Below are 228005 nucleotides of genomic sequence, written 5' to 3'. Positions count from 1 at the left end.
GTCCTGCTGCTCGGACTGTTCGGTGTGCTGGTCCCGGGGGTGCCGGGGCCGCCGATCGTATGGGCGGGCGTGCTGTGGTGGGCGATGACCGAACAGACCACCCCGGCCTGGTACGTCCTGATCGGCGCGAGCGCCGTCCTGCTGCTCAACCAGGCCCTCGGCTGGCTGCTCCCGCCCCGTGACCCGCGGGCCGCCGGCACCCCGTACCAGACGCTGTACCTGAGCGGCGTCGCGGGCATCGTCGGCTTCTTCGTCGTCCCCGTGGCGGGGGCCGTGCTGTGCTCGGTCGGCGCGCTCTATCTGATGGAACGGGCACGCCTGGGCAGTCACGGCGACGCGTGGGCCGCCACCCGCACCGCCATGCGGGCCGTCGGGCTCACCGTGCTGGCCGAACTGTTCGCCTGCCTGCTGGCGGTCGGGGCCTGGGCCGGCACGGTCATCGCGAGCTGATCCTCCCGGGTGGCGCCCGCGGCCTGCCAGAGGTGGTGCAGGGCGTACGAGCGCCAGGGCCGCCAGGCGTCCGGCGACGCCACGCCCTCCACCGGCCCCACGTCCGGGTCGCCCAGCGCCCGCATCCTGATGTACGCGGCTGCCGCCGGGCCCACCCCGGGCAGGGCGCGCAATGCCCGTTCGGCGGCGTCCCGGTCCGCGCCCGCGTCCAGCCCGACAGTGCCGTCGGCGAGCGCCTCGCACAGTGCGCGCACCGGGCCCGGCACCTCGGCGCCGGTCAGCGCTGCGGGCTCGGGGAAGAGGTGGGTGAGCGTGCCGTCCGCCGCGTCCAGCGGCTTCCCGTGCGCCCGCACCAGCTCGGCGGCGCGCTCCGGCGGCCCGCCGAGGACGGTCCGTACGGCCAGTTCCTCCGGATCGGCGGCGCCCGGCGACCGCAGCCCGGGGCGGGCCGCGACCAGCGGGGCGAGCAGCGGGTCCGTGCCCAGGCGCTCGGCGACGGCGAACGGGTCGGCGTCCAGGTCGAACAGGCGGCGCATCCGCTGTACGGCGGTGGACAGGTCCCGCAGGTCGGTCAGGTGCAGCCGGCACTCCAGCCAGCCGCCGTCCGCGCCCCGGGCGGCCGGGCAGACCAGTCCGGCGCGCGGCCGGCGCGGCTGCCTGGAGCCGGTGTGCTCGTCGACCTCGGCGATGCCGCTGCCGTGGGCCAGCCGCAGCGTACGGCGGTACGTACGGGCGCCCCGGCCGCCGCGGACCTCCTCCACGCCGGGCACCGCGCGCTCCTGGAAGAAGTCGAAGATCTCGGCGGCGGCGTACGGGCCCCGATAGGCGAGCCGCAGCGGTACACCGGCGGGCGCACCGTGCCGTGCGCCGCCGGACGGGCCCGTGCCCTTGCGGGTGCCCGCCGCCGCGCGCAGCTCGCTCGGCGTACTGGCGTAGATCTCCCGCATCGTGTCGTTGAACTGCCGGATGCTGGCGAAACCGGCGGCGAAGGCCAGGTCGGTGACCGGCAGGCCGGTGGTCTGGAGGAGCAGCCGCGCGGTGTGCGCGCGCCGGGCCCGCGCCAGGGCCACGGGCCCGGCGCCCAGCTCGGCGGTGAGCTGCCGCTGCACCTGCCGCGCGCTGTATCCCAGCCGCCGCGCGAGGCCGCCGACGCCCTCCCGGTCGACCACACCGTCGTCGATGAAGCGCATGGCGCGGCCGACCAGGTCCGCCCGGACGTTCCACTCCGCCGAGCCGGGCACCGCGTCCGGGCGGCACCGGCGGCAGGCCCGGAACCCGGCTCCCTGCGCGGCTGCGGCGGACGCGTAGAACCGCACGTTCGCGCGCTTGGGGGTGACCGCCGGGCAGCTCGGACGACAGTAGATTCCGGTCGTCACGACGGCGAAGAAGAACTCACCGTCGAACCGCGCGTCCCGGCTGGACACCGCCTCGTACCTGGTCTCGTCGTCCATCACACGATCCAGTGTGCGCGACGGCCGGGAGGTTTCCTGGCGGAAATCGGACATCGCGCTGGTGCGGGCGGCAGGCCACGCCCGCACCGGCTACGCGGGGCGGGGCCGGCGCCTGGGGAGCGTTGCCCCGCCCCTCACCCCCGGGCGCCCCGCTTCCGCTCCATCATGTGCCGTCCCAGGGCCTGCTTCTGCTTCCAGTCCCTGCGGAGCTCCGCCCGCAGCCGGGCGTCCGTCTTGGCCACGATGCGTTCGTTCTCACGCAGCAGCTTGCGGTAGCTCTCCAGCCGCCGCTGCGGCAGCACGCCGCTCTCGATGGCCGACAGCACCGCGCACCCCGGCTCCGTCCGGTGCGCGCAGTCGTGGAAACGGCACCGCTCGGCCAGCTCCTCGACGTCCGAGAAGGTCCGCGCCAGTCCGGCGTCGGCGTCCCACATGCCGACGCCGCGCAGCCCGGGGGTGTCGATGAGCACCCCGCCGCCGGGCAGCACCAGCAGGTCCCGGGTGGTCGTGGTGTGACGGCCCTTGCCGTCCCGGTCGCGGGCGGCCCGTACGTCCTGTACGTCCTCGCCCAGCAGCGCGTTGGCGAGCGTCGACTTGCCCGCGCCGGACTGTCCGAGCAGCACGGACGTGCCGCCGGCCAGCACCGCGGCGAGTACGTCCAGCCCGTCACCGGCGGCCGAACTGACCGCCAGCACCTGCACCCCGGGCGCGGCGGTCGCCGCGTCCGCGGCCAGGTGCGCCACCCCGTCCGGGTCGCCGACCAGGTCGGCCTTGGTCAGCACGAGCAGCGGCTGCGCCCCGCTCTCCCAGGCCAGGGAGACGAAGCGCTCGATGCGCCCGAGGTCCAGCTCCACGGCGAGCGAGACCGCGACCACCGCGTGGTCCACGTTCGCCGCCAGCACCTGCCCCTCGGAGCGCTTGGAAGAGGTCGAGCGCACCAGCGCGGTACGCCGCGGCAGCAGCGCCCGGACCGCGGCGTCCCGGCCCGCACCGACCTCACCGAGGTCGAGCACGGCCCAGTCGCCGGTGCACGGCACCCGCATCGGATCACCGGTGGCCACCAGCGCGGTGTCCGCCAGCACGGTCCGGACCCCGTCCCCGTCGGACACCACGGCGTCCACACGCCCGCGGTCCACGCGGACGACACGGCCGGGCACGGACCCCTGCCCGGCGTAGGGGGCGAAACTTTCCGCGAAGCCGTCGTCCCAGCCGTAGGAGGTCAGCGGGCGCGGCGAAGCGGAGGAGGAAGACGATTGCAAGGGAAACCCTTCACAAGGGTGGCCCCGGCCCCACGCGCCCTGCGCGTGGTGGAAAGTGAGAGAGAGTCAGTCGGAGACCACGGAAGCGGAACTGATGGTCTTCTGCATGCGGGCGGCGCCCAGCGCAACGACAGCCATCGGGTCACACCTCCGGGTTCTTCCACGGCCGGACGCGGCGGCCGTCGGCCACCGCGTGGAACCCGCTCACCTTAGCCCGGCCGCGGAACCCGGTGCCAACGTGTTTCCGTCCGCGGGTCCCGGCACCGGCTCGCGCGCCGCGCAGCCGACCTCCCGGCGTCTCGTGACCGTCGTACGGCCGCCCCCCGGGCAGCCTCGACAGGCTCAAAGGGCCGTGGACAGACCCGTTTGGCTCCTGACACGATGGGGGCATGTCCCTACAGACAGACCGGTCTTCCCAGGCCGGTCCGGATGCCCTGGGGGTCCGCACCCGGCTGTTCGGTTCCTCGGCCGTTCTGACCGTGCGGGGCGAGATCGATTACGGCACCGTACCGGTTCTGGACGAGGCCGTCGCGGCGTTACCGCCCGGCCTCCGGAGCGTGGTGCTCGAAATGACCGGGGTCACCTTCATGGACGCGGCCGGGCTGCACTTCCTGCGGCGGCTGGACGCCTACGGTCAGCGGCGGCGGATTCCGGTCCGGGCCCTCAACCTGCGCCGTCAGCCGCGCCGGGTGCTGGAGTTGGCCCGCACGTGGCCCGGTACGCCGCGTACGGAGAAGTTCTTCGGCCGTGCCGCGCCGGCCGGTGTGCAGGTGGCCCCGGAGCCGCAGTGGGACGGCACTTCCTGACGGCCCTGCGGGGCTCACCGGGCGGTCGCTGAGGCGTCGTCAGCCCGGGCCGCCCCGCCGTACATCCCGCCTGTCACTCCGTCAGCTGCGGCAGCACCTTGGTGCGGTAGAAGTCGAAGAAGCCCCGCTGTTCCGGGCCGATCTGGCCGACGTAGACGGTGTCGAAGCCCGCGTCCGCGAAGGCGCGCAGTGCGGACACGTGCGTGTCGACGTCGTCGCCGCAGGGGAAGCCCTCCGCCACGTGTTCCGGCGTGACCAGCTGGGCCGCCTGCTCGAAGTGGCGCGGGGTGGGGAGGATCTGCGCCAGCTCGCCGGGGAGCTGTTCGCTGGGCCACAGGCGGTGCGCGGTGCGTACGCACTCGTCCCGGTCGGGGCCCCAGCAGACCTTCAGGCCGCCCTGGACGGGCTTGTTGCCGCCGCCGCCCCGGCGGAAGCGTTCGACGGCGTCCGCGTCGGGTGCCATGGTCACGAAGCCGTCGCCGACGCGGGCGGCGAGTTCGGTGGCGTTGGGGCCGAACGCGGAGACGTCGATGGGTACGGGTTCCGCGGGGACGGTGTAGAGGCGGGCGTTCTCCACGGTGTAGTGCTTGCCGTGGTGGCTGACCTCGCCACCCTCGAAGAGCTGGCGCATCACCTGGACGGCTTCCTCCAGCATCTCCAGGCGTACCGACGCCTGGGGCCAGTGGTCCCCGAGGATGTGCTCGTTCAGCGCTTCGCCGCTGCCCACACCGAGCCGGAAGCGGCCGTCGAGGAGTACCGCGCTGGTGGCCGCCGCCTGCGCGGTGATCACCGGGTGCAGCCGCATGACGGGGCAGGTCACCGCGGTCTCCACCGGCAGCGAGGTGACCTGGGACAGTGCGCCGATCACCGACCACACGAAGGGGCTCTGGCCCTGCGCGTCGTTCCACGGGTGGAAGTGGTCGGAGATCCACAGCCGGGTGAAGCCGGCCTGCTCCGCCATCCGGGCCTGTTCGACCAGGTCCTGGGGGGAGTGCTCCTCACAGGCGAGGAAGTATCCGTACTCGGTCATCGGGGCTCCGTGCGCTCTCGACGGCCCGCGCGGGGCCGGGTGGACAGGTGTGTGGATCGCCCCCTTGGGTGATGCGCCGGGTAACCGTTTTCCCGGCCCGGAAAACCCGCTCCGGGCGCGGCGGAACCCGTGCCGCCGCCGTACGGAGACGATTCGGTCCGGGCGCTGCGGGTACTGGAGCTGCCACGGCAGAGAACACCGCTTTAGACTCAAAAGCGGCTTTTGGGCCACCGACGGTCGGTGCTCCTCGACCGGGACGTCCGGTGGGCCGGCCGCCAGGACAAGGAGATCCGCCATGCGAGCCACCGTCTGGCACGGCAAGCGGGACGTCCGCGTGGAGCAGGTCCCCGATCCGCGGATCGAGCAGCCGACCGACGCGGTCATCAAGGTCACGTCGAGCGGTCTGTGCGGCTCCGATCTGCACCTGTACGAGGTCCTGACCCCGTTCATGACGCCCGGCGACATCCTGGGGCACGAGCCGATGGGCATCGTCGAGGAGACCGGCCCGGAGGTACCGGATCTCAGCCCCGGCGACCGGGTGGTGGTCCCGTTCCAGATCGCCTGCGGCAGCTGCCGGATGTGCGGTGCCGGTCTCCAGACCCAGTGCGAGACCACGCAGGTCCGCGAGCACGGCTCCGGCGCCGCGCTGTTCGGGTACACCAAGCTGTACGGCTCGGTGCCCGGCGCGCAGGCCGAGTACCTGCGCGTACCGCAGGCGCAGTACGGCCCGATCAAGGTGCCGCACGGGCCCGCCGACGACCGTTTCGTCTATCTGTCGGACGTGCTGCCGACCGCCTGGCAGGCCGTGCGGTACGCCGACGTGACCAAGGGCAGCAGCGTCGCCGTCCTGGGCCTCGGGCCGATCGGCGCGATGTCCTGCCGGGTCGCCCGGCACCTGGGCGCCGAGCAGGTGATCGGCATCGATCACGTCCCCGAGCGGCTGGCGCGGGCCCGCCGGGACGGGGCGACCGTCTTCGACCTGGACGCCTTCGACGACGAGGACGGGCTGCTCGACGCCGTCAGGGACGTGACCGACGGCCGCGGCCCGGACGCCGTCATCGACGCGGTGGGCACCGAGGCACACGGCAGCCCCGCCGGGCGCCTGGCCCAGCAGGCCGCCGGGCTGATGCCGTCGCGCTGGGCCGAGAAGCTGATGAGCAAGGCGGGCGTGGACCGGCTGAGCGCCCTCCACCTGGCCATCTCCCTGGCGCGCCGCGGCGGCACGATCTCCATCAGCGGGGTGTACGGCGGGATGACGGACCCGATGCCGATGCTGGTGATGTTCGACAAGCAGCTCACGTTCCGGATGGGCCAGGCCAACGTACGGCGCTGGGCGGACGACATCATCCCGCTGCTGACCGACGACGACCCGCTGGGCGTGGACGACTTCGCCACGCACCGGCTGCCGCTGGACAAGGCGCCCGAGGCGTACGAGATGTTCCAGAAGAAGGCCGACGGCGCGATCAAGGTGCTGTTCACGCCGTGACGGGGCGGCGCGGCGCACACCGCAGGACATTCAGGCCGAGGTGAAGGGACCGGGCATGCCGCATTTCGCTTCCGCACCGCCGATCGCGGGGCTGTCGGCCCTGGTGACGGGCGGGTCGCGCGGACTGGGCCTGTTGCTGGCCCGTCAACTGGTGGCGCGCGGCTGCCGCGTGACCATCCTCGCCCGTGACGAAGCGGAGCTGGCCGAGGCCGCCCGGTCGCTGCGCCGCCCCGGCGGCCCGCCGGTCACCACGGCGGTGTGCGACGTACGCGACCGCGCGGCGGTCGAGCGCGCCGTCGAGGAGGTGGCGGCGCGCGAGGGCGGGCTGGACATCGTCATCGGCAACGCCGGGGTCATCCAGGTGGGGCCGTCCGCCTCGCTGGGGCACCAGGCGTACCGCGACGCCATGGCGTCGATCTTCGACGGCGCGCTCCACACGTCCCTGGCGGCCCTCCCCCACCTGCGGCGCAGTCCGGCCGGCGGGCGGCTGGCGCTGATCGGGTCGGTCGGCGGCCTGCTGGCCGTGCCGCACCTGCTGCCGTACTCCTGCGCCAAGTTCGCCGTCGCCGCGCTGGCCGAGGGGCTGCACGCGGAGGAGAGCGGCTACGGGGTGTCGGTGACGGCGGTGCATCCGGGGCTGATGCGGACGGGCTCCCACCTGCACGCGCAGTTCGGCGGGGACGCCGCGCGGGAGTTCGCCTGGTTCTCGGCGCTGGCGGGCACGCCCGTCCTGTCGATGAGCGCGGAACGCGCCGCCGAACGCATCGTCTCCGGGGTGCAGCGCCGGCGCCCCCGCGTCGTGCTGACCCCGGCCGCCCGGCTGGCCGCCAAGGCGCACGGCCTGGCCCCGGTGACCACCACCCGCCTGTCGTCGGCCCTGGCGCGGGTGCTGCCGCAGGACGCCGTCGGCGAGCCGGGCGTCACCGAGGGCGCCGCGGTGCAGAGCGGCGGCCGGACACCGCCGGCCGCGCGGCTGCGCAAGGTGCTCGGCGCCCTCAACGACCGGGCCGCCGGGCGCTTCAACCAGTACGGCCGGCCCGGCGACACGGCCGGCCCTCGCGGAAGGAAACACGGGTGAGCCCACGCGGAGCGGCACTCTTCGACGTCGACGGAACCCTGGTCGACAGCACCTATCTGCACGCCGTGACCTGGTGGGAGGCGTTCCGCCAGGCCGGTCACCGGGTGCCGATGGCGGAGATCCACCGGGCCATCGGCATGGGGTCCGACCAGCTGCTGGACCATCTGCTCAGCGGGGACCGGGACCGCGACGAGGACGAGTCGATCCGGACGGCGCACGGCACGCTCTTCGCCCAGTACTGGGAGCGGCTGGCCCCGCTCGACGGCGCGGCCGAGCTGCTGCGGGAGTGCGCGAAGCGCGGCTGGACGGTGGTGCTGGCGAGCTCGGCGCACGGCCCCGAGCTGGAGGCGATGCGCCGCGCGCTGGACGCGGAGGACGCGATCACCGCGGTCACCGGCTCCGACGACGTGTCGGCGAGCAAGCCCGCGCCGGATCTCGTGCAGAGCGCGCTGGAGCACGGCGGCGTCGGCGCCGACTCGGCCGTCTTCATCGGCGACACGGTCTGGGACGTGCGGGCCAGTCACCGGGCGGGGGTGCCGTGTCTGGCGGTGCTCAGCGGCGGCTACCCGGAGCACGACCTGCGGGAGGCGGGCGCGTACGAGGTGTACGGCGGCCCGGCCGACCTGGCCGAGCGCCTGGACAGCAGCCTCCTCGCGGCACCCGGCGAGCGGTGACCGCCGGTAACCGGATTTTCGGGAGAACCGTCCGGACGGCCGTGCATTCGTCCCGGCCGGGACGGGCACACGGAAGGCCGGGCCGGCACCCGCCGTCGCGATTGTGAGAGGAAAGAACCGCATGTCCACCAAAGTCTCCGACCACATCCTCCAGCGCCTGCGCGAATGGGACGTCGACCACGTCTTCTCGTACGCGGGGGACGGCATCAACGGCCTGCTGGCCGCCTGGGGACGGGCCGGCAACCGGCCGAAGTTCGTCCAGGCCCGGCACGAGGAGATGGCCGCGTTCGAGGCCGTCGGGTACGCCAAGTTCTCCGGCAAGGTGGGCGTGTGCGCGGCGACCTCCGGGCCGGGCGCCATCCACCTGCTGAACGGGCTCTACGACGCGAAGCTGGATCATGTACCGGTGGTGGCCATCGTGGGGCAGACCGCGCGCAGCGCCATGGGCGGCTCCTACCAGCAGGAAGTCGACCTGATGAGCCTGTACAAGGACGTCGCCGCGGAGTTCTGCGAGATGGTGACGGTCCCGGAGCAGCTGCCGAACGTCCTCGACCGCGCGATCCGCACCGCCTACGCCAAGCGCACCGTCACGGCCGTCATCGTCCCCGGTGACGTACAGGAGCTGGAGTACAGCGCGCCCACCCACGAGTTCAAGATGGTGCCGTCCAGCCTGGGCGTGTCGCGGTACGCGCCGGTACCGGCCGACGAGGACCTGCGGCGCGCCGCCGAGGTGCTGAACGCGGGCGAGAAGGTGGCCATCCTGGTGGGCCAGGGCGCCCGCGGGGCCCGTGAGCGGGTCGAGGAGGCCGCCGAACTGCTCGGCGCCGGGGTGGCCAAGGCGCTGCTCGGCAAGGACGTGCTCTCCGACGAGCTGCCGTACGTGACCGGCGCGACCGGTCTGCTGGGCACCCGGCCCAGTTACGAGCTGATGCAGGAGTGCGACACGCTGCTGGTGATCGGTTCCAGCTTCCCGTACTCGCAGTTCCTGCCCGAGTACGGGCAGGCCCGTGCCGTGCAGATCGACATCGATCCGTTCATGGTCGGGCTGCGTTACCCCTTCGAGGTCAACCTCGTCGGTGACGCGTCCAAGACGCTGGAGCGGCTGCTGCCGCTGCTCCAGCACAAGAAGGCGCGCAAGTGGCGGGAGCAGATCGAGTCGAACGTCAAGCGCTGGTGGCAGGTCATGGAGCGGCGCGCCGCCGTCGAGGCCGACCCGATCAACCCGGAGTACGTGGTGCACGCGCTGGACGCGCACCTGCCCGACAACGTGATCCTGGCCGCGGACTCCGGCTCGGCGGCCAACTGGTACGCGCGCCACCTGCGGATGCGCGGCGGGATGCGCGGGTCGCTGTCCGGGACGCTGGCCACCATGGGACCGGGCGTGCCGTACGTGATCGGCGCGAAGTTCGCGCACCCGGAGCGGCCGGCGCTGGCCATCGTCGGTGACGGGGCCATGCAGATGAACGGCATGGCCGAGCTGGTCACCGCGGCCAAGTACTGGCGGGAGTGGAGCGACCCGCGGATGATCGTCGGGGTGCTGAACAACGAGGACCTCAACCAGGTCACCTGGGAGATGCGGGCCATGTCGGGGGCGCCGCAGTTCGAGGAGTCGCAGCGCATCCCGGACGTGCCGTACGCCGACTTCGCGCGCTCCATCGGGCTCGGCGGGGTCCGGGTCGAGCGGCCCGAGGAGGTGGAGAGCGCGTGGCGGCAGGCGCTCGCCGCGGACCGGCCGTTCGTCATCGACTTCCGTACCGACCCCAACGTGCCGCCCATCCCGCCGCACGCCACGCTGGACCAGATCGAGGCGGCGGCGACGGCGATCCTCAAGGGCGACCCGGAGACGGCCGGGGTGCTCAAGCAGGGGGTCAAGGCGAAGCTCCAGGAGTTCCTGCCGGGCGGCAAGGGCCGCGGGGAGAGCCAGGACTGAACCGGCGGGGCCGGGCCCGGTGGCGGACGCCGGGATCCGGCCCATGGCCGACACCGACCGACCGATTTCCAGGAGGACCCCGTGGCGAGGTTGACGGCACTGAAGGACTGGCGGCACTGGCGGCGGGGGCGGGCGCTGCGGCCCGCCCCCGGCGCGGACGACGTGGAGAACGCGGCGCAGCGCGTCCTGTTGTACGGCGTCCTGCCCATGTGGTTCGTACCGGCCGTCGCCGACTGGGTGATGCACCGGCGTACGGACATCGAGAAGACCACCGGCGTGAAGGAGTCCGCGATCCACGCGGTGATGATGGCGGAGGCCGGGGTGCCGGTGCTGGCCGGCCTGGTCGCGCGGATCAACCCGCTGGTGCTGTCGCTGATGGGCGGGGCCGCCGCCGCGCACAGCGCCACCGCGATCTGGGACGTGTCGGTGGCCACCGAGGACCGCGAGGTGCGCCCGGTGGAACAGCACATCCACAGCTTCCTGGAGGTGCTGCCGCTGGCGGCCGTCGCCTTCACCGCCTGCCTGCACTGGGAGTCCGTACGGGATCTCGCGCGCGGCGGCCGGCGGCCGGACGCCTGGAAGCTGCTGCCGAAGGAGCGTCCGCTGCCCGGGAAATACCTGGCCGGTATCGCGGCCGGGGTGGGCGCGTGCGTCGCCCTGCCGTACGGGGAGGAATTCATCCGGTGCCTGCGCGCCCGGAAGACCGGCGCGTGAGGAACGGGGCGGTCCGGCGCCGCGCGTTCGGCCGTCGGGGCGCTCGCGGAGGCCGATCGTTATGAGCCGGAATTCACGGGTAACCGTAGTCCGAGAAACGGTACACGGCAGGTCCGGGACAGGTACGCCGGTACGTGTCCGGGGCGTGTGCGAGACAGAGGAGAAACACCATGCCCGCAGGATCGAACGCCAAGCGTGAGCGCCAGTACGAGCACATCAAGGAAGGCGCCGAGAAGCGCGGTACGTCCAAGGGCCGGGCGAAGGAGATCGCGGCCCGTACCGTGAACAAGGAGCGCGCCCGCTCCGGCGAGTCGAAGACGGCCAGCAAATCGTCGACCCAGGACCGCAAGTCGGCGCCCGAGCGCGGCGGTCAGCGCTCCGGCAACCGCACCGGCTCCAAGGGCCCCACGCGCGACCAGCTGTACAACGAGGCCAAGAAGCGCGGCGTGGAAGGCCGGTCGAACATGAACAAGGACCAGCTGGCCAAGGCGCTCGGCCGCTGACCCCGGCGGACCGGGATGAGCAAGGAGCCGCTGCGGACCTATCTGTCGAAACGGCATTTCGACCGGACGTCGGAGCCGCGGGGCGGTGACTCCCCCGACTCCTCCGGAAAGCCGCGGTTCGTGGTGCAGATCCACGACGCGAGCCGTATGCATTTCGATTTCCGGCTGGAGGTCGACGGGGTGCTCAAATCGTGGTCCGTACCGAAGGGCCCGTCCACGGACCCGAAGGACAAACGGCTGGCGATGCCGACCGAGGACCACCCGCTGGACTACCGGGATTTCGAAGGTGTCATTCCGGCGGGTGAGTACGGGGGCGGCACGGTGATCGTATGGGACCAGGGCCATTACCGGCCGACCGCGCACGACCGGAAAGGCCGACCGGTACCGTTCGCCGAAGCGCTGGAAAAGGGCCATGTGACGTTCTGGATGGAGGGCAGGAAACTGCACGGCGGTTATGCCCTCACCCGGTTCCGCGGCGGCCCGGACAGCGACGAGCGGGAATCGTGGCTGCTGGTGAAGACCGACGACGCGCACGCGGATGGCCAGGGCACGCCCGACCCGCGGCGGGCGCGCTCGGTGCTGAGCGGGCACACGCTCAAGCAGGTGGCCGAGGACGTGGCGGCGGAGACCGGCGCGGAAGACCGGCCGGAAAACCAGGAAAAGCAGGAAAAGCAGACGCGAAAGAGCGCGAAGAAGAGCACGGGCGAGCGGGGCGGGAGCAGGGGCCGGGGACGCGGGTGAGTTCGCCGCCCGACGGGCTGCCGGCCGATGCGGCTGACACCGCACCGCATCCAGGGCGGAGCACCGCAACCAGGGCGGACGGGAAGAACTCGACCAGGCATGCGCCCGCGGCTGGGAGGGCCTGATCGCCAAGCGGGCCGGCTGGGTTACGCGGGCAAGGCCGGCCCGGGCTGGTGGCGCAGACCGGTTTCACGAGTGGCCCGGGACGGCAGACTGCGCCGTCCGCGGTTCCTGGGGCCGCGCGACGACAAGAACGCGACAACAAGAAGCCGCCGGACGTGGTGCGGGAACGTCCTGGCGGCGGGCAGCGGCCGGGGCAGGCGCCCCGGCCGCCGTCGGTTCGGCCGCCCTGCCCGGCGGCCGGTGTCCCCGGCGGGTCAGGGGCCGGTCAGGACGTCCCCATCGCCTTCCGTACGGCGTCCCGGGTGCGGTCGATCACCGCGGCCACCGGTCCGGCCGCGAGGTTCTTGGCGGCGGTGTCCGTGCCGGGGTGCGGCCGGGTGGGCGCCAGGGCCTCGGCGGCCTTGACGGCGCGGGCCAGCGTTTCCAGGCCGCGCTGGTCCGCGGTGTCCCGCAGCCGCGCGAACTCCAGCCGTTCCTCGGCGTCCGCGTGGGCGAGCACGTCGTGCCGCAGCGCGCCGAACCGGTCGTGGAACTCCGGAGCTTCGGGATCCAGGGACTCCAGTTCGCTCAGCACCCGCTTGGCGTGCTCCTCCTCGTCGATCCGCGCCCCGACCACCTCGTCACCGCCGTCGATGTGCCGGCGGGCGTACGGGTGGACGACCTCCTCCTCGGCCGTCTCGTGGACGGCGAGCAGGCGGACCAGGCGGTGGAAGGCGTCCGCCCGGTCCGCGCCCTTGGAGTCGTCCACTTCGGCGAGGAGTTCGCGGATCTGCCGGTGCTGCTGTTTGAGCAGTTCGACGACGTCCGGCTGTTCACTCATGTCCGTGTACCTCCGTCACGGCGGTGGTGCCGACTGTGTTCCGGAGCCGCGGCGGGTACCCGTCGCCACGCGGCCGAACCGGGCGTACGGCAGTCCCGTGTAGTTCTCGGCCAGTTCGGCCGCCGCATGCCGGGAGGCCGCGATGCGGTCCAGCTGCGCGATCTGCAGCCGGGTGTCGAAGGCGCTCTGGCCGGGTTCGGTGTGCAGCGCCGTCGTCATGAAGTACGAGAACTGCTCGGCGCGCCAGACGCGGCGCAGACAGGCGTCGGACCAGCCGTCCAGCAGCTCCGTGGAGCCGGTGGCCTTCAGGTGGGCGAAGGCGTGCGCCAGCCGGGTGACGTCGGAAGCGGCGAGGTTGAGTCCCTTGGCGCCGGTCGGCGGGACGATGTGCGCCGCGTCCCCGGCGAGCAGCACCCGCCCGTACCGCATCGGTTCGGTGACCACGCTGCGCATCGGCAGGACCGATGTGGCGGTGATCGGGCCGCGGGCGAGCTTCCACGGCTCGTCGGTGGCCGAGCGGGCATCGAGTTCGTCCCAGATCCGCCCGGCCGGCCAGTCGGCGGGGTCGGTGCCGTTGGGGACCTGGAGGTAGAGCCGGCTGACGGTGGGCGAGCGCATGCTGAACAGGGCGAAGCCGCGCTCCGAGTGGGCGTAGACCAGCTCGTCGCAGGACGGCGGGACGTCGGCGAGGACGCCGAGCCAGGAGTACGGGTAGCCGCGCTCGTACGTGCGGCGGGCGCCGGACGGCACCGCGTCCCGGACGATGCCGTGGAAGCCGTCGCAGCCGACGACGTAGTCGCAGGTGAGGGTGTGTTCCCTGCCCTGGTGGGCGTAGCGGATGACGGGCCGATCGGTGTCCGCGCCCTCGACCGCGCGGGCCCGCGCCCCGAACACCAGCGGCGGGCCGTCCGCGAGCTGGAGGGCGATGAGGTCCTTGACCACCTCGGTCTGCGCGTAGACCAGCACGCTGCGGCCGCCGGTCAGGGACGGGAAGTCGACGCGGTGCGAGCGCCGGTCGAAGCGCAGCCGGATGCCGTGGTGGACGATGCCTTCCCGGTCCAGGCGCTCCCCCGCGCCGCAGGCGCGCAGCGTGTCGGCGGTGCCCTGTTCCAGGATGCCGGCGCGCTGGCGCTGTTCGACGTAGGCGCGGTCGCGGCTCTCCAGGACGACGCTGTCGATGCCGGAGCGGTGCAGCAGCCGGGCCAGCAGCAGCCCGGCCGGGCCGCCGCCGACGATGCCGACCGTGGTGGTGGCGGGGGCCGGGGACGCGGCGGAAGTGGGGCGCATCGGGGTCACTTCCCTTCCCGGTGGTCGGCGATTACGCGGTCGGCCAGCGCGAACGCGGAGTTCGCGGCCGGTACGCCGCAGTAGACGGCCGACTGGAGCAGGACTTCCTGGATGTCCTCGGCGGTCAGCCCGTTGCGCAGGGCGGCGCGCAGGTGCAGCTCCAGTTCCTCGTGGTGTCCGCGCGCCACCAGGGCGGTGATCGTGATGCAGCTGCGGGTGTGCCGGGACAGTCCGGGGCGGGTCCAGATCTCGCCCCAGGCGTAGCGGGTGAGGAAGTCCTGGAAGACGGCGGTGAAGGCGGTGGTGCGGGCGGCCGAGCGGTCGACGTGGCCGTCGCCGAGCACGGCGCGGCGGACGGCGGTGCCGGCGGCGTGGCGGGTGCGGTCGTCGGTGGCGGTATCGGTGCCCGCGCGGCTGCCGGGGCCGGGAGCCGCGCGGCTGCCGGAATCCAGGCCCGTAAGGCTCCCGGCGTCCGGTACGTCGTCCGGGGCCGCCCGGCCGCCGTCCGCCGGATGTGCCGCGAGGTGGCCGAGGAGCGCGGCGAGCACCTGCGCGGGCCGTTCGGCGGTGGCCAGGTGGGCGGCCCCGGCCAGTTCGGTGAGGCTCGCGGCCGGGATGCCGTCGGCGAGTTCGCGGGCGTGCGCGGGCGGTGTCGCGGGGTCGTCGCGGCCCGCGATCACGAGGGTGGGCGCACCGATCCGGCCCAGTTCACCGCGCAGGTCGTACGTGGCGAGCGCGTCGCAGCAGGCCGCGTACCCCTCCGGCGCCACGGTCCGCAGCCCGGCCAGGAGGTCGCGTGCCACCGGTGTGCCGGCGAACGCCGGGGTGAACCAGCGGCCGGGCGTGGTGCCGGCGACCGCCGCGATGCCCTGTTCCCGTACGCGCGCGGCGCGTTCGTGCCACCCTTCCGGCTCGCCGAAGCGGGCCGAGGAGCAGACCAGCGCGAGGGACACGATCCGCTCGGGGTGGTGGACCGCGAGCCAGGTGCCGACCGCGCCGCCCAGGGAGATGCCCGCGTACGCGAACCGGTCGATGCCGAGGGAGTCGGCGAGGGCGAGGACGAGTCCGGCGAGGTCCGCGACCGTGCGGGCGGCCCCCTCCGCACGGCTCGCGAGGACGTCGTACGGAGTACCGCCGTGCCCGGGCAGGTCCCAGCGCACGACGCGGAACCGCCGTGCCAGCACCGCCATCTGCGGCTCCCACACCGCGAGCGAGGTGCCCAGGGACGGGCCCAGGATGAGCGGGGGCGCGTCGGCGGGCCCGTCCTCGCGGTGATGCGGGAGCGGGTGGGCGACGGAGCTGGTCATGCGTTCTCCTGCGGGGTCGGTGCGGCGCGGTGCGCGGCGGGGCGGCGCAGGGCGCGGTCCACGAGCGCCCCGGCCGAGCCGGTGTACGCGGCCGGGGCGGTCAGCTCCCGCAGCCGCGCGGCGGGGAAGGCCGCGGCGGTGGCGGGGTGGTGCGCGCGCAGGGTCCGGCCCAGCGCCTCGGCCAGTGCCGTGCCGTCCTCCGCGGCACGGCGCGCCACGTCGGTGAGCAGCCGTTCGGCCGTGTCCCGCCCGAGGTGGGCGCCTAGCACGGCCGCCAGGCGCTCGGCGACGACCAGTCCGCCGGTCGCGGCGAGGTTGGCGCGCATCCGCTCCGGGCGCACCCGCAGCCCCGCGGTCAGTTCGGCGGCGTCCCGGGCCGCGCCGCCCACCAGCCGCAGGGCGTCGCGCAGCGGCTGCCACTCCGCGTGCCAGGCGCCGGCCGGCCGTTCGTCCTCGGCGGCCAGGGACCCGTACAGCACTCCGGCCAGCGCCGGGACCTGCCGGGCCGCGGCGGCGATCAGCGTGGCCCGTACGGGGTTGGACTTGTGCGGCATGGCGGAGGAGCCGCCGCCGCGGCCTTCGGCCAGTTCGCCGGTCTCGGTACGGGACAGGGCCAGCACATCGGCGGCGGCCTTGCCGAGGGCGCCGGCGGTGTGGGCCAGCGCGCCCGCGAGGTCGGCGACGGGGGTGCGCAGCGTGTGCCAGGGCAGTACGGGCTCGGCGAGGCCGGTCTCGGCCGCGTACGCGGCGAGCAGCCGCAGCCCGAGGTCGTCCCCGCCGGGCCCGGGGCACGCTGCCCCGGCGGAACCGTCGGCCGTCCCCTGCTCCGCGTCGGCCTCCGCGAACGCGTGGAACGCGGCGAGGGTGCCCGCCGCGCCGCCCAACTGCGCGGGCAGCGCGTCCCGTACGGCGGCGAGCCGGTCCCGGGCGTCCAGCACCAGCCCGCGCCACCCCGCGGCCTTGAGCCCGAAGGTGACCGGCACCGCGTGCTGGGTGAGCGTGCGGCCCGCCATCGGTGTGCCGCGGTGCCCGGCCGCCAGGCGGGCCAGGGTCGCGGCGGTGGCGTCCAGGTCGGCGAGGACGGCTGCCAGGGCGCGCGAACAGACCAGCATGGTGGCCGTGTCGAGGATGTCCTGGCTGGTGGCGCCGCGGTGGACGTACGCGGCGGCCCCGGCGTCCTGCCCGGCCACGGCGGACGTGAGGGCGGTGACGAGGGGGATGACCGGGTTGCCGCCGGCGCGGGCCCGTACCGCGAGGTCGCGGGCGTCGTACCGGCCGGTGTCGCGCGCCGCCGCGGTGACGGCCTCGGCCGCCGCGGCCGGCGCCAGCCCGACGGCCGCCTGAGCCCGCGTCAGGGCGGCCTCCGCGTCCAGCAGGGCGCGTACGTACGCGGTGTCTCCGGTGGCGGCCTCGACGGCGGAGTCCGCCCGGCCCGGCGCCAGCAGGCCGTGGTCAGCGGAACTCAAGGAAGACCGTCTCCTCGCCCGTCCCGTCGCCCGCCACAGCGCCCTCGCCCTCGGCGGCGGCCTGGAGACGGATGTCGAAGCGGTACCGCCGCTCGCCGTCGGCCCGCGCGACCAGGGTGCGCGCCCGGTGCGCGGGGAGCCGGGACAGCAGCGGGTCGGCCGCGTGGGCCGCCGCGTCCCCGGGGAAGTAGACCCGGGTGAACAGGTGGTGCAGCAGGCCGCGGGCGAAGACGCACACCGCGATGTACGGTGCCGCGTCCGGCCGGCCCGCCGGTGCGGTGGGGGGCAGCGTGCGCAGGACGTAGCGGCCGTCGGCGCCGGTGGGGACCCGGCCGAAACCGGTGAAGTCCACGCCGTCGCGGCCGACGACCGCGCCGGTGGCCGCGTCGCGGCGCAGTGAGCCGGGCGCGCCGCGCAGGCCGCCGTCCGGCCCGGCCTGCCAGAACTCCAGCAGCGCGTCCGGCACCGGCTCCCCCGCGCCGTCCAGGACGCGGCCGTACAGGGTGATGGTGTCCGGGTGCCCGGTGGGCGCCATCTCGCCACCGCCGGGGAACGGCAGCGCGTGGCCGAAGAACGGGCCGATGGTCTGGGACGGGGTCGGGGGCAGCGTCCCGGGCGTCTCCGGGCCGGCGTCCGGCTGCTGCGGTACGCCTTCACGGCGCGGCGCGGTCTCGTGCGGGGTGGCGGACATGTCGTGCGGGGCGGGTGACATCTCAGCGGCCCTCCTCGGTCCAGGTGGCGGACGGTCCGTCCAGCACGATGTCCCACCGGTAGCCGAGGCACCACTCCGCGCGGGCGATCTCCGGGTCGTAGGCGCACACCAGCCGGGCGCGGGCCCGCGGGTCGGTGCAGGAGGCCAGGATCGGGTCGTACGGGAACAGCGGGTCGCCCGGGAAGTACATCTGGGTGACCAGCCGCTGGGTGAAGGCGGTGCCGAAGAGCGAGAAGTGGATGTGCGCCGGGCGCCAGGCGTTGTGGTGGTTGCGCCACGGATAGGCGCCGGGCCGGACGGTGGTGAACGCGTACCGGCCCTCGTCGTCCGTCAGACAGCGGCCGGCGCCGGTGAAGTTGGGGTCGAGCGGCGCCGGGTGCCGATCGCGCCGGTGGGCGTACCGGCCGGCGGCGTTGGCCTGCCAGATCTCGACGAGCTGGCCGCGTACCGGGCGGCCGGCGCGGTCCCGTACCCGGCCGGTGACGGTGATCCGCTCGCCGAGCGGCTCGCCGGTGTGCTGCCGGGTGAGATCGGCGTCCAGGGCGGTGACGTCGGTGTCGCCGAAGGCGGGCCCGGACAGTTCGGCGGTCTCCGGGTCCCGCAGCACGTCGAGCACGGCCGGTGGCTGTCTCGGGTGGCGCAGCCGGGTGCTGCGGTACGGGGCGAAGTCGCGACCGGGGTGCGCCGGTACGGGGCCGCCCGCCGTGCGGGCGTCGGCGGCTGCGGTGTGCAGCGCGGCGATCTCGCGGTCGATGACGTACTGCGGTTCGGTGCCCGGGGGCAGCGGTGCCGCGGCCTCCGCCGGTGCGGCGGCGGCCGGGGATCCCGGGGCGGCGGATGCGCTCGGTGGAGTCATCGGGGCTTCTCCAGACGTAGGGCCTGTGGGGTCGCGCGGCCGGTTCCGGGCGGGGCGGGGGCCGCCTTGAGCGCGCGCAGGGCGGCCAGTTCGGCGTCGGTGGGCGCCTCGGTGGTCGTCAGGTGCGGTGCCGTACGCAGGTCCCAGCCGGTCGCCGCCCGCGCCTGCTCCACGGTGGCGCCGGGGTGCAGGGCGGTCAGCACCAGTTCGGCGGTGTCCGGGTCCGGGCGCAGCACGCCGAGGTCGGTGATGACGGTGGTGGGCCCGGCGCCGCGCAGGCCGAGGGCGGCGCGGTCGCCCGGGCCCGTACCGTGGCCGAGGGTGGTGACGAAGTCGAGCGCGGGCACGAGGTTGCGGCGGGTGTGCCGCAGCACGACGAACACCTCGCCGCAGTTGGCGGCGATCTCGGGGGCGCCGCCGGCGCCGGGCAGCCTGCCCTCGGGCCGGTCCGGGCCGCGGTCCACGACGGTGGTGTTGATGTTGGCGAACCGGTCGAGCTGGGCGGCCCCGAGGAAGCCCACGTCGATCCGGCCGCCCTGCAGCCAGTAGTTGAACATCTCCGGCACGGACACCACCGCGTCGGCGGTGTCGGCCAGTTCGCCGTCGCCGATGGACAGCGGCAGCCGGGTCGGCCGGGAGCCGATGGTGCCGGACTCGTACACCAGGACCAGGTCCGGATTGACGGTACGGCGGGCCAGGTTGGCGGCCGTGCTGGGCAGCCCGATCCCGACGAAGCAGGTCTTCGCGCCGCCCAGCGCGCGGGCCGCGTTGACCTCCATCAGTTCGTCGCGTCCGCAGCGCGCGCCGTCGTCCGCAGCACTCATCGGGTCCCTTTCCGTACGTTCTCGTCGAGCCACCGCACGAAGGCGGCCCGGTCGCGGGAGACGGCGTCCCACTCCTGGTAGAAGTCGTTGTCGCGGACCGAGTACCCGGCGGCGTAGGAAGGGTGGGCGCCGCCGGGCACCGGCACGACGGCGTCGATCACCCAGCCGGGCAGCACCACCGAGCCGGGCCTCGGCTCCAGCGCCCCTTCGACGATCTCCTCGACGGTGACCAGCACCCGCCCGGCGGCCAGCACCGCTTCCTTCTGCACCCCGGTCAGGCCCCACAGCTGCACGTTGCCGTTCCGGTCGGCCTGCTGGGCGTGGATGACCGTGACGTCCGGGTTGAGGGCGGCCACGGCGGCCAGTTCCTCGCCGGTGAAGGGGCAGGTGACGGTGGCGACGGTGTCCGTACGGCCGGGGATGCCGCTGCCGCGGTAGCCGCGCAGCACCGCGAACGGCAGCTTCGAGGCGCCGGCGACATAGCGGTTGGCCATGCCCGCGTGGCTGTGCTCGTCCAGCTCCAGCGGGTGCGGCCAGCCGTTCTCGACCGCGTCGCGGAAGCGGTGCAGCGAGCCGACGCCGGGGTTGCCGCCCCAGGAGAAGACCAGTTTGCGGGCCGCGCCCGCGCCGATCAGCTGGTCGTAGACCACGTCCGGCGTCATACGGGCCAGCGTCAGGCCGGTGATGCCCTGCCGGATGATCTCGTGCGCCGCGGCGAACGGGATCAGGTGGGTGAAGCCCTCCAGCGCGACGGTGTCCCCGTCGTGGATCAGGTCCCCGACGGCGTCGTGCAGGGAACGGATGTCGGCCATGTCCTCGCCCTCGCGTCGTTCCGCGATGCCGGGTGCCCGGGACCGTACGGCCCGCGGCACCCCGCCTTGTTCGCCTGGTGAACTTCTGTTCATAATCGGCGTGCCCTGAGTCTGAAGCCCTCTCCCGGCCCTGTCAACGGTCCGGCAGGTACGGTTCCGAGGAGATTTCCGCACCCTGGAGAGCCCATGCCCCGCCCCGCCACCGACGCACCGCCGCCGCCCCCGGAGGCGGTGGGACCGCTGCTGCGCGGCCTGACCGTGCTGCGCGAACTGACCGCCGGCGGCGGGCGGCGGGCCGTCGGCGACCTGGTGCGGGCGACCGGACTCGCGCGCTCCACGGTCGACCGCGTCCTGAGCACCCTCGCCCGCCTCGGCCACGTACGCGTCGAAGGCCGGGACGCGGTGCTCGCGCCCGGCCTGCTGGAACTCGGCAACGCCTACCTGGCCGCCTCCGAACTGCCCGGCCGGCTCGGTCCGGCCGCCGAACGGCTGGCCGACGCGCTCGACGAATCGGTCTCGCTCGCCGTGCCGGACGGCGACGGCGTGCGCTTCGTCCACCAGGCGACGCGGCGCCGCGCGATGTCACTGGCGTTCCGGATCGGCGACCTGCTGCCCGCCGAACGGGGCGCCCCCGGAGCGCTGTTCGCCGCCGACTGGGACGGGGGCGCCTGGCGGCGCTGGGAGCGGCGGCGCGCGGCGGACCCCGCGGACGCGGGCTTCCCGGCCGTGCCGCCGCGCCGGTACGAGGACGGCGGTACGGAACCGGGGGCTGCCGACGCGGACTTCACCACCCGGGTCGAGGCGGCCCGTACCGCCGGCTGGTCCCTGGACGACCAGCTGATCGAACCGGGCCTGGTCGCCGTCGCGGTGCCGGTACGCGACCCGCGGGGCCGCCCGGTGTGCGCGGTCAGCGTCGTCAGCCACACCAGCCGGCTGGACGCCGCCGACCTCCCTGCCGCCGTACTCCCCCGACTCCGCGACACCGTCGCCGAAATGCAACGGCTCCTGGCCGCTCCCGCTCCCCCCGCCTCCTCGCCCTCCGGCCCCTCGTCCGCCCGGCACGCCTCCTGGATGCGTGCCTCCAAGCAGGAACTGGGCCCGGAGTTCGTCGAGTCACTGGCCCGCGGCCTGCTCACGCTCACCGCGTTCGGCACCGGCCGGGCGGCGCTGCCCCTGACCGCCGTCGCGGAGGCCACCGGCCTGGCCCGCGCCACCGCGCGCCGCGCCCTGATCACCCTGGAACACCTCGGCTACGTCGCCTCGGACGGCCGCCTCTTCCGCCCCACGCCGAAGGTGCTGGACCTGGGCTTCGCCCCGCTGTCGGGCCTGACCCTGCCGGAGATCGCCCAGCCGCACCTGGCCGCGCTGGTGGAGCGGGTGCACGACTCCGCGTCGATGGCGGTGCTGTCCGGTACGGACATCCAGTACGTGGCCCGGGTCCCCACCGTACGGATCATGAGCGTCAACATCACCGTGGGCACCCGCTTCCCGGCGTACCCCACCTCCATGGGCCGCGTCCTCCTCGCCGGCCTCCCACCGGCGGAACGCGACGCCCACCTCGCCCGCACCACCCTCGCCCCCCTCACCCGGCACACCGTCACCTCCCCCGAACGCCTGACGGCCCTGCTGGCGCGGACCGCCGAGGACGGCTACGCCCTGGTGGACGAGGAGTTGGAGGAGGGCCTGCGCTCCCTCGCCGTCCCCGTCCGCGACCGCGACTCCCGCGTCGTCGCCGCGGTCAACATCTCCACCCACGCGGGCCGCCGCTCCCCCACCGAGGACCGCGACACCTTCCTGCCGCACCTGCGGACGGCCGCGGCGCGCATCGAGGCGGACCTGCACACGGCGGGGCGGTACCTGCGGATTCCGGTCGCTTAGGGGTGGTCCGGCGGGGAGGGGCGGGGCAACTGCCCGGAACCTCGCGGCCGCCTGGGACGGCCGCGTTTCGGATGACGACTCGCGCGCCGGCTCCCCGGCGGTTCACGCCCAGGGCGCCGCCCCGCCCCCGTTCGCCCAGGTGACCAGCTGCTCTCCGTCGAAGCAGCGGATGCCGCAGGTGGCGGCGTAGTCGGTGGCGGGTTCGGTGAAGGTGCTCGTGGTGACGACGGCGGCGATCTCGGCCTCGTGCACCGTGAAGCAGGTGCCGCCGAAGCGCTGCACGTCCTGGGAGCCGACCTTGTGGGACTCCCCGTACCGCTTGCACTGGATGATGATCCGGCGGCCGCCGGACGCGCTGGCCAGGACGTCCGCGCCCAGGTCCCCCGCGCCGCCGACCACCTGTACGTCCCGGCAGCCGTCGCGTTCGCAGAGGGCGGCTATCGCCTGCTCGAAGCCGTCCGCGTCCATGGCGAGGAAGTCCTGGAGGCGCCAGGGCCCGGCGCCGGGCGCCGCCTCCGGCGGGGCCTCCGCCATCGCCGCCACCTCCGCCTCGGCCTCGGCCTTCCCCGCCCGCGCCGCCCGCCGCAGCTCGCGCAGCCGCGGCATGGCGCGGACCGCCACCACGGCCAGGGCCAGGAGGGGCGGGAGGACGGCACAGCCCGCGACGAGGGCCGGGCCCGGGTGCTCGGCCGCCCACCGCACCACTTCGCGGACGGCGAGGTACCCGCCGCAGAGGAGGACACCGAGCACGGCGAGGACGAACAGCGTCCGCCACATCGGGTACGTACGGGAACGGGCAGCGGAACCGGTTGATGCGCCGTCAGCTCTCGCGGGTGCGGTCACAGGCGGGGCTCCTTCCCTTGCGCCGAACGGATACGGCTGCGCTGTCCACCTCCTGCCCCGCGAAGCCCGGAACATGATCATCGCTGGGTGGCGGCCGGTGCGACGGGAGACGGTTCACCGCCCCGCCGCCCGCCGACGGCGGTTCCGCCGGTCCCGGCCCACGGCGGCGGCCACCGCCCCCACGATGAGCAGCACCGATCCCAGCGCGGCCACCGGAATCAGCGACCCGCCCCCGGTGGCGGGCAGGGCCGGGCGCGCGCCGGGCGACGCGGCGGGGGCGCGCTCCGGTCCGGCGCCGGGCCCCGGCGCGACCGTCACCACCGCCGGAAGGCAGTCACCGGGGGTGGAGCACCGTACGGGCCCGCCGTACGGCAGCACGGGATCGACGGTCGGCACGGGCGCACCCACCGCGACCGGCGTCCGGCCGTCGGACGCTACGGCGGCGTACGCGCTTCCCGGCGAACCGCCCGCGAGAACCAGGAGCACGGCGAGCGGCATCGCGCAGAACCCGCCGTAACACGCGCGGCGCGGCCCGCGAAGGGAAAAGGGGTGCACGGCTCTCCCGGAAAAGGTGGCGCGGATTCACATCCCGAAAACACACCATGCAGCACGCCCCCGCTCCACGACGCCGCTCGCCGGTCCGCACGCTCGTCGGTCACCCGAATTCAGCACGCCGCCCGCCTGCGGCGCTCTCGGGCCGGAGACCGCAGGTGCCGGGGGGCCGCGGTTACGGGAGACCGTGGACGGCGAGGGCCACCGGTACGGGTGAAACAGCTCATCACACAGCGTTAGAATTCCGCCCGAATTGTTTTCTTCCCAAGGGGGACGTGTGTCCGGCGAACCGCAGACCGGAACGCAGATCGAGCTCTTCTACCGGGCGACGGTCGAGGATTTCCGGCAGGGACTCCAGGCGCGCGCACGGACCACGCCCGCCGGACGGCGCTTCAGATGGGTGTTGTGCGCGGCCGCCGTACTGCTGTACGTCGCCGCAGCACTGCTCTGGATGGACGGCGGAAGCGTGGACATGCGCCTGCTGGTGGCGCCGACGCTGATCCTGCTGGTGCTGCTGGGCATGCCCTGGTTGCAGGCCCGTCAGTTCCGCCGGTACGCCGAGACGATCGGCGAGTGCCGGACGGTCGTGGACGAGAACGGCATCACGGTCACCACCCGTCAGCAGACCAGCGCTCTCACCTGGCAGGCCGTGCCCCGCTACACCGAGAGCCCGCACGTGTTCGTCCTCTTCAGCGGCGACAAGGACGCCACGAGCCTGACGATCGTGCCCAAGCGCGGTGCGAGCAGCCCAGCCGACGTGGACCGGCTGCGGGCCGTGTTCGACCGGCATCTGACCCGCCTCTGAGCGGCCGGAGCGGTGCCCGGCCCGCCGCCCCGTCCCCGGCCCCGGGCCTCAGCCGTCGGCCCCGGCTTTCCGCCGGTCAGTGACGCCAACGTCCCTTGGCCCGTGCGTGCAGGCGGCCCCGTACGTCGTGTGGGGGCAGGAAGCGGGACCAGCGTTCGGGGTACTCGGACGGGGTGGGGGTGTCGTCGTCCTCGGTGTCGTCGTCCTCGTCCTCGTCGTCGTCCGGCTGCGGGGCTTCGGCCGGGCCGGGGTCCTCGGAGGCGGCGTCGTCCAGGCCGACGGCGGCGAGGGCGGAGCGCCGGGCCTCGGCGACCTCACGGGCGCGGCGTTCCTTCTCGGCGCGGCCCGCGGCGGTGGCGACCGAGGGCCACACCCGGTCGAAGGCGGCGTTCATCGCCGCGCCCACCAGGACCGCGAAGGCGGAGACGCCGATCCACAGGAGGACGGCGACCGGTGCGGCCAGCGAGCCGTAGATGGTGGGGCCCTCGACGGTCTGGGTCAGGTAGACACGCAGCAGCAGGCTGCCCAGTACCCACATGGCGAGGGCGACGACCGCGCCGGGGATGTCCTCGCGCCAGGGTGAGCGTACGGGGACGGACACGTGGTAGAGGGTGGTGAGGAAGGCGACGGAGAGGATGAGGACGACGGGCCAGTACAGGATGCGGATGGCGGTCCCGCTCGCCGGCAGCCAGCCGACGACGGTGTCCGGGCCGATCACCATCAGCGGCAGCGCCACGGCGCCGACCACCAGCGCGGCCAGGTAGAGCACGAAGGCCAGCAGCCGGGTCCGTACGATGCCGCGCCGCCCGTCCAGCCCGTACATGATCGTGATGGTGTCGACGAAGACGTTCAGCGCGCGGGAGCCGGACCACAGGGCGATGGCGAAGCCGAGGGAGACGACGTCCGGGCGGCGGCCGGTGAAGATGTCGTCGAGCAGCGGCCGGGCGATCTCGTTGACGCCCTTGCTGGACAGCAGCGTGTCGGACGCGTCGAGGATGTTCTCGCGGATGTGGTCGATGGTCTCCTGGCCGATCCAGGGCTCCAGATAGCCGAGCAGGCCGATGAATCCGAGGAGCAGCGGCGGCAGCGACAGCAGGCAGAAGAACGCCGCTTCGGCGGCGAGCCCGGTGACGCGGTACTCCATGCAGGAGTTGACGGTGTCCTTCAGCAGCAGCCAGGCGAGGCGGCGTTTGGAGACGTTGCGGTACAGGACCCGGGCCCTGTGCAGCCGGCCGGACGGCCGCTGCGCTGCTTCTTTCACTGGCTGCACCTCCTTACCGTATCTGCCATGGCAGCCACCACTCACACGGTCACGAACCAGCCTCCGCCCCTGGTCGGGTACGACGTCTTCGCCGCGGACGCGGCGCTCACCGAGGCCGTCGAGCGGCATGTGCCGCCGGACCTCCTGGACGAGGTGCGCGGCGAACTGGGCGAGCTGGGCCGCGCGGCGGGCTCCGCGCACGCGCAGCGCTGGGGCGCGCTGGCCGACGGCAACCCGCCCGTTTTGCGTACCCACGACCGGTACGGCCACCGGGTGGACGAGGTGGACTTCCACCCGGCGTGGCACCGCCTGCTGGGGCACGCCGTGTCGGCCGGGCTCACCGACGCCTGGTCGCGGCCGGCCGGGCACGTCCGGCGCGCCGCCGGGTTCCTGGTGTGGACGCAGGCCGAGGCGGGCCACGGCTGTCCGCTGTCGATGACGCACGCGGCGGTGCCGGCGCTGCGGGCCGAGCCCGCGCTGGCCGCGGAGTGGGAGCCGCTGCTGACGTCGCGGGTGTACGAGCCGGGGCTGCGGCCGGTGGCGGAGAAGCCGGGCGCGCTGGCCGGGATGGCGATGACGGAGAAGCAGGGCGGCAGTGATGTGCGGGCGACCACGACGGTCGCCGAGCCCCTGCCCGCCGACGGGGAGTACGTGCTGACCGGGCACAAGTGGTTCTGTTCGGCGCCGATGTCGGACGCGTTCCTGGTGCTGGCGCGGACGGCCGGGGACGCGGCGCGGCAGGCGGACGGGGGCGCGGCCCGGCACACGGACGGGGACGGGCTCACCTGTTTTCTGCTGCCGCGGGTGCTGCCGGACGGCAGCCGCAACTCCTTCCGCATCCAGCGGCTGAAGGACAAGCTGGGCAACCGCTCGAACGCGTCGGCCGAGGTCGAGTTCGACGGCGCGACCTGGGCGCGGCGGGTCGGCGAGGAGGGGCGCGGGGTGGCGACGATCATCGAGATGGTCGCGGCGACCCGGCTGGACTGTGTGACGGGGTCGGCGGCGGTGATGCGGCAGGCGGTGGCGCAGGCGCTGCACCACACCGCGTACCGGCAGGCGTTCGGCAGGCCGCTCGCCGGACAGCCGCTGATGCGCAACGTCCTGGCGGACCTGGCGCTGGAGTCGGAGGCGGCGACGGCGCTGGCGCTGCGGCTGGCGGCGGCGTACGACGCGGACACCGAGCAGGAGCGCGCCTTCCTGCGGCTGGCCGTCCCGGCGGCCAAGTACTGGGTGACCAAGCGCTGTACCCCGGTGGCCGCCGAAGCGCTGGAGTGCCTGGGCGGCAACGGCTACGTGGAGGAGTCCGGCATGCCGCGGCTGCTGCGCGAGTCGCCGCTGAACTCCGTCTGGGAGGGATCGGGCAACCTCCAGGCGCTGGACGTGCTGCGGGCGCTGCGCCGCGAACCGGCGGCGCTGCACGCGTTCCTGACGGAGATCGGTACGGCCCGGGGCGCCGACCACCGTCTGGACGCCGCGATCAAGGACCTGCTCACCGAACTGGCCGATCTGGAGGGCATCGAGGCCCGCGCCCGGCGCCTGGCGGAGCGGATGGCACTGGTGCTCCAGGGCGCACTGCTCGCCCGGTACGCGCCGCCGGAGGTCGCCGACGCGTTCTGCGCCTCGCGCCTGGGCACCGATCACGGCGCCTCGTTCGGCACCCTGCCGCCCACCCTCGGCCTCCGCGCGATCGTGGAGCGGGCGCGGCCGGTGATGGAGGACGGGGCGGACGGCTGACGGGCTGGACGGCTGAGGGGGCGAGCGGCTGAGGTCACGGGCGGCTCACCGGCGCGAGGACTTCGGTGGCGGCCGGGGCCAGGGCCGGTGGCGGCCCGGACGGAAGTGCGGTGACGGGCCCCGTTCCCTGAAGAGGGGGGTGGGGCCCGGGGCCCGCCACCGCGTGTGCGGGGAGCGGTGCCGCGCCGACCCGGCACCGCTCCCCGGTCTCGGACCGGCTCTCGGAGCCGGCCCTCAGGGCTTGTGTCCGCCTCCGCGGGCGGTCGCCGGGCCGAGCGGGCGGACGACGAGGTCCACCGGAGCGGGCAGCCGGCGCCGGACCGGGACGGCGGCGGAGCGGTGCGGGACGCCGTAGGGGCGCGCGAGGTGCGCGGCGAGCCCCGTACGGACGTGGTCCGCCGCACCGGCCACGACGGCGCGAGGAGTGACGTTCATCCTGTCGTTGCCTCCTCTCCGTGCTGCCGGTCACCTTCCTCGCCCCCGTCATACGCCACAACAGTTGCAGCCCGTTGCAACCAATTGGCGCAATCCCCCGTTCGGACGGGCCCGGTGACGGCACCATGGGCGGCAACGGCGGACAGTGCACAACGGAGAGATACAGCGTGAGCGACAGACCGATCGACATGGGTATCTGGTCGGCCCAGGAGATACGCGCGACGACGCGCCGCCTCGCCTCGGTCCGTGAGGCCGCGCTCTGCGGTGACCGGCCGGCCGCCGCGCCCCGTACGGTGATCCGCGAGTCCTGGCGCCGGGTGCTGGGCTCCGGCGTCGACCCGGACCGGGACCGCCGGGAGCGCCCGCTGACCGTGGAGGAGCTGGAGCACCGGCGGCACGGTTCCCAGCTGGCGTCCCTGCTGCCGCTGTTCAACAGCGGCCTGCTGCCGGCCGTCGACGCCGCCCAGCAGATCATGGTCGTCACGGACGCCGAGGGCCGGGTGCTGTGGCGGGAGGGCTGTGCGTCGGTCCGCCGGATGGCCGACCGGCACGGCTTCGAGAAGGGCGCGGACTGGACCGAGGAGGTCGTCGGCACCAACGCCATCGGGACCGCGCTGGTGGCCCGCCGCCCCGTCCTGGTGCACACCACCGAGCACTTCGTGCGCACCCACCACCAGTGGACGTGCGCCGCGGCGCCGTTGCACGACCCGCGCGACGGGCGGCTGCTGGGCACCGTGGACGTGAGCGGCCCGGCGCACAGCTTCCACCCCACGACCCTGTCGCTGGTCTCCGCGGTGGCCCGGCTCGCGGAGGGCGAGCTGCGCGACCGGCACCACGGCGCGCTGGACCGGCTGCGGGCGAGCGCCGCCCCCGTACTGGCCCGGCTCGGCGGCCGGGCGCTGGCCGTGGACAAGGACGGCTGGACGGCGGCGGTCGTCGGGCTGGCCCCGCCGGACCGGGTCGCGCTCCCCAAGTCCCCCGAGGCCGGGCCGCTGTGGCTGCCGCGGTACGGCATGTGCACGCTGGAACCGCTGCCCGGCGGCTGGCTGATCCGCGTCGGCGCGCCGCAGGGCGACGAACCCGGGTCCAGCCGGGTGCTGCTGGACCTCAGCGCCCGCGCGCGACCGGCGGTCACGGTCAGCGGGCCGGCGGGCAGCTGGTCGCACGAGCTGAGCCCGCGCCACGCCGAGGTGCTGTTCGTGCTGGCGCACCGGCCGCAGGGGCGCAGCGCCGCCGATCTGGCGCAGGACCTGTTCGGGGACCGCGGCCGTACGGTGACGGTACGGGCCGAACTGTCGCGGCTGCGCCGTCACCTGGCGAGCGTGCTGGCGCACCGCCCGTACCGCTTCGCCGACGGGGTGGACGTGGAACTGCGTCTGCCGCCGCGCCCGGTGGACCTGCTGCCGCACTCGACGGCGCCGGCGGTGGTGGCGGCGCGGCACGCGTGACCGCGGGCACGGGGCCGCGGCGCGGCGGAGGAGCACCCGGGCGACACGGCATCCCGCGATCGCTCCTGCCCTCCTGGAGGACCTGTCATGTCCATCAGCCTCGGCCCGCCCATCGGCGACCCCGCTTCTCTGCTCACCTGGGCCCGGCGCGCCGACGCCGCCCCGTTCCGCAGCATCGCGCTGCTCGACCGGCTGGTGTACGGCACCCCGGAACCTCTGATCACCCTGGCCGACGCCACCTCCCGCGTCCGGTTGCAGACCGAGGCGCTGCTCGCGCCGCTGCACCGCACCGCGCTGCTGACCAAACAGACCGCCACCCTCGGCCCTGCGGCGAGCGCGGGAAGATCATGGAGCCGGGCCTGTTCGACGGCGACGATCCGCTGATGACGGTGTTGTCGGACTCCTCAGCGATCTATGAGGACATGGGGAACGACGGCAAGCGGATGGTCATGGTCTGCTCGGCCGAGTGCTGCGACAAGATCCATGAGCACCCCGCGCTCCGGTGGTGTGATCGGCGATCACTGCCAGACCGGCAACAACGTGGGCCTCGACCCCGGCATCGCGTTCGGCCTCCGCTGCCGGACCGCCAGCGGCGTCACTCTCACCGTCCGCGCCGTCCCCGCCGACAGCCCCAGCACAGCCCCCACCGCTCATGCTCATGTCCGGCGTGCCTCCACGCGACGAACGTGGCGTCTCTCCGAGTGGTTAGTCGCAGCACGCGTACGGTGTCTCGGTTCGGAGGCAGATGCGGGCTCCCCGGGAGTGCGTTCTGCTGCGATGAGAGGGACCGAACCCTGCCGTTTCGTCTGCCGTTGGTGTTGAGACCGGTTATTCGGCTGCGGTGCTGTGGGGAAGGCTCGTGATGTCGTCTCCTTGTCCCAGGGTGCGCCACAGCTCTCTGGTTGTGTCGAGGAAGGCGGACAGGGCCTCAGCTGCATCGGTGCTCTTGAGTTCACCTTCGAGGTGAGGCGCCGTCTGGTTCCATGGCGTGACACAGACCTCCTTCACCGCGCTCCGCGCAAAACGCAGTTCCACCATTCTTCGGGCTTCGAAAATCCGGTCAACCAGAAAATTGACAACCCGGATGTGTTTTTCCAGCCCGCCCTTCAGCTCCTTCAGCTTATCCTCCAGCGCCCGCCTCGTGGTCTTTACCGCTCCGGCTTGGATGTCGAGGGTTTCGGGGTCGGGTGTCGGGGAGGGATCGGTGATGGCCTGCTGCATGTCGACGATGGCACTGTCGAGGATCTGTTCGAGCCGGTGGGTTCCGGGGATCGGGCTCTGTTTGAGGACGCTTTTGACCTTCAACGTGGCGGTGGTGGTGCTGCTGGCGACGCGTGCGGTGATGGTTCCCGGCTTGGCCGGCTTTTTGTTCTGCTCTTCCTTCGAGTCAGAGTGCTTTTCTTCCTGGTGGGTGGTGACCTGCAGGCCCATTTCGATTTCGGCCTGGTCGATCCCGAGCGTGGGCAGGTTGACCATGCTCAGCAGCGGGACGCTCACCCGTACGTTGCGCTCGGCCAGGGAGAGGTTCTCGTCCAGTTCCTGACGGCGGACGTCGAACTGCATCGTGCGGGCCAGGAAGTGATTGCCGTGCTGGTGGAAGCCGACCTCGGTGAAGACCTCGATGGTCTTGCGTGTGGCCAGTGCCTGGGCTTCGATGACCGACTGGTAGGCGCCGCCGAGCAGCTGCGCGATCTGCAGCGGGGTCAGCGTCGCCTCGGACACGGCCTCGGTGTCGGGGCGCGGTGCGGGCGGCTGCGTCACTGGGTTCCCTCTCGGGCGGCGGGTACCAGTTGGGGGCGCCCGTCGATTTCGACCTGCTCGACGCGCGCCGTGCGGACGTGGAAGCTCAAGGTGCTGCGCGCCTGTTCGGGGGCGGCATGGACGATGTCGGAGTCGACCGCCACCTTCAGCTGCGGCAGGCCGGCCGCCGTGGTATCCGCGTTGTACTGGGCCGCCGCATGCTGCCACTGTGCGGCCTCCGCCATCAGGGCCTCCAGCGCCGCGACCGCCTTGGGCGGGGCTCCCTGGACGAGGTCCTGGCGGGCCTGCTCCGGCAGCCGGGGGGCTTCAGGCAACCGTACGGGCCCGTGCCCGGCGTGGTCCCGGGCTGCGGCGCGGGCCTGGTCGACCCAGTCGCGCAAGCGGTCCAGCGCCGCGGCACTGGCGCCGGACGCGTCGGCGGTGAGGGCGGTGACCTGCCTTGCGGTGAGTGTGGACGGCGCTACGTGCGCCAGTTCCGGTGCCGGTGCCGGACTGCTGTCCACGGGGACGTAGGTGATCTGGAAGTGCACGTCCTCAAGGCTCATCGCAGGGTGGAGGCCCGGTTCTTGCGCCAGAGCCCGCTGCGCTTCGATCAGGTGCCGGTCGGCTTGGGCCACCGACAGGGCCATGCTGGCGATCAACTGTGGAAGAGTGAACTCGCTCATGCTCTTTCATCGGTGTCGGGAACGGGCGACGCCCCGGTGGCACCGCTCGGTTGCGGCAGGCACCGTGCCGCGATTCAGCTCAGGGCTACTTCTTGGTGTCGGTGACGGCTGTTTCCAGAATGCTCAGGATCCGGGCCAGCCCGGCGGGCATCTCGGCCTGCTCCGCCTCCACGTGGACGCCCAGCGTCGCGGACCGGTTGGTGGTGTCCTCCCGGGCGCTCTTGGACTCGTAACTGGCCTTGAAGGACGCCGTGCAGCCCCAGAAACTCGCGCCGGCGGAGGCTTCCACGCCGAACTTCTTGTCTTCTTTGACGACCGTCACCGACTGGATCTTCGTTTCGAAATCCAGCTTGACGGTTTTCAGCCGCAGGTGAGGAATGGGCAGCAGCGTCAGCAGGGGCGCGTTGACGGTGACGGTTTCTTCTTCGACGCTATTGGTGTCTTCGTTCTTCTTCTTGCGCTTCAGGTCGAAGGTGACCATCTGCGCCACCAGGTCGTTGTTCACCTTCTTCATGCCGACGCCGGTGACGAAGTCAGCGGTGGTCTGCGAGGCGAGCGCGGCAGCCTTGATGATGCTCTGCAGCGGCCCACCAATGATCTGCTCATACGGCAGAGCCAGCTCACGGCCGAGGTCCACCGAAGCCGGACTCTTGGGTGCGTCTGCCGGGGCAGTTTCGGTTCTGCGACTGCGCGTAGCCACACTGCACCTCCTTCGCTACGGAACGTAGCGCCATCACAGCACCTTCTCCAGGGACCGGCACGCTGAAAGCCGCATCGCCGTACTCCGTACAGCGCAAGAGGAGCAGCCGCGTGAGAGCCGGGAACTCCGTGGCTACTCGGTCCGGCACGGCGCGCACTGGCGCTCTCCTGAGGATCGGCCGGAGAGCTGGGATCATCGCGGACAGCGGGCCTTCCCTCGGATCGCCCAGGCGCGGTTGCGGGCGCGGGGCTGGAGCCTCGTGTCCCGGCCTCGCTTGCGGATCTGGCCGTACCTGTCGAGCAGCTTGCCCAGCCAGCAGACACCGCAGTTGCAGTGCGGCCTGTAGCGCCAGGGCCATGTCGACCAGGTCGTACAGCCGCGCGTCGGTGATCCATCCCGGGGTGCGGCTCCTTGATCCGGGCCGGGCTATTGCTCGAACGGGCAACGCCAGGAGGACCCGAGGGGGTGTGCCATGTGTTCCTGGTTGAGAGGTCTACCCGTTCCGAACCAGAGGAGCGTCATGTCCGATTGAAAGCAGGGGCCCGGGAACCCCATGAATGAGGCGATCGACGCACTCAAGAACCGGTCCGGGGCCTGTACGGCGACCGGACCCTCAAGAGGGAACAGAACATCGTGGAGGCCCGGCAAGAACGGTGGGACGCTTTTCACCGGGCTGCGGTGGGCCTCTGGATGCCTCCGCTTCCACTCCTCTCCCGCCCGGTCAAGAGACAAGGGCCCCGGTCCGGGTCCAGTGAGGACGGGCCCTGTGATGTGCTGGCCCCATGACCGTCACCGTGACCACCTGGCACCTCGAACAGACCGCGCCCGACGACCTCGTCCCGGCCGCTGCTCCCCCGGAGGAGCAGCGGGTCCGGATCGCCCGGGCGGAGGTGGTCTCGCCGGAGTTCAGCCGGTTCCTGTACACGTCCGTCGGTGGGGACATCACCTGGACGGACCGGCTGGGGTGGACGTACGGGCAGTGGGAGGAGTTCCTCGGGCGGCCCGGCGTGGAGACGTGGGTGGCGTACGAGCGGGACACCCCCGCCGGGTTCGTGGAACTGGACGCGCAGGCCGAAGGGGTCGTCGAGATCAGCTACTTCGGCCTGCTGCCGGTGTTCCGCGGGCGCCGGATAGGCGGGCACCTGCTCTCCTACGGGACGGCACGGGCCTGGGACCTGGCCGAGCGGTGGCCGGGGCGGGCGAAGACCCGGCGGGTGTGGGTGCACACGTGCAGCAAGGACGGGCCGTACGCGCTGGACAACTACCGGCGGCGCGGCTTCCGGGTGTGCGCGACCGAGGTGGGCGAGGAACCGGAGGTCTCCACTCCGGGGCCGTGGCCGGGGGCCTGACCTGGGCGGCGGATTCTTCCGGCATGCCGGAAACGCGGGCGGGCGGGTGCCGGGGAACCCGCCCGCCCGCGGCGTGAGCGGCACCACATCGTCCCGGCATACGGGACACACTTGTCCACATTCCGGAAGGCGGTGGACTGGCTCAAGAGCGCCGTGACACGCTTCCGTCATGTCTACAGCTGGAATTGCCTTGGTGAGTCGGCGGCACGTCGACCTCGGCCGCATGTCCAGCGCCATCTGTCCGGCGGGCTGACAGTCTCAGCAACGTCATCCCTTTTCGCCGTCCCCACCGTCGCGGACGCGCGGGCACCCTGCTCCGACCAGCCCCGGTCCCCTTCGCACCACCACCTCGCGCCGTTCCGCGGTGAGGTGCGTCCGCGCAGGTCACAGCGGGGTCGCCGATGCCCGCCCCGCCCTCACCGAGCCGCCCAGAAGGACGTACCGCCATGGCCGCCACCTCCGATCGACCCAGCACCGCCACGACCCGCCGCAAGGCCGGACGCCACCGCGGGGAGGGCCAGTGGGCCGTAGGGCACTTCACGCCGCTGAACGGGAACGAGCAGTTCAAGAAGGACGACGACGGTCTCAATGTGCGGACACGCATTGAGACGATCTACGCCAAGGCCGGCTTCGACTCCATCGACCCCAACGACCTGCGCGGCCGGATGCGCTGGTGGGGCCTGTACACCCAGCGCAAGCCCGGGATCGACGGCGGCAAGACCGCGGTCCTGGAGCCCGAGGAGCTGGACGACGAGCACTTCATGCTGCGGGTGCGCATCGACGGCGGACGGTTGAGCGTCGCGCAGCTGCGGGCCATCGGCGAGGTCTCCCAGGAGTACGCGCGCGGCACCGCGGACATCACCGACCGGCAGAACATCCAGCTGCACTGGGTCCGCATCGAGGACGTCCCGGCGATCTGGCGGAAGCTGGAGTCGGTGGGCCTGTCGACGACCGAGGCCTGCGGCGACTGCCCCCGCGTCATCATCGGCTCGCCGGTCGCCGGTATCGCGGCGGACGAGATCATCGACGGCTCGCCCGCGATCGAGGAGATCGAGCGGCGCTTCATCGGCAGCAGGGAATTCTCCAACCTGCCGCGCAAGTTCAAGTCGGCGATCTCCGGCTCGCCGGTGCAGGACGTGGTCCACGAGATCAACGACATCGCCTTCGTGGGGGTCGAGCACCCCGAGCACGGGCCGGGCTTCGACCTGTGGGTGGGCGGCGGCCTGTCCACCAATCCGCGCCTGGGCGAACGGCTCGGCGCCTGGGTGCCGCTGTCGGACGTGGCGGACGTCTGGGCCGGCGTCGTGGGAATCTTCCGGGACTACGGCTACCGGCGGCTGCGCAACCGCGCCCGGCTGAAGTTCCTGATGGCCGACTGGGGCCCGGAGAAGTTCCGGCAGGTGCTGGAGGACGAGTACCTCAAGCGGAAGCTGATCGACGGCCCGCCGCCCGCCGAGCCCAGCAGCCGCTGGCGGGATCACATCGGCGTGCACCGCCAGAAGGACGGCCGGTTCTACGTGGGCTTCGCCCCGCGCGTCGGCCGGGTGGACGGCGCCACCCTCGTCAAGATCGCCGAACTGGCCGCGGCGCACGGCTCGGACCGGCTGAACACCACCGTCGAGCAGAAGATGATCATCCTCGACGTGGCCGAGGAGCAGGTCGAGCCGCTGGTCGCGGAGTTGGAGGCACTGGACTTCCAGGTCCGGCCGTCGCCCTTCCGGCGCGGCACGATGGCCTGCACCGGCATCGAGTTCTGCAAGCTGGCCATCGTCGAGACCAAGGCGCGCGGCGCCGCGCTCATCGACGAACTGGAGCGCCGGATGCCGGACTTCGAGGAGCCGGTCACCATCAACCTCAACGGCTGCCCGAACGCCTGCGCCCGCATCCAGACCGCGGACATCGGCCTCAAGGGCCAGCTGGTGCTGGACGCCGACGGCAACCAGGTCGAGGGCTTCCAGGTGCACCTGGGCGGCGCGCTCGGCCTCCAGGCGGGCTTCGGCCGCAAGGTCCGCGGCCTGAAGGTGACCGCGGCGGAGCTGCCCGACTACGTGGAGCGGGTGCTGACCAACTTCCAGGAGCAGCGCGAGGAGGGCGAGCGGTTCGCCGCCTGGGCCGCCCGCGCGGACGAGGGAGCGCTGAAGTGAGCGAGCGGGCCGCGCCGTTCTTCTGCCCGTACTGCGGGGACGAGGACCTGCGCCCTTCCGAGGCGGGGACCGCCGCGGAGCAGAGGGGCGCGTGGGAATGCGGGGCGTGCAACCGCGCGTTCCGGCTCTCGTTCCTCGGGCTGCTGGCCAAGGGCGTCGCCGCCACGGCCCGGCAGCACGACAAACGCCAAGGGGGCAGCAGCATATGACGACGACTCAGGACCGTACGGAGGACGAACTGGCCGCGCTCGCCGAGCGGGCTGGGCGCGACCTGGAGGACGCCTCCCCGCTGGAGATCCTCACCTGGGCCGCCGAGACCTTCGGCAAGCGCTTCTGCGTCACCTCCTCCATGGAGGACGCGGTCGTCGCGCACCTGGCCTCGCGCGCCTTCCCCGGCGTCGATGTCGTCTTCCTCGACACCGGCTACCACTTCCCCGAGACCATCGGCACCCGGGACGCGGTGGACGCGGTGATGGACGTCAACGTCATCACCCTCACCCCGCGGCAGACGGTGGCCGAGCAGGACGCCGAGTACGGGCCGAAGCTGCACGACCGCGACCCGGACCTGTGCTGCGCGCTGCGCAAGGTCGCGCCGCTCGAAGCGGGGCTGGCCGGCTACGACGCCTGGGCGACCGGGCTGCGCCGCGACGAGTCGCCGACCCGCGCGAACACGCCCGTGGTGGGCTGGGACGCGCGGCGCCGCAAGGTGAAGGTCGCGCCGATCGCCCGCTGGACGCAGGACGACGTGGACGCGTACGTGGCCGAGCACGGTGTGCTGACCAACCCGCTGCTGACCGACGGTTACGCCTCGGTCGGCTGCGCGCCCTGCACCCGCCGGGTGCTGGCGGGCGAGGACGCACGGGCGGGCCGCTGGGCCGGCCGCGACAAGACCGAATGCGGGCTGCACGGATGAGCGGCCCCGGGAGGTCCGGCCACCGGGCGCCGGACCACGAGGACATACAGGACCTTCGGGAGCGAGAGATGACGGGCGCCACGGTGTGGCTGACCGGACTGCCCAGCGCCGGCAAGACCACGATCGCGTACGCGCTGGCGGAGCGGCTGCGGGGCGAGGGCCACCGCGTCGAGGTGCTGGACGGCGACGAGATCCGCGAGTTCCTCTCGGCGGGACTGGGCTTCAGCCGGGAGGACCGGCACACCAACGTCCAGCGCATCGGCTTCGTCGCCGAACTGCTGGCGAGCAACGGCGTCATGGCGCTGGTGCCGGTGATCGCGCCGTACGCGGACTCGCGGGAGGCGGTGCGCAAGCGCCACCAGCGCGAGGGCACGGCGTACCTGGAGGTGCACGTCGCCACGCCCGTCGAGGTGTGCTCCGAGCGGGATGTGAAGGGCCTGTACGCGAAGCAGGCGGCCGGTGAGATCTCCGGGCTGACCGGCGTGGACGACCCGTACGAGGCGCCCGAGTCGCCCGACCTGCGCATCGCGTCGCACACCCAGACCGTGCAGGAGTCCGCGGCGGCGCTGTACGCGCTGCTCACCGAGAGGGGACTGGCATGACGACCGCCACCGCCGTGAGCACGGCCGCCGGGAACACCGGCGACGCCGGCAACCCGTACGCGCTCAGCCACCTGGACGCGCTGGAGTCCGAGGCGGTGCACATCTTCCGCGAGGTGGCGGGCGAGTTCGAGCGGCCGGTGATCCTGTTCTCCGGCGGCAAGGACTCGATCGTCATGCTGCACCTGGCGCTGAAGGCGTTCGCGCCCGCACCGGTGCCGTTCGCGCTGCTGCACGTGGACACCGGCCACAACTTCCCGGAGGTGCTGGACTACCGCGACCGTACGGTGGCCCGGCACGGGCTGCGGCTGCACGTCGCCTCCGTACAGGACTTCATCGACCGCGGCGAGCTGCGCGAGCGGCCGGACGGCACCCGCAACCCCCTCCAGACCGTGCCGCTGCTGCACGCCATCGAGTCGAACCGCTTCGACGCGGTGTTCGGCGGCGGACGCCGGGACGAGGAGAAGGCGCGGGCCAAGGAGCGGGTGTTCTCGCTGCGCGACGAGTTCGGCGGCTGGGACCCGCGCCGCCAGCGCCCCGAGCTGTGGCAGCTCTACAACGGCCGGCACTCCCCCGGCGAGCACGTGCGGGTCTTCCCGCTGTCGAACTGGACCGAGCTGGACGTGTGGCAGTACATCGCCCGCGAGAAGATCGACCTGCCCGCCATCTACTACGCCCACGAGCGCGAGGTCTTCGCCCGTAACGGCATGTGGCTGGCGCCCGGTGAGTGGGGCGGTCCCAAGGACGGCGAGAGGGTCGAGACGCGCCTGGTGCGCTACCGCACCGTCGGTGACATGTCCTGCACCGGCGCCGTCGACTCCGACGCGGCCACCATCGAGGCCGTCATCGCGGAGATCGCCGCCTCCCGGCTCACCGAGCGGGGCGCCACCCGGGCCGACGACAAGCTGTCCGAGGCCGCCATGGAAGACCGTAAGCGCGAGGGGTACTTCTAACCATGAGCACGATCGTCGATCCGGTCGACGTGGCCGCGACGGCCACCTCGCTGCTGCGCTTCGCCACCGCGGGCTCGGTGGACGACGGCAAGTCCACCCTGGTGGGGCGGCTGCTGCACGACTCCAAGTCGGTGCTGGCCGACCAGCTCGAAGCGGTCGAGCGGGCCTCCCTGGGCCGCGGGCAGGAGGCCCCGGACCTGGCCCTGCTGACCGACGGGCTGCGGGCCGAGCGGGAGCAGGGCATCACCATCGATGTCGCCTACCGCTACTTCGCCACGCCCCGGCGGCGGTTCATCCTCGCCGACACCCCCGGCCATGTGCAGTACACCCGCAACATGGTCACCGGCGCCTCCACCGCCGAGCTGGCCGTGGTGCTGGTCGACGCCCGCAACGGGGTGGTCGAGCAGACCCGCCGGCACGCCGCCGTCGCCGCGCTGCTGCGCGTGCCGCACGTCGTGCTGGCCGTCAACAAGATGGACCTGGTGGACTACGCCGAGCCGGTCTTCGCGGCGATCGCCGAGGAGTTCACCGCCTACGCCGCCTCGCTGGGCGTACCGGAGATCACCGCGATCCCGATCTCCGCGCTGGCGGGCGACAACGTGGTGACGCCCTCGACCAACATGGACTGGTACGGCGGCCCGACCGTGCTGGAGCACCTGGAGACCGTCCCGGTGGTGGCCGACCCGTCCGAGGACCCGGTCCGCTTCCCGGTGCAGTACGTCATCCGCCCGCAGACCCCCGAACTGCCCGACTACCGCGGCTACGCGGGCCAGATCGCCTCCGGCGTGCTGCGCGTCGGCGACGCGGTGACCGTGCTGCCGTCCGGCCGCAGCAGCACCGTCGAGGCGCTGGACCTGCTGGGCGAAGCGGTGGACGTGGCCTGGGCGCCGCAGTCGGTGACCGTACGGCTCGCCGACGACCTGGACATCTCGCGCGGCGACCTGATCGCCCCGGCCACGGCCGCGCCCGCCACCACCCAGGACGTCGAGGCGACCGTCTGCCACGTCGCCGACCGGCCGCTGCGGACCGGGCAGCGGGTGCTGCTCAAGCACACCACCCGCACCGTCAAGGCGATCGTCAAGGACATCCCGTCCCGGCTGACGCTGGACGACCTCTCCCAGCACCCGGCGCCCGGCGAGCTGGCCGCCAACGACATCGGCCGCATCGTGCTGCGCACGGCCGAGCCGCTGGCCCTAGACCCGTACGCCGACTCCCGGCGCACCGGATCGTTCCTGCTCATCGACCCGGCGGACGGCACCACGCTGACCGCGGGGATGGCCGGGTCCGCGTTCGCCGAGGCGGCCGAGGCCGCGGTGGCGGCTGCGGACGACGACGCGGAATGGGACTTCTGACATGAGCGATCCCCTGGCCCTGGACGCCTTCTCGACCTTCGCGAAGGAGGGCGGCCGGATCGGCAGCGGCGCCCTGGGCAGCGGCCAGGGCGGCGTCGGGCGATGTGCGGGCCGATGACGTACCGCCGCATGCCCCTTTTCCGCTGCTCCGCCGCTCTGCCGGGCCCGCCGTAGGCGCTCGCCGCCCGGCCCTCCGAGAGGATCACCTCCCGTGCCTGCCGTACGACGCCTCCGCCTCCTCGCGGCCGCCGCCACCGTCCCCCTCCTGCTGGGCGTGCTCGGCGCCTGCGGCTACGGGTCCCGCGCCAAGCAGGACGGCCAGGGGGCGGTCGCGGCCGAGGGCCCGAAGATCGACGGGCTCGACCGGGTCAAGGTCGGCTACTTCGCCAACACCACGCACGCCACCGCGCTGGTCGGCGACCAGAAGGGGTTCTTCCAGAAGGAGCTGGGCGGTACGAAGTTCGCGCCGTCGGTGTTCAACGCGGGCCCGGCGGAGATCGAGGCGCTGAACTCCGGCGCCATCGACATCGGCTGGATCGGCCCGTCCCCCGCGATCAACGGCTGGACCACGTCGCAGGGCAAGAGCCTGAAGATCATCTCCGGGTCGGCGTCCGGCGGTGTCTCGCTGGTCGTGAACCCGGAGAAGATCAAGAGCCTGGACGACCTCAAGGGGAAGACCGTCGCCACGCCGCAGCTGGGCAACACCCAGGACGTGGCGCTGCTGAACTACCTGGCGGAGAAGGGCTACCGGGTCGACGCCACCACCGGCAAGGGCGATGTGACCGTCCAGCGCACCGAGAACAAGGTCATGCCGGTCGCCTTCCGGCAGGGCGGTATCGACGCCGCGTGGGTGCCCGAGCCGACCGCGTCCAAGCTGGTCGCCGAGGGCGGAAAGGTGCTGCTGGACGAGAAGAAGCTGTGGAAGGACGGCAAGTTCGTCATCACGAACGTGATCGTCTCGCAGAAGTTCCTCAAGGAGCATCCGAAGGCCGTCGAGGCGGTGCTGCGCGGTTCGGTCCGGACCAACACCTACATCCGGACCCATCCGGCCGAGGCCAAGCGGGCGCTCAACGACAAGCTGGCCGCGACGGCCGGCAAGCCGCTGCCGCCCGCCGTGCTCGACCCGGCGTTCCGCAACACCGACGTCACCGACGACCCGCTGGCCGCCACCCTCCAGCTGGAGGCGGACCACGCGGTACGGGCCGGCCTGCTGAAGAAGCCCGCCCTCAAGGGCATCTACGACCTCACGCTGCTCAACAAGGTGCTCAAGGCCGAGGGCAGACCGGCCGTCGACGACGCCGGTCTCGGCAGCGCATAGTCCCGCCGCACCGCACCCCAGGAGGTGACACCGATGACGACCACCACGCTCCCCCAGCCCGGCACCCGGCCGTCCGCCCCGGCAGACGCGGGCGGCGCGGCCGCTTCCTACGCCGCTCGCATCGACCATGTCTCGAAGTCGTTCGGCCGTCCCGGCGCGCAGCAGCATGTCCTGGACGACATCAGCATCGATGTCGCACCGGGCGAGTTCGTCTGTCTGCTGGGGGCGTCGGGCTGCGGCAAGTCGACGCTGCTCAACCTCGTCGCCGGGCTCGACGGGCCCTCCGCCGGCCGCATCGAGACGCCCGGCGGCCGGCCCGCCCTGATGTTCCAGGAACACGCGCTGTTCCCGTGGCTGACCGCGGGGCGCAACGTCGAACTGGCGCTGCGGCTGCGCGGGGTGCCGCGCGCTGAGCGGCGCGGACAGGCGGAGCGGCTGCTGGAACTCGTACGGCTCAAGGGCGCGTACGGCAAGCGCGTGCACGAGCTGTCCGGCGGCATGCGGCAGCGGGTCGCGATGGCCCGCGCGCTGGCCCAGGACAGCCGGCTGCTCTTGATGGACGAGCCGTTCGCGGCGCTCGACGCGATCACCCGCGACGTGCTGCACGACGAGCTGACCCGCATCTGGCGGGACGCCAACGACGGCGCCGCCGGCAGCGGCGGCCTGTCCGTCCTGTTCGTCACCCACAACGTCCGGGAGGCGGTGCGGCTCGCCGAGCGGGTGGTGCTGCTGTCCTCCCGGCCCGGCCGGATCGCCCGCGAGTGGACCGTGGACATCCCGCATCCGCGGCGCATCGAGGACGCGGCGGTCGCCGACCTTTCCGTAGAGATCACCGAACAGCTCCGTGGGGAGATCCGCCGCCATGGCCAGCACTGAGACCGGGACGGCCGCCGAGGCCGCCGGAGCCGCCGACGGGCCCGAGGCGGGCGCGGCACCGGCCCACGCCGCGAAAGCCGCGCCGACCGCCGCGCCGACCGCCGCGAAGCCGGACGGCGCGGCCGACCTGGCCGGGCTGGAAGCCGGTCTGGACGCCCTCGACACCACCGTCACCGACCGCCGGCCCTGGTCGCGCGCGGTGGCCGCCAAGGCCGTACCGCCGGTCGTCGCCATCGCGCTCGTCCTCGGCCTGTGGCAGCTCGCCTACCACTTCGAGCTCAAGGACCACTATCTGCTGCCCAGCCCGGTCGAGGTGGCCCGGTCGCTCCAGGACAAGTGGCTCGAAGGAACCCTGCTCGACTACGTGTGGACGAGCGTGTCGCGCGGCGCGCTCGGCTTCCTGGCCTCGGTGGCGATCGGTACGCCGCTGGGCCTGCTCGTCGCCCGGGTCAAGCCGGTACGGGCCGCGATCGGACCCATCCTCAGCGGCCTCCAGTCGCTGCCCTCGGTGGCCTGGGTGCCCGCCGCCATCATCTGGTTCGGCCTGAGCGACGCCACGATCTACGCGGTGGTGCTGCTCGGCGCGGTCCCCTCGATCGCCAACGGCCTGGTCGCCGGCGTCGACCAGATCTCGCCGCTCTACCTGCGCGCCGGCCGCACGATCGGCGCTCGCGGACTGACCGGCGTACGGCACGTCCTGCTGCCCGCCGCGCTGCCCGGCTACCTCGCCGGCCTCAAGCAGGGCTGGGCGTTCTCCTGGCGCTCCCTGATGGCCGCCGAACTCATCGTCAACGCCGCCGACCTGGGCACCGGCCTCGGCCAGCTCCTCGAACAGGGCCGTGAACTCCAGGACATGTCCTGGGTGCTGTCCGCGATCCTGCTCATCCTCATCGTCGGCATCGGCATCGAGCTGCTGATCTTCGCCCCGATCGAGCGGCGGGTGCTGCGCAGCCGCGGACTCCTGGTGAAGAGCTGACCCATGGACGGACGACCGGCCCTCCTCGTCATCGCGCACGGCAGCCGCGACCCGCGGCACGCGGCGGCCGTCACCGCGCTGCGCGCGCGGGCGCGGGCACTGCGGCCCGGCCTGCGCGTCGAGGTCGCCTTCCTGGACTTCAACGCGCCGGACGTGCCCCGGGCGCTGCAGCGGCTGGCCGCGGACGGCGTACGCGAGGTGGTGGCCATGCCGCTGCTGCTCACCCGCGCCTTCCACGCCAAGACGGACATCCCCGCCGTGCTGCGGGAGGCCGGTGCACGGCTGCCCGGGCTCACCGTCCACCAGGCCGGCGTCCTGGGGCCCTCGCCGCTGCTGACGGCCGCCCTGGAACGGCGGCTGTACGAGGCCGGGCTGCGGCCCGGCGACCGGCGCTCGACCGGGGTCGTGCTGGCCTCGGCGGGCTCCTCCGACCCGGAGGCGATCGCAGTGATCGCAGAAATCGCGCGGGAGTGGCGGCGCACCACCGGTTGGTGCGCCGTGCGGCCTGCGTTCGCCTCCGCCCGCCTGCCCCGTACGGCGGACGCCGTACGGGCGCTGCGGGCCGACGGCGCCGAGCGGGTGGCCGTGGCCCCGTACGTCATCGCCCCCGGCTTCCTCCCGGACCGCATCGCACGCGGTGCCGAGGAGGCCGGGGCCGATGTCCTCGCCGCCGTCCTGGGGCCGGCGCCGGAGGTGGCACGGCTGCTGGTGCAGCGGTACGAGGAGGTCCGCGCCCGGGAGGTTCCGGCGCTGGTCGCCTGACCGGCAGGCCGTCAGCCGCGCGGCGGCAGCCGGTGCAGTTCCACGTCCGTGAGCCGTCCCTCCCCCACCCGCGCCGTCATGTACGTGCAATACGGCTGCCGTCTGCGGTCGGTCGGGGAGCCGGGGTTGAGCAGGCGCAGCCGGCCGTCGTCGGTGGTGGTGTCCCACGGGATGTGGCTGTGGCCGAAGACCAGGACGTCCAGGTCCGGGTACCGCTCGGCGCACCGGCGTTCCCGGCCCTGTTTCTGGCCGGTCTCGTGGACCACACCCCAGCGCAGGCCGCCGAGTTCGGCGCGGGCCACTTCCGGGAGGCGGGCGCGCAGTTCCGGGCCGTCGTTGTTGCCGTACACGCCGATGAGCCGGCGGGAGCGGTCCTCCAGGAGGTCCAGGGTGGCGGTGTCCACCCAGTCCCCGGCGTGTACGACCACGTCGGCGCGCGCCACCTCGTCCAGCAGCTCCGGCGGCAGGGCCTTGGCGCGTTTGGGCAGGTGGGTGTCGGACATCAGGAGCAGGCGCACGGGCCGGCCGTACCTCTCTCCCGGGCGGCCCCGGCTCCCGGGCGGTCGCTTCTCGGACGGTCGTCTCTCACAGGCAGTCGCTTCTCACAGGCAGTCGCGCGGCAGCGTCTCGTTCCATGTGCGGGAGAAGACGCGGCGGTCGTTCTCGTAACCGTCCAGGGTGGCGTCCACGATGAACTCCTTCTCGCTGCACCGCAGTTTCTGGTGGGTGACCACCCGTACGTCCCAGTCGCCGCGCCGGAAGCGCATGGTCCACAGGGTCTCGCCGGCGGCGGAGGTGAAGTCGTCGGCGACGGTCGTGTACCGCTCGTAGGCGCGCCGGCCGACCTCCATGCCGGTGGCGTCCAGGCGGGTCAGCCCGCGGTCCTTGACGATCTCCAGTTCCGAGTTGTAGCCGACCAGGTCGCGCTTGACCTCCCAGCGCTCCTCCGGCGCGGTCAGCTGGGTGGTGGACAGCGGCCTGGTGCCCTCCGGTTCGCCGAACGGGCGCGGCGGCAGCCGGTCCGGTTCGGTGGTGGGCCGGACCGGCAGCGTCAGGGCGCTGGTCCCCTCGTGCACGCTGAGCGTGGCGGGCCGGGGCGGCGGCCAGGCCAGCGGCCAGTACGAGGTGGACAGCGACAGCCGGATGCGGTGGCCGGGCGGGAACGCCTGGGCGACGCCGTTGAGCTGGATGGTGGCCCGGTAGCGCCGGCCGGGCTCCAGCGGCTCCGGTTCGCCGATCGTCTCGTGGTGGGCGAGGTTGAGCACGCCGTAGGTGACGCGGGTGGCCCGGCCGTCGGGGGCCACGTCGGAGAGCCGGGCGGCGACCATGGCGACCGGTTCGCTGACCGACAGGTCCAGTTCGACGGTGGGCGAGCCGAGGATCTCCACCCGCTGGCCGAGCCGGTCGCTGTCGAAGACGAGCGATCCGCCGTCCTCCTCGCGCTGGTCGTACGGCAGGTCCGGCGGCGCGTTGTAGGACGCCCACTTGCCGGCGAACTGGCCCACGGACAGCGGTGACTGCACCGTCAGCACCCCGCAGTCCCGGTCGCCGCACTCCTCGCCGTCGGCGCCGATGCGGTGCCGGAACAGCGGGCGCGCGACGGTACGGATGTGCGGCGAGGGCCAGTCCGGTTCGCCGACCCAGCGGCCGGGCCGGGTCTCGTACGAGGTGGACGGCGGCATGCTGTCCTGCATCCAGGCGCTGAGCATCGGCCCGTCCATGACGTTGTTGTCGATGCCCTTGAGCCAGTGGTCGAACCAGCGCACCACTTCCTGGAGGTAGCCGATCGCGGGCCCCGGTTCGCCCAGATGGGGGAACTTGTGGGACCACGGGCCGATCAGCCCCTTGCGCGGTACGTCGAGGCCGCCCAGCAGCCGGGTGACGGCGTTCGAGTAGCCGTCGGCCCAGCCGCTGGAGGCGAGCACCGGGCAGCGTACGGAGCTGTAGTCCTCGCACACCGAGGCGTGCCGCCAGTAGTCGTCGCGGCGCTGGTGGCGCAGCCATTCCAGGACCCACGGCCGGGTGTTCTCCAGCCGCTCGTGCCACATCCGGCGCCAGCGTCCGCCCACCACGGCCGGGTCGGGCGGGCAGGTGCCGTAGGCGAACATGGTGCCCGCCTCGGCCAGATTGTCGGAGAGCAGCTGGCCGCCCATGTAGTGCATGTCGTCGGCGTACCGGTCGTCGGTGAAGGACGCGATGACGATGGCGCGCAGACTGGCGGGCTGCCGGGCGGCGACCTGGAGGGCGGCGAAGGCGCCCCAGGACAGGCCCATCATGCCGGTGGTGCCGTCGCACCAGGGCTGTTCGGCCAGCCAGGCGAGCACGTCCTCGGCGTCGGCCTGCTCCTGTTCCAGGTACTCGTCCCGCAGCACGCCCTCCGACTCGCCGGCGCCGCGCAGGTCGACGCGGACGCAGGCGTAGCCGTGGCCGGCGATGTACGGGTGGTGGATGGAGTCGCGTACGGCGGTCAGGTCCCCCTTGCGGTACGGGATGTACTCCAGCACCGCAGGCACCGGTTCCTCGTCGGAGGCGGTGGGGCGCCAGATGCGTGCCGACAGACGGGTGCCGTCGGAGACGGGGATGGAGACGTGGTCCTCCTCCGTCGTGGCGCAGGGCAGATTGCTCACGAAACGCATGCGGCGACCTTCTCCTTACTGTCGTGCGCACCGGCGCCGCCACGCGGGCCGGCCGCCCGGTTCAGCCGTCCCGGCTGCCGGGCCGGGTCCGCTCGCAGGCCAGGTCCAGGGCCGCCACGCAGTGGTCGTACTTCTCGCGCAGCTCCTCTTCACTGTCGCCCCCGGTGAAGACATGGGCCAGTTCGAAGCTGTAGCTGTCCTGCTGTTCCATGTCCGACAGGTGCTGGCCCGGACGGGGGATGACATGGATTCGCGTGCCCGGGATCCGGCTCTCGATGCGTGCGATCTCCTCGGGGGAGGGCACCTTGCAGGCGACGCCGTCGGCGAACCACCGGTAGTACCACTTGGCGGCCGTCCGGTAGCGGCCCGCGCGGTGCGGCATGGCCGGGTCCTCGCCGAGGGCGAGGCGCAGCATGGCGTGGTGGTTGGGCGCGCCGTCGACGTACTGGAACAGTTCGGCGTGCGACTGGGAGTGCCGGGGGTTGACCTCCAGCACGTTGATCGCGTCGGTGTGCGGATCGTAGAAGTACTCGATGCTGAACGTCGCCTCCTGCATGCCGATCTGCCGCATGACGCGGGCGGAGATGTCGCGCAGCCGGTGCAGGACGGGCTCGGGGAGCGTCGAGGGGTACTGGTGGCGCAGGAAGGACGAGCTGCCGGGGTAGTCGATGGAGTCCAGGACGCCGTAGACGGTGACCTCGCCGTCGTGGACGTAACCCTCGACCGCGACCTGGATGCCGGACAGCGCCTCCTCCGCGAGGCAGACCCGGCCGCCGACGCCGGCCATCTCGGGCGGGAGGTCGAGGCGGCGGAGGATGTCCTCGAAGGGGCGGCCGACGCGGCCGATGCCCTCGCGGATCTTGGCGACCGCCGCGCGGAACTCCGCCTGGTCGTGCACGCCGAAGGCCAGCTCCGAGGAGTACGCAAGAGCGGGCTTGAGCCACATGGGGAAGCGGACGCCCTCGGGCGGCCCCGGGTCCGGCGCGTGGAGGTCGACCCGGCCGAAGCGCGGGTGGGTGTCGACGGCCTTCTCCTGCTCCAGGCGGCTCCAGTACTTGTGCTCGCACTTGACGACCGACTCCAGGCCGGTGCTGCGGGTGCCGTAGCGCTCGCTCAGGATCGGTACGAGGGTGCTCACGGGGAAGTCCCAGTAGCCGACGATCGCGTCGATGCTGCCCTCGAAGGAGTCCAGGACGCGCTGGGCCTTCTCCAGGAGGCGGGGTACGGACACCTCGCCGACCTGGAGTTCACCGATGGTGAGCAGGGGGTGGAAGCGGTACCTCCCCGCGTCGGGCACATCGTGCAGGGCGGGCAGGTTCGCCTCCTCCAGGCCGAGTACGAAGATGTTCTTCCCGCTCACCGGGTCCTCCTAGGGCTCTTGCGCTGCGGGAGGACGCGGGTACCCCTGCGGTTGCCGGCCATTCGCGGCGCGGGCCCGGAGGCCGGGGTCGAGGCCACCGGACCAGGGCGGAATCACTGTCCGATTAATCCCATATTGGCCGGGTACTGGAGGGGCGGCCGCCCGGCAGACCGCCGGACGGCACCCCACCCCGGTACTTCGGAGGACTTCATGAGCGACACCAACCCCATCGAGCTGCAGAAGGCGCTCAAGGGCGCGCACTACCCGGCGAGCAAGGACGACCTGGTCTCCTGCGCCGAGGGCAACCACGCGGACGGCAGGATGCGGGACAAGATCTCCAGCATTCCCAGCAAGAGCTACGAGAACCCGGCCGAGGTGGAGAAGGCCGTGTTCAAGAACCGGTAGCGGCGCCTCGCGCAGCCGGGGCCGGCGGGACGGGCGTCCCTCCGGCCCCGTCCGGGCGTCAGGCCACGGACCGGTACTCCGCCGCCACGACGGGGGCGGGCGCCGGGGCGGGCGCGAGCCAGGCGATCCGCTCACGGGAGCGCAGCAGGGCGCCCGCGCCGATCGCCACCGCGATGATCAGGCCGCCGGCCACCAGGGCGCCCCGGGCGCCGGCCACCTCCATCAGGAGGCCCAGCAGCGGCGGGGCCACCAGGCCCCACACCGTGCTCGCGCTGCGCCACACGCCCAGCACCCGGCCCCGCATGTTCGCCGGCGGGTCGGTCTGGAGCACCGTCGTACCGGCGGTGTCGGAGACCGACTCCACCACCGACATCGGCAGCACCAGCACGAGCAGGACGATCAGCGACGGGGACAGCCCGGCGAAGACCTGGAGCAGCGCGCCGGCCGCGGCCAGCGCGCCGACCAGCCTGACCGAGGGGTTGCGCAGCCGGGCCGCGAGGATCGCGCCGACGATGCCGCCCGCGGCCAGCACGGAGGAGACGGTGCCGAACGCGCCGGCGCCGGCCGCCAGCGGACCGGTGACCAGGACGGCCAGGGTCAGCTGGTAGTTCCGGCCGAAGATCGCGCTGAGCCCGGTGATGGCGGCCAGCGCGACCAGCCGCGGCCGGCGCATGAAGAAGGCCACGCCGTCCCGGGCCCGGTCGCCGACTTCCGGTTCCGCCGCCCCCACGGACGCGACGGCCTCCTCCGTACCCCCCGGGGTCTTCGCGGGCGCCCGCAGCGCCTCGCCCACCGGTTTCAGGAAGGGGATGACGGCGGCGACGAACAGGAAGGACAGGCCGTTGGCCGCGTAGGCGGCGCCGGTCCCCAGGAAGCCGACGGCGACACCGGCCATCGCGGTACCGCCGAGCCGTCCCACGCTGTGCACCAGCGAGCCGACGGCGATCGCGGAGGGGACGTCCTCCCGGCGCACCAGGTCGTTGCCCAGCAGGGCGGTGGCGGGGCCGTCCACCGTGGCGACCAGGCCGGTGACGGCGGCCAGCGCCATCAGCAGCCCGTAGTTCAGCTGCCCGGTGGCGACCAGGACCGCGGTCGTGAAGGCGACCAGACCCAGTACGGCCTGGCTCAGCCCGGCGGTGAGCTTGCGCGGCCAGCGGTCGACGGCGGCACCGCCGAACAGTCCCATGATCAGGCCGGGACCGGCCTGCACGGACAGCGACAGACCGGTGGCCGCGGCGGAGCCGGTGAGTTGCAGCACCAGCAGGTTCTGCACGGTCAGCTGCATCCAGGTGCCGGCGTTGGACACCAGGTTGGCCACCGACCACCAGCGCATGCTGCGGTAGCGCAGCGACCGCCATGGCGCGTGGTCGGCGCCGGCGCCGGCGCCGACCGGCTTGCGGCCCAGCAGGTACCGGAAGCCGCCGAGACGTCGGCGCACATTTTTTTCGGTTTCGACCGTTTCGGGGGTTTCCGGTGCGGGAATCGTTTCGTGGGAGTCCGGACGGGAGTCCGACTGCGCCGGGACACGGGCAGCGGAACGGACGGAGAAAGACACAGCGGCGAAGACTTCGTGAAGAGCCCAGCAGGCTCGGAGAGCGGCTCGGCGGGCACGGGGCACGACAGCGTGCACGCCGTGGGCGCCGATTCGGTCGGGATGCCGGCCTCACTCCGGTCCGCGGCGGCGGACCCTTCCAGGCACAGCAATCCCACATGTTCACAGACGGCTCCCGGGCGGGGGAAGACCCGCTCGGGAGCGGAGCGCGCCGCAGACCCGTGCGAACCCTCTGGAGCCCTTGTGCCGCAAGGGTTCCAGGAGGTTCGTGGGGTTGCTCACAGGGGCCCGGACCGGGGCGGAGAGCGCCGCTCCTGCGGTCAGGGCGTGAGATCGAGGACGCGGACCGGCCGGCCTTCCCACCGCTGGGGCAGGGTCGTGGCGATGACTGCCCCGCCGGGGCGGTCGGGGGTGGGCTGCGCGGCGTGCTCGGCGTGCGCCGCCGCCCACGTTTCGCCTTGCGCCACCGCCAGGGCGGCCGGAAGGTCCAGGTCGAGGACGGTGATGCCGGGCAGGGCGGCGAGGTGCTCGGCCGTCCCGGGGCGGGCCCGGTCGGCTTCCACCAGCGCGCACGCCGGGGCGTAGAGGAACCAGCCCGCCTCGGCGTGGGCCCGGTGGATCAGCCGCGAGACGAGGACGTTGCCCCGCCCGGCCGCGGCCATCGCCGTGTCGTCGAGGACGACGTGCACCGGTTCGCTCACCGGCCGACCGCCCGGGCCAGGCGCCGGTCCAGTTCCTCGTCCAGGTCCTGTTGTTCGGCCGGGCCCGGGGCGTACCCCGTCCACCGGTGCAGCGCCGCACGGGCCTGTTCGGCCTGCTCGGCCCGCTCCTGCGGCGTCAGCAGGGTGTCGGCGAGACGGGCCAGATAGGCCCGCAGCGACAAGCCCTCACCGGCAGCTATCGCGGCCAGTCGCTCCTTGGCTTCTTCCGGAATCCGGACGTTGGCATCAGACATCGCCATACTCCTCTCCATCACTCAAGGGTACGGGTACGTACCCGTACCCCGAAGGCCTTCCGACGGCGCACGAGTACGTGAAAGCCCCGGCGGGCACTCGTAACCGGCGAGCCCCCCGCCGGGCCCCATGCGGTCGCGGGGTGCCGGTGGTGACCGCACATTGGTGACAGCGGTCCGCGCCCGTGCGAGGCCGGGCCCGCGCAGCCCCGTACCGCCCCCCGCCGACACCCCCAGGGCTCCGGCGGAATGCCAAGGAGGCACTCGTATGACCTCGGCCCGCCCGCGTCCGCTCGCCCGCGCCGACCGGCCGCGCATCCTCGTCCTCCGGGCGCTCGGCCTGGGGGATCTGCTGACGGCGGTGCCCGCACTGCGGGCGCTGCGTACCGCCCATCCGGAGCACGAGCTGGTGCTGGCCGCGCCGGCCCGGCTGGCCGAGGCCGCCGCGGCGACGGGCGTGGTCGACCGGCTGCTGCCCGCCTCCGCGCCCGGCCGCGCGGTGCCGCGGACGATCGACTGGACCGGCCCGCCGCCGGCCGTCGCCGTGGACCTGCACGGCAACGGGCCCGCCAGTCACCTGCCGTTGCAGGCGCTGCGCCCGGTCCGGCTGTTCGCGTACGCGCACCCCGCCATGCCCCGGATCGCGGGCCCGGTCTGGCGGGAGGACGAGCACGAGCGCAGCCGCTGGTGCCGGCTGCTGACCTGGTACGGCGTTCCGGCGGACCCGGACGACCTGCGGATCGGCACGCCGTCGGCGCCTTCCCCGGCGCCGGGCGCGGTGGTGGTGCACCCGGGCGCGGACGCCGCGGCGCGCCGCTGGCCGCCGGAACGGTTCGCCGCGGTGGCGCACGCCCTGCACCGCGCGGGGCACCGGGTCGTCGTCACCGCGGGGGCCGGCGAGGGGCCACTGGCCCGGCAGGTCGCCGTCCAGGCCGGGCTGCCTCCGTCGGCGGTCCTGGGCGGCTCGTCGGACGTGCCGTTCGGGGAGCTGGCGGCGCTGGTCGCGCAGGCGCGCGCGGTGATCGTGGGCGACACCGGGCTGGCGCACCTCGCCAGCGCGCTCGGCACGCCGTCCGTGGTGCTCTTCGGGCCGGTCGCACCCCGCCTGTGGGGTCCGCCCGGCCTGCCCCGGCACCAGGTGCTGTGGCACCCGGACCACCTGGACCGGGCCCGTCCCGGCGACGCACACGGTGGGCAGCCGGACCGGCGACTGCTGCGGATCACCGCGGCGGAGGTGCTGACGGCCGTGGCACGGCTGCCGGAGCCCGTACGGCTGCCGGAACGGGCGGCCACGGCGCCCGCAGCAGCAGCGAGGACGCAACCGGTGCCGGTCCCGGAAACGGCGCCGGTACCGGTCCCGGCGTCGTGAGGGCGCCGGAGCGGCGCGGGCCGGTGGCCGTCCCCGCGCAGGGCCACCGCGTCCTGCTCACCGGCTGGTTCAGCTTTCTGCACGGCGAGGTGACGGCCGGGGACATGCTCGCGGCCGAGGCGGTGCAGGACGCGCTGCGCGGTGCCGGGATCGGGTACGACACGGCCTGGTCGCCGGTGTTCCGGCCGGACGCGCTGCACCTGGACGACGCCGACCCCACCGCCTACACCGATCTGGTCTTCGCCTGCGGCCCGGTGCACTCGCGGCCGTCGCCGGACGGCGGGCGAAGCCCGCTGCTCGCGCTGCACGACCGGTTCGCCCGCTGCCGCCGGGTCGCCGTCGGCGTGTCCGTACCCGATCCGGACGATCCGGCCGTGACCCGGTTCGACGAGGTGCTGGCCCGCGACCTGGCCGGGCAGCGGACCGGCGCGCAGGACCTGAGCCTGCGGGCCCCCGGACCGTCCCGTGTGCCGCTCGTCGGCGTCGTGCTGACCGGCGGGCAGCACGAGTACGGCGCCCGGCGCCGGCACGACGAGGTCACCGGGACGCTGACGGACTGGCTGGCCACCGTGGAGGCGGCGCGCCTGCCGCTGGACACCCGGCTGGACTCACGGGACTGGCGGCTGCCCGCGACGCCGGACGAACTGCACGCGGTGCTGGCCCGGCTGGACGTGGTGGTGACGACCCGGCTGCACGGCATGGTGCTGGCCCTGCGTGCGGGCACCCCGGCGCTCGCCGTCGATCCGGTCGAGGGCGGGGCGAAGGTCAGCGCGCAGGCGGCGGCGCTGGGCTGGCCGGCCGTCCTGCGCTGCGAGCAGGCGGGGGCCGCCGAGCTGGACCGGCTGTTCGCCTGGTGCCTGTCGCCGCAGGGCCGGGCGCAGACCGTGCCGCACACGCTGCCGCCGGACGGGGACGGGCTGCTCGGCGGGCTGCTGCGGTCGCTGGCCCGGCCGTACGGGTGACTGTGCGGCGGTGTCCGGGGCGGGCACCGGTGGCCATGTCCCTTCGACACACGGGGTGACGTACGGGGTGCGTACGGCCTGACGTACGGGAATTGACCGCTGCGGACCGCCACCGGGCCGGAACGCCCCGCCGTGCGGCGACTTTTCAGCTTAAGCGATGCCATAGGCGTACGCAGTGTCGCCGAGCGTGACGTTTCTTATGGGGCTGGCGAGGCACCCGGTGTCCGGTAGACCCCTAGTCGAGGGAGACCCCATGAACGCCGCCCTGTCCCGGACCTGGAAACACGCCGTGGTGACCGGCGGCGCGGGTTTCGTCGGTTCGCACCTGTGCACCGCCCTGCTGGCCCAGGGAACCTCCGTGACCTGCGTGGACGACCTGAGCACCGGAGCGCGGGAGAACATAGCCCACCTCAAGGGGCGGTCCGGGTTCACGTTCGTGGAGGCCGACGTCACCGAGCCGTTCCGGATCGGGCGCGAGGTGGACCTCGTCCTGCACTTCGCCTCCCCCGCCTCGCCCGCCGACTACCTGCGGCTGCCCCTGCACACGCTGGACACCGGCAGCCTGGGGACGCGCAACGCGCTCGCGGTGGCCCGCTCGCACGGGGCGCGCTTCCTCCTCGCCTCGACCTCCGAGGTCTACGGCGATCCGCAGCAGCACCCGCAGAGCGAGACGTACTGGGGCAACGTCAACCCGGTCGGCCCCCGGAGCGTGTACGACGAGGCGAAACGTTTCAGCGAGGCGCTGACGACCGCCGAGGCGGGCACCCACGGCACCGACACCGGCATCGTGCGGCTGTTCAACACCTACGGGCCGCGGATGCGCGGCCACGACGGCCGGGCGGTGCCGACCTTCATCCGGCAGGCGCTGGCCGGGGAGCCGCTCACGGTCACCGGGGACGGGCGGCAGACCCGCTCGCTGTGCCATGTGGACGACACCGTCCGGGGCATCCTCGCGGCGGCCGCCTCCGATCTGCGCGGCCCGGTGAACCTCGGCAACCCGGTCGAGATCACCATGCTCGACCTGGCCCAGCTGATCATCGACCTGACCGGCTCGCGTTCCCGGATCCGGTTCATCGAACGGCCCACCGACGACCCCGCGGTCCGCTGCCCCGACATCACCATGGCCCGCGGCAAGCTCCAGTGGGAGCCCGAGGTGGCGGCACGGGACGGTCTGGCGCGCACCGTCGACTGGTTCCGCAAGCGGCAAGGGGCCTGACACCGCCTCCCGTTCCGGCCGCGGCCGGAAACCGGGGCCCGCGGCGTCCGGGCCGCCCCCGACCGGACGGCGGCCGGCCGCCGTCCCTCCCCACGAAAGGCCAGCGAACTTCCATGCGCATTCTCGGCATCAACGCGCTCTTCCACGACCCCGCCGCCGCCCTCGTCGTCGACGGGCAGACCGTCGCCGCCGCCGAGGAGGAACGCTTCTCGCGGCGCAAACACGGCAAGCGGCCGGTGCCCTTCTCCGCCTGGGAGATGCCCGAACAGGCCGCCGCCTGGTGCCTGGCCACGGCCGGCCTGCGCCCCGAGGACCTGGACGCGGTGGCATACTCCTTCGACCCCCGGCTCGCCCGGCCCGCCGACCAGATGGGCCTGGACGACCCCTGGGACCACCTGCGCCTGACGTACGCGCGCGAGGCCCCGGGGTTCCTCAAGACCGCGCTGCCCGGGCTCGATCCGCAGCGGGTGCGCTTCGTCCCGCACCACATGGCACACGCCGCGTCCGCCGCCTTCGCCGCGCCGGACGCCGACAACTGCTCGGTGCTCGTCCTCGACGGCCGCGGCGAGGCCACCTCGCATCTGGCCGCGCAGCGCGTCCAGGGCAAGCTGGAGCCGCTGTACGCGCAGGAGCTGCCGCACTCGCTCGGCCTGGTCTACGAGGAGCTGACCGCGCACCTGGGATTCCTGCGCTCCTCCGACGAGTTCAAGGTGATGGCGCTGGCCTCGTACGGCACCCCCCGGATGCTGCCCGAGCTGCGCCGCTACGTGTACCCGACGGGCGACGGCGGCTTCCACGCCGCGCATGTGCCGTGGACCGACCTGAGTGTGCCGCGCCACCCGGACGAGCCGTGGAGCCAGGCGCACGCGGACCTCGCGGCCAGCGCCCAGCTGGTCCTGGAGGAGACGCTGCTGGACCTGGCCCGCTGGCTGCACGGCCGGACACACGACAGCGTGCTGACACTGGCCGGCGGGGTGGCGCTGAACTGCGTGGCCAACGCCCGGATCGCGCGCGAGGGACCGTTCGACCGGGTGTGGGTGCAGCCGGCGGCCGGTGACGCGGGCACCGCGCTCGGCGGCGCGCTGCTGCTGAGCGCCGACGGCGGCGAGGAGCCCGCGCCGATGCCCGGCGCCGACCTCGGCCGCGGCTGGTCCGACGCGGAGCTGGAGGCGTGGCTGCGGACCGCCGCCGTCCCCTTCGAGCGGCCCGCGGACATCGCCGCGACCGTCGCGGAGGCGCTGGCGGAGAACTCCATCGTGGCGTGGTTCCAGGGGCGTTCGGAGTACGGGCCGCGGGCGCTCGGGCACCGTTCCCTGATGGCGCACCCGGGCCACTCCGCGAACCTGGAGCGGCTCAACGACGTCAAGGGGCGTGAGCAGTTCCGGCCGGTGGCGCCGATGGTGCTGGCCGACCGGGCGGGCAGGATCTTCGACGGTCAGCTGCCCAGCCCGTACATGCTGTTCGTGCACGACGTGGCCAAGGAGTGGCGGGAGCGCATCCCGGCCGTGGTGCACGTGGACGGCACCGCCCGCATCCAGACCGTGGACCCGGCCGACGAGCCGCTGGTGGCCCGGATGCTGGCCGAGTTCGAGCGGCGCACGGGGCTGCCCGTCGTCGTCAACACCAGCCTGAACACCGCGGGCCGGCCGATGGTCGACGACCCGCGGGACGCGCTGGAGTGCTTCGGCTCCACCCCCGTGGACCTGCTGGCCATCGGCCCGTTCGCGGTGCGGCGGGAGGAGTTCTTCGCCGCCGGGAACCGGTCGGCGCGGCACCCCGCCGAGGTGCTGTCCTTCCCGGACGGGACCCCGTCCGGGACCGCATCCGGGACCGCATCCGGCCTTCCGTCCGGTGGCGACGAGCCGCTGGCGCCCGCCTCGTACGGCCAACTGGCCGAGCCCGCGCGGCTGCCGGTCGCGGACAGCGGTGAGGAGGCGGTGCGATGACCTCGCCGCCCACCGACTACACGGTGGTGATCCCGACACTCGGGCGGCCCAGTCTGACGGCGTGCCTGCGCGCGCTGGCCGCGGCCGAGGGGCCGCAGCCGCTCCAGATCGTGCTGGTGGACGACCGGGCACTGGACGACTGCACCCCGCTGCCCGCCGAGATCCCCGGAGCGCTGCGGGACCGGACGAAGGTCGTGCCGGGCTGCGCCCGGGGACCGGCCGCGGCCCGCAACACCGGCTGGCGGGCGGCGGACGCCACCCCGTGGGTGGTGTTCCTGGACGACGATGTGGTGCCCGGTCCCACCTGGGGCACGGACCTGGCCGCCGACCTGGCCGCCGCGTCGCCGCGCACCGCCGGGATCACCGCGCGGATCGCCGTGCCGGTGCCCGCCGAGCGCCGGTCCACCGACTGGGAGCGCAACACCGCCGGGCTGGCCACCGCCAAGTGGATCACCGCGGACATGGCGTACCGGCGGGACGCGCTGGAGTCCGTGGACGGCTTCGACGAGCGGTTCCGGCGCGCCTTCCGGGAGGACGCCGACCTGGCGCTGCGGGTCCTGGCGGCCGGCTGGACGCTGGCGTCCGGTACCCGCCGCACCACCCATCCGGTGCGCCCCGCCGACCGCTGGGTCTCCGTACGGCTCCAGGCGGGCAACGCGGACGACGTCCTGATGACCCGCAAGCACGGCCCGGACTGGTGGCACCACGCGGACGCGCCGCGCGGCCGGCTGCCGTGGCACCTGGCGGTGACGGCGGCGGCGGGGGCCTCGCTGGTCTGTGCCGCGGCCGGCCGGCGGCGGACGGCGGCGGCGCTGGCCGGGCTGTGGCTGGGCGGTACGGCCGAGTTCGCGTGGGCGCGGATCGCGCCCGGCCCCCGTACCCGGGACGAGGTGGCCACGATGGCGGTGACCAGTGTGCTCATCCCGCCGGCCGCCACCGGGCACTGGCTGCGCGGTCTGCTGCGGCACCGCCGGGTGGCGCCGCTGAGCGTACGGCCGGTGCCCGCGGTGCCGCAGGCCACGCCGCAGCCGGTGCCGGAGCGGGTGTAGCCCGTGGATACGCACCCCTTGGACAGGTACCGGAACCCCGCGCCAAGCGCGCGCGGGGCCACGGCGGTCGCGGACTCGGCGGCGGACCGCGAGGAGACCGGGCACCTGTGGCTGTACGCGCCGGGACGGCGGAACCCGGCGCGGGTTCCGGTTCCCGCAGGCCCGCCGCCGCCCGGTGCTACGGGCCCGCTGGAGGCGGTGCTCTTCGACCGGGACGGGACGCTGGTGGCCGATGTGCCGTACAACGGCGACCCGTCGCTGGTGGAGCCGATGCCCGGCGCACGGGCGGCGGTGGACGCGCTGCGGGCCCGCGGGCTGGCGGTCGGCGTGGTGAGCAACCAGTCCGGCGTCGCCCGCGGCCTGCTGACCGGCGACCAGGTCGCGGCCGTGCGGCAGGAGATCGACGCGCGGCTCGGGCCGTTCGGTGTGTGGGCGGTGTGCCCGCACGGGCCCGGTGACGGCTGCGGCTGCCGCAAGCCCGCGCCCGGTCTGGTCCTCGCCGCCTGTGCGTACCTCGGCGTCTCCCCCGCGCGCACCGCCGTCGTCGGCGACATCGGCGCGGACGTGGCCGCGGCACGGGCCGCCGGCGCGCGCGGCGTGCTCGTCCCGACGCCGATGACACGGGCGGAGGAGGTCGTCACGGCGCGGGAGTACGCGCGCGATCTGCCGGGTGCCGTACGGCTGCTGCTGCACGGCCGGAGCACCGGGGAGGACGCCGTATGACCTCTGCTCCGCGGACGCTGGTGGTCCGGCTGGACAGCGCGGGCGACGTGCTGCTGGCCGGGCCGGCGGTGCGTGCCGTGGCGGCGGGCTCGTCGTACACCGCGATGCTGTGCGGTCCGCTGGGCGAGCGCGCGGCGCGGCTGCTGCCCGGTGTGGACGAGGTGATCGTCCACGACGCGCCGTGGGTGGGCCTGCGGCCCGCCCCGGTGGACCGGCGGATCACCGAGGAGCTGGTGGACACCCTGGCGGCGGGCCGGTTCGACCGGGCGCTGGTGCTGGTCTCGTACCACCAGAGCCCGCTGCCGGCCGCGCTGCTGCTGAAGCTGGCCGGGATCGGCTGGATCGCGGCGGACAGCGTGGACTACCCCGGCGCGCTGCTGGACCTGCGGCACCACCGCAAGCCGCACCGGCACGAGGCCGAGGCGGCGCTGGACCTCGCGCGGGACGCCGGGTTCGCGCTGCCGCCCGGCGACGACGGCGGCCTCGGCGTCCTGCCGCCGCCCGACACCACGCCGCTGACCGGCAGCGATCCGTACGTCGTGCTGCACCCCGGCGCGGCGGTGCCGGCCCGCGCCTGGAGCGCCGCGCGGGCGGCGCGGGCGGCGGGCGCGCTGAGCGCGGCCGGGCACCGGGTCGTGGTCACCGGCGGGCCCGGCGAGCGGGAGCTGACCGCCGCCGTCGCGGGCGGCCACGCGCTGGACCTCGGCGGGCGCACCGACGTGCACCAGCTCGCCGGGGTGCTGGCCGGCGCGCGGACGGTGGTCGTCGGCAACACCGGCCCCGCGCACCTGGCCGCCGCCGTGCGGACGCCGGTCGTCTGCCTGTTCGCGCCGGTGGTGCCCGCGCGGCTGTGGGCGCCCTACGGCGTGCCGCACGTGCTGCTGGGCGACCAGGACGCGCCGTGCGCGGGCAGCCGCGCCCGGCGGTGCCCGGTGCCCGGCCACCCCTGTCTCGACACGGTCAGCGACACCGCGCTGCTCGCGGCCGTGTCCCGGCTGACCGGCCCCGGCGCCGCCCGCGGCGCGCCCGGGACCGCCCGCCGGCCGGGCGGCACCGCCCGGACCGCGACCGACACCGAACGAGGTGCGACTGTATGAACATCCTGCTCTGGCATGTCCACGGGTCCTGGACGACCGCGTTCGTCCAGGGACCGCACACCTATCTGGTGCCGGTCACGCCCGACCGCGGCCCCGACGGGCTGGGCCGGGCCCGGACCTTCCCCTGGCCCGAATCGGTGGTGGAGAAGACCCCGGCGGAGCTGCGGCACGCCCCGGTGGACCTGGTCGTGCTGCAACGGCCGCACGAGGCCGAACTGGCGGAGCGCTGGCTGGGCGGGCGCCGCCCCGGCCGGGACGTGCCCGCCGTCTACCTGGAGCACAACGCGCCGGACGGCGACGTGCCGCACACCCGCCACCCGTGCGCCGACCGGGACGACCTGGTGCTGGTGCACGTCACCCACTTCAACCGGCTGTTCTGGGACAACGGCGGCACCCGTACGGAAGTGATCGAGCACGGCATCGTGGACCCCGGCCACCGGTACACCGGCCGGATCGAACGGGCCGCCGTCGTCGTCAACGAACCGGTCCGCCGCGGCCGTACGGTCGGCACCGACCTGCTGCCGCAGCTGTCGGCCGCCGCGCCGCTGGACGTCTTCGGCATGCGCACCGACGGCCTCGCCGAGCACCTGGGCCTGCCGGCGGACCGCTGCCGCACGGCCGACCTCCCGCAGGCCGAACTGCACGCGGCGATGGCCGAGCGGCGGCTCTACCTGCACCCGGTGCGCTGGACCTCGCTCGGCCTGTCACTGCTGGAGGCCATGCACCTGGGCATGCCGGTGGTGGCCCTGGCCACCACCGAGGCCGCCGAGGCGGTGCCACCCGGCGCCGGCACGCTCTCCAACCGGCCCGAGGTCCTGGCCCGAGCCGCCCGGACGTACCTGGAGGACCCGGACGCGGCGGCCGAGGACGGCGCGCGGGCCCGCCAGGCGGCCCTGGAGCGCTACGGGCTCAAGCGCTTCCTGCACGACTGGGAACGCCTGATCACGGAGGTGCAAGCATGACCCCTCACGGCAACATCCCGCGCCTGTCCGTCGCGCTCGTGTCCGAGCACGCCAGTCCGCTGGCGGTGCTCGGCGGCGTCGATGCGGGCGGCCAGAACGTCCACGTCGCGCGCCTGGCCGGTGCGCTGTCCGACCGGGGGCACCGGGTGACCGTGTACACCCGGCGGGACGCCGCCGGCCTGCCGGACGAGGTGGTGCTGCGGCCCGGCGTACGGGTCCGGCACGTCCCCGCCGGGCCCCCGCGGCACGTGCCCAAGGACTCCCTGTGGCCGTACATGCCGGCGTTCGGCGACTGGCTGGCCGCCGAGTGGCGGGTACGGACACCGGACGTGGTCCACTCGCACTTCTGGATGTCCGGTCTGGCCGCGCTCCGGGCCACCCGTGAGCTGGGGCTGCCGCTGGCCCACACGTACCACGCGCTGGGCACCGTCAAGCGGCGCCACCAGGGCGACGCCGACACCAGCCCGCGCTCCCGCGTCACCAGCGAGATCGAGGTGGGCGAGGGCTGCGACCGGATCATCGCCACCTGCCGCGACGAGGTCGCCGAGCTGGGCCGGATGGGCATCGGCGACAGCAAGGTCAGCGTGGTGCCGTGCGGGGTGGACACCGCGCGCTTCACGCCCGACGGGCCGGTCGCCGACCACGGCGCGCACCGGCCGCTGCTCCTCCAGCTCGGCCGGCTGGTCCCCCGCAAGGGCGCGGAGGTCTCCGTCGCCGCGCTGGCCCGGTTGCCCGAGGCCCGGCTCGTCATCGCCGGCGGGCCGCCGGAGGACCGGCTCGACCAGGACCCGGAGGTACGGCGGCTGCGCGAACTGGCCCGCGCCGCCGGGGTGGCCGACCGGGTGACCTTCACCGGCGGCGTGCGCTGCGAGGACGTACCGGCGCTGCTGCGCGCCGCCGACGTGGTGCTGTGCCCGGCGGACTACGAGCCGTTCGGCATCGTGCCGCTGGAGGCCATGGCCTGCGGGACGCCGGTGGTGGCCACCGCGGTCGGCGGGCAGCTGGACACCGTCGCCGACCCGGACTGCGGACGGCTGGTGCCGCCCCGCGATCCGGCCGCGCTGGCCCACGCGGCCGGCGAACTGCTCCTGGACGGCGAGCGGCGGGCCGCCTGCGGTGCCGCGGGCCGCCGGCGCGTGCTGGCCCGGTACGGCTGGGAGCAGGTCGCGGCCGGCACCGAGGCCGTGTACCGCGGCGTGCTGAGCCCGCGGCCCGCCGTCACCGAGGTGGCCTGATCACCGGGCCGCCCACCGCCCGGCAACCGGCCGACGCCCTGACCACCCCGCCGCAGACGTGTGAAGGAGGTGCGGGCCCCGGAGCGCTCCCGGGAGCCCGACGACCATGAGCCAGCCCCTCGACGCCGCACACCGCCACTGCCAGTCGCTCCAGGACGCGGTGCACCAGCTGCGCCGCCACCACCTGCGCCGGATAGCCGACTGGGGGACCCACCTCGGCGCCGTGCTGCCGGTGGGCGGCCGGCTGCTCGCCGCGGGCAACGGCGGCAGCGCCGCCCAGGCCCAGCATCTGACGGCCGAACTCGTCGGCCGCTACCAGCACGACCGCCCCGCCTATTCGGCCATCGCGCTGCACGCCGAGACCTCCAGCGTCACCGCCATCGGCAACGACTACGGCTTCGAGCAGGTCTACGCCCGGCAGGTGGCCGCGCACGGCCGCCCCGGCGACGTGCTCCTGCTGCTGTCCACCTCCGGCCGCAGCGGCAACCTGCTGGCCGCCGCCGAGACCGCGCGGGACGCCGGACTGCGCGTCTGGGCGCTGACCGGACCGCGGCCCAATCCGCTGGCCGACGCCGCCGACGAGGCGGTGTGCGTGGAGTCCGCCAGCAACGCGACGGTGCAGGAGGCGCACCTGATCGCGGTGCACATCCTGTGCGAGCACTTCGACGCCGTCAGCGCCGCGCCGCCGCCCGCGCCGGCCGCCGCGGACGTCCCGCTGGAGGTCGCGGTGGCGGACCGGGACGGTGTGCGGTGAGCGCCCGGCGCGGCACCGGCTCCGGGAGGTGCCCATGACCGCCCGTCAGCCCCTCGTCGTCGTGGGGGACGTACTGCTGGACCGGGACATCGACGGCGCGTCCTCGCGGCTGGCCCCGGACGCGCCCGCCCCGGTCGTGGACGTGACCGACGACCGCAGCCGGCCGGGCGGCGCCGGACTCGCCGCCAAGCTGGCCGCGCGGTCCGGGTGTTCCGGACGGTCCGGGCGGGACGTGGTCCTGGTGACCGCGCTGGGGGACGACCCGGCGAGCGAGGCGGTACGGCGCGCGCTGCACGGCGTCGTACGCCTGGTGGAGATCCCGCTGGAGGGCCGGCTGCCGGAGAAGACCCGGGTGATGGCGTCCGGCCGTCCCCTGGTGCGGTTCGACCGCGGCGGCGGGCGGCCGGGCCAGCCCGGACCCGAGGTGCGCGAGGCGCTCGCCGGGGCACGCGCCGTCCTCGTCGCCGACTACGGGCGCGGCACCGCGACGGCGGTCCGCGGCCTGCTCGCCGACGTGGCGCGCCGCGTCCCGCTGCTGTGGGACCCGCATCCGAAGGGCGACAGCCCGGTGCCGGGTGCGCGGCTGGTCACGCCCAACGCCTCCGAGGCGCGGGCGCTGACCTCCGGCGAGGACCGGTCGCTGCACGCCTGTGCCGTACGGGGGGCCCAACTGGCCGCCGAATGGCGGGCCGCGGCCGTCGCGGTGACGCTCGGCGCGCGCGGCGCGCTGCTGGCCAGGGCGGGCAGCGACTCGCCGATGCTGGTGCCGGCGCCGTACCGGGCCGACGGCGACCCGTGCGGGGCGGGCGACTGCTTCGCCGCCACGGCGGCTGCCGCGCTGGCCGACGGCGGGCTGCCCGAGGAGGCCGTGCAGCGGGCGGTCGCCGAGGCCGCCGCGTTCGTCGCGGCGGGCGGCGCGGGCAACCGGACCCTGTGGCGCACCGCGCCCCCGGCGGACCGGCCGACGGCGGCACGGCCCGCCGACCCGTTCGAACTGGCCCGGTCCGTACAGGCCAGGGGCGGCACGGTGGTCGCCACCGGCGGCTGCTTCGACCTCCTGCACGCCGGGCACGTCGGGCTGCTGGAGAGCGCCCGGCGGATCGGTGACTGCCTCATCGTCTGCGTCAATTCCGACGCCTCCGTCACCCGTCTGAAAGGCCCGGGACGGCCGCTCACCCGGGCGGCGGACCGCACCCGGGTGCTGGCCGGGCTGGGCAGCGTGGACGCCGTCGCGGTGTTCGACGAGGACTCGCCCGTCGAGCTGCTGCGGCGGCTGCGGCCCGATGTGTGGGTCAAGGGCGGCGACTACTCGGTGGACGCGCTGCCGGAGGCGGCCACGCTCCAGGAGTGGGGCGGCCAGGCGCTGGTGCTGCCGTATCTGGACGGCAGGTCGACGACCGCGCTGGCGCGGCGTGCGGCCCGCGCCGCCGCGCCGGGTCCGGAGTACCGGCCGTGACCGCGCGGACGGCAGGGCTGCCCGCCGCCGTGCCGGTGCGGGACACCGGGCCCGCCCCGCGGGTGGGCATCGTCATGATCACCCGGGACCGGCGCGAGCGCCTGCTCGCGACGCTGGAGCGGGTGACGCGGCTGCCCGAGGAGCCGCCCGTGGTGGTCGTGGACAACGGCTCGTCGGACGGCACCGCGGACGCCGTGCGCGCACGCTTCCCGGCCGTACGGGTCCTGACGCCGGGCCGCAATCTCGGCGCGGTCGGCCGGACGTACGGGGCCGCCGTGCTCGGCACGCCGCTCGTGGCGTTCAGCGACGACGACTCGTGGTGGGAGCCCGGCGCACTGACACGGGCCGCCGAGGTGTTCGCGGCGCATCCGCGGCTGGGGCTGGCCGCCGCCGCGACCCTGGTGGGACCGGACGCCGTTCCCGATCCGCTCAACGCCGTGCTCGCCGCCTCCCCGCTGGGCCGCGAACCCGACCTGCCGGGACCGTCGGTGCTCGGCTTCCTGGGCTGCGCCGCCGTCGCCCGCCGTGACGCCTTCCTGGCGGCCGGCGGCTACCACCCCGTGCTCCACTTCGGTGCCGAGGAGACGCTGCTGGCCCTGGACCTGGAGGCGGCCGGCTGGGGTGTCGCCTACTGCCCCGCGCTCGTCGCCCGGCACCAGCCCGACGGCGCGGGCGGCGCGCCGCGGCCCGGCCGCGCGGCCCGGGTACGCCGCAATGTCCTGCTCACCGCGTGGCTGCGCCGCCCCCTGCGGCACGCCGCCGCCCACACGCTGCGGCTGGCGCTGGACGGCCGTACGGACCCGGAAGCCCGGCTGGCGCTGGCCCAAGCGGTACGGCGGCTGCCGGCCGCCCTCGCCCGCCGCCGGCCGCTGCCCCCGGCGGTGGAAGCCCGTGTACGGGCGCTGGAGGCGGGGCCGTGACCGGGCCCGGCTCCTGCGTACTCCTGCGGGGTACGCCGCCGTACCGCACCGGCGCGCCGGTCCCGGGCGCGCCCGCACCGACCCGAGGAAGCCTCCCGTGACCGATTCGCGCACCACCGTCATCGTCATCACCCACAACCGCAGCGACGACCTGCTGCACACCCTGGACCGGCTCGCCGAACTGCCCGAGCAACCGCCGGTCATCGTGGTGGACAACGGTTCTTCGGACGGCAGCGCGTCCGCCGCCCGCCGCCATCCGCTGGCGCCGCGGCTCATCCCGCTGGCGCACAACGCCGGGGCGGTGGGCCGCAATCTGGCCGCACGCGTGGCGACCACGCCGTACCTGGCGTTCTGCGACGACGACTCGTGGTGGGAGCCCGGCGCGCTGGCCGGGGCCGCCGACCTGCTGGACGCGCACGGGCGGCTGGGCGCGGTGACCGCGCGCATCGTGGTCCACCCGCATCCGGACGCCCCGGAGGCGGGCGCGGCACCCGACGGCGCGGACGGCGAGCCGGTGGAGGACCCGATCGTCCAGGAACTGCGGCACTCCCCGCTGCCCGCCCCCTCCTGGCTGCCCGGCCCCGCGCTCGGCTCCTTCCTCGCGGCGGCGACCGTGCTGCGCGCCGACGCCTTCCGGGCGGCGGGCGGTTTCTCGCCCCGGCTGGTCCTGGGCGGCGAGGAGGAACTGCTCGCCGCCGACCTCGCGGCCGACGGCTGGTGGCTGACGTACGCCGACCGGCTCACCGTGCACCACCGGGCGTCGCCGCACCGCGACGCGACGCTGCGCCGACGCCAGGGCATCCGCAACACCCTGTGGTTCACCTGGCTGCGCAGGCCGCTGCCGGCCGCCGTGCGCCGGACCGGCACGCTCGCCTCGACGGTGCCCCGCGACGCGGTGTCCGTACGGGCGTTCGCCGAGGCGGTCGGCGGTCTGCCCTGGGTGCTGCGGGAACGGCGTCCGCTGCCCCGGGAGGTGGAGAGCAGGCTGCGGCTGCTGGAGGCGCCGCAGCGGGAGTCGACGGCGCGGCGCTACTGCGGCTGAGCCGCCGGCCGGGCCCGGACAGGACGACGCCGGCCGTCGCGCCCCGTGGGGGCGGGCGCGACGGCCGGCGGCCGGAGCCGAACGGACGGGGAGGTTACTTCTCGCCGACCTTCAGCAGCTTGTTGGGCGTGCCCTGGCTCGGGTTCTTGATCTTGTCGGGCGTGGCGCCGTCGGTCAGCGCCTTGGCGACCGCGTCCGGCTTGGCGTCCTGGTGGGCGCTCAGGTAGACCGCGGCGGCGCCCGCGACGTGCGGGGTGGCCATGGACGTACCGGAGATGGTCTTGGTGCCCTGGTCGCTGTCGTTCCAGTCCGAGGTGATGTCCGAACCGGGCGCGTAGAGGTCCACGGCGCTGCCGAAGTTGGAGAAGTCGGACTGCTCGTCGGTGTTGGTGCTGGAGGCGACGGTGATGGCCTCCTTGACCCGCGCCGGGGAGCCCTGGCCCGCGTCGGTGGACTCGTTGCCCGCCGCCACCGCGAAGGTGACGCCGGACGCGACCGCCTTCTGCACCGCGGCGTCCAGCGCCTCGTCGGCGCCGCCGCCGAGCGACATGTTGGCGACCGACGGGCCCTTGTGGTTCTTGGTGACCCAGTCGATGCCGGCGACGACCTGCTCGGTGGAGCCGGAGCCCTGGTCGTCCAGCACGCGCACGGCCACGATCTTGGCCTTCTTGGCGACGCCGTGCGCCTTGCCGGCGATGGTGCCCGCGACGTGGGTGCCGTGGCCGTTGCCGTCGGTGGCGTCGTTGTCGCCGTCGATCGCGTCGAAGCCGGAGGTGGCGCGGCCCTCGAAGTCCTGGTGCGAGGTGCGGACGCCGGTGTCGATGACGTACGCGGTGACGCCCTCGCCCGCGCTGTCGGGGTAGGTGTACTTCTTGTCGCCCTGGGTGCCGTCCTGGTCGATGCGGTCCAGGCCCCACGACGGCGGGTTGTCCTGGGTGGCGTCGATGTGGAACTTCTTGTTCTGCACGACCTTGTCGACAGCCGGGTCGGCGGCCAGGCGACGGGCCTCCTCGGCGCTGAGGCCGGTGGCGGAGAAGCCGTTCAGCGCGGCGGAGTACGTCCGCTTGACCTCGCCGCCGTACTTGCCGGCCAGGTCCTTGTTCTGCTCGGCCTGGACCCCGGCGCCGCGGACCGAGTTCTTGAGCATGACGATGTAGCTGCCGCTGACGGCGCCCTTGGCCTCGGCGCCGTAGACCTTGCCCTCGGCGGGCGACGCGCCCGCGGTGACCGCGGTGACGGTGGCGATGCCGGTGGCCGCGACCACCGCGGTTATCGCGGTGACGAGCCGCTTCTTGCTGGAACGCTTGTGAGCGTGAGCCATTCGAGGGTTCTCCTCGTTCGCAGTGTGGGGGGAAAGCGTTGCGCAACGGCCCGGACGGAGAAGAAGATCTCCGCCGGGCTGGCTCGAAACCCTGTCGGATTGACGGGACCAATTCAAGGGCGACCGGGCGTTGTGAGATAGACAACAAGCTTGCGTAATTGCAAAGGGCTGCAGAAGGGGTCAAATACGCACCCGGGTCGCCGGACGGTGAGTCAACTCCGTTTACATTCCGGCAACATGGCGCAGGTCAGCCGGGGTGCGGGCGGTGTAGTTACCCGCGGTACGCAGAACGGTGGGCCGAATGCCGGGGCCCGCGACCGCCGTTGCGGAACGGCGGAGAACCGGGGGTCTGCACCGACTTCTTCACGGGTCAACAATCCCCGGCTCGCGTACGCCTCAATCCTCGGCACGGCCCGGCCGAGGGTGATGCCACTCACTCGCACCACCCCGGACCAATCCGCCCCGCATACCCTCCTGTACGCAACGCATTTCCTCCGGCACGCCGCGCGACGCATCCACGCGCCGCATCCGCCCGCCTTATTGGGAATGCACCGATATTCCGTTACAGAACACCCGCTTCACGCCTCGGGCAGCTCCGCCTCGATGAGGTCCGCAGCGCGCTTCGCGCCGCCCTCCGCCAGCACTTCCCGCCGCACCCGCTCCGAAGCGGCCTTGACCTGCGGGTCGTTCACCAGGCCCAGCACCGCCTCGCGCAGGGCGTGTGCCGTGGCCTGCTCCTTGGGGAGGTGCCGGGCGACCCCGAGACTCTGGAGGACATCCGCGTTCATGAACTGGTCGACGGCCTGCGGTACGCACACCATCGGCACCCCGTTGGCCAGCCCCTCCTGGCTGCCGCCCATCCCCGCATGGGTGATGAAGGCGTCCGCCTGCCGCAGCACGGCCAGCTGCGGCACCCAGTGGTGCACCTCGAAGTTGTCCGGGACCGTGCCGAGTTCGGACACCTGGACATGCTTGCCGATCTGCAGCACCACATGCCAGCCGGGCAGGCCGCCGAACGCCTCGATGCACTCCCGGTAGAAGCCGGGCTCCTTGGTGAAGGCGGACCCGAGCGACACCAGCAGCACCTTGGCGTCCGCGGACAGGCCGTCCGGCCGGTGCCAGTCGCCCTGGTGGCCGCGGTCGCCCTGGCAGGCGCCGACGAAGGTGAACCGGTCGGAGTCGACGCGGTCGGCGTGCGGCTGCATGGCGCGCGGGATCAGGGCGATGCCGCGGGCGGGCTCGGCCCCGAACCGGTCGGGGTCGGTGATCCCGGACATCCCGTGCTCGTCGAGCCAGGCCTGGAAGCGCGCGTAGTACGCCCGGCCGCGCTCGGACTCGCGCAGATCGCCCATCTGTTCCGCCATATCGGCCTCGAAGCCGCGCCAGGCGACCATGTGCGGGGAGAGCTGGACGGCGGGCACGCCCCAGCGGTGGGCGAGGAGGGGCGCGGGATAGGCCGTGGTGTCGTGGAGGACGAGGTCCGGCTCGTCGCCTTCGTAGGCCGCGGCGAGCTGCGGCAGGGCCTGGACGGCGTCGTCGAGGAACAGGTCCAGGGCGTCGGCCATCTCCGCGCCCCAGGACTGCGGATCGTCGTCGAGGGGCAGGGTGGAGTTCCAGAACTTCGGCTCGGCCCCGGTCGGGGCGACGATCTCGGCGAAGGCCGGGGGGATGGCGTAGGTGACGCGGTGCCCCCGGGTGACGAGTTCCCGGATGACCTCCAGGCTCGGATTGACGTGCCCGTGGGCGGCGATGCTGAACATGGCGATATGGGCGGGCCGTTGGGCGCGGCCGGACACGGAAGGACTCATGACCGAACGATAAGCGAGACGGTTCGTCTCGTACAAACGATTTCCGGGGTCCCGCGGCGCCGCTCAGCGCTGGTACCGGGCCAGTACGAGATTCCCGTCGTGGACGAGGCGTCGGCGCAGCTCGTCCACGTCGATCGCGCCGCTGTAGTACTCCTGGAACCCCGGCGTCGCGATCTTGTCCTTCCACTCCGGATAGCCCCGCACCGACTGCGCGGGCGCGGCGCGCAGCGTGTCCGCGAGCGCCGTACCCGTCGCCCAGCCGTACCGGTCCACATGCAGTTCCGGCGCCTTCAGGGCCTCCTGCCCGGTCGGCAGCATCCAGTCCCCCAAGGCGAGCCGGACCATGTTGGGCGGCCTCAGCAGGAAGTCGACGAAGGCCATCGCCTCCTCCTTGCGGGGGCAGTCCGCCGCGATCGACAGGGTCTGCGGGCTGACACCCTGGTCCGCACCGCCGGGCCCCCGGGGCGCGGGCAGCACCGTCCACTCGAAGTCCTTCGGCGCCTGCTGCACGATCTGCTGCCGGTAGGAGAACCCGAGCGGCAGGATCGCGTACCGGCCGGCGAAGAAGCCGGGCAGCGTGTCGGCGCCGCCCATGCCCAGCGTCGTACGGGCCGCGCTGCGGGCGACGTTGACCTGGTCGTGGATGGTGCGCGGCACCACCTGGTCGGCGGCGTCGAACCGGACCTCCACCCGGCCGTCCGGGCGGCGCCGGAAGATCCGGCCGCCGGTGGACAGGGCGAGGTTGAGCGTGGCGGAGACCGGTTCCTTCAGCGGCCAGGCGACGCCGTACCCGCCGCCGCCCGTCAGCTCCTTCGCCACCTCCCCGAACTCCTCCCACGTCCACGGCTCCCCGGCGGTCGGCACGCGCACCCCGGAGCGCCGCAGCTTCACGCCGTCGGCGATCAGGACGCGCGGCTCCTGGAGGAAGGGGACGCCGTGGATCCGGCCGCCGAAGGTCCCCGACTCCCAGCTGCGCCGGGGGATGTCATCCTTGAGGCGCTTGGGGAGGAGGCCGGTCAGATCGGCGAGGTAGCCGCCGTAGGCGAAGTCCGCGAGGTCGTCGGAGGCGTCGTGGATGATGTCCGGCGCCTCACCGCCCTCGAAGGAGGTCAGCAGCTGGTCGTGGACGGTGGGCCAGGCCCCTTGCACGTACTGGACGGGGATGTCCGGGTGCCGCCGGTTCCACTCCGCGACCAGCTGCTTGTTGGCGTCCACGGACTCCTTCTGCCAGGCCAGCGACTGGAAGCGGAGCACACCCCGGCCGCCGTCGCCCCGCCTCCCGTTGGAGCAGCCGGGCAGCAGGGCGGCGGGCAGAGCCGCCGCGGCGGCGAGCACGGAACGGCGGCGGGGGCCGGTGCCGGGCGCGGTCATCAGTTCTTCACCGCCCCGGCCAGCATGCCGCCGGTGATCCGGCGCTGGATGACGGCGAAGAGCACCAGGCTCGGCAGCGTGGCGAGCAGGGCCGCCGCGGCGAGCGGGCCGAGGTCGGCGACGCCCTCGGCCCCGAGGAAGTGGGTCAGCACGACCGGCATCGTCTGCTGCTCCGGCGACTTGAGCAGAACGAGCGCGAAGAAGAACTCGTTCCACGCGGTGATGAAAGCGAACAGGCCCGTGGCGACGATCCCGGGCGCCAGCAGCGGACCGGTGACCGAGACGAGGATGCGCAGCCGGCCCGCGCCGTCCACCGCCGCGGCCTCCTCCAGCTCCGCCGGTACGGCCCGTACGTAGCCGGTCAGCATCCACAGCGCGAACGGCAGCGACCACACCACGTACACCAGGACCAGCCCGGCCCGGGAGTCGACGAGGTGGAGGGTCTTCAGGACCAGGAAGAGCGGGATGATCACCAGGACCAGCGGGAACGCCTGGCTCACCACGACCCACCCGGTCGCCGCCCGCGCGAAGGGCGTGCGGTGGCGCGCGAGGACGTACGCCATCGGGGTCGCCAGGACGATCGCGACCAGCGCCGAGACCGCGGCGGCCAGCAGGCTGTTGGCGGCGGCCTGGAGCAGCGGCTGCTCGTCGAAGGCCGTACGGAAGTTGTCCAGTGTCGGCGCCCGCGGGACCCAGGTGGGGTGCAGGCTGCCCAGTTCGCGCGGCGGCTTGAAGGCGGTGGAGACCAGCCAGAGGAAGGGGAAGGCGAGGAAGACCAGGTAGCAGAGCAGGGCCAGGTACTGCCCGGCCCGTCCGACGGTACGGCGGGTGGCCTGGCGGCGTTGTGCCCGAGACGGCTCACGGGACGGGGCCTCGTGCGTCATCGGTCGTCCTCCCCCCTCAGCCGCCGCGAGAGGTAGACGGCCAGCAGGACCGACACGACGGCGACCATCGCCAGCCCCATCGCGGCGGCGTACCCGAACTGCCCGTACCGGAAAGCCTCTTCGTACGCGAACAGCATCGGCAGCCGGGTGCGGCCCCCGGGACCGCCGTCGGTGAGCACGAAGACCAGCGCGAAGGAGTTGAAGTTCCAGATGAAGTTGAGCGCCGAGACGGCCAGCGCCACCGGCTTGATCGCGGGCCAGGTGACCGTACGGAACCGGCGCCAGGCCCCGGCGCCGTCCATCGCGGCGGCCTCGTGCAGTTCGCGCGGCACGTTCTGGAGCCCGGCCAGGAGCGTGACGGTGGTCTGGGGCAGGCCGGCCCAGACGCCGACGACGATCACGGCGAGCAGGGCGGTGGCCGTACCGCTCAGCCAGTCCGGCCCGTCGCCGGAGCCGAGCCCGACACTGCGCAGCGTCTCGTTCAGGACGCCCGCGTCCGGGTGGTAGACCAGTCGCCACATGATGCCCACCACGACCTCGGGCATCGCCCACGGGATGATCGCCAGTGCGCGGGCGAGCCAGCGCAGCCGCAGGTCCTGGCCGAGCAGCAGCGCGAGCCCGAGGGCGAGGAAGAACTGCGGGACCGTGACGCCCAGCGCCCACACCAGGCCGATCCGGAACGAGTCCCAGAAGAGGGTGTCCTGGAACAGGTCGGTGAAGTTCAGCAGGCCCACCCACCGGGTGGGTTGCGTCCGCCCCGACTGCGCGTCGGTGAACGCCAGCGCGATCCCGTACAGCAGCGGGCCCACGCTCAGCACCAGGATCGGGATCAGGGCGGGCAGCACCAGGAACCATGTCCCGCGGGCGGGCCCGTGGGCAGATCCGAGAAGAGACCCGCGGGCGGGCCCGCGAGCAGACCCGTGGACGGGGCCGCGAGCAGGACCGCGAGCAGGTCCGCCCGCCGGTGCGAGCCGGCCGGGCCCCGGCCGCGAACCGCCGGGCGCTCTCGTTCCCTTCGCCCCCTTCGTCCCCGTACGTCTCCGCCCTCGTCCGGGACCCTCTGGACCCAACGCGTCTCCCCCGTATCCGCTCGCCCCGGCCGGCACCGCCGACCGCGGACCTTTCCGCCCAGGACGCCACCGACCACCACGAACGGACCACGCGGGCCCGGGCGGAACGGCGCAGGTGGCCGCCGTCATCGTCGTGACGCCACCCGGCGCAGTCAAGCACCGGACGCTCCCCGAGCGCGCGGACCGCCCCCGGACCGCGCCGGATCGCATCGGACCGCACCGAGCCGCCGGACCGCACCCCGCCGCCTCACACCCCGCCCTACCCGTCCGGGTCACCCCGCCCCGCCCCTCCGGATCTCCCCGGCCCGCCAGGACCGGCACCTGCGAGACTGGTACCGATCACGCACCGCAGGAGGCCGCCCCATGACCGCACCGAGCACCACCCCGTTCACGGAGGCGCATGCCCGGGACGTCCTGGCCGCGGCCGGGCGGCCCGACGCCGCCGCCGACGCCCGGCTGCTGTCACTCGGCGAGAACGCGGTCTTCGCCACCGGCGACCACGGCCCGGTCGTCCGGGTCGGGCGCAGCGCCGAACTGCTGGAGCGCGCCGAGCGGGAGCTGCGCGTCGCCGTCTGGCTGGCGGAGCAGGGCGTGCCGGCGGTACGCGCGGCCGAGCCGGCGGCCCGGCTGGTGAACGGCCACCCGGTCACCTTCTGGAAGCGGCTGCCCGACCCCGTACGCCCCGCCGAACCGGCCGACCTGGCCGCCCTGCTGCGCCTGGTGCACGCGCTGCCCGAGCCGCCGTTCCCCCTCCCCCGCCGTGAGCTGCTGGGCGGTGTGGAGCGCTGGCTGCGGCTGGCCGGTGACGCGGTCTCGGCGCGGGACGCCGACTATCTGCGGGGCCGCCGCGACGCGTTCGCCGCTGCCGCCACCGCGCTGGAGCCGCATCTGCCGCGCGGCCCCGTCCACGGTGACGCGCTGACCCGTAACGTCCACGTGGGCCCCGACGGCCCGGTGCTCGTCGATCTCGAAACCTTCTCCTCCGATCTGCGGGAGCACGATCTCGTCGTGATGGCCCTCAGCCGCGACCGCTACGGCCTGCCCGCAGCGGCGTACGACACGTTCGTGCGGATCTACGGCTGGGACGTACGCGACTGGGAGGGCTGCGCCGTGCTGCGCGGCTCCCGGGAGACGGCCAGCTGCGCCTGGGTCTCCCAGCACGCCCCCGGCAACCCCGCCGCCCTCAAGGAATTCCGCCGCCGCATCGCCTCCCTCCGCGAAGGCGACACCACCGTGCGCTGGTACCCCTTCTGACGCGGTCCGGCCACAGCCGCCCCGCGGCCCGACCCTCCGGGCCCCAGCGGGCGCGGCCGGAGACCGGTGTCGTCACCGGCCTCCGGCCGCCCGCTCCCCCGGGAACCGCTCCTGGCCGTTACCCTCGGGCCGCGCGCCGGCAGGCTTCACCGGCCACCACCGCGGGGACGAAGTCCCTGCGCAGCTCGGCGTAGCAGGCGCGGAAGTTCTCCGCCCCGCCCATGCCGCCGATACGGCAGGGACGACTCCCCGAGCACGTGACTCAATGGCTTGCACTTCCTCCACCATGAACTCACCGCGGTGGCCGCCCGCCCTCCTGGAAGCGGCCATTCCAGTGACCGGTGCCGGTCCCCGGACCGAGATGCGTCGGGACACGCGGGCGTCCGTGACACCCACCGACGCGTACGCACCGTCACCGTCACCGTCGCCGCTCAAGGAGACGTGGCACAGCTCCTCACACGCCGCCCCGCGAGGGAGACGCCTGGACCGGCAGGTCCCCGGCGCGTTCGCGCGAGCGCTGGTACGGGATCAGCGGCCAGGCCGCCTCGACTATCGCCGCCGGGTCGCCGGAGCGGCGCAGATACCGCTGGAACGAGGCGGCCTGCTCGGCCGCCGCCTTCTCCTGGAGTGCGTGCAGCGCCGCCGGCGCCGTCCCGGCCACCTCCGGGTACCGCTCGCCGATCCGTCGCGCCACACCGGCCGCGGCCACCGCGTCCGCGCCCGCTTCGTGTGCGCCTTCCAGCGGGACGTCGTAGTGCAGGCAGAGGGCCTGAAGAGTGCGCTTGCCCTTGCGGTAACGGTCCACGTGCTTGTCCAGCACCAGCGGGTCGATGACCGGCGCGGGGCGGCGGCCGAGCCGCTCGGCGAGCGTCCGCAGGCCGTACCGGCGGCACTCGCGGTCCAGCAGCGAGAGATCGTACCGCGCGTTCATCACCACCAGGGGTATGCCCGCCTCCAGCGCTCCGGCGAGCGCCTGCGTGATCTGCTCGACACCGGCCGGCGCCGCCTGGCCGTGTGCCCGGACGTGAGCGGTCGTCATCCCGTGTATGGCCGCCGCCTCCTCGGGGACCTCCACACCGGGGTCGAGCAGCCAGGTCTCCCGCAGGGCCTCCCGGCCGCCCGCCTCCAGCCGTATCAGCGCGGCGGTGACGATGCGGTCCTGCTCGACGTCCGTGCCGGTGGTCTCCAAGTCGAAGCTGACGAGCAGCCCTTGATGCCAGCCCATGGCGGCCTCCTTCGGTGTTGCTTCCCCCGTGTTCCCCTACTCTCCCACGCGACACTGACAACGCCCCGGCGCCCACCCGCCCTTCACAGCCGACCACCGCGGCACACCGGTCACGCGGATTTTCCTTGACGTTCCCCCGCTTCCCGGCAACGGTGGCGGGACACGTGCGCGGCGCGTCCGCCGCGCACGAGCGGCGAGGCCACGGGCAACGGACAACGAGAGGGCTCCGGTGGGCGAGAACAAACGGCGCATGCTGGCCGGTGAGTGGTACATCCCCGACGATCCGGAGCTGCTCGCGGACACCGTCCGCCGCATCGACCTGTGCGCCGCCTACAACCGCACCGGCCCGTCCGGCCCCCGTACCGCCGAGCGCCGCGCCATCCTGCGCGAGCTCCTCGGCTCGGTGGGCGAGGAGGTCCGCATCCGGCCGCCCCTCAACTGCGACTTCGGCTACCACATCCGCATCGGCGACCGGACGTTCGTCAACTTCAACGCCGTCTTCCTGGACGCCGGGCCCATCACCATCGGCGCGGACGTACAGATCGGCCCCAACGTGCAGCTGCTGACCCCGACCCACGACCTCGACCCGGACCGGCGCCGGGCCGGGTGGGAGAAGGCCGAGCCCGTGACGATCGGCGACAACGTCTGGCTCGGCGGCGGAGTCATCGTCTGCCCGGGAGTGCGCGTCGGCGACAACACGGTGGTCGGCGCCGGCGCCGTGGTCACCAAGGACCTCCCCCCGAACGTCCTGGCCGTGGGCAACCCGGCCCGCGTGATCCGCCATCTCTGACCCGCCCCCGCCCGCGAACCTGCGTGACGGCGGTGACGGCTGCGGCCGGCGGTGTCTGCTACGTCTGTGCCATGGACGACACCGGAACCCTCCCCGAGACGGAAGCCCGCCTGGCACCCGTGCTCGCAGCCCTCGCCGCCCGCGAGCCTGGTCCTCGACGGCCGGACGGCCCGGCGGGCCACCGTCCGGCAGCGGGACGGTGAGGAGCGGCGGGTCCTCTACCACCAGGGGACCGCCGTGCAGGACGCTGTCGGGGACACGGGCTGAGGTCCGGGAGGCGTTCCGGACCCCGTACGTCCCCCCGAGCCCCTCAGGACACCGGCCGGGAATCCGCCCAGACGTTCTCGAACTCCTCCCGGTACGTTCCGAAGAGGCCGGGGTCCTCCTCGTGGTCGGCCCCCTGGCGCAGCACCTCCCGGCCGCCCCCGCGCAGGACCAGGACCGGTGACTCCATGCCCCGGCTGCGCCGCAGGTACGACTGGACGACGGCCACGCCGTCCGGGCCGTCCCCGTCCACCAGGTAGGCCGTGAAGCGGGGCGTCTCGTCGAAGACCTGGATCTCGAAGGCCCCGGGGTCGCGCAGCCGGGCCCGGACCCGCCGCATGTGCAGGATGTTCATCTCGATCGACCGGCTCATCTCGCCCTTCTTGAGCCCCAGTTCCCGCTCGCGGCGGCGGACCGCGCTGCTGGCGGGGTTGAGGAAGAGCAGCCGGACGCGGCAGCCGGACTCCGCGAGGCGGACCATGCGGCGGCCGGAGTAGTTCTGCACGAGGAGGTTGAGGCCGATGCCGATGGCGTCCAGCCGGCGGGCACCGCCGAACAGGTCCTCGGCGGGCAGCTGCCGCTGGAGGCGCACCCGGTCGGTGTGGACGCCGACGACGTCCGCGTACCGGTCGCCGACCAGGTCCTCGACGGCGTCGATGGGCAGCCGTCCGGCGGTGCGGGTGCCGATGCCGGAGCCGAGTATCTCCAGCAGCCGGGCGGAGGCCCTCTCCGCCTGGGCGAGGACGGTGCCGGTCAGGGCGCGGTTGCGGGAGACGATGTTGCGGGCCACCTCCAGCTCGTCGAGGGCCAGCTCCACCTCCCGCCGGTCGTCGAAGTACGGCTCGAAGCACGGCCAGTGCTGCACCATCAGCTCGCGCAGCTGCGGGAGGGTCAGGAAGCTGAGGATGTTGTCGTCGGCGGGGTCGAGCAGATAGCCCTTGCGGCGGCTGACCTCGCGGACCGCCACCGCCCGCTGCACCCACTCCTGCCCGGTGGGCCCGGCGGCGGCGATGACCCACTCGTCGCCGTGCACCGGTTCGTAGACCGGGCCCAGCACCGCCGCCACGACGGCCCGCAGCCGCTGTTCGACGAGGTTCAGCCAGATGTAGGCGCGCCCGGCCCGCCGGGCGCGCGTGCGCACCTCGCGCCAGGCCTCGGCGCCCCAGTCCAGCTCCGCGCCGATCTCCATCGGCCGGGCCAGGGACACCGCCCCGGGCGGGGCATCGACGGAGCCGCCCTCGTGTCCCTCATGACCGTCCTGGCCGTCATGGCCGTCGTCACCAGGGGGCAACTCCAGCCCGCCCGAGCTCACCTGCGCACCGCCTTCCGAACCCCCGTGCCAACGATCAAGGCAGACTACTGCGGGTCCGGGAGGCGGTGCAGCAGGATGGTTCGAGTCCCGCGCCAACTCCCCTTATCCGAGGTGACCGTTGTGCCCGGAAAGCTCGGGCGGAGTGAGCGGATTCATAGCGGTGACGTCCCGCGGGGCGAGCTGGAAGCCCTGCCAGTGGACCGGCATCGGCTCCTGGTCCTCGTCCCGGGCGATGTGGTGGTAGCCGATGTTGACCCACGCGATGGGGTGGCGGAGCGGCTGGCCGTTGACCCACCGGTCGACGCTGGTGCCCGCGCCGGTCCCGCAGTTCGCCAGGTTGTTGCTGGCGAACTGTTCGCACGTGTTGTACTCGGTGAAGTACACGTCGTGTCCGGTGAAGGCGCGCCCGGTGTACTTGCTGGAGCGGCCGGGGACGATCTCGTACGACCGGGGGTGGCCGTCCTTGTTCTTGCCGACGTTGCTGACCACCCGCCACCACCGTGTCGGGCCCGCGTCCCCCGCCAGTTCCTTGGTCACCGGCGTGCGCACCGTCTTCGTCTTCGGGACCTGCCCGGCGCTCCCGGGGGTGGTCGTCGAGTCGAACTGCTCGACGCGGTTGGCGGACGAGCCGTCCAGGCCGAAGTTCAGACGCCAGAAGACGTTGTGGCTGTGGCTGGTGGCGTAGTCCTTGGCGCCCTTGCCGATCGGCCAGCCGCGGCCGTCGCCCGCGTCGTAGTCGGCGGGTGAGAGCGTGCCGGTGGCGCCGACCTGCATGTTCATCGTGCCGTCGCCGGAAAAGCGCCACTCGACGATGTATTCGTACCACCCGGTCTTGTTGACCGTGTACACGAGCAGGTCCTTGCCCTGGACCTGCTGGGTCTTGGTGGTCTCACCGGGGTAGCGGCCCAGGCGGTACGCGTGGCCGCGGGCGCGCGTGGTGACGCACAGCCCGTTGACGTTCGGGTGCTCCGGGTCCCAGGCGCCCGGCACCTTGACCGCCTTGATGGTGCCGCCGGGGCACTCGCCCGGGTCCAGCGTCTGGAGCCCCTGGGCGAAGCTCTGCCCGGTGAGGTCGTCGTACTCGTTGCCCCCGTCGTCGTACGGCACGTGGATCTGGGCCAGCTTCGCGGTGGTCAGCACCTGGATCGGCCGGGGCTCGGCCTTCGGCTGGTACGAGACGTTGTCCAGGACCAGCCCGGCGTTCGCCTCGTAGTGCCAGCACATGCGCCAAGTCGTGCCGCCTTCGAGGGTCTGCGTGATGCTGTACGGGGTACTGCACCCTGCGGCGGTGGGGGCGGGGGCCGCGGGCGCGGCCTGGGCGGCGGCCGGCCCGGTCGTCAGGGCCGTCGCGCCGAGCAGCAGCGGCGCGGCGAGCAGTACGGCGCGCCGGAGACGGGCACGGTGGGTAAGGACAGGGGTACGGACCGCGGTACGAACGGGGGTACGTACGGGGACACGGGCACGGCGGCGGTGGTCGCGAGCGCGGCGGAAGGGTCTTTCGTGCATGGAAACGCTCCTGTACGACAGTGATACGGAAGCTTCGGGTTATGCGGGTGCGCGGTGCTGCGCGGGTGCTGCCGGGCGGCGGCCGGCCCGCGGCGGGCCGGGACGCCGTACCGGCACGCGCCCGGGCGGCTCAGTCCAGCCGTCCGACCGTGCGCGCGCTCAGGTCGATCACGTAGCGCCGGGTGTCGATCCACTGGCCGTTGCGGACCTTCGTGAAGAGCCGGACGCAGCGGTGCTGCCCGCAGGCGCGGAGCTTTTCCGGAGCCGGTCCCTCCGCCGCTCCCCGATAGACGAAGCCCGCCACGGTCAGCTGACCCGGTCCGGTGAGGTCCTTGCCGGTGGCGTGCCGGTAGTCCCGCCGCAGGCCGTCCCCCTCGGGCGCGGCGATCAGCAGACCGGCCGCCACCTCGCTCTCCGCCCGGTTCGGCGGCGGCTGCACGCCGTGCCGGCTGTCGGTCTTCTCCACCTTTCCGGTGGTCAGGTTGACGGTCTTGGTCACGTACGCGTCGGACCGGTAGTCGTAGAACGACACGTTCGCCCGGCGCGGCGGGTCGGCACGGCCGCTCTCCTCCGGGCCCAGCTCGGCCAGATCGGTGGTCAGCGGCTCCGGCCCGGGTCCGCCCCGCACGTTCTCGGTCGCGCTGCGGAACGTACGGGGAGCGGCCAGATCCTGCGCCCGCGCGATCTCGTCGTCCGTGAGCGGGTCCCGGCCGGCTCCTTCCCGCCCCTCCGCCGGGGCGCGCTCCACGGCTCCCGGCCGTACCTGCTGCGCCTGGCCCGGCGGCGGCTCCTGCCCCGCGGCCGCGGCGGCCCGGCTCCCCCCGTCGGCCGCCCCCGCGTCTTCGGGCAGGGTCACCACGGCCAGCGCTGCGGTACCCGCCAGCGCCACGGCCGCGCCCGCCACCAGCTTGCCCAGGTGGCGGTGCATCATGTTGCGCACTGTTCCCCCCTGCTGCCTCATGGTGCTCGGCACATATCGGTCGCCCTGTACGACGATCCGACTTCGCCGCGGGTTGCCCGCCTTTCGGCGCTGATCGTGCGAAAAACCAGCCGTTCTGGGCAGGTTGGAACACGAGACGCGCGCAGCACCGTACGCAGCAATCGAACACGGCGACGCACGACCGACGTGATGCCTGAAGGCGTCGCGGCGCCCATCGAGGAAGTGGAAGAGTCGACGCATGCAGGTCTGGCCGGGACAGATGTATCCCCTGGGTGCCACGTACGACGGTGCGGGCACCAACTTCGCGGTGTACTCCGAGACGGCGGAACGCATCGAGCTGTCACTGCTGCACGACGACGGCTCGGAGACCGCCGTCGAACTGCGGGAGACCGACGCGTTCGTACGGCACGCCTACCTCCCCGGGATCATGCCGGGGCAGCGCTACGGCTTCCGGGTGCACGGCCCGTACCGGCCGGAGCGCGGTGACCGGCACAACTCCGCCAAGCTGCTGCTGGACCCGTACGCACGTGCGGTCAGCGGCAGCATCGACTGGGACGAGGCGGTGTACGGCTACCACTTCGGCAGGCCGGACAGCCGCAACGACCTCGACTCGGCGCCGCACACGATGGCGTCCGTCGTGGTCAACCCGTACTTCGACTGGGGCGACGACCGCCCGCCGCGCACCGAATACCACGAGACGGTGCTCTACGAGGCGCACGTCAAGGGCCTGACCATGCTCCACCCGGACCTGCCGGACGACCTGCGCGGCAGCTACGCGGCGCTGGCGCACCCCGCGGTCATCGAGCACCTGACCGAGCTGGGCGTGACGGCCCTGGAGCTGATGCCGGTCCACCAGTTCGTGCACGACCACCGGCTGGTGGACGCCGGGCTGGCGAACTACTGGGGCTACAACACCATCGGCTTCTTCGCCCCGCACAACGCGTACGCCTCCTGGGGCGACCGCGGGCAGCAGGTGCTGGAGTTCAAGTCGGCGGTGCGGGCGCTGCACGAGGCCGGTATCGAGGTCATCCTCGACGTGGTCTACAACCACACGGCGGAGGGCAACCACCTCGGCCCGACGCTCTCCTTCCGCGGCCTGGACAACGCCTCGTACTACCGGCTGGCCGACGATCCGCGCTACTACATGGACACCACGGGCACCGGCAACTCGCTGCTGATGCGCAGTCCGCACGTGCTCCAGCTGATCATGGACTCACTGCGCTACTGGGTGCAGGAGATGCGGGTGGACGGGTTCCGCTTCGACCTGGCGGCGACCCTGGCCCGGCAGTTCCACGAGGTGGACCGGCTGTCCTCGTTCTTCGACCTGGTGCAGCAGGACCCGGTGGTCAGCCAGGTGAAGCTGATCGCCGAGCCGTGGGACGTGGGCGAGGGCGGCTATCAGGTGGGGAACTTCCCGCCGCTGTGGACCGAGTGGAACGGCAAGTTCCGCGACACCGTACGCGACCTGTGGCGCGGCGAGCCGCGCACCCTGGCCGAATTCGGCTCCCGGCTGACCGGCTCCTCCGACCTCTACCAGGGCGACGGGCGGCGCCCGCTCGCCTCCATCAACTTCGTGACCTGCCACGACGGCTTCACCCTGCGCGACCTGGTCAGCTACAACGGCAAGCACAACGAGGCCAACGGCGAGGACAACAAGGACGGCGAGAGCTTCAACCGGTCCTGGAACTGCGGTGCCGAAGGGCCCACGGACGACCCCGTGGTACGCGAGCTGCGGGCCCGCCAGATGCGCAACTTCATCGCCACGCTGATGCTGTCGCAGGGCGTGCCGATGCTCAGCCACGGTGACGAGTTCGGGCGCACCCAGCACGGCAACAACAACGCGTACTGCCAGGACAACGAGCTGGCCTGGGTGCGCTGGCCGGGCTCGCCGGAGCCGGGCGCGGAGGCCGGGGCCGAAACCGGTGCCGGAGCCGAGGGGTCCGGAACTGAGGAGGCCGGGACGGAAGCCGGGGAGGGCCCGGAGCCGGTGGCCGTCCGCGAGGAGGACCGGGAGCTGCTCGCCTTCGTACGGCAGATGGTGTGGCTGCGGCGCGACCACCCGGTCTTCCGGCGGCGGCGCTTCTTCCACGGCCGCCCCATGGAGGGCACCCACGACGAACTGTCCGACATCGCGTGGTTCACGGCGGAGGGCGAGGAGATGCGGCAGCGCGACTGGCAGGCGGCGCACGCCAAGTCGCTGACGGTCTTCCTGAACGGCAGCGCGATCACCGAGCCGGGACCGCGCGGCGAGCGGATCACCGACGACTCCTTCCTGCTGATGTTCAACGCGCACGCGGACGAGCGGGAGTTCACCGTGCCGGTCGACCACGGCCGCCAGTGGCAGGCGGTCGTGGACACCGCCCACCCGGAGGCGGTCGCCGGCGGCGGCGGTCTCAAGGCCCAGGCCGGCGACCGGCTCACCCTGCCGGGGCGCAGCATGCTGGTGCTCCAGCGGCCCGCGTAGGAGTCGGGCCAAGGGCGCCCCGGAGCCCCTTCGAGGCGCGCGGCACAGGTACGCCGCGCGGCGTGCGCGGCCGGTCGGCGGACGTCGCGGACCGCCGACCGGAGTACGTCACAGGCCGTATACGCGGCTCCGCCATTGCGGTGGTTCCCGCTGCTTGCGTACGGCCGGGGACGGAGCCCGTTCGGCGTAGTCGGGGTGCCCGTCCCGCGCGGTGGCCGGAGGGCCGGGGCCGTACGGGCGGGAGATACGAAGTGCTCCGGCGCCGGGGCGGCCCGGTTCGGATGAAACAACAAGCCCTCCGGCGGGTACGGGTGTTCCCATGACGGCCGACTCCAGTGCGCCACCCACCGCCACTGCGCCCCCCACCGCCACGTACCGGCTCCAGCTCCAGCCGGACCTGCCCTTCGCCGCGGCCGAGAAGGCCGTGCCGTACCTCGCCACGCTGGGCGTCTCGCACCTCCACCTCTCCCCCGTCCTGGAGGCGGTGCCCGGCTCCACCCACGGTTACGACGTGGTGGACCATACGCGGGTGCGGGCCGAGCTGGGCGGCGAGGAGGGGCTGCGGGCGCTGGCCGGGACGGCCGCGGCGCACGGGCTGCGGCTGGTGGTGGACATCGTGCCCAACCACATGGCCGTCCCCGCGCCGGAGTCGCTCAACGCCGCGCTGTGGGCGGTGCTGCGGGACGGCCCCTCGTCCCCGTACGCCCGCTGGTTCGACATCGACTGGGACGGCGGGCACGGCGGGCGGGTGCTGCTGCCGGTGCTGGGCGGGCGGCTGGGTGACGAACTGGCGGACCTCCGGGTCGACGGCGACGTGCTGCGCTACCACGACCATGCCTTCCCCCTCAGGCCCGGCACCGAAGGGCTGCCGCTGCCCCGCCTGCTGGCCGCGCAGTGGTACCGCCTGTCCTGGTGGCGGCTGGCCCGCAGCGAGATCAACTACCGGCGCTTCTTCACCATTTCGGAGCTGATCGGGGTACGGGTCGAGGACACGGAGGTCTTCGAGGCGACCCATGCGACGGTCCTGCGGCTGCTGCGCGACGGCATCGTCGACGGACTGCGCGTCGACCATCCGGACGGCCTGGCCGCCCCCGGCGACTACCTCGCCCGGCTGCACACCGCCACCGGCGGGCGCTGGACGGTGGCCGAGAAGATCCTGACCGGCCGGGAGCGCCTGCCGCGCAGCTGGGCGTGCGCGGGCACCACCGGCTACGACGCACTGCGGCACCTCGACGGCCTGTTCGTCTGCCCGCTCGGCTCCGGCCGCCTGTTCGCCGTCTACCGGGACTTCGTGGCCCCGCTGGCGGACGCGGGCGGCGACTGGGAGGAAACGGTGCGCCGCGCCGCCTACGAGGTCGTCTCCCACGACCTCGCGGCAGAGGTCGAACGGCTGGTGCGGACCGCCGGGCGGATCAGCGGCCAGGCGTCCCACCAGGGCGACCACGCGCCGTGGGCCCTGCGCACCGCCATCCGTGAACTGCTGGTCCGGCTGCCCGTCTACCGCCCGTACGCCACCGACGGCCCGGGCGCGCGGGACCCGCAGCGCGGCGAGCAGGACGCGGCGATGCTGGCCGAGGCCGCCGCGCGGGCCCGTACGGTCTTCCGCGCGCCGGACGAGGCGCTGGCGGTGGACCTGGTGCGCGACCTGGCGCTCGGCCTGCTCGGCGACGGCCCGGACTGCGAGGACTTCTGCGCCCGGTTCGCCCAGACGTCCTCCGCGCTGCGCGCCAAATCCGTGGAGGACACCGCCTTCTACCGCTATGTGCCCCTGCTGTCGGCCTGCGAGGTCGGTGCCGACCCGGGGGCGCCCACGGTGGGCGTGGACACCTTCCACGCGTACTGCGCCCGCATCCAGCGGGACTGGCCGCTGACCTCGACCGTGCTCTCGACGCACGACACCAAGCGCAGCGCCGACGTCCGGGCGCGGATCGCCGTCCTGACCGAAGCCCCGGAGCGGTGGCGGGAACTGCTGCGCCGGGTGTCCGCGGGCCCGGCCGGCGGCGAGGGGCCGCAGCCGCCGGACCAGCACCTGGCGTGGACGGCCTGGCAGACCGCCTTCGGCCTCGGCAAGCCGTCCGCCGAACGGCTGATCCCGTCGGTGCTCAAGGCCGTCCGGGAAGCCGGGCTGCGGACCTCCTGGACGGAGCAGGACACCGGGTACGAGGAGGCGGTCGGCGACTTCCTGCGCGCGGGGCCCTGCGGACCGGCGGCGTCCCTGCTCAGCGGGCTGGCCGCCGACCTGGCGCCGTACATCCGCGCCAACGTGCTGAGCGCGGCGCTGCTCCACCTGACGATGCCCGGCGTACCGGACCTCTACCAGGGCACCGAGGCCGCGTACACCGCCCTGGTCGACCCGGACAACCGCCGCCCGCCCCGGCTCCGTGCCGACCTGCTCACCGAGCTGGACGACGGTGCCGAGCCGCAGGACCTCTCCGCGGAGAAGATGCTGCTGACGGCCGCGGCCCTGCGCCTGCGCCGCGACCGCCCCGAGTGGTTCGGCGCCCGCGGCACGTACACCCCCCTGCACGCCGACGGCTCGGCGGCCGGTCACTGCCTGGCCTTCGCCCGGGCCGGGCGGGCGGTGACGGTGGCCACCCGCCTCTCCCTCCGGCTGGCCGAGGGCGGCGGCTGGCGCGACACCGAACTGACCCTGCCGGCTCCCGGCCCCTGGCACGACCTGCTCACCGGCCGGCAGCTCCGGCAACCGGTCACCTGCCTGCGCGATCTGCTGGCGCGGTATCCGGTGGCGTTGCTGGTGGCGGAGGGGTGACGGCCGGTCCGGCGGGACGGGCGGGGCCCCGCCGGGTCACCGCCCGCCGGGCGCCGGGCCGGCCTCCCGGAGGAAGGTCACGAAGTGCTCGGCCGCGCCGGTGAGGGGGACGCGGGAGAACGCGGTGATGTCGCGGCGCCACGGCGGGTCGGTGGGGACGGCGGTGCAGTCGAGGCCGGTCAGTTCGTGGGCGGCGGTGAGGAGGACGCCGACACCGGCCGCCGCCATCCGCACCGCGGTGGAGGTGTGCTGGGTGCGTACGGCCGTACGCGGTGTGAAGCCGGCCCGTTCGCACTCCACGTCCAGCCACCGGCGGCCCGCCACGACCGGCTCCAGCGCACAGCGCACCCACGGGCGGTCGGCGACCTCCTCGATGCGTACGGCGGTACGGCCGGTGAGCGGGTCGCCGGGCGGCAGGACCAGCACCATCTCCTCCTCCCCCACGACCGTGACCGTACCCGGCCAGTCCTTGGGCCGCGGGCCGACCGCCACATCGGCGACACCCCGTGCCATGCGCTCGTACAGCTCGTCGGTGGTGGCGTATTCGTGGAGGACGAGGCGCACACCGTCGTACTCGCGCCCCCAGCGCACACAGACCTCCGGGAGCACGCCGGTGGCGTGCGCGTGCACCGTCGCGAGGTGCAGCTCGCCGCTGCGCGCCTCGCCCGTCGCCAGCGCGGCCCGGCGGGCCTGCTCGGCGCTGCGTACGGCGAGTTCGGCGTGCGGGAAGTAGGCGCGGCCCATGGGCGTCAGCCGGACACCGCGCGGCATCCGCTCCAGCAGCGGGCCGCCGACCTCCCGTTCCAGGGCCTTGATCTGGTGGGACAGCGCGGACTGCGTGACGTGCAGCAGCTCGGCGGCGCGGGTGAAGGACCGCTCCTCGACGACCGTGACCAGGTATTCCATCTGCCGCAGACTCATCGCCCGCCCTCCCCATGAACGCCGTTCATCGCTTCCATGGAAACATTGCCTTGGACTCATGACGGGCGGCGGGCGGAGGCTGGCCGCATGAGAGACACGAAGCACGGCAACGGCGGCGGCGAGACCGATGTGGTCGTCATCGGGGGCGGCACCGGCGGCTACAGCACGGCCCTGCGGGCCGCCTCCCTCGGGCTGCGGGTGGTCCTCGCCGAGCGGGACCTCGTCGGCGGGACCTGTCTGCACCGCGGCTGCATCCCGAGCAAGGCGATGCTGCACGCGGCGGAACTGGTGGACGGCATCGCCGAGGCGCGCGAGCGGTGGGGCGTGAAGGCCACGCTCGACAGCGTCGACTGGGGCGCGCTGACCGCCACCCGCGACGCCATCGTGACGCGCAACCACCGGGGCGTCGAAGGGCACTTGGAGCGTGCGGGGGTGCGTATGGTGCGCGGGAGCGCGCGCCTGACCGGCCCGCGCTCCGTGTTCGTCGAGGCCGCGGACGGCGGGGAGTTCACCGCGCGGCGCGGCATCGTCCTCGCCACCGGCTCCCGCCCGCGCCTGCTGCCCGGCCTGGTACCCGACGGCCGTACTGTCGTCACCAGCGACGACGCCCTCTTCGCGCCCGGTCTGCCGGACTCGGTGCTGGTGCTGGGCGGCGGCGCGATCGGCGTCGAGTACGCGTCCTTCCACCGGTCGATGGGCGCCCGGGTGACGCTCGTCGAAGCCGCCGGCCGGCTGCTGCCCCTGGAGGACGAGGAGGTCGGCCGCCACCTGGCGCGCGGCCTGAAGAAGCGCGGCATCACGGTCCGTACGGACGCGACGCTGACCGGGGCCGGGGTGACGGAGACCGGTGTACGGGCCACCGTACGCACCCCCGGCGGCGAGGTGACCGTCGAGGCCGCACGCCTGCTCGTCGCGGTCGGCCGGGTGCCGGTGACCGACGGCCTGGACCTGGCGGCGGCCGGGCTCGGCACCGACCAGCGCGGCTTCGTGCCGCCCGCCGCCTGGTCCCGGCTGGAGACCGCGGTGCCCGGCATCCACGTCGTGGGCGACCTGCTGCCGCCCCCGTCGCCGGGCCTGGCGCACGCCTCCTTCGCGGAAGGACTGCTGGTCGCCGAGACGCTGGCCGGGGTGCCGTCCCGGCCGCTGGACTACGCGACCGTGCCGCGCGTGACGTACTCCGCTCCGCAGACCGCCTCGGTCGGGCTGACCGAGGCGCAGGCACGCGCCCGCGGAACGGCCGTCCGGGTCAACACCATGCCGCTGACCGCGGTCGCCAAGGGCATGGTGCACGGGCAGGGCGGCATCGTGAAGGTCGTCACGGCGGTGGACGGCGCGGGCGGCGAGGCCACCGGGGCCGTGCTCGGCGTCCACCTGGTCGGCCCACACGTCTCGGAGATGATCGCCGAGAGCCAGCTGCTGGTCGCCTGGGACGCCGAACCGTCCGACGTGGCCCAGCACATCCACGCGCACCCGACCCTGTCGGAGGCGGTCGGCGAGACGTTCCTGACGCTGGCGGGACGGGGGCTGCACCAGCACTGAACCGGCTCCGGAGCCCGCGGCCCGGGGCCGGGTGCGCTTGCGGTGTGTTCATGGTGGGGCTCCTCACCGCCGTACGGCGCGGACGGGCGGGTCCGTCCGGGCGTCACCGGGGCGCTCAGCCGACGTACGTCTCCAGGGTGCCGCGGCGCCGGACGTCCAGGGTCGCGCAGTGGAACGAGCCGCCGAACGGCGCGTAGTGCAGCAGGTCGCACGGGACCGGCTCGAATCCCCACCGCTCCAGCGCGCGCAGCATGCCGGTGTGGTGCCGCTCCGCGATCACCCGCTTCTCGTCGAGCATGAGGACGTTCATGCTCAGCCACTTGCCGCACAGCGAGGTCACCTTGAGGGTGCGGTCCTTGATCGGATCGGGCTCGGGGGCGACCAGCACGTCCCACGAACCGAGGACCGCGGGCAGCCGGCCGGGGTCGATGTACTCCGGGTTGACCAGCACCTTGCCGGGCGCGAGCAGCTGGAACGTGGTGTCGATGTGCATGGGCGTCCGGCAGCGGCTCTCGACCTCGTGGATGCGGTAGCCGGGGCCGAGGTGGCGGCGCAGCCAGTCGATGCCCATCCGGTTGGTGACGTTGCTGCGGGTGACGAACAGGTCCCGTCCCGCGCGTACGAAGTCCGCCGCGTCGAAGACCGGCTCGAACTCGGTGAGGATGTAGCGCATCTCCTCGCCCGGACCGGGCGGGCGGAAGCCGGGCTCGAACAGCTCGTCGGTGAGCTGCGGGCGGGGGGCCGCCGTCCAGCGCGCGCCGCGCCGGAAGTAGTCCTTGAGGACCGTGCGGTAGGAGTGGGTCTCGAAGTACCGGCACGGCCAGGCCATCGGCGTCTCGATGATCTCGTCGCCGATCACCAGCATGCTGTCGCGCGGGCAGGTGTTGCAGAAACCGCGCGAGGACCAGTCGGGGGTGGCGAAGCGCCGCCGGTGGTCGACCGCGTCCGGGCGGCGGACCGTGACCCCGAGGGACCGCAGGAGCGCGATGAACCCGTCGAGTTCCCGCTGTGCCTTTTCGACCAGCGCCCGGGGGTACTCGAAGCCGGCGGCCAGTCCCTGCAGGCGGGCCGCCCAGGGTGGGATGTTGCAGGTGACCACGGGGTGGTGGGAGGGGATCGTCGCGCCGTCGAGGCGGCCGACGATGATCTCCTCCAGCGGGTCCCACTCGTTGTGCGAGCTGACCGGCGACGCGGGGGGCTCCGGGGCGCCGGCGGGTGTGTCCGGGGGCACCGGCATCACCCGTGCCCCACGGCCCGCGCGGGGCCGTCGTCGTCCTCCGCGGTCCGGGCAGCGGGTCTCTGTTCCACCGTCATGCTCCACCCCTTCCGTACACAGAAGCCGGTCACGGGAGTCGGTCACAGAATCCGGTCACAGAATCCGGTCACAGGGGCCGGGCGCGCACGGGGAAGGGCCGGGCCCTACCCCTGGGTGAGGACGTACCCCACGCTGCCGAAGGCCACCTGGTCCCCGGGTTGCACCAGCACCTCCCCCACCACTCGCCGGCCGTTGACGCACGTGCCGTTCGTGGAGCCGAGGTCGCGCAGGAGCCAGGCGCCGCCGGCGCTGCGCAGTTCGGCGTGGGCCCGGGAGACGGTGTCGTGGTTGAGGCGCAGGCCGGAGCCGGGTGCGCGGCCGATGAGGAGCGGGAACGGGCCCGGCACGGGGAGGAGCAGCTTCGGCAGCCGTTCCCGGCGCCACGCCCGGCGGACCATGATGTGGAACGCCGACACCTTGCCGACCGCGCGCAGGACGGCGCCCTCGACCCGGCCCCGGGAGGCCAGGTCGGCGGTGGCGGCGGCCAGTTCGGCATGCTGACGGGCCCCGAGGACCAGCTCCAGCCGTCGCAGAAAGGTGTCCTGGGACAGCCTGCCTTGCGCCGCGCCCTCGCGCAGCAGTTCCAAGGCGCGCTCCCGGTCGGCTTCCGACGGGCGTGCCGGTCGGGCCGGGAACTCCAGCGATGTCATGCGGGTGATTGTCCGGTGCCCGCGCGCCGGTGTCCAGCCAGGGAAACCGTGGCCGGGCCCGGCCGGCGGGGCGGCCGGCGGCGGAAAACCGTGGCACCGCGCCCGGCCTCCGGCTACGATCGCCGTCGGCCCGAAAGCAGGAGAGGAGGCGAGAGCCGTGACGACGTACCCGTACCCGCGCTCCCGTCCCGTCCGCCGGGCTGTTCTCGGCTGATCGCAGCCGATCGGGAGCGCGTTCACCGCCTTCCGAGAGGACATCATGACCGAGTTGGTCTTCCGCGCGCTCGAAGAGCACGACGCGCATCTGTTCCACACCCTGGACGACCCCACCACGGACCTCGTCGGCCCCCTGCCCTTCGGCCGGCGCCACGCGACCTGCGCCCAGGGCGGCCAGTACCGCCCGGAGTGGTCCCGGGTGGCGCTGCGCGACGGTGTCGTGGTGGCCCGTGCCGCCTGGTGGGGCGGGCCGGACGACGCCCGGCCGATCGCCCTGGACTGGCTCGACTTCGCGCCGGGCGAGTCGGGCGCCGCGGTCCGGCTGCTGCGCGCCGCGCCCCTGCACGCCGAGTACGTCCTGCAACTGCCGCCGGGCTGGCGGGACCAGGAGGCCGTACGGGACGCCGCCCGCGCCCGGATGGACGTGGCCGCCGCGGCCGGGCTCGCGCCGCTCGTCGAGCGGTTCCGCTACACCTGGACGCCCGCGTGCGGTCTGCCCGAGCCGCCGGGACGGCTGGTGTTCCGGCCGGAGCCGGACGACGGTGTGTTCCTGGACATTCTGCGGCGGGTCGAAACCGGGTCGCTGGACGCCCACGCCCGGCAGGCGGTCGCCGAGGGCGGCGTCGAACAGGCCGCGCGGGAGGAACTGGACTTCTTCACCTGGTGCCCGTCGCCCCGCGACTGGTGGCGGGTCGCCTGGGCCGCGGGCCCCGGGCGGGGCGGCGAGGTCGTCGGGCTGCACGTACCGGCCCGCAACCTCCAGTCACCGGTCATCGGGTTCATCGGCATCGTGCCGGAACACCGTGGCCGGGGGTACGGCTACGACCTGCTCGTGGACTGCACCCGCCATCTGGCGGCGCACGGCGCGGAGACGATCATCGGCGAAACGGACCAGCCGAACGTCCCGATGGCGGCGGCTTTCGCCAAGGCGGGCTACTCGATGACGCAGGAGCGGGCATTCTTCGTCTGAGGCCGGACGGGGCTCTCCCCGTCCGCGCACCGGACGAAGGAGGACCGCCGTGCTCTTCGAGGTGTGGGCACCGAACGCCGGACGGGTCGCGCTGCATTTCGTGTCGCCCCATGGGCGCGCGGAGGACGGCCCGGCGGGAGCCGGCGCGCGGACGGACGGCCGTACGGCGGACGGTGCGCTGACCACGGGACATGCCGTGGCGACCGGGTACGTCCCGCTGGGGGCCGAGCCCACCGAGCACGTCCCCATGGAGCGCGACCCCGGCCGTGCGGGCTGGTGGCGGGCCGACGTACCGGCCCGCCACGGTGACCGCTACGGCTTCCGCCTCGACGACGGCCCGCTCCTGCCCGACCCGCGCTCGGCCCGGCAGCCCGCGGGGCCGGACGGGCCGAGCGCGGTCGTCGAGCACGCCCGGTTCGCCTGGCGGCACGCGTGGCGCGGCCGTCCCCTGCCGGGCGCGGTCCTGTACGAGCTGCACACCGGCACGTTCACCCGCGCCGGCACCTTCGACGCGGCCGTCGAGCGCCTGCCCCACCTCGCCGGGCTGGGCGTCACCCACCTGGCGCTGATGCCGGTGTGCCCGTTCCCCGGGACGCACGGCTGGGGGTACGACGGCGTCGCCCCCTGGGCCGTGCACGAGCCGTACGGCGGCCCGGACGGGCTCAAGCGCCTCGTGGACGCCGCACACGGGCACGGCCTGGGCGTCGTCCTGGATGTCGTGCACAACCACCTGGGCCCGTCCGGCAACCATCTGCCCGCCTTCGGGCCGTACTTCACGGAGACCCACCACACCCCGTGGGGCGCGGCGGTCAACCTCGACGCGCCCGGGTCGGACGAGGTCCGCGCGTACTTCATCGGAAGTGCGCTCGCCTGGCTGCGCGACTACCGGATCGACGGTCTGCGGCTCGACGCCGTCCACGCCCTGCACGACACCCGGGCCCGGCATTTCCTCGCCGACCTGTCCAGCGCGGTCGACGCGCTCGCCACACACCTGCGCCGCCCGCTGTTCCTCATCGCCGAGTCGGACCTCAACGACCCGCGCATCCTGGCGCCGCGCTCCGGCGGCGGCCACGGCCTGCACGCCCAGTGGAACGACGACTTCCACCACAGCCTGCACACCGCGCTGACCGGTGAGTCCCAGGGCTACTACGCCGACTTCGCCCGCGCGCCGCTCGCCGCCCTCGCCAAGACCCTGACCGGCGGCTTCTTCCACGACGGTACGTACTCCAGCTTCCGCGGGCGCCGGCACGGCAGCCCGCTGGACCGGCACGCCACCGACGCCCACCGCCTGCTGGCCTACGCCCAGACGCACGACCAGATCGGCAACCGGGCGCTCGGCGACCGGCGGGCCGCCGGCCTCTCCCCCGGCCTGGTCGCCTGCGGTGCCGCACTGGTGCTGTGCGCCCCGTTCACCCCCATGCTGTTCATGGGCGAGGAGTGGGCGACCCGTACGCCCTGGCAGTTCTTCACCGACCACACGGACCCGGAGCTGGCCGAAGCGGTGCGGCGGGGGCGCCGCCGCGAGTTCGCCGAGCACGGCTGGCGGGAGTCGGAGATCCCGGACCCGCAGGACCCGGCCACCCGGGACCGTTCCTGCCTGGACTGGTCGGAGCCGGAGCGCGCGCCGCACGCCGCCCTGCTGGCCTGGTACCGCACGCTGCTCGCGGTGCGCGCCGCCCGCCCGGAGCTGACCGACCCGGACATGACGCGTACGGAGGTCACGTACGACGAGGAGGCCCGCTGGCTGTCCCTGCGGCGCGGCCGGGTGCGGGTGGTGGTGCATCTGGCCGGGGCCGGTGCGGCCGAGGTGCCGGGCGGCAGGGGGCGGGCGCGGGTGCTCGCGGCGTGGCCGGATGCCCCGGACGTCTCGGGTGCCTCCGGCGGCACCGGCTCCGCCGCCCCGCGGAACGGCGTCGCGGCCGGCCCGGACGGCGTGCTGCGACTGCCGCCCGAGTCGGCCGCGGTGGTGCTGGAGGAGGGGTGACCCGTGCCCCCGCACGGGGCCCGGCGAGTGCACCCCGCCGACGTCAGCGCTTGAACTCCGCGACGAAGGTCTCGCAGAACGGCTTCAGATCGTCCGGCTTACGGCTGGTGATCAGCTTGTTCGGGCCGCCCGTGCAGACCTTGACCTGTTCGTCCACCCAGGTGCCGCCGGCGTTCTCGACATCCGTGCGCAGGCTCGGCCAGGACGTGAGCGTACGGTCGCGGACCACGTCCGCCTCGATCAGCGTCCACGGCGCGTGGCAGATCGCCGCGACCGGCTTGCCCGCGTCGAAGAAGCCGCGGGCGAACGCCACGGCCTTCTCGTCCATCCGCAGCGCGTCCGGGTTGGCGACGCCGCCGGGCAGCACCAGCCCGTCGAAGTCGCCGACCTGCGCCTGGTCCACGGTCTGGTCGACGGGGAAGGTGTCCGCCTTGTCCAGGTGGTGGAAAGCCTGTACACGGCCGGACTCGGTGGAGACCAGCTTCGGGGTGCCGCCCGCGTCGATCACCGCCTGCCACGGTTCGGTCAGCTCGACCTGTTCGATGCCTTCGGGTGCTACGAGAAACGCCACCTGCATGGCCGTTCATCCTTTGCGTTCGTCTTGCGTAGGAAGGGTGTTCCCTCTGCGGTCTTCTTTTCGCATCCCCGGTCACAACAGGGCAAAAACGTGCCAAATGGGATGTGATACGTCCTTGGACAGCGGGTACCGGGATGCGTCGCCCCGCAAACGGAACAGCGAGCCCTGTGGCCTGACCGTCCACCGTGGCTTCACCTGATGGACACTGTGTCCATGCCCCTGCGTATCGCCGACCTCCTCACCCGGCCGGAGCTGAACCTGTCGGTCACCTACGACGTCCCGGCGGGACAGCTCGACCGTGCGGTCGAAGCGGCGACCGTCTCCGACCTGCTGCATCCGGGCAAGTGGCTCCAGGGCGGCGAGCTGCTGATGACCATCGGCCTGGTACTGCCGATGGAGCCGGCGGCCTGCCGGGCGTACGTACAGGACGTGACCGAGGGCGGGGCGGCCTGCCTGGCGCTCGGGCTGGGCCGCGGACTCCCGTACCAGGAAGCCCCCGCACCGCTGGTCGACGCCGCGCGCGAAGCGGGCCTGCCGCTGCTCACGGTGCCCGACGAGGTGCCGTTCATCGCGGTCACCAAGGCGGTGTTCGACGCGCGCGCCGACGAGCAGCGCGCCGTGTTGCAGCGCGCGTTCGCGACGCAGCGGCGGCTCACCGCGGCGGCGACGGACAGCGGCCTCCAGCCGATGCTGGAGGAGTGGACCGCCGCCACCGGGGTCGGCGCCACGGTGCTCGATCCGCTGGGGCGGCTGCTCGCCACGGGCGGCGGGCAGCGGACCCCGCCGGCGGCGGCGCGGGACCTAGTGGAGCGGGTCGCCGCCCGCGGCCTGCGCGGCAGCGCGTCCAGTACGGCCGGCGGCCGTCAGCTGGAAGTACAGCCGCTCGGCGCCCGGCGGCTGCGCGGCCTGCTGCTGCTCACCGGCGCCCCGGACGCGGCGGCCCGGGCCGTCGTCCCCGGCCTGGTCTCGCTGCTCTCCCTGGAGCTGGAGCGCCGCCACCTGATGGACGAGCCGGAGCGCCGCCGCAGGTCGGCGCTGCTCGCGGAGCTGCTGTCCGACGAGGAGGGCGCGGCCGGCCGCGCCCACGGCATCCTGGCCGCCGCCGGGCTGCACGACGACCGGGTGCGCGGCGTCGTCGTCGAGCCCCCGGCCGGCGGCCCGGCGGACGGCGGCCCGCAGGACATCGCCGCCGACCTGGCCCTGGCCGTGCCCGGCGGCCTGGTCCGGGTCGCGGAGAGCGGACTCGTGGAGGCCGTGGTGGGCGCTGGCCTGGACGTCCGGGACGTGCTCGGCCGGTTCGCGCCGCGCCGTCCCGCGGGCATCGGCCCGCTCACCCCGCCGGAGACGGTACGGGTCTCCCTGCGGCAGGCGGCGGGGCTGCTCGGTGTCAGCCGGGCGAGCGGGGTGCCCGAGGAGGCCCGGCAGAGCGCGGCCAGCCGGCTGCTGCTGGACCTCGGCGACCGCCGTACGCTGCACGGTTACGCCGATGCCGTGCTCGGCCCGCTCGATCTCGCCGAGCACGGCGAGGAGTTGCTGACGACGCTCGCGGCCTGGCTGGAGTCCGGGGGCGGGTGGGACGCGACCAGCCGCCGCCTCGGCGTGCACCGGCACACCGTACGCAACCGGCTCGACAAGGCCATGGACTTGACGGGGCGTCGGCTCGACGACCCCGACGACCGCTTCGACCTGTGGCTGGCCACCCGTATCCGGCGCGGCGGCGACCTCCCGGCTGGCGGCCCCGGACCGTTCTGAGCACCGCGCCCGCGCCCCGGTGTGTCCAACAGTCCACCCCCCCTGCATGTCCACGGCCCCGCCTCCTGTCCTACCGTCAGGGGATGCAGACCCCATGCTCCGAAGGAGACCGCACCGCCGAGGCCGACCGGGAAGGGGCGGCCCCCGGCAGACTGCTGGCCATCAGTGACCTGCACATCCGCTACGAGGAGAACCGCGCCATCGTCGACCGGCTGCGGCCCACGTCGGACGCCGACTGGCTGCTGGTCGCCGGGGACGTCGGCGAGTACGTCGCGGACATCCGCTGGGCGCTGACCGTGCTCAGCCGCCGCTTCGCCAAGGTGATCTGGGTGCCCGGCAACCACGAACTGTGGACGCCGTCCAACGATCCCGTACAGCTGCGCGGCGTGCGGCGCTACGAGCACCTGGTGGCGATCTGCCGGGAGCTGGGCGTGCTGACGCCCGAGGACCCCTACCCGGTGTGGGAGGGCGAGGGCGGCCCGGTCGTGATCGCCCCGCTCTTCGCGCTGTACGACTACACCTTCCGCCCGCCCGGCACCCACACCAAGGAGGCGGCGCTGGCCGTCGCCGAGCAGGCCGGGGTGGTCTGCACGGACGAGTTCTTCCTGCACCCGGACCCGTACCCGACCAGGGAAGCCTGGTGCCGGGCCCGCGTCGAGGCCACCGAGGCCCGGCTCGCCGCCCTGCCCGGGGACCTGCCCACGGTGCTGGTCAACCACTGGCCGGTGGTGCGCGAGCCGACCGCCCCGCTGTGGCATCCGGAGTTCGCCCTGTGGTGCGGCACCGAGACGACCGCCGACTGGCCCCGCCGCTTCCGCGCCGCCTCCGTCGTCTACGGGCACCTGCACATTCCGCGCACCATCGAGGTGGACGGCATCCCGCACGTGGAGGTGTCGCTCGGCTACCCACGCGAGTGGCGCCGCCGCAAGGCGGCCCCGGGGCAGCTGGTGCAGATCCTGCCGGCGGTGGCGCGGGCGCCGGGGTTCTGACGGGGCCGGGAGGTGTGCGGCCGCCGGACCGGTCCCGTGCCGGGCCCGGCGGCCCCGGGCCTCAGCCCTCGTCCGGTGTCAGCCGTACCGAGATGGAGTTGATGCAGTACCGCTGGTCGGTCGGGGTCGGGTAGCCCTCGCCCTCGAAGACGTGGCCGAGGTGGGAGCCGCAGCGGGCACAGCGGACCTCGGTGCGGACCATGCCGTGGGAGCGGTCCTGGAGCAGTTCCACGGCGTCGGTGTCCTTGGGGTCGTAGAAGGACGGCCAGCCGCAGTGGCTCTCGAACTTGGTCTCCGAGCGGAACAGTTCGGCGCCGCAGGCGCGGCAGGAGTAGACGCCCGCCGTCCTGGTGTCGGTGTACTCACCGACGAAGGCCGGTTCCGTGCCGCCCTGGCGCAGGACCTGGTACTCCTGCGGGGTCAGCTCGGCGCGCCACTGCTCGTCCGGCTTGTCGATCTCGTACGGCATGAGTTGCTCTCCTCCGGTCAGCTCTGCAGGCGCGCGAGGATCTGCGGGCCGAGTTCGGTCACGTCGCCCGCGCCCATGGTGAGAACAAGGTCGCCCGGGCGCACCATTCCCGCGATCACCTCGGGGACCGCGGCCTGGTCGGGTTCGGCGGTGACCCGGGCGCCCGCGGCCCGGGCCGCGTCGATGATCAGGGCGCTGGTGACGCCGGGGATCGGGTCCTCGCGGGCCGGGTAGATGCCGAGCACCACGGAGGCGTCGGCGAGGGCCAGCGCCTCGCCCATCTCCGTGCCCAGCTCCTGGGTGCGGGAGAAGAGGTGCGGCTGGAAGACGACCAGGACGCGGGAGCCGGCGGCGGCGCCGCGGATGGCCTCCAGGTCGGCGGTCATCTCGGTGGGGTGGTGCGCGTAGGAGTCGATGACCTGGACGCCGGCCGCCTCGCCCTGGAGCTGGAGGCGGCGCTTGACACCGGTGTACGTGCCGAGCGCGGAGGCCAGGTTGTGCGGCGGGAGGCCGAGCGCGGCGCCGGCGGCGAGGGCCGCGACGGCGTTGAGGGCGTAGTGCCGGCCGGGCACGGAGACGGTGAAGGTGAGGATCTTGCCGTTGGCGAGGGCGACGGTGACCTCGCTGGTCAGCCCGCGCTGGTTGATCTTGAGGACCCGTACGTCGGCGTCCTCGGCCTCGCCGTAGGTGACGACCTCGATGTCGAGGCGGCCGGCCAGGCGGGAGGTCAGCTCGCGGGCGCCGGGGTGGTCGGCGGAGACGACGAGAGTGCCGCCGGGGCGGATGCGGCCGGCGAAGGTCTCGAAGGACTCGTAGATCTCGTCCATTGAGGCGTAGTTGGCGTGGTGGTCCAGCTCCACGTTGAGGACGATGGCGACCTCGGGCGCGTACTTGTGGAAGCTGCGGTCGCTCTCGTCCGCCTCGGCGACGAAGATCTCGCCGGTGCCGTGCTCGGCGTTGGAGCCGGGGGCGTCCAGGTCGCCGCCGATCGCGTACGACGGGGACAGGCCCAGGGAGGCGAGGGAGACGGCCAGCATGGAGGTGGTGGTCGTCTTGCCGTGGGTGCCGGCCACGGCGATCGGGCGCAGGCCGTCCATGAGGGAGGCGAGCGCGTCGGAGCGGTGCACGACGGGGATGCCGCGCTCGCGGGCGGCGGCCAGCTCCGGGTTGTCGTCGCGGATGGCGGAGGAGACGACGACGCTGGTGGCGTCGGCGGCCAGGTGGGCGGCGGCGTGGCCGATGTGGACCGTGGCGCCGAGGTCGCGCAGGGCGCGGGCGGTCGCCGACTCCTTGGCGTCGCTGCCCGCGACCCGGGCGCCGCGCTGGGTGAGGATCTTCGCAATGCCGGACATCCCGGCGCCGCCGATGCCGATGAAGTGCGGTCGGTCCATCGCGTCGGGGATGCCCGGGGCCGGTGCCATGCGTCAGTCTCCTGCTCGTCGATCTCTGCGGTCCGTACGCGCACGATTCTCGCACCCGGCACCGACAGTCCGTGCCGGGCGGCGGGGGTACCGGGCCCGGGCCCCCGGCCGACGGCGGATCAGCGGCGGATCAGCCCGCGCGCGGTGGCCGCGGCGACCGCCGCCGTACGGGAGTCGACGCCGAGCTTGGCGTAGATGTGCACCAGGTGGGACTTGACCGTGGCCTGGCTGAGGAAGAGCTGTTTGCTGATCGAGGCGTTGGACAGGCCGTCGGCGACGAGCTGGAGCACCTCGGTCTCCCGGCGGGACAGTGCGGTGGCGGGCGCCCGCATCCGGTCCATCAGGCGCAGCGCGATGGTCGGGGCGAGGGCGGACTTGCCGGCCGCGGCGGCGCGCACGGCGGCGGCCAGCTCCTCGGGCGGCGCGTCCTTCAGGAGGTAGCCGGTGGCGCCGGCCTCGATGGCGGCGAGGATGTCGGCGTCGGTGTCGAACGTGGTCAGGACCAGGACGTGCGGGGCGCCCTCGCGCGCGGTGATGGCGGCGGTGGCCTGCGAGCCCAGCATCCGGCCGCCGAACTGGAGGTCCATCAGGACGACGTCGACGTCCGGGCGGGTGGCCCGTTCGACGGCCTCCTCGGCCGTGGGCACGTCGGCGACGACCTCGAAGTCCGGTTCGGTCTCCAGGACGGCGCGCAGCCCGGCCCGGACGACCGGGTGGTCGTCGGCGAGGAGGAGACCGATGGCGGCGGGTGCGGGCGGCCGGGAGCCGGTGGCGGTCTCGGGACGGTGGGTCACGCGGTGGCCTGTTCCGGAGGGGTGTCGGGGCGGGGGTCGGAGGCACGGTCGGGGTGCTGGCTGCGGTCGCCGGGGGCTCGCGGGGCCGCGCCCGAGTGCCCGGCGGCCGGTTGCGGGTACGGCAGGGTGACGGCGACCGCCGTCCCCTCGCCCGGCGCGGACTCCACGGCCAGCGTGCCGCGCAGCGCGCGGGCGCGGGCCCGCATCGCGGCGAGCCCGAAGCCGGTGCCCGCGGCGGGTCCGGCGCCCGGCCCCGGCGCCCGGTCGGCTGCGAAGCCCGTACCGTCGTCCACCACGTCGAGGGCGACCTCGGTGTCCATGTAGGAGAGGGTCAGCTCGGCCCGGCCGGCACCCGCGTGCCGGACGGTGTTGGCCAGCGCGGACTGCGCGATGCGCAGCAGCGCTACCTCGTGCGGGGTGGGCAGTTCGACGGGCGTGCCGAAGACCTGGCAGTGCACGGCCAGTCCGGCGGAGCGGGCGGTGGTGGCGCACAGCCGCTCCAGGGCGGCGGGCAGCGACCCGGCCTCCAGGTCGGGCGGGCTCAGGGCCCGTACGAAGCGGCGGGCCTCGGCGAGGTTGTCGACGGCGGCCTGCCGGGCCTGCTGGATGTGGCCGAGCGCGGCAGCGGTGTCCGGCCGCGACGGAACGCCCCGTTCCGCGGCCCGCAGCAGCAGCTGGATGCTGGACAGGCCCTGCGCAAGGGTGTCGTGGATCTCGCGGGCCAGCCGCTCGCGCTCGGCGAGCACCCCGGCGGCGTGCTCGGCGGCCGCCAGGTCGCTGCGGGCGGCGGTCAGCTCCTCGATGAGGCGGCGGCGCTGTTCGCTCTCCCGGTACAGGGCCTGATAGCCGAGGACCACGGCGACGGCGACCGCCGCGCCCAGCGCGGGGCCGACGACCGTGCCGACGGTGAGCGTGTGGGTGTGCCGGCCGAACCCGCCGATCGCGACGAGGGTGGTGACCAGGACCGCGGGCAGCGCCCAGCGCAGCGGGAGCAGGTGGAGCTGGACGAAGAAGAGCGGGAAGGCGAGCCAGACGCCGAGCGGTGTGAGGACCAGCAGGACGGCCCAGACCGCCATGACGGCGGCGAGCCAGAGCGCCGCGGCGGCCGTGGAGGCGCGGACCGGGGGCAGCGTGGGCCCGACGGCGTACACGGCGAGCAGCAGGACGGCGGTACCGGCGACGGCCGGTGCGTTCGCGCTGTGGTCGGCCACGGCCCGCATGGCGGCGAGCGCCAGCAGGGCGGCCACCATCAGGTGCAGGCAGACGCGCAGCACCCGCAGGGCGGGGGTCAGGGAATGCGGAGTCACGGCCCCTCCAGGCTAGGCCCCCGCACCCGTACCGGCATCAATCAAAAGGTTGACGGCGGACCTCGCCTTTCGATCCGGGCGAACCACTCCCGGGCGCGATGCCCGGCACCCCCTTCCCCGGCGACGGTGGGAGCAGCCGCCGGGCACCGGGCCCGGCGCCGGACGGAAGGATGGCCGGGAACCCGTGTTCGTCGCCTGGAGAGACCTGAGATTCGCCAAGGGCCGGTTCGCCCTGATGGGCACCGTCATCGTGCTGATCACGGTGCTGGTGGGGCTGCTGTCCGGGCTGACGGCGGGCCTGGGCCGGGAGAACACCTCGGCGATCACCTCGCTGCCCGCCGACCGCCTCGCCTTCGCCGCCCCGGCGGGCGACGGCGACGTCTCGTTCGCCGACTCGCGGGTCGGGCGGCGGACCTGGGAGGCGTGGGCGCGGGTGCCGGGCGTCACGGCGGCGGAGCCGCTGGGGATCGGTACGGGCAAGGCCACGGCGGGTGCCGGCGCGGCGCAGCGCACCGCCGCGCTGTCCGCCTTCGGGGTACGGCCGGGCTCGGACCTGGCGCCGTCGGCCGGGCGGATCGCGGACGGTACGGCCGTACTGTCCCGGAAGGCCGCCGACGAACTGGGCGTACGGGCCGGGGACACCTTCACGCTGAACGGGCGGAAGCTGACGGCCGCCGCGGTGTCGGGCGAGGCGATGTACAGCCACACGCCGGTGGTGTGGACGTCGCTGGGCGACTGGGCAGGGGTGGCGGGCGCCGGAAGCGGCGGTTCCGGAGCCCGTGGTGCCGCGGGCTCCCGTGGCTCCGGCGACGCGGACGCGGCCACCGTGGTCGCCCTCACCACCTCCTCGGACACCGGCCTGGCCGCCGCCGACCGGCGGCTCGGCACCCGTACCGTCACCACCGGCGAGGCGCTGCGCGCCATCGGTTCGTACACCGCCGAGAACGGTTCCCTCCAGCTGATGCGCGGTTTCCTCTTCGCCATCTCCGCGCTGGTGATCGGCGCGTTCTTCACGGTCTGGACGATCCAGCGCAGCGGTGACATCGCGGTGCTCAAGGCGCTCGGCGCGGCCACCCGTTACCTGCTGCGCGACGCGCTCGGGCAGGCGGTGGTGCTGCTGGTCATCGGTACGGGCCTGGGCACCGCCGTCGCGGCGGCGGTCGGCGCGGCGGTCGGCGGCACCGTGCCGTTCGTCCTGGAGCCGGCCACCGTCCTGGTCCCGGCCCTGATCATGATCGCGCTGGGGGCCGTGGGCGCCGCGCTGTCGATCCGCCGCATCACCGCCGTCGATCCGCTGACCGCACTGGGCAGCGCCCGGTGAACCCGGTGTGGCATGCGGTTCGCGCCCGGCCTTTTTCCATGCTGGCGATATCCGTGATGCCGTTCCGCGCCCGTGGGAGCGCCCCGGTGGCCTATTCCGGAAGCAATTTCCGAGCGGCCAGGGATACCGACGACTTCCCGCCGGGATACCGACGACATAGCGCCGGCATACCGGAGACATACCCCCGGCATACCCGTGAGCCCCGGCCAGGCACCGGCCGTAAACCCCGGAGATACCGCTCCGCATAGCGGATTCCGGTCCGAAAACTCCCGTTCCGGGCCGCCTGTCCGCCGGAACACCACGGCGCGAAAGACCGGACGAAACCCCTGCGATCCTCTGCCGAACCCACGACCCAGCGATGGACACCATGAATGCGCACACCCCCCGCACCGGTCCCGACGCCCGGCCGCCCGCCGGTCTCGTCCTGTCCGGCATCACCCTGACCTACCCGGACGGCGCCGCCCGCCTGACCGCTCTCGACGACGTGAGCCTGACCGTGCCCGCCGGGACCGTGACCGCCGTGGTCGGCCCCTCGGGGTCCGGCAAGTCCAGCCTGCTCGCGGTGGCCGCGACCCTGATCACCCCGGACCGCGGCCGGGTGGTGATCGACGGTACGGACACCGCCGGGCTGCGCCGGGCCGAGCTGACCGCGCTGCGGCGTACCCGGGTCGGCATGGTCTTCCAGCAGCCCAACCTGCTGCCCTCCCTCACGGCCGTGGAGCAGTTGCAGGTGATGGCGCACCTGGACGGCAGGCCCCCGCGGGCGGCCCGTCAGCGGGCGCTGGACCTGCTGGACGCGGTGGGGCTGGCCGACCAGGCGGCGCGCCGCCCGCACCGGCTCTCGGGTGGCCAGCGGCAGCGGGTCAACATCGCCCGCGCGCTGATGAACGAGCCCGCCGTACTGCTGGTGGACGAACCGACCAGCGCGCTGGACCACGAACGCGGCGCCGCGGTCCTGGACCTGCTCGGCACACTCACGCGCCGGCGCGGCACCGCGACGGTGCTCGTCACGCACGACCGCGCCCACCTGGACGCGGTGGACGCGGTCGTGGACGTGCTGGACGGGCGGCTCAGCCCCCGGCCGAGTCCCCTCCCGGGCCGGTAGTCCGGTCCCGCGCCACGTCCTGGGCGGGGTCGTCGGGCGCGTGCGAGAACAGTTTGAGCACGGGCACGCCGACCTTGTGGCGGGCGCGCGAGGCCCAGTCGCGGTGGAAGAACTCCTCGACGAAGTGCGGGGCGGTCAGCACGATCACCTCGTCGGCGCCGGTCTCGTCGACGACCGACCGCAGCAGTTCCAGCGGGTGGTCCTCGACGACCTGTCCGACGGCCTCGGCGCCCGCGGCCCGCAGGGCGCCGAGGGTGTAGGACAGGGCGCGCTCCGCGGGCGGCTCCGCCTGGGCGCCCTCCGGCTCGTCGCCTTCCCGTACGGCGTCCTCGAACTCCCCCAGTGCGACGTCGTCGATGGCCCTGAGCAGGCGGTCCTGCTTGCCGCGCGGCTGCATGAGGACGACGAAGGAGACCTGGTCGTCGCCGTGCAGCGTGGTGACGAACTCCACGTCGGCGGGCGTCAGGGGCTTCTCGATCATCAATACACTCGTGAACACGGCGAGCGCCCTTCTTCTCTTCTCTCGCGGTCCGCCCCCCCCCGGGAGCGGACCGAACAGAAACCATCCTGCCCCGTCGCCACACGGGGCCTTGGCCTTTAGTGTGCCCAGCGGGAGCTAAGCGGAACGAACAATTCCGCCTTTTGTTCAGGACCGACGGTAACGGGTGAACAGAAAACCGGCCTCCTCCAGTACGGACGCGAGTACGAACGTCTCCGGAACGGTGGTCACCGGCGCGTTCATGATGCGCGGCGCGTCCCCGGCGACCACCAGCGGTGCCAGCGAGAGGCACAACTCGTCGAGTGCCCCGCTTCCGGCGAACTGACCCAGAAGCCGCGGCCCGCCCTCCGTCAGCAGCCGCGTCAGGCCCCGCCCGGCGAGCGCGCCGACGACCCGCGACGGATCGACGGCCGCCCCCTCACCTGCGAAGACCACCTCCGCACCGGCCTTGCGCGCGGCCCGCACCCGCTCCTCGTCGGCCCCGGCGCCGGTCACGATCACCGTGGGCACCAGCGGCTCGGTGAACAGCGGCTGGGTGAAGTCCAGATCCAGGCCGGCGGTGACCACCGCGATGGCGGGGGCGGGCGGCTGCCCGGCGGCGGCCCGGCGCGCGGCGAACGCCTCGCGCGCGCGGGCCGGGCGGTAACCCTCCTTGCGTACCGTCTCCGCGCCGACGACCACCGCGTCCGCCAGACCGCGCAGCACGCCGAAGATCCGCATGTCCGCGTCGCTGGAGAGCGGCTGCGAGCGGCCCTCGTGGTGGGCCGCGCCGTCCAGCGAGGAGACCATGTTCGCGCGCAGCCAGCCCGCGCCCTCGTCGATCCGGGGGTACGCGTAGAGGTCGGCCAGTTCGTCCAGGCTCCACTGCCGGTCGGTGAAATCGGCGACGGCGGCCGTACCGGATTCGGTGCCACCGGCCGGACCGGAATCGGCGGCGCCCGCTCCACCGGAATCGGCTCCACCGGAATCCGGGGCGCCGGAAACCGCGGTACCGGAAACGGCGCCGGCTGCCGGTGCGGCTCCGGTACGGGTTTCCGGTGACGTTCCCGGGGCGGACGCGGGCACGGCGGAATTCCCGGTGCCGGCGGAGCCCGGGAAATCGGCGGGCCGTGCGTACGGGGCGGGAATGGGAAACAGGCGTCGCATAGGCGGCAGTGTGACATGCCTCGCTCATCCGGCCGAGTCCCCCTGCACAGCGGCTAGGCTGGACGGCTGTGTCGCCTTCCCAGCCCTCGTCGTCCCAGTCCTCCCCCATAGCCGGGCCGCCGGCCGAGGGGGCCGGAGCGGCCCCCGCCGCGCTCACCGAGCGCGCGCCGCACGTCCCGGCCGACCGCCTGGTGGCGGAGATGGTGCCGCCGCCGCGGTTCCAGAGCGCGCGCTTCGAGACGTACATCCCGGACCCGAACCAGCCCAGCCAGGCCGCGGCCGTGCAGGTCCTCGGCGACTTCGCGGCGAGCATCGGCGGCGGTACGGACGCGTCCGGCGGCGGCAAGCGGCGTTGGTTCGGCCGGAGCCCCAAGAAGACGGCGGCCCCCGCGGGTCCGCGCGGTGTCTACCTGGACGGCGGTTACGGCGTCGGCAAGACGCACCTGCTGGCCTCCCTCTGGCACGCCACCCCGGCCGAGCCCGCGCGGAAGGCGTTCGGCACCTTCGTCGAGCTGACGAACCTGGTCGGGGCCCTCGGTTTCCAGCAGACCGTGCAGACGCTCAGCGGTCACCGCCTGCTGTGCATCGACGAGTTCGAGCTGGACGACCCCGGTGACACCGTCCTGGTCTCCAGCCTGCTGAGCCGGCTCGTCGAGGCGGGCGTGGCGCTCGCCGCCACCTCCAACACGCTGCCCGGCAAGCTGGGTGAGGGCCGCTTCGCCGCGGCCGACTTCCTGCGCGAGATCCAGGGCCTGAGCGCCCACTTCCGGCCGCTGCGCATCGACGGCGAGGACTACCGGCACCGCGGCCTGCCCGAGGCGCCGCCGCCGTTCGACGACGCGACCGTCACCCGCGTCGCCCACCGCACCCCCGGCGCCTCGCTCGACGACTTCCCCGCCCTGCTGGCCCACCTGTCGAAGGTGCACCCCAGCCGGTACGGGGCGATGTGCGACGGCATCACGGCCGTCTGCCTGACCGATGTGCAGGCGGTGCCGGACCAGTCCACCGCGCTGCGCCTGGTCGTGCTGGCGGACCGGCTCTACGACCGCGAGGTGCCGGTGGTGGCCGCCGGCAAGCCGTTCGACGCGCTGTTCAGCGAGGACATGCTCCAGGGCGGCTACCGGAAGAAGTACTTCCGCGCCATCTCCCGGCTCACGGCGCTGGCCCGGGACGCCAAGCCGCTGACGGAGGCGTGAGGCGGGCACGGCAGGGCGCGGCGGCCCGCCGCGGTGACGCCGGGCCGGCGTAACGGCGGCGCAGGGGAGGCTGCCGGCCGGCGGGCCGGGTTCCGGACCCGCGCACGGCCGGTTCCCGGCGGCCGACCTGCGTGGTACACACAGGCGGGTCATCACACCTGTCCGCCAGCAGGGAGTCGCCCATGTCCGCGACACGTCGTCAGCTCCTGGCAAGAACCGGCGCAGTGGGCGTATCGATCGCCTTCGCCGGCAGCATTCCCGAGATCCTCACCGGAACCGCCGCCGCACGGAGCGCGGGCCGGCGCGGCTACGGCCCGCTGATACCCGACCCGGCGGGTCTGCTCGACCTGCCCGAAGGGTTCCGGTACCGGGTGCTGTCCCGCGAGGGCGCCCGACTGCCCTCGGGCGAGGGCCGCATACCGAGCAACCACGACGGCATGGCGGCCCTCCCCGGCCGGCACGGCCGCGTCCACCTCGTACGCAACCACGAGAACCGGCGCGCGTCGCGGATCCCCGTCCCCGCCGTCCCGGGCCTCGTCTACGACCCGGCGGGGGAAGGCGGCTGTACGGCGCTGGAGCTGGACAGCCACCAGCGCGTGCTCTCCGAGCGCGTCGCCATCGCGGGCACCTCCACCAACTGCGCGGGCGGCCCCACCCCGTGGCGCACCTGGCTCACCTGCGAGGAGACCGAACTGCGGGCGGGCGAGGACGGATACACCAAGGACCACGGCTTCGTCTTCGAGGTCGATCCGTACGATCCGCGCCGCACCGGCGCCGTACCGCTGACCGCCCTGGGCCGCTTCCAGCACGAGGCCGTCGCGATCGATCCCCGGAACGGCACGGTCTACGAGACCGAGGACGCCTTCGACAAGCCGTTCGGGCTCTTCTACCGCTTCCGGCCCGCCAAGCCGCTCGGCGGGCGGGGCTCCCTGCGGGCCGGCGGACGGTTACAGGCGCTGCGCGTACCGGACGTGAAGGACCTCTCCGGCATCCAGGAGCCCGGCACCGGTTTCGGCCCCGTGGAGTGGGTGGACGTGCCCGACCCGCTCGCCCGGCACACGCCCGTCCGCTTCCAGGACTTCGGGCCGCGCGGCATCACCCACGCGCAGAAGCTGGAGGGCTGCTACTGGGGCGGCTCCTGCGTCTACTTCGTCTCCAGCTACGCGCGGAGCGCGGAAGGTTCGGCAGCCGACCACCACGGCCAGGTGTGGCGCTACGACCCGGAAACCCGCCGCCTGACGCTCGTGGCCGCCTTCGGTCCGGGCACCGACGTCCAGCTGCCCGGCGAAGCCCCCGACAACATCTGCCTGGCCCCCGACGGCGGCCTCATGGTGTGCGAGGACGGCGACGGTGCCCAGTACGTCTTCGGCCTCACCCGGCGCGGCACGGTCTACCCGGTGGCGCGCGGCCGGCAGAACCTCGGCACACCCGACAAGCCCTCGTGGGGGGAGTTCGCGGGCGTCACGTTCTCCCCGGACCGGCGGACGATGTACGTCAACTGCTACACGCCGGGGACGACGTTCGCGGTCACCGGGCCCTGGGAGGACTGAGGAGCGAGACGCGGGTCCGCCGGGGCCGTCCCCGGCGCGGCCCGTCTCCTAGCCGGAGCAGGCCGAACGCTGGGCCTCCAGCCACTCGCAGTGCGGACAGAGCAGCGCGCCGGGCCGGTCGGCGGGGTGTTCGGTGGGCTCTCCGCAGTGCACACAGTCCGCGAAGGGCGGGCCGCCGGCCCTGTCGGCCGTGCGGTCCGTCCGTTCGTCGTCGGTGCTGGGCATACGGGCGATCCTACGCGCGGGCGGCCCGGGCCCCGGACCCGAGGCGCCCTCGGTGCCGCCGTCAGTTTCGGCGGGAGCTGAGACGGCAGGCCAGCGCGGTGGCCGCGGACGCGATCAGGGCGGTGGCGAGCAGCGGCAGCCAGGGCAGGGTGACCGTTCCGTGCGCGGAGCCGGTGACCAGGCCGGAGACGGCGGCGTTGGCGGGCGAGCCGCTCGCGATCAGCAGCAGGAGCGCGGCCAGCAGACCGGACAGGACCGACCAGCCGGTGCTGCGCAGTACCGGCTGGTTGCAGAGCGCCCCGACGGCGGTGCCGAGCAGTACGCAGACCAGCGCCGCCGACAGACCGGCTCCGAACGCGGCGACGACGGGGACTGCGGTCCGGTGGTCGGAGGCGTGCGGGTCGGCGACGAGCGCCACGTAGCCGGAAGCGGCGAGGGCCAGGAGCGTCGCCGACAGGGCCGCCGTCAGGACCGCGGCGAGGTGCGCCCTGCCCGGCCCCGCAGCCGCCGCGGCGCAGGCGCGGGCGGCCGGTGGCTCGTTGGTGACGCAGATCCGGCACAGCCACACGGAGACGGGCAGCAGTCCGCCCGCGGCGAGGCCGTACGAGTCGAGGACCGGCCCGCCGGTCTGTACGCCCACCGCCAAGAAGATGACGTACAGGAGGACCGGCGGCAGCCAGCGGTGCGACCGCAGGAGCAGGGCCGACTGGTAGTGCAGGAGCGGGATCACGGGTACCGGTTCTCGTCGGGGGTCGGGTCAAGGGCGGGCGGTGCCGACGGCGCCGGGGCGACCGTACGGATGTGCCAGGGCGGTCGGGCCGCGAGCAGGGCGCGCAGCAGCGCGTCGGAGTGGGCGGCGGCGACGGCCAGCCGGACCGTCGTGCCGTCCGGGCCGGGAGTGGCGTACGGTCCGCCCGGCAGCCCGGCGAGGGCGGGTGCGGCCGGGTGGCCGGTGCCTCCTGGGGCCTCGGCCTCGATGATCACCTGGGGGCCGGACGGCACCGTTCCGTTGCCCGCCGGGCCCGGACGCCCCGCCGACTCCGGATGTCCGGCCGAGCCTGGACGTCCGGCCGAGTCCGGATGCGCCGCCGAGTCCGGTCCCGCCGCTGGGCCCGTCCCGGCCGGCAGCCGGTCCAGTCGGTTGCCGACGACCCGGTAGCGCGCGTCGGGCACGCCCTCCAGGCGGTGCGGATCGTGGTCGACGAAGACCACCGCGCCGCCCGCCGCGACGCGTTCCGCCACGGCCCGGTCGAGGGTGTCGCGCGCCGCCGGGTCCAGGCCCGTCCACGCCTCGTCCAGGACGAGCAGCTCCGGCTCGGCGAGCAGGGCCTGCGTCACCGCGACCTTCTGGCTGGTGCCCTTGGACAGCTCGGCGAGCGGCGTACGGGCGTGGCCGTCGGCGCCGAAACGTTCGAGCCACTCCGTGGCGCGGCGGGCCGCCACCCGGCCGCGCAGGCCGTGCACCCGGCCGAGGTGGGTGAGGTAGCCGACGGCGGTGAACGGCAGGGCGGCCGGGAAGCGTTCGGGCACGTACGCGGTGCGCGGGCGGCCGGTGATACGGCCCGTACTGGGCGCGTCGATACCGGCCAGCAGCCGCAGCAGCGTGGACTTGCCGCTGCCGTTGTGGCCCTCCACGCGCACCAGGGACCGCCGCGGCAGGTCGAGATCGACATCCCGCAGCACCCACGGCCCGCGCACTCCGTAACGCCGCCCGACCCCGTCCAGCCTCATGAACTCCCCGCCGTATGCCGCCTCATCGGTCCCCCGCCGTCCCGCTTTCCACTGGCGCCCTCGCCGTCGCATCCGGCCCCGGGCAGCCGTATCCGGTTCCGGCGCCGTCGCGCCCGGTCCCGTCGGGTCCGGCCGTCGTCAGTTCCCGGTCGCCCGCTCGGGGCGCAGCTCACTCGGCCGTACGATCACAAAACCCTCGCCGTCCAGCCGCAGTTGCACCGCCTCGCCGGAGCCGCCCCGCAGCATCGAGCCGAGGCTCTGCGAACGGTGCAGCGAGGTGGTGAGCGAGGCGCTCCACCCGACCACCGCGTCGGTGTCGACGAACACCGGCGCCTGCGGCGACACGGGAATGACGATGGGATTGCCCTCGCACACCACGCCGAGCTTGCCCTGGCCGGTGAAGACGGAGTTGAACAGGCCGCCGCCCGCCATCCCGGCGCCCTTGACGGTGGAGATCTCGTAGGACAGGGACGGGTCGAAGCACAGCACGTTGCGGCCGTTGATCGTGAGGCCGTCGCCCGGGGCGAGCTCGACGATGAAACAGTTGGCGGCCTCGTGGGCGAACCAGACCTCGCCCCGGCCGCGCACCGCCATCAGGGCCATCCCCTCGCCGGTCACGGCCCGCTTGAGGAACTTGCCGACCCCCTGCCCCTGCTTCTCGAACTGCAGATCGCCGCGGTAGGCGACCATCGCTCCCTGGCGGGCGAAGCACTCACCGTCCACGACGTACTTGATCGACTTGGCGTTCTGCAGGGTCATGCCGGGCGCGGAGGGCGGCGTGACCACGTTCTCGGAGGCGAAGAGGTCGCTGTGCATAGCCAGGATCATCACCCGGAACGTTCCGCTCCGCCAAGGCGACGGCCCACGGCGCTCCCGCCGGGGCGACTGGCACACTGGTCCGCGTGACCAGCACCGACCTCGCCGGCCCCGGCGATCCGACCGGCGCGGCGGCCGACGCCGCCCGTCGCGCGGACACCGACCGGGACGCCGCCCCGCAGTACGTCCTCCCGCTCGTCGTACGGATCGAGCGGGCCGCGCCACCCGCCCGTACGGACGCGCTGGAGACAGCGGCACGGGCCGTCCTGACCCTGCTCTCCGACGAGCGCGCGACCGGCGACGGCGAGTGGGCGGCAGCCGTGAACGACTGGCAGGACGCCCGCATCCGCAAGGTCGTGCGCCGGGCCCGCGGCGCGGAATGGCGCCGGGCCGCGGCGCTTCCGGGCCGCACGGTGCACGGCGCCGACGCGGAGGTCCGGGTCTTCCCGCCGGTCCCGCTGGACGGCTGGCCCAAGGACCTGGCCCGGCTCCAGGTCTCCGGTACCGACCTGGACGACCCGCGGGCGCCCGAACCGCCCGCCCCCGGGAGCCCGGTGCTGTGGCTCAACCCCGAGCTCGACATGTCGGCGGGCAAGGCGATGGCCCAGGCGGGCCACGGCGCGCAGCTCGCCTGGTGGGACCTGACGACGGCGGAACGCACGGCCTGGCGCGCGGCCGGCTTCCCCCTCGCCGTACGGTCCGCCCCGCCGCACCGGTGGGAACGGCTGTCGCGCGGCGGCCTGCCGGTGGTCCGCGACGCCGGCTTCACGGAGATCGCGCCCGGTTCGTGCACGGTCGTCGCCGACCATCCGGCGCTGCGGGCGCGGCTCGGGCCGGCTGCCGACGGCCGCTGACGAGGGGGTGCCCCCTGGCCACCGGGGCCAGGGGGCGTCGGCGATCAGCCGGGACGGGCGGTGTGTCAGGTGCTGGTTCGGGTGTCGGTTCGGGTGTCGGTTCAGGTGCTGATGGTGGTGACGGGGGCGACGTCGTAGGTACGGGCGTAGCCGTTCTCGGTGCCGACGAGGAGGTCGACGATCTCGAACCAGCGGTCCCAGAAGGGGGTTTCGCGCAGCGCGTCGATGAGGAGCTGGTAGGCGTCGTGGTCGTCGGCCTCCCAGACCCAGACGTCGGTGACGCGGGTGGAGTAGAACTCCGTGTCGTAGAAGCGGGACCGGACACCGGTGGTCTTGGCCCTGACCACCGGCATGACCTGGGTGTCCAGGGCGTTCACCCGCTCGTGCGGGGTCATCGCGAGCCACTCGGGCGTGGTCTTGATGAGCATGAAGGCGGTGACGGGCGGCGCGGTTTCCTCGGCGGACATGATGGATGCCTCCAGGGCGACAGGTGCAGGTACAGGTACAGGTAAGGGACAGGAAGGGACAGGAAGGGCCTCATGGGCCGTACCGGATCGGTCCGGATCGGCCGGGAACGGCTCGGAGTGACCGGTGAGCGGCCCGTAGCGGTCCCGATCGGTACGGCTCCATCCTGCGGAGGCACCCCGTGTTGCCACAATGGGAACATCAGCAACGAATCATTGCCTGAAACGGAATTACGCTGGTGAACAGCCCCGATCCGGTCATCGACGCCAATCTCGCCGTCGCATTGGACGCCCTGCTGACCGAGCAGAGCGTCACCCGCGCCGCCGCGCGTCTGCACACCTCGCCCGCCGCCATGAGCCGCACCCTCGCCCGCCTGCGCCGCATCCTCCAGGACCCCCTCCTGGTCCGGGCCGGACAGGCCATGGTCCCCACTCCCCGCGCCCAGGCCCTGCGCGAGGAAGCCGCCGCGGTGGTGCGCCGCCTCGGAGCGCTGCTCACGCCCGGCGCCGGCGTCGACCCCGCCGCCTTGCGCACCACCTTCACCCTGCAAGCAGCCGACCTGGTCTGCGCGGCACTGGCGCCCGCCCTGCTCCAGCTGGCCCGGGAGGAGGCGCCGGGGGTTTCGCTGCGGTTCCGGGCCGAGGAACTGGAGGCGGGCCCGGCCCTTCGGGACGGCCAGATCGACCTGGAAATCGGGGCCATCGGCCATGTCGACCCCGAAACCCAGGTCGAGGAACTGGTCACCCTCCGGATGGTGGCGGGCGTCCGGCCCGGTCACCCCCTCACCGAACAGCCCCTGACCCCGGCCCGGCTCGCCGCCGCCGAACACGTCGGGGTCAGCCGCCGGGGCCGGTTCTCCGGCCCTCTGGACACCGCCCTGGCCGAACAGGGCCTGAACCGGCAGGTCGTCGCCGTCCTCCCCAGTCACCTGGCCGCGATGTCCCTCGCCGCCCGCAGCGACGTCGTCTGCCTCGTCCCCACCACGTCCCCCGGCGCCGCCCCCTCACCCTTCACGGACGCCGCGGCCGCCCTCGGCCTGCACCTCCTCGACATCCCCCTGCCACTGCCGCCGGTGACCATCGGCATGGCCTGGCACCCCCGGCACGCCGCCGACGGAGCCCACCACTGGCTCCGCGACGCCGTACGCCGCACGGTCCACGCACCGGGAAGCCCGGCCACGCGCACCCCGCACCGCTCAAGCCACCAGCCACGTACGGCGGTTTCTGGCGACCGTGCAGATGCGTTCGACCCGGGCGGGGGCCAGCACCCCGCCGAGCCGCGCGAGTGACGGGATCTCCCGTTCGTCACGTATGACCCGTATACCGTGCAGGTCCGGGTCCAGTGACACCTCCGACGCGCCGACGAACGCCAGGACCGGCCGTGCTTCGACACGGAACCGGCAGCCGCGGGTCAGGACGCAGGAGGCGCGCCGGGCCTCGTGCCGGATGTCGCGGACGTACGGCAGTGCCTGGTGGCCGCGGCTGACGCGGACGGCGTCCTCCGCGACCTGCACCCGGGCCCCGCGCACATGGTGGGTGCCCACGCACAGCACGCCGCCGGGGCCGATGAGCAGATGGGCGATGACCGTCGCGGGCGGCATCGGCACGGAGTGGATCACGTACCAGCCACCCGCCGTCAGCCGGTCCAGCGCCGTGCCGACGGCCTGTTCGGCCAGGAGCTGCCGGTGCCAGCCGTCCTGGGGCGGGCACCGGCCGAGCAGCCGGGCGCACCACAGCGCCGCCCGGGCGCGCGGCTCTTCGGCCAGGCGGACCCGCAGGGCCTCCCCGGGACGGTTCGGGGCGAGGTCGTCGTCCGGCGGCAGGAAGAGCCGGTCGGGGTCGCTCGCGTAGCACGTCTCCTGCTTTCCCGCCCCCTCCGGCCCGCCCTCGGCGGCCGGCCACGGACCGCCGCCGAACCCCGGGACGGCGTCGGCGGGCAGGTGGTCTCCGAAACCGCCGTCCGCGCCGGGCTCATGACGGATGTCGCTCATGTCCCATCACCCCCCGATGGCCATAGGAGCAGGCGCCCGGCTCCCGGGCAAGGGGTCCGGCCGCCGGTGCTGCATTCGACGGTCCGGGGCGCGGGAACGCGCCCGGAGAGCGGGGCGGGAGGCGGGGCCGGGGACGGGTCCGGGGATGGGGTGCGGCCGAAGGCGGCAGACGGGCGGGAGGTTCGGTACCGGCCCCGGAAAGACCGAGGTCAGGGGAGGACGTACGGTTGCGTGCTGTGTTCTCCTCTCTCCTAGGTTTCACCGCGGTGGCCGTTGTGCTGACCGTCTCACCGGGCCCGGACTTCGCCGTGGTGCTGCGGACCTCCCTCGGTTCGGGGCGGCGATCGGCACTGTGTTCCGCGCTGGGCATCGCCGTGGGCTGTTTCGTCTGGGGGCTGGCCGGCGCGGTCGGGCTGACCGCCATGCTGTCCGCGTCGCGGGCGGCCTACGACGCCCTGCGCATCGCCGGAGCGCTCTATCTGATGTGGCTGGGCTTCCAGGCGCTGCGCAGCGCCCGCCGCCGTGGCCAGGAGGCGGCGGGCCCGGAAGCCGGGACCGCCGACGCCGACCGGCAACCGCCGCTGCGGGCGTTCCGCACCGGCCTGCTGACGAATGTCCTGAACCCCAAGGTCGGAGTCGTGTACATGTCCCTGCTGCCGCAGTTCGTCCCGCACGGCGCACCCGTCGTGGCCACGACTCTGCTGCTGGTCGCCGTCCACGTCACGCTGGGCTTCCTCTGGCTCGGCGGCATCGCCCTGGCGGTGCACCGGGCACGCGCCCTCTTCCGGCGCCCCCGCGTCCGCCGCCGCCTGGACCAGGCCACCGGCGGGATCCTGCTCGCGCTGGGCGCCGCGGTCGGGGTCGAGACGGCCCGCTGAGCGGCTCGGTCCGCCGGACGACGGTGGCGGGCCGTACGGCGAGCCGCCGTCGGACGACGCGCGCCACGCGCCGTGTGCCGTGCGCCGTCGCAAGCTCAAATCATCCTCTGAACCCGCGCCTTCCGGGGTTGGCGGCGGACCCGCAGGGCGATGACTACCCAACACCACGGGGGTGCACGAGTGGGAGGGGGAATCATGGAACATCTCGGTACGGGCATCGGCTGGCGGCCCGAGATCGCCGACGGAATCGCGGAGCTGCCCGGCGTGGACTGGGTGGAGGTCGTCGCCGAGAACATCTGTCCCGGACATCTCCCGCCCGCCTTGCAGGCGCTGCGCGAGCGGGGCACGACCGTGGTGCCGCACGGCGTCTCGCTCGGGCTCGGCGGCGCCGAACGCCCGGACGCCGGCCGGCTGGCCGCGCTCGCGGAACGTGCCGAGGCGCTGGGCGCGCCGCTGGTCACCGAGCACATCGCGTTCGTACGGGCCGGCGGCCCGCTGACCGCCTCCCCCGCGATGGAGGCGGGGCACCTGCTGCCCGTGCCCCGCACCCGCGACGCGCTGGACGTGCTCTGCGAGAACATCCGCATCGCACAGGACGCGCTGCCCGTGCCGCTCGCCGTGGAGAACATCGCGGCGCTGGTCAACTGGCCCGGCGAGGAGATGACCGAGGGACGGTTCCTCGCCGAACTGGTCGAGCGCACCGGCGTACGGCTGCTCATCGATGTCGCCAACCTCCACACCAATCATGTGAACCGGAACGAGGACCCGGCCGCGGCCCTGGACGAGCTGCCGGTCGAGGCCATCGCGTACGTGCACGTGGCGGGCGGGATCGAGCGGGACGGCGTCTGGCACGACACCCATGCCCACCCGGTGACCCGCCCCGTCCTGGACGTCCTGGCCGAACTCTGCGCCCGCGTCACCCCTCCCGGCGTTCTCCTGGAGCGCGACGAGAACTTCCCGGAGACCGGTGAACTCGCCGCGGAGCTGGACATGATCCGCACGGTCCTGAAGGAGGCCCCGTCGGCTCCGATACGCCGAGCCTCCCGGACCACGAAGCCCGGCCCGGCGGTCCCGGCGGTCCCGGCAGTCTCGGCGACACTGGCGGTCCCGGCGGCTCCGGTGACCCCAGCGGTCCCGATGGCCCCGGCGACCCCGGCGACCCCGGACACACCGTCGGCCCCAGCCACCCCAGCCGCCCCGGCCACCTCCACCACCGACACCACCCCGGCCCGTCAGCGGCTGGCCGTTGCGCAGGCTGCGCTGCTCTCCGCGCTGGTGGCCGGGACGCCGGTGCCGGAGGGCTTCGACCGGCGGCGGCTGCGCGTGCAGAGCCGGGCGCTGGCCGCCAAGCGGGCCTCCGTGGTGGCCAAGGTCGCGCCCGAGCTGCCGGACATCCTCGGCGCGGACTTCCGGCCCGGCTTCCTCGATTACGCACGGCACCGGCCCATGAAGGGCGGCTATCGCCAGGACGCCATGGACTTCGCCGTCCACCTGCTGGCCGGGAACCGGCCGGCCGACGCGGAGGCGCGCAGGCGGCTGACCCAGTGGTGGCGGGACCGTTCGGGACCGAAACCACCGGACGGTCCCGCGAACCGGCTCGTCCGTGCCGTACGACTCGCCCTGGGCCGGAGGTGATCGCCGTGCTCGCCGCTCTCCTGACCCTGGCGGTCGTCGCCTCGTCCGTCCTGCTCGTCGTCCGTACCGTCCGCGTCATGCGGGCGACGCCCCGGCCCGCGCACCTCGCCGGGGCGGGCCACGAAGTCTGGGAGATCGCCTTCCTCGCGGGCGGACCGGCGCGGGTGGCGGACGCCGCGATAGCCGGCATGCACCAGGACGGCCGGCTGGCCGTCGGTGGCCCGGGTGTGGTGTCCGTACGGCAGTCCGTGGCGTACGACCCGGTCGAGACGGCCGTGCTGGACTCGCTGGCGCACACCCCGGACGGCGCGCTGAGCACCCTGCGCCGCCATGTCATGCGCGCCCCCGCCGTCCAGGCCGTCGGCGACCGGCTGGCGGCGCGCGGCCTGATGCGGCAGCCGCGGGCCGGCCGGCTCTGGCGTCGGTACGCCGGGTGGCAGGCCGGGGTCTGTATGGCGGGCTTCGCGCTGGTCCTCCTCTTCACCGTCACGGGGGCCGTCCCCCACGCGCCGTCGGAAACGCCGTTCGCCGTCCTGGTCCTGCCTGCGGCCGTCCTCGGCACCGTGGTCGGCACGGTGTGCCGGAAGGTGCTGGGGCGGCGGGTCACCCGGGCCGGCGCGGCGGTGGTGCGGAAGGCCGAGGCGGGGCTGGTGACCGACGCGGCCCGGTCCGCGGCACTGGTCGTGGCCCTCGGCGGCACCGCCCTGCTGGTGGACGAGGTGCTGCGCGAGCAGTTCACCGAGGCGCAGCGGTCGGCGGCGGGCGCCTTCGCGCACTCCCCCTCGGCCGCCGGTTCGTCCAGCGGCTCGTCGAACACGAGCTGCGGCTGGAACATACCGGACGACGGCTCGCACACGTCCTGGTGCGGGTCCTCGTGCGGCGGCGGGACCGGGTCGGGCTGCGGCAGCTCGTCCAGCAGTGGCGGCGACGGCGGCTCGTCCAGCGGCGGATCGAGCTGCGGCGGCAGCTCCTCCTGCGGCGGGGGCGGCTGCGGCGGCAGCTGACCTCCGGCGCGTCGAGGACGCGTGTCGCCCCGGCCCCGCCGCCCCTCGCGGGTGGCCGACGGGGCGCCCGGGGCACATGCCGCCCGCGGGCAACCGGTCAACGTACCAGCGGTCGGCGTGCGTTGGCCGGGCTTCCCCGAACGGGCGACAGGGCCTGCACAGGGCGCACTAGCGTGCGGTGCCGCATCAGGAGGCACCATGCGATCCGTAACCGGCACCGGCCTCGTCGTCACCGCGCTCGCCGCGACCCTGGCCGCACTGCTCTTTCCGATCTGGTCGTTCGCCGGCAGACCGGGCTCGGACGGGGGCGCCGACACCCAGACCGTCGCAACCTCGTTCGGCCCGCTGTCCGCGCTCGACCGTGACTTCGTCAACCGCGTACGGCTGGCGGGCCTTTGGGAGCTGCCCGCGGGCCAGCAGGCCCAGGAGCGCGGAACCGTGCCGGCCGTACGGGAAGCGGGCACCCATCTCGTCGAGGGGCACGCCTCGCTCGACCGGCACGTCCGCGACGTGGCCGCGCAGCTCGGTCTCGCGCTGCCGGACCGGCCCAACGCCCAGCAGCGGCAGTGGCTGACCGAGCTGAGCGCCGCGCGCGGGGCGGCGTACGACCGCAAGTTCGCCAACATCCTGCGGCTGGCGCACGGCAAGGTCTTCACCGTCGTCGCGCAGGTCCGCGCCATCACCCGCAACTCGCTCGTACGCGACCTCGCCGACGACGCCAACCGCACCGTCCTGGACCACATTTCCGTCCTGGAGCGCACCGGTTTCGTCGACTTCGACGCGATCGCCGAGGACGCGGCCACCTCCTCTCCGCCGCCGAGCCCCGCGGCCCCGCCGCCGTCCCTCGACGCGGCGCCCGCGACACCGTCGCCCGTCACCCCGTCAGCGACGTATTCGCTGCCTCCGCCCGCGACGCCACCCGCCACCGCCACCGCCACCGGGGCCCTGGGATCCGCCCGGCCCCCCGACGACCGGCGTCAACACCCCTGAGACAACGGGAAGTAGTGATCTCCCATGCCCGACCACCGGCGCTCCACGAGCCCGAAGCCCCCGCAGAGCCCCCGCCCCTCGCCGCCGCCACGACCGTCGCCGCCGCCCCCGCGTCCCCCGCGGCACCGGCGCCGGCTCGGCACCGGGCACCTCGTGCTGATCGCCCTGCTCGCCGTGCTCGGCTCGGTCGGCACCTTCGTCTCCGTGACCGGTAATGCCTCGGCTCACAACGCCACTCCCCCGTCCGGCTCCCCGCCCGCCGATCCGTCATCTTCACCGTCGTCACCCAGCGTGACACACTCCACTGACAACGCCTCCGCGAGCGCCTCGGCCAGCCCTTCACGCACCCCCGCCGAAGCTCCCGCCGACGCCTCCGCCGATCCCCCCGACGGCGCCACCGGGCCAACCGGCTCCAGCATCCCCAGCGCCTCCGACGGGCCCGCCCAAAGCGTCCCCGCCGCCGGGGACTTCACCGACATCCGCTCCGTACGCCCCGGACCGCGCCCCCCGCGCAACGGACCCGACGCGTCCACCGGCACCTTCACCAGCAACTGCGGCCGCAACGAGGAACGGCACCACAACCCGGACAACTTCATCGTCACTCCCGGTGTCGCCAACGGCGCCCACCACCTGCACGACTACGTCGGCAACCGTTCCACGGACGCCTTCTCCACCGACGACTCGCTGCGCGCGGCCGGCACCACCTGCGCCCGCAGCGACAAGTCGACATACTTCTGGCCCGTACTGCGCCGCCTCAGCGGCCAGGACGGGCCGAGCAGCGGCAACGGGCAGGACCCCGCGGACGGGAACGTGGGGCAGGTCCTGACGCCCCGCTCGGTCTCGCTGACCTTCCGCGGCAACCCGGCGGGCAAGGTCACCGCCATGCCCGAGGGCCTGCGCGCCATCACCGGCGACGCCAAGGCGTTCACCAACGGCACCGCCAACGCGCGGGCCCAGTGGTCCTGCACCGGCTTCGAGGACCGGCCGCTGACGGACAAGTACCCGCTGTGCCCCGGCCGCAGCCAGGCCGTACGCACCCTGGACTTCCCCAGCTGCTGGGACGGGACGAACAAGGACAGCGCCGACCACCGCACCCACCTCGTCTTCCCCGACCGGGCCTCCGGCCGCTGCCCCACCGGCACGAAGGCCGTGCCCCAGCTCCGCATGCGGCTGACCTACGCGGTGCCGCCCCGGCCGCGCGCCTTCGCCCTCGACAGCTTCCCCGAGCAGCTGCGCAAGCCGGTGACCGACCACGCCGACTTCGCCGGCTTCATGCCGCGCGACCTGATGGCCCGCGCGGTGGCGTGCATCAACTCCGGCCGCCGCTGCCGGTGAGGAACACGGGACCGTACGCACGCATGGCTGTACGAGCCGAACGGCCGTGACGCCCGCACCGCGCTCCACTCGTTGGGGGCATAGCTCCCGACACCGGAGCGCGGTGCTTTACAACCTCAACCCTCGCCCCAACTATCCCTTTTGTATGCGCACCCGGCGCCTCCATACGAAGGGACGGCTTGTGAAAGCAGCAGCGCTGTACGGCACCCTCGGATCACTGGTCCTGACCGCACTCGTCGCCGTCCCCGCCGACGGGATCACCCGGCAGGCCGCGGCCCGGGACCGGACCCCGGCCCCCGCGCCGCCCCGCATCGCCTTCGGCCGCTGCGCACCCGAGGAGCACCTGCCGTCCGGTGTGGAGTGCGGCCGGCTCACCGTCCCGCTGGACTACGCCCACCCCAGGGGCAAGAAGATCACCCTCACCGTGAGCCGGGCCCGGGCCACCGGCTCCGCCGGGGAGCGCCAGGGCGCACTCGTCTTCAACCCGGGCGGCCCGGGGGCGTCCAGCATGAACTTCCCGCTGTACGCGAAGACGGACCGGTGGCGCAGGACGGCGCGGGCCTACGACTTCGTCGGCTACGCGCCGCGCGGCGTCGGGCGGTCGGCGCCGCTGTCCTGCCAGGACCCGGCCGAATTCGCCAAGATCCCGAGCGCGAGCCCGCGGCACCCCTCGGAGGCGTTCAAGCGGAAGAAGTTCGCCGAGGCCGAGGCGTACGCGCAGGGCTGCGCGCGCCATGCGGGCTCCTCGCTGCGCCACTTCACCTCCGCCAACAACGCCCGGGACCTGGACATGCTGCGCGCCGGGCTCGGCGAGAAGAAGCTCACGTACATGGGCGCCTCCTACGGCACCTACTTCGGGGCCGTGTACGCGACGCTCTTCCCCGGCCACGTGCGGCGGATGGTCTTCGACAGCATCGTCAATCCCGACCCCCGGCAGATCTGGTACCGCAACAACCTCGAACAGAACCTCGGCTTCCAGCGCCGCTGGGAGGACTGGGGCCGCTGGGTGGCCAAGCACCACAAGACCTACCACCTGGGTACGACACCGCAGGCGGTGCTGCGCACGTACGACACCGTCCGGGAGCGGCTGGGCCGCAGGCCCCTGGGCGGCAAGGTCGGGTCGGCCCAGCTCCAGGCGGCTTTCCTCAAGACGGGCTACAACGACGCGTACTGGCCGGTGCGCGCGGCGGCGCTGGCCACGTACGTCAAGGGCGACCCCAGGCTGCTGCTCAAGCAGGCCACCCCGCCGGCCGAGGGTGCGAAGGCGGACGAGAACGGCAACGCGGTGTACACGGCCGTGGAGTGCAACGACGGGCGGTGGCCGCGTGACCTGCGAGTCTGGGACCGGGACAACACCGCGAGCGCGCGCGTCGCGCCGTTCGAGACCTGGGACAACGCCTGGATGAACCTGCCGTGCGCCTTCTGGCCGCGCTTCTCGCCCCGCAACGCCGCCCAGGACCCGACGCGTTACGCGGAAGAGGTGACCGAAGCGGCCCTGCCGCCGGCCGGCGCGCCGCACCACCCGGTGGACGTGCGGACCGCGCCGGGCGCGCTGCCCCCGGTGCTGCTGCTGGCGGCCGAGCGGGACGCCGCGACGCCGTACTCAGGCGCGGTCGAGCTGCGGCGCCGGCTTTCCGGCTCGGCGCTGGTGACCGAGCGCGGCGCGGGTACGCACGGCGTCTCGTTCGGCCCGAACGCCTGCGCCAACGGGCATGTGGAGCGGTACCTGCTGACCGGGCGGACCCCGGCGCGGGACACGGTCTGCGCGCCGCGCCCGGAGCCCCGGCCGCTGATGCCCGCCGCGAAGCAGCGCCGCGGCAGGTAGCGCGGCGAGCGGTACGGCGGAGCGCCCCGTGACAGGCCGGGTGGCCCACCCGGCCTGTCACACGTCCGGGCCGGTCAGGCCAGCCCGGCCACCAGCTCGGCGACCGGCTTGCGGCGGCCGGTGTAGAACGGCACCTCCTCGCGGACGTGCATCCGCGCCTCGGAGCCGCGCAGGTGGCGCATGAGGTCGACGATGCGGTACAGCTCGTCGGCCTCGAAGGCGAGGATCCACTCGTAGTCGCCCAGCGAGAAGGACGGCACCGTGTTGGCGCGCACGTCCGGGAAGCCGCGGGCCATCTTGCCGTGGTCGGCGAGCATCCGGCGGCGGTCCTCGTCGGGGAGCAGGTACCAGTCGTAGGAGCGCACGAACGGGTAGACGCTCACGTACTCGCGGGCGACCTCGTCGGCCAGGAAGGCCGGGATGTGCGACTTGTTGAACTCGGCCGGGCGGTGCAGCGCCATGTTCGACCAGACCGGCTCCAGCGCGCGCCCCAGCTGGGTGCGGCGGAAGAGGTTGTACGCCTCCTGGAGGGCGTCGGAGCTCTCCGAGTGCCACCAGATCATCACGTCGGCGTCGGCGCGCAGACCGGAGACGTCGTACGTGCCGCGTACGACGACGTCCTTGGCGGCGAGCTGCGCGAACAGCGTCTCGACCTCGTCGGCGTAGCCGGTGCGGTCCTCGGGCAGCACGTCGCGCAGCTTGAACACCGACCAGAGCGTGTAGCGGATGACCTCGTTCAGGTCCTTCGCCTTCTTGCCGGCGTTCGGGGTCTTCTCAGGAGCGGCCCCGGTGGGGGTGGCGGGGGCGGAAGCGTCAGTCATGGGTCCATTCTCACTCGGCCGGTGCGGCGGCTTGCGGCAGGGTGTCCAGGATGTCGTCCGCGGCCGTCCGCGCGGACGCGATGCACGCCGGAATGCCCACCCCGTCGTACAGCGCGCCGCAGAGCCGCAGGCCGGGCAGCTTGCCGGCCCCGGCCCGGATCCGGGCCACCCGCTCCAGGTGGCCGACCGGGTACTGCGGCAGCCCGCCGTCCCAGCGCGTGACCTGCCGGGCCACCGGCCGGGCGGCCAGTCCGACCGCCTCGCCCAGGTCGCGCAGCGACAGCTCCACCAGCTCCGCGTCGTCGCGCGCCAGGTCGGCCTCGTCGCCGTACCGCCCGAGGGAGGTGCGCAGCACGAACAGGTCCGGGTCGGCGTCGGCGAGCCAGCCCCACTTGTTGCTCGCGAAGGTGGACGCCTTGATCTTGCGCCCGTCGACCGGCGGTACGAGGAAGCCGCTGCCGGACAGCGCCGCCTGCACGTCCGCGCGGCGGAAGGCCATGGTCACCAGGGCCATGGACGCGTACTCGACGGCGGCCAGCTCGGTGGCGGCGGCCGGTGCCTCGGCGGCCAGCAGCCGGGCGGCGGCGGGCGCCGGCGTCGCCAGGACCACGGCGTCCGCGTCCAGCGCCGCCGGACCGCCGCCGCCCTTCAGGACGACGCGCCAGCCGTCCGCGGTGCGCCGCAGCTCCCGGACCGGGGTGTTCGTCCGGACCTCCCCGCCGGCGGCCCGTACCGCGTCGGCGACGGCCTGCGGCAACGTGCCCACGCCGCCGTCGATCCCCATGAAGACCGGCGCCTGCGCCCGGCCGGGCTCGGCGGCCCGTGCCGCGGTGCGCGCCTGGATGCCCCGTACGCCTTCGATCAGCGAGCGCTCGGCGCGCGCGGCCTCGAAGAGCTGGGGGACGGCCGCCCGCATCGAGATGCGGTACGCGTCGCCCGCGTACACGCCGCCGAGCAGCGGCTCGACGAGCCGGTCCACGACCTCGCGGCCGAGCCGTTCGGCGACGTACGCGCCGACCGCCACGTCCGCGCCGACCTCCGTACGCTCCCGGGTCTCGTCCTCGGAGATCCGTGCCATGCCCTCGGGGGAGATCACCCCGGAGGCGGCCAGCAGGTCCAGGTCGCCGGGCACGCCCATCACGTGGCCCTTGGGCATCGGCCGCAGGGCACCGCGCGTCCAGAGGGCGGCGGTCGCGGTGGCCGGCGGCTGCAGCCGGTCGCCGAGCCCCACGGAGCGCGCCAGGTCCACCGCCTCCGGCCGCCTGGCCAGCATCGATTCGGCGCCGAGGTCGACCGGCACGCCCGCGATCTCCCCGGCGCGCAGCTTGCCGCCGAGCCGGCCGGACGCTTCCAGTACGGTCACCCGCGCCCCGCCGTCGAGCAATCGGCGGGCCGCCGCCAGTCCCGAGATGCCCCCACCGATGACGACGACGTGACTTCCGGGCGCGCGGCCCGCACTGGTGTGCGCTGTGCTCATGCCCCCACTCTCTCAGAGTCCGCGCGGAGTCCGGACCGTGACCGCATCGCGACCCACAGACGGCAACCCGCGGCTCCCCCGCCCCGTCGAAGTGCCAGCATCGGCACACCACTTCGGGGGTACAGATCATGAACACAGCGAGCCGGTCGTACGGGGTGCGGCGGGCGGCGGCGGGAGCGCTGCTGGCGGCGTCCCTCGCGGTCGCCGGGTGCGGGGCGGCCGGCGACGAGGGGCGGTCGAAGCCGGCGAGCGCGCCGCGGGCCGACCAGGGCTCCGCACGGGGCGAGCAGGGCATGGTCGGACCCAAGGCACCGGGGGGCGCGGCGTCGGCCGACGGCAAGGCCGGGTCCGGTACGGGCGGCGGGACCGGGAAGCCCGTGCCGGTCTCGACGGCACAGATCATCCGCACGGCCTCGGTCACCGTCGAAGCCGCGGACGTACCGGGAGCCCTGGCCAAGGCCCGTACGGCGGCCAAGGGCGTCGGCGGCTACGTCGAGGACGAGTCCACCGACCGGGACGGCGGGGGCCGGGAACGCTCCCGGGTCGTGCTGCGGGTGCCGCCCGGGGCGTACGACGGGCTGCTGGACCGGCTCTCCCGCCTGGGCAGGCTCAAGGAGCGCCAGGTCTCGGCGAAGGACGTCACCGATCAGGTGGTGGACACCGACAGCCGGATCACGTCGCAGCGGGCGAGCGTGGCACGGGTGCGGGCGCTGATGGACAAGGCGACGACGATCGGGGACATCGTCACGCTGGAGTCCGAACTCAGCCGCCGCCAGTCGGAACTGGAGTCCCTCCAGGCACGCCTGAAGTCCCTGAAGGAACAGACCGGCATGGCGACGGTGACGCTGGTGCTGCACGAGCCGGACGCGGCGGCGGACGACGGCGGGGAGACCTCCTTCGGGGACGCGCTCAGCGGCGGCTGGGACGCCTTCACCGCGGCGGTGCGGTGGCTGCTGGTGGCGCTCGGCGCGGCGCTGCCGTTCCTGGCGACCGCGGCCCTGGTGTACGCGCTGTGGCGGCTGCTGCGCGGGCGGCTGCCCGTACGGAAGCGGGCGTCGGCGGCCGGGGCGCCCTCGGGAGATGCGGCCGGGGTCGCTCGGGAGGGGGACGGCCAGACGGACCGTTGACAGGCGTGCGCGGCGGGCAAAGACTCTGGAGCGGTAGCGCGATCTTCGGACGAGCAGCGAGGACAGGGCCTGATGAGCGACCAGGGTGCACGGGACGCACGAGGCGCGTGGGGCGCCCGGGACGTCTACATCGTCGATGCCGTACGGACCCCCGTCGGCAGGTACGGCGGCGCCCTCGCGGGCACCCGCCCCGACGACCTCGCCGCGCACGTCGTCAGGGCCCTGGTGGAGCGCACCCCGGAGCTGGACCCGGCCCGCATCGACGACGTGGTCCTCGGTGACGCCAACGGCGCGGGCGAGGACAACCGCAACGTGGCGCGGATGGCCGTACTCCTGGCCGGGCTGCCCGTCTCCGTACCGGGTGTGACGGTCAACCGCCTGTGCGGCTCCGGTCTGGAGGCCGTCATCCAGGCCGCCCGTTCCATCGCCCTCGGGGACGCGCACGTCGTGCTCGCGGGCGGCGTGGAGTCGATGAGCCGCGCGCCGTACGTCTTCCAGAAGCCGGAGCGGGCCTTCCCCGCCGGGCACCAGGAGATGTTCTCCTCGACGCTGGGCTGGCGGATGGTCAATCCGCGGATGGCGCCCGAGTGGACGGTCGCACTGGGCGAGGGCGCCGAGCTGATCGCCGACAAGTACGGCATCGGGCGCGAGCAGCAGGACGCCTTCGCGCTGGCCAGTCATCGCAAGGCGGCGCGCGCCTGGGAGGAGGGCGCTTTCGACGCCGAAGTCGTACCGCTGCCGGATGTGGACCTGACGCAGGACGAGTCGATCCGTGCCTCGACCTCCGCGGAAGCGCTGGCCAAGCTCCGGCCGGCCTTCCGCAAGGAGAACGGCACGGTTACGGCCGGCAACTCCTCCCCGCTCAACGACGGCGCGGCGGCGCTCCTCCTGGCCGACGAGGAGGGCCTGCGGGCCACCGGCCGGGAGCCGCTGGCCCGGATCGGCGCGAGCGCGGTGACCGGCATCGAGCCGCAGCTGTTCGGGCTGGGCCCGGTGGAGGCCGTCCGGCGCGCCCTGGACAGGGCCGGGCGCGGCTTCGCCGGTCTGGCCGCCTTCGAGCTCAACGAGGCGTTCGCCGCGCAGGCGCTGGGGTGCCTGGCCCAGTGGCCCGACCTGGACCCGGACGTGGTGAACCCGCGCGGCGGCGCCATCGCCATCGGACACCCGCTGGGCGCGTCCGGCGCCCGGCTGGCCGGCGCGGTGGCCCACCAGCTCGCCGCCCGCGGCTCCGGCACGGGCCTGGCGGCCCTGTGCATCGGCGTGGGGCAGGGGCTGGCACTCGTACTGGAACGCTGACCAGGTCGTCCGGTACGGCCCGGCCCGCCGGCAAGGAGACGGGGGTCAGGGCGGGCCTTTCGGACCGCCTTCGGCCCGGTAGCCGTTCAGGATCTCCAGGTACGCCCGGCCCGCTTCGGTGAGGGCGAAGTGCTCCCGGACGTCCCCGGCCTCGCCCATCTGCGCGAACGTGCGCCCCGGTTTGCGGGCGATCAGCCCCACACCGGTGAGGCGGCGCAGTTCGGCGTCGAGGAGCGGGCGGGTGTAGCCGCTGTCGTAGGGCAGCGGGGAGCCGTCGGCGAGGCTCTGCAAGTGCCGCAGTTCCTCCCGCGGCACCAGGTGCTCGAAGAGGAACTTCATCCGGTCCATCTCCTGCTGCTGCCCCTTCTGGGTCTTCTTGATCTCCCGCAGCACGACGCCGCCGGCGGCCGTGTCGATCCGCTGGAGGATGGACGACATCCAGGGGATGAGGGCGAGGACGAGCAGCGCCACGGCGGTGGCGTCCACCCGCTCCGGCAGGAGCAGCTTCAGGGCGAGGCCGATGAGGGCCGCGACGGTCACGGCCGCACGCGTCCACAGCTCCTCCCCGGGCGCTGCTCCGGATGCTTCTCCGGGCGCCTCCCCGGGCCCTCCTTGTGCTCTTCTCCTGGCCACCGTCCGCCCCCTCCCGGCCGCCCGCCGTCCTCAGTGACGGTGCTCCGGCACGGCGGTGTCCGCAAGGTCGAACCCCGCCGTCCGCGCTCCTCGGAGATACGGGAGGATGAACCGAACTGGTTCATTCCTCAACCGTTCATCATCGACCGGAGGTTGCGCGATGCCCCTGCTCGACCCGGCCCACCGGCCCCGGCTGCACGGCGGCGAGACCACGGCGGTCGAACCGGCGACCGGCGACCCGCTGGCCACGTTCACCCTGGCCGCCCCCGCCGACGTGGCGAGCGCCGCCGCCGAGGCCGCGGCCGCCCAGCGCGCCTGGGCCCGCACCCCGTACACGGAACGCGCCGCGGTGCTGCGCCGGGCCGGGGACCTGATCACCGAGCACGCCGCCGAACTGTCCGAATGGATCGTCCGGGAGGCCGGCAGCGTGCCCGGCAAGGCCGGGTTCGAGATCCGGACCGCCGCCGAGGAGTGCTACGAGGCCGCCGCGCTCGCCCACCACCCGCTGGGCCAGGTGCTGCCCTCCGCCGCGCCCCGCCTCTCGTACGCGACCCGGGTACCGGCCGGCGTGGTCGGCGTCATCGCGCCGTTCAACGTCCCGCTCGTGCTCGCCCTGCGCTCCGTCGCCCCGGCCCTGGCGCTCGGCAACGCGGTCGTCCTCAAGCCCGACCCGCGCACCGCGGTGTGCGGCGGGCACGCCGTGGCGGCGGTCTTCGCGGCGGCCGGGCTGCCCGAGGGGCTGTTGCACGTGCTGCCGGGCGGCGCGGCGGCCGGACAGGCACTGGCCGGCGACCGGCACGTCCGGGTGATCTCCTTCACCGGCTCCACCGAAGCGGGCCGCAGCGTCGGCGCACTCGCCGCCCGCCACCTGAAGCGAGCCCATCTGGAGCTGGGCGGCAACAGCGCCTTCCTCGTCCTGGAGGACGCGGACCTGGACGCCGCCATGTCCGCCGCGGCCTGGGCCTCCTTCTTCCACCAGGGCCAGATCTGCATGTCTTCGGGCCGCCACCTCGTACACGCCTCCCTGTACGAGGAGTACATCGAGCGGCTGGCGGCCACGGCGGACGCGCTCGCCGTCGGTGATCCGTACCGCGAGGACGTACAGCTCGGGCCGGTCATCGACCGCGGGCAGCGGGACCGGATCCACGGCCTGGTGCAGGCGAGCACCGCGGCGGGCGCCCGGCTCGCGGCCGGCGGCAGCCACCGCGAGCTGTTCTACCGGCCCACCGTCCTGGCCGACGTGGACGACCGCTCCCCCGCCTACGCCGAGGAGGTCTTCGGCCCGGTCGCTCCCGTACGCAAGTTCCACACCACCGACGAGGCCGTGGCGCTGGCGAACGGCACGGAGTACGGGCTGGCGCTCGGCATCGTCACCCGCGACACCGCCCGCGCGCTGGAACTGGCCGAACGCATACCGACCGGGCTGCTGCACATCAACGACCAGACCGTCAACGACGAGCCGGTCGCGCCGATGGGCGGCCTCGCCGCCTCCGGTACCGGCGCGCACTTCGGCGGCACGGCCAACCTCGACGCGTTCACCGAGACCCGCTGGACCACGGTCCGCGCCACCCCGGCCGGCTACCCGATCTGACCCGTAACCTGCGCCATAGCGGCAACCGTACGTCCGGACAGGTATCGGCACACGACGGAAGGGGCACCCCGCGATGGCGGAGCGACTGGTGATCATCGGCGGCGATGCGACGGGCATGTCCGCCGCGTCCCAGGCCCGGCGGCTGAGGAAACCCGGGGACCTGGAGATCATCGCGTTCGAACGCGGCCACTTCACCTCCTACTCCGCCTGCGGCATCCCTTACTGGGTCGGCGGGTCGGTGGACGGCCCGGACGATCTGATCGCCCGCTCGCCCGAGCGGCACCGTGAGCGCGACATCGACGTACGGCTGCGCACCGAGGCCGTCGAACTGGACCTGGACCGCGGCCGGGTGCGCACCCGCGACCTGGACGGCGGCGGCACCGAGTCCTGGACCGGCTACGACAAACTGGTGATCGCCACCGGCGCGCGCCCGCTGCGCCCGCCGCTGCCGGGCATCGACGCGCCCGGCGTGCACGGTGTGCAGACCCTGGACGACGGGCAGGCGCTGCTGGACACCCTCCAGGCCACCGAGGGCACCAGGGCGGTCGTCGTGGGCGCCGGCTACATCGGCGTCGAGATGGCCGAGGCACTGGTCACCCGCGGCTACGAGGTCACGGTCCTGGACCGCGGCGAACAGCCGATGTCCACCCTCGACCCCGACATGGGCGCGCTGGTCCACGAGGCGATGTGCGGCATGGGCATCGAGACGGTGCGCGGCGCGGTCGTCACCGGCATCCGCACCGACGCCTCCGGGCGGGCCTGCGCGGTGACCACCGAGGGCGACGGCGTGTACCCGGCCGACGTGGTCGTGCTGGGCCTGGGCGTACGGCCGGAGACCACCCTCGCCGAACAGGCCGGCCTGCCGCTCGGCGACACCGGCGGGCTGCTCACCGACCTGTCGATGCGGGTGCGCGGGCACGACACCGTGTGGGCCGGCGGGGACTGCGTGGAGGTGCTGGACCTGGTCCTGGGCCGGACCCGGCACATCGCGCTGGGCACCCACGCCAACAAGCACGGCCAGATCATCGGCTCGAACGTGGCCGGCGACTACGCGACCTTCCCCGGCGTCGTCGGCACCGCCGTCTCCAAGGTCTGCGACCTGGAGATCGCCCGGACCGGCCTCCTGGAGGAACAGGCGAAGTCGGTCGGCCTGAAGTACGTGACCGTGACGATCGAATCGACCAGCCGCGCCGGCTACTACCCGGGCGCCCGCCCGATGCGCGTGAAGATGATGGCCGAGCGGCGCACCGGCCGCCTCCTCGGTGTCCAGATCGTCGGCCGGGAAGGCGCCGGCAAGCGGGTGGACGTGGCGGCGGTGGCGCTCACCGCGCGGCTGACGGTCGAGGAGATGACGGCCCTCGACCTCGGTTACGCGCCGCCGTTCTCCCCCGTGTGGGACCCGGTCCTGGTCGCGGCGCGCAAGGCGGCGGCCGCGGTGCGGGAGGCGGGCGACTGAGCGACCGGCGGGCCGCCGGCCGTCCGGCGGCCCGCCCGCGCGCTCAGCGTGCCGTCTGCTCGTGGACGTACTCGACGAGGCGGGTCAGCGCGGCCGGGTCGGTGTTCGGCAGGACGCCGTGGCCCAGGTTGAAGACGTGGCCCTCCAGGCCGGCGGCGGCGTCCAGCACCTCGCGGGCCTTGGCCTCGACCGCCTCGCGCGGCGCGAACAGCACCGCCGGGTCGATGTTGCCCTGGAGCGCCTTGCCGGCGCCGACGCGGCCGGCCGCCTCGTCCAGCGGGACGCGCCAGTCCACGCCGACGACGTCCGCGCCCGCCTCGCCCATCAGGCCCAGCAGCTCACCGGTGCCGACGCCGAAGTGGATACGCGGCACGCCGTACCCGGACACCGCCTCGAAGACCTTGGCGGAGGCGGGCAGCACGGAGCGGCGGTAGTCGGCGGGGGCCAGCGCGCCGACCCAGGAGTCGAAGAGCTGCACGGCGCTCGCGCCCGCGTCGATCTGCACCTTCAGGAACGCCGAGGTGATCACGGCCAGGCGGTCCAGCAGGTCGGCCCACAGCTGCGGGTCGCCGTACATCATCGCCTTGGTGTGCTCGTGGTTGCGGGACGGGCCGCCCTCGACGAGGTAGCTGGCGAGGGTGAAGGGCGCGCCGGCGAAGCCGATGAGGGGGGTGGTGCCCAGCTCGCCGACGAGCATCCGCACGGCCTCGGTCACGTACGGGACGTCGTCGGGCGTCAGCGGGCGCAGCCGCTCCAGGTCCGCGCGGGTCCGGACCGGCTGCTCGACGACCGGGCCGACACCCGGCTTGATGTCCAGGTCGATGCCGATGGCCTTCAGCGGGACGACGATGTCGCTGAAGTAGATCGCCGCGTCCACGCCGTGCCGACGCACCGGCTGGAGGGTGATCTCGGTGACCAGCTCCGGCATCATGCAGGATTCCAGCATCGCGGTGCCCTCGCGGACCTTGCGGTACTCGGGCAGCGAGCGCCCGGCCTGGCGCATGAACCACACGGGCGTGTGCGGCACCGGCTCCCGGCGGCAGGCCTTGAGGAAGGCCGAGTCGTACGTACCGGTCTGCTGCTGGCCCGTCGGGCGATTGGCACTCACACACCGAATCTTCGCACGCGCGCGCAGGCGCCTCCGAATGGGCGACGCGCGCACCGGGTGTCCTCCCTCAATGAGCGGCTCCTTCCGCCTAATCTTCCGGGCATGGCTGCGGCTCACGAACACCTCGCGGACAGCGCGGACAACGTCCCGATCCCCTTCCGTCAGGCGATCGAGGCGCTCCGCACGGCACGGCTGCGCCCCGAGATCGAGATCGAGCCGACACCCGCGCCCAAACGCCTCGCGCCGCACGCGTACGCGCTGGAGGCGACGGTCGTCGAACCGGGCGCCGGGCCGGAGGGGGAGGACGCGGACCTGGCCGACGGGAGACTGGTGCTGCTGCACGACCCCGCCGGGCACGAGGCGTGGCAGGGCACCTTCCGGGTGGTGACGCTGGCCCGCGCCGAGCTGGAGCCGGAGATGGGGGCCGACCCCCTCCTCCCCGAGGTCTCCTGGTCCTGGCTGACGGGGGCGCTGGACGCCCGCGGCGTGCGGTACGGGGAGATCGGCGGCACGGTGACACGGGCCAGCTCGCACTCCTTCGGCAGCCTGGCGGAGCGGGCGCCGGCGACCCAGATCGAGATGCGCGCCTCGTGGACCCCGGAGGAGGGGCAGGGCGGGGTGCCGGACGTCGCGGCCCACCTGTCGGCGTGGTGCGACCTGCTGTGCCAGGTGGCGGGGCTGCCGCCGGCCGCGCCCGAGCCGTCGCCGCGCGGCGGGGTGGTGCCCCTCCCGCAGCGCCGGGGACCCCAGGCGCGCTGACGCGCCCCGCGCACGGGTGCGCCGGGGAGCGCGCGGCCCCGTATGCCCTCCGGCGTGCCGACGCGCCCGCCGGCGTACGGCGGCGCCGGACGACGCGCGGGTGCACCGCCCGGCGTGATCACGCACCCACCGGCGCGGGACCGCGCCACCCGTCGCGCCGTCCGACGGGACGCCGGGCACCGGCCCGCTCCGCGACGCTCGAACGCTCTCCCGGCAACCGCCCGCCGCCGGATCACCCCAAAGTCGATCAAGCGGCCGATTTGCCCGAAATGAACCTAACTAAGTTGGGAGCAAACTCTAAAGTCGGGCCGGTTTGATGCCGAAGAGGTCAGTGACCCTTCAAAGACGGAGCAATCCGACTCGCCCCAAATGTCGGCTCCCGTCCCGCCACTCCCCCAGGAGGCCCGGTGTCAGTTCTCCTCGAACAACCTTCGAGCCTGGTCGCCTACCGCCCGAACAAGCCGACGGCCATGGTCGTCGTGGCCGACCCTCGCGTCCGCTCCACCGTCACCCGCCACCTGTGGGCGCTCGGGGTGCGGGACGTGATCGAGGCGTCGTCCATCGCGGAGGCCCGTCCCCGCGTCGGCAGCCCGCGCGACATCTGCGTTGCCGACGTCCACCTGCCCGACGGCTCCGGCCTGACCCTGCTGTCCGAGACCCGGGCGGCGGGGTGGCCCAACGGCCTCGCCCTGTCCGCGGCCGACGACATCGGCGCCGTACGCAACGCCCTGGCCGGCGGCGTCAAGGGCTACGTCGTCACCGGCACCCGCACCAACCTCGGCCTGCCGGGCCGCCCCGGCGCCGCGCCCATCGGCGCCAACGCGGCCCGCATGCACCGCCGCCCCCCGGGCGCCCCCGGCCATCCGGGCGGCTACCGCGAACTGTCCGGACGCGAGGTCGAGGTACTGCGGCTGGTTGCGGAGGGCCAGTCCAACAAGGCCATCGGCGTCTCGATGGGCCTGTCGGCGCTCACCGTCAAGAGCCACCTGGCCCGCATCGCCCGCAAGCTGGGCACCGGCGACCGGGCCGGCATGGTCGCCGTCGCCCTGCGCACCGGCATCATCCACTGACCCCCGTCCCCCCGAACACCGCCGTCCCGCCCGCCGAGGGAACGTTCCCTCGGCGGGCGCAGTGCATACACAGATACCCTTGACTGGTGACCGACGCCCAAAAGACCGCAGAAGACTCGACACTGCGAACCTCCGGAGACTCCCCTCCGGACACCCGCCCGGCGCCGGTCCCCCTGCTGGAACCGCGCGAGGGCACCCCCGCCGTGACGGCGACCGCCACCGAACTTGCCGAAGTCGTGGCGGCCTTCGCGGCCGGTACCGGCCCGGTCGCGGTGGACGCCGAGCGGGCCTCCGGCTACCGCTACGGCCAGCGCGCCTACCTGGTGCAGCTGCGTCGCGAAGGCGCCGGCAGCGTACTGATCGACCCGGTCGGCTGTCCCGACCTCTCGGCGCTGGGCGAGGCCGTATCCGACGCGGAGTGGGTGCTGCACGCCGCCACCCAGGACCTGCCGTGCCTGCGCGACATAGGCATGATCCCGTCCCGGCTCTTCGACACCGAGCTGGCCGGCCGCCTCGCCGGATTCGCCCGCGTCGGCCTCGGCGCCATGGTGGAGAACGTCCTCGGCTACGCCCTGGAGAAGGGCCACTCGGCGGTGGACTGGTCCACCCGCCCCCTGCCGGAGCCCTGGCTGCGCTACGCCGCGCTCGACGTCGAGCTGCTGGTGGACCTGCGCGACGCCCTGGAAGAAGAACTGGAACGGCAGGGCAAGCTCGAATGGGCCCGCCAGGAGTTCGCGGCCATCGCCGCCGCTCCCCCGGCACCGCCCCGCAAGGACCCCTGGCGCCGCACGTCCGGCATGCACAAGGTCCGCCGCCGCCGGCAGATGGCCGTCGTACGGGAGCTGTGGACCACCCGCGACCAGGTCGCACAGCGCCGCGACATCTCCCCGGGCAAGGTGCTGGGCGACGCCGCCATCATCGAGGCGGCCCTGAACCTGCCCCCCAACACCCACGCGCTCGCCGCCCTCAGCGGCTTCGGGCACCGCATGGGCCGCCGCCAGCTCGAACAGTGGCAGGCCGCCGTGGACCGCGCCCGCGCCCTGCCGGACAACGAGCTGCCGCAGCCCGGCCAGCCGCTGAACGGTCCGCCGCCGCCCCGTTCGTGGGCCGACAAGGACCCGGCGGCGGCAGCCCGGCTGGCCGCGGCCCGTAGCGCGGTGACCGCCCTGGCCGAGGAACTGAACCTCCCGCAGGAGAACCTGATCACGCCCGACACCGTACGGCGCCTGTGCTGGGAGCCGCCCGCCGAACCGACCGAGGAGGCGGTCGCGGCCGTCCTGGCCGGCCACGGCGCCCGCCCCTGGCAGATCGAACAGGTGGCCCCCCTGCTCACCGCGGCCCTGACCTCGACCGGCGCCTGATCCCCCGGGGGCGGCCCGGCGACCCCGGCCCGCCCCCGCCGGCTCAGTCCCGGTCGACGTGCTCGCGCAGGATCTTCCGGTTCGCCGCGTCCACGTCGAACGTGGTCTTGTTCCAGTCGTTCCTGGTCACCACGTCCACCGACCAGATCTCCTTCTTCTGGTCGTTGGTGTCCAGTTCCACCGCGGTGACCGTGCCGCTCTTCCGGCCGGTCGCCGTGGCCGCGGCCTGCTGCGGTGTGACGGTGGCCCGCTGGAGCCGGTCGGCCAGCTCCTTCTTGTCGTCGCCGTCCTCCTTCTTGGTCCGCGGCTGGTCCGCCTTCCCGGACACCGCGTCGACCCGCACGGTGCTTTCCGTGCCGTCCGACGTCGCCACCTTCGTGTGCCACTCGGGCTTCCCGCCGGCCCCCCGCTTCAGCTCCACCGCCACCGGCTTCGAGTCCGCCACGGCCCCCGTGGCGGCCTTGAGCGCCTGGTCGTACGAGGTCTTCGCCTCCGGAACCAGCGCCTTCCGCGACCGCTGATCCTCGGTCATCTGCCCCGGGGTGGCGGAAGACTCCCCGGCCGACGGCGAAGCAGCCGAAGCCGAAGGCGAGGCCGACTTCGACGCCCCGCCCCCACCTCCGCCGTCATCGTCCCCGCACCCCGCCAACAGCCCCCCGGCCAAGGCGGCGGCACACACGGCACCGACAGCCCGAACACGCTTGGTCATGCTTGCGCTCCTATCCGTATCGACAGTTGCACCATAAGACCGCAATGCGCCACAAACCCCCCATCACCGCGCATCCGGCCGACATCACCACCCCGGGTGCCCGGCCTCGGCCCCCTGCACGCGCAGCGGGCGGATTCCCGGCCACGACGGAGGGAAAGCCGCCCGGCGGCCGGGCTCGGGGACGTTCCGGCGCCCGCCCGCAGGACGACCGGACGGCATAGCCGGCGACACACCCCTTGTGACCTTCACCGCTTCCCCCGGAGGGGCTGTGCAGCCTGGTTACCCGCAAGTAGCATGAGACCCGTGACGCGCCCGAGGGCGCGCCCGCAGCAGTGCCATCCCGCACCTGGAGGAGAGCCAACGTGCCTCGTACCGCTAGGGACGTCGTCTTCGTCGACGGCGTCCGCACCCCGTTCGGCAAGGCGGGCCCGAAGGGCATCTACCACGAGACCCGCGCCGACGACCTGGTCGTCAAGTGCATCCGGGAGCTGCTGCGCCGCAACCCGGACCTCGACCCCGCCCGGATCGACGAGGTCGCCCTCGCCGCGACGACCCAGATCGGCGACCAGGGCCTGACCCTGGGCCGTACCGCCGGCATCCTCGCCGGCCTCCCCCAGTCCGTCCCCGGCTTCTCGATCGACCGGATGTGCGCCGGCGCGATGACCGCCGTGACGAGCATCGCCGGCGGCGTCTCCTTCGGTGCGTACGACATCGCCGTGGCCGGTGGCGTCGAGCACATGGGCCGCCACCCCATGGGCGAGGGCGTCGACCCCAACCCCCGGTTCGTCAGCGAGAAGCTGGTCGACCAGTCCGCCCTCTTCATGGGCATGACGGCGGAGAACCTCCACGACCGCCTCCCCCACCTCACCAAGCGGCGCGCCGACGAGTACGCGGTACGCAGCCAGGAGAAGGCCGCCAAGGCGTACGCCGACGGCAAGATCCAGGCCGACCTCGTACCGATCTCGGTGCGCCGCACCAACGCGGAGGCCGGTGAGACCGGCTGGGGCCTGGCGACCGCCGACGAGCCGATGCGGCCGGGCACCACGCTGGAGAACCTCGCGAACCTCAAGACCCCGTTCCGCCCGCACGGCCGCGTCACCGCGGGCAACGCGGCGGGGCTGAACGACGGCGCCACCGCCTCGCTGATCGCCGCCGAGGACGTGGCCCGCGAGCTGGGCCTGCCGGTCAAGATGCGCCTGGTGGACTACGCCTTCGCGGGCGTGGAGCCCGAGGTGATGGGCATCGGCCCGGTCCCGGCGACCGAGAAGGCCCTGGCCAAGGCCGGTCTGACGATCGACGACATCGGCCTGTTCGAGATCAACGAGGCGTTCGCCGTCCAGGTGCTGTCGCTGCTCGACCACTACGGCATCGCGGACGACGACCCGCGCGTCAACCAGTACGGCGGCGCCATCGCCTTCGGCCACCCGCTCGCCTCCTCCGGCGTGCGTCTGATGACGCAGCTCGCGCGGCAGTTCGAGGAGCAGCCGCACGTCCGCTACGGCATCACCACCATGTGCGTCGGCTTCGGCATGGGCGGCACGGTCATCTGGGAGAACCCGCACTTCGAGGGGGCAGGCAAGTGAGCACCACGACAGAACTGCTGAAGGGTGCGGCCGAGCTGTTCCCGGACGAGGTCGTCACGCAGGCGCACGTACGGCACCTGGAGCTGCCGGGCGCCGGCACCTTCGCGCTGATCACGCTGGACAACGGCCTGGACCACACCAAGCCGACCACCTTCGGCCCGCAGTCGCTGGCGAACCTGGACGCCGCGATCGACCAGGTCGAGGCGGAGGCCGCGGACGGCAAGATCACCGGCGTCGGCATCACCGGCAAGCCGTTCATCTTCGCCGTCGGCGCCGACCTCAAGGGCGTCGAGCTGCTCAAGCGCCGCGAGGACGCGCTGGCCATCGGCAAGGGCGGCCACGACGTCTTCAAGCGGCTGTCCGGCCTGGCCGTGCCGACCTTCGCGTACTACAACGGCGCCGCGATGGGCGGCGGCGTCGAGGTCGGTCTGCACTGCACGTACCGCACCGTCTCCAAGGCGCTGCCCGCCTTCTCGCTGCCCGAGGTCTTCCTCGGCCTGGTGCCCGGCTGGGGCGGCTGCGTCCTGCTGCCGAACCTGATCGGCGCCGACCGCGCGGTCTCGGTGATCATCGAGAACTCGCTCAACCAGAACAAGCAGCTCAAGGGCCAGCAGGTCTACGACCTCGGCATCGCCGACGCGATCTTCGAGGGCGCGGACTTCCTGGAGCAGTCGCTGCTGTGGACCGCCTCGGTCCTCAAGGGCGACACCGAGGTCGTACGGACCGAGGTCGACCGCGGTGAGGCGTGGGACCAGGCCGTGCAGCGCGGCAAGTCCATCGCGGACGGCAAGGTGCACGGCGCCGCCCCGGCCGCGTACCGCGCGCTGGACATCATCGCCGCCGCCAAGAACGGCGATCTGCGCCAGGGCTTCGACGCCGAGGACCAGGCCCTCGCGGACCTGATCATGGGCGGCGAGCTGCGCAGCGGCATCTACTCCTTCAACCTGGTGCAGAAGCGCGCCAAGCGTCCGGCCGGTGCGCCGGACAAGTCGCTCGCGCGCCCGGTCACCAAGGTCGGCGTGGTCGGCGCGGGCCTGATGGCCTCGCAGCTGGCGCTGCTGTTCGCGCGCCGCCTGGAGGTGCCGGTGGTGCTCACCGACATCGACCAGGAGCGCATCGACAAGGGCGTGAAGTACGTCCACGACGAGATCGACAAGCTGCTCCTGAAGGGCCGCGTCAACCAGGACAAGGCCAACCGCCTCAAGGGCCTGGTCAGCGGTCACCTCGACAAGGCCGCCGCCTTCGGCGACGCGGACTTCGTCATCGAGGCCGTCTTCGAGGAGATGGGCGTCAAGCAGCAGGTGTTCGCGGAGGTCGAGGCGGTCGTGCCGGAGCACGCCGTGCTCGCCACGAACACCTCGTCGCTCTCGGTCACCGAGATGGCGTCCAGGCTCAAGCACCCCGAGCGGGTCGTGGGCTTCCACTTCTTCAACCCGGTCGCGATCCTGCCGCTGCTGGAGATCGTGCGCGCCGAGAAGACCGACGACGCGTCGCTGGCCACCGCCTTCTCCGTCGCCAAGTCGCTGAAGAAGACGGCCGTGCTGGTCAAGGACGCCCCGGCGTTCGTGGTCAACCGCATCCTGACCCGCTTCATGGGCGAGATCCAGAACGTCATCGACGAGGGCACCCCGGTGGCCACCGCCGAGAAGGCCGTCGAGCCGCTCGGTCTGCCGATGTCGCCGCTGGTGCTGCTGGAGCTGGTCGGCCCGGCGATCGGTCTGCACGTCTCCGAGACGCTGCACGGCGCCTTCCCGGACCGCTTCACCGTCTCGCCGAACCTGGCCGCCGTGGTCAAGGCCGGCAAGCGCGGCTTCTACGTGTACGACTCCGGCAAGCCGGAGCTGGACCCGGAGGTCGCCGCCCTCCTCAAGCAGGGCGACACGGTCCTGACCGAGGAGCAGGTCCGCGACCGGGTCCTGGACGCGGTGGCGCAGGAGATCGGCCTGATGCTGGACGAGGGCGTGGTCGCCGAGGCGCAGGACATCGACCTGTGCCTGATCACCGGCGCCGGCTGGCCCTTCCACCTGGGCGGCATCACGCCGTACCTGGACCGCGAGGGCGTCTCCGAGCGCGTCAACGGCAAGAAGTTCCTGGCCCCGGGCGTGGCGAGCGTACCTGCCTGAGGCTTCGCGCCCGCCTGAGACCACGCCGGCTGCCCCGGACACCGCTGTTTCCAGTGGTGTCCGGGGCAGCGGTGTGTGTCCGGTGCAGCCGGGCCGGCCTCAGTGGTGCCAGGGCAGTCGGACGGGTTCGGACGGCGTCCGGCCGGCCCGTACGTCCGCGAGCAGCGGCGACAGCCCGTACGGGAAGACCGTCTCCGCGGTCGCCGCCAGCTCGTCCAGCGGCCACCAGCGGTGCCCGGTGATGGAGGCGCGCTCGTGCTCCCGGAAGCCGTCGGTGCCGACCTCGTACGGGACGACGCGGTGCAGAAAGAACACGTCCTCGAACATGCCGCTCGACCAGGGCAGTTCGGCGTACCCGGAGGTACGGGCCACCAGCGGCCCGAGCGCCTCGGGCGCCACCCGCAGCCCGGTCTCCTCCGCCAGCTCCCGCGCCGCCGCCGCGCGCAGCGACTCCCCCGGGTGGACGCTGCCACCGGGCGTGAACCAGCAGTGCCCGGCCCCGGGGCGGGCGGGGTCCAGGTAACCGCGGAAGAGCAGCAGGCCGTCGTCCTCGCCGAGCAGCAGGACGCGGGCGGAACGGTGTACGGAATCCGAGGGCATCCGGGCAGCCTACGGGCGGCGGCCGGGCCGGCGCGACGGGGTTTTCCGCGTGCCACGCTGGGGCCATGAGCACTCTGGTGGTCGTGGACGCGGCCAATGTGGTCGGCTCGGTGCCGGACGGCTGGTGGCGGGACCGCCACGCGGCGGCCGAACGGCTGCGGGACGCGCTGGCCGGTCCCGCGCCGGACGGGCTGCCCGGCTGCGCCGAGCCGCCCGTCCGGCTGGTACTCGTGGTGGAGGGCGCGGCCCGCGGTGTGGCGTCGGTGCCCGGGGTGGAGGTCGTCGCGGCGGACGGCAGCGGCGACGACCGGATCGTGGAGCTGGTACGGGACGCGGACCGGGGCCCGGACTGCGTGGTCGTCACCGCCGACCGCGGGCTACGGGAGCGTGTGACGCGGCTGGGGGCACGGGTGGCCGGGCCACGGTCGGTGTGGCGGGGGCGCGGCGGGTGACCGGCACCCCGGTCCGGCGCAGGCGCGGCGGACGACCGGCACTCCGCCCGGCGCCTCCGTTCCGTCGCGCACCCGGCTCGCGCGCCCGTCTCCCGCGCCCAGTTCAGGCGCCCGCCTCACGCCCCTCGGCCGGGTCCCCGGAACCGCCGGCGGCGGCAGGACCCTCCCCCGTGCCCCGCGTGTTCATCCGGCTGCGCGACCGCCCGTAGGCGAAGTAGATGACGAAGCCGACGAGCATCCAGACGCCGAACCGCAGCCAGGTCTCCGCCGGCAGGTTGAGCATCAGCCACAGCGAGGCGAGCACCGACAGCGCGGGCACGAGCGGGACCAGCGGAGTGCGGAAGGAACGGGGCAGGTCCGGGCGGGAGCGGCGCAGGATGACCACGCCGATCGCGACCACGACGAACGCGAACAGGGTGCCGATGTTGACCAGTTCGGCGAGTTCGTCGATCGAGGTGAAACCGGCGACGACGGCGACCACCGCACCGAGCGCGACGGTCGACCGGTACGGGGTGCCGAAGCGCGGGTGGACCTGCGAGAAGACCCTCGGCAGCAGGCCGTCGCGGCTCATCGCGAAGAAGACCCGGCTCTGGCCGAGCAGCAGGATCATGCAGACCGAGGTCAGCCCGACGGCCGCGCCGAAGCTGATCAGTCCGGCCCAGAACGGGTGCCCGACGGACTTGAAGGCGTCGGCGAGCGGGGCGTCCGTGGACAGCTCGCTGTACTTCTGCATGCCGGTGACGACGACCGACACGGCGACGTACAGCACCGTGCAGATGGCGAGCGAGCCCAGGATGCCGCGCGGCACGTCCCGCTGCGGCAGGCGGGTCTCCTCGGCCGCGGTGGCCACGATGTCGAAGCCGATGAAGGCGAAGAAGACGACCGCCGCGGCGGCGAAGACGCCCATCACGCCGAAGTCGGCCGGGGTGAAGCCGAAGGCCAGCTGGGACAGCGGCGCCGCGAGGCCGTCGCTGCCCTCGGTGGCCCGGCTCGGCGGGATGAACGGCTCGTAGTTGGCGCCGGTGATGAAGAACGCGCCCGCGATGATGACGAGCAGCACGACGGTGACCTTGATGGCGACGATCACCGAGGTCACACGGGACGACAGCTTCATGCCGGCGACGAGGACGGCCGTCAGCACCAGCACCAGGACGCAGGCGAGCAGGTCGAACCCGAAGGTTCCCTCGTGGGTGCCGGACAGCCCCTGCGGCAGGTGGACCCCGGCCGTGTCCAGCAGCGAGCGGACGTAGCCGGACCAGCCGACGGCCACCACCGCACAGCCCAGCGCCAGCTCCAGCACGAGGTCCCAGCCGATGATCCAGGCGGGCAGCTCGCCCAGCGAGGCGTACGAGAAGGTGTACGCCGAACCGGCCACCGGCACGGTCGAGGCGAACTCCGCGTAGCAGAGCGCGGCCAGCGCGCAGACCAGGCCGGCGGCGACGAAGGAGAGCGCGACGGCCGGGCCCGCCGTCTCCTTGGCGATCTTGCCGGTGAGGACGAAGATGCCGGTGCCGATGACGACGCCGACGCCGAAGACGGTCAGGTCGAGGGCGGAGAGGGATTTCCTGAGCGCGTGCTCCGGCTCTTCGGTGTCCCGGATCGACTCCTCGACCGTCTTGGTCCGGAAGAGGCCGCTGCGGCGCACCCGGGTGGGGTCCGCGCCGCCGCGCTCCGGTCCGTGTGCCGTGCCCCGCTGTGTGCTGCTCATGGGCCAACCTCCGCCTGGACGACCGTCGCGACTCGTGAACTGCCCGAGTCTGCGCAATGATCGGGACGAGTACGGTGCGGCGGGCCTGCGCGCGGCGGGGATTCACCCGATGGTGCGGACGGGTGGATATGCCGAAGGGCCGGTGAAAGCACCCGTTCGGGTGGCCCACCGGCCCATCGTATGACCGTTCGGCGATGTTTGTGCAGTGTTACGCGTCGGGTTTGTGCGGGCTTGCGCGGCGCTGACGCGTTCGGTGCGCCGGCGGTGCAGTTGTTGAGCGGCCGGTGTTGATACGCCCGGCGTACGGACACGGACCGCTCGCGAACCGTCCGCAGGAGGAACCGGCGGCACCGGTTCCTCCTGTCGGCTCCTCCCGCCGCTCCCGTCAGTCGCGGGCGGCCTCGGCCCGCTCGGCGTCGTCCGCGGCGCCCACGGAACGCGCGGCGTCCACGGACCGGTCCGCGCCCTCGTACCGGCCGTCGATCTTGGAGACCAGGCCGGTGACCTGCCGGGCGATGTCCGGCGCGGTGAGCCCGATCTCGGCCAGGATCTCCGCGCGGGAGGCATGGTCGAGGAAGCGCTCCGGGATGCCGAAGTCGCGCAGCGGTACGTCCACGCCCGCGTCGCGCAGCGCCTGCGCGACGGCGGAGCCGACACCGCCCGAGCGGCTGTTGTCCTCGACCGTGACCACGACGCGGTGCGCGTCGGCCAGCCCCGGCAGCGCCGCGTCGACCGGCTTGACCCAGCGCGGGTCCACGACCGTCGTCGAGATGCCCTGCTTGTCGAGCAGGGCGGCGATCTCCAGGCACATCGGCGCCAGCGCGCCCACCGAGACCAGCAGGACGTCGGGCCGCTCGGTCCCCTCGGCGGGCTCGCGCAGCACGTCCATGCCGCCGACCCGGCCCACGGCCTCCACCGCCGGGCCGACCTTGCCCTTCGAGTAGCGCACCACGGTCGGCGCGTCGTCGACCTCGACGGCCTCGCGCAGCTGGGCGCGGACCTGGTCGGCGTCGCGCGGCGCCGCGATGCGCAGGCCGGGCACGACCTGGAGCAGCGACATGTCCCACATGCCGTTGTGCGAGGCGCCGTCGTCGCCGGTGACGCCGGCCCGGTCCAGGACGAAGGTGACACCGCACTTGTGCAGTGCGACGTCCATCAGGACCTGGTCGAAGGCGCGGTTGAGGAAGGTCGCGTACACCGCGAAGACCGGGTGCAGGCCGCCGGTGGCCAGACCGGCCGCCGAGACCGCCGCGTGCTGCTCGGCGATGCCGACGTCGTAGACCCGGTCCGGGAAGGCCTTCGCGAACTTCTGCAAACCCACCGGCTGGAGCATCGCGGCCGTGATCGCCACGATGTCCTCGCGCTCCCGGCCCAGCTCGACCATCTCGTCACCGAAGACGGAGGTCCAGCTCGCGCCGCCGGACGCCACCGGCAGGCCGGTGTCCGGGTGGATGACGCCGATGCCGTGGAAGCGGTCGGCCTCGTCCTGCTCGGCGGGCTTGTAGCCGCGGCCCTTCTCGGTCAGGCAGTGCACGATGACCGGGCCGCCGAAGCGCTTGGCGCGCTGGAGGGCGGATTCCAGGGCCTCGATGTCGTGGCCGTCGATCGGCCCGACGTACTTCAGGCCCAGGTCCTCGAACATGCCCTGCGGCGCGATGAAGTCCTTCAGGCCCTTCTTGGCGCCGTGCAGCGTCTCGTACAGCGGCTTGCCGACGACCGGGGTGCGCTCCAGGAGGTCCTTGCCACGGGCCAGGAAGCGCTCGTAGCCGTCCGTCGTGCGCAGGGTGGCCAGGTGGTTCGCCAGGCCGCCGATGGTGGGCGCGTACGACCGCTCGTTGTCGTTGACCACGATCACCAGCGGGCGGTCCTGGGCGTCGGCGATGTTGTTCAGCGCCTCCCAGGCCATGCCGCCGGTCAGCGCGCCGTCCCCGATGACCGCCACGACATGATCGTTTTTGCGCAGCACCTGGTTGGCCTTGGCGAGGCCGTCGGCCCAGCCCAGGACGGTGGAGGCGTGGCTGTTCTCGATGACGTCGTGCGGCGACTCGGCACGGGACGGGTAGCCGGACAGGCCGCCCTTGGCCCGCAGCCGGGAGAAGTCCTGGCGGCCGGTGAGCAGCTTGTGGACGTAGGACTGGTGGCCGGTGTCGAAGAGGACCTTGTCCCGCGGGGAGTCGAAGACCCGGTGCAGGGCGATGGTCAGCTCGACCACACCGAGGTTGGGGCCGAGGTGCCCGCCGGTCTTGGAGACGGCGTCGACGAGGAACGTACGGATCTCCCCCGCCAGCTGCTCCAGCTGCTCCGGCCCTAGCCGGTCCAGATCGCGCGGTCCCTTGATACGGGTCAGCAGCGCCACCCGTGCCTCCTTGCTGTCGAGCTGGTTCGAGCGATTCGTACAGATTCGCCTGGTTGTAGCTGGCTCTGGCTGGTCGAGCTTGCCGATCTGCCGAGTCTAATGTTCCGCCTGCGGCGGCGGATAACGGGCCGTGCGATGTAAGTCACGCGGATGGCGGTTCTGTGGTTCTGCGGTCGCTCGGGAGCGCGCTCTTCGGCCGGAAATCGGCCGTACGTGACGGGTGTGCGGCCCGGGCGGCCGGTCCGGCGGAGGGCGCGGGGCCGCTGCGGTGCGCCACCCACGAGCCCCGGGGGCCGTGGCCGACAGGACCAGGCCCCCGGGGCTTCGACGGTGAACCGCGTGCGCGCCGCGCCTACGCCCGCCCCGCCGTCTTCTGCGTCCTGCGCGACACCGAGTCGATGACGACCGCCGCCAGGAGGACGGCGCCGGTGATCATGTACTGGACGGCCGAGGCGATGCCCAGCAGGGCCATGCCGGAGGCGATGGACTGGATGACCAGGACGCCCAGGAGGGCGGACCAGGTCTTGCCGCGGCCGCCGAACAGGCTCGTACCGCCGATGACCGCGGCGGCGATCGCGTTCATCAGGAGGCTGCCGGCCCCGGAGGACTGGTTCGCGGCGTTGATCTGGGAGGCCAGGAACATGCCGCCGACGGCGGCCATCGTGCCGGCCAGGGAGAAGACGGAGATACGGACGAACGCGACGTTGATGCCCGCCCGCCGCGCCGCCTCGACACTGCCGCCGAGGGCGAAGACCTTGCGCCCGTACGAAGTGCGGCGCAGCACGAAATCGAGGGCGACGACGACGCCCAGGAAGATGACCACGGCGAGCGGCAGGCCCTTGTACTGGTTCAGGAGCCAGGCGGCCAGGTACGCGGGGACGGCGAGCACCACCGTGCGCAGGACCGTCTCGCTCAGCGGCCTGCTCGGGACGCCCGCGGCCTCGCGGCGGCGCGAGTCGAGGAGGGAGAGGCCGAGGTAGGCCAGGACGGCGACCGTCGCCAGGCCGTACGCGGCGGCCACGTCGCTGAAGTAGAAGTTGGTGAGGTGGGCGACCAGGCCGCTGTCGTCGAGGTTGATGGTGCCGTTCGACCCGAGGATCTGCAGCATCAGGCCGTTCCAGCCGAGCAGCCCGGCGAGGGTGACGACGAAGGCGGGCACGCCGATGCGGGCGAAGAAGAAGCCGTGCAGGGCGCCGGCCACGGTGCCCGTCAGGAGGGCCAGGATCAGGGCCGGCCACTCCGGCACGCCGTTGTTGATGGTGAGGACGGCGAAGACCGCGGCGGCCAGGCCGCTGACCGAGCCGACGGACAGGTCGATCTCGCCGAGGATCAGCACGAAGACGATGCCGACGGCGATCAGCCCGGTGCCGGCGGCCGTCACGAACAGGTTCGAGAGGTTCTCGGCGCCGAGGAACGCGGAGTCCTGGAGCTGGAAGACCAGGCCGATGACGATGAGGCCGACGATGACCGGAAGGGACCCCAGTTCCCCGCTGCGCGTCTTGCGGCGGAATTCGTCGAGGTAGCCCTTGAAGCCCTGCTGGCGTACGAGCAGCCGCGGGTCCACGGCGGTCACGGCGCCCTCGGCGGCGGGCGCGGCGTCGACCGGCTCGTCGCCGGCCGTGGAGAGGTCGGTGGTCATTTCTTGGCCTCCGCGGTGCGGGCCCTGCGGCGGGTCACGGCGTTGTCCGTGGCGCCGGTGATGGCGGAGATGATCTCTTCCTGGGTGGTGCTGCGGACCTCGAAGGTGCCGTTGTTGCGGCCCAGGCGCAGCACCGCGACCCGGTCGGCGACGGCCTTGACGTCGGCCATGTTGTGGCTGATGAGGATGACGCCCAGGCCGCGCTCCCGCAGCCGTTCCACGAGGTCGAGGACCTGGGCGGTCTGCTCGACGCCGAGTGCCGCGGTGGGCTCGTCCAGGATGACCACCTTGGGCTCGCCGAGCAGCGAGCGGGCGATGGCGACGGTCTGCCGCTGGCCGCCGGAGAGCGAGGCGATCGGGATGCGCACGCTCGGGATGCGGATGGCGAGCGTGGCGAGCAGCTCGCGGGAGCGGCGTTCCATCTCGACCTCGTCCAGCACTCCGGCCCGCACGATCTCGCGGCCGAGGAAGAGGTTGCCGACGACGTCGAGGTTGTCGCAGAGCGCGAGGTCCTGGTAGACGGTCGCGATGCCCAGTTCCTGGGCGGTGTGCGGCCGGTCGACGGTGACCGGCCGGCCCTCCCACTCGATGACGCCGTCGTCGGCGGGGCCCACGCCGGCGATCGCCTTGACGAGGGTGGATTTGCCGGCGCCGTTGTCGCCGACCAGGGCGACGACCTCGCCGGGGTGGATCTCCAGTTCGACATCGGTGAGTGCCTGTACGGCACCGAACCGCTTGGAGACCCCGCGCAACGCCAGCACGGGCGCAGCGGACACGTGAATCATCTCCTTCGCCGCCTGACCGGCGGGGATGCGCCGTCCCGGCCCCGGCCGACGGGCGGCGGGGCCGGGCGGACGGCGGGGCTTACTTCAGGCCGGCCTGGGCGCAGGCGGACTGGAACTTCGCGGTGCAGATCTCGGCCTTGGTGAAGAAGCCTTCTTGGCCGACATACTTGGAAATATCAGCCTTGGTCAGCGCGAAGGGGGTGACGATGACGGACGGCACCTTCTTCTCGGTGGCGCTGTCGACGGTGGACTTGGCGATCGAGTCCAGCTTCTCGCCCCGGGCGAGGGCGACGGCCATCGAGGCGGCGGCGTCGGCCTCCGGCTTGTACGGCTTGTAGACGCTCATGAACTGCTCGCCCTGGAGGATGCGCTGGACGGCGGAGAGTTCCGCGTCCTGGCCGGTGACCGGCGGCAGCTTGGTGAACCCGGCGCTCTTGAGGGCGGTGATGATGCCGCCCGCCATGCCGTCGTTGGCGGAGTAGACGCCGATGATCCTGTCCTTGCCGAGCGAGGAGATGGCGCCCTTCATGTTCTCGTTGGCGTTCTCCGGCTTCCACTCCTTGGTGTCGTACTCCTTGCCGATCTTGACCTTGCCGTCGAGCACGGAGTGCGCGCCGTCCTTGTACATCTTGGCGTTCGGGTCGGTGACCGACCCGTTCATCATGACGATCTCGCCCTTGTCGACGGTGTCGCCGAGCGCCTTCAGGAGCGACTCGCCCTGAATCCTGCCGACCCGCTCGTTGTCGACGGAGGTGTACGCCTTGATCGGGCCCTCGGCCAGCCGGTCGTAGGCCACCACGGGTATGCCCTTGTCGTTCGCCTTCTTGACGGAGGCGGCGATGGACTTGGCGTCCACCGCGTCCAGGATCAGCGCGTCGACCTTCTTGGTGATCATCGTGTCGACCTGCTGCTGCTGGACGGAGGGGTCCTGCTTGGCGTTGTCGTAGAGGATCTCGGTGTCCTTGCCCGCCAGCTCGCGGATCTTCTTCTCGATCAGCGGCTTGTCGAACCGCTCGTACCGTGCGGTCTGGTTCTCGGGCAGCATGAGGCCGATGGTCAGCGGCCCCTTCGTGTCCTTCTTGGCGTCCGAGTCACCGCCGGCCTCCTTGGCGGAGCCGCAGGCGGCGAGTCCGGCGGCCATCGAGGCGGCGGCCACGGCCACGGCGGCACGACGCAGATGCGTGTTCACGGTGAAACCTCCCTGACGAGGCCGCGTCGTTGCGGCCGAGGTGGCTGGAAGTCAACTCGGCCGCTCGCAGACCGTCAAGGAGTAAATACTTAACGAGATGACAACGGTGCCATGCGTTAGCTGTGTGAACTCAGCGGTGTCTACGTCAGGCGATGGCCGAGGTGCCGGTGCTGTCGGCGGGCCGGGAACCGGCGACGGCGGGCACGTCCGGGGCGGTCCGGGCACCCGGCCGCACGGCCCCGTCGGAGGGCAGGGTGCCGTCCAGCAGCGTCGAGTCGCCCATCTCGCTCAGGACGAGCGCGAGCGCGCCCAGCACCTCGGCACGGCCGCCGAGCGTTCCGGGCACGATGCTCAACTGCCGTGCGGCGCTGGGGATCGCGTACCGCGACACCGACTCCCTGATCGGCCCCAGCACCAGCTCCCCGGCCTCCGCGAGGTCGCCGCCGAGCACCACCCGGCTCGGGTTGAGCAGATTGCACAGGTTGGCCACGCCGCTGCCGATGTGCCGCCCCACGTCCGCGATCACCCGGCGGCACCCCGGGTCGCCCTCCCGGGCCAGCCGGACCACGTCGGCCATGGTCAGGTCGGGCCCGTGACCGGGCTGGAGCAGCGGGAGCACGTACCGGGCGGCGGTGAAGGTCTCCAGGCAGCCGCGGTTGCCGCAGCGGCACACCGGCCCGGATTCGTCGAGCGTGATGTGCCCGATCTCGCCGGCCGTGCCGCCCGGCCCGCGGTAGATCTGCCCGCTGATGACCAGGCCCGCGCCGACGCCGCTGGCGACCTTGATGTACGCGAGGTCCGCGGCGCCGCGCCCGCCGCCCCACACCAGCTCGCCCAGCGCGCCGAGGTTGGCGTCGTTGTCGACGTACACGCCGACGCCGAGCCGGCCGGCCAGCTCCTCGCTCGGGTTCGTGCCGCTCCAGCCGGGCAGGATCGCGGTCGAGCCGAGCGTGCCGGACTCGACGTCGATGGGGCCCGGGACGCCGAGGCCGACGCCGATGACCTTGCCGGCGTCCACGCCGGTCGCCGCGATCAGCCGGTTGACCAGGCGCTCGGCCCGGTCGAAGCCCTCCGCGGCGGAGGCGTCCACGTCGATCGGCTCGGTCTCCTCGGCGAGCACCTGGTGGGCGAGGTTGCCGACCGCGACGCGCAGGTGCGAGTGGCCGAAGTCGACGCCCACCACGATCCCGGCGTCACCGGAGAGCGAGACGCTGCGGGCCCGGCGGCCGCCCGCCGAGGTCGGTGTGACCTCGACGGTCCCGGCGTCCTTCAGTTCCCGCACGATGTTGGAGACCGTGGCCGCCGACAGCCCCGTGGTCCGGGCGATCTCCGCCTGGGTCAGCGAACCCGCCATGCGCACCGCGCGTACGACCCGCTCCAGATTGGCCCGGTGCAGCGAGGACTGCGAACCCGGAGTCTCCATCGACTCATCCACTCCCGCCTGTAGCGTCCGGCACGACGACCGGCCGCCGGCCGGGCCACACCGACGGGACCCGGCTTGTCTCCAACATGTGAATCTAAGCTGACGTGCCAGGGTCCGGTTCCGTCAAGTCCTCGACCGGGTGCACCGGCCCTGTGGCCAAAACCGGCCGCCCGGCGGGCAGCACGGCGGCCCCCGCGGGACGGCGGGGGCCGCGGTGGCCGTGGCGTACGGCGGACACCGACCGGCGCACGGCGTGCGCACCGGTCGCGGAACTACTTCAGGGCGCCCGCCGTCAGGCCCGCCACCACCTGCCGCTGGAAGATGATGTACGCGCCGAGCACCGGCAGCATGGCGATGGTCAGGCCCGCGAACAGACCCGACCAGTCGCCCTTGTACCCCTGGCTCACCGCCAGCGCCACCAGCCCCTGGGTCAGCACCTTCTTGTCCGGGTCACCGACGTTCAGCACCGTCGGCAGCAGGTACTGGTTCCACTGCCCCAGGAAGTTGAAGATGCCGACGCTGATCAGGCCGGGCTTGGCCATCGGCAGCATGACCTGGAAGAACGTACGCGTGTGGGACGCGCCGTCGATGAGCGCGGCCTCCGCCACCGACGTCGGCAGCGTCTTGAAGAACCCGCTGAGGAAGAAGACGGTGAACGGCAGGGAGTACGCGATGTAGACCAGGATCAGGCCGTGGTAGGTGTCCAGCAGGGCCATGTTCTTCATGACGAAGAACAGCGGGACCAGCGCCAGGATGACCGGGAAGCCCATCCCGCCCACGAACAGGAAGTAGATGAAGCGGTTGCCCGGGAAGTCGAACCGGGCCAGCACGTACGCCGCCATCGCGCCCAGCAGCATCGTGCCGATCAGCGAACCGCCCACCACGATCAGCGAGTTGAAGAAGTACTGGCCCATGTTGGCCTTGTCCCAGGCGCGGGACCAGTTGTCGAAGTGCAGCGCCGACGGCAGGCCCCAGGGCGAGCCGAAGATCTCCCCGTCGTCCTTGAAGGAGCTGACCACCGCCCACAGCAGCGGCATGGTGACCAGCAGGCCCCAGATGACCAGGACCCCGTGGGAGAAGACGTTCAGGACCCGGCCCTCGCCGCTCCCGTCCTTGCCGCCCGTGCCGCTTCGGCCCGTCACGGCCGGTGGCTCGGTCTGCACGCTCATCAGAACTCCAGTCGCTCGCGCCGGCCCAGCCGCATGACGACGGCCGAGAAGATCAGGGTCACTATCAGCAGGGAGACGCCGATCGAGGTGGCGTAACCGGCCTGACCGTCGCGGAAGGTCTTCTGATAGACGTACAGCGGCAGGACCTCGGTGGAATAGTCGGGGCCGCCCGGTCCGACACTCATGATCTGGACGAAGGCGAAGGCGGACACGTCCAGCGCCAGAATGCCCATGTAGATCCAGCCGGTCTGCACCGTGTCCCAGAGCAGCGGCAGGGTGATCCGGAAGAACGTGTTGAAGCGGTTGGCGCCGTCCAGCAGCGCGGCCTCGTAGAAGTCCTTCGGTATGGAACTCATGCCGGCCGAGAAGAGCACGACGTAGAAGCCGACATTGGCCCAGATCATCGCGCCCATGATGCACCAGAGCGCGAGCTGCGGATCGCCCAGCCAGTCGGGCTGCACGTTGTCCAGTCCGATCGCCTGGAGGAACGCGTTGAGTGCGCCGCTCTCCGGGTTGTATGCGAACTGGAAGAGCAGGGCGACGATCGGGACCGACAGCACCTGCGGAAAGAAATAGAGAATCTTGTACGTGCCCGAGCCGCGCACACCGCCGATGACCGCCTTCTTCCTGCGGCGGCCACCGACGTTGAGCATGAAGGCGAAGAAGAGCCCGAGCGAGAGCGTCACCACCGGCAGCAGCAGCAACAGCATCACGCTGTTGCCCACCGCGGCCCAGAAGACACTGTCCTTGAAGAGACGCGCGTAGTTGTCGAACCCGACCATTTTCATGTCCGAACTCAGGCCGGTCCAGTCCGTGAAGGAGTAGTAGATCGCCTGCACGAACGGCGATATCACGAAGACCGCGTATATCGCCAGCGGGATGACCAGGAACCCCGCTATGAAACGGTATTTACCGTGCTGCATGACTACCGATCCCGTTCTTTCCCCGCGGCCCGCACCACTGCCGCCGCTGGTGACGCGTCCGACGCACCGGTCAGCGCTTGTACTTCTTGACGCTGCTGTCCTCGCGCGTCTCGTCCGCGTACTTCTGGATCTTGGCGATCGCCTCGTCGGGAGTCATCCGGCCCGCCATCATCTCGCCCAGCGCGCCGACGCCGATCTTCTCCTTCTGGAGCGCCACGTACCAGTCCTGCAAGCGCGGGTTGACGATGTTCCGGCCGGCCTTCTGGAGGGCCTGCACAGCCGAGTTCAGGCCGGAGGGCAGCGTCAGCCCCTCGGTGCCCCCGTCGAGCGAGGTCAGCGAGGAAACCTGTTTGACGAAGTTCTGCGAGGACTTCTTGCTGAGCATGATGCGCAGCATCTCCATGCCGCCGGGGGCGTTCTTCGCCTGCTTGGGCACGATGAACGGTTCACCGCCGGAGGCCCAGATCGTGCCGAACGGCAGCTTGTCCGAGTCGGAAAGGCTCGACGGAGCGCCGACCGAAAGCTGGAAATCCGGCTTCTTTTCGAGCTGCTTGGCCGACTCGTTCTCGACCCACGAACCGTTGGGTATGAAGAGGGCCCGGCCCTCGACCCAGGCCTTGGCCGACTGGAGGTGGTCCAGGCCCGGCGAGCCCTTGAGGACGTACCCCTTCCTGTACAGCTCGTAGTACGCGTCGAAGGCGGCCTTGACGGCCGGGTCCTTCCAGGCGTTCGGCTCCAGGTTGTCGATCCTGCGGAGCACCTCCTGGCCGCCGATCTTGGCTATGAAGGGGTACAGGCTGAAGGGCAGGTAGTACGGGTACTTGCCGGGGTACGTCCAGCCGGCGACGCCCTTCTTCTTCGCCTTCTCGCACACCGCGAGCATCTCGTCCCAGGTCTGCGGGTATTCCGCGTCGGCGACCTTCTGCAGATTGGTCTTGGAGTACCAGACGCCGTAGACCGTGTACGCGTAGTACAAGATCCAGGTTTCCTTGCCGCCGAACTGCCCCATTTCGACGACACCGGGGCGCAGGGTGTCGCGCACCTTCTTGTTCGGGTCGTCGACCGACGGGGCGTCGAGCAGCGGGGTGAGGTCGGCGAGCTGGTTCTTGGCGACCAGGGTGCCGAAGTCCATCTGCTCGGCGCCGGAGTTGTCGACCAGGTCCGGCGGGTTGCCGCCGTTGAAACGCGGCTGGAGGGTGGACTGGATCTTCTGGGTGGAGGCGAGCTTGACCTTGCCCTTGGTCTTCGGGAAGGCGGCGATGTATTCGGCCTGGGCGTCCTTCGCGTATTTGTCGCCGAATCCGCCGTCGAAGATGACGACGTCCAGGGCGGCGCTGTCATTGACCGCCAGCGGATTCTTGGCGGTCTTCTTCCCCTGCTCGGCCTTCTCGCCGCCACCACCGCCACCACTGGCACACGCGGACAGTGCGCTCATGGCCGGTACGGTGACGATTCCGAGCGCCGCGGCCCGCTTGATCAGGGCACGGCGGCTGAAATCTGAGGTGGATCCCATGCGCAAGTCCTCGCCTTCTTCAGGACTCAGGCGGTGTACCGGAGCCACCCCGGCACCGCGGGTCAGATGAAGCTGAGTTGTACGGGATGTGCACCGGGCACGCTAGAGATGTGCGGGGCCGACTTCTTGTGCTGCTCCGCAGGTCCCCCCGGGTCCGCGACGTCGATCGCACAGTCGCTCGGACGCCGACAGGTATAGTCCACTTCACGTCAACTCGGCAAGATCGTAAGCAAGTTCGGGCCGCCATCTTTCCCGAGTTGAGACCTCGCCGGTATGCGTCGCTTCCGCCGGAAACTTCTGGCCGCCGGCCGCGGGGCCTCCCTTGACAACAAAGGCCCCACGCACCTTACTTATCTCTGCATTATGCAGCTGACAACGATGTCACCGTCGTGGAAATGTCGCCTTCGTTGAGAGGTACGCGTGCGGCCCAGACACCGGCACAGATCCCTGCCCGGCACGGCCCGTCCCGTCGCGCTCGCGGTGGCGGCCCTGCTCGTCCTGACGGCGCACGCCCCCGCCGTCGCCTCCCCGCCCGGAAAGCCCCCGGAAGCGCAGCGGTTCAGTTCCTCCTTCGAGGCCGGTGATCCGCTGCCCGCCTGGCAGGACACCGTCGAGACCGGGCCGGACGGCGCCGGGAAGGCCGCCGGAGTGGGCCCGGAAGGCGGCGGTCCGGGCGCCGGCATGAGCAGCCACCCCGATTCCGGCCCCACCGCCTCCCCCACCGCGAAGACGAACGCCGGCTTCAGCGGGCTGCGGGCCCTGCGGTACGCGGGCACCCACACCGCGGCCGGCCGCGGCCACTCGTACAACAAGGTCTTCGACGTCGACCTGCCCGTCACCGCCGCCACCTCGCTGTCGTACAAGGTCTTCCCCGAGATGGCCGCCACCGACCTGGGCTACCCGGCCACCCACGTCGCGCTCGACCTGGCGTTCACCGACGGCACGTACCTCAGCGACCTGGGCGCCACCGACCAGAACGGCGCCCCCCTCACCCCGCGCGGCCAGGCCGCCGCCAAGACGCTCTACGTCAACCAGTGGAACCACCGGCAGTCGCGCATCGGGGCCGTCGCCGCGGGCAAGACCGTCGACCGCATCCTGGTGGCGTACGACTCCCCCGCCGCGCCGCGGACCACCCCGGCCTTCCGCGGCTGGGTGGACGACATCACGCTCGGCCCCGAGGCCCGGCAGCAGCCGCCCGCCCACCTCTCCGACTACGTGGCGACCACCCGCGGTACGCACTCCAGCGGCAGCTTCTCGCGCGGCAACACCTTCCCGGCCACCGCGGTGCCGCACGGCTTCAACTTCTGGACGCCGGTGACCAACGCGGGCTCCACCGACTGGCTGTACGAGTACGCACGCAGGAACAACGCCGCCAACCTGCCCACGCTCCAGGCGTTCGCCGCCAGTCACGAGCCGAGCCCCTGGATGGGCGACCGGCAGACCTTCCAGGTGATGCCGTCCACCGCCGCCGGCACCCCGGACGCCGGCCGGGCCGCCCGCGCCCTGCCCTTCCACCACGCCAACGAGACCGCGAAGCCGCACCACTACGGCGTGACCTTCGACAACGGTCTCAGGGCGGACATCGCGCCGACGGACCACGCGGCGCTGATGCGCTTCACCTTCCCCGGCGACGACGCGAACCTGATCTTCGACAACGTCAACAACAACGGCGGCCTCACCCTGGACGCCGAGCGGGGTGTCGTCACCGGCTTCTCGGACGTCCGCAGCAGCCTGTCCGTCGGTGCCACCCGGCTGTTCGTGTACGGCGTGCTCGACGCGCCGGTCACCGCGGGCGGCAGGCTGAGCGGCGGCGGTGGCCCGGACGTCACGGGCTACCTGAAGCTGCGGCCCGGCGCGGACCGTACGGTCACCCTGCGCATCGCGACTTCCCTGATCGGCGTCGAGCAGGCGCGCGCGAACCTGGAGCGGGAGATTCCGGCGGGCGAGTCCTTCGCGCGGGTCCGGGACCGCGCCCGGGCCCAGTGGGACGGCATCCTCGGCCGGATCGAGGTCGAGGGCGCGAGCCGGGACCGCCTCGTCACGCTCTACTCCAGCCTCTACCGGCTCTACCTCTACCCCAACTCCGGTCACGAGCGGGTGGGCGCACGCACCCGGTACGCGAGTCCGTTCTCGCCGCGGACCGGCCCGGACACCCCGACGCGCACCGGCTCGAAGATCGTCGACGGCGAGGTCTACGTCAACAACGGCTTCTGGGACACCTACCGCACCACCTGGCCCGCCTATTCCCTGCTCACGCCGGAGCAGGCGGGGAAGATGGTCGACGGTTTCGTCCAGCAGTACAAGGACGGCGGCTGGATCTCCCGGTGGTCCTCCCCCGGTTACGCGGATCTGATGACCGGTACGAGTTCGGACGTGGCGTTCGCCGACGCCTATGTGAAGGGTGTGCAATTCGACGCCGTCGCGGCCTACGAAGCGGCGGTGAAGAACGCCACCGTCGTCCCGCCCAGCCCCGGTGTCGGCCGTAAGGGCATGGCCACCTCGCCGTTCCGCGGTTATACGAGCACGGACACCAGGGAAGGCATGTCCTGGGCACTGGAGGGTTACCTCAACGATTACGGCATCGCCCGCATGGGACAGGCGCTGTACGAGAAGACGAAGAAGCCGCGCTACAAGGAAGAGTCCGCCTACTTCCTCAACCGCGCCCGCGACTACGTCAAGCACTTCGACGCCAAGGTGGGTTTCTTCCAGGGCCGGGACGCGGCCGGTAACTGGCGGCTGCCCCCGGACCGGTTCGATCCGCGTGTCTGGGGCCACGACTACACCGAGACCAACGCCTGGACCTTCGCCTTCACCGCACCGCAGGACACCCGGGGCCTGGCCAACCTCTACGGCGGCCGGGCGGGCCTGGCGAAGAAGCTCGACGCGTACTTCGCCACCCCGGAAACCGCCGCGAAGGAATTCGCCGGCTCGTACGGCGGTGTCATCCACGAGATGACCGAGGCGCGGGACACGCGGATGGGCATGTACGGGCACAGCAACCAGCCGTCGCACCACATCGCGTACGCCTATGACGCGGCCGGGCAGCCCTGGAAGACGCAGGAGAAGGTCCGCGAGGTCCTCTCCCGCCTCTACCTGGGCAGCGAGATCGGCCAGGGATATCCCGGCGACGAGGACAATGGCGAGATGTCCGCGTGGTACGTCTTCAGCGCGCTCGGTTTCTATCCGCTGGTGATGGGCGCGCCCGAATACGCGGTGGGCTCGCCGCTGTTCACCAAGGCCACCGTCCATTTGGAGAACGGACGCGATCTGGTCGTGAAGGCGCCGCGCAACAATGCGCGCAATGTGTATGTACAAGGGCTGCGGGTCAACGGAAAGCCGTGGAATTCCACCGCGCTGCCGCACGCCCTGCTCGCCCGCGGCGGCACACTGGAATTCGCGATGGGTCCGCGCCCGTCCTCCTGGGGCACGGGCGAGAACGCGGCACCGTCGTCCATCACCCGCGACGACCGGATCCCGGCGCCGGACGGCGACCTGACCGCGCCGGACGGCAGCCCACTGCTGGACGACACGTCGGACACCGCGGCGTCCTTCACTTCTCTCCCGGTCACCGTCCCGTCGGCGGCGCGGGTCTCCTCGTACACCCTCACCTCGGCGGCGAAGGCCGACGCACCCGCTGCCTGGGTGCTGGAGGGCCTGGACCACCGCGGGACGTGGCGGACGGTCCACCGGCGGACGGACGAGTCCTTCGGCTGGGACCGACAAACCCGGGTATTCACCGTGAAATCCCCCGGAGATTACGCCCGTTACCGTTTGACCCCGGCAAACCGGGCCACGTTGGCGGAGTTCGAGCTGATCGGCCGGAAACAGGCGGTTCCTGGGGCCGATTGATCAGACCATCCGTAAACCAGTTGACATGTGAAGGCCTTGTGCAAAGATCCTGATCATCACGTGACGCACCCCAATGGGGGTGCGTCACGCCTCATCACCTGTCAAATGGAGATTTACGTGGCCAAACTTCCCGGCCGTAAGCGTGGGCGCGCCCTGTCGCGTCTGGCTGTCGCGGCGGTCGCCGCCGCCCTGGTCGGCACCAGTGCCTCCGCGGCGTCGGCCGCCGCTCCGGCGCCGGTCCCCGCTCCGGTGAAGAACCTCGGCAAGCTGGCGCAGGCGGCGCCGAAGGCCGGCGCCGGGGCCAAGTCCCGCGCCACGGCCCGTGCCGCCCAGAGCGCCACCCCCGTGTTCGGTCTCTTCGGGATCGAGCGCTCCTCCGGCTTCCTGTACCAGTACGTCCTGGACGGCAACGGCGGGCTCGACGACCGGATGTTCGTCACGTCCGACTGGGACCTGTTCAAGGCCGCGTCCCCGGTCGACAACAACGACGACGGCGACCGCGACGGCATGTGGGCCTGGGACAACGCCGGCAACCTGTACTTCAACTCGCAGACCGAGAACCGTACGGTCGGCGGCGGCTGGAACATGTACAACAAGGTGCTGTCGCCGGGCAACATCGGCGGCGCCGGCGCGTACGACATCATCGCCCGCGACAACTCGGGCGTGCTGTGGGCCTACCTCGGCTACGAGAACGGCCAGGTCTCCTCGCGGGTCAAGGTCGGCGGCGGCTGGAACGCCTACACCCAGATCTCCGGCAAGGGCGACCTGACCGGTGACGGCCGGGCCGACATCGTGGCCCGGGACTCCGCGGGCGTGCTGTGGCTCTACCAGGGCACCGGCGACTACAAGGCGCCGTTCGCCCCGCGCGTCAAGATCGGCGCGGGCTGGAACGCGTACAACGCCCTGGTCTCCACCGGTGACGTGGACCTGGACGGCCGCGCGGACCTGATCGCCCGTGGCACCGACGGCACGCTGTGGCTCTACCGGGGCACCGGCAACGCGTCGGCTCCCTTCGAGCCGCGCAAGCAGATCGGGTTCGGCTACAACATCTACAGCTGGATGTTCTAGTCCTCGGGACACCGGTGACCGGGAGACATCCGTCGTCCGCGGGCCGGTGAGGTGATGGTGCGGCGCGTCCCTGCGGGGCCGCGCCGCACTGCTGTGTCCGGGCACGACAGCGCTGACGTGGGCACACGGAAACGGGTATACGGAAAAGGGCCGCACCCCCGACCGGGGATGCGGCCCTCACGCTCGGCCCGCCCTCGCGGAGCGGGCCCGTCCGTTACTTACGGATCAGCGAGCGCAGCACGTACTGCATGATGCCGCCGTTGCGGTAGTAGTCCGCCTCGCCGGGGGTGTCGATGCGCACCTTGGCGTCGAACTCGACGTCGCCTGCCTTGACCTTGACGGTCTCCGGGATGCCGCCGTCGTTGAGGGCCGTGACACCGGTGATGTCGAAGGTCTCCTCGCCGGTCAGGCCCAGGGACTGCGCCGAGGCGCCCTCGGGGAACTGGAGCGGCAGCACGCCCATGCCGATCAGGTTCGAGCGGTGGATGCGCTCGTAGGACTCGGCGATGACGGCCTTGACGCCGAGCAGCGCGGTGCCCTTGGCCGCCCAGTCGCGGGACGAGCCGGAGCCGTACTCCTTGCCGGCCAGGATGACCAGCGGGATGCCGGCCGCCTGGTAGTTCTGCGACGCGTCGTAGATGAAGGAGACCGGGCCGTCCTCCTGCGTGAAGTCACGCGTGAAGCCGCCCTCGGTGCCCGGCGCGATCTGGTTGCGCAGGCGGATGTTGGCGAACGTGCCGCGGATCATGACCTCGTGGTTACCGCGGCGCGAGCCGTAGGAGTTGAAGTCGCGGCGCTCGACGCCGTGCTCCGTGAGGTACTGGCCGGCCGGGGTGTCGGCCTTGATCGCACCGGCCGGGGAGATGTGGTCGGTGGTGACCGAGTCGCCCAGCTTGGCCAGGACGCGGGCGCCCCGGACGTCGGAGACCGGCGTGGTCTCCATCGTCATGCCCTCGAAGTACGGGGGCTTGCGGACGTAGGTGGACTGCGGGTCCCACTCGAAGGTGTTGCCGGTCGGGATCGGCAGCGCCTGCCACTGCGCGTCGCCCGCGAAGACGTCCTCGTACGACTTGGAGAACATGTCCTCGCCGATGGCGTTGGCCACGACGTCGTTGACCTCGGCCTCGGAGGGCCAGATGTCCTTGAGGTAGACCGGGTTGCCGTCCTGGTCGGTGCCGAGCGCCTCGGTGGTGATGTCCACCTTCATGGAGCCGGCGATGGCGTACGCGACGACCAGCGGCGGGGACGCCAGGTAGTTCATCTTGACGTCGGGGTTGATCCGGCCCTCGAAGTTGCGGTTGCCGGAGAGCACCGAGGTGACCGCGAGGTCGTTCTCGTTGATCGCCTTCGAGATCTCCTCGTCCAGCGGACCGGAGTTGCCGATGCAGGTGGTGCAGCCGTAGCCGACCAGGTTGAAGCCCAGCTTGTCCAGGTAGGGCGTCAGGTTCGCCTTGTCGAAGTAGTCGGTGACGACCTTCGAGCCGGGGGCGAGGGTGGTCTTGACCCACGGCTTGCGGGACAGGCCCTTCTCGACCGCCTTCTTGGCCACCAGCGCGGCGGCGACCATGACGTAGGGGTTCGAGGTGTTGGTGCAGGAGGTGATCGCGGCGACCGTGACGGCGCCGTGGTCGATTTCGAACACCGAACCGTCGGCGGCGGTGACCTGGGTCGGCTTGGTGGGCGTGCCGTTGGAGACCGCGGGGGCGTCGGAGGCCGGGAAGGACTCCTTGCCCGCCTCGTCGAGGTCCGCCTCGCTGACGTAGTTGCGCACGTCGTGGGCGAACTGCTGGGCGGCCTCGGCCAGGATGATGCGGTCCTGCGGGCGCTTCGGACCGGCGATCGACGGGACGACCGTGGAGAGGTCCAGCTCCAGCTTCTCGGAGAAGTCCGGCTCGGCGGCCGGGTCCAGCCACAGGCCCTGCTCCTTGGCGTACGCCTCGACCAGGGCGACCTGCTGCTCGGAGCGGCCGGTCAGCTTCAGGTAGTTCAGCGTCTCGTCGTCGATCGGGAAGATCGCGGCGGTGGAGCCGAACTCCGGCGACATGTTGCCGATGGTGGCGCGGTTGGCGAGCGAGGTGGCGGCGACGCCCTCGCCGTAGAACTCGACGAACTTGCCGACGACACCGTGCTTGCGCAGCATCTCGGTGATGGTCAGCACCAGGTCGGTGGCGGTGGTGCCGGGCTTGAGCTCACCGGTCAGCTTGAAGCCGACGACGCGCGGGATGAGCATGGAGACCGGCTGGCCCAGCATCGCGGCCTCGGCCTCGATGCCGCCGACGCCCCAGCCCAGCACGCCCAGGCCGTTGACCATGGTGGTGTGCGAGTCGGTGCCGACGAGGGTGTCGGGGTACGCCTGGCCGTTGCGCGTCATGACCGTACGGGCCAGGTGCTCGATGTTGACCTGGTGGACGATGCCGGTGCCGGGCGGGACGACCTTGAACTCGTCGAAGGCGGTCTGGCCCCAGCGCAGGAACTGGTAGCGCTCCTTGTTGCGGCCGTACTCCAGCTCCACGTTCTGCTGGAAGGCGTTGGCGGTGCCGAACTTGTCGGCGATGACGGAGTGGTCGATGACCAGCTCGGCCGGGGCCAGCGGGTTGATCTTCGCCGGGTCGCCGCCCAGCTCCTTGACGGCCTCACGCATGGTGGCGAGGTCCACGACGCACGGCACACCGGTGAAGTCCTGCATGATCACGCGGGCCGGCGTGAACTGGATCTCCTGGCTCGGCTGCGCCTGGGAGTCCCAGCCGCCCAGCGCACGGATGTGGTCGGCGGTGATGTTCGCGCCGTCCTCGGTGCGGAGCAGGTTCTCCAGCAGCACCTTCAGGCTGTAGGGCAGACGGGCGGAGCCCTCGACCTTGTCCAGCCTGAAGATCTCGTACGACTCGTCGCCCACCTGCAGCGTGCTGCGGGCGTCGAAGCTGTTCGCCGACACGACAGTCTCCTTCAATGCATGATTCGCGCGTACCACCGCAATCCTGCCGTCACAGATCCTTGCCGATCAGCTAAGGTAAGGCTAAGTTAGGCAAGCCTTACTAGCGCGGCAGCGGTACGCCTCCCGGCAGATATCTCGATGTCGAGATAACTCTAGTACATCCCTGCCGCGCGGTCATGCGCGCCCGGCTGATCTCTCGCGGTGAAGGCCGGGCGTTTCTCAGCGGAGGCCGGTGACCGGGGTGTCCTGCCCCAGGCCCCGGCGGATCGCGATTTCCACGGGTGAGTACGCGCCGTCGGCCCGTTCCAGTTCGTACGGCGCGGCCGGCAGCAGCGGTGGCTGGGCCATGAAGCGCGGTCGCCCCCCGTGGTGCGGTTGCGCCGCGTGCACCAGGAACGGGTGGCACAGGAAGACGTCGCCCGGGGACCCGGTGGCGAGGGCGAGCGGCCGGTGGTCGGACGCGGCCACCAGATCGGGGGCGAGGGCCGGCCCGCTCGCCCCGCCCTCCCCGTACTGCTCCAGCACCCTCGGCGCGTCGAGGTGTGAGCCGACCCGGATCCGGGTCGGGGCATCCTCCTCACCGACCTCGCTGAACAGGAACAGCATCAGCAGCGCCCGGCCCCGGGAGCGCAGATTGGTGAAGTACCAGCTCTCGCCCTCCGGCAGATAGCTCCCCTCGATGTGCCAGCCCGCGTCGTCCGGCTCCTCCGCGTGCGGGAAGCGCAACGGGAACGTGCCCAGCGAATAGCGCGGCTCCCAGCGCCCCTCGCCGACGAGCAGGTCGTACGCGCGGTGGAGGGCCGGGGAGTTGGGAGCGGCGGCGAACGGCCCCTGCGCCATGCCGGCCACCCAGTGCACGGGCCGCGTCCACGTCGCGGGATCGTCCGGGTCGCAGCCCGTCTCCCGCCACAGCAGACGCGCGCAGTCCGCGGCCACGCGCGGCGCGACGGCGCCCTCCAACTTCACGAAGCCGTCGCGGAGGAAGCGGGATACCAAGGTCGTGTCGTCCATGCCCCTATCGTGCGGCGGCGCCGGTCGGGTCACCCGACATTCCCCGCACCGCCTTTGTCGGGCGTGCGCCGAGCCCCTTCCGCCCCCTCCCGTACGCGCGCAGAGGCCCCGCCGGCCATGCGGAAAGGGCTGCTCTGAGTGCGCGTACTCAGGTGTGCCGGGACTCCGGCTGACAGGCTTCGCGCCATGAGCGGTGACAGACGGGCGCTGACGGCCCTGCATCTTCTTCTGGTCTGGGCGCTGATGGCGGCCGTGGTGCCGGTGTTCGGCTTCGGGCTGGTGGTGTCGGCCTGGGACGGCGGGACCGGTGCGACGGTGCCGGTCGCCGTGTTGGGCGCGGCGCTGGTGCTGGGCCTGCTGACCCTGGCGGGCGTACCGGCGCGGACCGTGGTGCCGCTGTGCGGCTCCACATGGCAGCGGCTGGGCTGGGCGGTACTGGTCTTCGTCCTCGGCACGCTCGGCGTCCTGGCCGGCCTGGCCGCCTACAACGAGGGCGTCGGCCTGGGAAGCGCCGGCGTCCGGATCGCGCTCACGGGGGTGCCGTACGCCGTGGCGGCGGCGATCTTCGTGCCGAACCGGTGGGTGCGGCTGGGGGCCCTGGCCGCACTGGCCGCCGGGGTGGCCTACGGGGGATTCATCGGCCCGGCGCAGGCGCGGCAGCACCAGCACGAGGAGGAGGTCGCGCGGTACCGGGAGCACCCGGAGCTGCTGTACCTGGGCGCCGCACCGCCTGGCATGGAGATCTCCCGCGCCGAGGCCGGCCCCGCCTCCTTCACCGTCGACTACCGCCCCACCGGGGACAAGCCCGGGTACGCGAGCCTCACGGTACGCCCGCCGCTCACGCGGACGCCCCGGTGTCCCGAACCCGCCGAGAAGGGCGAATCCTGCACGGTGGGCGCGCACGGCGACACGGTCACGGTCCGCGACTTCCCTCACGCGGTCACCCTCACCCGCCGCCTGCAAAACGCGGAAGCCGAGATCACCAGCCAGACCCTCGACGAACCCGCACTGCGTCGCCTCCTGGACTCCCTCCACCCACTGTCGGACACCGAACTGGAGACGCTGATACGGGAGAAGGCGATCAGCCACCGGCTCTGAGCCGCGCTTGCTCCGCTGCCGAGTCCCCTTTCCGAGCTCGACTTCGGGACCACTCCTGACGCTCTGCGCCCCCGCCCCCGAACACCCCACATCGACCACGGGTTAGGTTAGGCTAACCTTTGCCGCGTGAAGGTCGGTGAAGAACTCCCCGCAGCCGCGCAGCCCCGCGGCCACACTCTCGCCGCCACGGATGTCACCGTGGCGTACGACGGTGTCGATGTCGTGCATGAGGCGTCCCTCCAGCTCGCGCCCGGGCAGGTGACCGTCCTGGTCGGGCCGAACGGCAGCGGGAAGTCGACGCTGTTGCGGACCATGGCGCGGTTGCAGCCGGCGCGGCGTGCGCGGCTGACCCTCGACGGCGGGACGGACGGTTTCGCGCTGACGCCCCGCGCGTTCTCGCGGCGGGTGGCGCTGCTGCCGCAGGGGCGGCCCACGCCCAGCGGGCTGACCGTGCGGGATGTCGTCGAGTTCGGGCGGTACCCGTACCGGGGGCGCTGGGGCCGGGCCGACCCGGGCGGGCGCGCGGCGGTGGACCGGGCGCTCGGGATGACCGGGATCACCGACCTGGCCGAGCGGGGTGCCGAGCACCTTTCCGGCGGTCAGCTGCAACGGGTGTGGCTCGCGGGTTGCCTCGCGCAGGAGACCGGCGTCCTGCTGCTGGACGAGCCGACGACCTACCTCGACCTGCGGTACCAGGTGGAACTGCTGGACCTGGTACGGGACTTGGCGGACGACCACGGGATCGCCGTCGGGGTGGTGCTGCACGACCTGGACCAGGCGGCGGCCGTGGCCGACCGTATCGTACTGCTCCGGAAGGGACGGGTGATCGCCGACGGAACCCCCGAGGAGGTCCTCACCCCGGAGCGGCTGACGGACACGTACGGCATCCGCATCGAGGTCTCCACCGACCCGCTGACCGGGCGGCTGCGCACCCGCGCACTCGGCCGGTACCACGCCCGACGGGCGTCGGACGGCCACCCGGCGCAGGACGGCAAGGCGCCGGACGCCCGTACGCGGGACGGCAAGGCCCAGGACACCACTACGCAGGACGGCAAGGCCCAGGACGCCCGTCCGCAGGACAGCACCACCCAGGACATCAAGCAGGACGCGCGCGCCGCGCACAGTGAAAGGCTCAGTGCCACCTCATGAGACGACTCCTCCTCACCGCCGCCGCGGCCACCGCCGCCGCGCTCGCCCTGAGCGCCTGCGGTACGACCGAGCCCGCCGCCGGCCGGTCGGACAAGTCCGCCGGGCGCATCACGCTCACCGGCGCCTCCGGTACGAAGGTGGAGCTGGACGGGCCCGCCAAGAAGGTCGTCGGTACCGAGTGGAACGTCGTGGAACACCTGGTCTCGCTGGGTGTCGCGCCGGTCGGCGTCGCCGACGTCAAGGGGTACAGGTCCTGGGACAAGGCCGTACCGCTGAAGAACGAGCCGAAGGACATCGGCACGCGCGGCGAGCCGAGCATGGACTCCGTCGCCGCGTTGGCGCCCGACCTCATCGTCGCCACCAGTGACCTGCCCAAGGCCGCCCTCACCCAGCTGCGGAAGATCGCCCCGGTGCTGGACCTGAAGGCCGCCGACGCCGCCGACCCGATCGGGCGGATGACCGAGGACCTGGACTTGATCGCCAAGGCCACCGGCACCACCGAGCGGGCCGGCACGCTCAAGAAGGGCTTCGAGGCGAAGCTCGCGGAGGGCAGGCGGCAGCTGGAGAAGGCCGGGCGCAAGGGCACGGAGTTCGCCTTCGCCGACGGCTATGTGACCGGCAGCCAGGTGTCCGTCCGGCCGTACACCAGCGGCTCCCTGGTGGGCGCGGTGAACGAGCGGCTCGGGCTGAAGAACCCCTGGACGATGAAGGGCGACCCGGGCTACGGCCTCGGCAAGACCGACGTCGAGGGGCTGACCAAGCTCGGTGACGTCGAGTTCGCGTACATCGGCAGCGACGAGGACAAGAGCAGCAATCCGTTCACCGGGGCGCTCGCCGACAACGCGGTGTGGAAGTCGCTGCCGTTCGTGAAGGCGGGCAAGGTGCACCGGCTGCCCGACGGTGTGTGGATGTTCGGCGGCACCGGGTCGATGGAGTCGTACGTCGACTCCGTCGTCGCCGCGCTGAAGAAGTGATGACGGGGCGCGCGTAGACATCATGGCCGTCACCACCACCGCTCCCCCCGCCCCCACCACGGCGGCGGCATCCCGGAGAGGCGGCGCGACCGTGGTGACGGCCGCGCTCGTCCTGCTGATCGCCGCCCTCGCGCTCGTCGACGTCGCACAGGGCACCTCCGGCGCCGGCGCGGCGGAGGTGTGGAAGGCGCTCACCGGGCAGGCCGACCCGGCGGACGCCTCCGTCGTCGTCGCCTCACGGCTGCCGCGGGTGGCCGCCGGGCTGCTCGTCGGGGCGGTGCTCGGCATGGCGGGCGCCGCCCTCCAGGCCGTCAGCCGCAATGTGCTCGCCGCGCCCGACACCCTCGCGGTCAACGCCGGTTCGTACCTTTCGCTCGGGCTGGTCGCCACGACCGGTGTCTCGCTGCCGCTGCTCGCCTCCTCCGGCGTCGCCTTCCTCGGCGGCCTGGCGGCCGCGGCCGTCGTCCTCGGGCTGTCCGGCCTGGGCGCCGGAACCGTACGGCTGGTGCTGGCGGGCAGCGCCCTGACCCTCGGCCTCACCTCCGTCACGGAGGGACTGCTGCTGCTGTTCCCCGAGCGGACGGAAGGGCTGTACGCCTGGAATCAGGGCAGCATCGCGCAGAACGGTTTCGGCGGGGTGCTGTGGATGCTGCCGCTCGCCGTCGTCGGACTGGTGGGGCTGCTGTCGGCCGCCCGCCGGGTCGATGCGCTGTCGCTCGGCGACGACGCCGCGCGGGGGCTGGGCGTACCGGTGCGGGCCACCCGGGTGACCACCGTCGTCCTGGCCGCGCTGCTGTCCGCCGCGGCCGTCACCCTCGCCGGGCCGATCGGCTTCGTCGGGCTGTGCGCCCCGGCCGTCGTACGCCTGCTGGCGCGCCGCTACCGCGGCTTCTCCCGGATGCGCGCGAACGTGACGCGGTCCGCGCTGACCGGTGCGGCGCTGGTGCTCGGCTCGGACGTCGCCCTGCGCGCGCTGGTGCCGGCCGACGTGGCGGTGGCCGTGCCCACCGGTGTGGTGACGAGCCTGGTCGGCGCCGTCTTCCTGGTGGTGCTGGCGACCAGGGGCCGGGACACCGGTACGGCCGCGGCACCCGACCGGCTGCGCATCCGCAGCCGGGCCGTCTTCCTGGCGGTGGCCGGGGTGCTGGTGGCGGTGCTGATCGCGGTGACCGTCGCCTCGGTCCTGCTCGGCGATTCCGTGCTGCTCCTCGGCGACGTCATGAACTGGGCGCAGGGCAGGGCGGGACGGGCCGTCTCGTTCGTCCTCGACACCCGGGTGCCGCGGGTCCTGGCCGCCCTCCTCGCGGGCGCCGCCCTCGCCCTGGCCGGCACGCTGGTCCAGGCGGTGACCCGCAATCCGCTCGCCGAGCCGGGCGTCATGGGCGTCTCCGGCGGCGCCGCGCTGGGCGCGGTGATCCTGGTGACGACCGTGCCCGAGGCCGGTCCCCTGGGCCTCGCCGCCGCTGCCTTCTCGGGCGCCGCCCTCGCCAGTGCCCTCGTCTTCGGGCTGTCGGCGCGCGGCGGGTTCCGGCAGAACCGCCTGGTCCTGGTCGGCATGGGCACCGCCACCGCGAGCGCCGCCCTGATCAGCCTGTTCATCGTCCTCACCGACCCGTTCAACGCCACCAAGGCTCTGACCTGGCTGTCGGGTTCGACGTACGGGCGCACGCTGCCCGACCTCGTGCCGCTCGCCGTCGTCCTCGTGGCGGGGGCCGCCGTGGCGGTGGCGCGCCGCACCGAGCTCGACCTCGTGGCCCTCGACGAGGACACCCCGCGGCTGCTGGGCCTGGGGGTGCCCCGGGCGCGCCTCGGATTCCTGGCGCTGGGCGTTCTGCTGAGCGCGTCCGCCGTCGCCGCCGCCGGCACCATCGCCTTCGTCGGCCTCGTCGCCCCGCACGCCGCCCGGGCCCTGGTGGGCCGTCAGCACGTACGGGTGGTGCCGGTGGCGGTGCTGCTGGGCGCGGTGCTGGTGGGTACGGCGGACGTGGTGGGCCGGACGGTGATCGCCCCGGCGCAGCTCGGAGCAGGGCTGCTCACGGCGGTCATCGGGACGCCGTACTTCCTCTGGCTGCTGGTACGGAGCCGCGGGGCGGCGCGGTAGGGCACCCGGGGACCTGCTGGCCGAACACCGGGGCCGCTGGGAGCTCCTCACCGTGGATTCCCCAAACTTCCTCATTGCACCTTCTCATAGGGAAGTTTAGGGTACGTTCGTGAACGATCGCCTCTACTCCGTGGAACAGGTCGCCGAGCGCCTGGGCCTGCACGTCCGCACCGTCCGCAACTACGTGCGGGACGGCCGCCTCGCCGCGGTCCGCATCGGCAAGCAGTACCGGATCGCGCACGAGGACCTCGAAGCCTTCACCGGCCGCCCGGTCCCCTCGGCCGGGCCCGGGGGCCCGGCCGAGGGGAAGCGGCACAGCGAGGTGTCGAGCATCGTGGAGATCGACGCGGTCGACCGCCGGACCGCCGACCGGCTGTCCACTCTCCTGACCAGCTCGGCCGCCCACCGCGGCCCGGGCGACCGGCCCCTGCGGATCGAGACGGCGTACGCCCCGGAGCGGGCCCGGATGAAGGTCATCATCATCGGCGGCCCGGGCGACACCGCCCAGTTGCTCGCTTACCTGGAGGGGGTGCTCGACTCATGAGCACGATCTACAAGTCCATGTCCGGTGCGCGGGAAATCCAGCGGCGCTACGAGGAGGCACTGGACGGCTGGCCCGTCCCCGCCGAGCGGATACGGGTCCCGACCCGCGAGGGCGAGACCTTCGTCATCGCCTCCGGACCGCCGGACGCTCCGCCCGTGGTCCTGCTGCACGGCGCAGGCGCGAACGCGACGATGTGGCAGGGCGACATCGCCACCTGGTCGCGGCACTTCCGTACGTACGCCGTCGACGTCATCGGCGAACCCGGTCTGAGCGCGCCGTCCCGCCCTCCGCTGGCCTCGGACGCGTACGCGCTGTGGCTCGACGACGTACTGGACGGGCTGGGGATCGCGGCCGCCTCGGTCGTCGCCGCCTCCCTCGGCGGCTGGCTGGCCCTGGACTACGCCGTCCGCCGTCCGCACCGGGTGACCCGCCTGGCCCTGCTGTGCCCCGGCGGCCTGGGGAAGCAGCGGATCGGCCTGCTCTTCAAGACCCTGCTGCTGCGCCCGTTCGGGCGCCGGGGCATGCGCCGGTCGGCACGCGCCGCGACAGGTCTGGACTCCCCGTCGGCCGGTCCCGTGCTGGATCAGGTGGTCCTGACCTTCACGCATTTCAAGCCGCGTACCGAGCAGCTGCCGGTCTTCCCCGATGACGCGCTGCGCGGCCTGGACGTCCCGGTCCTGCTGATCGCCGGCACCCGCGACGCCATGTTCGACACGGCCGGCACCGCCCGGCGCGTACGCGCCTGCGTCCCGCACGCGACCGTGCGGATCCTGCCCGGAGTGGGCCACGCGATCTTCGGGCAGACCGATACGGTCCTGGAATTCCTGCGGGAGTGAAGGCCCGGCCCCACCTCACTCTGCCCCCGCATCCTTACCCCACCGACAGCCCACTCCGCACCATGGCCACCACCTCCTCGTCGGTGAGGCCGAGGGTGCGGGCCTCGGTGACGAGTTGGCCCACGCGTTCGGTGAGGCGGGCGCGGGCCGGGGTGGCCTGGCCGGTGACGACGGCGCCGCGGCCGCGGCGGAGGTCGATGAGGCCCTCGTCCTTCAGACGCTGGTAGCCGCGCAGCACGGTGTGGACGTTGACGCCCAGGGACTCGGCGACCGCGCGGGCCGCGGGCAGACGTTCGCCGGGGCGTACGGAGCCGTCGGCGAGGGCGCCGCGTACCGAGGCGGCGATCTGGTCGCCGAGCGGGACCGGGGAGGCGTGGTCGACGCGGAACAGCACCTCAGGCCCCCTGCTCCGGGCCGGACCCGGGGCCGTGCGCCCGGTCGCGGAGGGCGTTGAGGAGGGCGGCGGCGGTGGCCGCGTCGTCGACGGTCACCACGAAGACGCGGCCGTGGGCCAGCCGCAGCGCCAGCGCCTCGCCGCGGCGCAGCACGATGCCGCTGCGCCCGGACCGCAGGCGGTAGCCCCAGCCGCCGAAGTCGCCCAGCGGGCTGATCTGCTGGACGCCCGCCTCCGCTATCCGGGCCAGCGGGATGTGCAGGCGCGGGCGGGGGACGAGGGACGAGGCGACGGTCAGGCCGCGACGGTCCGCGGTGACCCGTACGCCCGCGAACGCCACGCAGATCAGGGCACCGAAGGCGAGGCCCGCGGCACCGACCCAGTTCACGGCGAGACCGACGACCACTCCGGCGGCGAGGAGTCCCGGGCCGAGGGCGACCAGGGCGGGCGAGGCGACGGTCCGCGACCAGCCGGCGGTCTCGTCGGCACCGAGGTCCAGCGGCGGGGCCGCGGGCGCCGGTCCGGCCGCCTTGTCCGCCCGTATGCGGTCGCGGCCGGCACACAGCCTGCCCACCACCGCGGCGAGGGCCGCCACGCCGAGGGCCGGGCCCAGGTGCGACATGGGCAGGCGGACCGTCGCCGCGTCACCCGTCTCCGCGTTCTCCAGCAGCGTCAGGACACCCATACAGCCGTACAGCCCCGCCAGTCCGTAGCCGGTGGCGATGACCCAGCGCAGGGCCCCCTCGACCGCGTCGCGCAGCACCAGTACGCCGATGACGGCGCCGAAGACGACGGGCAGGCCGAGCGCGAACGTGAGGAAATCTGCGGCGGTGGCGAAGTCGTCGCTGGTGCCGTCGGCGGCGAAGTGCACGGCCAGCGGTTCGGGAAGCCGGTCCCGTACCGCCCCGAAGACCGCGGCGACGGCCGCGACGGCGACGAGGAACGGCAGTACGGCGATCAACGCCCGCCAAGGACGGGTCGCGGGTGGCCCGGCGGCGGGGCCGGCATGTGCGGTGTTCACGGCGTTCATCAGCACCTCCCCTTACTTGTTCGCATAGTAGTAGAACAAGCAGGACACGACCATTGCACCCCTCCCGATTACTCGCAGATCTCATATCTGAGATACCGTCTTCCTCATGGCAGACGACTACCTCGTACGCATCGGCAGGCTCATCCGCGACGCACGTCAGCACCGAGGCTGGACGCAGACGCAGCTCGCGGACGCGCTCGGTACGAGCCAGAGCGCGGTCAACCGCATCGAACGCGGCAACCAGAACATCAGCCTTGAGATGATCGCGCGGATCGGCGAGGCCCTGGACAGTGAAATCGTCTCGCTCGGGTACGCGGGACCCATGCATCTGCGCGTCGTCGGCGGCCGGCGCCTGTCGGGCAGCATCGACGTCAAGACGAGCAAGAACGCGTGCGTGGCCCTGCTGTGCGCCACGCTCCTCAACGCGGGCCGCACCACCCTGCGCCGGGTGGCCCGGATCGAGGAGGTCTACCGGATCCTGGAGGTGCTGGGCAGCATCGGCGTCCGCACCCGCTGGATCAACGACGGCAACGACCTGGAGATCGTGCCGCCGGCCGAGCTGGACCTGGACGCCATGGACACGGAGGCGGCGCGCCGCACCCGCAGCGTCATCATGTTCCTCGGTCCGCTGCTGCACCGCATGGACCACTTCAAGATCCCGTACGCGGGCGGCTGCGACCTCGGTACCCGCACGATCACGCCGCACATGACGGCGCTGCGCCACTTCGGTCTGGAGATCACCGCGACGGAGGGCACCTACCACGCCGACGTGGACCGGTCCGTGGCCCCCAAGCGCGCGATCGTCCTGACCGAGCGCGGCGACACCGTCACCGAGAACGCGTTGCTGGCCGCGGCCCGCCACGACGGCGTCACCGTCATCCGCAACGCGTCCTCCAACTACATGGTCCAGGACCTGTGCTTCTTCCTGGAGGAGCTGGGCGTACGGGTCGAGGGCGTCGGCACCACCACGCTGACCGTGCACGGCGTCGCGCACATCGACCGCGACGTGGACTACGCGCCGTCCGAGGACCCGGTCGAGGCGATGAGCCTGCTGGCGGCCGCCGTCGTCACCGAGTCCGAACTGACCATCCGCCGCGTCCCGGTGGAGTTCCTGGAGATCGAACTCGCCGTCCTGGAGGAGATGGGCCTCAACCACGAGCGCAGCGCGGAGTACGCCGCCGACAACGGCCGCACCCGCCTCATCGACCTGACGGTCCGCCCCTCCAAGCTCCAGGCCCCCCTGGACAAGATCCACCCCATGCCCTTCCCGGGCCTGAACATCGACAACGTCCCGTTCTTCGCGGCGATCGCGGCCAGTGCCCAGGGCCAGACCCTGATCCACGACTGGGTCTACGACAACCGCGCGATCTACCTCACCGACCTCAACCGCCTCGGCGCCCAGGTCAAACTGCTGGACCCGCACCGGGTACTGATCGACGGCCCGACCCGCTGGCGCGCGGCGGAAATGATGTGCCCCCCGGCCCTGCGCCCCGCGGTGGTCATCCTGCTCGCCATGATGGCCGCCGAAGGCACCTCCGTCCTGCGCAACGTCTATGTCATCAACCGGGGTTACGAGGACCTGGCGGAACGGCTGAACTCGATCGGGGCGCAGATCGAGATCTTCCGGGACATCTGATGTTGTGACGCCGCCGCCCCCTTCCTGACCTGCACGAACGCGGGTCTGGAGGGGGTGCGGCGGCACCTCTGGGATTTCTCTGGGACTTTGGGCCGGGATCGGCTGTTCCCGGCCGCCCGGGCTACAGCTACGCGAAGACCGCGTCGATGGCGGCACTGCCTCGTGCCCCCGCACGGGGCAGAAAGTGCGCGTACTTCCGGAGCGTGAAACCAGGGTCGGAGTGGCCGAGCCACTGGGCCAAGGAGACGACCGACTCGCCCGCCTCCAACTGCTCGGAGGCGTAGAAGTGGCGCAGGGCATGGTAACCGTGCTCCCGGGAGGGCTCCCAGACTCGGGATCCGTCCGGCGCGCTCTCCTCCAGCGGGGCGATCACGCCGGCCTCGGCCAGGGCGGGTTTCCACACGTAGGAGTTGAAGTAGTTCCGGTTGATCGCCTTGCGCTCGCGACCGGTCACCAGGAGGTTGTACGTCCTGGGCCGACGGTGCTTGGCCTCTACCGAGGTCTGCGGAGGGCTCGGGTCGTCCCACGGCATCGTGACCGGCACCGGCGCGAAGAGTGCCATGTGCTGCCGCAGGGACTTGGCCACGCTTGAGGGCAGGGGTACATCGCGGACCTTGCGGCCCTTGGGGAGCGCAAAGCACAGCTTCGTCCGCACCATCTTCACTTGGCGCCGGATGTGCACGACCTCCTCGTCAAAGCCGATGTCCTCCACCGCCAGACCAAACGCCTCCCCTTGTCGAAGGCCGAGTCCCGCGCCGATCTCGACAAGGACGCGATAGCGCTCCGCCAGGACTGCCCGGACGGACAGCACGCGTTCCGGCGGCCATGCCTCGACCCGGCCCGGTGCGGCTGCCGGCGGGCGGACCGTACTTGCGCGGCATGGATTGCGTGCGAGACGCCGGTCTTCGACCGCAGCCTGCAGAACGCTGGACAGTGTCGCCCAGACGAGACGGATGGAGGTGGGGCCCAACTCCTTCTCCAATCGCTTCTTCCAGCTCCGCAGCGCTTCGGTGCCAACACTGTTGAGCGGCAGAACACCGAGGTGCGGGACGATATGTCGCCGAACCCGCTGCTCGATGCGCTCAAGGGTGGACGGGTCACCGCTTTGCGTGGGCCACCAGTGGGTCGCGATGTAGTCCTTCAGGAGAATGGCTCCATCCCGAGGATCGACGAACTCGCCTCTCCGTGCATCGGTCTGGGCCTGGGCGAGCCAGCTCTTGGCGTCCTGGAGGGCATCGAAGGAGCGGTCCCTGATGCCGGGGATGCCCTTGACGCGGTAGCGGGTGCACTTGCCGTACAGGGTCGTGCGTTCGCGCTTGCCGGTCGTTGGGTTGGGGCGTTTCTTGAGCCACCGGTCCTCTATGTAGCCGGCCAGGTCGGACTCCTTGGTGTAGTGAACGAAGGTGGCGTTCTCTGACGCGTGGAGCGTCAGGCACTGGTGAGACGGGTGGTCCGCTTCTGATGAGGAGCGAGTAGCGGGTTGAGGGCCGCGTTGGAGCGCGAGTCGGCCTGCTCCTGCTCGCGGACCCAGGCGTCGAGGGATTCCCGTCGGTACATGACGCGGCCGCGTGGGCCCATGCGAAAGCTCGGGGGCCCCTGTCGGCGGTGGCGCCAGACGTAGAGGGTGTGGGGTGAGAGGCCGAGGTAGTCGGCGGCGTCCTTCACGGTCAGGAAGGCCGTGCGTACGGCACCTGGGGTAGCAGTGGCGGTAAGCGAAGTTCGGGCAGACATGGGTGCTTCTCTATGAGTGACGGCAGGAAGCGGGCCCGGGTGGGCGGAGCAGCAGTTCTCCATCCACCCGTTGCCCGGTGGTGGTGCAGGAAGGAAACGCGGGACGAGTCGCAGCTCGAAGCGGCGCTATGGGCGGCGCGCAGCCAGGGCGGGTTCGCTCGGCGGGCCAGGAATGCGGAAGGCAGCCTTCATCCGGTCCCAAGGGATTTCATCGGGCATCGGCTTGCGAAGGCACTGTGCGAAGCGTTCGGCAAGACGAGGAGCGCTCATTCCGGCGCACTCGGCCACCGCGAGGATGTGTGCCGCGGTCTGGTCGCCGTTGGTCAGCCATGCTGCGATGCACGTGTCACGCAGGGCCGAGATGTTCCTGCCGAGTGGAGAGTCGATTTCGTACGCTTCCAGCACCGCAGCCCGCGCCTGCTGCCAGATCTTCCGGTAGACCGGGGCGGTCAGCGCTCGCCCATCGTCGAGGACGAAGATCGCGTCGTGGGGGCGGAGATCGCGACGTGTGATCTCCTCCTTGAGGATCGCCACCAACTCCGTGCAGGCGGGAACACGTCGTATGGTGCCCGCGTCGCCGGATGCCTCCCTCCGGTGCTTCTGTTCCTGGGGGCCTATCAGCAACACACCACTGCCGTTGTCCGCAAGTTCCATGTCTCGGGCGCGTAGCGCCAGCGCCTCCTTCGGCTGCAGCGCCGCGAGCGCGAGGGACGCCAGGAAGGCTTGCAGCACACCTCCGTTCCGCGGTTGCTCGGCAGCCCAGTCCAAGATCGATGAGCACTGCCGATCGGTGAGAAGAAACAACTCGTCCTCATTAGCTGCAGCCATGAGCAGCCTCCTTAGTCTCGGGGCGGTAGACACAACCGTTCGGCCACCGCACGCATTCGCGCAACGACCGAACCTCTTCAATGATGAGGAGAAATACCGGCTTAGCTAACCGGCGATCCCGTGCTACCTTCCGCCGGTTACGGCTACGCTCTTCCGGTCCTGTTCTAAGTTCACTTGCTTCGCCGCGCTATTCCAGTCCCTCTCGGCCTCGATACTTCTGCCGTCGGCAAACCGCCCTGCCGACTACCGAAAGCGCTCGCCCCACCACAGCGCTCTCCCCGAACGGACTAAACTGCCGGAATAGAGCAGGTGCCTTCTAAGCACTTGGCCGCAGGTTCGAGTCCTGCCGGGGGCGCCACCGATCGTCGATCGGTTGCGTAACGTTTCCGCAGGTCAGCGACGCCTTTGTGGCCTTCCGGGCGAATCGGCCTTCGCCCCTCCGCAGGGGGCGGAGTCCGGCTGGCCCCGTCTGAACGCGTGCCTCTACGGGTGTCTGTCCCCCATGCGTCCCCCGGAATCATCCGGCCCGCGGCCTGTCCCCGACGGCTCGCGGGCATGCCATGAAGCGGCCTGGGCCCCACCACGGTGGGGCCCAGGCCGCTTCATGCTGCTGCCGGTACGTAGCGGATGGCGAAGATCCGTTTCAAGTAGTCGGCCTGTCGTCCACCGATGCAACGAGCGTAAATCGCGAGCAGGACCGGCACGCTGTTGCCCGCCCATGCAGCCACCTGGGCCGGCGGGATGCCCCCATTCAGCCAGGCAGTAAGACAGATGTGTCGGCAGTCATACACCCGCCTACCAGCTGGCGACTCGTACTCGTGTGGCGCAAGGACCGCTTTGCGGGCCTTGCGCCACAGTCGCCGGAAGACAGATCCGGCCAACATGCCCCCCTTCCTTTCTCCTGGGAAGAGGAGGTCGGCCGGGCGCAGCTTGTGACGCTTGATGACCGCGCGCAGCAGTGAGACAAGATCAGGATGGATCGGTACCGTACGCGTGTCGCCGTCAGCTCGGCCCTTCAGGTAGCGCTGTTCGTGGGGGTCCCCCGTGTCGGTCCACTGACTGCCGACCTCCGGCTGAGCTTGGTGCACCACGAACTCGCCCCACATGAGTTCGCCGTCCTCGTCCAATGCCCCGGGCGGCGGGAGGTAGGCGTCAGCGACGCGCAAAGCGACGGCCTCCTCGGGACGAAGGCCGGCGTAACAGAGCGTTGCGAAGAACGCCTGGTAGACGGCTCCGTGGCGCGGTCGGTTACCGATCCAGTCGAGAAGCGCGGTTACCTGCTGCTGATTCAGTAGCACGCGCTTGTCGATGGCCTGGGCCGCCTTCGGGGCACCACCACCCTTGCCCTTCCCCTTGGGCAGCGGATTCGTCCGAAGGATGCCGCGCCGGACGGCATCCTCCATGACCAGGTTCATGACCCGCCGGTTTCGGGACACGGAGCTAGCCGCCGCCGCGGTGCCGTCCAGCCGCGTTCCGAGGGCAGTGATCACTGCGTCGACCTTCTCGGTCTTCTCCCAAGCGGACATCGGCAGGGTGTTCCGCTGAACCCAGTCCAGGACAACTCGGACGTCGTCCGGGATGGGCTCTCGCGGATTGTTCCGCCGCTTGGCGTTGAAGGCCCACTCACGCAGTGCCGTACGGACGCGAACCGCATCGAACTGCTTCGCTGGGGTCCGAAGCAGGGCGATGGTCACCGTGGTCATCACCTTGGCGACAGTCTTACGATTATTCCCCGAGGCATGTGGCCAGACCTGGTCGACGAAGCCGACAGCGAAGTCATACCAATTGGTCTCCGCAGCCTTGCTAGCATGCGAGATCGGCAGACCGGTATCCAGGTTGAAGGGGTCACCACGCTTGACTGCGGTCAGGAGCTCAGAGCGGCGGGCATCCGCTAGCGCTTTAGTGCCGTACGTCTTGCTATGTTTCTTGGTGCCGACCTTCCAAACAACTTTGTATGTATAGCCGTTCGCTCGTTCACGCCGCTCGATGTTGTAGACCCGAACGTCAAACGTGCTATCTATCAAAAACTATCCTCGCAATCAGTAAGCCAATTTTCAAGGTCGTCACGGCGCACCCGCAGGGCTCCGTTGGGCAGTCGAATACAGCGAGGCGCCCGCCCCTTTTGCCGCCAGTCATAGAACGTTGACCGGGCGACCTGCAGCTCAGCGCACACTTCATCTACCGTCAGCTTCTGCACCGACCGCGTAGCTACCGCCACGAGACCACCTGCGCCTGACCGTGCTGCGCGAACCCCGGGGATTCGTCCAGAAGCTGCTGACCGGGCGGGAAAATGGCAGGGGGCCTTACATATCGGCACACGGGGCGAGAATCCTTACGAATCAGCGCGCTGGGCGACTACAGAACGGACAGCACCGGTGCGTCCCCGCTCATTCAGCGACGAACCCACTTCATGGCGCTATTCACTGCATTCGCGACGGCTCCACCGCCAAGCGCAACCGAGCGCGGACACCAACAATTCTGCCGCCCATCCCCGGTTTGGCTAACCGGGGGTTAGCTGCTATGTATCACCCAGCCCGACCGTTGCGTCAGTTCGGCTGCGTTGCAGCTAAGCGGCTGACCGCTCAGGACATAGCACCGGCCAGCACATGCTCGAAAGCGCGTCGTTTACGGCTTCATCAAACTTGCCGGGCGTAAAGCGACACAGAGGGGGAAGCGCCGAAGAATAGGCAGAGTTGAAGCAGGTGACTCGAAATGCAGCATTCGGGTAGGGGTTCCTTGGGGCAGGGCTCGACGAGAAGACAGCACAGCACAGAGATGCTGGCACCGGAGCGCTCAGCGCAGACTTTAAATCTGCGCTGACCTACTGTTTTTCGGCATGCTTATACGTTGACATGCCACCAAGGAAGGTTCCAGCCCCCTGGGCCTCTTTCTCGTCTGCCGTGAGCGAATGCCACCCAAGCGCAAGTGCACAGACTCGTCGGCAAGAGCCGTTTCGAAGCAAGCCAGTCTCGAATACCGAAAGCAAGCTGCGCGATGACGAGTCACTCGAATCGCTTTCGGTCGGGTGGCCGGAGAGAGCACTACCACTACCAGGTGGCGACGGGGCAATTCATAGCTGTCAGGCATGGCCAGGCCCGGCACCTCGTCGTCCAGAAAATGCCTGAGCCACTTGTTATCTGAGGGCGGGCGTCCGACCGCGGCGGGGTGGAAGAGAGGACCATACAGCCGCGGGTAACGATCAAACCGGAGGCCCGCGGCGCCGCCGTCGCCGGGGAAAGAGCCTGTCGGAGCGCGCAGGAGGCGGTGGCCGCCGTCGGCGAAGAGCCGCTCAGCCGCCCGTGAGGGCTTCGGTGACGAGCTCGCGGGTGCGGTACCACCAGCCGATCAGCACCGAGGCCGCCCGGAACAGGTGATCACAGCTGTCGTCGCCCTTGTCGTAGTGCATCTTCAGCTGCCACACGTCGCAGATCCGCTCCCAGCGCTGCCGCTCAGCGGCCTCCGCTCGGGGAGAAGAATCAGGAAGTTGACGCTAGAGCCGAGAGGCGCTGGCATCGCTCCCACCCCACCCGGACCACCGCTTCCCGGGCGGGACGGAAAGTGGTACCGCCGGTGTCGAAGCACGCGGGCTGCGCCGCCCTCGGGGGCGCAGGTGGAATGGCCGGACCGCTGCCCTTCGCGGCATGTCGTATCTCACGGACGCTCACGTGATCAGCTCTTCAGTGCCCCTGTCCGTGCCGCGAACTCCTTCAGTCCGGGCTGGTGCGAGGAGTAGAGCAGGTCTGTGGTGAGGGCTTTGACCGACGGGCGCCGGACCTCCTCGGGCGCTTGGCGTTCGATGGCACGAAGGGAAGCAAAGGTGCGGGTGTCGTCGCCGAGCTGGTGATACATGCGGGCGGCATCAGTGTGGAAGCGGGCTCGACGCTCGGCGGTCGGGAAGGCGGTCGCGTCGATGCCTCCGACGATCGGGACGGCCTCGTCTGGTACCCCGAGCTTGTTGTAGATGCTCAGGCGGAAGCTCTGGCATTGCGCGCGGGTGGCCTGGATGGTGGCGCCGTCCAGGTTGGGGCCGTAGGAGATGCGCTGTCCGATCTCCTGGGCCTCGTCCACCAGGGCCAGGGCGGCCGTGCGGTCTCCGTAGTGGGCACAGGTGTATCCGCAGGTCAGCAGCATCGCCGCGCGTACTGCCCGGGCCTGGTCGGTAGGGTCGTCGGCCAGCTGTCGGCTGGTGCGGAGCAGGAGATCGGTGGCTTGGCGGTAGCGGCCAGCGCGGCGCATGGCGACGGACAGCATGCGGGTGGCTTCACCGAGCGGGGCGGGCCGGCCGCAGGCGCGAGCAGCGGTCAAGGCTCTGTCCGCCGCGACCCATGTCGCTTCGGACCGTTGTTTGCTGGCGAGTTCTCCTGCGAGGCTGTAGGCGTAGGAGGCCAAGGCATTGGCTCGCTCCCTGGCGTGGCCGGTGAGGTGGTCGCGGGTCGCGTCGGCGGCGGCGAGGAGCAGGGGCAGTTCGGTGCTCAGGGTCTGGTAACGGGTGTGGCGGAAGTCTTCACGCGCCCGGCCCAGGGCCTGTTCGAGCTGGCTGATCGGCACGGGCCCGGTGGCGGGCAGGTTGAACAGGGTTGTTTCCAGCCATGCCCCCAGTTCGCCCGGTGGTTCCGCGACCGCCCGGGTGCCGGTGATTAGGACAGCGCTGATCCCCGCTGCTCCGGTGAGAAAACCCCTGCGCCGCACGGTGCCCTCCTGCTGGCTCTCGCTGGTCCCCGTGGTCACCGTAGCGGCCGTCGTACGGGAGCCGCCTGGGCTTGGCACATCTGGGGCCGGGTCTCGCTCCGGTGGGTGAGCGGCACGGAACAGCTCATCCGGTGGAATGCCCAGAGCGGCGGCGATGCGCAGCAGCGTCACCCCCGGCGGGATGATCTCGCCGGCTTCGACGCGGCAGACCCACGAAGCGGAGTAGCCCACGAGTACCGCGAGCTGCGCCTGGGTCATCTTCGGCCGCCGGGCGCCTCGTCTGCCCCGTATCAGCGCGCCGGGGTCAGGACTTAACGAAGCAGCATTCAGGGATGTGATGCCCACGGTGCCTCCTCGCGGCGAGAGCACGTCTATGGGGCTATACCCTTCCGTCCGCATCGGGACGCACGCAGATAACTTGCGGATGACGCAGAGGAGTTGAGCCTTTCACCGTGGTGCCTTACCCGGCGTCCGCTGATGCCCGAGACTGACGAAGCCACACTGGCGGGCCGCCGTGAGCCTCGCGCTGCGACTCGCCAGTGTCCGGTCCGGCTGTGAGCCATGACGGGCCGTCTCAGAACCTACACTCGCCGTCTTCGAGGCGGGGGTGACGGCCACCGCCGCCCCCGACCAGCTCCCGTCTCCCTGAACCTTCGCCCCTCGGGCGGGCAGCGATCCTGCTGCCGCACGCCTGAGCTGAATTCCTGCCGTCGCAACGCCGCCCATCCCCGGGGCTGGGCGTGTCCACGTCGTCTGCTGATCGAAGGAGGGCATAATGCCCCGCTGCGCGCACACGCCGGACAGCGGCCGGATCGTCATACTCGGGGCCGGCCCGTGCGGTCTTGCCTGCGCCGATGAGCTGACTCGCCTTGGCCACCGCGGCTTCCTGCTGCTGGAGGCCGCCTCCGCACCGGGCGGACTCGCCTCCTCCGTGGTGGACGCGGCTGGCTTCACCTGGGACCTGGGCGGCCACGTGGTCTTCTCCCACTTCGGCGAGTTCGACCGGCTGCTGGCCGAACTCTTCACCGACGGGGAGCTGCTGCATCACGACCGTTCCTCTTACGTCCGCTACGGCGACGGATGGACGCCCTACCCTTTCCAGCAGCATCTCCATCACCTCCCGTCGAAGGACGCGGCGGCCTGCCTGCGTGATCTCCTCGCAGCCCGCCCCGACGCCCCCGGCGGCTCCGCGGCCACGGCGGACTTCGCGACGTGGCTGGTCACGGTGTACGGCCAGGCCCTGGTGGACCGCTTCTTCGCCCCGTACAACACCAAGGTCTGGGCGACGCCACTTGAGACCATGGGCTCGGCATGGGTGGCCGAGCGGGTGGCTCCCGTCGATATCGAGGAGATCCTCGCCGCGTTCGCCGGTACCACGGCACTCGCGCGCCGGTGGGGCCCGAACGCCACCTTCGCCTTTCCCGCGTCCGGCGGCACCGGCGAGATCTGGCACCGGCTCGCCGCCCGCATCGGCGCCGGCCGCCTGCGCACCCGGGCTCGCGCGGTTGCTGTCGATCCGGCGGCCCGGTCCGTTACCCTCGCCGGCGGCGAGAGGATCGGCTACGACCGCCTTGTGGCCACCGGACCGCTGGACCAGCTCGCCGCCATGACCGCCACCTGCCCGGCCCCGCTCAGGAGGGCCGCCAGGAGCCTGCGGCACACCACCGTGGCCATGGTCGGCCTCGGCTACCGGACACCGACCACCGACACGAGGTCGTGGCTGTACTTCCCGCAGCCCGACGTGCCCTTCTACCGGGCCACGAACTTCAGCAAGTACGCGCCCGCCAACGTCCCCGGCGCCGAGGTGGGCACCTACAGCGCCTGGATGACCGAGACCTCCCTCGCCGCCGGCCAGGGCCTCGACCGCGATGCTCTGGTCCGCTCGTGCGACCAGGCCCTTCGCCGTCACGGCCTGGTGCCGGCGCAGGCGCCGCTCGCCAGCGCCCATGTCGAGCTGATCCCGTGCGCCTACCCGGTCCCCACCCTGGGGCGGGACGAGGTCCTGGCGCAGGTGATGCCGTGGATGGAAACGCGCGGCATCTACCCCCGGGGCAGGTTCGGGACCTGGCGCTACGAAATCGGCAACATGGACCACGCGGTCAAGATGGGCATCGACATCGCCCGCCGCCTGGTGAACGGAACGCGCGAGGAACTCCTCGCCTCCGCCCCCTTGGGTGCCTGCGTGTCAGCGGCCCGGGTGGGGTGCCGGTCATGACCGGCACGATGACGACCGCGGCGCTCTTCGCCGGGCACCGCTTCCACCTTGCCACCGACTTGGTCTTCGCCGCCGCCCAGGAGCGCTACCTCCGGGCCTTCGTCCCCGAGCACGAGCTCGCCCCCGCCTGCGGGCAGGAGACGGCCGTCCGGGTCCGCCACGACGCGGCCCTCTTCCAGGACCGCATGGCCTGCGCCGCGCGCGCCGCATCGCTGACCGTGGTGCCGTTCCGCGGCGAGCCGTACCGCCGCTGCCAATTCGACGGCACCACCTGGTGGCGTCCCGCCCCCGGCACGCACCTACCCCCCGACCACCTCTACGCCCGCGACGCGGCGGGCCGGCAGACGGTACTGCTGAAACCCGGCGCCGAGCGCGGCGAGCGGTACCTGATGCGCGTCGTGCGCGAGGTCGTCCTGCGGTGCTCCGAGAGCCGCGGCTGGATCACCTTCCATGCCGCGGCCACCGCCCTCGACGACCACGGCGTGCTCATCGCCGCCCCTTCCGGGGCGGGCAAGACCACCGTGCTCACCGCGCTGGCCGCCCACCCCGGGGCCGATCTGATCGCCTCCGACCGGGCCCTGGTGACCGCCGGCGCGGGCCTGGTGGCCGGCGTGCCGATCTCCGTCCGGATCGGCAGGGGCACCCTGTCCGCCTTGGGCCCGCGCGAAGACCTGCCGAACCCGCACGACCTGCCCGAAGGCTTCGGCAGCGCCGGTAAAGCAGTCCTGACGCCACACGCGTTCGCCCGCGCCTTCGCCTCCCGCGTACGGGAGACAGCGCCCTTGCGACTCGTTGTCATCCCCCGCCTGCGCAACGACGACCAGGTGCTGAGCAGCCGCGTCCTCGGGTCGGGGCGCGCCCGCATGGCCCTCGCCGCGGTGTGCTGCACCCCGCACGACGAGGACTGGATCGAGCCCTGGTTCGCCGGGCGGACCCGGCCCGTGGACGCCCTGGCCCGCCAGGCCGCCGCCCTCATCGACGGCCTCGTCGCCACGGTGCCCGTCCTCCAGGTCACGGCCGGCGTGCACAGCCCTGGCCTGCTGGAGAAGATCGCCGACGCGGTGACGGGGAGGCTTACGTGGCGCCCAGCCGCATAGCCCTGGTCGGGCCGGTCGCCTCCGGGAAGTCGACGCTGGCTGCAGCGATCTGCGCGCCCACACCGGCCTGCCCCGCATCGACCTCGACGAGCTGTTCTGGGGACCGAACTGGTTGCCCCTGGATGCCCCCGTCTTCCACAAGGGCGTCCGTGACCGCCTCGCCGACCCGGCGTGGATCGCGGACGGCAACTACGGCGGCGAGGTCGCCGAGATGCTTCTGGGCCGCGCCGAGCTGGTCCTGTGGCTCGACCTGCCGCTGCGCGTGTGCCTGCCCCGGCTGGTCAACCGCTCGCTGCGCCGGGCCGCCACCGGAGAAGAGCTGTTCGCCGGAAACCGGGAGACCTACCGCCATCTGCTGGCTGCAGACTCCATCCTGCTCTGGGGACCGCTGCACCACCACCGGCACCGCCGCCGCTGGTCCGCACGCCTGCACCCCGACCACACGGCCGGGATGACGGTGGTGCGCCTGGAGCGGCCCGCCGCCATCCCCCCGCAGCTGAGCCGGCTCGGCCTGCTGCCCGCCACAGGAAGGGGACGCGCGTGATCGCCTCCGTCGTCCGCGTGCCCTGGCACACCGCCCACGGCGGCTACGACCGCCTCCTGGACCACCTGCCCGAAGTCCGCCGCATCGCCCCGCCCCACCACCCGAGTGCGAGAAGGGTCTTCACGGCCGCCCACCGCGTACTCGGGTCCCGCTGCCCGCTGCCGTTCTACCCGGCCGAGCACTTCGCCACCGACCTGCGCGTCCTCGCCTCCCGCCAGCCGGCGCACGTCCTGTACGGGGACGAGCAGTTCTGGTTCTCCCGCCACCGCACCGGGCCGACCGCCGTCACCTACCACCAGCCGCCCGACCAGCTCGCGAAGCTGCTGCCGACCCGGGTGTGGCGGTCCCTGGCCGCGCGGGCCGCCCAGATCATCGTCCTCGCCCCTCACCAGCAGGCGTTCTTCTGCGACCTGCTCCCGGCCCAGCGGGTGCACCTGGTGCCGCACGGCATCGACACCGCCGCCTTCACCCCCGCCGACATCCCGTCGCAGCCCGTCCGACCGCTGGTGCTGACGGTCGGCTGGTGGCTGCGCGACTTCGAAACCCTCGATGCCGTCCACAGCCTCCTGCACCGCCGCCACGGCCAGGACATCGAGCTGACCGTCGTCACCCGGCAGGCGGCCTCGCGCCCCTGGCACCCGGCCGCCCGCGTCCTGGAAGGCATCAGCGAACAGGAGCTGATCGCCCTCTACCGGCGGGCGGCGTTCCTGCTGCTGCCCCTGACAGGGGCGAGCGCCAACAACGCATTGCTGGAAGCCCTCGCCTGCGGTACCCCGGCCGTCGTCACGGACATCGGCGGCATCCGGCACTACGCCGGCAAGGGCCCGGCCGCCGTCCTCGTTCCGCCCTGCGACGCGACGGCCACAGCCAATGCCGCCGACACACTCCTCGCCGAGCTGGGCACCGCCGCGCACACCGTACGGCGCGCGTCCGCCCGCGCGCGGGCCGAGCACTTCGCCTGGCCGCGGGTCGCCGACGACGTGCGCGCCGTCTACCGGCTGCTGGAGGAAGCATGAGCGCCGCCGAGGTGTGGCTGGACGTCGTGGTGCCAGCTCTCGCGACCGGGCTGCTGGCCCGCGCGCTGTGGGCCGCCCTGGCGGTCGAGGCGAGTGCGCGCTGGCTGCTGTCCGCCTCCGCGCCCCGCCCCGCCGACGTGCACGGACCGGCGCCGTGGCTGGTGGTGCTGCTGCCGATGCTGCGCGAACAGACCGTCGCCGCCGCGGCGATCGCCGCATTCACCGGCCTCGACTACCCCACCGGCCGCGCGGCCGTCGTGGTCATCACCACCGAACGCGAGCACACCAGCCGCGCCCGGCACCGCGGACGCCTGCACGAACTCGCCGCGCTGCCCACACTGGCGGCCGCCCAGCTGCGGGGCCTGTTCCCCGCCTCGCGCTGCCAGACGGTCGCCGAGACCGTGAACGTCGCACCGCGCGGCGAACGCCTGACCGTGCTGACCGAACTGTTCGACGCCGAGCCGAGCACCCCCGACATCGTGACCACCCTGACCGCCAGCCACCTGCAGGGGCTGCCGCTGGTGCACCTGCACCAGCCCGACGTCGGCGGCCGAAAGCCCGGACAGCTCAACTTCGCCCTCGACCACCTGCCCGACATCCTCGGGCCGCTCGGCTGGCGCGAGGACGCCCACGCCCACGACACCTTCGTCCTGGTCTACGACGCCGACGCCGTCCCCGACCGGGCCACCCTGACCGCTCTTGCCGACGCCGCCGCCAACCACCGGGCTTCCGCCGGCCGGACGCCGGCACTGATCCAGCAACAACGGCTCCCGCTGCTGGCCCGCCGCCCGTTCCCGCGCGGCCTGGCCGGCCTGCTGCTGAGCGAGGAATGGGTCTACCAACTGCGGCGCTCCCTGGGCATCGAACTCGCCCGCGTACGACTTCACCAGTGGCTCACCCGCTCCGGGCTCCCGGCGACGGTCCGGATGTGGCTGCGGCCGATGGTCTACGCCGTCGGCTGCGGCATGGCCGTCCACCTCCCCGCCCTGCGCCGGCTCGGCGGCTTCCCCGAACCGATGGAAGACCTCGGCACCGGACACCGCCTCTCCCTCCTCGGCGCCGACTTCGCACCGGCCACCGCCCTGGTCCTGGACGAGCCCTACACCGACACCACCGGACTGACGAACCTCCATGCGCTCGCATACGCCGCCTCCGCCCGGCCCGACCGCCATGCCCGCGCCGTCGCCCACCTGCCCAGCAGCCTCTCCCGCCCGGCCAGGACCGCCCTGATGCTGCGGGAGTGGGCGGACGAAGCTGCCTGGCTCCTCGGCGCCCCGCTGCTGACCGTAGCCGTGGCCAGCGCCTGGTGGGCCGGGCCCTGGTGGGCCGGGCTCGCGGTAGCCGGTGTCCTGCTGCACGGTCCTGTCACCACCGCCCGACTGCTCACCCTGGCACCGGCCCTGCACCGCCGCGTCACCCCGCCCGCCACCCTCGGGTTGGCACCGCGCTCCACCGCAGCGCGACAGATTTCGCTCATCACGGCCAGCCCCCTCCAGCCCTTCATCCGGCTGGCCGGGCCCTGGCGGGTGATCGGGGCCAAGGCCACCGGACGCCGCCCCGGCTTCGGTAAGACTGAACGCTGAACCGCCCCAACCCTTGAACACGAGTGGAGCCTTCTGTGGCTGAACCCGTTACCGCGACCGTCCGCAACGCGGCCAAGGCCGTCATCCTCCACGACGGTCGTGTCCTGCTCCAGCGCGCCCGCTGGGAGGGCCAGGACTGCTACTTCCTGCCCGGCGGCGGCCAGCACCCCGGAGAGGACCTCGACGCCACGGTCCGCCGCGAGGTCCGCGAAGAGACCGGCCTGGACGTCACACCCGAGCGTCTGCTGTGGCTGCGCGAGTACATCGGCGCCCGCCACGGCGGCGCCCCAGAAGACCACCGGGTCGAAGCGATCTTCCTGTGCCGGCCCGAGGGAAACCCGGACACACTCGGCGGCCACGCCGAAGACGACGTGCAGACCGGTCTGGATTGGGTGGAACTGGAGAAGGTACCCGCCCTCAACCTGCTGCCCCACGGCCTGCGCACCCCGATCGCCGACCTCGCACACGGCGAGTCCCCCGCCCGCTACCTCGGCGACCTCGCCTGACGCCATGGGGAGGATCGACGGCCGCGTCCCCGACAGCGCCACCGACATCACCACCGGTCAGGCCAACCGCGTCTGGTACATCGGCGGGCGCGAGCCGTACGTCCTCAAGCACTACAGCGACCCGGCCCGCGCCGCCAACGAAACCGCTGCCCTCCGGCTCCTGACCCACCACCGTGCCCCCGCCCCCCGCCTGCTCGACGCCGACGTGAAGGGGCAGCCGGCCTGGACCGCGCAGAGCGCCGTTCAGGCCCGTCCCGTCCCCACCGAACGGTTCCCGGATGACCTCGCCGACCCGCTCGCCGCGGTCCACGCCATCGTCGGAACTCACTTCGGGCGTCTCGCCGGAGCCACCCGCCACCCCACCTGGCGCGCCTACCTCCACGACCGCCTGAACCTTTACACGGCCGCAGCACCCGGTCTCGCTGCCACCGCGGCGGCCCTCCGCCGAGACCTTGACCGGGTGAACCTCGACACCGAGCCACGGTTGCTCCACCACGACCTCCAGACCGGGCACCTCGTCCGCACCACGGGTGGTCTGCGGCTCCTGCTGGACTGGGAACTTGCCGCCTTCGGCGACCCGATCTCCGACCGCGCCCGCCTCGCCGTACGCCTACGCCTGCCCTCGCCGCAGGCCTTACTCGCCCACGGGGCCACTCCAGCCGACCGGCAGCGTCTGGACCTCTATTGGCGCCTCCACCTCCTCGCCGATGCAGCCCTGGCCACCGACCTCGACGTCCGCGCACACGCCCTGTCCCTCACTGCCCGCCCGTCCCGCTGCGCACAATGACCTACAGACCTCGCCGCCTCGACGTGCCGTCATGGCACACGAGTGATCGGGGGTGGGCCCGTAACCGCTGAAGGCGGAGTAGCTCTGCGAAACGGGACGACTCGCGGAGCTGTCGTACGGTTGTGTTGCCGTGCCCTGCCAGGGCGGTAACGAAGAGGGCCCCAACCCGGGCCCTCTTCGTGTTGTACGGCCGTGCCCGGGTTGCTCCCCAAGCTTCCGCCTCGGCTGGCCTGACCTTGGCGGCTGTTCGCCTCGAAACGCGCGAGTTTGCGGAATCCTGGAGATGGATGTCAGGGAACCCGCGCGTGAATCCGCAGGTTGGGTGGAACGCGCGCGCAGGTTCGTTCCGTCCAGGAGTGTCCTGTCCTCCCGAAGCTGCCACGAAGTGATTCCCAGTGGTTGGGTGATCGCGGGCGCCTGGGTGAAGGGCGAGGTGGAGGCTGCCGTCGGCGTGCAGGTGGACGAACTCGGTGCCGCGCGGCGGCATGAGCACCGCGCCGTCGGCGGGCGGGATCGTCAGGTGCAGGGTCCAGCTGTCGGGGACGGAGACCCCTGAGCGGCCCGGGCGGGTGCCGTCCAGCGTGGCGGCCATCCACCGCTGAAGGGCCTCCCGCACGGCCCGGGGGCTGACCGGGGGCAGATGCAGGTGCGGGAGGAACGAGCCGGTGCGCGGACGGTCACCGGCGCGCGGGGAAAGGAGGGACAGGGGCATGGTGCGCATTCCTCGCAGGGGGGCGCTCGCGACGAGCGGCGGGCCGGGGCCGGCTCTGCCAGCGCGGTGGAGTAGCGGGTGCCGGTGCCGTTCTCCAGCGCCGTGTGCCCTTCCTGCACGTCCGCGTCCGCCCACATCCGCACCAGGCAGTGACGGCAGCGTGGACGACGAGGTGGGTGCTCCGCCGTGCCGCACCTGGGGTTTCTTCCAGTTGGGTTCGTCGCCGTCGAAGTGCGTGATCGGCGTCGTGTCGGAGTACGCGGCGGCCAGCCAGCGGCCATAGCCGACTTCGGCGGTGACCGGCTCCCACACCGTCAGCCCCTGCCCGTCGGGCCCATCGGCGGGCAGGTAGCACCCCGGCACGAACCGGTGACGCGGCACCGTCTCCACGGCCGCCCGCCAGGTGGGAGAGGAAGCCACCGTCGCCCCGCTGCGGGCCATCCAGAAGGCCGTCGCCTCGGAGGAGACGCCTCCCGCCAGGAAGAGCACGGGCTCCACCGCCAAGAAGTCCACGCGGACCCCTGCCGGAACGCTTCACCGCCACCACTCCTGTTCGAGGGAGTGACTCGGTCAGTCAGCCAGCGGCAGCCGTGCCCGTCGAGCGCCCCGGCCGAGCAGGCAGGTTTACACCACATCCACTTTCGTTTTGCAGGTTCTCCTTCAGCTGGAAACCCGGAGGTAACCCCGCAAGCGACTTTGCCGGACTATCATCTTCTTTACCGGGAATTGACTTCGTGTTGGCGCGCGCCAGAGGTAGTGGACTTCCTGGAGGGACACATGCTCCGAGACGGGACGGCCCGGACGGGGCTGCGCTTGTCAGCGCCGTCCTGCTCCCCTTTCCGTTCGTCACGCCCTCGGTGCCCTTCGCATCCGCACACACGTCCTGTCACACCACGACGGCCAAGCCCCTGCCCGAGACCAAGCCCTGCGGGAGGGCCTTGCACGACAGGCCCGCCGGCCACCGGGACTCCGGCGCCCGGAGCTGTTGTCGGCCTGGTCGCCAGGCCCTGCGTCTTGGCCCGGTACGGGTCGGCCGGGCCCGGCGTCGCGTAAGACCGCACCGCGTCCCGGATAACCGTCCACTCACCGGCCGCACCACAGCGTTTTGCTGCGCGGCAGCAGAGCAACCCCCCACCTCTGTGTCCTGTCAGCCCGACGCGCCCCACGGCGGGGCCAGGAGGAGTGACCGCATGCAATCCCTCATCGACAACGCCCGCATGTTCGGACAGCGCCCCGAGACGTTCGCCAAGCTGGCCGGGGGCCAGTGGCCCGAGGTGCTGTTCATCACCTGCTCCGACTCCCGGGTCGTGCCCGCCCTGATCACGGGCGCTGCGCCGGGAGAGCTCTTCGAGCTGCGCACCGCGGGCAACATCGTCCCTGCGTACGCCCCCGCCGCGCCCACCGGTGAGGCGGCCACGGTCGAGTACGCCGTGCAGGTACTCGGTGTCCAGCACATCGTGGTGTGCGGCCACTCCCACTGCGGCGCGGTCGGCGCGGTGGTCCGCCACGACGACCTGTCCGCCGCGCCCGCCGTGCGTAGCTGGCTCGCGCACGCCGCGGACGAACCCAGGTGCTCCGACAAGGCCGATCCGACAGTCGCCGAGGCCGTGCAGCACCACGTGCTGACGCAGCTGGAGCGGCTGCGTGCCTACCCGTGTGTCCAACGGCGCCTTGAGGCGGGGCAACTCCGGCTGCACGGCTGGTACTACGAGGTGCACACCGGGACCGTGCTCGCACACCGCGCGCACTCCGACACGTTCGAGACGCTCTGAGGAGACGGGAGGCCATGGTGTCGAAGTACCCCTATCTGCGGCAGGACTTCGCCGCGTCCATCGTCGTTTTCCTGGTCGCCGTGCCGCTGTGCGTCGGTGTGGCGGTTGCCTCCGGCGTGCCGGCGGAGCTCGGGCTCGTCACCGGCATCGTGGGTGGCCTGGTCACCGGATGCATGCCCGGCAGCAGCCTGCAGGTGTCCGGGCCCGCCGCGGGCCTGACCGTGCTGGTCTTCGAGGCCGTCAGCGAGTTCGGGGTGTCCACGCTGGGCGTGATCGTGCTGGCCGCCGGGCTGCTCCAGCTCGCCATGGGCATCTTCAAGGTGGGCCGCTGGTTCCGGGCGATCTCCGTCTCCGTCGTCGAGGGCATGCTCTGCGGCATCGGCCTGGTGATCATCGCCGGCCAGATCTACGCGGCGGCGGGCCTGACCGCCCCGGGCTCCGGGATCGGCAAACTCGTGGGGCTCCCGAAGACGTTCGCCGACGCCCTGGGCAGCAGCCAGGCTCTGGCCTCGCTCGCGATCGGCGTGGGCACCATCGCCGTGGTCGTGCTGTGGAAGCAGCTGCCGCGGAAGGCGCAGGCGGTGCCCGGCGCCCTCGCGGCGGTGCTGCTCGCCACCACCGCCACTCTCGCCTTCGGTCTGCCGGTCGCCGCCGTCCAGGTGGAGGGGCTGCTCGGCGTCCTCCAGCCGCCCGGCTCCGATGCCTTCGGCGAGCTGGCCGGCCCCGCCATCTGGGGGACCATCATCGCGTTCGCACTGATCGCCTCCGCGGAGAGCCTGTTCAGCGCGGCGGCCGTGGACCGGCTGCACGACGGCCCGCGCACCCGCTACGACCAGGAGATGATCGCCCAGGGCACCGGCAACACCGTGTGCGGCCTGCTCGGCGCCCTGCCGATGACCGCGGTGATCGTACGCAGCTCCGCCAACGTCAACGCGGGCGCGAAGACCAAGGCGTCGCGGGTGCTGCACGGTGTGTGGCTGCTGCTGTTCGCCGCCGCCCTGCCGTCCGCCCTGGCGCTGATCCCGATCCCCGCGCTGGCCGGCATCCTCGTGCACGCGGGCTGGAAACTGATCCCGTTCCGCCAGATCGCGGCACTGTGGCGGGGCCACCGCAGCGAAGCGCTGATCCTCGTGGTCACGGCCGTGGCGATCGTCGCGGTGAACATGTTCGAGGGCGTGCTCATCGGCCTGGCCCTGGCGGTGATCAAGAGCGCCTGGGAGGCTTCGCACACCAGGCTGGAGATCGTCGACAAGGGCGCGGGGCCGGTCCAGGTGTATCTGTCGGGCTACGCGACCTTCCTGCGGCTGCCGAAGATCCTCGACAGTCTGGAAGCACTGCCCCGCGAGCGGCCGGTCGAGCTGGACCTGACCGGACTGCATCACCTGGACCACGCCTGCCGCACCGCCCTGGAGACCTGGGCCGAAGGACACAGCACACTCGCCACGCAACCGGTCAAGATCACCGCATCGACGGTCGCCGCAACGGGCGACAAGGCCCCGGCAGCCCAGTAACTCCCGCCAGCCGCACAGCTTTACGGTGGACCGGCGGAAACACCCACGGCCGCCGCGGAACACCAAAGCTCCGGGGACCGAAGACCGCACACGGCCCAACGCCCCTCCCGCCCACCGCCCCAGCCCGGGAGGGGCACCCTGGCGAGGACCGTGAACCCGACGCTGCGCGTGGCGGCCACGGGGCAGGTGAACGATTGGCCACACCGGTTGTGCTCCCCCCCGGTAGCGTGACGTCCATGATGCTTTGGATCTTCATCGCTATGGCCTTAGTTCTCGGTAGCGTGACCATTTGGCTGTCCTTGCACAGCAGGGGTGAGCAGCAGGACAGCGGTTGCCGGTGACCACGCTGGCGGTGCGGAAAGAGTTGGAGGAAGCAGCCGCGGGGTGAGCGATCGGGGACCGTACGCTGCTTCGCGCGTCGGCCAGATCCTTGCTGCCTGCGGCGGCACGATCCGGGCCCGAGCGCACGGTCCTGGCCGGATGGCGAGTGCGGATGTGCAGAGGACGGCAGACTCCTCGGCTCTGGTGCAGGTGACGACCTCGATGCGCTTGGTCGTGCTGGCGCAACTGGGGTGACGGCCCTAGGAACTGGGGTGACGGCCCTTGGGGTGCCGGCCAGGGGCGCCCGAGGCGGCTCGCGGAGGACGGCAGGCGAGGGCAGCGGCGTGTCGGGGGTCTGCCTCCGGGCGGGCGGACTTCGGCGGCCATGGCCGGAGCGAGGCGGTCGCGCGCTTGAAGCAAGGGCGCAACCGCCTCTTTCCCGGTGGATTCAGGTCAGGCCGGGCGGATCATTTGGCGCAGTAGCGTCCCTTACCGTCGGGGCCTCCTGCGATGGCGGGGCAGGGGGTGAAGACGTCGGCGCGCGGTCCGTAGCCCTCGGCCTGGATCACCACGTGGTCTGCCAGGGTCTTCGAGGTGCCGATCGGGAGTTTCCAGCTATAGGTGTAGCCGTCGACGCTGGGCGTTGCGCTCCCCATCGGCGACCAGGACCATTCGCCCTTGGTGCCGGTGTAGGACATCAGGGTGTTGTTCTCCATCATGTACTGGGCGCAGACGTAGCCCCACTGATTGGTGTTGATGGGCCAGCACGGACTGTCGTCGTGCTCTGTCGAGGAGTCCTTCCAGAAGTAGACGCGGCGGAAGGAGTAGGGGACGTAGAAGTCCGCGGAGACGGTGGTGGAATCCGCGCCGGCGGCGACCTTGACGTTGCCGACGGTCCGGCCGCCGGGCAGGGACTCGGTCTTGACCGTGACGCTGTTGCTGGCGGCGGATTCGCGGCCGGCGGCGCTCTGCGCGTTGACGGACAGGGTGTAGGAGGTGCCGCCGGGCTCCAGCCCGCCCAGGGTCGCCTGGTGCATTGAGCCGGGCAGGACCGCGACGATTTCGCCGTTGACGCGGACCACGTACCGGGCGGCGTCGGCGACCGGCTGCCACTGGATGCTGCTGGAGCTGTAGTCGGTGGCCGTGGCCTTCAGCCCGTCGGGGGGCGCGGGGGTGGCGGTGCCCGAGTTGCGGTTGTAGGGGGTGGGCGGTGCCGCCTTGGGGGTGCCCCCGGGCACGGCGGCCTGTTCGGCGGCCAGGTAGTCGGCGCCCGGCTGCTGGTCGTAGGGGTTGGGCATGACGTCGTCGGTGATCTGCACGTAGCCGGCGCCGCGGTCCCGGGCGGCCTTGGCCGTGCGGTCGATGCCGTCGGCGGGGACGTCGTAGATGATGTGCCAGATCTCCGAGGAGCTCTTGGGCGTCCAGCCCAGCGGCTTGTAGTTCAGCTCGGGGTTGGCCGCCTTGCCGAAATACCCGGCATAGCTGCCTTCGTAGGTCAGCAGGATGTCGGCGCTGCCCTCGTAGCACTGGGGCACGATGGTGCCGGGGTTCAAGACGGTCAGCGCGCCGCGGTGCAGGCGCTTGACGTAGTCGTTGACCTCGCTGTACAGGGCGGGGAACTTGTTGTTGTCGCCGCAGGCGTTGAATCCGTCGTCGAAGAAGATGCCGTCGATGCTGGAACCGTAGAGCTGGTACCAGGTGTTGACGTCCTGCTCGATCTGGGCGACCCAGTCGGCGGCGTCGAGCGAGCCGAGCCGGGTGCGGCGGTTGTCCGCCTGGCCGAAGTAGCCGGTGTCCACGTAGCCCAGGACCCGCTTGCCCGAGGCGTGGGCCCGGTCGATGACCTTGCGCCACTCCTCGACGGGCTGGGAGCCGGGGCCGTTGAGGACGTTGGCGACCAGGACGCTCATCTTGTCGGAAGAGGCGCCGATCATCCGGTCCCACGCCTTGGGGTCGCCGACGGGGCTGGTGTAGGCGGCCACCGCCACCTGCTGGCCGAAGCCGTCGTCCTGGCCGCCGTCGCCGGTGTCGCCGCCGTCGCCGGATCCCGGATCCGCGACCCAGCCCATGAGCAAGGCGTACCGGATGGCGCCGTCGAACGCCTCGGCGATCTTCTTGGTGCCGGAGTCGTTCGGCGTCAGCCCGTCACCGGACAGATCTGAGGTCGTCAGGGCGCTGGTGTCGGCCAGCACGACGTGCCGCCCCGCGCTCTGCCAGGCGTCGACCATCGTGCGGATCTCGGCGTTGTAGGCGGTGATGCGGGACTGGACGGTGGAGTCGGTGGAGGGCCCGAGGGTGGCGACGGCCACCACCGTGCTCGGGCTTTCCTGCTGGATCTGGTCGACCAGGGACTTCAGCCGCTGCGCGGCACCGTCCTGCTTGCCGTTCTTCATGTCGTAGGTGCCGGCCTGCAGCGTCACGATGTTGGGCCGGTACTTCGGCAGCGCCTGCGCGGACCGCTTCGCGATCGCGTCGATCTCCTCGCCCGGAGCGCCCTCGTAGGCGGGGTCGCCCTTGTGGCCGGGGGAGTCGGAGCCGACGAAGTCCACCGGCACGTTCTGCCTCTTGGAGATCTGGGCGAGGTACATCCAGATGGTGGAGAGGCTGCCGGCCAGGACCGTGCCGTAGCCGGCCCACTCGGAGGTCCCGAAGGTCGAATCGCCCAAGGGCATCACCTTCATCTCCGGCGGCTCCGCGGCGGCCCGCAGGCCGCCCCACTGCACGGGGTAGTGGTCGGCGCCGGCCCCTCGCGGGACGGTCGCGGTGGAGCCGCCGGTATCGGCGTCCGAACTGACGAAGTAGTCCAGTTCTCGGCCGCTCTGGTGGGTGGGCCGCCCGGGGTTGTAGACGCGTGCGCTGCCACTGGGGAAGGTGGCGCGGCGCTGCAGCTGCTCGGGTTCGATGTTGAAGTCCCCACCGGCCGTCCACTGGTAGTGCGCACCCCAGGAGCGCACGGAGTCGCGGATCGCGGTCAGCAGGGTGGCGGAGTCGGCGCCGCCACCCGTGGCGTTGGGGTCACCGGTGCGGCGGCCTGAGAGACCGTGCACGTTGAAGTACCAGTCGTTTCCGAAACGGACGCCCAGTGCGGCCCGTCCCGCCTGGACGGGGTTGGTGACGACGCGCACCTCGTCGGGCTGCTGGCGGGTGATGGTCGCGATGTTCACCCGACCGCCCTGGCCCCGGCCGCCGTTGTCGTCGGTCTGGATGAAGAAGACATGGTGCGGGTCGGGCTGCAGCCGTCCGGCGCGCGCTCGCCACCTCGAGTACCGGACGGTGTCGCCGTCCGCAGTGGTGATGTCCGCCTGGCGGCTGGCGCCACTTGGGCCCTGGGGCCCGGCCTCTTGGATCAGGACGATCTCGGCTGACCGGGCAAAGCTCTCGACCTGCGAGTTCCACTTGGCGGCCGTGTGATCGCTCTCGCCCTGGATGTTGTTCGTGATGATCGACGTTTGCCGCAAGGGCGCTGCGGCGGCCGGGGAAGCCCCCGGTACCACGGCAAGTGCCGTGCCCAGGATGGATATCGCGACCAGCGACGCCCTTGGTCTGGTCACCAGACGCAGCCGGGCCAGTGCGCCGGTGAGGTGTTTCTTGATGTTCACCAAACGAGGTTAATGCCCCATACATTTATACCGGACGGGGGCTGGCCTGCCCAAACAGTCAGCCCTGCGGCGTCCTCGCCGCCGCGGTGGGCGACCAGGACAAAGCCCCTTCCGGGCCGGGCCTTCGGCCGGCTGTTCCCGGTTCTGGACCGTGTCCACATCCCGCCTCCAGCCGGTGACCCCGCGGACACGCCGGACCACCTCCGCGGGCCAAGGCGGACAGCTCTCGCCGGAACCGCCGTTACCTGCGACGGCGCCACGGAGGCGGCTGCCCGAATCGTTGCCGCCGCGGGGCCGCGGGACACTACCGTCAAAGACCCCAACGGCCCCGACGAGCACACGGTGACCCCATGCCCACAGCAACCCCCATCGTCGACACCCATGTGATCCTGCGCGACGGCGACAAAGTCCTCCTGCCCCGGCGCGGCGGCCCCGCAGACAGCTACGGTCACGGCCGCTGGCACCTGCCCTCGGGCAAGCTCGATGCCGGCGAGCCCCTCACTGTCGGAGCGGCCCGCGAGACGCTGGAAGAAACCGGCATCACCGTCGACCCGGACTACCTGCGCCAAGTCCACGTCGTCCATCACCACCAGGCCCCCGGCGAGGAACGCCTCGGGTTCTTCTTCCTGGCCACCCGGTGGGAGGGCGAACCCGTCAACCGCGAGCCCGACAAGTGCCTCGACCTGCGCTGGTTCGACGTACACGACCTGCCCGAGGACTTCATCGAATACCCCGCCGCCGGCCTGTACGGCTACCTGAAGGAGGCCGAATCGCCCACCTTCCACGGCTGGCCCGAGCAGTGAGGCACACGGACGGCGAGACTCAGATCCTCGGCCGTGCCAGCACATCCGCACCCGCTCCGATCGGCGATCGGTGAAGGCTTCAGTGTCGAAACCGTTCCTGGTGGCTACGCCGCTGTCATCACCCCGCTGTTCACCGCCTCGGTTCGCGATTCTGGCAGCAGGTGATCAAGGAGTGTCATGGTATGGATGCGGGTGCTGGTACGTCTCTTGTGGGTCAGTGTGCGTGCCAGCCCGTTGCAGTGCCCTGTTTCCAGGCTCGCACCGCGGTGAGGTCCGTATGCTCTGTCTGGGGGTCCATCGCATCCGGTGGGAACCACGCCAGCTCGGAGCACAGGTGCGGCTCCCGGTTCTCCGGGGTGCCCTTCCACTGTGTGGTGTGGAGGTACCAGCCGATGACGGGCGCTCCGTCGTTGCTGATCGTGTTCAGTACGTGGGCTGTGTGCAGGTCCTCAAGCTGTACGTGGAGGCCGACTTCTTCCCATGCCTCGCGTACTCCGGCCTGGTTGACCAGTTCGCCGTGCTCGACTCGGCCGCCGGGCAGTGACCACAGTCCGTCGGCGAATCCGGTGTTCGCACGCCGCATGAACAGCACGCGGCCTTCCTCGTCTTCGATGATCAGTCCGGCGAAGACGACGGAGGAGCGTTTGAGTTCCGACACGCGAAGGCCCTTCAGTGTGTCCGTGTACTGGACCGTACTGAAGTCTGCCTGACGTGGTCGGTGTTCGGCCCCGGGAGCTACTTGGTGCTGGTCAGAAGATCGGCGGGCGGCCGGCGCGGGTCAGCCGGGCGACGGTGCGCCAGCTTATGGGCGAGCGGGTGCCGGGGTGGGTGCGCAGGCCCTCCTTGAGGCCGGCGAGCGTGGCCTGCCAGGCGTCCCGGCCACGCACGCGCCATACCGTCAGGGCGGCCCAGGTGGCGAGGTTGGCGGGGATCAGCAGGGCGGGGAGGGTGCGGCGGGCGAGCCAGATGCGGTTGCGGGCGGTGAGCCGGTAGAACTGGGCGTGGCGGGCCGGGTGGGTCGCTGGGTGGTGGACGACGATTTCGGGCCGGTAGAGGCCCGTGTAGCCGTGCTGCCACAGCCGCCAGGCGAGGTCCACCCCTTCATGGAACAGGTAGAAGGCGCCGGGCCACTGCCCGGCCAGGTCGAACGCGGAGCGGCGCACCATGACGACGCCTTCGGCCATGACGGTCACGGTGCCCGGGCGTGTCGCATCGGCGGCGCGCAGGCGCGGTACCCAGCGGCGCAGGGTGATGCCGGTGTCGGGGTCGGCGATGCGCGGCTGCACGTAGGCCAGCGAGGGGTCGTCTTCCAGCTCGGTGGCGAGCCGGGCCAGCACGTCGCGGGTGGGCAGGACGGCGTCGTTGTCGAAGAAGAAGAGCAGGTCGCCCTTGACGTGCGCGGCCCCGACGTTGCGGCCTTCGGGGATGCCCACGTTCTCGGGCAGGTGCACGGTGCGGACGTCCTCGGGGGTATGGGCCGGGGTGACGCCGTTGCCGACCACCACCACGTCGAGGTCGATGCCGTCCTGGGCCAGGAGCGAGGCCAGCGCCCGCGGTTCTTCGGCCGGGCGGTCGTTCATGGTCAAAACGACGGCGCCGACGGCCGGGCGGCGGGGTGTGGTGCTCACGAGGAAGAGGTCCTTCGGTAGCGGCGAGGTCACCTGCTGGCCACCTCACGGTAATGCACGTCGCGCACTCCTCAGGTGGTTGCGGGGGCGGCGGTCAGCGTGGCGAGTGCGGCCTGCACCACGCCGCCCAGCGCCGTATGCACGTGCGGAGGGTCGGTGCGCGGCGTGCGGTTGACCAGGGAGTCGGCGACGACGAAGACGGCTGCTGCGGCGGCGCCGCGGTGCTCGGCGACGGCGAAGACGGCGGCGGCTTCCATGTCCGCGACGAGGATGCCCTCGGTGTAGCCCTGGGCGACCTCCTGCGCGGTCTCCCGGTAGGGCGCATCGGTGCTCCAGGCCGCGCCGGTGTGTGCCGGCAGGCCGTGGGCGCGGAGGTTGTGGTGCAGGCGGCTGCTGAGCGCGGGCGCGGGCCGGGCGTAGCGGGCGGGGGCGAGGTAGTGGCGGGAGAGTCCTTCGTCGCGCAGGGCCCGGGAGCACACCACGATGTCCCCGGCGTCCAGGCACGGCTGTAGGGAGGCGGCGGTTCCGACGGTGATGACCGTGCGGGCGCCGAGGGCGAGCAGTTGCTCCAGGACCAGGCCGGCGGCGGGGGCGCCCGGGCCGAAGCCGCCGCACAGGCCGACCGCCGTGCCCTGGTGTTCGACCACGCTCAGCTCGCCGCGGACCCAGCCGGGCTGCGGGCGGGCGGTGAAGCGGGCCTGGGCGTCTTGCAGGACGGTGCGCTGGTAGAGGAGGAGGACGCCGGCGAGGCCGGTGAGCGTGGCGTGCGGGTGGCGGGCCCGGATGTAGGCGGCGTGCTCGGCGGGGTCGGTTACCGCTGGCAGGGTGTGCTTGCCGGGGCGCAGCCAGAGCCCGTCGTCGGTCACCGGGCGCTCTCCCGGGTGGCCAGGGCGGTGGCGAGCTGTTGCTCGGCGGTGCGGTTGACGTGGTTGAGCACATGCCAGGGCAGGACGGGGTCGTCCATGTGCCGCAGGTGCCGGTCGTAGTCCAGGCTGTGCCTGGCCAGCGCCTCGACGAGCTGGTCCTTGGTCACCTGGGTCAGGTCGGCGTCGGCGTCGTAGAGGTCTTCCAGTACGTGGCCGATGCGGCGGTCGCCGCGCGAGCAGACGGCTTCCAGGTGCATGCGGCTGGTGGCGAACTGCTCCACCCGGTGGTGCGCTGCGAAGTCCGCCTCGCCGACCAGGGCGCGGACGCGGTCGCGGATCTGGTTGCCGTAGGCGTGGACCGTGTCCGGGTCCGTCATCGCCAGGCGCTGGGTCGGGGTGCCGGGCTTGGGCATGAACTGGTGGAGTTTGATGATCACGTTGGTGTCCGCGGCGCCGAGCCGCTGGCGCACGTCCAGGGCGTAGTCGGCGATGGCGAGGCGGTCTGCCCGGCGTTCGCCGGGGGCACCGATGATGAAGTAGAGCATGACGGTGTTGATGTTGCCGTTCGCCCGGCACAGTTCCAGGGCCCGGTGGATGCGCTCGGTGGTCTGGGTTTTGCCGTACAGGGCGACGAGGTCGGGGGCGGCCCACTCCGGGGCGATGGTGATCACGCCGCGGGCTTGGGACAGGTGTAGCTCGGTGAACAGGTGGCCGAATTCTCCGAGTTCGGTGACGGCGTCGAGATAGTCGGCGCTGATCTCGTCGGCGCGGACCGAACCGATGATCGTGGTCACTGTGCGGCCCGCGGCGGCGGCGCGCTGGGCGTAGGCGCGCAGGCGTTCCAGAAGCTGCTGGCGGTGCCGGTACTGGGTGAAGGTCGGTGCGCTGAGGATGACGGTGGGCACCTGGAGCTCTTCGAGGCGGTCGATGTAGGCGAGCAGCAGGGGCAGGGGGGCCTGCCGGAAGGGCGGGACGCCAAGGTTGCAGAAGGAGCAGGTGTGGCGGCAGCCGATGACCGGGTGCATGCCGGCGGCGGTGCCGTCCGTGATCGGGTAGACGAAGTGCGCGTCGTCCAGGTCGCCGGCGCCAAGGTACTGGGCGTGCACGGTCGCCGGCACCTGGGCGTTGTGGGGGCGCAGCGTCTGGACGCCGCCGCCGGGGGCGAAGTGCGGATCGTAGAGCGCCGGTACGTACAGCCCGGGGATGCGGGCGAGGTCTGACAGCAGGTCCGCCCGCGAAGGCGGTGCGCCGTCCGGGTGGCGCACCGTCATGGCCTGGTGGGTGATGCCGATCAGTTCGGCCAGGGAGTGCTCGGCTTCGCCGATGGCCACGACGTCGAGGTAGTCCGCCAGGGGCTCCGGGTCGGCCAGGCCCTGGTTGCCGCCGATGACGAGCGGGTGGATGCCCAGGATGCGGTCGCGGCTGCGCCGGGGGATCTGGGCGAGGTCCAGCAGCCGCAGCACGCTGTGCAGGTCCCCCGCGTTGATCATGGAGAGGCCGACGATGTCCGCCTCGCGCACCGGCCGGGGCGATTCGATCGTGCGGTAGGGCGCCCCGCCCGGAGTACGGAGGCGATTGCCGTCGCGGGTGAGGCAGGCGTACTGCAGGGCGCGCTCGGCGACGGCCGGGATGTGCGGGCTGCGGTTGATCAGGTCGTACAGGGCCATCGGCCCGTTGCACATCAGCGAGAAAGCATGGCCGAACGGAAGCAGGAAGACCATGCGCAGCAGGCCACGGGGGTCCTTGGGCGTGTACGGGGCGCTCAGCCGAATCTCGCGCAGGCCGGCGATTTCCTCATCGAGGGCCGAGGCGCCGCTGCGGGTGAGGGCGGGTGGCACGTCAGGGTGCTTTGGCCCGTCGGGCAGGTTGGCCGGTGTGCGGCAGGCGGGTGCGCCCGGGATCGCGGGGGATGCGCCGGGGGGCCGCAGGGCGGGAAGGCGAGGGGTGCTCATGGCTTCCTCCGCAAGGATCGGGTTCCGGGGCGGGTACGGGCGATGCGCGCGGTCGCGTGCCGGATGGCGTCGGTGATCTGCTGCTCGTCGGCCGCGGGGATTCGGGGGTGCAGGCAGGGACACAGCAGCCGCGCGGTCAGCCGTTCAGCGCGCGGGCAGCGCTGGTCGCCGAGGTGATCGCGCACCAGGCGGTGAAAGAGGTAGGCCGGGCGGTCGCTGATGATGCTGCCGACCCCGTAGTCGCGGGCCAGGAGTTCCATCAGCTCATCGCGGCCCGGTCCGGCCCAGGACTGGGGCACGAGCAGGTTGTGCCGGTAGTACAGGTGCTGGTGGTCATCCAGCGTCGGCGGCAGTGTCAGCTCTTCGACGCCCTTCAGGAGCGTGGTGCGCTGGTGCGCGCGGGCGATGCGGGCGTCGTTCATCTCGTTCAGGCGGGAGAGCTGCACCAGTCCGACGGCGGCCTGGGCCTTGGTCATCAGCTGGTTGGTGCCCCACTCCTGGGTGCCGCCGTAGGTCCGCAGCCGGTGCAGCCGCTCGGCCAGGTTTGGATCGTCGGTGGTGACCATGCCGCCCTGGCCGAAGGTGGTCATGAGCTTTTTCGACTCGAAGGAGAACATCGTTGCCCAGCCCTCGGCGCCCACGCGGGCACCGGAGGGGGCCCGGCCGCCGCAGGCCCGTGCGGCATCCACGATGATGCGGGGCGGGCCGTGCACCGGGTGGGGGTGCTGCTCGGCCAGGTCCGCGAACGGGCTCAGGTCGCAGACGGCGCCGTTCCAGTGCGTCACCACAATCGCCCGTGTCCGGGCGCTGAGCACCCGCTCGGTGTCGGCCGGATCGAGGTTGAGCGTGTGCGGCTCGGGTTCGGCGACGACCAGGCGGGCGCCCTGGCCGATGACGGCGATGAGCGGGCCGACGAAATTGACGGCGCAGGAGATGACTTCATCGCCGGGTTCCAGCTGCAGGTAGTGCAGCAGCATCTCCAGTGCGGTGCCGCCGGAGTTGAAGGCGACGGCGAACCGGCTGCCGGTATAGGCGGCGAATGCCTCCTCGAAGGCGGCCACGCCCGCGGCCGGCTTCCAGCCGACCCGCCAGTCGTTGGACTCGGCCAGCAGCGCGCCGACCGCAGCGTGCTCGGCGGCCGAGTACCAGCCGCCCTGGGCCGGTTCGACCGGCCAGCGCAGGCGGTCCGCGAAGCGGGGCACGGTCGCGCGGTCAGTGGGCATGGCAGCCCCTGTGGCGGTTCTCGAAGTCGGTGATGACCGCGATCTTCGCTGCGGCCGACGAGGTCGCCTCGAAGCGGTACGTCAGCCACTGCCGGACCAGCTCGCGGGCCAGTCCAATACCGATCACCCCCTGGCCCAAGGCCAGCACCTGGGCATGGTTGTGCAGTACGGCGTGGCGGACAGACAGCGGGTCGTGGGCGGTCACCGCTCGTATGCCCCGCACCTTGTTGGCCGCGATGGCGACCCCCAGGCCGGTGTGGCACACCAGCAGTGCCCGGTCGGCTTCTCCCGCACCGACCAGCTGCGCGGCCATGAGTGCCACCTGCGGGTAGAGAGCACCGCCATGGGCGTCCACACCGACGTCCGTCACCGAGGAGACGGCCGCGCTGGCCCGCAGATCTGCGGCCAGGGCCTCCTTGTGCTGGTAGCCGGCCGTGTCGGAGCCGACCACGATGCGCAACTGTTCCACCGTTCCCCTTCCCTCAGGCCAGACCGGCACAGCGGGCGGCACGCCGAGCGCCCTGAGCTGGCGCCCGGCGACGGTCACCGGCGAAAGGCCACATCACTCCCGCCGGTGGCCTGTCCCCTCATCTCAGCGCCCGCCCGCCGGGCCAGGCAGGGCTCGCAGGGGGGCTCACAGCTCGCAGACACCGTTCACGGCATGTCCGGGGGGCAATACCCTCGGTGGTGAACCTGCGCGCGGCGTGCGGGTCCGCAGCATCTGAACAAGCCTCATTTCAGGACGGCCGGCATCTGCTCGGCGGCACACCGGATTCTGCTGTGGGACAGCTCCAGCAATGGTCCACAAGGGGGACACCGTGGCCTCGACCGCCCGCCGGACCCACCCACCGAACACGGATTTGACGCGGCTCATCACAGTTTGCGGTGCAAGCAGAAAGGCTTTGGCCCTGCGGGTGAACCAGCTGGCACACCAGGCCGGGCTGGAGACCACCTATTCGCACACCAGCATTGCCAACTGGTGCCGGCGCGGCATGACGCCGAAGTGGCCCGTACCCCAGCTGCTCGCACAGGCCATCGCCGAACGGCTCGGCCGTCCGGTGACCCTTGGCGAGATCGGCATGGGCGGGTCCGAGACACCGGATGCTGACGCAGGGTTGGATTTCGCCCGGGGCCGCGCCGATGCGGTCCGCATCGCCACCTCGTTCTGGAGCAGCGTGAACCGCCGCGACTTTCTGACCGGATCCGGCTTCGCCATGTCCGCCTTCACCACCCCCGTGACCCGCTGGCTGGTCACGCCCGCCGACGAAGCCGCCGACCACAGCGGCGGACGTCAGGTCGGCAGAGCCGACCTGGACGAGCTGCGCGACGCCGCCGACGAAGCCCGCCGCTGGGACTCCAAGTACGGCGGCGGAAACTGGAAGGCCAACTCCGTCACCGCCTGCCTGACCCAGCGCTCCGCCCCGCTGCTGCGCGGCTCCTTCACCGACGCCGTCGGCCGGGAGCTGTTCTCCGTGACCGCAGAGCTCTCCCGCCTCGCCGGCTGGACCGCGTTCGACATCGGCCAGCACTCAGCCGCCCAGCGGCACTTCATCCAGGCCCTGCGCCTGGCCCGCGCCGGCGGCAACGTTCCCCTCGGCTGCTACATCCTGACCACTATGGCCATGCAGGCACTCCTGCGCGGCTTCCCCTCCGAGGCCATCGACATGACGCAGGGCGCCTACGAACGCGCCAAAAGCCTCGCCACGCCGCGCATCCTGGCGTTCACCAAGCTCATCGAGGCGCGCGCCCACGCCCGGGACAACGCCCCACGCGCAGCGTGCCGGGCCCTGGCCGCGTCGGAAAACCTCCTGCGACAGGCCGATGTCCGGCGGGGGGACGACCCGTCGTACATCGACTTCTACCACCACGCCCGGCTGTCCGCCGACGCCGCCGAAATCTTCAGAGATCTGCAGAACCCGAAAGCCGCACTCGCCTGGAACCGCCAGGCCGCCGCGATGCCACCGGGAGTCTTCACCCGCTCCGTCGGAATGCGCCTGGCGATCGTCGCCACCGCGCATCTGCAGGCCCGCGACCTCGACCGCGGCCTCGAACTGGGCCACCAGTCCCTGGACGTCCTCGTCCGTGTCCAGTCCAGCCGCGCCGAGGACTACGTCCGCCAGCTCACCACCGCCCTCGCACCCTGGCACCGTGAGCCAGCCGTCCGCGACTTCCTCCACCGCTCAAGCACCGCCCGCAGCAACACGGCCTGACCTCGGCAACGGACACGCGCCCCTTCACCAACTGCACGACCTGGAATAGCTGGAGCAAGGAGCAGAAAGGTTCAGGGATCTGACGTAGTGCGAAGCCGTTGGCCGCCTTCTGGGCGGACAGTGACTTCCCAGTCAGGGAAGCGAGGCCATCCGTACTCGTGCCAGGGCCTGCGTTTCCGCTGGGATCGCAGCTTCATGAAGTAGACGTCGGTAATCAGGCGCCCGCGCCCATAGCCGTGGCCGTCACAGTCATCCAGGCGCAGCAGCGCGTCGCAGTGCATGGGGGTGTCGATCGGTGTGAGGATGATGCCGCCGGGCTTGACCTGGTGGAGCCAGGCCGAGGGGACTTCCCGCACTCCGGCGGTGGAAATGATCCGGTCGTACGGCGCTCCCGGTTCCCAGCCGTGTTCCCCGTCGCTGGCGTGCACCTCGACGTTGTCGCATCCGGCGTCGCGGAGTTTGCCCTCTGCCCGCTTGGCGAACTCGTCCTCGATTTCCACGGTCACGACGTGGGCGATCCGCCGCGCCAGCAGGGCTGCGCTGTATCCGGTGCCGGTGCCGATTTCCAGGATGCGTTCTCCGGGCTGCGGGCCGAGGTGGCGCAGCATGTTGACCACCACGGCCGGGCAGGAGATGGACGAGGTGAAGTCGCTCTTGTCGGTGGGGCCGTCTTCGGCTTTCACGGCCCCGTCGGCGATCTGGGTGATCAGTGCGGCGTTCGGCCGGTAGACCGCCTTCAGCCACTGCTCGGGGCGCCGGATGCGGTTCAGGACCGGATAGCGGCCGTCTTTGTCCCTGTGCGGCCACCACACCAGGTCTGGTACGAAGGATTCGCGCGGCACGCTTTCGAACGCCTCACGGAGCCACGCCGCGCCGTCGAAGTACCCGTATGCCGTAGCGATCTCCTCAGCGCACTGCTGGCACAACTCCAGGGCGTTCACGAGCCGCCCGCCATCAATCGCCTTCGGGCAGCGGTCCGGGGTCTTTGTCCTGGTGGCCGTTGCCGGTGTCTTCCTGGCCGGTCTGGGGGATGTCCCCCTCTTCCCGCTGTGGCGGGTCCGAAGCGCCGCCGTTGGTCCTGGGCATGTGCCGAATTTTCCTGCTCTTGAGGGGCTGTTGCCAAGGCCGCCTGCGACACGGGGGCGCTCCGTACCCCGCCCTGGACGTCTCAGCGAACCGGTCAGGGCAGCGGCGTAGTAGACAGGAAAGGGCCCGCCCTGTGCGGTGCGTCTCGCCGGGCGGGCCGGGCCGTAGTGTATGCGAGTCCACGCCGGTCAGCTGTGGAGCTGGACTCGGTCAGGCGTCGATACCAATGCCGTCATCGCCAGCTCCCACTCCACTGACCCGTCATTCTCGTCGACACCCGCCCCCGCGTATCCGTGCGCTCCCGGTGCGTGGGTTGTGGGACAGCCTCAGCATCCAGGGCAGGCCCGCGCGCAGTCACCGCCTCACTTACCGGTCCGCTTCAGCGGCCAGTCCCGGAGCCAGTCGCGCGCACCGGGCGGCGTACTCCTGGAGGTGGCAGGTGCGGAACTGCTGCGCGCTCCAGTTCTCTTCGCGGACTTCGCCGTCCGGCCAGACGTAGGCGAAGCCATGGCTGCCACACGTCAGCATGAGCTTGCGGAGGTCGTAGCGGTCGTCTTCGAACGCGTCGAGGATCGCCCGCTCTCTGCGGCTGAGGTCGGTCAGCAACAGACCGGAAGCCGCGGAGCCGGCAGCTGGTACGAGGCCGGGGTAGACGCGGCCCTTCAGGGAGGCGGCGCGCCACCCGGGCGCGCTGGCTGCTGTGCGGTGCGGTATTCGGCCGATCAGGGCTTCGAGGACCGCGTCGAACTGGAGCGTGCCGTAGGCGAACAAGGCGGTGGTGTCCTGCGAGAGCCGGTCCCGGCGACTGGTAGTCGCCGGGACCGGGGCAGCCTGGGCGGTTGCTGGGTTCATAGTCGTTCCCATCATCCAGCGCTGGGCAGGTACATGGCGTCGTAAAGCGGTGATTCGGGGGCGTGCTTGATCTGCCCCATGACCGTGTACCCCCACCGAAGGTAGGCGTCGTGGGCGGGCTGGTTGTCGATGATGCAGGTCAAGGTGGTCGTGCTCTCGGCGCGGCCTGCGATCACGGTGTCGTGGAGCTTGCGTCCCAGGCCCCGGTTCTGCACCTCGGGGAGAACCATCAGCTCCCGCAGCCAGAAGACCTGTCCGGCGTCTGCCAGGGCCCGGAGCTGCGCCGGCCTGCGGGCGCCGAGCGATGTCCACCACGGCTTGTCGGCGGGCAGGGTGGCGCCGTGCACATATCCGACGATCCGTCCGTCCTGCCGCGCGGTGACGGTCTCGAAGCCTTCGCTGTCGAAGGCCGCCTCCAGCCGCTCGCGGAACGAGGCGGCGGAGAAGAAGGGGTCGCCGATGTACGGGGGCGTGTCGTACACCCGGGCGTACACCTCGATCAGCTCGTCGGTGATCGCCTTGACCGATGTGCCGTCATAACGCTGGTAGTCCACGTCCACTGTCGTGATCTCTCCTTTGCCTGAATTCACGCGACCACGGCGCGAATCTCGTCGAGCAGGTCCCGCACGCCGCGGGCGCGGTGGTGAGGGGTTAGCCCTCTGTGGACGATCTTCAACTGCTGGACCGCCCGAGCGGAAGACATACCCGTCCTGACCAGCTCGATGGCCTTCTTCGTGGCATCGACGCTGTGGTCGATGTCACCCGTGCCGATCGCCGCGACGGAGAGCCGCCCCAGGCACATGCCGCGGTTGCGTGAGTGCGCCACATCTTGAAGCCGTTCGGACTCAGCCAAGAGTTTCTGAGCCCGACCTGTTTGCCCGAGGTCGAGGCGGCACATGCCCTCCAAACAGGACAGTTCCGACCAATTGAGGAAGGTTGTCCAGTCCGGGTCCCGGTCGTCGGGGCCGCGCTCCCACTCCGTCCAAGCCCGGCGGATCGCGCCCTCGCAGGAGAAGACGTCGCCGACCCGTGCGTGTCCCTGAGCCTCCCGGATGGCCAAGAGCGCGGTGACGCGGGTCGGCGCGCCCCACAAGTTCGCGTGCGTCTGGGCGAGCCGGGCGAAGCGGATCGCTTCCCGGCCCTTGTTCAGATCGACGGCCTGGCGCGCCATGTTGCTCAACGTTCGACTCGCGAGCACGTCGTCGCCGGTGAGCATCGCGGCGTTCAGGGCTTCGGAGAAATACTGGCGCGCCTGGGTGTGGAGGCCAGCGTCGTAACTGAACCAGCCAAGACTCGTCGTGAACTTCCCTGCGAGGGCGTGCAGCCGTTGCCCGAGCTGCTCATCGTAGATGCCGCGGTCGATCATGTGGTGCACCCACAGCAGGTGGGCACGGGTGGGCCTCCAGAGCCTGGTACCACCGAATTGCTGGTCCTGCGCGTCCATGTCGTCCGCGGCTCCGCGCAGAATCTCGACCTCGTCCTCGGCGATGCTCCAGTCGGCCGAGCTAGCCGCACCGGTCGTTGTCTCGGCCAGCCACGGAGGCGGGTCCTGGTCGCCGGTGTCTGCGCTCTGCGTACTGGTGAAGGGCACCGCGGATACAGACTGCTCGGCCAGGGGAAGCGGGGTCACGACAGGCGCGCCGTAGGGCTCCGTACCGTTCGGGCGCAGACCCAGTTCCGCGACCGGCCGCCGGAAGTATGCCTCCAGGACCACCCTGGTATCTGGGTGCGGGTAGGGACGCGGCTTCGTCTCACTTTCCCATTTCGACAGCTGCCGGACGGTGAAGCTGGGGCGCTTCCCGACCCGTCCTTCGGTGACGAGTCGACCCGCCAGTTTGTTGAGGTCAGCCACGGCCTGCTCTTGGGTCCGATTGCGGGCTTGGCGTAACTCCGCCATGAGGCTGCGGTTGGAGCTCACCGGATACCCCCTTGACAGTGTCGGTTCCGCTCACCGTAGCGGCCCAGGGGCGGCCTACGTGAGGCGTCCTCAGCGAAAGTGCTGGTCGGAGCGGGGGAGCGGTCGAAAGGGCGGGGAAAGGGCGGGTCGAGGACAGCCAAGGTTCGGGCGGAAAGACCTGTGCACCAGCGAAGCGCTCCGCTGCACTAGGGGTCACCGGACGCCCAGCGCGTACCGACCACCTGGCCGCAGACTTTCGGGAGGGCCCATGGAGACCCGCACCGCGACTGGCGAGCGCGAGCACGAGCGCCTGTCCGCGTGGTTCGCCACGGCAACGCCCGCTCCCGTTGAGGCCCTGACCGCATGGCGGCTCAACTCCCGTTACCCGCGGCGCCTTTCGACCGGCATCACCTTCGATGTTGTGCTGGCAGACCGGTCACTGGTGGAACTGTCGTACAAGATTCTTCGCCGATACGAGCAGACCCTCGGGCCTGCGCTCCGGTTCACGAATCTGACCACGGCGGCCGTCCTCGTACCGCCTGGCACCGCGGCCCGCTGGAGCGGACTGGTCAGCGGCTCATCTTGGACGAACCGCCGGATTCCCGTCTGCCTCGGCTGGGGACATGCCATTCGCATTCCCGGAACCTCACCGCCCCCTCAGGGCGTGTCGGTGGAATGGCTGCAAGCGCCCAGCACCGAATCCGCTATCGGTGGCGCGCCACTGCTCACGAGCCCCGTTCCCCTCGTCCGCTGCCTCGCCGAAGCACGGTCCATCCTCTACCCCGACGAGCAGCGGAGCCCTCTAGGCAGGGCGGTTTCCGCAGTCCGGGCGGTCCTCCGATCCCCCCAGAGGACGTGATGACAACGACTGCCGCACGGCGGCGCCACGCCCCTCGTCGTGACGCCGAACTGATGAAGGTCCGATTCCCTATCGAGAAACGGCCTCCTCACGAGGAGCCTTCCGCCGAGGACAGCGCACAGGTCAGCGTCATGAGGCACCGGGCCCGCGTATGCCTGGTCGGTCACGGTTTGCCTCACCTGGCAGACGAGGCCGAGCTGGTCGTCTCCGAACTGACCACCAACGCCATCCAGCACAGCGGAGGCTGCGAGATCACGGTGTCCCTCGCCCTTCGCGCTGGGTACTTGCGGATCGCCGTACGGCACGGAATCCCGGGACACAAGCCGGTTCCCGCTGTGTCCGGTGAAGTCGACGAGCACGGCCGCGGCCTGTTCCTCGTGCAATCGATCGCCCACGAGCGAGGCGGCTCGTGGGGCACCAGCGATAACGGCGCCGCGATCTGGTGCGAACTGGCGGGAGCCGATGGCTGTTCGAGATCCGCATCCCACTTCCCCCTTCGATCCAGGAAGCCGGCCACATGACCATGGACATCCCCGCGCCGCCCGGTGTGGCGAGCCCGGCACACCAGCAGGACCCGCGTCAGGCCGTCGTCGCGGCGCTGGAAGCCGCCGGCGCCACGGTGGAGCCCCCCGTTCCGGGGGCACCGGCCTTGGAGGTCACGGCGCGCTTGAGGTATTCGGCGCTGCCCTTCGCCAGCGTGAATCTGGCGCCTCTCCGAAAGGAGCAGGCCGCCGAGATTCTGCGCCAGGCGCTGATGCGGCGCGGCGTCGTCGCGCACATCATCGCTCTCGACGGGCCGGACGGTGCATGGCGCACGGTGGTGCGCCCGAGCAGCGTGCAGGACGCCGTCCGCCTGGCCGACGTCGTCGTGGAGCAGCTGCCGCCGGTCTACGCCGCAGCGCACCGTCTGCGCACCGTGCTGCGTGCCGCCGGACTGGAGCAGCCCCGTGTCACGGTCGACGGTTCCTGGGAGGTCCCGGCCAGCCGGGTGGTACTGGGCCGCATCCGGGCAGACCTAGCGGGCCGGCTGCTGGCGCTCCTGGAAGCCGCCACCGACGCCGTGTCGGAGAACGAAGACCAGCTCGGGGACCTGCCCCAGCGCTTACTGCGGCTCGCCGCGACGGTGGACGCCAGCTGCGGGCATTGCGGTCAGGCGGCCGGGCTGGACCTCGGCGATCTGGAGCCTGCTCAGGCTCTGCGGCTCGCCGCGGCCATGGCCGCGCGCCTGCCCCGATGAGCGTTTCTACCGCCCGCCAGCGACGGACCGAGGAGAACCTTGCCGTGGAGCAGACCTCGCCGAAGGAGTTCCTTGACGCCGACGGCAACCCGGCCATCGCCGTCGACTGTATCCGGATGTCGTACACCTGCCGCCCGGAGTGCACAGTGGTCACCTTCACCGGGATACGCGGAGGGCTGGATCTGTACACCGCTCCCGTCTTCCGGGACCGGCTGCGGGACCTGGTGGCCGGCGGCTGCGGCGACATGGTCATCGTCCTGGTGGACATCGGCTACGTGGATGAGACCGCCCTCGGCGTCCTCGTCTTCGTCCACAAGCGCCTGCGCCTTACGGGCCGCCGCGTGCGTCTCGTGGACGCCGGTCCCGGCAGCCACATCCGCAAGCTGGTGCGCCAGACGGGTATGACCAGCATCTTCCCGCTGTTCGACCGGCTGGAGGACGCTCTGGCAGAGCTGGCGGGAAGCGGCGCGGGGATGGATGAGGCCGCCCGGGCGCGGGGCGGTCGGACAGCTCCCGCCGAGCACCGTGCGCGCAGCGGCGGGCCGCCCGGCACCTGACCCGCACCCCTTCTGTTTCTGGCACCACTCATCTTGTCCGCGGCCCGGCTGGCCGGACCGCGGCCTCTGTACCGGAGAGACCTTCATGTCAGCCGCCACCACCACTTGGCCCTGGTTCGTCCGCTTCGACGAGCGGGCCGCGACAGCGCACCGCAAGCCGGAGATACCCCCCGCCACGGTCCAGCTCGGCTTACGTATAGGGCTGCAGGCGCTTGAGGACCTGCTCGCCGGCCATCACCGTGTGGGGCCCGTGCTGTGCTGCGTCACCCACCAGCAGGTCCTGGTGCCCGTCCCTGCGCAGACCGCGGACCGGTGGCACGCGCCGCAGTCGGTATGCAGCCGACTGATGCGCTGCGCGAACGCTGCCGTCGGATCCGGCTGCCACCGGCTGTGGCTGTCCCCCGACCGGGACGGCGATCCCACCACCGACAGCGGAGCCTTGCACCACGCCTACCTCTCCCGGCGCCAGCGTCCTGCCGGGCGGGCCCGGGCGCCGTGGGGCTCGCTCCGGCCGCTGGAGACCCCGGCGGCGGGGGGCTCCTGTGCCTGCTGACGTTCACCGTGTGCCGAGGATGCGGCTCCGTGAGCGCGGCACCGGCCGACTGCGGCGCACGCGGCCCACCGGCCAGCCGCCGGGGAGGCCCCGGGCCCCGCGGCCGCCTCTGTTGCTGCCGGTCCGGGGCTGGTTCGCCCCGATGGCCTTCACTGCACCCGCCCGCCCGACTTTCGCCTTGAGGAACCGATGACGATCCACGCCCCTTCCCCCCAGTCCCATGGGCCGGCCCCGCGTCACCGGTGGCCATCGAGTCCGCTGTTCCCGGTGGGGGTCGCCGTGGCGCTGGCTTTGCTGGCGGTGGGGGGAACTGCACTGCTGATCTTGAAGACGGGCAATGCGGACAGCGGAATGTGGTGCTTGAGCGTGGTCCTCGTGATGGTGGCCGCGACAGGGGCGGCCCGGCTCCGCCAGGCTCACCGCTGCCGCCGAATGGCTGCCGAGCAGTCAGTCCGTGCCAGTGCCGAGCGCGACCAGCTGCGGGCCCAGACGCAGCGCTTGACGGCGGAGGTGCTGCCGCTGGTCCAACAGCAGTTCGCCAAGGACGCGTCGGCCACCACCGTCCCGGCGCAGCTCGACGACCTGCACGGGCTGCCGAGCGATCCGGCGCTACGGGAGCTGACCGGGGCCGTGGTCCATGCCCTCTACGAGGAGCGACGCCGGCGCAAGGCGTTCAACTCGGTGATGCGCACGTACGCGCAGCGTCTGCACGCCGCGGTCACCGACCAGCTCGCGGACATCGACAAGCGCAAGAAGTCGTACTGGATATCGGACGGCCCGTCGGTGTCGCGGCAGGATGTCCGGGCTGATTTCGACGCGCTGGACATGCGGGCTTCGGCCATGGGGCGGTTGTCCCAGAGCGTGCTCGTGCTCACCGGAGCTCGCCTGATCGGACGGACGTACCAGCAGCCGATCCACTTGATGCAGGTCCTGCGCGCCGCCGTGGGGCAGACCCCCGACTTCAAACGGGTGGATCTGCGGGTGCCGGACAACGTGGGCAAGGTCAGCAGTCAGGCGGTCAACACAGTCATCCTCGTGATGTCGCAACTCATCCACAACGCGATTCAATTCAGTCCGCCGCCCTCCCCGGTCGTGGTCAGCGTCGAGCGGGTCCAGATGGGTCTGGTGCTTCTCGTGGTGGACAGCGGGCTGGGGATGGATCCGGAGATGCTGGAGCGGGCCCGGCGCACGGTCGACTGGACGTGCCCGCTGGACTTCGCGGACCTGTCCGGCAACCGGCTGGGGCTGGTTGTGGCGCGCATCTCCGCCGAGCGCTACCGGCTCACGATCTCGTTGGGGCTGTCGGAGAGCGGTGGTGTCCGCGCCGGCGTGTTCCTTCCCTGGCAGCTGCTCGCCGACCCCGTCGCGGACACGCCGCCGCCCGCACCCCGGCAGCCTGCCGCGCCACCGCCCGCGACGCCGGTCCCGGCGCCGCGAACGCCGACCGGTGCGCTTCCCCCAGCCGATCCGCGGCCTGCTGCTCACCCCTCACCTGCGTCGTCACAGCATCCGCTGCCGACCCGCATCCCCCGGGCAACGCTGCCGTCACAGCCTGCCGCACCGTCTCCCCCGGATGCTGTGCCCGCGCCGCCGGACCTGGCTCTCGCCCGGCGCATGGGGGCCTTCCACCGCGCCACCCGTCCCACGCCGCCTTCCCCGTCCTCCCCTTCGACCGACGCTTCGGAGCGCTGAATCGTGAGCAAAGACCTGACCTGGCTGATGACGAGCCTGATCGAGCAGACCCCGGGTGTCGTGGAGGCGCTGCTGCTGTCCGACGACGGCCTGAAGGTGGCCCGCGACGGACAGCTGGACACCGATGCCGCGGACCAGATGGCGGCGGTCTGCAGCGGCCTGGTCGCTCTGGGGGAGGGCTTTGAAGCTCACTGCGCCGCCGGGCGCCTGCGCTCTTTGACCGTCGCCCTGAGCGAACGGCAGGTGGTGGTCATGGAGGCGGGTGGCGCCACGGTCCTGGCGGTCCTGGCGGACGCCGAAGCCGACACCGGGGCGATCGGGGCCGCGATGGTGCAGCTGATCGATCGGGTCAGGACGCACCTGAACATCCCCGTCCGCACCGCGCCGACCCCGGCGCCATGAGCCAGGCCCCCGACCCACGCGACGTGCCGGACCGGTCGTTCGTGGCCCTGGCCGGACGCACCAGCAGCGACCACGCGCTCGATCCGTCCTCGCTGATCCGCACCGTGCGCGGGGACGTGGCCGGCCTGCAGATCGAAGACGCCCAGATCATCAAGCTGTGCCGGGACCAGGCGCTGGCGGTCGTGGAGATCGCCGCGCTCCTGCGCCGCCCGCTGGGCTTCGCCACGGTCGTCCTCTCGCGCCTGATCGACCAGCACCGGGTCTCCGTACACCATTCCCCCGCCTCTCCTCCCGCACAAAGCAGCACCGCCTCCGACGACTTCTTCGACAGCTCGCAGGGGCAGGAACTGCTGGAAAGGGTCCTTGGTGGTCTCCAACGACTGCGATAACGCCCCCACAGGCCAGGCCGAACCCACCGCGGTCAAGCTGGCCGTCGCCGGCAGCTTCGGCGTCGGCAAGACCACCTTCATCGGGTCGGTCAGCGAGATCCGGCCGCTGTCCACCGAGGCCGAAATGACCCGCGCCAGCATCGGCGTGGACGACCTGAGCGCCACCCCGCACAAGCGCACCACCACCGTGGCCTTCGACTACGGCCGCCGCACGCTGGATACGGACACCGTCCTGCACCTGTTCGGCGTGCCCGGGCAGCAGCGCTTCGAGGAGCTGTGGCACCGCCTGTTCCGCGGCGCGCTGAGCGCGGTGGTCCTGGTGGACACCCGCCGCTTCGATGCCTCCTTTCCCGCCCTGGACCGGGTGGAGGAGGCCAAGATGCCGTTCGTCGTGGCCCACAACGTGTGGACCGGCGAAGATGCCCGCCACAGCCCGGAGAAGATCCGCCAGCACCTGACGCTGCGGGAGCAAGTGCCGGTGATGGCGTGTGACGCCCGGCAGCGCGACTCCGTACGCCAGGTCCTGATCACCCTGGTCCGCTACGCCGGCCGCCATTATGCGGCCCGCGGCCGTCAGGAGGCGGGCCGTGCCTGACACTTCCCCAGCCATTGCCGGAATCGCCGTCCCGGCCAGCCACCAGCGCGCGCCGCTGCTGGGCGACGGCAGCTACCAGCACGATGCCGGCGAGGTCTTCCGTGAGCTGTATCAGGCGCACGGGCCGGTCGCTCCCGTCCTGTTGCCCGGCGGCGTCCCTGCCTGGCTCACCCTGGACCACCAGACCCTGCGGCGCGTCACCGAGGACCCGGTGACCTTCGCCCGCAACACGCTGCGCTGGCGGCTCGGCCCGCTGCTGCCCTCCGACTGGCCCCTGTGGCCGATGCTCGGCGGCGGGCAGGCCCACGACTGCCTCCTGTACGCCGAGGGCGAGGCGCACCGGCAGCGCGCCGGCGCCCTGAGCGCGGCGCTGGACGCGGTGGACCGCGGCGAGTTCGCCGCGCGCTGCCAGCACATCAGCGAGCACCTGCTGGCCCGCGTCGCTCCGGCGGGCGCCGCCGAGCTGATGGCCGACTACGCCCTCAAGGTGCCGGTGCTGGTGATGAGCTGGGCCCTGGGCGTGCCGGAGGAGGACAGCCGCGATCTGCCCGCGCACTTCGCCGCGATGCTCTCCAGCGGCCCGGAGGCGATCAGCGGGCGGCAGCGGGCACGGGAGGTGGTCGAGCGGCTGGTCGCCCGGGTCCGCCGCCGGCCGGGCGCGGACGTCGCCTCCCGGCTGGCGGAGCACCCCCTCGCGCTGAGCGACCGGCAGCTCGCCGAGGACCTGCTCGTCACCTACATCGCAGGCCACATCACCACCGCCTACATGATCGGTAACACGGCGCGGCTGATGCTGACCGACGACCGCTTCACCGACACCCTGCGCCGCGGGCGCCTGTCCGTCAGCGACGCGCTGCACGAGGTCCGGTGGAACGACACCCCCACCCAGGTCTTCGCCGGCCGGATCACCACCCGCGTCACCGACCTGGGCAACTACCGCATCCCGGCGGGCGACCTGGTGCTGCTCGGCCTGGCCGCCGCCAACACCGACCCCACTCTCCACCCGGCCCCGACCGCGGCCAATACCAACCCGGCCCTCGATTCGGCCCCGGCCCCGGCCTCGGGCGTGCGCGACTGCCGCGCCTACCTGTCCTACTCCCACGGACCCCACAGCTGCCCCCGGCCCGCCCGCGACCTGTCCGAAGTGATGGCGAGCACCGCCATCGAGGTGCTGCTCGACGCCCTGCCCGGACTGTCCCTGGCCTGCCACGACAGCCAGTTGCGCTGGGCCCCCACCATCTGGATGCGCGGCCTGCTGGCCCTGCCGGTCCAGTTCGCCCCCACCTCCCTCAGTCTCGGCCACCCGAAGGGTCTCCCATGGATGTGAACACCAGCCCGCGTACGGACGACGCCCCGCTGAGCCTGGACCGGCCGGTGCACCGCCTCTCCCCCGACAGCGCCGACCTCCACCACGACGCCACCGTCATGCGCGACGCCGGGCCCGTCGTCCCGGTCACCCTGCCCGGAAACGTCCCGGTCTGGGCCGTCACCCGCGACGCCGTCGCCCGCACCGTCCTGCGGGCACCCGACGTCTTCAGCTCCGAGCGCCGCTACTGGCGCGCCCTGCAGGCGGGAGACATACCGGCCGACTGGCCGCTGATGGGCCTGGCCGCGCCCCGAGGCCGCAGCCTGATCACCGTCGACCGGCCCGACCACAGCTACCTGCGCGGCCCGCTGGCCACGGTCTTCACCGAAAAACGCGTCCGCGCCCTGACCCCGCTCATCGAGGAGGTCACAGACCGGCTCCTGGACCGGCTAGCCGCCGCCGCGCACGCGTCCGCCGACGGCACGGCCGACTTCCGCAAGCAGGTGGCCTGGCCCCTGCCGATGACCATCATCTGCCACCTGCTGGGCGTCCCGGAAGCCGATCACGACATGCTGCGCGAACGGTTCGAGGTGCTCTTCGACGACACCCAGGACCCCACGGACGCCGTGGCCAGCCTCAGCGCCTACCTCCACCGCCACCTGGAGCGGATGCGGCACACGCCGGGGGACGATCTGACCAGCGCGCTGCTCGGTCTGTCCGGCGGCAAGCGGCTCACCGACCCGGAGATAGTCGCCGCGAACCAGGTCCTCATCGTCGCCGGACACGAGACCACGGTGCATCTGCTGGTCAACGCCGTCCGCGCGCTCACCGCCCACCGCGAGCAGCTCGCCCTCCTGCGCGCCGGCGAGATCGCCTGGGAGCGCGCGGTGGAGGAGGTGCTGCGCTGGGATCCGCCGACCGCGAACTTTTTGCTGCGCTTCGCCACCCGCCCGGCCGCGCTCGCCGGCGTTGACCTCCAGGCCGGTGATCCGGTGATGATTTCCTACATCGCCATGGGCCGCGACCCCGAACGCTTCGGGCCCACCGCCGGCCAGTTCGACATCCGCCACGTCCGCAGCCACACCTCCTTCGGGCACGGCATCCACGTCTGCCTCGGCGCCCCGCTCGCCCGCCTGGAAGGCCGCATCGTCCTTCAGCGCCTGTTCCAGCGGTGGCCCGACCTCACCGTGACCGGCACCCCCCGCCGCTCCCCCACCGTGCTCATGAACTCCTACACCAGCCTGCCCGTCCGCCTGGCACCGGCCGACGACCGGCCGGCCGACACCCGCACGGAGGGATGACGATGCCCCGCACCTTCCCCGGCACCGCAGCAGCGGCGACCAGCGGGCCCCGGCGGACGCGCTGCGTCATCCGCCCGGCGGAGCACGCCGACCGCCACGCCCTGGCGCAGGTCGTCGCACGGGCGACGCACTGGATGGACCACCGGCCCCGGCCCGCCACGCCCGGCGGCTGCCCGCTGCTGTCGATGCTCGGCGCCGTCGACCGGGGCCATCCCCTGACCTGGCTACTGCTGGACGGCGTCACGATCCGCAGCTGCGCGCTGGTGCTCAAGAATCCGATGCGCGATGAGCACGGTCGGGACATGCCCGGCGGGGCGCTGTGGATCGACGACCTGTACGAGGACCGCGACGGACCGGACCGCGACGGGTACGGGCCGCATCTGGTGGGCTGGCTCGTCGACTACGGCGCACGCGAGCGCGTGCAGTGGCTGGCCGCAGACACCGCCGACCAGGCGGCGGCCGATGACCTCGGCGACCGCTACGGCCTCGAAGTCCTGCCCACCCCCACGTCGGCCTTCCTGCTGCGCCGCCGCACCCGGCGCCTGACCCGACTGACCGACACCGTCCACGCCCAGCTTCCGCCATGCGCACGGAGACGAAGACGCCTCTGACGAGCTTCCGCAGGCGGTGGGCCAACCACCGTCGCGCGGGCGGGCACGGCAGGTCCGTGCCCTGGCGGCCGTCTCCCCGTGACGGCTGCCGCCCTCCCGAAGACCACGCGTGCCCCCGAGGCGGGCGTGCCCTTCGGGAAACAGCGGCCCCGACCTGCACCGCGAGAGCGGGACGGAGCCGCGCCGCAGCCGCCCCGGCCGACGACGTCCGGGACGGCACCCGGCCGCTCCGCCGTGGGGACGGGCAGGCCGGGTCGGCGCCGGACCCGCGGGTTGGGTCTGTCCGGCGCTGCGGCACCCGAGCCGGCCCCGGCAGGGCTGACAGAGGGGTGCCCCTGGCCGGGGCCGGCTCTCCCCTCCCCCTTCTTTCCGCCTCCGAGGAGTACGCGATGACGGGCCACCTCACCACCAGCGTCACCGGCCAGCGCGTCCTCTCCAGCTTCCCGGACGAGCCAGAGCACCGTCCCGGGGAGGGTACGGACCACACACCCGTACGACTTTCCGGAAGGCGGTTGCCCACCGGTGCCTTGTCTTCCGGGAGGTGCGGTGAGGCGGCACAGCGCCGTCACCCCGGCGCGCGGGGCCCCCGGAAGGACCTGACCGCCCCGTCCCTGTCGGCGAAGGCGGGCCGAGCGGCATCACCACACGGCTCCCGGACCCCACGCCGCAGGCCCTGCGGTCGGCGCAGCGCCTGCGAAACCTGCTGGGCATCGCCCCGCCGCCATCGGACCCGGCACCTGCCGAACGCCGGTGCCGGGACGACGCACCGGACAGATCCCCGGCCCCCATCGCTCCACGTGACGGCCGGCCCCCCTGAGCCCTCCGCCGACCACCACCTCCTCCCGTACTGCCTGCATCACCTCTGGAGAGCGTTCACGATGTCCCACTCCGCCGAGCCGGTACCCGCGCAGCAGGCCCCGCGCGCCATGTCGCCCCAGGTCCGCGATGCCGTGCGCCGTCAGCTGACGGCCATGGCCGCAGAAGATGACCGGCTGATGCGGGAGGTGCACGCCCTGCCCGGCGCCGCCCACCGCCGCCAGCACCTGTACGGCGCCCGCGCCCTGCACACTGCCGAGCTGCGCCACCTGGTCAACTATCACGGCTGGCCGACCGCCGTCCTGGTCGGCGGCGAGGCGTCCGCGGCCGCCCTGAAGATCCTGCTGCACGCCCCCGAGACCGACCGGGACTTCGTGCTCACCTGCTGCGGTCTGATCCAGACGGCGGTCGCCGAAGGCGCCTGCGACACGGCCTACGGCGCCTACGCCCACGACCTGTCCGCCGTCCGCCAGGGACGACACCAGCGCTACGGCACCCAGGTCGACCCCCGGCTGCTGCGCCCCTATCCGATCGAGAACCCCGAGGGCGTCGAGGCACGGCGCTCCGCCGTCGGGCTGCAGCCCTTGAGCGGCGAGCTGGCCGCCCACCAGCGGCGCCGTCTCCTCATCTCCTGACCCTCGCCCCTCTCTTCGTCAGCATCCGAGCAGCGAGAAGGAATCATGGACCACCTGCCCCACGGGCCATCTCACCGATCCGCCGGGCCACAGGGTCGCCAGCCGGGCCCGGACCGAGGGCACCCGCCGGTGACGGACACACCTGCCGCACGCCAGGCCCAGTGCACCGGTGTCCAGGTCCCCGCGGCGGGCCCCTACACCGAGGACGACTTCGTGCTCGGCCTGTGCGATGCCGAAGTGCCGGGCACCGCGGACGCCTTCACCTTCTTCTTCGGCGGCGACGGCCCCGAAGCCCGCACCTTCACCTGACACGCGCATTCAGACCAGAGGACAGGACAGACATGAGTACTCGGCTGCGCTACCAGTGTGAGCAGTCCGCTCTGGTGCGGTCCGTGCACCACGCCGGCATCACGGTGCCGCCCTGGCCCGGCCTGGCCGACACCTCACCGGCGGGCGTCGAGCGGTGGGCGGGCTGGATTGGGCAGGTGTGGGGGACCGCCGTCGTCGCCGACGCCGTACGCCATGCCAGTCCGGGCCTCGCGCACGAACTCGACGCCCTGGTCGCGGATCCGGCACCCGGCGACGCTGCCGTCGTCTCCAAGCTGCTGCTCGCCCTGGCCGGTTACCTGCTGCGTCTGGGGCACCGGGCCGCGCCGTTCGGCCTGTTCGCCGGGGTGTGCGAGGCCCGCTTCGGGCCGCGGACCTCGGTCCGCTGGGGCACCGGCCACCGGGCCGTGGCCCAGGCCGACGGCACCTGGCTGACCCAGGTGATCACCACCCTGGTGGGCCTGCCCGAGGTCCGGGCCCTGCTGACGCTCGTGACCAACTCCGTCGCCGTCGTGCGCGGGGACCGCCTGGTGGTGCCCTGGCGTCCCCGGCGGCCCGGCGAGCGGACCACCGCGGTCCGGGAGGTCTCCGTGCGCCACACCCCGGCCGTGCGCGCCGTCCTGGAGATGGCCAGCGCCCCCGTTGCGTACCGGGACCTGGCCCGCCACCTCGCCGAGGGCTCCCCGGAGGTCGATGCGCGCACCGTCTGCGCCCTGCTCGACGAGCTGATCGCCCACCGCGTGCTGATCAGCTGCCTGCATCCGCCGGCCACCGAGCCTGACGCCCTCGGATACCTGCTGGACCAGTTGGAGAGCGTCGGCGTGCACCAGGTGCCGCCGGCCGCCGACCCCATCGCGGCCCTGCGTGCGGTCCACGGCCTGATGTCCGAGCACAACCGCCTCCCGGTCTCCGCGGGACGCGACCGCCGCAGAGCGCTGGCGGACCGGATGCGCGCGAACGCTGACGTCGCGGAGCCGCTGGCGGTGGACCTGCATCTGGATGCCGAGGTGCAGCTGCCGCGCGCGGTGGCCTGGGAGACCGAGGCCGCCGCGGCCGTCCTGGCCCGGCTGACGCCCTACCCCTACGGCGTTCCCGCCTGGCATGCCTACCGCGGTCGCTTCCTGGAGCGTTACGGGCCGCACGTGCTGGTCCCGCTGCTGGAGTGCATCGACCCGGTTACCGGCATCGGCCTGCCGGACGGCTTCCACAGCGCCGCCCCCGCACCGCGGTCCCCGCTGTCCTCCCGGGACCGCCGGCTGCTCGCCCTGGCCCAGCAGGCCGTGCTCGAAGACCGCGACATCGAGCTGGACGACCATCTGATCGAGCATCTGGCGGTCGGCGATCCGGCACGTATGCAGCCCCCGCCGCACACCGAGCTGCTGGCCGAGTTGCACAGCCCTTCCCCCGCCGCGCTCGACCACGGCGACTTCGCGCTGGTCCTGCGCGGCGTCTCCCGCGGCTACGGCCACATCGCCGGAGGGCGTTTCGCCGCCCTGCTCGCCCACGATCCGGCCGGCGCCCTGCTCACCACGCTGGCCCGGCCGCCCGCCGGTCTCACGGGCGCGCTGCCGGTCCAGCTCGCCTTCCCCTCCCTGGCCTCCGGCGCCAGCCACCTCGCCCGCCTGCCCCGCCTCCAGCAGCACCTCGTCAGCTTCTCCGAGCACCGCTCCCCGGAGCCGGACACGCTCACCCCCGACGACCTCGCCGTAATGTGCGACGGCCGACGCCTGCACCTGCTCTCCCGCTCGCGCGGCCAGATCCTCGATCCGTCCATCCCGCATTCGCTGCAGCGGCAGTGGCACACCCCCTGGCTGGCCCGCTTCTGCGAGGAACTCGCCCGCGGGCACACCGCGGTACTGACCGCGCTGGTCCGGGCCTTCAACTGGGGCGCCGCCGGCGCGCTGCCGGTCCTGCCCCGGCTGCGGCACGGGCGCACCGTGCTCAGCCCGGCCACGTGGGCCCTGGACCGCGCCGCCCTGCCCGGCCCCGACGCCACCCCGGCCGCCTGGGAAGACGCCTTCGCCGGCTTGCGCGCCCGGCGGCGGCTGCCCGATGCGGTGCTGCTGGAGGACTTCGACCAGCGCCTGCCCCTGCACCTGGACGACATCGGACACCTCGCGCTGCTGCGCCACCACCTCCACCGCGCCAGGCACCCCCTCGCTCTGACCGAGGCACCGGACGAGCGTGCCTGGGGCTGGTGCCAGGGCCGCCCCACCGAGATCGTGACGCTGCTGCGCTCCACCACACCGCCAGCTCCCGGCCCGCCCGTGCCCGCCGACGCTCCGCCTCCCCACCCCGGTGGCCAGGTGCCGGGGGCCAGCCCGTACCTGTGCGTCCGGCTGTCCGGAGCCCGCAGGCCCAGCCACGACGGAGTGCTCCGTCAGTTGCCCATCCTGCTGGCCGATTTCGCCGGAATCCCACGGTGGTTCCTCCCTGAACAAGCAGCAGCGATGACCTTGGTCTTCCGCTTCCCGGAAGACCGGGCTGTCGGCCCGGCCCTACAGCTGGTCGGTGCCTGGGCCGCCCGCCTGGTCAAGTCCGGGGGCCTCGGGGCGATGGAGGTCGTCCCTTATCGGCCGCACCTCGGCCGCTGGGGCAGCGAACGCCAGGTCAAGGCCGCCGAGAGCTGCTTCACGGCCGACTCCGCCGCCGTCCTCCACCAACTGCTGCGCGTCCGCGGGGCCGACTCCCGGGTGCTGGCAGCGGCCAACGCCGTCGCCATCGCGGCCGGGTTCTGCGGGGACATCGACGCCGGCCTGCGCTGGCTGGCCGCCCAGCCCAAATCCACTGCCACCCCCAGGCCGCTGCCGCGCTCCGTGCACCAGAGCGCACGGCGCCTGATCACCATCGACGGACGGTGGGCGGGACTGCGCGCCCTGCCCGGCGGCGACGGCCTCGCCGACCGCTGGGAGACCCGCCACCAGGCGCTGGCCGCCTACCGCACCGCGCTCGGTCCGGCGCCCGGCGCCGACCCGGACCTGGTGCTGGCCGGCCTGCTGCACGAGCATCACCGCCGCACCGGCGCCGACGGCGAGGGCGCCTTGCGCCTGGCCCGCGCCGTCGCCCTCGCCCACCGCACCCATCCCCTGGCCACCGGAGGCGCACGATGACATCCCCGGCCTCCACCACAGCGCCCCGGCAGCCGGGGCCTGCCGTGCCTCGCCCCGGCGACCATCTCCACGGCGCGCACTGGCTGCGCGGGCTGCGCGAGACGTACTTCGCCGAGGTCACGGCCGGCCTCACCCGGCTCCTGCGCGTGGGCCTGTACGTACTGGTCGACGACGGCCAGGACCCGGCGACCCGGCTGGCCACCGCCCTCGGCCTGGCCACGTCCATGAACTGGACGATCGGCTTGCGGACCTTCGACCGCACCGGCCCCACCGATCCGGCCACCCGCCCGCAGCTGGACCGCGCCTGCAGCGCCGTCGCCCGCGGCGAGATCAACGGCCTCGTGATCGCCTCCCGCACCGACATCTCCCCGTACGACGACCACTACGAAGCCACCCTGCGCCGACTGCGCGCCCACGGCGGCTTCCTCGCCCCGGCCCGCCCCGAGACCACGACCTAAGACCCACGCTTTTCGATCCCCATTCCCACAACCAGGACATGGAGACCCTCGTGAACAGCCCGGACACCACCGACCACTTCACCGACGCGCCCCCGCGACGCATCGGATCCCAGGGCCTGATCCGCAGCGAGAAGGGCGACATCCTCCTGTTCGAGTTGCGCCGCCGCGTGGACCGCGGCGACCTGCTGACCTGGAACCTGCCGGGCGGCTGCGCCCAAGGCAACGAGGACCCCCAGGCGGCCTGCAAGCGCCGGATCCAGGAGAAGTCCGGCCTGCTCATCGAGCCCGGACGGCTGCTGCTCATGCACTGGCAGCCCGCCAAGGGCAACACCCTCGAAGGCCACAACTATGTGTGGGACGGAGGCACCATCAGCCAGCACACCGAAGTGCGGCTCGCCGCCGATATCACCCAGTACCGGTTCGTACCACGCAAACACCTCACCGGCTACGCGCCCGAGAGCCTGGTGGAACGGATCAACGCCGCGTTCCGGGCGCTCGGCCATGCGCACAACGGCTACCTTGCCGGCCGTGCCGGGTAACGACGGCCGTCCTCCACGCCGCCGGGCTCCGCTGCACGCCACCTCGTTCCCGCCAGCGGGGGAAGTGGCGCAAGCCGCACCCCGTGGCGAGCCAGCCATCGCACTACTGCGCATCCACACCATGACAGAGAGATTCCGCTCACCGAGCCGGCTTGCCAATTCCCCCGGGTCACGAAAGCGACCCTGCCGGTGACGGTGCATCTGCCGATCGTCATCGTGCTGCTGATCGTCGTCGTGCTCCTGGTCAAACAGGGCCGATTGAAGACCGGGCACGCGCTTGTCGCCCTCCTCTTCGGCTTCTACCTCAAGGACACCCAGCTCGCCGACCCCATCAACAACCTCGTCAGCACTATCGCAAGAGCACTCACCCAGCTGCGTCTATGAGTTCGCCCCAACCGGCCAAAGGCGCCCAAGGCGGCCCGCGCTCCCGAACCCGGGGCCCGCCGGCCTGCGTTGGCGCACCCCAGAGACGAAACGGCTACCGACGACGAGTTCGTCGCAAGACCTCTCCCCCGCCGATGGCGCGTGACCACCTCACCCATGACGTAAGGAACACTTGCATGGCGTCCGCTTCTCACCTGCCCGCTCCCGCGCTGTGGCCTCACCAGCGCGAAGCCGTCACCACGGTCACGGACACGCTGTCCCGGACCGAGCGCACCACCGCGGTGATGGCCTGCGGGACCGGAAAGACCCGGGTGGGCATCGAGATCGCACAAAACATCGCACCCACCGGCCGAGTACTGACGGTGGTCCCCAGCATCGAACTGGTCGGGCAGACCCTGCACGCATACCGGCAGACCTACGGCGACGGCGCCGGCCGCACCGTGGCCCTGTGCTCCGACCCGGGCGTGATGGACCGGCGCGGCCAGGACCTGCGCGCCGAACACGCCGCCGTGACCACCAGCCCAGCGGAACTCGCCCGGCTGACCGCAGGACCGGGCCGGGTGACGGTGGTCAGCACCTACGCAGGCATGCGGGTCCTGCAGGAGGCGCACGCCTCCCACGCCCTGAGCCCTTGGACCCTCGGGATCGTGGACGAGGCGCACCGTACCGCAGGAGCGGCTGGCAAAGCCTGGGCACAAGTCCACGACGACGTGGCGCTGCCCGCCGACCGACGGCTGTACCTGACGGCCACTCCCCGGATCGTCGGCTCCCGCGGGGGCTTTGGCCTCGACGACTTCGCCGTCAGCATGGACAACCCGAAAATCTACGGCCCCAGGAGCTACACGCTGTCCTTCGCCCGGGCCTCGGCGCTGGGGCTGCTGGCGAAGTACCAGGTCGTCGTCGCCGTCGTCACCAATGACGAGGTCCGCGCCCTGGCCGCCGAACAGCGGCACTACCAGGTGGGACGCTCCGCAGTTTCGGTGGACATGCTGGCCCGTCAGATCGCCGTGCTGCGGGCGGCCGAGCAGCATGGCATCCGCCGGCTGATCACCTATCACGGCCGGGTCAGCGATGCCGACTGGTTCGCCAAGACGCTGCCCGCCATGGCTCCCTTGCTGGCGGCGGACGGCGCCGCGGCTCCGTCGGTGTGGGCGGGGCACGTGCGCGGCGCCCAGAGCGTGGCGGACCGCCGCAAGGTCCTCGACCGGCTGCGCGGAAACGAAGAGGGCCTGGTCGTCGTGTCCAACGCAAGGGTTTTGACCGAGGGCGTCGATGCGCCGGCGGTCGACGGTATCGCCTTTATCGACCCCCGCGAATCGACGATCGACATTATCCAGGCGCTGGGCCGGGCCATGCGCCTGGGAGACCGCAAGGACAAGGTCGCCTCCATCATCGTCCCCGTCCTGCTCGGCCCCGATGAGGACCCGGTGCAGGCCCTGGAAAGCTCGGCCTACCACCAGGTGTGGCGCATCGCGCGGGCCCTCCGCGCGCACGACGAGGCCCTCGGCGAACAGCTCGACAAGGCCCGCCTGCAACTCGGTGCCGGCGCCGGCCACGAGCGCTGGCCCGCCAATCCCGTGACCCAGCTGCCGGACTGGCTGCGGATCACCGGAGTCGAAGTCCCGGCCCACTTCGCCACCGCCATCACCACCCACGCCGTGCGCAGCACTACGCCGTCATGGGAGGAGTTCTACGGGGCGGCCACCGCCTACCGGCAGCAGCACGGTGATCTGCGTATCGCGCTGTCCTATACCGCCCCCGGCGGGCTGAAACTCGGCGAGTGGCTCGCGCGCCAGCGTGTCACCGAAAGCAAAGGCAACCTGCTGCCCAGCCGCAAGGAACGCCTCGATGCCCTCGGCATCGCCTGGGCGCCCAAAGCCGAAGACTGGCAGCGCAACTACGCCGCGGCCCAGACCTACTACCAGGACCACGGCCACCTGCTCGTCCCGAAGGGGTATGTCGTTCTTCCCGGCGAGAACGGCGGCGCTCCGGTCAAGCTCGGGGATTTCGTCAGGGCCCTGCGGGCCGGGCTCTTCCACCTCGACGACGATCGTCTGGCCGCTCTGGAGCGCATCGGCATGGTGTGGAGCGTGTACGACAACTCCTGGCAGCGGCACATCACCGCCGCGCGCGCCTACCGCGAACAGCATGGCAACCTGCTGGTCCCCATTGCCTTTACCACCGATGACAATCCCCCGGTGGCGCTGGGCCAGTGGGTTCATGTGCTGCGCAACAGCCGAGAACAGCAGTCACCCGACCGGATCCGCGAGCTGGATGACCTCGGCATGGTGTGGTCCGTCCACGACTACAAGTGGCAGCGCGGCTTCGAAGCCGCCCGCAACTACTACCGCACCCACGGGCACCTGCGCGTGCCGGCCAAGTACACGACGAAGGGCCCTGACCCGGTCTCTCTTGGCAGGTGGGTTTACAAGCAGCGCCAGAACTTCCGGAACAACAAGCTCAGCCGCGAGCGTGCCCTCGCGCTGACCAACATCGGCATGCGTTGGTGACCATCGGCCCGACTCATCCGGCACGTCGCAGGCACACCGCCTGCTCGCAGATCTCATGTCCCGCTCCCTACGTACCAGGAGACCCTAATGGCAGCAGACTTCCGGTTCGGCACCTATAACCTTCTCAACCTGAGCATTCCGCGCACAGCCGAGGAGAAGGAGCGGTATGCCTACCTCGTCGATACGGTGACCGAAGCCTTCCGCAACCGCCGGGGCGCGTTGGCAGTCCAGGAGATCACCGGCGACAGCCGGGCCGACGCCAGCCGAGTCCTTCGCACGTTCGCCGACGACACCGGCTTGGTCGCGCAAGCCTCCCGGCCGCGGGGCCGCCGCATCATCCCCGCCCTGGCCAGCCAGCACCCGGGCACCTGCGACAGCGTGCGCTTCCACGTCGCTCTGCTGTGGACCCCCGACGTCGAAGCCGTACCCAACACGCTGAAGCGCTACGACGGCGGAGTGGACTTCTGGCACGGCATGGTCACGGTGACGCTCGACGCCGGTGGCCCGAGGCCCATTAAGTGGGGCTCGTACCATGCGAATCCTTTTTCTCCGACGCGTCGGCTCGAAGAGGCGCGTCGCATCCTGTCCGCCTTCCAGGGTGAAGATGACCAGGGCGCGATCGGAGCCGACTGGAACAGTTTGGATGCCTCGCGACGGGCCGACACCTCCTACTACGACGAAGAACGCTACGCCGACCAGCGGCACCGCAAACTCCGGTACCAGGTCGGCTTCGGCCCGGCGCACCCCGATGCGCCACCGGTGGCGAACCGGGACGCGGCCGTCTTCCTCAGCCAGGAACCCGGCGGTCTGCACGACATCGCACCGCTGCTGGACGTCCCCTGGGAGGCGACGTGTGGCCACATGCTCGACGAGCGCGGGCGCCCTGACCCTTTCGGTCCCGGCCGTATCGATACCGTCCGCGCCACGCTCCGCCTGGCCCGCACCGCCTACGCGCACACCACCCACAGCGGGCCGAAGGCGAAAGCCGCCAGCGATCACCTGCTGGTGACCACCGACTACGACCTCAATCAACTGCCGGAACCCCGTTGACAGCGGGCGAGACACCTGTTCTGGAACAGACGTCCGGGAAGCCCAGAGGGTGTCACTGCCGTCGAACAGCCTGGTGGCGAAGTTCGCGCCGATCCCCAGCACAGCGACCACAACATGGCATACCGCGTGCAAACGCATGGGAGGCACTAATGGCACTACGGTTCATCGGTATCGATCCGGAAACAGGCGGCGGGAATTGCCCTGCGGTCTGGGTGGACGAGGCCAATAGGGAGATCATCGTGCAGGGCTGGTGCGCCGACGGCGCGACGCTCCAGGAGTGCGCGATGAACAGCCCCCGGCCCGAAGGGGAGGCTGTGGTCCGTATCCCCGCCCGTATGGCGGCCCAGCTCAGGGAGGCGTGTGATGTCGCAGACGGTGCCCGACTTCGCTGAACTGCTCGACTGTGCCCGGCACTCGGCCGTGCACTTGGAGATGCGCGATGTCTATGCCGTCGAGGAGGAGACGGCAACGGTGGACGCCTGGCGGCGCGACGGAACAGTACCGGCAGCCGATTCGGCGTTCTGGCGGCCGTGGGTGGAGCTGGTGAAGCGGACCACCGCTCGCGGGGTCACGGTGCGCCGGGCACGGATCGTTTCGGAGCCCGTGAGCCAGTACATCCGTTTTGAGCACGCGATCACGCCGGTGAATGTGGCGGCTGGCGAGCAGGTGCGGTGGCTGCCCCGGGCGCACGCCTCCGGCCTGGCGCTGCCGGGTAACGACTTCTGGCTCATCGACGAGCGGGCCGTACGCTTCAATGTCTTCTCCGGCGACGGCCGGGCCGTCGCCCCGCAGTACACCGAGGACGCGGCAGTGGCCCGGCTGTGCACGCAGGCGTTCGCCGCCGTGTGGGAGCGGGCCGTGCCACACGACCAGTACACGCCGGCCTGATCTGACCACCTCGCCCTCACTGGAACGCTGCCCGTGTCCGCATCTCCGTCCCCGGCTGTACAAGAAGCCCGCCGTGCCCTGGCGGTACGCCTTCGGGAGATGCGGCGCGCCGGCGGTCTGACCACCAGCGAGCTGGCAGCGCGGTGCGGCTGGCACAAGTCGAAGACCTCTCGGCTGGAGAACGCCCGCACGCCGCCCTCGGACTCGGACATCCGGGCCTGGTGCGCGGCGTGCGGTGCGCTCGACCAGATGGACGATCTGCTCGCCGCAGCGCGTACGGCGGAGTCGATGTACGCCGAGTGGCGTCGCCTGCACCGCAGCGGCATCCGCCGCCACCAGGAAGCGGCCGTACCCCTCTACGAGCGCACCCGGCTGTTTCGGGTGTACTGCTCCAACGTCATCCCCGGCCTGCTGCAGACCCACGCCTACGCCGCCGCGCTGCTGTCGGCGATCAACCGGTTCCAGGGCACCCCCGACGACGCCTGCGAGGCCGCTACCGCCAGACTGGCCCGCTCGCGCGTCATCCGCGAAGGGCGCCACCGCTTCCTGCTGCTGGTCGAGGAAGCCGTCCTGCGCTACCAGCTCACCGGGCCGGGGACGATGACCGGCCAGCTCGACTTCCTGCTCGAAGCCATGGCCTTTCCCGCCGTCGCCCTGGGCGTGATCCCCGTCAGCGCACGGCGCACGATGTGGCCCCTGGAGACGTTCATGGTCTTCGACCAGGAGCGGGTCCAGGTGGAAACCCTCTCCGCCGAGATCAACATCACCGCGCCCGGCGAGATCAGCGTGTATCTCAGGGCGTTCGACCAGCTGCAGCGGATGGCGGTGTACGGCGACGCGGCCCGGCGCCTGGTGCTCTGTGCCCGTGCCGCCTTCAAGTGACGGCGTGCAACGCCGTGGAACTTCCGTAAGATCCAACGGCGCGTTCTTCTAGAAGCACGCAAAGGTCGCGGAACCGGCGGTAGCGGAGGACGAGAAGTCGTGCACCGATTTCATCTCGTAGGCGTCTGAGCGTTGTGAGTTCATCTCATCCTGATCCGGAGTGAATCGGTGGACCAAGGGGGCGCGTACAGGCGGGCGTGCGCTTGTCGCCGTGGGGAGGTGGCTGGTTTTGGGCCATGCGCGGCGGGTCCGGGCCTGTCGGCTGCGGTCCGCGGGCCGCTGCAATGGATGTGTGTCCGCCATGTCCGAGACCGGAACAAATTCTGCGCCGTCCGGCGGCCCGCCGCAGAGTGGCGTCTTCTGCGATCCCCTGAATGAGACTGCCGCGCCGGGACGGCGGCTGGCCGAGTACTGCCTGCACCTGCCCGGGGTCCAGGCCAGCGGCCTTCTGCTGGCCGACGGGCCGCGGCTGCGCCAGGTGGGCTTCGCCACCGGCCCGGCCGCCGCCCGCCTTGAACGACTCCAGGTGGTCCTGGCCGAAAGCCCGTGCCCGGATGTGTCCCGCACCGGCACCCTGCTGGCCGACGTGCAGCTGACCCACCCGGACAGCCAGGCACGCTGGCCGCACTTCACCCCGCAGGCCCCGGTGGAAGGCTTCACCGCCACCACCGCCGTCCCGTTGCAGTACCAGGGCCGTCTGCTGGGCGTCCTCCACCTCCTCCATCAGCACCACCGCCTGGAGGCGGCCTCCATCGGCGCCTGCCAGGTCCTGGCCGAGACCACCGCCTGGGCCCTGGCCCGCGAACAGGAACTCGACCGCGTGCGCGAGCACAACGCCCAGCTGCAAACGGCCCTGGCCTCCCGCATCATCATCGAACAGGCCAAAGGAGTGCTGGCCGAGCGCCTGCACCTGCCCCCACACGGCCTTCACCCGGCTGCGCGATTACGCCCGCGCCCACCAGCGAAAGCTCACCGCGGCGGCGCACCAGGTCGTCTACGGGCCCGCCGATCGCGGTCCCTTCCCCCGGCCCGAACCGGACTCCTGACCCGCACCCGGGCACACGCCCCGGCCGGTGCCGTTCACAGGCCGGGGAATACACGTCCGGGTGCCTCTGAGAAGCTGACCCGCGGGGCAAAATGCCCCGCGGGCAACTACGCGGGTGTCTGCGGCGGGCGGCCGGACGACGCGCCTTTCCCCTCACCCTCGTTCTACGGCCTTGCGCACGCGTGGGTCTTGGTCGGCTGCCGAAGTCGTGTAGTGGATGGTGAGCAGGTTACTGGCGGACCACTCGATGGTGCCTCTGGCCTGCGCATTGCGTCCGTTGACGAAGTACGGCGTGCTCGGTCGGCCGGTGCGGCTTCGCCGGTCAGCCCGTGTGGGTGACCGATCCGCTGCCAGGTGGCGCCCGCCTCCCGGTCGGCGATGACCGCGCACCGGGCCGGATCTCCTGCGTGATCCGCAGGAGCGCCACCCGGGCGCGGACCGCGGCGGCGGCCCGCTTGTGCGCCCTTGCCGTGCGCCATCGTGCGGGGAAGGATCCTCCGTGCCGGGCGGTGGTCGAGCGGGTGCCCACACTTGTCCGAGGCCGCCGCCCGGCAGGGCAGCTTCCGCTGGTTCGGCCCAGTAGCCGAGGAGGCTGCCGTCGGCGCCGCAGCACCGGCGCTGCCGAAGACGCGAGGATCTGGCCCTGTCCCCGGACGGCTCGCGCCTGTGCGCCGCCCCCACGCTCACCGGCACCGGCGCGCCGTCGGCGGTGCCGGTCATCGACACCGCCGCCGACACCCTCGTGCATACCATCGCGACCACGGCTGCCCCCAGCCCGGTCCACGTCGCCTCCGGCGGCCTGCTGCTGGTGGGGCAGTGGCACATGAGCGGCGAAGGGGGCTTCCGCTGCGAGCGCGGCCTGCTGTCCGTCTACGACTGCATCACCTTCGCGCTGCTGGGGGGGGAGGCCGGCCGCGGTGCCATTAACATCATTTCTACTCCGGACGGTGACGCCGGCTTCGTCTCCAACCTTCAGGCCGGCACCGTCGACGTGATCGACATCGCGTCCTGCCAGGTCACCTCGGTCCTGGAGGTCGCCCCTGGGCACGCGGCGGCATCGTGCCCCATCAGGGGGCCCACGGCACGGCCTCCCTCCCTGCCGTCTGCTGACTTTGTCTGCGTGGTGTCGTTAGGGAAAGTCCGGTCGCGGTGAGGCAGCTGTCGATGATGTCGCTGCGGTATTGAATCTGGCGGAGCCGTC

Annotated in this window: 199 protein-coding genes and 4 pseudogenes (1 of these 203 running past the window's edge); 115 read left to right on the top strand and 88 right to left on the bottom strand. The window is 72.6% G+C overall.

The genetic code is table 11. The features are described 5' to 3' along the window. Positions 1-441, top strand: a pseudogene (locus ACH4FX_RS23770) (DUF456 domain-containing protein); its annotated part reaches 33 nt to the left of the window's first position; the annotation flags it as partial. Here the strand turns inward: ACH4FX_RS23770 and ACH4FX_RS23765 are convergent. Together ACH4FX_RS23765 and rsgA are read right to left on the bottom strand one after the other, a co-directional pair. Then, on the bottom strand, positions 327-1901 hold the full coding sequence (locus tag ACH4FX_RS23765) for an AlkA N-terminal domain-containing protein (protein ID WP_398482010.1): 1575 nt from the start codon (positions 1899-1901) through the stop codon (positions 327-329). The pseudogene ACH4FX_RS23770 and the gene ACH4FX_RS23765 overlap by 115 nt on opposite strands. Before the next feature lie 134 nt (positions 1902-2035). Further along, on the bottom strand, positions 2036-3160 hold the full coding sequence (gene rsgA, locus ACH4FX_RS23760) for a ribosome small subunit-dependent GTPase A (protein WP_398482008.1): 1125 nt from the start codon (positions 3158-3160) through the stop codon (positions 2036-2038). A 389-nt stretch (positions 3161-3549) separates the two neighbouring features. Here rsgA and ACH4FX_RS23755 point away from each other — a divergent pair, with 389 nt between their 5' ends. After that, a complete protein-coding gene (locus ACH4FX_RS23755; protein WP_398482006.1) occupies positions 3550-3966 on the top strand; it encodes an STAS domain-containing protein in 417 nt (138 codons plus the stop codon). A 73-nt stretch (positions 3967-4039) separates the two neighbouring features. Here the strand turns inward: ACH4FX_RS23755 and ACH4FX_RS23750 are convergent, their stop codons facing one another. After that, the gene (locus tag ACH4FX_RS23750; RefSeq protein WP_398482004.1) at positions 4040-4996 is read right to left on the bottom strand and encodes an LLM class F420-dependent oxidoreductase; all 957 of its coding nucleotides are present in this window, start codon (positions 4994-4996) and stop codon (positions 4040-4042) included. Between the two features lie 295 nt (positions 4997-5291). Between ACH4FX_RS23750 and ACH4FX_RS23745 the strand changes: the two genes are divergently transcribed. From ACH4FX_RS23745 to ACH4FX_RS23715, 7 genes are all read left to right on the top strand, one after another. After that, positions 5292-6482, top strand: coding sequence for a zinc-dependent alcohol dehydrogenase (locus tag ACH4FX_RS23745; RefSeq protein WP_398482003.1), 1191 nt, complete (start codon positions 5292-5294; stop codon positions 6480-6482). 55 nt (positions 6483-6537) lie between these two features. Continuing rightward, the gene (locus tag ACH4FX_RS23740; protein WP_398482001.1) at positions 6538-7560 is read left to right on the top strand and encodes an SDR family NAD(P)-dependent oxidoreductase; all 1023 of its coding nucleotides are present in this window, start codon (positions 6538-6540) and stop codon (positions 7558-7560) included. Next, positions 7557-8234: an HAD family hydrolase gene (locus ACH4FX_RS23735; protein WP_398481999.1), complete on the top strand. Its 678-nt coding sequence runs from the start codon at positions 7557-7559 to the stop codon at positions 8232-8234. The genes ACH4FX_RS23740 and ACH4FX_RS23735 overlap by 4 nt, the downstream gene beginning before the upstream one ends. Before the next feature lie 121 nt (positions 8235-8355). Next, positions 8356-10164, top strand: a complete 1809-nt coding sequence (locus ACH4FX_RS23730) for a thiamine pyrophosphate-requiring protein (protein ID WP_398481997.1) — start codon at positions 8356-8358, stop codon at positions 10162-10164. Between the two features lie 81 nt (positions 10165-10245). Then, entirely contained in the window at positions 10246-10878 is a 633-nt protein-coding gene (locus tag ACH4FX_RS23725) for a diguanylate cyclase (RefSeq protein WP_398481995.1), read from the top strand. A gap of 170 nt (positions 10879-11048) precedes the next feature. Beyond that, positions 11049-11381 (top strand): hypothetical protein, encoded by a 333-nt coding sequence (locus tag ACH4FX_RS23720; RefSeq protein ID WP_003983312.1) that lies wholly within the window; start codon positions 11049-11051, stop codon positions 11379-11381. Between the two features lie 15 nt (positions 11382-11396). Beyond that, complete coding sequence (locus ACH4FX_RS23715) at positions 11397-12122, top strand: DNA polymerase ligase N-terminal domain-containing protein (protein WP_398481993.1); 726 nt, start codon at positions 11397-11399, stop codon at positions 12120-12122. Positions 12123-12510: 388 nt separating this feature from the next. Here ACH4FX_RS23715 and ACH4FX_RS23710 read toward each other — a convergent pair whose 3' ends face one another. From ACH4FX_RS23710 to ACH4FX_RS23675, 8 genes are read right to left on the bottom strand one after another with little or no spacing between them, the layout of a single operon-like run. Then, positions 12511-13065 carry a hemerythrin domain-containing protein gene (locus ACH4FX_RS23710; RefSeq protein ID WP_398481992.1) on the bottom strand — a complete coding sequence of 185 codons (555 nt, stop codon included), beginning with the start codon at positions 13063-13065 and terminating at the stop codon, positions 12511-12513. 15 nt (positions 13066-13080) lie between these two features. Next, the gene (locus tag ACH4FX_RS23705; RefSeq protein ID WP_398481990.1) at positions 13081-14352 is read right to left on the bottom strand and encodes a 4-hydroxybenzoate 3-monooxygenase; all 1272 of its coding nucleotides are present in this window, start codon (positions 14350-14352) and stop codon (positions 13081-13083) included. 5 nt (positions 14353-14357) lie between these two features. After that, positions 14358-15659, bottom strand: a complete 1302-nt coding sequence (pcaD, locus tag ACH4FX_RS23700; protein WP_398481988.1) for a 3-oxoadipate enol-lactonase — start codon at positions 15657-15659, stop codon at positions 14358-14360. Next, complete coding sequence (gene pcaB / locus ACH4FX_RS23695) at positions 15656-17125, bottom strand: 3-carboxy-cis,cis-muconate cycloisomerase (protein ID WP_398481986.1); 1470 nt, start codon at positions 17123-17125, stop codon at positions 15656-15658. The genes pcaD and pcaB overlap by 4 nt, the downstream gene beginning before the upstream one ends. Beyond that, a complete protein-coding gene (pcaG, locus tag ACH4FX_RS23690) occupies positions 17112-17837 on the bottom strand; it encodes a protocatechuate 3,4-dioxygenase subunit alpha (RefSeq protein WP_398481984.1) in 726 nt (241 codons plus the stop codon). Before pcaG ends, pcaB begins: the two co-directional genes overlap by 14 nt. 1 nt (position 17838) lies before the next feature. Continuing rightward, positions 17839-18693: a protocatechuate 3,4-dioxygenase subunit beta gene (gene pcaH / locus ACH4FX_RS23685; RefSeq protein ID WP_398481982.1), complete on the bottom strand. Its 855-nt coding sequence runs from the start codon at positions 18691-18693 to the stop codon at positions 17839-17841. Beyond that, positions 18690-19517 carry a CoA-transferase subunit beta gene (locus tag ACH4FX_RS23680; protein ID WP_398481981.1) on the bottom strand — a complete coding sequence of 276 codons (828 nt, stop codon included), beginning with the start codon at positions 19515-19517 and terminating at the stop codon, positions 18690-18692. The genes pcaH and ACH4FX_RS23680 overlap by 4 nt, the downstream gene beginning before the upstream one ends. Continuing rightward, positions 19514-20329 carry a CoA transferase subunit A gene (locus ACH4FX_RS23675; RefSeq protein ID WP_398481979.1) on the bottom strand — a complete coding sequence of 272 codons (816 nt, stop codon included), beginning with the start codon at positions 20327-20329 and terminating at the stop codon, positions 19514-19516. Before ACH4FX_RS23675 ends, ACH4FX_RS23680 begins: the two co-directional genes overlap by 4 nt. A gap of 186 nt (positions 20330-20515) precedes the next feature. Between ACH4FX_RS23675 and ACH4FX_RS23670 the strand changes: the two genes are divergently transcribed. Continuing rightward, positions 20516-22207 (top strand): IclR family transcriptional regulator C-terminal domain-containing protein, encoded by a 1692-nt coding sequence (locus tag ACH4FX_RS23670; protein ID WP_398481977.1) that lies wholly within the window; start codon positions 20516-20518, stop codon positions 22205-22207. Between the two features lie 102 nt (positions 22208-22309). Here ACH4FX_RS23670 and ACH4FX_RS23665 read toward each other — a convergent pair whose 3' ends face one another. Beyond that, entirely contained in the window at positions 22310-22984 is a 675-nt protein-coding gene (locus ACH4FX_RS23665) for a restriction endonuclease (protein ID WP_398482080.1), read from the bottom strand. A 180-nt stretch (positions 22985-23164) separates the two neighbouring features. Then, positions 23165-23548, bottom strand: coding sequence for a hypothetical protein (locus ACH4FX_RS23660; RefSeq protein ID WP_398481975.1), 384 nt, complete (start codon positions 23546-23548; stop codon positions 23165-23167). 331 nt (positions 23549-23879) lie between these two features. Here ACH4FX_RS23660 and ACH4FX_RS23655 point away from each other — a divergent pair, with 331 nt between their 5' ends. Continuing rightward, positions 23880-24407 carry a YcxB family protein gene (locus tag ACH4FX_RS23655; protein WP_398481973.1) on the top strand — a complete coding sequence of 176 codons (528 nt, stop codon included), beginning with the start codon at positions 23880-23882 and terminating at the stop codon, positions 24405-24407. A 76-nt stretch (positions 24408-24483) separates the two neighbouring features. Here ACH4FX_RS23655 and ACH4FX_RS23650 read toward each other — a convergent pair whose 3' ends face one another. After that, positions 24484-25677 (bottom strand): YihY/virulence factor BrkB family protein, encoded by a 1194-nt coding sequence (locus ACH4FX_RS23650; RefSeq protein WP_398481972.1) that lies wholly within the window; start codon positions 25675-25677, stop codon positions 24484-24486. A gap of 18 nt (positions 25678-25695) precedes the next feature. Here ACH4FX_RS23650 and ACH4FX_RS23645 point away from each other — a divergent pair, with 18 nt between their 5' ends. Then, the gene (locus ACH4FX_RS23645) at positions 25696-27402 is read left to right on the top strand and encodes an acyl-CoA dehydrogenase family protein (RefSeq protein ID WP_398481970.1); all 1707 of its coding nucleotides are present in this window, start codon (positions 25696-25698) and stop codon (positions 27400-27402) included. Between the two features lie 234 nt (positions 27403-27636). Here the strand turns inward: ACH4FX_RS23645 and ACH4FX_RS23640 are convergent, their stop codons facing one another. Further along, positions 27637-27837 carry a hypothetical protein gene (locus ACH4FX_RS23640; RefSeq protein ID WP_398481968.1) on the bottom strand — a complete coding sequence of 67 codons (201 nt, stop codon included), beginning with the start codon at positions 27835-27837 and terminating at the stop codon, positions 27637-27639. Between the two features lie 167 nt (positions 27838-28004). Here ACH4FX_RS23640 and ACH4FX_RS23635 point away from each other — a divergent pair, with 167 nt between their 5' ends. Both ACH4FX_RS23635 and ACH4FX_RS23630 read left to right on the top strand, forming a co-directional pair. Next, entirely contained in the window at positions 28005-29285 is a 1281-nt protein-coding gene (locus tag ACH4FX_RS23635) for a GAF domain-containing protein (RefSeq protein WP_398481966.1), read from the top strand. A gap of 87 nt (positions 29286-29372) precedes the next feature. Continuing rightward, positions 29373-29606, top strand: a pseudogene (locus tag ACH4FX_RS23630) (LLM class flavin-dependent oxidoreductase); the annotation flags it as partial. Positions 29607-30113: 507 nt separating this feature from the next. Here ACH4FX_RS23630 and ACH4FX_RS23625 read toward each other — a convergent pair. The 3 genes from ACH4FX_RS23625 to ACH4FX_RS23615 form a co-directional block, all read right to left on the bottom strand. Further along, a complete protein-coding gene (locus ACH4FX_RS23625) occupies positions 30114-31046 on the bottom strand; it encodes a DUF2589 domain-containing protein (protein WP_398481964.1) in 933 nt (310 codons plus the stop codon). After that, positions 31043-31711, bottom strand: a complete 669-nt coding sequence (locus tag ACH4FX_RS23620; RefSeq protein WP_398481962.1) for a hypothetical protein — start codon at positions 31709-31711, stop codon at positions 31043-31045. The genes ACH4FX_RS23625 and ACH4FX_RS23620 overlap by 4 nt, the downstream gene beginning before the upstream one ends. Before the next feature lie 85 nt (positions 31712-31796). Continuing rightward, positions 31797-32348 (bottom strand): DUF2589 domain-containing protein, encoded by a 552-nt coding sequence (locus tag ACH4FX_RS23615; RefSeq protein WP_398481960.1) that lies wholly within the window; start codon positions 32346-32348, stop codon positions 31797-31799. Positions 32349-33193: 845 nt separating this feature from the next. Here ACH4FX_RS23615 and ACH4FX_RS23610 point away from each other — a divergent pair. From ACH4FX_RS23610 to ACH4FX_RS23555, 12 genes are all read left to right on the top strand, one after another. Further along, complete coding sequence (locus ACH4FX_RS23610; protein ID WP_398481958.1) at positions 33194-33760, top strand: GNAT family N-acetyltransferase; 567 nt, start codon at positions 33194-33196, stop codon at positions 33758-33760. Positions 33761-33929: 169 nt separating this feature from the next. Continuing rightward, a complete protein-coding gene (locus ACH4FX_RS23605) occupies positions 33930-34013 on the top strand; it encodes a putative leader peptide (RefSeq protein WP_312024626.1) in 84 nt (27 codons plus the stop codon). A gap of 193 nt (positions 34014-34206) precedes the next feature. Then, the gene (locus tag ACH4FX_RS23600; RefSeq protein WP_398481956.1) at positions 34207-35904 is read left to right on the top strand and encodes a nitrite/sulfite reductase; all 1698 of its coding nucleotides are present in this window, start codon (positions 34207-34209) and stop codon (positions 35902-35904) included. Beyond that, positions 35901-36113, top strand: a complete 213-nt coding sequence (locus ACH4FX_RS23595; RefSeq protein ID WP_398481954.1) for a hypothetical protein — start codon at positions 35901-35903, stop codon at positions 36111-36113. Before ACH4FX_RS23600 ends, ACH4FX_RS23595 begins: the two co-directional genes overlap by 4 nt. Continuing rightward, positions 36110-36817 carry a phosphoadenylyl-sulfate reductase gene (locus ACH4FX_RS23590; RefSeq protein ID WP_398481952.1) on the top strand — a complete coding sequence of 236 codons (708 nt, stop codon included), beginning with the start codon at positions 36110-36112 and terminating at the stop codon, positions 36815-36817. The genes ACH4FX_RS23595 and ACH4FX_RS23590 overlap by 4 nt, the downstream gene beginning before the upstream one ends. A gap of 68 nt (positions 36818-36885) precedes the next feature. Continuing rightward, positions 36886-37419 carry an adenylyl-sulfate kinase gene (gene cysC, locus ACH4FX_RS23585; protein ID WP_398481950.1) on the top strand — a complete coding sequence of 178 codons (534 nt, stop codon included), beginning with the start codon at positions 36886-36888 and terminating at the stop codon, positions 37417-37419. Next, positions 37416-38369, top strand: coding sequence for a sulfate adenylyltransferase subunit CysD (gene cysD / locus ACH4FX_RS23580; RefSeq protein WP_398481948.1), 954 nt, complete (start codon positions 37416-37418; stop codon positions 38367-38369). The genes cysC and cysD overlap by 4 nt, the downstream gene beginning before the upstream one ends. 2 nt (positions 38370-38371) lie before the next feature. After that, on the top strand, positions 38372-39721 hold the full coding sequence (locus ACH4FX_RS23575; RefSeq protein WP_398481946.1) for a sulfate adenylyltransferase subunit 1: 1350 nt from the start codon (positions 38372-38374) through the stop codon (positions 39719-39721). Between the two features lie 211 nt (positions 39722-39932). Next, the gene (locus tag ACH4FX_RS23570) at positions 39933-41039 is read left to right on the top strand and encodes an ABC transporter substrate-binding protein (RefSeq protein ID WP_398481944.1); all 1107 of its coding nucleotides are present in this window, start codon (positions 39933-39935) and stop codon (positions 41037-41039) included. Between the two features lie 33 nt (positions 41040-41072). Then, positions 41073-41915, top strand: coding sequence for an ABC transporter ATP-binding protein (locus tag ACH4FX_RS23565; protein ID WP_398481943.1), 843 nt, complete (start codon positions 41073-41075; stop codon positions 41913-41915). After that, a complete protein-coding gene (locus ACH4FX_RS23560) occupies positions 41902-42891 on the top strand; it encodes an ABC transporter permease (protein WP_398481941.1) in 990 nt (329 codons plus the stop codon). Before ACH4FX_RS23565 ends, ACH4FX_RS23560 begins: the two co-directional genes overlap by 14 nt. 3 nt (positions 42892-42894) lie before the next feature. Further along, positions 42895-43653 (top strand): sirohydrochlorin chelatase, encoded by a 759-nt coding sequence (locus ACH4FX_RS23555; protein WP_398481939.1) that lies wholly within the window; start codon positions 42895-42897, stop codon positions 43651-43653. 11 nt (positions 43654-43664) lie between these two features. Here the strand turns inward: ACH4FX_RS23555 and ACH4FX_RS23550 are convergent, their stop codons facing one another. The 3 genes from ACH4FX_RS23550 to ACH4FX_RS23540 form a co-directional block, all read right to left on the bottom strand. Next, entirely contained in the window at positions 43665-44171 is a 507-nt protein-coding gene (locus ACH4FX_RS23550) for a metallophosphoesterase family protein (RefSeq protein ID WP_398481937.1), read from the bottom strand. A gap of 84 nt (positions 44172-44255) precedes the next feature. Further along, complete coding sequence (locus ACH4FX_RS23545; protein WP_398481935.1) at positions 44256-46289, bottom strand: CocE/NonD family hydrolase; 2034 nt, start codon at positions 46287-46289, stop codon at positions 44256-44258. 61 nt (positions 46290-46350) lie between these two features. Then, on the bottom strand, positions 46351-47649 hold the full coding sequence (locus tag ACH4FX_RS23540; RefSeq protein WP_398481934.1) for an acetyl-CoA carboxylase biotin carboxylase subunit family protein: 1299 nt from the start codon (positions 47647-47649) through the stop codon (positions 46351-46353). 210 nt (positions 47650-47859) lie between these two features. Here ACH4FX_RS23540 and ACH4FX_RS23535 point away from each other — a divergent pair, with 210 nt between their 5' ends. Then, positions 47860-48054 carry a DUF2795 domain-containing protein gene (locus tag ACH4FX_RS23535; protein WP_398481932.1) on the top strand — a complete coding sequence of 65 codons (195 nt, stop codon included), beginning with the start codon at positions 47860-47862 and terminating at the stop codon, positions 48052-48054. A gap of 58 nt (positions 48055-48112) precedes the next feature. On the opposite strand, the gene ACH4FX_RS23530 is transcribed toward ACH4FX_RS23535, so the two are convergent. From ACH4FX_RS23530 to ACH4FX_RS23520, 3 genes are all read right to left on the bottom strand, one after another. Then, a complete protein-coding gene (locus tag ACH4FX_RS23530; RefSeq protein ID WP_398482078.1) occupies positions 48113-49387 on the bottom strand; it encodes an MFS transporter in 1275 nt (424 codons plus the stop codon). A gap of 539 nt (positions 49388-49926) precedes the next feature. Beyond that, positions 49927-50268 (bottom strand): hypothetical protein, encoded by a 342-nt coding sequence (locus ACH4FX_RS23525; protein WP_398482076.1) that lies wholly within the window; start codon positions 50266-50268, stop codon positions 49927-49929. 35 nt (positions 50269-50303) lie between these two features. Beyond that, positions 50304-50561: a hypothetical protein gene (locus tag ACH4FX_RS23520; RefSeq protein ID WP_398481930.1), complete on the bottom strand. Its 258-nt coding sequence runs from the start codon at positions 50559-50561 to the stop codon at positions 50304-50306. Positions 50562-50826: 265 nt separating this feature from the next. Between ACH4FX_RS23520 and ACH4FX_RS23515 the strand changes: the two genes are divergently transcribed. The 13 genes from ACH4FX_RS23515 to ACH4FX_RS23455 all read left to right on the top strand — a co-directional run bounded on the left by ACH4FX_RS23515 (position 50827) and on the right by ACH4FX_RS23455 (position 65289). Next, positions 50827-51927, top strand: coding sequence for a glycosyltransferase family 9 protein (locus ACH4FX_RS23515; protein WP_398481928.1), 1101 nt, complete (start codon positions 50827-50829; stop codon positions 51925-51927). A gap of 104 nt (positions 51928-52031) precedes the next feature. Then, positions 52032-52889, top strand: a complete 858-nt coding sequence (locus ACH4FX_RS23510; protein ID WP_398482074.1) for a polysaccharide pyruvyl transferase family protein — start codon at positions 52032-52034, stop codon at positions 52887-52889. 253 nt (positions 52890-53142) lie between these two features. Further along, entirely contained in the window at positions 53143-54105 is a 963-nt protein-coding gene (locus ACH4FX_RS23505) for a UDP-glucuronic acid decarboxylase family protein (RefSeq protein WP_398481926.1), read from the top strand. A 113-nt stretch (positions 54106-54218) separates the two neighbouring features. Further along, positions 54219-56051, top strand: coding sequence for a carbamoyltransferase (locus ACH4FX_RS23500; protein ID WP_398481924.1), 1833 nt, complete (start codon positions 54219-54221; stop codon positions 56049-56051). Next, the gene (locus ACH4FX_RS23495) at positions 56048-57100 is read left to right on the top strand and encodes a glycosyltransferase family 2 protein (RefSeq protein ID WP_398481923.1); all 1053 of its coding nucleotides are present in this window, start codon (positions 56048-56050) and stop codon (positions 57098-57100) included. The genes ACH4FX_RS23500 and ACH4FX_RS23495 overlap by 4 nt, the downstream gene beginning before the upstream one ends. Positions 57101-57118: 18 nt before the next feature. Next, positions 57119-57823 carry a D-glycero-alpha-D-manno-heptose-1,7-bisphosphate 7-phosphatase gene (locus ACH4FX_RS23490; protein ID WP_398481921.1) on the top strand — a complete coding sequence of 235 codons (705 nt, stop codon included), beginning with the start codon at positions 57119-57121 and terminating at the stop codon, positions 57821-57823. After that, positions 57820-58920, top strand: a complete 1101-nt coding sequence (locus ACH4FX_RS23485) for a glycosyltransferase family 9 protein (RefSeq protein WP_398481919.1) — start codon at positions 57820-57822, stop codon at positions 58918-58920. Before ACH4FX_RS23490 ends, ACH4FX_RS23485 begins: the two co-directional genes overlap by 4 nt. Next, entirely contained in the window at positions 58917-59882 is a 966-nt protein-coding gene (locus ACH4FX_RS23480; RefSeq protein WP_398481917.1) for a glycosyltransferase, read from the top strand. Before ACH4FX_RS23485 ends, ACH4FX_RS23480 begins: the two co-directional genes overlap by 4 nt. After that, positions 59879-61117, top strand: coding sequence for a glycosyltransferase (locus ACH4FX_RS23475; RefSeq protein ID WP_398481915.1), 1239 nt, complete (start codon positions 59879-59881; stop codon positions 61115-61117). Before ACH4FX_RS23480 ends, ACH4FX_RS23475 begins: the two co-directional genes overlap by 4 nt. Positions 61118-61223: 106 nt before the next feature. Then, entirely contained in the window at positions 61224-61871 is a 648-nt protein-coding gene (locus tag ACH4FX_RS23470) for an SIS domain-containing protein (protein WP_398481914.1), read from the top strand. Positions 61872-61905: 34 nt separating this feature from the next. Beyond that, a complete protein-coding gene (gene rfaE2 / locus ACH4FX_RS23465; protein WP_398481912.1) occupies positions 61906-63327 on the top strand; it encodes a D-glycero-beta-D-manno-heptose 1-phosphate adenylyltransferase in 1422 nt (473 codons plus the stop codon). Then, positions 63324-64247, top strand: coding sequence for a glycosyltransferase family 2 protein (locus ACH4FX_RS23460; RefSeq protein WP_398481910.1), 924 nt, complete (start codon positions 63324-63326; stop codon positions 64245-64247). The genes rfaE2 and ACH4FX_RS23460 overlap by 4 nt, the downstream gene beginning before the upstream one ends. Positions 64248-64344: 97 nt before the next feature. After that, positions 64345-65289 carry a glycosyltransferase family 2 protein gene (locus ACH4FX_RS23455; protein WP_398481908.1) on the top strand — a complete coding sequence of 315 codons (945 nt, stop codon included), beginning with the start codon at positions 64345-64347 and terminating at the stop codon, positions 65287-65289. Between the two features lie 94 nt (positions 65290-65383). Here the strand turns inward: ACH4FX_RS23455 and ACH4FX_RS23450 are convergent, their stop codons facing one another. The 5 genes from ACH4FX_RS23450 to ACH4FX_RS23430 all read right to left on the bottom strand — a co-directional run bounded on the left by ACH4FX_RS23450 (position 65384) and on the right by ACH4FX_RS23430 (position 71743). Continuing rightward, the gene (locus ACH4FX_RS23450) at positions 65384-66610 is read right to left on the bottom strand and encodes a S8 family peptidase (protein WP_398481906.1); all 1227 of its coding nucleotides are present in this window, start codon (positions 66608-66610) and stop codon (positions 65384-65386) included. Between the two features lie 578 nt (positions 66611-67188). After that, the gene (locus ACH4FX_RS23445; protein ID WP_398481904.1) at positions 67189-68418 is read right to left on the bottom strand and encodes a macrolide family glycosyltransferase; all 1230 of its coding nucleotides are present in this window, start codon (positions 68416-68418) and stop codon (positions 67189-67191) included. A gap of 63 nt (positions 68419-68481) precedes the next feature. Next, positions 68482-69789 (bottom strand): ABC transporter substrate-binding protein, encoded by a 1308-nt coding sequence (locus ACH4FX_RS23440; RefSeq protein WP_398481902.1) that lies wholly within the window; start codon positions 69787-69789, stop codon positions 68482-68484. Further along, positions 69789-70673: a carbohydrate ABC transporter permease gene (locus tag ACH4FX_RS23435; RefSeq protein ID WP_398481900.1), complete on the bottom strand. Its 885-nt coding sequence runs from the start codon at positions 70671-70673 to the stop codon at positions 69789-69791. The genes ACH4FX_RS23440 and ACH4FX_RS23435 overlap by 1 nt, the downstream gene beginning before the upstream one ends. Next, the gene (locus ACH4FX_RS23430) at positions 70670-71743 is read right to left on the bottom strand and encodes a carbohydrate ABC transporter permease (protein ID WP_398481898.1); all 1074 of its coding nucleotides are present in this window, start codon (positions 71741-71743) and stop codon (positions 70670-70672) included. The genes ACH4FX_RS23435 and ACH4FX_RS23430 overlap by 4 nt, the downstream gene beginning before the upstream one ends. 363 nt (positions 71744-72106) lie before the next feature. Here ACH4FX_RS23430 and ACH4FX_RS23425 point away from each other — a divergent pair, with 363 nt between their 5' ends. Continuing rightward, positions 72107-72997 carry an aminoglycoside phosphotransferase family protein gene (locus ACH4FX_RS23425; RefSeq protein WP_398481896.1) on the top strand — a complete coding sequence of 297 codons (891 nt, stop codon included), beginning with the start codon at positions 72107-72109 and terminating at the stop codon, positions 72995-72997. A 454-nt stretch (positions 72998-73451) separates the two neighbouring features. On the opposite strand, the gene ACH4FX_RS23420 is transcribed toward ACH4FX_RS23425, so the two are convergent. Continuing rightward, positions 73452-74222, bottom strand: a complete 771-nt coding sequence (locus tag ACH4FX_RS23420; protein ID WP_398481894.1) for an exonuclease domain-containing protein — start codon at positions 74220-74222, stop codon at positions 73452-73454. Positions 74223-74451: 229 nt separating this feature from the next. On the opposite strand from ACH4FX_RS23420, the gene ACH4FX_RS23415 reads away from it, so the two are divergent. Further along, complete coding sequence (locus ACH4FX_RS23415; protein ID WP_398481892.1) at positions 74452-75012, top strand: sugar O-acetyltransferase; 561 nt, start codon at positions 74452-74454, stop codon at positions 75010-75012. A gap of 310 nt (positions 75013-75322) precedes the next feature. Here the strand turns inward: ACH4FX_RS23415 and ACH4FX_RS23410 are convergent, their stop codons facing one another. The 3 genes from ACH4FX_RS23410 to ACH4FX_RS23400 all read right to left on the bottom strand — a co-directional run bounded on the left by ACH4FX_RS23410 (position 75323) and on the right by ACH4FX_RS23400 (position 79034). Then, on the bottom strand, positions 75323-76588 hold the full coding sequence (locus tag ACH4FX_RS23410) for an SAV2148 family HEPN domain-containing protein (protein WP_398481890.1): 1266 nt from the start codon (positions 76586-76588) through the stop codon (positions 75323-75325). A 102-nt stretch (positions 76589-76690) separates the two neighbouring features. Next, on the bottom strand, positions 76691-78094 hold the full coding sequence (locus ACH4FX_RS23405) for a copper amine oxidase (protein WP_398481888.1): 1404 nt from the start codon (positions 78092-78094) through the stop codon (positions 76691-76693). A 130-nt stretch (positions 78095-78224) separates the two neighbouring features. Further along, a complete protein-coding gene (locus ACH4FX_RS23400; protein ID WP_398482073.1) occupies positions 78225-79034 on the bottom strand; it encodes a Tat pathway signal sequence domain protein in 810 nt (269 codons plus the stop codon). 238 nt (positions 79035-79272) lie between these two features. Between ACH4FX_RS23400 and glgX the strand changes: the two genes are divergently transcribed. Then, entirely contained in the window at positions 79273-81498 is a 2226-nt protein-coding gene (glgX, locus tag ACH4FX_RS23395) for a glycogen debranching protein GlgX (protein ID WP_398481886.1), read from the top strand. A 319-nt stretch (positions 81499-81817) separates the two neighbouring features. Then, positions 81818-84268, top strand: coding sequence for a malto-oligosyltrehalose synthase (gene treY / locus ACH4FX_RS23390; RefSeq protein ID WP_398481884.1), 2451 nt, complete (start codon positions 81818-81820; stop codon positions 84266-84268). A gap of 36 nt (positions 84269-84304) precedes the next feature. Here treY and ACH4FX_RS23385 read toward each other — a convergent pair whose 3' ends face one another. Continuing rightward, positions 84305-85189, bottom strand: coding sequence for a LysR family transcriptional regulator (locus ACH4FX_RS23385; protein ID WP_398481882.1), 885 nt, complete (start codon positions 85187-85189; stop codon positions 84305-84307). A gap of 87 nt (positions 85190-85276) precedes the next feature. Between ACH4FX_RS23385 and ACH4FX_RS23380 the strand changes: the two genes are divergently transcribed. Further along, entirely contained in the window at positions 85277-86728 is a 1452-nt protein-coding gene (locus ACH4FX_RS23380; RefSeq protein ID WP_398481881.1) for a dihydrolipoyl dehydrogenase, read from the top strand. A gap of 115 nt (positions 86729-86843) precedes the next feature. On the opposite strand, the gene ACH4FX_RS23375 is transcribed toward ACH4FX_RS23380, so the two are convergent. Then, complete coding sequence (locus ACH4FX_RS23375; protein ID WP_398481879.1) at positions 86844-87965, bottom strand: amidinotransferase; 1122 nt, start codon at positions 87963-87965, stop codon at positions 86844-86846. 182 nt (positions 87966-88147) lie between these two features. Further along, positions 88148-88693 (bottom strand): FHA domain-containing protein, encoded by a 546-nt coding sequence (locus tag ACH4FX_RS23370; RefSeq protein WP_398481877.1) that lies wholly within the window; start codon positions 88691-88693, stop codon positions 88148-88150. A 259-nt stretch (positions 88694-88952) separates the two neighbouring features. Between ACH4FX_RS23370 and ACH4FX_RS23365 the strand changes: the two genes are divergently transcribed. Together ACH4FX_RS23365 and treZ are read left to right on the top strand one after the other, a co-directional pair. Then, positions 88953-89879 (top strand): GNAT family N-acetyltransferase, encoded by a 927-nt coding sequence (locus tag ACH4FX_RS23365; RefSeq protein ID WP_398481875.1) that lies wholly within the window; start codon positions 88953-88955, stop codon positions 89877-89879. Between the two features lie 49 nt (positions 89880-89928). Continuing rightward, a complete protein-coding gene (gene treZ / locus ACH4FX_RS23360; protein ID WP_398481873.1) occupies positions 89929-91863 on the top strand; it encodes a malto-oligosyltrehalose trehalohydrolase in 1935 nt (644 codons plus the stop codon). 43 nt (positions 91864-91906) lie between these two features. Here the strand turns inward: treZ and ACH4FX_RS23355 are convergent, their stop codons facing one another. Then, positions 91907-92440, bottom strand: coding sequence for a type 1 glutamine amidotransferase domain-containing protein (locus tag ACH4FX_RS23355; RefSeq protein WP_398481872.1), 534 nt, complete (start codon positions 92438-92440; stop codon positions 91907-91909). 213 nt (positions 92441-92653) lie between these two features. Here ACH4FX_RS23355 and ACH4FX_RS23350 point away from each other — a divergent pair, with 213 nt between their 5' ends. Both ACH4FX_RS23350 and ACH4FX_RS23345 read left to right on the top strand, forming a co-directional pair. Continuing rightward, the gene (locus ACH4FX_RS23350) at positions 92654-94192 is read left to right on the top strand and encodes a PucR family transcriptional regulator (protein WP_398481870.1); all 1539 of its coding nucleotides are present in this window, start codon (positions 92654-92656) and stop codon (positions 94190-94192) included. Positions 94193-94275: 83 nt separating this feature from the next. Continuing rightward, positions 94276-95181, top strand: a complete 906-nt coding sequence (locus ACH4FX_RS23345; RefSeq protein ID WP_398481868.1) for a metallophosphoesterase family protein — start codon at positions 94276-94278, stop codon at positions 95179-95181. 61 nt (positions 95182-95242) lie between these two features. On the opposite strand, the gene msrB is transcribed toward ACH4FX_RS23345, so the two are convergent. From msrB to ACH4FX_RS23325, 4 genes are all read right to left on the bottom strand, one after another. Further along, positions 95243-95650: a peptide-methionine (R)-S-oxide reductase MsrB gene (msrB, locus tag ACH4FX_RS23340; protein WP_398481866.1), complete on the bottom strand. Its 408-nt coding sequence runs from the start codon at positions 95648-95650 to the stop codon at positions 95243-95245. 17 nt (positions 95651-95667) lie between these two features. Beyond that, positions 95668-97071 carry a UDP-N-acetylmuramate--L-alanine ligase gene (gene murC / locus ACH4FX_RS23335; RefSeq protein ID WP_398481864.1) on the bottom strand — a complete coding sequence of 468 codons (1404 nt, stop codon included), beginning with the start codon at positions 97069-97071 and terminating at the stop codon, positions 95668-95670. Positions 97072-97190: 119 nt separating this feature from the next. Further along, complete coding sequence (locus ACH4FX_RS23330; protein WP_398481862.1) at positions 97191-97865, bottom strand: response regulator; 675 nt, start codon at positions 97863-97865, stop codon at positions 97191-97193. Next, positions 97862-99115: a sensor histidine kinase gene (locus ACH4FX_RS23325; RefSeq protein WP_398482071.1), complete on the bottom strand. Its 1254-nt coding sequence runs from the start codon at positions 99113-99115 to the stop codon at positions 97862-97864. The genes ACH4FX_RS23330 and ACH4FX_RS23325 overlap by 4 nt, the downstream gene beginning before the upstream one ends. Before the next feature lie 241 nt (positions 99116-99356). Between ACH4FX_RS23325 and ACH4FX_RS23320 the strand changes: the two genes are divergently transcribed. Both ACH4FX_RS23320 and ACH4FX_RS23315 read left to right on the top strand, forming a co-directional pair. Continuing rightward, positions 99357-100493 carry an ABC transporter permease gene (locus ACH4FX_RS23320; RefSeq protein ID WP_398481860.1) on the top strand — a complete coding sequence of 379 codons (1137 nt, stop codon included), beginning with the start codon at positions 99357-99359 and terminating at the stop codon, positions 100491-100493. A 358-nt stretch (positions 100494-100851) separates the two neighbouring features. Further along, on the top strand, positions 100852-101598 hold the full coding sequence (locus ACH4FX_RS23315) for an ABC transporter ATP-binding protein (RefSeq protein ID WP_398481858.1): 747 nt from the start codon (positions 100852-100854) through the stop codon (positions 101596-101598). Here ACH4FX_RS23315 and ACH4FX_RS23310 read toward each other — a convergent pair. After that, positions 101564-102097 carry an indole-3-glycerol phosphate synthase gene (locus tag ACH4FX_RS23310; RefSeq protein WP_398481856.1) on the bottom strand — a complete coding sequence of 178 codons (534 nt, stop codon included), beginning with the start codon at positions 102095-102097 and terminating at the stop codon, positions 101564-101566. The genes ACH4FX_RS23315 and ACH4FX_RS23310 overlap by 35 nt on opposite strands. 147 nt (positions 102098-102244) lie before the next feature. Next, complete coding sequence (locus tag ACH4FX_RS23305; RefSeq protein WP_398482069.1) at positions 102245-102955, bottom strand: pyrimidine reductase family protein; 711 nt, start codon at positions 102953-102955, stop codon at positions 102245-102247. A gap of 356 nt (positions 102956-103311) precedes the next feature. Here ACH4FX_RS23305 and zapE point away from each other — a divergent pair, with 356 nt between their 5' ends. Next, a complete protein-coding gene (gene zapE / locus ACH4FX_RS23300) occupies positions 103312-104439 on the top strand; it encodes a cell division protein ZapE (protein WP_398481854.1) in 1128 nt (375 codons plus the stop codon). A 182-nt stretch (positions 104440-104621) separates the two neighbouring features. Next, positions 104622-105989 (top strand): alkaline phosphatase PhoX, encoded by a 1368-nt coding sequence (locus tag ACH4FX_RS23295; RefSeq protein ID WP_398481852.1) that lies wholly within the window; start codon positions 104622-104624, stop codon positions 105987-105989. A gap of 48 nt (positions 105990-106037) precedes the next feature. On the opposite strand, the gene ACH4FX_RS23290 is transcribed toward ACH4FX_RS23295, so the two are convergent. The 4 genes from ACH4FX_RS23290 to ACH4FX_RS23275 all read right to left on the bottom strand — a co-directional run bounded on the left by ACH4FX_RS23290 (position 106038) and on the right by ACH4FX_RS23275 (position 108761). Further along, the gene (locus ACH4FX_RS23290; RefSeq protein WP_398481851.1) at positions 106038-106214 is read right to left on the bottom strand and encodes a hypothetical protein; all 177 of its coding nucleotides are present in this window, start codon (positions 106212-106214) and stop codon (positions 106038-106040) included. A 61-nt stretch (positions 106215-106275) separates the two neighbouring features. Next, complete coding sequence (locus tag ACH4FX_RS23285; protein WP_398481849.1) at positions 106276-106944, bottom strand: ABC transporter; 669 nt, start codon at positions 106942-106944, stop codon at positions 106276-106278. Next, on the bottom strand, positions 106941-107945 hold the full coding sequence (locus ACH4FX_RS23280) for an ATP-binding cassette domain-containing protein (protein WP_398481847.1): 1005 nt from the start codon (positions 107943-107945) through the stop codon (positions 106941-106943). Before ACH4FX_RS23280 ends, ACH4FX_RS23285 begins: the two co-directional genes overlap by 4 nt. Before the next feature lie 138 nt (positions 107946-108083). Next, positions 108084-108761: an AIM24 family protein gene (locus ACH4FX_RS23275; RefSeq protein ID WP_398481846.1), complete on the bottom strand. Its 678-nt coding sequence runs from the start codon at positions 108759-108761 to the stop codon at positions 108084-108086. Positions 108762-108847: 86 nt separating this feature from the next. On the opposite strand from ACH4FX_RS23275, the gene ACH4FX_RS23270 reads away from it, so the two are divergent. Beyond that, positions 108848-109615, top strand: a complete 768-nt coding sequence (locus ACH4FX_RS23270) for a peptidyl-tRNA hydrolase (RefSeq protein WP_398481844.1) — start codon at positions 108848-108850, stop codon at positions 109613-109615. Positions 109616-109716: 101 nt separating this feature from the next. Here the strand turns inward: ACH4FX_RS23270 and ACH4FX_RS23265 are convergent, their stop codons facing one another. Further along, positions 109717-110082, bottom strand: a complete 366-nt coding sequence (locus ACH4FX_RS23265) for a darcynin family protein (protein WP_398481842.1) — start codon at positions 110080-110082, stop codon at positions 109717-109719. Between the two features lie 236 nt (positions 110083-110318). Here ACH4FX_RS23265 and ACH4FX_RS23260 point away from each other — a divergent pair, with 236 nt between their 5' ends. Then, on the top strand, positions 110319-111368 hold the full coding sequence (locus ACH4FX_RS23260; protein ID WP_398481840.1) for a LysR family transcriptional regulator: 1050 nt from the start codon (positions 110319-110321) through the stop codon (positions 111366-111368). On the opposite strand, the gene ACH4FX_RS23255 is transcribed toward ACH4FX_RS23260, so the two are convergent. Then, the gene (locus ACH4FX_RS23255; protein ID WP_398481838.1) at positions 111276-112070 is read right to left on the bottom strand and encodes a nuclease-related domain-containing protein; all 795 of its coding nucleotides are present in this window, start codon (positions 112068-112070) and stop codon (positions 111276-111278) included. The two genes, ACH4FX_RS23260 and ACH4FX_RS23255, sit on opposite strands and share 93 nt — an antisense overlap. Before the next feature lie 236 nt (positions 112071-112306). Between ACH4FX_RS23255 and ACH4FX_RS23250 the strand changes: the two genes are divergently transcribed. The 6 genes from ACH4FX_RS23250 to ACH4FX_RS23225 all read left to right on the top strand — a co-directional run bounded on the left by ACH4FX_RS23250 (position 112307) and on the right by ACH4FX_RS23225 (position 119737). After that, positions 112307-112948 carry a LysE family translocator gene (locus ACH4FX_RS23250; RefSeq protein WP_398481836.1) on the top strand — a complete coding sequence of 214 codons (642 nt, stop codon included), beginning with the start codon at positions 112307-112309 and terminating at the stop codon, positions 112946-112948. 195 nt (positions 112949-113143) lie between these two features. Continuing rightward, positions 113144-114583 carry a DUF692 family multinuclear iron-containing protein gene (locus tag ACH4FX_RS23245; protein ID WP_398481834.1) on the top strand — a complete coding sequence of 480 codons (1440 nt, stop codon included), beginning with the start codon at positions 113144-113146 and terminating at the stop codon, positions 114581-114583. Between the two features lie 5 nt (positions 114584-114588). Further along, positions 114589-115587, top strand: coding sequence for a TIGR04222 domain-containing membrane protein (locus tag ACH4FX_RS23240; protein ID WP_398481832.1), 999 nt, complete (start codon positions 114589-114591; stop codon positions 115585-115587). A 198-nt stretch (positions 115588-115785) separates the two neighbouring features. Beyond that, the gene (locus tag ACH4FX_RS23235; protein ID WP_398481831.1) at positions 115786-116577 is read left to right on the top strand and encodes a DUF4142 domain-containing protein; all 792 of its coding nucleotides are present in this window, start codon (positions 115786-115788) and stop codon (positions 116575-116577) included. A 24-nt stretch (positions 116578-116601) separates the two neighbouring features. Next, positions 116602-117912, top strand: coding sequence for a DUF1996 domain-containing protein (locus ACH4FX_RS23230; protein WP_398481829.1), 1311 nt, complete (start codon positions 116602-116604; stop codon positions 117910-117912). A 181-nt stretch (positions 117913-118093) separates the two neighbouring features. Continuing rightward, positions 118094-119737 (top strand): alpha/beta hydrolase, encoded by a 1644-nt coding sequence (locus ACH4FX_RS23225; RefSeq protein ID WP_398481828.1) that lies wholly within the window; start codon positions 118094-118096, stop codon positions 119735-119737. A 74-nt stretch (positions 119738-119811) separates the two neighbouring features. On the opposite strand, the gene hemQ is transcribed toward ACH4FX_RS23225, so the two are convergent. Together hemQ and hemG are read right to left on the bottom strand one after the other, a co-directional pair. Beyond that, positions 119812-120558, bottom strand: a complete 747-nt coding sequence (gene hemQ, locus ACH4FX_RS23220) for a hydrogen peroxide-dependent heme synthase (RefSeq protein ID WP_398481826.1) — start codon at positions 120556-120558, stop codon at positions 119812-119814. A gap of 10 nt (positions 120559-120568) precedes the next feature. After that, complete coding sequence (gene hemG, locus ACH4FX_RS23215; RefSeq protein ID WP_398481824.1) at positions 120569-122035, bottom strand: protoporphyrinogen oxidase; 1467 nt, start codon at positions 122033-122035, stop codon at positions 120569-120571. A 128-nt stretch (positions 122036-122163) separates the two neighbouring features. On the opposite strand from hemG, the gene ACH4FX_RS23210 reads away from it, so the two are divergent. Continuing rightward, entirely contained in the window at positions 122164-123162 is a 999-nt protein-coding gene (locus tag ACH4FX_RS23210) for a DUF4349 domain-containing protein (protein WP_398481822.1), read from the top strand. Positions 123163-123234: 72 nt separating this feature from the next. Further along, positions 123235-124458 carry a thiolase family protein gene (locus ACH4FX_RS23205; RefSeq protein WP_398481820.1) on the top strand — a complete coding sequence of 408 codons (1224 nt, stop codon included), beginning with the start codon at positions 123235-123237 and terminating at the stop codon, positions 124456-124458. Positions 124459-124503: 45 nt separating this feature from the next. Here the strand turns inward: ACH4FX_RS23205 and ACH4FX_RS23200 are convergent, their stop codons facing one another. After that, positions 124504-124998 carry a hypothetical protein gene (locus ACH4FX_RS23200; protein WP_398481818.1) on the bottom strand — a complete coding sequence of 165 codons (495 nt, stop codon included), beginning with the start codon at positions 124996-124998 and terminating at the stop codon, positions 124504-124506. A gap of 253 nt (positions 124999-125251) precedes the next feature. Between ACH4FX_RS23200 and ACH4FX_RS23195 the strand changes: the two genes are divergently transcribed. Then, positions 125252-126682, top strand: a complete 1431-nt coding sequence (locus ACH4FX_RS23195; RefSeq protein WP_398481816.1) for an aldehyde dehydrogenase family protein — start codon at positions 125252-125254, stop codon at positions 126680-126682. Between the two features lie 73 nt (positions 126683-126755). Further along, a complete protein-coding gene (locus ACH4FX_RS23190) occupies positions 126756-128138 on the top strand; it encodes an FAD-dependent oxidoreductase (protein ID WP_398481814.1) in 1383 nt (460 codons plus the stop codon). A gap of 43 nt (positions 128139-128181) precedes the next feature. On the opposite strand, the gene hemE is transcribed toward ACH4FX_RS23190, so the two are convergent. Further along, complete coding sequence (gene hemE / locus ACH4FX_RS23185) at positions 128182-129246, bottom strand: uroporphyrinogen decarboxylase (protein ID WP_398481812.1); 1065 nt, start codon at positions 129244-129246, stop codon at positions 128182-128184. Between the two features lie 102 nt (positions 129247-129348). Between hemE and ACH4FX_RS23180 the strand changes: the two genes are divergently transcribed. From ACH4FX_RS23180 to ACH4FX_RS23170, 3 genes are all read left to right on the top strand, one after another. Continuing rightward, positions 129349-130005 carry a DUF3000 domain-containing protein gene (locus tag ACH4FX_RS23180; RefSeq protein WP_398481811.1) on the top strand — a complete coding sequence of 219 codons (657 nt, stop codon included), beginning with the start codon at positions 129349-129351 and terminating at the stop codon, positions 130003-130005. A 407-nt stretch (positions 130006-130412) separates the two neighbouring features. After that, complete coding sequence (locus tag ACH4FX_RS23175) at positions 130413-131075, top strand: response regulator transcription factor (RefSeq protein ID WP_003985651.1); 663 nt, start codon at positions 130413-130415, stop codon at positions 131073-131075. 86 nt (positions 131076-131161) lie between these two features. Next, positions 131162-132436 carry an HRDC domain-containing protein gene (locus ACH4FX_RS23170; RefSeq protein WP_398481809.1) on the top strand — a complete coding sequence of 425 codons (1275 nt, stop codon included), beginning with the start codon at positions 131162-131164 and terminating at the stop codon, positions 132434-132436. Positions 132437-132479: 43 nt separating this feature from the next. Here ACH4FX_RS23170 and ACH4FX_RS23165 read toward each other — a convergent pair whose 3' ends face one another. After that, positions 132480-132968 (bottom strand): PepSY domain-containing protein, encoded by a 489-nt coding sequence (locus ACH4FX_RS23165; RefSeq protein ID WP_398481807.1) that lies wholly within the window; start codon positions 132966-132968, stop codon positions 132480-132482. Positions 132969-133507: 539 nt separating this feature from the next. Here ACH4FX_RS23165 and ACH4FX_RS23160 point away from each other — a divergent pair. Together ACH4FX_RS23160 and ACH4FX_RS23155 are read left to right on the top strand one after the other, a co-directional pair. Then, positions 133508-134728, top strand: a complete 1221-nt coding sequence (locus ACH4FX_RS23160) for a thiolase family protein (protein WP_398481805.1) — start codon at positions 133508-133510, stop codon at positions 134726-134728. Next, the gene (locus tag ACH4FX_RS23155) at positions 134725-136851 is read left to right on the top strand and encodes a 3-hydroxyacyl-CoA dehydrogenase NAD-binding domain-containing protein (protein WP_398481803.1); all 2127 of its coding nucleotides are present in this window, start codon (positions 134725-134727) and stop codon (positions 136849-136851) included. Before ACH4FX_RS23160 ends, ACH4FX_RS23155 begins: the two co-directional genes overlap by 4 nt. Positions 136852-136950: 99 nt before the next feature. Here the strand turns inward: ACH4FX_RS23155 and ACH4FX_RS23150 are convergent, their stop codons facing one another. Further along, a complete protein-coding gene (locus ACH4FX_RS23150; RefSeq protein WP_398481801.1) occupies positions 136951-137451 on the bottom strand; it encodes an NUDIX domain-containing protein in 501 nt (166 codons plus the stop codon). 65 nt (positions 137452-137516) lie between these two features. On the opposite strand from ACH4FX_RS23150, the gene ACH4FX_RS23145 reads away from it, so the two are divergent. Then, the gene (locus ACH4FX_RS23145; RefSeq protein ID WP_398481799.1) at positions 137517-137903 is read left to right on the top strand and encodes an NTP pyrophosphohydrolase; all 387 of its coding nucleotides are present in this window, start codon (positions 137517-137519) and stop codon (positions 137901-137903) included. 103 nt (positions 137904-138006) lie between these two features. On the opposite strand, the gene ACH4FX_RS23140 is transcribed toward ACH4FX_RS23145, so the two are convergent. The 9 genes from ACH4FX_RS23140 to ngcE all read right to left on the bottom strand — a co-directional run bounded on the left by ACH4FX_RS23140 (position 138007) and on the right by ngcE (position 150608). Continuing rightward, positions 138007-139611, bottom strand: a complete 1605-nt coding sequence (locus tag ACH4FX_RS23140) for an amino acid permease (protein WP_398481797.1) — start codon at positions 139609-139611, stop codon at positions 138007-138009. A 385-nt stretch (positions 139612-139996) separates the two neighbouring features. Then, positions 139997-141967, bottom strand: coding sequence for a 1-deoxy-D-xylulose-5-phosphate synthase (dxs, locus tag ACH4FX_RS23135; RefSeq protein WP_398481795.1), 1971 nt, complete (start codon positions 141965-141967; stop codon positions 139997-139999). A 352-nt stretch (positions 141968-142319) separates the two neighbouring features. Beyond that, on the bottom strand, positions 142320-143606 hold the full coding sequence (locus ACH4FX_RS23130) for a sugar ABC transporter permease (RefSeq protein ID WP_398481793.1): 1287 nt from the start codon (positions 143604-143606) through the stop codon (positions 142320-142322). Beyond that, positions 143603-144391: an ATP-binding cassette domain-containing protein gene (locus tag ACH4FX_RS23125; protein ID WP_398481791.1), complete on the bottom strand. Its 789-nt coding sequence runs from the start codon at positions 144389-144391 to the stop codon at positions 143603-143605. Before ACH4FX_RS23125 ends, ACH4FX_RS23130 begins: the two co-directional genes overlap by 4 nt. A 79-nt stretch (positions 144392-144470) precedes the next feature. Beyond that, the gene (locus ACH4FX_RS23120) at positions 144471-145580 is read right to left on the bottom strand and encodes a substrate-binding domain-containing protein (protein WP_398481789.1); all 1110 of its coding nucleotides are present in this window, start codon (positions 145578-145580) and stop codon (positions 144471-144473) included. A 145-nt stretch (positions 145581-145725) separates the two neighbouring features. After that, the gene (locus ACH4FX_RS23115; protein WP_398481787.1) at positions 145726-147003 is read right to left on the bottom strand and encodes an ROK family protein; all 1278 of its coding nucleotides are present in this window, start codon (positions 147001-147003) and stop codon (positions 145726-145728) included. A 272-nt stretch (positions 147004-147275) separates the two neighbouring features. Further along, complete coding sequence (locus ACH4FX_RS23110) at positions 147276-148172, bottom strand: carbohydrate ABC transporter permease (RefSeq protein ID WP_398481786.1); 897 nt, start codon at positions 148170-148172, stop codon at positions 147276-147278. Next, a complete protein-coding gene (locus ACH4FX_RS23105) occupies positions 148172-149095 on the bottom strand; it encodes a carbohydrate ABC transporter permease (protein WP_398481784.1) in 924 nt (307 codons plus the stop codon). The genes ACH4FX_RS23110 and ACH4FX_RS23105 overlap by 1 nt, the downstream gene beginning before the upstream one ends. Before the next feature lie 70 nt (positions 149096-149165). Beyond that, positions 149166-150608: an N-acetylglucosamine/diacetylchitobiose ABC transporter substrate-binding protein gene (ngcE, locus tag ACH4FX_RS23100; protein ID WP_398481782.1), complete on the bottom strand. Its 1443-nt coding sequence runs from the start codon at positions 150606-150608 to the stop codon at positions 149166-149168. Positions 150609-151028: 420 nt separating this feature from the next. Here ngcE and ACH4FX_RS23095 point away from each other — a divergent pair, with 420 nt between their 5' ends. Together ACH4FX_RS23095 and ACH4FX_RS23090 are read left to right on the top strand one after the other, a co-directional pair. Beyond that, positions 151029-154457, top strand: coding sequence for a GH92 family glycosyl hydrolase (locus ACH4FX_RS23095; RefSeq protein WP_398481780.1), 3429 nt, complete (start codon positions 151029-151031; stop codon positions 154455-154457). A gap of 117 nt (positions 154458-154574) precedes the next feature. Beyond that, positions 154575-155525 (top strand): FG-GAP repeat domain-containing protein, encoded by a 951-nt coding sequence (locus tag ACH4FX_RS23090; RefSeq protein ID WP_398481778.1) that lies wholly within the window; start codon positions 154575-154577, stop codon positions 155523-155525. Positions 155526-155739: 214 nt separating this feature from the next. Here the strand turns inward: ACH4FX_RS23090 and acnA are convergent, their stop codons facing one another. After that, positions 155740-158457: an aconitate hydratase AcnA gene (gene acnA, locus ACH4FX_RS23085; RefSeq protein WP_398481776.1), complete on the bottom strand. Its 2718-nt coding sequence runs from the start codon at positions 158455-158457 to the stop codon at positions 155740-155742. Positions 158458-158676: 219 nt separating this feature from the next. Further along, on the bottom strand, positions 158677-159468 hold the full coding sequence (locus ACH4FX_RS23080; protein WP_398481774.1) for a phytanoyl-CoA dioxygenase family protein: 792 nt from the start codon (positions 159466-159468) through the stop codon (positions 158677-158679). Positions 159469-159654: 186 nt separating this feature from the next. On the opposite strand from ACH4FX_RS23080, the gene ACH4FX_RS23075 reads away from it, so the two are divergent. The 6 genes and pseudogenes from ACH4FX_RS23075 to ACH4FX_RS23050 all read left to right on the top strand — a co-directional run bounded on the left by ACH4FX_RS23075 (position 159655) and on the right by ACH4FX_RS23050 (position 166170). After that, positions 159655-160566, top strand: a complete 912-nt coding sequence (locus tag ACH4FX_RS23075) for a hypothetical protein (RefSeq protein ID WP_398481772.1) — start codon at positions 159655-159657, stop codon at positions 160564-160566. A gap of 126 nt (positions 160567-160692) precedes the next feature. Continuing rightward, positions 160693-161526: pseudogene (locus ACH4FX_RS23070) on the top strand (ABC transporter ATP-binding protein); the annotation flags it as partial. A gap of 185 nt (positions 161527-161711) precedes the next feature. Next, positions 161712-162689 carry an ABC transporter substrate-binding protein gene (locus ACH4FX_RS23065; protein ID WP_398481770.1) on the top strand — a complete coding sequence of 326 codons (978 nt, stop codon included), beginning with the start codon at positions 161712-161714 and terminating at the stop codon, positions 162687-162689. Positions 162690-162711: 22 nt separating this feature from the next. Continuing rightward, complete coding sequence (locus ACH4FX_RS23060; protein ID WP_398481769.1) at positions 162712-164790, top strand: iron ABC transporter permease; 2079 nt, start codon at positions 162712-162714, stop codon at positions 164788-164790. Between the two features lie 109 nt (positions 164791-164899). Further along, positions 164900-165334, top strand: coding sequence for a helix-turn-helix domain-containing protein (locus ACH4FX_RS23055; RefSeq protein WP_398481767.1), 435 nt, complete (start codon positions 164900-164902; stop codon positions 165332-165334). Beyond that, complete coding sequence (locus ACH4FX_RS23050) at positions 165331-166170, top strand: alpha/beta fold hydrolase (protein WP_398481765.1); 840 nt, start codon at positions 165331-165333, stop codon at positions 166168-166170. The genes ACH4FX_RS23055 and ACH4FX_RS23050 overlap by 4 nt, the downstream gene beginning before the upstream one ends. 34 nt (positions 166171-166204) lie before the next feature. Here ACH4FX_RS23050 and ACH4FX_RS23045 read toward each other — a convergent pair whose 3' ends face one another. Both ACH4FX_RS23045 and ACH4FX_RS23040 read right to left on the bottom strand, forming a co-directional pair. After that, positions 166205-166564: a GntR family transcriptional regulator gene (locus tag ACH4FX_RS23045; RefSeq protein WP_398481763.1), complete on the bottom strand. Its 360-nt coding sequence runs from the start codon at positions 166562-166564 to the stop codon at positions 166205-166207. A 1-nt stretch (position 166565) separates the two neighbouring features. Continuing rightward, positions 166566-167594 (bottom strand): DUF1648 domain-containing protein, encoded by a 1029-nt coding sequence (locus ACH4FX_RS23040; protein ID WP_398481762.1) that lies wholly within the window; start codon positions 167592-167594, stop codon positions 166566-166568. A gap of 106 nt (positions 167595-167700) precedes the next feature. Between ACH4FX_RS23040 and ACH4FX_RS23035 the strand changes: the two genes are divergently transcribed. Further along, positions 167701-169230: a helix-turn-helix domain-containing protein gene (locus ACH4FX_RS23035; RefSeq protein ID WP_398481760.1), complete on the top strand. Its 1530-nt coding sequence runs from the start codon at positions 167701-167703 to the stop codon at positions 169228-169230. Between the two features lie 127 nt (positions 169231-169357). Here ACH4FX_RS23035 and ACH4FX_RS23030 read toward each other — a convergent pair whose 3' ends face one another. The 7 genes from ACH4FX_RS23030 to ACH4FX_RS23000 all read right to left on the bottom strand — a co-directional run bounded on the left by ACH4FX_RS23030 (position 169358) and on the right by ACH4FX_RS23000 (position 176823). After that, a complete protein-coding gene (locus ACH4FX_RS23030) occupies positions 169358-170041 on the bottom strand; it encodes a tyrosine-type recombinase/integrase (RefSeq protein WP_398481758.1) in 684 nt (227 codons plus the stop codon). A 617-nt stretch (positions 170042-170658) separates the two neighbouring features. Next, positions 170659-170961 carry a helix-turn-helix transcriptional regulator gene (locus ACH4FX_RS23025; RefSeq protein ID WP_398481756.1) on the bottom strand — a complete coding sequence of 101 codons (303 nt, stop codon included), beginning with the start codon at positions 170959-170961 and terminating at the stop codon, positions 170659-170661. A gap of 126 nt (positions 170962-171087) precedes the next feature. Beyond that, positions 171088-171789 (bottom strand): hypothetical protein, encoded by a 702-nt coding sequence (locus tag ACH4FX_RS23020; protein ID WP_398481754.1) that lies wholly within the window; start codon positions 171787-171789, stop codon positions 171088-171090. 602 nt (positions 171790-172391) lie between these two features. Next, positions 172392-173813, bottom strand: coding sequence for a tyrosine-type recombinase/integrase (locus ACH4FX_RS23015; RefSeq protein ID WP_398481752.1), 1422 nt, complete (start codon positions 173811-173813; stop codon positions 172392-172394). Continuing rightward, positions 173810-173986, bottom strand: coding sequence for a helix-turn-helix transcriptional regulator (locus ACH4FX_RS23010; RefSeq protein ID WP_398481750.1), 177 nt, complete (start codon positions 173984-173986; stop codon positions 173810-173812). The genes ACH4FX_RS23015 and ACH4FX_RS23010 overlap by 4 nt, the downstream gene beginning before the upstream one ends. 1092 nt (positions 173987-175078) lie before the next feature. Continuing rightward, positions 175079-175210, bottom strand: a complete 132-nt coding sequence (locus tag ACH4FX_RS23005) for a hypothetical protein (protein WP_398481749.1) — start codon at positions 175208-175210, stop codon at positions 175079-175081. A 248-nt stretch (positions 175211-175458) separates the two neighbouring features. Beyond that, positions 175459-176823 carry a helix-turn-helix domain-containing protein gene (locus tag ACH4FX_RS23000; protein ID WP_398481747.1) on the bottom strand — a complete coding sequence of 455 codons (1365 nt, stop codon included), beginning with the start codon at positions 176821-176823 and terminating at the stop codon, positions 175459-175461. Between the two features lie 430 nt (positions 176824-177253). On the opposite strand from ACH4FX_RS23000, the gene ACH4FX_RS22995 reads away from it, so the two are divergent. From ACH4FX_RS22995 to ACH4FX_RS22965, 7 genes are all read left to right on the top strand, one after another. Then, a complete protein-coding gene (locus tag ACH4FX_RS22995; RefSeq protein ID WP_398481745.1) occupies positions 177254-178693 on the top strand; it encodes a protoporphyrinogen/coproporphyrinogen oxidase in 1440 nt (479 codons plus the stop codon). Continuing rightward, complete coding sequence (locus ACH4FX_RS22990) at positions 178690-179790, top strand: hypothetical protein (RefSeq protein ID WP_398481743.1); 1101 nt, start codon at positions 178690-178692, stop codon at positions 179788-179790. Before ACH4FX_RS22995 ends, ACH4FX_RS22990 begins: the two co-directional genes overlap by 4 nt. Positions 179791-179902: 112 nt before the next feature. Then, positions 179903-180334, top strand: coding sequence for a hypothetical protein (locus tag ACH4FX_RS22985; protein WP_398481741.1), 432 nt, complete (start codon positions 179903-179905; stop codon positions 180332-180334). Next, complete coding sequence (locus ACH4FX_RS22980) at positions 180331-181350, top strand: glycosyltransferase family 4 protein (protein ID WP_398481739.1); 1020 nt, start codon at positions 180331-180333, stop codon at positions 181348-181350. The genes ACH4FX_RS22985 and ACH4FX_RS22980 overlap by 4 nt, the downstream gene beginning before the upstream one ends. Further along, positions 181347-182933: a hypothetical protein gene (locus ACH4FX_RS22975; RefSeq protein ID WP_398481738.1), complete on the top strand. Its 1587-nt coding sequence runs from the start codon at positions 181347-181349 to the stop codon at positions 182931-182933. The genes ACH4FX_RS22980 and ACH4FX_RS22975 overlap by 4 nt, the downstream gene beginning before the upstream one ends. Before the next feature lie 35 nt (positions 182934-182968). Continuing rightward, the gene (locus ACH4FX_RS22970) at positions 182969-183439 is read left to right on the top strand and encodes an NUDIX domain-containing protein (RefSeq protein WP_398481736.1); all 471 of its coding nucleotides are present in this window, start codon (positions 182969-182971) and stop codon (positions 183437-183439) included. 4 nt (positions 183440-183443) lie between these two features. After that, positions 183444-184226: a phosphotransferase family protein gene (locus ACH4FX_RS22965; RefSeq protein ID WP_398481734.1), complete on the top strand. Its 783-nt coding sequence runs from the start codon at positions 183444-183446 to the stop codon at positions 184224-184226. Between the two features lie 768 nt (positions 184227-184994). Here ACH4FX_RS22965 and ACH4FX_RS22960 read toward each other — a convergent pair. After that, positions 184995-185346, bottom strand: a pseudogene (locus ACH4FX_RS22960) (SAM-dependent methyltransferase); the annotation flags it as partial. A gap of 782 nt (positions 185347-186128) precedes the next feature. Here ACH4FX_RS22960 and ACH4FX_RS22955 point away from each other — a divergent pair. Continuing rightward, positions 186129-186710: a carbonic anhydrase gene (locus ACH4FX_RS22955; RefSeq protein WP_398481732.1), complete on the top strand. Its 582-nt coding sequence runs from the start codon at positions 186129-186131 to the stop codon at positions 186708-186710. 14 nt (positions 186711-186724) lie between these two features. Further along, a complete protein-coding gene (locus ACH4FX_RS22950; RefSeq protein ID WP_398481730.1) occupies positions 186725-188221 on the top strand; it encodes a SulP family inorganic anion transporter in 1497 nt (498 codons plus the stop codon). 788 nt (positions 188222-189009) lie between these two features. On the opposite strand, the gene ACH4FX_RS22945 is transcribed toward ACH4FX_RS22950, so the two are convergent. Continuing rightward, positions 189010-192141 carry a spherulation-specific family 4 protein gene (locus ACH4FX_RS22945; RefSeq protein WP_398481729.1) on the bottom strand — a complete coding sequence of 1044 codons (3132 nt, stop codon included), beginning with the start codon at positions 192139-192141 and terminating at the stop codon, positions 189010-189012. A 350-nt stretch (positions 192142-192491) separates the two neighbouring features. On the opposite strand from ACH4FX_RS22945, the gene ACH4FX_RS22940 reads away from it, so the two are divergent. Then, entirely contained in the window at positions 192492-192944 is a 453-nt protein-coding gene (locus tag ACH4FX_RS22940; protein WP_398481727.1) for an NUDIX domain-containing protein, read from the top strand. 214 nt (positions 192945-193158) lie between these two features. On the opposite strand, the gene ACH4FX_RS22935 is transcribed toward ACH4FX_RS22940, so the two are convergent. From ACH4FX_RS22935 to ACH4FX_RS22910, 6 genes are all read right to left on the bottom strand, one after another. Continuing rightward, positions 193159-193602, bottom strand: a complete 444-nt coding sequence (locus tag ACH4FX_RS22935) for an NUDIX domain-containing protein (RefSeq protein WP_398481725.1) — start codon at positions 193600-193602, stop codon at positions 193159-193161. A 91-nt stretch (positions 193603-193693) separates the two neighbouring features. Continuing rightward, positions 193694-194572: a glycosyltransferase family 2 protein gene (locus tag ACH4FX_RS22930; protein ID WP_398481723.1), complete on the bottom strand. Its 879-nt coding sequence runs from the start codon at positions 194570-194572 to the stop codon at positions 193694-193696. Between the two features lie 71 nt (positions 194573-194643). Next, positions 194644-195438 (bottom strand): phosphorylase, encoded by a 795-nt coding sequence (locus ACH4FX_RS22925; protein ID WP_398481721.1) that lies wholly within the window; start codon positions 195436-195438, stop codon positions 194644-194646. Then, the gene (locus ACH4FX_RS22920; protein WP_398481719.1) at positions 195435-197390 is read right to left on the bottom strand and encodes a B12-binding domain-containing radical SAM protein; all 1956 of its coding nucleotides are present in this window, start codon (positions 197388-197390) and stop codon (positions 195435-195437) included. Before ACH4FX_RS22920 ends, ACH4FX_RS22925 begins: the two co-directional genes overlap by 4 nt. Continuing rightward, positions 197387-198613, bottom strand: coding sequence for a DegT/DnrJ/EryC1/StrS family aminotransferase (locus tag ACH4FX_RS22915; protein ID WP_398481717.1), 1227 nt, complete (start codon positions 198611-198613; stop codon positions 197387-197389). The genes ACH4FX_RS22920 and ACH4FX_RS22915 overlap by 4 nt, the downstream gene beginning before the upstream one ends. After that, positions 198603-199082: an RpiB/LacA/LacB family sugar-phosphate isomerase gene (locus ACH4FX_RS22910; protein ID WP_398481716.1), complete on the bottom strand. Its 480-nt coding sequence runs from the start codon at positions 199080-199082 to the stop codon at positions 198603-198605. The genes ACH4FX_RS22915 and ACH4FX_RS22910 overlap by 11 nt, the downstream gene beginning before the upstream one ends. A 349-nt stretch (positions 199083-199431) precedes the next feature. Here ACH4FX_RS22910 and ACH4FX_RS22905 point away from each other — a divergent pair, with 349 nt between their 5' ends. Then, entirely contained in the window at positions 199432-200823 is a 1392-nt protein-coding gene (locus tag ACH4FX_RS22905) for a sporulation protein (RefSeq protein WP_398481714.1), read from the top strand. 71 nt (positions 200824-200894) lie between these two features. On the opposite strand, the gene ACH4FX_RS22900 is transcribed toward ACH4FX_RS22905, so the two are convergent. The 5 genes from ACH4FX_RS22900 to ACH4FX_RS22880 all read right to left on the bottom strand — a co-directional run bounded on the left by ACH4FX_RS22900 (position 200895) and on the right by ACH4FX_RS22880 (position 204679). Beyond that, positions 200895-201764 carry a protein-L-isoaspartate O-methyltransferase gene (locus ACH4FX_RS22900; protein WP_398481712.1) on the bottom strand — a complete coding sequence of 290 codons (870 nt, stop codon included), beginning with the start codon at positions 201762-201764 and terminating at the stop codon, positions 200895-200897. Positions 201765-201777: 13 nt separating this feature from the next. Then, positions 201778-201909: a hypothetical protein gene (locus ACH4FX_RS22895; RefSeq protein ID WP_398481710.1), complete on the bottom strand. Its 132-nt coding sequence runs from the start codon at positions 201907-201909 to the stop codon at positions 201778-201780. Positions 201910-202275: 366 nt separating this feature from the next. Next, positions 202276-202761: a gamma-glutamylcyclotransferase family protein gene (locus ACH4FX_RS22890; protein WP_398481708.1), complete on the bottom strand. Its 486-nt coding sequence runs from the start codon at positions 202759-202761 to the stop codon at positions 202276-202278. Positions 202762-202772: 11 nt separating this feature from the next. Next, entirely contained in the window at positions 202773-203321 is a 549-nt protein-coding gene (locus ACH4FX_RS22885) for a GNAT family N-acetyltransferase (RefSeq protein WP_398481707.1), read from the bottom strand. A gap of 26 nt (positions 203322-203347) precedes the next feature. Next, positions 203348-204679: a hypothetical protein gene (locus ACH4FX_RS22880; RefSeq protein ID WP_398481705.1), complete on the bottom strand. Its 1332-nt coding sequence runs from the start codon at positions 204677-204679 to the stop codon at positions 203348-203350. 247 nt (positions 204680-204926) lie between these two features. Between ACH4FX_RS22880 and ACH4FX_RS22875 the strand changes: the two genes are divergently transcribed. The 24 genes from ACH4FX_RS22875 (at position 204927) to ACH4FX_RS22760 (ending at position 227957) form a co-directional block, all read left to right on the top strand. Next, the gene (locus ACH4FX_RS22875; RefSeq protein WP_398481703.1) at positions 204927-205517 is read left to right on the top strand and encodes a hypothetical protein; all 591 of its coding nucleotides are present in this window, start codon (positions 204927-204929) and stop codon (positions 205515-205517) included. Between the two features lie 53 nt (positions 205518-205570). Further along, on the top strand, positions 205571-206038 hold the full coding sequence (locus ACH4FX_RS22870) for an ATP-binding protein (RefSeq protein ID WP_398481701.1): 468 nt from the start codon (positions 205571-205573) through the stop codon (positions 206036-206038). Then, positions 206035-206754: a hypothetical protein gene (locus ACH4FX_RS22865; protein ID WP_398481700.1), complete on the top strand. Its 720-nt coding sequence runs from the start codon at positions 206035-206037 to the stop codon at positions 206752-206754. Before ACH4FX_RS22870 ends, ACH4FX_RS22865 begins: the two co-directional genes overlap by 4 nt. Next, positions 206751-207311 (top strand): STAS domain-containing protein, encoded by a 561-nt coding sequence (locus ACH4FX_RS22860; protein WP_398481698.1) that lies wholly within the window; start codon positions 206751-206753, stop codon positions 207309-207311. Before ACH4FX_RS22865 ends, ACH4FX_RS22860 begins: the two co-directional genes overlap by 4 nt. An 85-nt stretch (positions 207312-207396) precedes the next feature. Then, a complete protein-coding gene (locus ACH4FX_RS22855) occupies positions 207397-207864 on the top strand; it encodes a hypothetical protein (protein ID WP_398481696.1) in 468 nt (155 codons plus the stop codon). Positions 207865-208131: 267 nt separating this feature from the next. Next, positions 208132-209556: an ATP-binding protein gene (locus tag ACH4FX_RS22850; protein WP_398481694.1), complete on the top strand. Its 1425-nt coding sequence runs from the start codon at positions 208132-208134 to the stop codon at positions 209554-209556. 3 nt (positions 209557-209559) lie between these two features. Further along, entirely contained in the window at positions 209560-209958 is a 399-nt protein-coding gene (locus ACH4FX_RS22845) for a roadblock/LC7 domain-containing protein (RefSeq protein WP_398481692.1), read from the top strand. Continuing rightward, positions 209955-210347 (top strand): DUF742 domain-containing protein, encoded by a 393-nt coding sequence (locus ACH4FX_RS22840; RefSeq protein ID WP_398481690.1) that lies wholly within the window; start codon positions 209955-209957, stop codon positions 210345-210347. Before ACH4FX_RS22845 ends, ACH4FX_RS22840 begins: the two co-directional genes overlap by 4 nt. Continuing rightward, entirely contained in the window at positions 210325-210942 is a 618-nt protein-coding gene (locus ACH4FX_RS22835; RefSeq protein WP_398481688.1) for a GTP-binding protein, read from the top strand. The genes ACH4FX_RS22840 and ACH4FX_RS22835 overlap by 23 nt, the downstream gene beginning before the upstream one ends. Beyond that, positions 210935-212269 carry a cytochrome P450 gene (locus ACH4FX_RS22830; protein ID WP_398481686.1) on the top strand — a complete coding sequence of 445 codons (1335 nt, stop codon included), beginning with the start codon at positions 210935-210937 and terminating at the stop codon, positions 212267-212269. The genes ACH4FX_RS22835 and ACH4FX_RS22830 overlap by 8 nt, the downstream gene beginning before the upstream one ends. Next, positions 212260-213549: a cytochrome P450 gene (locus ACH4FX_RS22825; RefSeq protein WP_398481684.1), complete on the top strand. Its 1290-nt coding sequence runs from the start codon at positions 212260-212262 to the stop codon at positions 213547-213549. The genes ACH4FX_RS22830 and ACH4FX_RS22825 overlap by 10 nt, the downstream gene beginning before the upstream one ends. Positions 213550-213551: 2 nt before the next feature. Then, positions 213552-214160 carry a hypothetical protein gene (locus ACH4FX_RS22820; RefSeq protein ID WP_398481683.1) on the top strand — a complete coding sequence of 203 codons (609 nt, stop codon included), beginning with the start codon at positions 213552-213554 and terminating at the stop codon, positions 214158-214160. 878 nt (positions 214161-215038) lie between these two features. Beyond that, positions 215039-215611, top strand: coding sequence for a DUF6624 domain-containing protein (locus tag ACH4FX_RS22815; RefSeq protein WP_398481681.1), 573 nt, complete (start codon positions 215039-215041; stop codon positions 215609-215611). Between the two features lie 129 nt (positions 215612-215740). Then, entirely contained in the window at positions 215741-215920 is a 180-nt protein-coding gene (locus ACH4FX_RS22810; RefSeq protein WP_398481679.1) for a hypothetical protein, read from the top strand. A gap of 32 nt (positions 215921-215952) precedes the next feature. Beyond that, positions 215953-219048: a lantibiotic dehydratase gene (locus ACH4FX_RS22805; RefSeq protein ID WP_398481677.1), complete on the top strand. Its 3096-nt coding sequence runs from the start codon at positions 215953-215955 to the stop codon at positions 219046-219048. Further along, positions 219045-219506, top strand: coding sequence for a hypothetical protein (locus ACH4FX_RS22800; protein ID WP_398481675.1), 462 nt, complete (start codon positions 219045-219047; stop codon positions 219504-219506). The genes ACH4FX_RS22805 and ACH4FX_RS22800 overlap by 4 nt, the downstream gene beginning before the upstream one ends. Before the next feature lie 38 nt (positions 219507-219544). After that, positions 219545-220045: an NUDIX domain-containing protein gene (locus tag ACH4FX_RS22795; RefSeq protein WP_398481673.1), complete on the top strand. Its 501-nt coding sequence runs from the start codon at positions 219545-219547 to the stop codon at positions 220043-220045. A gap of 189 nt (positions 220046-220234) precedes the next feature. Then, complete coding sequence (locus ACH4FX_RS22790; RefSeq protein ID WP_398481671.1) at positions 220235-220429, top strand: hypothetical protein; 195 nt, start codon at positions 220235-220237, stop codon at positions 220427-220429. A 176-nt stretch (positions 220430-220605) separates the two neighbouring features. Continuing rightward, positions 220606-222939, top strand: coding sequence for a Helicase associated domain protein (locus ACH4FX_RS22785; protein WP_398481670.1), 2334 nt, complete (start codon positions 220606-220608; stop codon positions 222937-222939). A gap of 87 nt (positions 222940-223026) precedes the next feature. Next, positions 223027-223989: a hypothetical protein gene (locus ACH4FX_RS22780; protein ID WP_398481668.1), complete on the top strand. Its 963-nt coding sequence runs from the start codon at positions 223027-223029 to the stop codon at positions 223987-223989. Between the two features lie 363 nt (positions 223990-224352). Continuing rightward, on the top strand, positions 224353-224877 hold the full coding sequence (locus ACH4FX_RS22775; RefSeq protein WP_398481666.1) for a DUF6879 family protein: 525 nt from the start codon (positions 224353-224355) through the stop codon (positions 224875-224877). Positions 224878-224910: 33 nt separating this feature from the next. Continuing rightward, a complete protein-coding gene (locus ACH4FX_RS22770; protein WP_398481665.1) occupies positions 224911-225759 on the top strand; it encodes a helix-turn-helix domain-containing protein in 849 nt (282 codons plus the stop codon). 301 nt (positions 225760-226060) lie between these two features. Next, complete coding sequence (locus ACH4FX_RS22765; RefSeq protein WP_398481663.1) at positions 226061-227143, top strand: ANTAR domain-containing protein; 1083 nt, start codon at positions 226061-226063, stop codon at positions 227141-227143. 370 nt (positions 227144-227513) lie between these two features. Continuing rightward, positions 227514-227957: a hypothetical protein gene (locus tag ACH4FX_RS22760; RefSeq protein WP_398481661.1), complete on the top strand. Its 444-nt coding sequence runs from the start codon at positions 227514-227516 to the stop codon at positions 227955-227957. Positions 227958-228005 lie beyond the last annotated feature (48 nt).

Origin of the sequence: Streptomyces sp. NPDC018019 (assembly GCF_044327805.1) — a bacterium.
GTDB lineage: Bacteria > Actinomycetota > Actinomycetes > Streptomycetales > Streptomycetaceae > Streptomyces.
The sequence above is the reverse complement of the archived record's forward strand: the minus strand, read 5'-3'. Positions and strand labels throughout refer to the sequence as shown.

Excerpts from the sequence above, each read along its gene's own strand:
- ACH4FX_RS23765 (WP_398482010.1), bottom strand. The coding sequence starts at position 1,901 with ATGGACGACGAGACCAGGTACGAGGCGGTGTCCAGCCGGGACGCGCGG.
- ACH4FX_RS23755 (WP_398482006.1), top strand. The coding sequence starts at position 3,550 with ATGTCCCTACAGACAGACCGGTCTTCCCAGGCCGGTCCGGATGCCCTG.
- ACH4FX_RS23750 (WP_398482004.1), bottom strand. The coding sequence starts at position 4,996 with ATGACCGAGTACGGATACTTCCTCGCCTGTGAGGAGCACTCCCCCCAG.
- ACH4FX_RS23745 (WP_398482003.1), top strand. The coding sequence starts at position 5,292 with ATGCGAGCCACCGTCTGGCACGGCAAGCGGGACGTCCGCGTGGAGCAG.
- ACH4FX_RS23740 (WP_398482001.1), top strand. The coding sequence starts at position 6,538 with ATGCCGCATTTCGCTTCCGCACCGCCGATCGCGGGGCTGTCGGCCCTG.
- ACH4FX_RS23730 (WP_398481997.1), top strand. The coding sequence starts at position 8,356 with ATGTCCACCAAAGTCTCCGACCACATCCTCCAGCGCCTGCGCGAATGG.
- ACH4FX_RS23720 (WP_003983312.1), top strand. The coding sequence starts at position 11,049 with ATGCCCGCAGGATCGAACGCCAAGCGTGAGCGCCAGTACGAGCACATC.
- ACH4FX_RS23715 (WP_398481993.1), top strand. The coding sequence starts at position 11,397 with ATGAGCAAGGAGCCGCTGCGGACCTATCTGTCGAAACGGCATTTCGAC.
- ACH4FX_RS23710 (WP_398481992.1), bottom strand. The coding sequence starts at position 13,065 with ATGAGTGAACAGCCGGACGTCGTCGAACTGCTCAAACAGCAGCACCGG.
- ACH4FX_RS23705 (WP_398481990.1), bottom strand. The coding sequence starts at position 14,352 with ATGCGCCCCACTTCCGCCGCGTCCCCGGCCCCCGCCACCACCACGGTC.
- pcaD (WP_398481988.1), bottom strand. The coding sequence starts at position 15,659 with ATGACCAGCTCCGTCGCCCACCCGCTCCCGCATCACCGCGAGGACGGG.
- pcaG (WP_398481984.1), bottom strand. The coding sequence starts at position 17,837 with ATGTCACCCGCCCCGCACGACATGTCCGCCACCCCGCACGAGACCGCG.
- pcaH (WP_398481982.1), bottom strand. The coding sequence starts at position 18,693 with ATGACTCCACCGAGCGCATCCGCCGCCCCGGGATCCCCGGCCGCCGCC.
- ACH4FX_RS23680 (WP_398481981.1), bottom strand. The coding sequence starts at position 19,517 with ATGAGTGCTGCGGACGACGGCGCGCGCTGCGGACGCGACGAACTGATG.
- ACH4FX_RS23675 (WP_398481979.1), bottom strand. The coding sequence starts at position 20,329 with ATGGCCGACATCCGTTCCCTGCACGACGCCGTCGGGGACCTGATCCAC.
- ACH4FX_RS23670 (WP_398481977.1), top strand. The coding sequence starts at position 20,516 with ATGCCCCGCCCCGCCACCGACGCACCGCCGCCGCCCCCGGAGGCGGTG.
- ACH4FX_RS23665 (WP_398482080.1), bottom strand. The coding sequence starts at position 22,984 with ATGTGGCGGACGCTGTTCGTCCTCGCCGTGCTCGGTGTCCTCCTCTGC.
- ACH4FX_RS23660 (WP_398481975.1), bottom strand. The coding sequence starts at position 23,548 with ATGCCGCTCGCCGTGCTCCTGGTTCTCGCGGGCGGTTCGCCGGGAAGC.
- ACH4FX_RS23645 (WP_398481970.1), top strand. The coding sequence starts at position 25,696 with ATGGCAGCCACCACTCACACGGTCACGAACCAGCCTCCGCCCCTGGTC.
- ACH4FX_RS23640 (WP_398481968.1), bottom strand. The coding sequence starts at position 27,837 with ATGAACGTCACTCCTCGCGCCGTCGTGGCCGGTGCGGCGGACCACGTC.
- ACH4FX_RS23620 (WP_398481962.1), bottom strand. The coding sequence starts at position 31,711 with ATGAGCGAGTTCACTCTTCCACAGTTGATCGCCAGCATGGCCCTGTCG.
- ACH4FX_RS23610 (WP_398481958.1), top strand. The coding sequence starts at position 33,194 with ATGACCGTCACCGTGACCACCTGGCACCTCGAACAGACCGCGCCCGAC.
- ACH4FX_RS23605 (WP_312024626.1), top strand. The coding sequence starts at position 33,930 with ATGTCTACAGCTGGAATTGCCTTGGTGAGTCGGCGGCACGTCGACCTC.
- ACH4FX_RS23600 (WP_398481956.1), top strand. The coding sequence starts at position 34,207 with ATGGCCGCCACCTCCGATCGACCCAGCACCGCCACGACCCGCCGCAAG.
- ACH4FX_RS23590 (WP_398481952.1), top strand. The coding sequence starts at position 36,110 with ATGACGACGACTCAGGACCGTACGGAGGACGAACTGGCCGCGCTCGCC.
- cysC (WP_398481950.1), top strand. The coding sequence starts at position 36,886 with ATGACGGGCGCCACGGTGTGGCTGACCGGACTGCCCAGCGCCGGCAAG.
- cysD (WP_398481948.1), top strand. The coding sequence starts at position 37,416 with ATGACGACCGCCACCGCCGTGAGCACGGCCGCCGGGAACACCGGCGAC.
- ACH4FX_RS23575 (WP_398481946.1), top strand. The coding sequence starts at position 38,372 with ATGAGCACGATCGTCGATCCGGTCGACGTGGCCGCGACGGCCACCTCG.
- ACH4FX_RS23565 (WP_398481943.1), top strand. The coding sequence starts at position 41,073 with ATGACGACCACCACGCTCCCCCAGCCCGGCACCCGGCCGTCCGCCCCG.
- ACH4FX_RS23560 (WP_398481941.1), top strand. The coding sequence starts at position 41,902 with ATGGCCAGCACTGAGACCGGGACGGCCGCCGAGGCCGCCGGAGCCGCC.
- ACH4FX_RS23555 (WP_398481939.1), top strand. The coding sequence starts at position 42,895 with ATGGACGGACGACCGGCCCTCCTCGTCATCGCGCACGGCAGCCGCGAC.
- ACH4FX_RS23545 (WP_398481935.1), bottom strand. The coding sequence starts at position 46,289 with ATGCGTTTCGTGAGCAATCTGCCCTGCGCCACGACGGAGGAGGACCAC.
- ACH4FX_RS23535 (WP_398481932.1), top strand. The coding sequence starts at position 47,860 with ATGAGCGACACCAACCCCATCGAGCTGCAGAAGGCGCTCAAGGGCGCG.
- ACH4FX_RS23530 (WP_398482078.1), bottom strand. The coding sequence starts at position 49,387 with ATGCGCTGGTGGTCGGTGGCCAACCTGGTGTCCAACGCCGGCACCTGG.
- ACH4FX_RS23525 (WP_398482076.1), bottom strand. The coding sequence starts at position 50,268 with ATGGCCGCGGCCGGGCGGGGCAACGTCCTCGTCTCGCGGCTGATCCAC.
- ACH4FX_RS23520 (WP_398481930.1), bottom strand. The coding sequence starts at position 50,561 with ATGTCTGATGCCAACGTCCGGATTCCGGAAGAAGCCAAGGAGCGACTG.
- ACH4FX_RS23515 (WP_398481928.1), top strand. The coding sequence starts at position 50,827 with ATGACCTCGGCCCGCCCGCGTCCGCTCGCCCGCGCCGACCGGCCGCGC.
- ACH4FX_RS23510 (WP_398482074.1), top strand. The coding sequence starts at position 52,032 with ATGCTCGCGGCCGAGGCGGTGCAGGACGCGCTGCGCGGTGCCGGGATC.
- ACH4FX_RS23505 (WP_398481926.1), top strand. The coding sequence starts at position 53,143 with ATGAACGCCGCCCTGTCCCGGACCTGGAAACACGCCGTGGTGACCGGC.
- ACH4FX_RS23500 (WP_398481924.1), top strand. The coding sequence starts at position 54,219 with ATGCGCATTCTCGGCATCAACGCGCTCTTCCACGACCCCGCCGCCGCC.
- ACH4FX_RS23495 (WP_398481923.1), top strand. The coding sequence starts at position 56,048 with ATGACCTCGCCGCCCACCGACTACACGGTGGTGATCCCGACACTCGGG.
- ACH4FX_RS23485 (WP_398481919.1), top strand. The coding sequence starts at position 57,820 with ATGACCTCTGCTCCGCGGACGCTGGTGGTCCGGCTGGACAGCGCGGGC.
- ACH4FX_RS23480 (WP_398481917.1), top strand. The coding sequence starts at position 58,917 with ATGAACATCCTGCTCTGGCATGTCCACGGGTCCTGGACGACCGCGTTC.
- ACH4FX_RS23475 (WP_398481915.1), top strand. The coding sequence starts at position 59,879 with ATGACCCCTCACGGCAACATCCCGCGCCTGTCCGTCGCGCTCGTGTCC.
- ACH4FX_RS23470 (WP_398481914.1), top strand. The coding sequence starts at position 61,224 with ATGAGCCAGCCCCTCGACGCCGCACACCGCCACTGCCAGTCGCTCCAG.
- rfaE2 (WP_398481912.1), top strand. The coding sequence starts at position 61,906 with ATGACCGCCCGTCAGCCCCTCGTCGTCGTGGGGGACGTACTGCTGGAC.
- ACH4FX_RS23450 (WP_398481906.1), bottom strand. The coding sequence starts at position 66,610 with ATGGCTCACGCTCACAAGCGTTCCAGCAAGAAGCGGCTCGTCACCGCG.
- ACH4FX_RS23445 (WP_398481904.1), bottom strand. The coding sequence starts at position 68,418 with ATGAGTCCTTCCGTGTCCGGCCGCGCCCAACGGCCCGCCCATATCGCC.
- ACH4FX_RS23440 (WP_398481902.1), bottom strand. The coding sequence starts at position 69,789 with ATGACCGCGCCCGGCACCGGCCCCCGCCGCCGTTCCGTGCTCGCCGCC.
- ACH4FX_RS23435 (WP_398481900.1), bottom strand. The coding sequence starts at position 70,673 with ATGACGCACGAGGCCCCGTCCCGTGAGCCGTCTCGGGCACAACGCCGC.
- ACH4FX_RS23425 (WP_398481896.1), top strand. The coding sequence starts at position 72,107 with ATGACCGCACCGAGCACCACCCCGTTCACGGAGGCGCATGCCCGGGAC.
- ACH4FX_RS23420 (WP_398481894.1), bottom strand. The coding sequence starts at position 74,222 with ATGGGCTGGCATCAAGGGCTGCTCGTCAGCTTCGACTTGGAGACCACC.
- ACH4FX_RS23405 (WP_398481888.1), bottom strand. The coding sequence starts at position 78,094 with ATGCACGAAAGACCCTTCCGCCGCGCTCGCGACCACCGCCGCCGTGCC.
- glgX (WP_398481886.1), top strand. The coding sequence starts at position 79,273 with ATGCAGGTCTGGCCGGGACAGATGTATCCCCTGGGTGCCACGTACGAC.
- treY (WP_398481884.1), top strand. The coding sequence starts at position 81,818 with ATGACGGCCGACTCCAGTGCGCCACCCACCGCCACTGCGCCCCCCACC.
- ACH4FX_RS23385 (WP_398481882.1), bottom strand. The coding sequence starts at position 85,189 with ATGAGTCTGCGGCAGATGGAATACCTGGTCACGGTCGTCGAGGAGCGG.
- ACH4FX_RS23380 (WP_398481881.1), top strand. The coding sequence starts at position 85,277 with ATGAGAGACACGAAGCACGGCAACGGCGGCGGCGAGACCGATGTGGTC.
- ACH4FX_RS23375 (WP_398481879.1), bottom strand. The coding sequence starts at position 87,965 with ATGCCGGTGCCCCCGGACACACCCGCCGGCGCCCCGGAGCCCCCCGCG.
- ACH4FX_RS23370 (WP_398481877.1), bottom strand. The coding sequence starts at position 88,693 with ATGACATCGCTGGAGTTCCCGGCCCGACCGGCACGCCCGTCGGAAGCC.
- ACH4FX_RS23365 (WP_398481875.1), top strand. The coding sequence starts at position 88,953 with ATGACCGAGTTGGTCTTCCGCGCGCTCGAAGAGCACGACGCGCATCTG.
- ACH4FX_RS23355 (WP_398481872.1), bottom strand. The coding sequence starts at position 92,440 with ATGCAGGTGGCGTTTCTCGTAGCACCCGAAGGCATCGAACAGGTCGAG.
- ACH4FX_RS23350 (WP_398481870.1), top strand. The coding sequence starts at position 92,654 with ATGCCCCTGCGTATCGCCGACCTCCTCACCCGGCCGGAGCTGAACCTG.
- ACH4FX_RS23345 (WP_398481868.1), top strand. The coding sequence starts at position 94,276 with ATGCAGACCCCATGCTCCGAAGGAGACCGCACCGCCGAGGCCGACCGG.
- msrB (WP_398481866.1), bottom strand. The coding sequence starts at position 95,650 with ATGCCGTACGAGATCGACAAGCCGGACGAGCAGTGGCGCGCCGAGCTG.
- murC (WP_398481864.1), bottom strand. The coding sequence starts at position 97,071 with ATGGCACCGGCCCCGGGCATCCCCGACGCGATGGACCGACCGCACTTC.
- ACH4FX_RS23325 (WP_398482071.1), bottom strand. The coding sequence starts at position 99,115 with ATGGTGGCCGCCCTGCTGGCGCTCGCCGCCATGCGGGCCGTGGCCGAC.
- ACH4FX_RS23315 (WP_398481858.1), top strand. The coding sequence starts at position 100,852 with ATGGACACCATGAATGCGCACACCCCCCGCACCGGTCCCGACGCCCGG.
- ACH4FX_RS23295 (WP_398481852.1), top strand. The coding sequence starts at position 104,622 with ATGTCCGCGACACGTCGTCAGCTCCTGGCAAGAACCGGCGCAGTGGGC.
- ACH4FX_RS23290 (WP_398481851.1), bottom strand. The coding sequence starts at position 106,214 with ATGCCCAGCACCGACGACGAACGGACGGACCGCACGGCCGACAGGGCC.
- ACH4FX_RS23280 (WP_398481847.1), bottom strand. The coding sequence starts at position 107,945 with ATGAGGCTGGACGGGGTCGGGCGGCGTTACGGAGTGCGCGGGCCGTGG.
- ACH4FX_RS23275 (WP_398481846.1), bottom strand. The coding sequence starts at position 108,761 with ATGCACAGCGACCTCTTCGCCTCCGAGAACGTGGTCACGCCGCCCTCC.
- ACH4FX_RS23265 (WP_398481842.1), bottom strand. The coding sequence starts at position 110,082 with ATGTCCGCCGAGGAAACCGCGCCGCCCGTCACCGCCTTCATGCTCATC.
- ACH4FX_RS23255 (WP_398481838.1), bottom strand. The coding sequence starts at position 112,070 with ATGAGCGACATCCGTCATGAGCCCGGCGCGGACGGCGGTTTCGGAGAC.
- ACH4FX_RS23245 (WP_398481834.1), top strand. The coding sequence starts at position 113,144 with ATGGAACATCTCGGTACGGGCATCGGCTGGCGGCCCGAGATCGCCGAC.
- ACH4FX_RS23235 (WP_398481831.1), top strand. The coding sequence starts at position 115,786 with ATGCGATCCGTAACCGGCACCGGCCTCGTCGTCACCGCGCTCGCCGCG.
- ACH4FX_RS23230 (WP_398481829.1), top strand. The coding sequence starts at position 116,602 with ATGCCCGACCACCGGCGCTCCACGAGCCCGAAGCCCCCGCAGAGCCCC.
- hemQ (WP_398481826.1), bottom strand. The coding sequence starts at position 120,558 with ATGACTGACGCTTCCGCCCCCGCCACCCCCACCGGGGCCGCTCCTGAG.
- hemG (WP_398481824.1), bottom strand. The coding sequence starts at position 122,035 with ATGAGCACAGCGCACACCAGTGCGGGCCGCGCGCCCGGAAGTCACGTC.
- ACH4FX_RS23210 (WP_398481822.1), top strand. The coding sequence starts at position 122,164 with ATGAACACAGCGAGCCGGTCGTACGGGGTGCGGCGGGCGGCGGCGGGA.
- ACH4FX_RS23205 (WP_398481820.1), top strand. The coding sequence starts at position 123,235 with ATGAGCGACCAGGGTGCACGGGACGCACGAGGCGCGTGGGGCGCCCGG.
- ACH4FX_RS23195 (WP_398481816.1), top strand. The coding sequence starts at position 125,252 with ATGCCCCTGCTCGACCCGGCCCACCGGCCCCGGCTGCACGGCGGCGAG.
- ACH4FX_RS23190 (WP_398481814.1), top strand. The coding sequence starts at position 126,756 with ATGGCGGAGCGACTGGTGATCATCGGCGGCGATGCGACGGGCATGTCC.
- ACH4FX_RS23180 (WP_398481811.1), top strand. The coding sequence starts at position 129,349 with ATGGCTGCGGCTCACGAACACCTCGCGGACAGCGCGGACAACGTCCCG.
- ACH4FX_RS23165 (WP_398481807.1), bottom strand. The coding sequence starts at position 132,968 with ATGACCGAGGATCAGCGGTCGCGGAAGGCGCTGGTTCCGGAGGCGAAG.
- ACH4FX_RS23150 (WP_398481801.1), bottom strand. The coding sequence starts at position 137,451 with ATGCCCTCGGATTCCGTACACCGTTCCGCCCGCGTCCTGCTGCTCGGC.
- ACH4FX_RS23145 (WP_398481799.1), top strand. The coding sequence starts at position 137,517 with ATGAGCACTCTGGTGGTCGTGGACGCGGCCAATGTGGTCGGCTCGGTG.
- ACH4FX_RS23140 (WP_398481797.1), bottom strand. The coding sequence starts at position 139,611 with ATGAGCAGCACACAGCGGGGCACGGCACACGGACCGGAGCGCGGCGGC.
- ACH4FX_RS23130 (WP_398481793.1), bottom strand. The coding sequence starts at position 143,606 with ATGACCACCGACCTCTCCACGGCCGGCGACGAGCCGGTCGACGCCGCG.
- ACH4FX_RS23125 (WP_398481791.1), bottom strand. The coding sequence starts at position 144,391 with ATGATTCACGTGTCCGCTGCGCCCGTGCTGGCGTTGCGCGGGGTCTCC.
- ACH4FX_RS23115 (WP_398481787.1), bottom strand. The coding sequence starts at position 147,003 with ATGGAGACTCCGGGTTCGCAGTCCTCGCTGCACCGGGCCAATCTGGAG.
- ACH4FX_RS23110 (WP_398481786.1), bottom strand. The coding sequence starts at position 148,172 with ATGAGCGTGCAGACCGAGCCACCGGCCGTGACGGGCCGAAGCGGCACG.
- ACH4FX_RS23105 (WP_398481784.1), bottom strand. The coding sequence starts at position 149,095 with ATGCAGCACGGTAAATACCGTTTCATAGCGGGGTTCCTGGTCATCCCG.
- ngcE (WP_398481782.1), bottom strand. The coding sequence starts at position 150,608 with ATGGGATCCACCTCAGATTTCAGCCGCCGTGCCCTGATCAAGCGGGCC.
- ACH4FX_RS23080 (WP_398481774.1), bottom strand. The coding sequence starts at position 159,468 with ATGGACGACACGACCTTGGTATCCCGCTTCCTCCGCGACGGCTTCGTG.
- ACH4FX_RS23075 (WP_398481772.1), top strand. The coding sequence starts at position 159,655 with ATGAGCGGTGACAGACGGGCGCTGACGGCCCTGCATCTTCTTCTGGTC.
- ACH4FX_RS23065 (WP_398481770.1), top strand. The coding sequence starts at position 161,712 with ATGAGACGACTCCTCCTCACCGCCGCCGCGGCCACCGCCGCCGCGCTC.
- ACH4FX_RS23060 (WP_398481769.1), top strand. The coding sequence starts at position 162,712 with ATGGCCGTCACCACCACCGCTCCCCCCGCCCCCACCACGGCGGCGGCA.
- ACH4FX_RS23050 (WP_398481765.1), top strand. The coding sequence starts at position 165,331 with ATGAGCACGATCTACAAGTCCATGTCCGGTGCGCGGGAAATCCAGCGG.
- ACH4FX_RS23040 (WP_398481762.1), bottom strand. The coding sequence starts at position 167,594 with ATGAACGCCGTGAACACCGCACATGCCGGCCCCGCCGCCGGGCCACCC.
- ACH4FX_RS23035 (WP_398481760.1), top strand. The coding sequence starts at position 167,701 with ATGGCAGACGACTACCTCGTACGCATCGGCAGGCTCATCCGCGACGCA.
- ACH4FX_RS23025 (WP_398481756.1), bottom strand. The coding sequence starts at position 170,961 with ATGTCTGCCCGAACTTCGCTTACCGCCACTGCTACCCCAGGTGCCGTA.
- ACH4FX_RS23020 (WP_398481754.1), bottom strand. The coding sequence starts at position 171,789 with ATGGCTGCAGCTAATGAGGACGAGTTGTTTCTTCTCACCGATCGGCAG.
- ACH4FX_RS22995 (WP_398481745.1), top strand. The coding sequence starts at position 177,254 with ATGCCCCGCTGCGCGCACACGCCGGACAGCGGCCGGATCGTCATACTC.
- ACH4FX_RS22990 (WP_398481743.1), top strand. The coding sequence starts at position 178,690 with ATGACCGGCACGATGACGACCGCGGCGCTCTTCGCCGGGCACCGCTTC.
- ACH4FX_RS22975 (WP_398481738.1), top strand. The coding sequence starts at position 181,347 with ATGAGCGCCGCCGAGGTGTGGCTGGACGTCGTGGTGCCAGCTCTCGCG.
- ACH4FX_RS22965 (WP_398481734.1), top strand. The coding sequence starts at position 183,444 with ATGGGGAGGATCGACGGCCGCGTCCCCGACAGCGCCACCGACATCACC.
- ACH4FX_RS22955 (WP_398481732.1), top strand. The coding sequence starts at position 186,129 with ATGCAATCCCTCATCGACAACGCCCGCATGTTCGGACAGCGCCCCGAG.
- ACH4FX_RS22950 (WP_398481730.1), top strand. The coding sequence starts at position 186,725 with ATGGTGTCGAAGTACCCCTATCTGCGGCAGGACTTCGCCGCGTCCATC.
- ACH4FX_RS22940 (WP_398481727.1), top strand. The coding sequence starts at position 192,492 with ATGCCCACAGCAACCCCCATCGTCGACACCCATGTGATCCTGCGCGAC.
- ACH4FX_RS22920 (WP_398481719.1), bottom strand. The coding sequence starts at position 197,390 with ATGAGCACCCCTCGCCTTCCCGCCCTGCGGCCCCCCGGCGCATCCCCC.
- ACH4FX_RS22915 (WP_398481717.1), bottom strand. The coding sequence starts at position 198,613 with ATGCCCACTGACCGCGCGACCGTGCCCCGCTTCGCGGACCGCCTGCGC.
- ACH4FX_RS22895 (WP_398481710.1), bottom strand. The coding sequence starts at position 201,909 with ATGCCCAGGACCAACGGCGGCGCTTCGGACCCGCCACAGCGGGAAGAG.
- ACH4FX_RS22890 (WP_398481708.1), bottom strand. The coding sequence starts at position 202,761 with ATGAACCCAGCAACCGCCCAGGCTGCCCCGGTCCCGGCGACTACCAGT.
- ACH4FX_RS22875 (WP_398481703.1), top strand. The coding sequence starts at position 204,927 with ATGGAGACCCGCACCGCGACTGGCGAGCGCGAGCACGAGCGCCTGTCC.
- ACH4FX_RS22870 (WP_398481701.1), top strand. The coding sequence starts at position 205,571 with ATGAAGGTCCGATTCCCTATCGAGAAACGGCCTCCTCACGAGGAGCCT.
- ACH4FX_RS22865 (WP_398481700.1), top strand. The coding sequence starts at position 206,035 with ATGACCATGGACATCCCCGCGCCGCCCGGTGTGGCGAGCCCGGCACAC.
- ACH4FX_RS22860 (WP_398481698.1), top strand. The coding sequence starts at position 206,751 with ATGAGCGTTTCTACCGCCCGCCAGCGACGGACCGAGGAGAACCTTGCC.
- ACH4FX_RS22855 (WP_398481696.1), top strand. The coding sequence starts at position 207,397 with ATGTCAGCCGCCACCACCACTTGGCCCTGGTTCGTCCGCTTCGACGAG.
- ACH4FX_RS22840 (WP_398481690.1), top strand. The coding sequence starts at position 209,955 with ATGAGCCAGGCCCCCGACCCACGCGACGTGCCGGACCGGTCGTTCGTG.
- ACH4FX_RS22825 (WP_398481684.1), top strand. The coding sequence starts at position 212,260 with ATGGATGTGAACACCAGCCCGCGTACGGACGACGCCCCGCTGAGCCTG.
- ACH4FX_RS22820 (WP_398481683.1), top strand. The coding sequence starts at position 213,552 with ATGCCCCGCACCTTCCCCGGCACCGCAGCAGCGGCGACCAGCGGGCCC.
- ACH4FX_RS22815 (WP_398481681.1), top strand. The coding sequence starts at position 215,039 with ATGTCCCACTCCGCCGAGCCGGTACCCGCGCAGCAGGCCCCGCGCGCC.
- ACH4FX_RS22805 (WP_398481677.1), top strand. The coding sequence starts at position 215,953 with ATGAGTACTCGGCTGCGCTACCAGTGTGAGCAGTCCGCTCTGGTGCGG.
- ACH4FX_RS22800 (WP_398481675.1), top strand. The coding sequence starts at position 219,045 with ATGACATCCCCGGCCTCCACCACAGCGCCCCGGCAGCCGGGGCCTGCC.
- ACH4FX_RS22795 (WP_398481673.1), top strand. The coding sequence starts at position 219,545 with ATGGAGACCCTCGTGAACAGCCCGGACACCACCGACCACTTCACCGAC.
- ACH4FX_RS22785 (WP_398481670.1), top strand. The coding sequence starts at position 220,606 with ATGGCGTCCGCTTCTCACCTGCCCGCTCCCGCGCTGTGGCCTCACCAG.
- ACH4FX_RS22780 (WP_398481668.1), top strand. The coding sequence starts at position 223,027 with ATGGCAGCAGACTTCCGGTTCGGCACCTATAACCTTCTCAACCTGAGC.
- ACH4FX_RS22775 (WP_398481666.1), top strand. The coding sequence starts at position 224,353 with ATGTCGCAGACGGTGCCCGACTTCGCTGAACTGCTCGACTGTGCCCGG.
- ACH4FX_RS22765 (WP_398481663.1), top strand. The coding sequence starts at position 226,061 with ATGTCCGAGACCGGAACAAATTCTGCGCCGTCCGGCGGCCCGCCGCAG.